Below are 229306 nucleotides of genomic sequence, written 5' to 3' on the forward strand. Positions count from 1 at the left end.
GGCAGCCATCATAATTGGTGGTGAAGATGTTGATCTTGCGGTTAGCATCCTTTCGTCTGTCTAGAAATCCTAATAACGTACGCAAAAACACTTCGTAGTGGTGAAGATTTTCCAGCCCCTCAGGCGTGTTGATCGCTGACGGAGTGAATGTCTGTACGGGATGGATGCACGTATTGTAATAATGCATAAACAGCGCCGCATTCTTCTCGGGGCGCAATGCATACTTGGTCGACAGTGTTTCAATCGTCTCCCAGTTGCCCTGCGCATCCCGAATCTGCAGGCCCAGAGTGGGAAACAAATCTGCCGACGCACCCGAGCCGATCAGGATATTGACGTTTTTGTTGTAGATATCCAGCGCTTCTATGGGCTCAAACATTCAACCTCCTGTCTCTCGGCCTATCTACTTGTCCTGTTCTGCGTCCTCCACGAAAGGTTTTCGAGGCGCCTGCGTAGCAAGCTACTGTTTTGCCACCATGGTGTCTACTCATGACCTGCCGGCTATCTCATTGCACGACTAGGTATCAACTACTTGCCTGCCTGGAAATAGCAGTGAGGCATGGGGCCGAATACGGCACCATGCTCCATGCTGCCCAATCAGTAACCGCCTTAAGCATCTGTTAATTGGGTGTCAATTTCCGCCAGCAAGCTCTGAATCAACCCTGCTGCAAAACGCTGTCGACCCACAAGCTCATCCTCTTCCTCGTCGCCGTAGAAACGCGCGTAGGCGACTGCTCCTACCTTCTCGAAGCCCTCACTATGCTGGTCATCCCCAAATCGCCTGGCAAGAGCCGCTAATCCATCCCGCACCGCCTCTGGGTGCTGTTCCGAACGAATACGCTCGACAAATAGGGCTGCGACTTCCTTGATCGAGCCTGAGTACCTCACAACATGAATGAGGTCGGCGGCATCCTTCCTCTCCTGACGCTGATCCAGAGCCAGTGCCTTCAAGATTACGAACGCAGGCACATCTGCAAATCGCACAACATCTACTGACACTCCATCACCATCCAGAAGTTCGGCAGAAATCTCCATCTCCTGATACCAGTCGTGGACAATTCGGGCGTGCTTGATTGTCAGTGCCGATACCCTTTCTCCGTCGACGTTGATGGACCTACCTGGCGCCTCATCACCTGCGTCTCGAAGAAGCTCAACGACGACCTCGATATGCTCGCTAACCCGACGACGCCAGCGCCACGATGCTGCCCGTCCCTCTTCGACCCAGCGGGTGAAACCGCGAGCATTTAGCTGTTCCGCGAGGCTGGCGTATTCGTTGCCAGCAGCCAACACCTCAAGATTTAACACAATGTCTACGTCTGAAGTGCCCGCATGCATCGGAACGTCTGGTGGGGTCGCAGGAGTGAGGTAGCGAGGAACAAGGCCTCCGACAAGTCTCAGCGTCTCCTTCAGATTCCCAAAAGCGCTCAGCAGCGTGAGTAACGTCCTCTCACATGCCGAAGTAACATCCTGATCGTATCCATCCGCTGTACGAGGCTTTAGTCCCGTTGCCATAATGACTCCAATTTCTCTCTTAGATGGTCTGCCAGTTCTTTGTTTCTGCCACGGCCATCCAACAAGTCCAAGTACAAGATGTAGGCACTGGCAAAAAATGCAGGGTGATCTGGGTGTCTGTAACGGTAGAGCAAACTCGCAGGTTCTCGCTCGATGAGCGTGACGTTTGCCCCCTTGGTGACTGGCTTCAGTCCTACCATGTCAGCCATCCTTTCTGCATAGCCTTTTGGCACGATGATTTCCACACCATCAGTGCTAGTCAGCAGCGGAGCAACGACATTAGCAGCAGAGGCCCCAGTAAACGCCCACGGAAAGTCGACTCGGGCGCGATCTATGCGATCAGCCAAGTGAGCCAGCATGTGCTTGGGGTTTTCAACGAAGGTGTACCACTTCGTCTGCTTCTCTTTGCGCTCTTGCCATTGCTCAGCCCAAGCATCTAGAAGCTTTTCAGGACGAACGAGCATTCTGCGCTTACTCGGCCCTCCACCAGTAGACTCCACCCATTCACGCAACGTCAGCTCTTGCAAAACCACAGAGCAGGTATACGGAGAGGTCTCAGCCTGCTCTGCTAGCTCCGCGCCTGTCAGCCATGCGTTTGCATGCATCAGAAGGGCATGTACCACACTCCCACGTGCGTCGGTGAAAAGATCTACGCCGTGTGAGTAACTTTTTAGACGCTTGGAGGGCTTATTGATACTGATAAGCCAAGTCTCGTGCCTCAGATGAAGGCTGCCCCCCAGATCGAAGAAAGCTATGTTCTCGGCCTTCAGTTCATCCTTTGCTCCAGGGCTTAACGAACCAGCAGCAAGCATCCCAATAGCGTCGTGTGCCTGGTCTTGGTAGCGCATGTATTTATTCAGCGACCATACGGCGTCCCTAATGTCTCGGGGGTAAACGTCCCTTTTGACCTCGACATAGACCACCAGCGTTTTGTAGGGGGTTTGGATCTCGATTAATCCATCTGGCTCGGAGTCAGCTGACGAAGCAAACGGCATCCCCTCTACACGTCGTACGATGGCATCGGGTCCCAAGGCCTCGTTGAGAGTCCTCGTTAGCTCCTCTAGGACAAGGTTCTCGAATTCGAATCCGCCCGATTGACGATGATAGTGATCCATTTACCTTAGCCTCATGTGCCTTTTTAGCTGCACAGCAAAGATTGTCGCATCAGCTAATCTTAGGTCTAAGGTTATCATTAGCTGACCAGCTAACAAACCATTCTAGGCTAAGGATAAGGCTCAGGCTTCCCCGCTTTCCCCTTTCCAGGGGTTCTCCGGCGATGTTGGCGACGTAACATTGAGAAGTCGCTCCGCAACCTCTGGCTGAAGTCCTTCACGCTGCCCGATGGTATTTCGGCCTTTATGACGCGGCAGCCGCGCGTCCAGCGCATCTTTGCATGACGCCCATTCATTCCAAAGCCGCTCTCCCTCAGTTGCACCCAAGTGATAGCGAGCCATGTGGTATCTCACCAGCCAATCAAGATAGTCGCGAATGACCCGAATACGGTTAGCTGCGGTATGACCCGCCACCTCAGCGGGGACAGGTTGTCGTTGAAGAAGTCGCACACTTTCTGCGGAGGTTTTACGAATGGATTGCGGAGAAGGACAAAGTGAACTGTGCTTCAGCTGATCCGCGACAGGCCGCCTGCAGTGCCGGACAAGTTCGTCGAGCTCGCTTAGACGAAAAACCCCGCCCTGTCGGATCCGATGTTCAATATCGATCCCGCTCGAGTCGAGGAATAGCTGCAGTACCATGATCGACCGCAAGACCTGGTCAATCGTATTGCTTGCTCTGTTGGTAGCTCGAATCTCGCTGAGCACGTAAACAGATGGCTCGAATAGGGGAGCACACGTGGCCAGTGCAATGAGCACCGGCAAGCGCTCCTCGGACGTCAACAAGAGCGTCTTTACCGCGTAGGAATTGAGGGCCATTTGTTTACACCTTCGAAAGGTAAACGCTTAACAAATGTAGCCCTTACGCCACAAAAATCTGTTAACAATAAAAAAGCGAAGCCAAATCAATGGCTTCGCTTTTATTGTTTACAGCTCTGAAAAAGCTGGGTTTCAGAACGGAATATCGTCATCGAAGCTGTCGAAGTCCGGAGCCGGCTGCGGTGCGGCCTGCTGAGGCGCCGGGCGCTGTTGCGGCGCGGACTGCTGTGGACGCGGAGCCTGTTGGCGTGGCGCCTGGTTGTAATTGTTGCCGCCTTGCGGGGCGCCGTCCTGGTTCTGCGGGCGGCCGCCGAGCAGCTGCATGGTGCCCTGCATGTCGACAACGATTTCGGTGGTGTAACGCTTGATGCCGTCCTTTTCCCACTCGCGGGTCTGCAGCTTGCCTTCGATGTAGACTTGCGAGCCTTTGCGCAGGTATTCACCGGCGATTTCGGCAACTTTGCCGAACATCGATACGCGGTGCCATTCGGTGCGCTCGACCTTCTGGCCGGTCTGCTTGTCGGTCCACTGCTCGCTGGTAGCCAGGCTCAGGTTGGTCACGGCGTTACCGTTGGGCAGGTAGCGGACTTCGGGATCCTGGCCGCAGGTACCGACCAGAATGACTTTGTTAACCCCACGGGCCATAACGTTCTCCTAGGCTTCGCACGCGGAGGAAGCCGGGTTTACCAGGCGTTCCAGGGTCGTGCGATCCAAAATTTGTGTATCAAGTTTGATATAGATGGCGGCTTCATCGGCCACCACCACTGCGTCGGTCACACCCGGGACGGCCATCAGCCGCTCGGTCAGCCCCGCTTCCCGTACCGCCTCGGCCGATAACGGCATGCGCAGGCTGGTCACGTACGGCGGTTCACGCATGCTCAGCGCCACGACCCACCACAGGGCACACAACGCTGCGCAGCCAAGGAACACCGTGCTCAGGCCACCGTGCTGGAACAACCAGCCACCGAGAATTCCTCCCAACGCGGCACCAAGGAACTGGCTGGTGGAATATACCCCCATGGCCGTGCCCTTGCCGCCGGCGGGCGACACCTTGCTTACCAGTGAAGGCAAGGATGCCTCCAGCAGGTTGAAGGCGGTGAAGAATATCACGGTGCCGATCACCAGTTCGTGCAAGTTGTCTGCTGACAGCCAGAAGAATAGCTCGGTGAGCATCAACACACTGACCGCGCCCAGCAGGACACGTTTCATCTTGCGCTTTTTTTCGCCGTAGATGATGAACGGGATCATTGCAAAGAATGAAATCAGCAAGGCGGTCAGGTACACCCACCAGTGCTCTTCTTTCGGCAGGCCGCCGCGCTCGACGAAAGCCAGCGGCAAAGCGATGAAACTGGCCATCAGAATGGCATGCAAGACGAAGATGCCCACGTCCAGGCGCAGCAGGTCCGGGTGGCGCAGGGTCGGCATCAGCGCCTGCTTGGCGACCCCGGACTCACGATGCTGCAACGCGCCGTGGGACGGCGGCACGACAAAGGCAATGATCGCAATACCGACTACGGCCATGGCCGCGGTGGCCAGGAACAACCCCGAGAGGCCAAAGGCACGGGTGACCAGCGGGCCGACGACCATGGCCACGGCAAACGACAGGCCGATGCTCATGCCGATCATGGCCATGGCCTTGGTGCGGTGCTGTTCGCGGGTCAGGTCCGAGAGCAAGGCCATGACCGCGGCAGAAATCGCCCCGGCGCCTTGCAGGATGCGTCCGGCAATCACCCCCCAGATCGAGTCGGCCTGGGCCGCCAGCACGCTGCCCAGGGCAAAGATCACCAGGCCCAGGTAAATCACCGGGCGACGGCCGATGCGATCGGAAATCACCCCGAACGGGATCTGCAGGAAAGCCTGGGTCAGGCCGTAGGCACCAATGGCCAGGCCGATCAGTGCCGGGGTGGCACCGGCCAGGTCCATGCCATAGGTCGCCAGTACCGGCAGGACCATGAACATGCCCAGCATACGGAAGGCGAACACCAGGGCCAGGCCGCCTGCGGCGCGGGTCTCGCTGCCACTCATGCGTTCGCTGTGGGGATCGTGCATGGATAAACCTCGTGTGAACCGGCGGCGATTCTACCAGTCCCATCGCATAACGGCATATACGCGACGCTTTGCCGCGTAATGGCATGGAGCCGTATACTCAACCGTTTATGCCCGCCGAGCGAGGCCGCAGTGGACAAGATCCTGATTCGTGGGGCACGTACCCACAACCTGAAGAACATCGACCTGACCCTGCCCCGGGACAAGTTGATCGTCATCACCGGCCTGTCCGGTTCCGGCAAGTCGTCCCTGGCCTTCGATACCCTGTACGCCGAAGGCCAGCGCCGTTATGTCGAATCCCTGTCGGCGTACGCCCGGCAGTTCCTGTCGATGATGGAAAAGCCCGACGTCGATACCATCGAAGGCCTGTCGCCAGCGATCTCCATCGAGCAAAAGTCGACCTCGCACAACCCGCGTTCGACCGTCGGCACCATCACCGAAATCTACGACTACCTGCGCCTGCTCTACGCCCGCGTCGGTACCCCGCGCTGCCCGGACCACGACATCCCGCTGGAAGCGCAGACCGTCAGCCAGATGGTCGACCTGGTCCTGGCCCAGCCCGAAGGCAGCAAGCTGATGCTGCTGGCGCCGGTGATTCGCGAGCGCAAGGGTGAACACCTGGCGGTATTCGAAGAGCTGCGCGCCCAGGGCTTCGTCCGCGCGCGGGTCAACGGCAAGCTGTTCGAGCTCGATGAACTGCCCAAGCTCGACAAGCAGAAAAAGCACACCATCGAAGTAGTCGTCGACCGCTTCAAGGTGCGTGATGACCTGCAGCAGCGCCTGGCCGAGTCGTTCGAAACCGCGCTGAAACTGGCCGACGGCATCGCCCTGGTCGCTTCGATGGACGACCAACCGTTCGAAGAAATGATCTTCTCCGCCCGCTTCGCCTGCCCGATCTGCGGCCATGCGATCAGCGAGCTGGAGCCCAAGCTGTTCTCCTTCAACAACCCGGCCGGCGCCTGCCCGACCTGCGACGGCCTGGGGGTCAAGCAGTTCTTCGACATCAAGCGCCTGGTCAATAGCGAGCTGACCCTGGCTGAAGGTGCGATTCGCGGCTGGGACCGGCGCAACGTCTATTACTTCCAGATGCTAGGCTCGCTGGCCGCGCATTATGACTTCAGCCTCGAGATCCCCTTCGGCGAACTACCGGCCGAGCAGCAGAAAGTCATCCTCCACGGCAGCGGCAAGCAGAACGTTGATTTCAAATACCTCAACGACCGCGGCGACATCGTCAAGCGCTCGCACCCGTTCGAAGGCATCGTGCCGAACCTGGAACGCCGCTACCGCGAGACCGAGTCGGCGACCGTGCGCGAAGAGCTGGCCAAGTTCCTCAGCACCCAGCCCTGCCCGGATTGCCGTGGCACGCGCCTGCGCCGTGAAGCGCGGCACGTGTGGGTCGGCGAGAAGACCCTGCCGGCAGTCACCTGCCTGCCGATCGGCGATGCCAGCGGTTACTTCGGTGGCCTCAAGCTGACCGGTCGCCGGGGCGAAATTGCCGACAAGATCCTCAAGGAAATCTGCGAGCGCCTGCAGTTTCTGGTCAACGTCGGTCTCGACTACCTGACCCTCGATCGCAGCGCCGATACCCTCTCCGGCGGTGAAGCCCAGCGTATCCGCCTGGCCAGCCAGATCGGCGCCGGCCTAGTCGGGGTCATGTACATCCTCGACGAGCCGTCCATCGGCCTGCACCAGCGCGACAACGACCGCTTGCTCGGCACCCTCAATCACCTGCGCGACATCGGCAACACGGTGATCGTGGTCGAGCATGACGAGGACGCCATTCGCCTGGCCGACTACGTCGTCGACATTGGCCCGGGCGCCGGCGTGCATGGCGGCCAGATCGTCGCCGAAGGCACCCCGGCCGAGGTCATGGCCCATCCCGACTCGCTGACCGGCAAGTACTTGTCTGGCCGAGTGAAGATTGCCGTACCGGCCAAGCGTACGCCACGTAACAAGAAGCTCTCGATCAAGCTCAAGGGCGCGCGCGGCAACAACCTGCAGAACGTCGACCTGGAAATTCCGATCGGCCTGCTGACGTGCGTGACTGGCGTGTCCGGCTCCGGCAAATCGACCCTGATCAACAACACCTTGTTCCCGCTCAGCGCCACCGCCCTCAACGGTGCCAGCACCCTGGAAGCGGCGCCGCACGACAGCTGCGATGGCCTGCAGCACCTGGACAAGGTGGTCGACATCGACCAGAGCCCGATCGGCCGTACCCCGCGCTCGAACCCGGCGACCTACACCGGACTGTTCACGCCAATTCGCGAGCTGTTCTCCGGCGTGCCGGAGTCGCGCTCGCGCGGCTACGGCCCGGGTCGTTTCTCGTTCAACGTCAAGGGTGGGCGCTGCGAAGCGTGCCAGGGCGACGGCCTGATCAAGGTCGAGATGCACTTTTTGCCGGACATCTACGTGCCGTGCGATGTGTGCAAGAGCAAGCGCTACAACCGCGAAACCCTGGAGATCAAGTACAAGGGCAAGAACATCCACGAGGTCCTGGAAATGACCATCGAGGAAGCCCGCGAGTTCTTCGACGCGGTACCGGCGCTGGCGCGCAAGCTGCAGACACTGATGGATGTCGGCCTGTCCTACATCAAGCTCGGCCAGTCGGCGACAACCCTCTCCGGTGGCGAAGCGCAGCGGGTCAAGCTGTCACGCGAGCTGTCCAAGCGTGACACCGGCAAGACCCTGTACATCCTCGACGAACCGACTACCGGCCTGCACTTTGCCGATATCCAGCAGTTGCTCGATGTGCTGCACCGCCTGCGCGATCACGGCAACACCGTAGTGGTGATCGAGCACAACCTGGACGTGATCAAGACTGCCGACTGGATCGTCGACCTCGGCCCCGAGGGCGGTTCCAAAGGCGGACAGATCATCGGCTTCGGTACACCGGAACAAGTGGCCGAGATGAAGCAGTCGTATACCGGCTACTACCTCAAGCCGCTGCTGGAACGTGACCGCGCCTGATTCGGCCCGCTCGCAAATGAAAAAGCCCCGCACTGGCGGGGCTTTTTTTGTTCCGGAAAATTACATCTGCGATTGCAGGTAGTTTTCCAGACCGATCGACTTGATCAGGCCCTGCTGTTTTTCCAGCCAGTAGGTGTGATCTTCTTCGGTATCGGCCAGCTGCAGGCGCAGGATGTCGCGGCTGATGTAGTCCTTGTGCAGTTCGCACAGCTCGATGCCTTTGCACAGTGCGGCGCGCACCTTGTACTCCAGGCGCAGGTCGGCGGCGATCATGTCCGGCACGGTGGTGCCGACGTCCAGGTCATCAGGACGCATGCGCGGGGTGCCTTCGAGCATGAGGATACGACGCATCAGGGCATCGGCGTGTTGCGCCTCTTCTTCCATTTCGTGGTTGATACGCTCGTAGAGCTTGCTCAAGCCCCAGTCCTCGTACATCCGCGAGTGAATGAAATATTGGTCACGTGCCGCCAGTTCGCCCGTCAGCAACGTGTTGAGATAATCGATTACGTCCGGGTGACCTTGCATCGCCCTGCCTCTCCCTGTGTGAAAGTCATAGTTTGAACCAGGATGACCGGAAGGTCACTGAGAATTGGGCAAAAAAGTGCAAAAAAGCGGGTAAACGGTAGTGATATTCATTGAAAAACCGCCCAAATGAGGGCGGTTCTTCTTATCACTTCGACTTAGGCGAGATTTATGCCCAAAGCCTTGGCAATCCCTTCGCCATAGGCCGGATCGGCCTTGAAGAAGTGTTGCAACTGACGCTGGACCACCTCTTCAGAAACTCCGCCCATGGCGCCGGCGATGTTGCTGATCAGCAGCGCCTTCTGCTCCGGGTTCATCAGGCGGAACAGCGCACCGGCATGGCTGTAGTAGTCGGTGTCTTCGCGGTGATCGTAACGATCGGCGACACCGTTGAGTGCCAGTGGCGGCTCAGCGTACTGCGGCGCTTGCTTGGGCGCATTGGCGTAGCTGTTCGGCTCATAGTTAGGCGCCGCACCACCGTTGCTGCCAAACGCCATAGAACCATCACGCTGGTAGCTGTTTACCGGGCTGCGTGGGGCGTTTACCGGCAGTTGCTGGTGGTTGGTACCGACGCGGTAGCGATGGGCGTCTGCGTAAGCGAATACGCGCCCCTGCAGCATGCGGTCTGGCGACAGGCCGACACCCGGCACCATGTTGCTCGGGCCAAACGCGGCTTGTTCGACTTCGGCAAAGTAGTTCAGCGGGTTGCGGTTGAGTTCCAGTTCGCCGATCTCGATGAGCGGGTAGTCCTTCTGCGACCAGGTCTTGGTCACATCAAACGGGTTCTCGTCGCGGCTGGCCGCTTCTTCTTCGCTCATCACCTGGATGCACACGGCCCATTTCGGGAAGTCACCGCGCTCGATCGCTTCGAACAGGTCGCGCTGGGCGTAATCCGGATCGGTGCCGGCCAGGCGCGCGGCCTCGGCAGGAGCCAGGTTCTTGATGCCCTGCTTGGTCTTGAAGTGCCATTTGACCCAGGTGCGCTGGCCCTGAGCGTTGATCAGGCTGTAGGTATGGCTGCCAAAACCATGCATGTGCCGGTAGCCGTCCGGAATGCCGCGGTCGGAGAACAGGATAGTGACCTGGTGCAGCGCTTCAGGCGAGTGCGACCAGAAGTCCCACATCATCTGCGCGCTCTTCAGGTTACTTTGCGGCAGGCGTTTCTGGGTGTGGATAAAGTCGGGGAATTTCAGCGGATCACGGATGAAGAACACCGGGGTGTTGTTGCCAACGATGTCCCAGTTGCCTTCCTCGGTGTAGAACTTCAGGGCGAAACCACGCGGGTCGCGCTCCGTGTCGGCCGACCCTCGCTCGCCACCGACGGTGGAGAAACGCAGGAAGGTTTCGGTCTGCTTGCCGACGTTGCTGAACAGCTTGGCGCAGCTGTACTGGGTGATATCACGGGTAACGGTGAAGGTGCCATAGGCACCCGAGCCTTTGGCGTGTACGCGGCGTTCAGGGATGTTCTCGCGGTTGAAATGCGCGAGCTTCTCGATGAGATGGAAGTCATCCAGCAACAGCGGGCCGCGTGGGCCTGCCGAACGCGAATTCTGGTTGTCGGCTACCGGGGCGCCGCTGGCGGTGGTCAGTATTTTGTTCTGGCTCATGCTCTCTCTCCCTATCGGTCTTGAACGGCCGGCTAATCGGCTTGGGAGGAGTATCGACCACAACTATGACAACAACAAATTCATTGCCTGACTCAGATCAATAGATTATTACAATACACATAGACACAAAAAACCGGGCACTAGGCCCGGTTTCTTGTTACAGACTGTTCGCCTTACTCAGCAGCTTCAACCGAGCCACCAACAGGACGATCAACCAGCTCGACGTACGCCATAGGTGCGTTATCGCCAGCGCGGAAGCCGCACTTGAGGATACGCAGGTAGCCGCCCTGACGGGTGGCATAGCGCTTGCCCAGATCGTTGAACAGCTTGCCGACGATTTCTTTCGAACGGGTACGGTCGAAAGCCAGACGACGGTTAGCAACGCTGTCTTCCTTGGCCAGGGTGATCAGCGGCTCGGCAACGCGGCGCAGTTCCTTGGCTTTTGGCAGAGTAGTTTTGATCAGCTCGTGCTCGAACAGCGACACCGCCATGTTCTGGAACATGGCCTTACGGTGAGAGCTAGTACGGCTCAGGTGACGTCCACTTTTACGATGACGCATGGGTTCATTCCTTACCAAACACTACGTTCGGTGATTACGACGATCAGGCAGTCGCCTTGTCGTCCTTCTTAAGACTTGCAGGCGGCCAGTTGTCGAGGCGCATGCCGAGGGACAGACCACGGGAGGCCAGAACGTCCTTGATTTCGGTCAAGGATTTCTTGCCCAGGTTCGGAGTCTTCAACAGTTCTACTTCGGTGCGCTGAATCAGGTCGCCGATGTAGTAAATGTTCTCCGCCTTAAGGCAGTTGGCCGAACGCACGGTCAATTCCAGATCGTCAACCGGACGAAGCAGGATCGGATCGATCTCGTCTTCCTGTTCGACTACCACTGGTTCACTGTCACCTTTGAGGTCGACGAACGCAGCCAGCTGCTGTTGCAGGATGGTTGCGGCACGACGGATGGCCTCTTCAGGATCCAGGGTACCGTTGGTTTCCAGATCAATTACCAGCTTGTCCAGGTTGGTACGCTGCTCGACACGGGCGTTTTCCACCACGTATGCGATACGGCGAACCGGGCTGAACGAAGAGTCGAGCTGCAAGCGACCAATGCTGCGGCTTTCGTCTTCATCGCTCTGACGCGAATCGGCCGGCTCATAACCACGACCACGAGCTACAGTGAGCTTCATGTTCAAGGCGCCATTCGACGCCAGGTTAGCGATTACGTGATCGGGGTTAACGATCTCGACATCATGATCCAGCTGAATATCGGCAGCGGTAACCACCCCCGAACCCTTCTTCGACAAGGTCAGCGTAACTTCGTCACGACCGTGCAGTTTGATAGCCAGGCCTTTCAGGTTCAACAGGATTTCAATGACATCTTCCTGTACACCTTCGATTGCCGAGTACTCGTGGAGTACACCGTCAATCTCGGCCTCGACTACTGCACAGCCAGGCATGGAGGACAACAGGATGCGGCGCAGCGCGTTGCCCAGGGTATGGCCAAAGCCACGCTCGAGAGGCTCGAGCGTGATTTTAGCGCGGGTTGGACTGACGACCTGCACATCGATGTGGCGGGGCGTCAGGAACTCATTTACCGAAATCTGCATGGATGCACCTATTTTCTAGCCCTTACTTGGAGTAGAGCTCGACAATCAGGCTTTCGTTGATGTCGGCGGACAGGTCGCTGCGAGCAGGAACGTTCTTGAAAACGCCCGACTTCTTGGCAGCATCCACATCTACCCACTCAACGCGGCCACGCTGGGCGCACAGTTCAAGGGCTTGAACAATGCGCAGCTGGTTCAGCGACTTCTCGCGAACCGCGACCACGTCACCCGGACGAACTTGGTAGGACGGAACGTTTACAGTCTTGCCGTTTACGCTGATCGCTTTGTGCGAAACCAGCTGACGGGATTCGGCACGAGTAGCGCCAAAGCCCATACGATAAACGACGTTATCCAGACGGCACTCGAGCAGTTGCAGCAGGTTCTCACCAGTAGCGCCCTTCTTGGAGGCCGCTTGCTTGTAGTAACCGCTGAATTGACGCTCAAGTACGCCGTAGATACGACGGACTTTTTGTTTCTCACGCAGCTGGGTGCCGTAGTCGGACTGACGACCGCGGCGCTGACCGTGGATACCTGGGGCTGCTTCGATGTTGCACTTCGATTCCAGAGCGCGAACGCCGCTCTTCAGGAACAGATCGGTGCCTTCACGACGAGACAGTTTGCATTTTGGACCAATGTAACGTGCCATTTATCTGTCTCCTGATTACACGCGGCGCTTCTTCGGCGGACGGCACCCGTTATGCGGGATTGGCGTCACGTCGGTGATGCTGGCGATCTTATAGCCACAGCCGTTCAGAGCACGAACAGCGGACTCACGACCTGGACCTGGACCCTTGACGTTGACGTCGAGGTTCTTCAGACCATATTCCAGCGCAGCTTGACCAGCACGTTCAGCAGCTACCTGAGCAGCGAACGGGGTGGACTTGCGGGAACCGCGGAAACCCGAACCGCCGGAGGTAGCCCAGGACAGAGCGTTACCTTGACGATCGGTGATGGTCACGATGGTGTTGTTAAAAGAGGCATGGATGTGGGCGATGCCATCAACCACTGTCTTTTTGACTTTTTTACGAGGACGAGCAGCAGGTTTTGCCATTTCTAAATTCCTGTCGATTCGCTGGTGCGATTACTTGCGGATCGGCTTACGCGGGCCCTTACGGGTACGCGCGTTGGTCTTGGTACGCTGACCGCGTACTGGCAGACCCCGACGATGACGCAGGCCGCGGTAGCAACCCAGGTCCATCAACCGCTTGATTTTCATGTTGATGTCACGGCGCAGATCACCTTCGGTGATGTACTTCGCGACTTCAGTACGCAGCGATTCAACCTGCTCGTCGCTCAGATCCTTGATCTTTGCGGCTGGGTTGACCCCAGTCTCTGCACAGATTTTCTGTGCAGTAGTGCGACCAACACCATAGATGTAGGTCAGCGAGATAACAGTGTGCTTGTTATCTGGAATGTTGACGCCTGCAATACGGGCCATTCAGTGGGACTCCAATTGACAGCTACCTACGCCCCGGAAGCCAAGAAATAGGGCGCGAGATAATATCGCTGTAGAAACAAATAATCAACCCAGCAGCGCACTAGCTGCTGGGTTTGTAGCGCAGATCACAATCAGCCTTGGCGCTGCTTGTGACGTGGTTCCGCACTGCAAATTACTCGAACGACACCTTCGCGGCGAATAATTTTGCAGTTACGGCACAGCTTTTTCACCGATGCACGAACTTTCATCACCAACTCCTCGAACCTTAAGGGTCAATCAGCGCAGCAGACCGCTGCCACCGTAGCCTTTCAGGTTGGCTTTCTTCATCAGGGATTCGTACTGGTGCGAAACGAGGTGCGATTGTACTTGGGACATGAAGTCCATCACAACCACTACCACAATCAGCAACGAGGTCCCGCCAAGGTAGAACGGAACGTTTGCCGCGACCACCAGGAACTGGGGAAGCAGACACACGGCCGTCATATAAAGAGCACCGAACATGGTCAAGCGGGTCAGAACGCCATCAATGTAGCGCGCCGACTGCTCACCTGGACGGATGCCCGGAATAAAGGCACCGGACTTCTTCAGGTTTTCCGCTACGTCTTTCGGATTGAACATCAACGCCGTATAGAAGAAGCAGAAGAAAATAATCCCTGCACTAAACAGCAGAATATTCAACGGCTGACCAGGAGCGATCGACTGCGAGATGTCCTGCAACCAGCCCATACCTTCGGACTGACCGAACCAGGCACCCAGCGAAGCCGGGAACAGCAAGATGCTGCTCGCGAAAATGGCAGGGATTACACCCGCCATGTTCACTTTCAACGGCAAGTGGCTGGTCTGCGCAGCGAAGACCTTGCGGCCCTGCTGACGCTTGGCGTAGTGAACGGCGATACGACGCTGACCACGCTCAATGAACACCACGAAACCGATAATCGCTACTGCCAGCAAACCGATAGCGACCAGGGCGAAAATGTTGATATCGCCTGTGCGTGCAGACTCGAAAGACTGCCCGATTGCTCTCGGAAGACCGGCGACGATACCTGCGAAAATCAACATCGAGATACCGTTGCCTACACCGCGCTCGGTGATCTGCTCGCCCAGCCACATCATGAACATCGCGCCGGCCACGAACGTGGACACCGCAACGAAATGGAAGCCAAAGTCAGCAGAAAACGCCACGCCCTGACCGGCCAGGCCAATGGACATGCCAATGGCCTGGACCAGCGCCAGGATAACGGTGCCGTAGCGGGTGTACTGGCTGATCTTGCGACGGCCAGCTTCACCTTCCTTCTTCAACTGCTCCAGCTGCGGGCTGACGGCGGTCATCAATTGCATGATGATCGATGCCGAAATGTACGGCATGATCCCCAGCGCAAAGATGCTCATCCGTTCCAGCGCGCCGCCGGAAAACATGTTGAACAAGCTAAGAATGGTCCCCTCATTCTGTCGAAACAGTTCCGCCAGCCGGTCCGGGTTGATACCTGGAACTGGGATGTGTGCGCCTATCCGGTAGACGATGATCGCCAGGAACAGAAAACGCAGACGAGCCCAGAGTTCAGACATCCCGCCTTTGCCGAGCGAAGAGAGAGCACCTTGCTTAGCCATTTATTCCTCGAACTTGCCGCCAGCTGCTTCGATAGCCGCACGCGCACCTTTGGTGGCTGCGATACCCTTGATGGTGACCGCGCGAGTAACTTCGCCGGACAGCATGATTTTCACACGCTGTACGTTTTGGTTAATCACGTTGGCATCCTTCAGGGATTGCACGGTGACAACGTCGCCTTCCACTTTGGCCAGCTCGGACAGACGCACTTCTGCGCGGTCCATGGCTTTCAGGGAAACGAAGCCGAATTTCGGCAGACGACGGTGCAGCGGCTGTTGACCGCCTTCAAAGCCTGGAGCAATGGTGCCACCGGAACGGGAGGTCTGACCTTTGTGGCCGCGGCCACCAGTCTTACCCAAACCGCTACCGATACCACGGCCCGGACGATGCTTCTCGCGACGGGAACCCGGCGCTGGACTCAGATCATTGAGTTTCATCGATTAACCCTCGACGCGCAGCATGTAGTAAGCCTTGTTGATCATCCCGCGATTCTCGGGAGTATCCAGGACTTCTACAGTGTGACCGATGCGGCGCAGACCCAGACCCTTAACACACAGTTTGTGGTTAGGGAGACGGCCGGCGGTGCTTTTGATCAGCGTTACTTTAACGGTAGCCATGATCAGCGGATCTCCTCAACGCTCTTGCCGCGCTTGGCAGCAATGGACTCAGGAGATTGCATAGCCTTCAGACCCTTGAAAGTGGCATGAACCACGTTCACTGGGTTGGTCGAGCCGTAGCACTTGGCCAGGACGTTCTGAACGCCAGCAACTTCCAGGACGGCACGCATTGCGCCACCGGCGATGATACCGGTACCTTCCGAGGCAGGCTGCATGTACACCTTCGACGCGCCATGGGCGGACTTGGTGGCGTACTGCAGAGTAGTGCCGTTCAGGTCTACCTGAATCATGTTGCGACGGGCAGCTTCCATGGCTTTCTGGATCGCAGCAGGTACTTCGCGCGATTTGCCACGGCCGAAGCCAACACGACCTTTACCATCACCCACCACGGTCAACGCGGTGAAAGTGAAGATACGGCCGCCTTTGACGGTTTTAGCAACGCGGTTAACTTGAACCAGCTTCTCGATGTAGCCTTCGTCGCGCTTTTGATCGTTATTTGCCATAACTTAGAACTCCAGCCCGCCTTCACGAGCAGCATCAGCCAGCGCTTTGACGCGGCCATGGTACTTGAAGCCGGAACGGTCAAAGGCAACTTGAGATACACCGGCGGCTTTCGCGCGCTCAGCTACCAGCTTGCCAACCTTAGTGGCCGCGTCGATGTTGCCGGTGGCACCATCACGCAGTTCTTTGTCCAAGGTCGAGGCACTGGCCAGAACCTTGCTGCCGTCGGCCGAAATGACCTGGGCGTAGATGTGCTGCGAGGAGCGGAACACGCAGAGACGCACGACTTCGAGTTCGTGCATTTTCAGGCGTGCTTTGCGAGCGCGACGCAGTCGAGTAACTTTTTTGTCGGTCATTTGCTAGGCCCTACTTCTTCTTGGCTTCTTTACGACGGACGACTTCGTCCGCGTAACGCACACCCTTGCCTTTGTACGGCTCTGGTGGACGGAAGTCGCGGATTTCAGCGGCCACCTGACCTACCAGCTGCTTGTCGATACCCTTGATCAGGATATCGGTCTGGCTTGGGGTCTCTGCGGTGATACCGGCCGGCAGTTCGTAATCCACTGGATGCGAGAAGCCGAGTGCCAGGTTCAGCACGGTGCCTTTGGCTTGTGCTTTGTAACCAACACCGACCAGCTGGAGCTTACGCTCGAAGCCTTGGCTTACGCCCTGGACCATGTTGTTCACCAGGGCGCGGGTAGTACCGGCCATAGCGCGAGTTTGTTGATCGCCATTGCGAGCAGCGAAACGCAGCTCACCAGCTTCTTCAACGATTTCAACCGACGAGTGAACGTTCAGTTCGAGAGTGCCCTTGGCACCCTTCACCGAAAGCTGTTGGCCGACGAATTTGACTTCGACACCGGCTGGCAGCTTAACGGGGTTCTTAGCGACGCGAGACATGCTTATCCCCCCTTAGAACACTGTGCAGAGAACTTCGCCGCCGACACCGGCAGCGCGCGCAGCACGATCAGTCATCACACCTTTGTTGGTGGAGACGATAGACACGCCCAGACCGCCACGTACTTTCGGCAGTTCTTCGACGGACTTGTACTGACGCAGGCCTGGACGACTTACGCGCTTGACTTCCTCGATGACCGGACGGCCTTCGAAGTATTTCAGCTCGATGGAAAGCGATGGTTTTACTTCGCTGCTGACTTGGTAGCCAGCGATGTAACCTTCATCTTTCAGAACTTTGGCTACCGCAACCTTCAGAGTCGACGAAGGCATGCTTACGACGGACTTTTCAGCCATCTGGGCATTACGGATGCGAGTTAGCATGTCCGCTAACGGGTCCTGCATACTCATGGGCTAGACGCTCCTGATACAAGAAAAATTAGCCTCTCGGCTACTACAGTCCCCTGAAATCGCCGGGCGTAAAAACCCGGGCTCAGGAGAGCCGGTCATTCTAGACAGTTCCCAGAAACGAAACAAGCCCCAGAAGGGGCTTGTTTCGTTGCAAGGTCACCGGTGGTCGGAAGATTGCTCCCCCGCCACCTGGACGCTGCCGGTACGTCTTACCAGCTGGCTTTAACCAGACCTGGAACGTCACCGCGCATTGCTGCTTCACGCAGCTTGTTACGGCCGAGGCCGAACTTGCGGTAAACGCCGTGTGGACGACCGGTGATGCGGCAACGGTTACGCAGGCGCGAGGCGCTGGCGTCACGTGGTTGCTTCTGCAGAGCTACGACAGCGGCAAAACGCTCTTCTGGAGTTGCTTCCAGGTTGACGATGGTCGCTTTCAGCTCGGCACGCTTCTTGGCGTACTTGGCAACAGTGAGCTGACGCTTCAGCTCACGGTTTTTCATGCTCTTCTTGGCCATTTTCCTACTCCAATCAGTTGCGGAACGGGAATTTGAAAGCACGCATCAGAGCGCGGCCTTCGTCATCGTTCTTGGCAGTGGTGGTCAGGGTAATGTCCAGACCGCGCAGAGCATCGATCTTGTCGTAGTCGATTTCCGGGAAGATGATCTGCTCTTTCACGCCCATGCTGTAGTTGCCACGACCGTCGAAGGACTTGGCATTCAGGCCGCGGAAGTCGCGAACCCGAGGCAGGGAGATCGCCAGCAGGCGGTCCAGGAATTCGTACATACGATCACGGCGCAGGGTAACTTTAACGCCGATCGGCCAGCCCTCACGGACTTTGAAGCCCGCGATGGATTTCCGAGCGAAAGTCACAACGGCTTTCTGACCGGTGATCTTCTCCAGGTCAGCAACAGCGTGTTCGATGACTTTTTTGTCGCCGACAGCTTCGCCCAGACCCATGTTCAGGGTGATCTTGGTAACGCGCGGAACTTCCATCACGTTCGCCAGCTTAAGTTCTTCCTTAAGCTTGGGAGCAATCTCGTTCCGGTAAATCTCTTTCAGTCGTGCCATGGTCTTCTACCTAGCAGTGTTCAAGCATCAACCGCTTTTTGGGTCGACTTGAAGACACGAATTTTTTTGCCGTCTTCTACTTTGAAACCAACGCGGTCAGCCTTGTTGGTTTCGCCGTTGAAAATGGCGACGTTGGAAGCGTGCAGTGGCGCTTCTTTCTCGACGATACCGCCCTGTACGCCCGACATCGGGTTAGGCTTGGTATGACGCTTCACCAGGTTGATCCCACCAACGACCAGACGGTCGTCAGCGAGAACCTTGAGCACCTTACCGCGCTTACCTTTGTCTTTGCCGGCGATCACGATGATCTCGTCGTCACGACGAATCTTTTGCATGTCGGATCTCCTTACAGCACTTCTGGGGCGAGCGAGACGATCTTCATGAACTTCTCAGTACGAAGTTCACGGGTCACTGGCCCAAAGATACGGGTGCCGATCGGCTCTTGCTTGTTGTTCAACAGAACAGCAGCATTGCCATCAAAGCGGATGATGGAGCCGTCAGCACGACGGACACCGTGGCGAGTGCGGACTACAACAGCAGTCATCACTTGGCCTTTCTTCACTTTACCGCGAGGAATTGCTTCCTTGACGGTTACCTTGATGATGTCACCGATGCCGGCGTAACGGCGGTGCGAACCGCCGAGAACCTTGATGCACATGACGCGACGAGCGCCGCTGTTATCGGCCACATCGAGCATGGATTGAGTCTGAATCATAAAATTTCTCCGACCCTTAGCCCTTAGACTTCAACAGCGCGTTCGAGAACTTCAACCAGTGCCCAGGACTTGGTCTTGGCCAGCGGACGGGTCTCACGGATGGAGACCTTGTCGCCGATATGGCACTGGTTGGTTTCGTCGTGCGCGTGCAGCTTAGTCGAACGCTTAACGTATTTACCGTAGATCGGGTGCTTTACGCGACGCTCGATCAGTACGGTGATGGTTTTGTCCATCTTGTCGCTGACGACACGGCCAGTCAGCGTACGGACGGTTTTTTCAGCTTCAGCCATGATCACTTACCTGCCTGCTGGTTGAGCACAGTTTTCACGCGAGCGATGTCACGCTTAACTTGCGAGAGCAGGTGCGACTGCCCCAACTGGCCAGTTGCTTTCTGCATACGCAGATTGAACTGGTCGCGCAGCAAGCCGAGCAGTTGCTCGTTCAGCTGCTGTGCTGATTTTTCACGAAGTTCATTCGCTTTCATCACATCACCGTCCGCTTAACAAAGGAGGTGGCGAGAGGCAGCTTTGCAGCCGCCAGGGCGAAAGCCTCACGCGCCAGCTCTTCAGAAACACCCTCGATCTCGTACAGGACTTTGCCTGGCTGGATCTGGGCAACCCAGTACTCCACGGAACCTTTACCTTTACCCATCCGCACTTCGAGAGGCTTCTTGGAGATCGGCTTGTCCGGGAACACACGGATCCAGATTTTACCGCCACGTTTTACGTGACGGGTCAGAGCACGACGTGCCGACTCAATCTGGCGGGCGGTGAGACGACCGCGAGCAACAGCTTTCAGAGCAAACTCGCCGAAGCTGACTTTGCTACCGCGCAGTGCCAGACCACGGTTGTGGCCAGTCATCTGCTTGCGGAATTTTGTACGCTTTGGTTGCAACATTTGGCGTACCCCTTACTTAGCAGCTTTTTTACGAGGCGCTGGTGCTTGTGGTTTCAGTTCTTCTTGGCGACCACCAATTACTTCGCCTTTGAAAATCCAAACCTTCACACCGATCACACCGTAAGTGGTGTGAGCTTCGTAGGTGGCATAGTCGATATCGGCACGCAGGGTGTGCAGCGGCACACGACCTTCGCGATACCATTCAGTACGTGCGATTTCAGCACCGCCGAGACGACCGCTCACTTGGATCTTGATGCCTTTGGCACCAATGCGCATGGCGTTCTGTACGGCGCGCTTCATGGCGCGACGGAACATCACACGACGCTCCAGCTGCTGAGCTACGCTCTGAGCTACCAGCATACCGTCGAGTTCCGGCTTGCGGATCTCTTCGATGTTGATGTGCACAGGCACACCCATTTGCTTGGTCAGGTCCTGACGCAGTTTCTCAACATCTTCACCTTTCTTCCCGATAACGATACCTGGACGAGCGGTGTGGATGGTGATGCGTGCAGTTTGGGCCGGACGATGGATATCGATACGGCTAACGGACGCGCTTTTTAGTTTGTCTTGGAGGTACTCACGCACATTCAGATCTGCGAGCAAATAGTCCGCATAAGTCCGACCGTCTGCGTACCAGACGGAGGTGTGCTCCTTGACGATTCCCAGGCGAATGCCAGTGGGATGTACTTTCTGACCCATCTGATCGACTCCGTTACTTGTCCGCAACCTTGACAGTGATATGGCAAGACCGCTTGACGATGCGATCAGCGCGGCCTTTGGCACGCGGCATGATGCGCTTCAGCGAACGCCCTTCGTTGACGAAAACGGTGGAGACCTTCAGGTCATCAACGTCTGCGCCTTCGTTATGCTCGGCGTTGGCTACGGCCGACTCGAGGACTTTCTTCATGATTTCAGCGGCTTTTTTGCTGCTGAAAGCCAACAGGTTGAGCGCTTCGCCCACCTTCTTCCCGCGGATCTGGTCGGCGACCAAGCGGGCTTTCTGGGCGGAGATTCGAGCGCCCGACAACTTAGCGGCTACTTCCATTTCCTTACCCCTTAACGCTTGGCTTTCTTGTCAGCCACGTGCCCACGATAAGTGCGGGTACCGGCAAACTCGCCCAGTTTATGGCCGACCATGTCTTCGTTCACGAGAACTGGGACGTGTTGGCGACCGTTGTGTACCGCGATGGTCAGACCGACCATTTGTGGCAGGATCATGGAACGGCGCGACCAGGTCTTAACTGGTTTGCGATCGTTCTTTTCCGCCGCCACTTCGATCTTCTTCAGTAGGTGAAGATCGATAAAAGGACCTTTTTTCAGAGAACGTGGCACTGTCGTATCCCTCTATTTACTTGCGACGACGGACGATCATGTTGTCGGTACGCTTATTACCACGAGTCTTCGCGCCCTTAGTCGGGAAGCCCCATGGCGATACCGGATGACGACCACCGGAGGTACGACCTTCACCACCACCATGTGGGTGGTCAACCGGGTTCATGGCAACACCACGAACGGTTGGGCGAACGCCACGCCAGCGTTTGGCACCAGCTTTACCCAGCGAACGCAGGCTGTGCTCGGAGTTCGAGACTTCACCCAGGGTCGCACGGCATTCAGCCAGGACTTTACGCATTTCACCAGAGCGCAGACGCAGGGTCACATAGACACCTTCGCGAGCGATCAGCTGAGCCGAAGCACCAGCGGAACGAGCGATCTGTGCACCTTTGCCCGGCTTCAGTTCGATGCCGTGAATGGTGCTACCCACTGGGATGTTGCGCAGTTGCAGGGAGTTGCCTGGCTTGATTGGAGCCAGAGCGCCTGCGATCAGCTGGTCGCCAGCAGCAACGCCTTTAGGGGCGATGATGTAGCGGCGCTCGCCGTCTGCGTAGCACAGCAGTGCGATGTGAGCAGTACGGTTTGGATCGTATTCGATACGCTCGACAGTGGCGACGATGCCATCTTTGTCGTTGCGACGGAAATCGACCATACGGTAATGCTGCTTATGACCACCACCTACGTGACGAGTAGTGATACGGCCATTGTTGTTACGACCACCAGACTTCGATTTCTTCTCGAGCAGCGGTGCGTGAGGAGCGCCTTTATGCAGCTCCTTGTTGACCACCTTGACCACGAAACGGCGGCCAGGGGAAGTCGGTTTGCATTTAACGATTGCCATGATGCACCCCTTCCTTACTCAGCACTGCTGCTGAAATCGAGATCTTGGCCTGGCTGAAGCGAAACGATCGCTTTCTTCCAGTCATTGCGCTTGCCCAGACCACGTGCGGTACGCTTGGTTTTACCCAGAACGTTTACAGTCGACACGTTTTCGACTTTTACGCCGAACAGGCCTTCGACAGCTTTCTTGATTTCCAGCTTGGTTGCGTCAGTAGCAACCTTGAATACGAACTGGCCTTTTTTCTCAGCCAGAACGGTAGCCTTCTCGGAAACATGCGGGCCAAGGAGGACTTTAAATACGCGTTCCTGGTTCATCCCAGCAGCTCCTCGAATTTCTTCACGGCCGACACAGTGATCAACACTTTGTCGTATGCGATCAGACTGACCGGATCGGAACCCTGTACGTCACGTACGTCGACGTGCGGCAGGTTACGAGCAGCCAGGTACAGGTTCTGATCAACAGCGTCCGAAACGATCAGAACGTCGCTCAGACCCATGCCGTTCAGCTTGTTCAGCAGGTCTTTGGTTTTCGGTGCTTCAACAGCGAAGTCCTGAACCACGACCAGACGGTCGGTACGCACCAGCTCAGCGAGGATGGAACGCATTGCTGCGCGGTACATCTTCTTGTTGAGCTTCTGCGAGTGATCCTGAGGACGAGCTGCGAAAGTGGTACCGCCGCCACGCCAGATTGGGCTACGGATAGTACCGGCACGAGCACGGCCAGTGCCTTTCTGACGCCATGGGCGCTTACCGCCACCAGCAACGTCGGAACGGGTTTTCTGCTGCTTGGTGCCCTGACGGCCGCCGGCCATGTAGGCCACGACTGCTTGGTGTACCAGCGTCTCGTTGAATTCGCCGCCGAAAGTCAGTTCGGAAACTTCGATCGCTTGAGCGTCATTTACATTTAGTTGCATGTCAGCTTCCCCTTAACCGCGAGCCTTGGCAGCCGGACGCACAACCAGATCGCTGCCAGTTGCGCCTGGAACGGCACCCTTGACCAGCAACAGATTGCGTTCAGCGTCGACGCGCACTACTTCGAGGGACTGAACGGTCACGCGCTCGGCGCCCATGTGACCGGACATTTTTTTGCCCTTGAATACACGACCAGGAGTCTGGCACTGGCCGATAGAGCCCGGGACGCGGTGGGAGACGGAGTTACCGTGGGTGTTATCTTGACCGCGGAAATTCCAGCGCTTGATGGTACCGGCAAAGCCTTTACCCTTGGACTGGCCGGTAACGTCTACCAGCTGACCTGCAGCGAAGATTTCAGCGTTGATCGAATCACCGGCCTGGAACTCACCTTCTTCAAGGCGGAATTCCCAGACACCGCGACCCGCGGCAACGTTCGCCTTGGCGAAGTGACCTGCTTGAGCAGCAGTCACGCGCGAAGCGCGACGCTCACCGACAGTGACTTGCACTGCACGATAGCCATCGGTTTCTTCAGTTTTGAACTGGGTGACGCGATTCGGCTCGATCTCAATGACCGTGACCGGAATGGAGACACCTTCTTCGGTGAAAATACGGGTCATACCGCATTTACGACCGACTACACCAATAGTCATGTTGTAAACCTCATGAGTGTACGGGGCTTTCACCCGCTATGGCCGCCCATTTCAGAGCGTTACACGACTAAGACCGTGTCTTAGCCGAGGCTGATCTGCACTTCCACACCGGCCGCAAGATCAAGCTTCATAAGAGCATCAACGGTTTTATCCGTTGGCTGGACGATGTCCAGTACGCGCTTATGAGTACGGATCTCGTACTGGTCACGCGCGTCTTTGTTGACGTGCGGGGAGACCAGAACGGTGAACCGCTCTTTACGGGTAGGCAGTGGAATTGGACCACGCACTTGAGCACCAGTACGTTTCGCGGTTTCCACGATTTCCTGGGTGGATTGGTCGATCAGGCGATGGTCAAAAGCCTTCAACCTGATACGGATTTGCTGATTTTGCATTGGATTTCAGACTCCAGGCTGCTATTCCCACCGGGCGCACTACGCCCGTTAAAAGGAGGCGTGATTCTATAGAGGGCCCCACTGAGTGTCAACCCAATAAAAAAGCCCCCGCTGAGCGGGGGCCTTTTTAAGCGATCAACGATTACTCGATGATTTTGGCTACGACGCCGGCGCCGACGGTACGACCGCCTTCACGGATAGCGAAACGCAGACCATCTTCCATCGCGATGGTTTTGATCAGGGTAACAGTCATCTGAATGTTGTCACCTGGCATTACCATTTCAACGCCTTCTGGCAGCTCGCAGTTACCAGTCACGTCAGTAGTACGGAAGTAGAACTGTGGACGGTAGCCTTTGAAGAACGGAGTGTGACGGCCGCCTTCTTCTTTGCTCAGAACGTAAACTTCTGCGGTGAACTTGGTGTGCGGCTTGACCGAACCTGGCTTGACCAGAACCTGGCCACGCTCAACGTCGTCACGCTTGGTGCCGCGCAGCAGCACGCCGCAGTTCTCGCCAGCACGACCTTCGTCCAGCAGCTTGCGGAACATCTCAACACCGGTGCAGGTGGTGGTGGTGGTGTCACGCAGACCAACGATTTCCAGGGCGTCTTGAACGCGGACGATACCACGCTCGATACGACCGGTAACAACGGTACCACGACCCGAGATCGAGAATACGTCTTCGATTGGCATCAGGAACGGCTTGTCGATAGCGCGCTCAGGCTCTGGGATGTAGCTGTCCAGAGTCTCAACCAGCTTCTTGACAGCGGTGGTGCCCATTTCGTTGTCGTCTTTGCCTTCCAGCGCCATACGAGCCGAACCGATGATGATCGGGGTGTCGTCGCCTGGGAAGTCATAGGTGGACAGCAGGTCGCGAACTTCCATCTCGACCAGTTCCAGCAGCTCAGCGTCGTCTACCAGGTCAGCCTTGTTCAGGAAGACCACGATGTACGGAACGCCAACCTGACGGGACAGCAGGATGTGCTCACGGGTTTGTGGCATCGGACCATCGGCGGCCGAGCAAACCAGGATCGCGCCGTCCATCTGGGCAGCACCGGTGATCATGTTCTTCACGTAGTCAGCGTGACCTGGGCAGTCGACGTGAGCATAGTGACGAATGTTCGAGTTGTACTCGACGTGTGCGGTGTTGATGGTGATACCGCGAGCTTTCTCTTCTGGAGCGCTGTCGATCTTGTCGAATTCGACGACGGCCGAACCGAAAACTTCGGAGCAGACGCGAGTCAGAGCTGCGGTCAGAGTGGTTTTACCGTGGTCAACGTGACCGATGGTGCCAACGTTGACGTGCGGAAGGGAACGATCAAATTTTTCTTTAGCCACGACAGTGAACCTCTTGCCTAAAGGGCTGGATTAGCCTTGTTTTTTAACGAGTGCTTCGACGATATTCGACGGAGCTTCGGCGTATTTGGAGAATTCCATGGAGTAGCTCGCGCGACCCTGAGACATGGAACGAACGTCGGTCGCATAACCGAACATTTCTCCGAGCGGAACTTCAGCACGGACAACCTTGCCGGACACCGAATCTTCCATACCCTGGATCAGACCACGACGACGGTTCAGGTCACCCATCACGTCACCCATGTAGTCCTCAGGGGTCACAACTTCTACCTTCATGATCGGCTCAAGCACTTTACCGCCGCCTTTGGCTGCGAGTTGCTTGGTCGCCATGGAGGCCGCCACCTTGAACGCCATCTCGTTGGAGTCGACGTCGTGGTAGGAACCATCAAACACGGTAGCCTTCAGGCCGATCAGCGGATAGCCGGCAACGATGCCGTTCTTCATCTGCTCTTCGATACCCTTCTGGATCGCCGGGATGTATTCCTTAGGAACCACACCACCTACAACCTCGTTGGTGAATTCCAGGCCTTCGGTGATGTTGCCTTGTGCGTCCACTGTTGGCTGCGAGAAGCGAATCCAGCAGTGACCGAACTGACCGCGACCACCGGACTGACGAACGAACTTACCTTCGATCTCGACGTTGTCCTTGGTGATCTGCTCGCGGTACGAAACCTGTGGCTTACCAATGTTGGCTTCGACGTTGAACTCGCGCTTCATGCGGTCAACGAGGATGTCCAGGTGAAGCTCACCCATACCGGAGATGATGGTCTGGCCGGTTTCTTCGTCGGTTTTGACGCGGAACGACGGGTCTTCCTGAGCCAGCTTGCCCAGTGCGATACCCATCTTTTCCTGGTCTTGCTTGGTCTTCGGCTCAACAGCTACCGAGATCACAGGCTCCGGGAAGTCCATACGCTCGAGGATGATCGGCTTGTCGGCGTTGCACAGGGTGTCACCGGTGGTGACGTCCTTCATGCCGATCAGAGCAGCGATGTCGCCTGCCAGTACTTCTTTGATTTCTTCACGCTGGTTGGCGTGCATCTGCACCATACGACCAACGCGCTCTTTCTTGCCCTTGACCGAGTTGATCACGGAGTCGCCGGACTGCAGCATACCCGAGTAAACGCGGACGAAGGTCAGAGTACCCACGAACGGGTCGGTGGCAATCTTGAACGCCAGAGCCGAGAACGGCTCGTTGTCGTCGGCATGACGCTCGTCGTAGTCGGCGTCAACCAGCTCTTCTTTCGGCTTCTCGATCAGATCAGGGTGGATACCCTTGATCGCCGGGATTTCGGTCGGAGCAGGCAGGAAGTCGATAACGGCGTCGAGAACCAGGGGAACGCCCTTGTTCTTGAACGACGAACCGCAGACAGCCGGAACGATCTCGCTGGCCAGGGTGCGCGCGCGCAGACCGGCTTTGATTTCTTCGACGGTCAGCTCACCTTCTTCAAGGTACTTGTTCATCAGCTCTTCGTTGGCTTCGGCAGCAGCTTCGACCATATTGGCGCGCCACTCTTCAGCCAGCTCCAGCATATCGGCAGGAATTTCTTCCTCGCGATAAGTGGTGCCTTTGTCGTCGTCGTTCCAGTAGATAGCCTTCATCTTGATCAGGTCGACCTGACCCTGGAAGTTATCTTCAGAACCGATGGCCAGCTGAACAGGAACCGGGGTGTGACCCAGACGGTTCTTGATCTGACCTACGACGCGCAGGAAGTTGGCACCGGCACGGTCCATCTTGTTCACGTAAACAACACGTGGAACGCCGTACTTGTTGGCTTGACGCCATACGGTTTCGGACTGTGGCTCAACGCCGGAAGTGCCGCAGAACACAACGACCGCGCCGTCGAGTACGCGCAGCGAACGTTCTACTTCAATGGTGAAGTCAACGTGGCCGGGGGTATCGATGACGTTTACGCGGTAGTTGTCATACTGGCCACGGGAACCCTGCCAGAAGGTGGTAACAGCAGCGGAGGTAATGGTAATACCCCGCTCCTGCTCCTGCACCATCCAGTCGGTGGTCGCGGCGCCGTCATGCACCTCGCCCATCTTGTGGCTCAGGCCTGTGTAGAACAGGATCCGCTCGGTAGTGGTAGTTTTGCCCGCGTCAACGTGCGCGCAAATACCGATGTTACGGTAGCGGTTGATTGGTGTAGTACGAGCCATAGAGCCCTCGCAAAAATAGTGATGCCAGAATTAGAAGCGGTAGTGCGAGAACGCTTTGTTGGCTTCGGCCATACGGTGTACGTCTTCACGCTTCTTGACTGCAGCACCTTTGCCTTCAGCAGCATCCAGCAGCTCGCCAGCCAGGCGCAGAGCCATGGACTTCTCGCCACGCTTGCGGGCGTAGTCTACCAACCAGCGCATTGCCAGGGCGTTACGACGGGATGGACGAACTTCAACAGGAACCTGGTAAGTGGCACCGCCAACACGGCGCGACTTAACTTCGACCAGCGGAGCGATGGCGTCGAGAGCTTTCTCGAAGATTTCCAGGGGATCGCTGTTCTTGCGTTCTTTAACCTTGTCCAGTGCACCGTAAACGATACGCTCGGCAACGGCTTTTTTGCCGCTTTCCATTACGTGGTTCATGAACTTGGCGAGGATCTGGCTTCCGTATTTTGGATCGTCCAGAATCTCACGCTTGGCTGCTACACGACGTCTTGGCATTGATAAGCCCTCAAACGGTCTTCAGGTTAGCCCGGGACAGTGCCCCTTAAGGGTGCGTGCCCGACCTTACTCTTATCGACTCAATAAAATTGATAACTGCAAACTGCGACAAACGGCCGATTACTTCGGACGCTTGGTACCGTACTTCGAACGACCTTGGTTACGACCTTTGACGCCGGAGGTATCCAGGGAGCCGCGAACGGTGTGGTAACGAACACCTGGCAAGTCTTTTACACGACCGCCACGGATCAGTACGACGCTGTGCTCTTGCAGGTTGTGGCCTTCACCGCCGATGTACGAGGAAACCTCGAAACCGTTGGTCAGACGCACACGGCAAACTTTACGCAGTGCCGAGTTAGGTTTTTTCGGCGTGGTGGTGTACACACGGGTGCACACGCCACGACGTTGCGGGCAGTTCTGCAGCGCAGGAACGTCGGATTTCTCGACGATACGCTTACGCGGCTGACGTACCAGCTGGTTGATAGTTGCCATCTACTAGCTCCACTGTTGTCTTGCGACGCTATTGTCTTGCAAGAAAAGCAAAAATTGGCAGGACGGAGTCCCACCAAATTTAGGGGTACAAGAGTCTAAAGAGGATCTTGCCCCCAGTCAAGACAAGGCCCCGGCCCTCCCCTTCCAGTCATCGGCAACAAATTATGTCGCCGATGGCCAAAACAGGTTTGCCGGGGCCCTATCCTACTTTCAGTTACCGCTGGAATTCAGCGCTTCGGTCAGTGCGGCTTCCACCTCACTGGCACTTACGCGCAGCGGTTTGTCGGCATCACGGCGACGCTTGCGCTCGCTGTGGTAGGCCAGACCGGTACCGGCCGGGATCAGACGACCCACGACCACGTTTTCTTTCAGGCCGCGCAGGTAATCGCGCTTGCCGGTTACCGCCGCTTCGGTCAGTACGCGGGTGGTTTCCTGGAAGGAAGCCGCCGAGATGAACGATTCGGTGGACAGCGAGGCCTTGGTGATACCCAGCAGTACGCGCGAGAACTTGGAGATGAACTTGTCATCTGCGCCGAGACGCTCGTTCTCTACCAGTACCTGGGTCAGTTCCATCTGGTCGCCCTTGATGAAGCTGGAATCGCCGGACTCGGTGATCTCAACTTTACGCAGCATCTGACGCAGGATGGTCTCGATGTGCTTGTCGTTGATCTTCACGCCTTGCAGACGGTAAACGTCCTGAATCTCGTTGACGATGTACTTGGCCAGCGCGCTTACACCCAGCAGACGCAGGATGTCGTGCGGATCGCTTGGACCGTCGGAGATAACTTCGCCGCGGTTAACCTGTTCGCCCTCGAAGACGTTCAGGTGACGCCACTTCGGAATCAGCTCTTCGTACGGATCGCTGCCATCGTTCGGGGTGATGACCAGACGGCGCTTGCCCTTGGTCTCTTTACCGAAGGCGATGGTGCCGCTGACTTCAGCCAGAATCGAGGCTTCTTTCGGACGACGGGCTTCGAACAAGTCGGCAACCCGTGGCAGACCACCGGTGATGTCACGGGTCTTCGACGTTTCTTGCGGGATACGCGCGATAACGTCACCGACGCCGATCTGGGCACCGTCAGCCACACCAACCAGGGCGTTCGCCGGCAGGAAGTACTGAGCCGGTACGTCGGTACCTGGCAGCAGCAGATCCTTGCCATTGGCGTCGACCATCTTGATTGCAGGGCGGATTTCCTTACCTGCAGCCGGACGGTCTTTGACGTCCAGAACTTCAATGTTGGTCAAACCAGTCAATTCGTCAGTCTGACGCTTGATGGTGATGCCTTCTTCCATGCCCACGAAGGTCACGGTACCTTTCATTTCGGTAACGATCGGGTGGGTGTGCGGGTCCCACTTGGCGACGATTGCGCCAGCGTCGACCTTGTCGCCTTCCTTCACGGAAATGACCGCACCGTAAGGCAGCTTGTAACGCTCACGCTCACGACCGAATTCGTCGGCAATCGCCAACTCACCGGAACGCGATACGGCAACCAGGTTACCGTCGGCACGCTCAACCTGTTTCAGGTTGTGCAGGCGAACCATACCACCGTTCTTCACCTGGACGCTGTCGGCAGCCGAGGTCCGGCTTGCAGCACCACCGATGTGGAACGTACGCATGGTCAGCTGGGTACCCGGCTCACCGATCGACTGGGCAGCGATAACGCCGACCGCTTCACCGATGTTCACCTGGTGACCGCGAGCCAGGTCGCGACCGTAGCACTTGGCGCAGATGCCGTAGCGAGTTTCGCAGCTGATCGGCGAACGCACGATCACTTCGTCGATGCTGTTCAGCTCGATGAATTCGACCCACTTCTCGTCGACCAGGGTACCGGCCGGAACGATAACGTCGTCGGTGCCTGGCTTGAACACGTCACGGGCGATAACACGACCCAGTACACGCTCACCCAGCGGCTCTACAACGTCGCCGCCTTCAATGTGCGGCGTCATCAGCAGGCCTTGCTCGGTGCCGCAGTCGATCTCGGTAACCACCAGATCCTGGGCAACGTCTACCAGACGACGAGTCAGGTAACCGGAGTTCGCGGTTTTCAGCGCGGTATCCGCCAGACCCTTACGAGCACCGTGAGTCGAGATGAAGTACTGGAGTACGCTCAGACCTTCACGGAAGTTCGCGGTGATCGGCGTCTCGATGATCGAGCCGTCCGGCTTGGCCATCAGACCACGCATACCGGCCAGCTGACGAATCTGAGCTGCCGAACCCCGGGCACCGGAGTCAGCCATCATGTACATCGAGTTGAAGGACTCTTGCTCGACTTCGTCGCCGTTGCGGTCGATGACTTTCTCTTTCGAGAGGTTGGCCATCATCGCTTTGGAAACTTCGTCGTTCGCCTTGGACCACAAGTCGATGACTTTGTTGTACTTCTCGCCCTGGGTTACCAGGCCGGAGGCGTACTGGCTCTCGATCTCTTTCACTTCGTCGGTAGCGGTACCGATGATGCGGGCTTTTTCATCCGGGATAACGAAGTCGTTAACACCGATGGAAACGCCGGAGATGGTCGAGTAGGCAAAACCGGTGTACATCAGCTGGTCAGCGAAGATCACGGTCTCTTTCAGACCAACCACGCGGTAGCACTGGTTGATCAGCTTGGAGATCGCCTTTTTCTTCATTGGCTGGTTGACCACGTCGTACGACAGACCTGGCGGTACAACCTGGAACAGCAGCGCACGGCCGACAGTAGTGTCGACGATACGGGTGTTCTTGACGCTGCCGCCATCACGATCGTTGACGGTTTCGTTGATACGAACCTTGATCTTGGCGTGCAGGGCAGCTTCGCCGGCGCGGAATACGCGGTCGACTTCCTGCAGGTCGGCGAACACGCGACCTTCGCCCTTGGCGTTGATGGCTTCACGGGTCATGTAGTACAGACCCAGTACAACGTCCTGCGACGGAACGATGATTGGCTCACCGTTGGCTGGCGACAGAATGTTGTTGGTCGACATCATCAGCGCGCGCGCTTCGAGCTGGGCTTCCAGCGTCAGCGGCACGTGAACGGCCATTTGGTCACCGTCGAAGTCGGCGTTGTACGCAGCACAGACCAGCGGGTGCAGCTGGATAGCCTTACCTTCGATCAGTACCGGTTCAAAGGCCTGGATACCCAGACGGTGAAGGGTCGGCGCACGGTTGAGCAGTACGGGGTGTTCGCGAATCACTTCGGCGAGAACGTCCCAGACCTCTGGCAGCTCGCGCTCGACCATCTTCTTGGCGGCCTTGATGGTGGTCGCCAGACCACGCATTTCCAGCTTGCCGAAAATGAACGGCTTGAACAGCTCGAGAGCCATTTTCTTCGGCAGACCGCACTGGTGCAGACGCAGGGTCGGACCTACGGTAATTACCGAACGGCCGGAGTAGTCAACGCGCTTACCGAGCAAGTTCTGACGGAAACGACCTTGCTTACCCTTGATCATGTCGGCCAGGGATTTCAGAGGACGCTTGTTCGAGCCGGTGATGGCACGACCGCGACGGCCGTTATCCAGCAAGGCGTCGACCGCTTCCTGCAGCATGCGCTTTTCGTTGCGCACGATGATGTCCGGCGCGGACAGGTCGAGCAGGCGCTTCAGACGGTTGTTACGGTTGATCACCCGACGATACAGGTCGTTCAGGTCGGAAGTCGCAAAGCGACCGCCATCCAGCGGAACCAGTGGACGCAGGTCTGGCGGCAGAACCGGCAGAACGGTCAGGACCATCCACTCAGGCAGGTTGCCCGAGCCCTGGAAGGCTTCCATCAGCTTCAGACGCTTGGACAGCTTCTTGATCTTGGTTTCCGAGTTGGTCTGCGGAATCTCTTCGCGCAGGCGACCGATCTCGTGCTCCAGGTCGATAGCGTGCAGCAGCTCGCGGACAGCCTCGGCACCCATGCGGGCGTCGAAGTCGTCACCGAACTCTTCCAGCGCTTCGAAGTACTGCTCGTCGTTGAGCAGCTGGCCTTTTTCCAGGGTGGTCATGCCCGGGTCGATAACGACATAGCTCTCGAAGTAGAGAACGCGCTCGATATCACGCAGGGTCATGTCCATCAGCAGGCCGATACGGGACGGCAGCGACTTCAGGAACCAGATGTGGGCAACCGGCGAAGCCAGTTCGATGTGCGCCATGCGCTCACGACGAACCTTGGCCAGGGCGACTTCAACGCCGCACTTCTCGCAGATCACGCCGCGGTGTTTCAGGCGCTTGTACTTACCGCACAGGCACTCGTAGTCCTTGACTGGGCCAAAGATCTTGGCGCAGAACAGGCCGTCACGCTCAGGTTTGAACGTACGGTAGTTGATGGTTTCCGGCTTTTTAACTTCACCGAACGACCACGAACGGATCATCTCAGGCGAGGCCAATCCGATACGGATGGCGTCGAACTCTTCGACTTGACCCTGGTTTTTCAGCAAATTCAGTAGGTCTTTCAAGGCCTTTCCTCCTGGCGGAGCAGGGAGCGGGCTTTTCAGCCACGCTCCCGATTCGCGTCACGTGTTATTCGGTTTCCAGATCGATATCGATACCGAGCGAACGAATCTCTTTGATCAACACGTTGAAGGACTCGGGCATGCCCGGCTCCATACGGTGATCGCCGTCCACGATGTTTTTGTACATCTTGGTCCGACCGTTCACGTCGTCCGACTTCACTGTGAGCATTTCTTGCAGGGTGTATGCCGCGCCGTATGCTTCCAGCGCCCACACTTCCATCTCCCCGAAACGCTGACCACCGAACTGCGCCTTACCACCCAGCGGCTGCTGGGTAACCAGGCTGTAAGAACCAGTGGAACGCGCGTGCATCTTGTCGTCCACCAAGTGGTTCAGCTTGAGCATGTACATGTAACCAACGGTCACATGACGCTCGAACTTGTTGCCGGTACGACCGTCGAACAGCTGCATCTGACCGCTTTCTGGCATGTCTGCCAGTTTCAGCATGGCCTTGATCTCGCTTTCCTTGGCACCGTCGAAGACTGGAGTGGCCATTGGCACACCGCCTTTGAGGTTCTTCGCCAGGTCCAGGATTTCCTGGTCGGAGAAGGTCTCCAGTTGTTCCTGACGACCACCGATCTCGTTGTAGATCTCGGTGAGGAACTTGCGCAGCTCGATGACCTTGCGCTGCTCTTCGAGCATGCGGTTGATCTTCTCGCCCAGACCTTTGGCCGCCAGGCCCAGGTGGGTTTCGAGGATCTGACCGACGTTCATACGCGATGGTACGCCCAACGGGTTGAGGACCACGTCGACCGGAGTACCGTTGGCGTCGTGCGGCATGTCTTCGACCGGCATGATCACCGAGACCACACCTTTGTTACCGTGACGGCCGGCCATCTTGTCGCCCGGCTGGATGCGGCGACGGATTGCCAGGTAGACCTTGACGATCTTCAGTACGCCCGGTGCCAGGTCATCGCCCTGCTGCAGCTTGCGCTTCTTGTCTTCGAACTTGTCGTCCAGCAGACGGCGACGATCAACGATGTAGGCCTGGGCCTTCTCGAGCTGCTCGTTCAGCGCGTCTTCGGCCATGCGCAGTTTGAACCACTGGCCGTGCTCCAGACCGTCCAGGACTTCGTTGGTGATCACAGTGCCTTTCTTCAGGCCTGCACCACCGTCGACAACCTGGCCGTTCAGGGCCGAACGCAGACGTTCGAAGGTTGCGCCTTCGACGATGCGGAACTCTTCGTTGAGGTCCTTGCGGATCTCGTCCAGCTGCATCTTCTCGATGGACAGCGCACGACTGTCGCGCTCGACGCCATCACGGGTGAAGACCTGCACGTCGATGACAGTACCTTTGGTGCCGGTAGGCACGCGCAGGGAGGTGTCTTTAACGTCGCTGGCTTTCTCACCGAAGATTGCGCGTAGCAGTTTTTCTTCCGGAGTCAGCTGGGTTTCGCCTTTTGGCGTGACCTTGCCGACCAGGATGTCGCCAGCGCCAACTTCAGCACCAACATAAACGATACCGGCTTCGTCCAGCTTGTTCAGCGCAGCTTCACCGACGTTCGGGATGTCCGCGGTGATTTCCTCTGGGCCAAGCTTGGTGTCACGGGCCACACAGGTCAGTTCCTGGATGTGGATCGTGGTGAAGCGGTCTTCCTGAACAACACGCTCGGACAGGCAGATGGAGTCTTCGAAGTTGAAGCCGTTCCACGCCATGAACGCGATGCGCATGTTCTGACCCAGCGCCAGTTCACCCATGTCGGTGGACGGGCCGTCGGCCATGATGTCGCCACGCTGAACCGCGTCACCCTTGTTAACCAGCGGACGCTGGTTGATGCAGGTGTTCTGGTTCGAACGGGTGTATTTGGTCAGGTTGTAGATGTCGACACCGGCTTCACCGGTTTCAACTTCGTCATCGGCAACGCGAACAACGATACGGCTGGCATCGACAGAGTCGATCACGCCGCCACGACGGGCCACGACGCAAACGCCGGAGTCACGGGCAACGTTGCGCTCCATGCCGGTACCGACCAGCGGCTTGTCGGCGCGCAGGGTTGGTACAGCCTGACGCTGCATGTTCGAACCCATCAACGCACGGTTGGCGTCGTCGTGCTCGAGGAACGGAATCAGCGACGCTGCAACCGAAACTACCTGCTTCGGCGAAACGTCCATCAGGGTGACGTCTTCCGGCGCCTTGACGGTGAATTCGTTCAGGTGACGAACAGCTACCAGCTCATCGATCAGGTGCTTCTTCTCGTTCATCGTGGCCGAAGCCTGGGCGATGACGTGATCAGCTTCTTCGATCGCCGACAGGAACACGATGTCGTCGGTAACCACGCCCTCTTTCACCACGCGGTACGGGCTTTCCAGGAAGCCGTACTGGTTGGTGCGAGCGTATGCCGCCAGGGAGTTGATCAGACCGATGTTCGGACCTTCAGGGGTCTCGATCGGGCACACGCGGCCGTAGTGGGTCGGGTGTACGTCACGGACTTCGAAGCCTGCGCGCTCACGGGTCAGACCACCAGGGCCGAGTGCAGAGACACGACGCTTGTGGGTGATCTCGGACAGCGGGTTGTTCTGGTCCATGAACTGCGAGAGCTGGCTGGAGCCGAAGAACTCTTTCACCGCCGCCGCAACCGGCTTGGCGTTGATCAGGTCCTGAGGCATCAGGCCTTCGCTTTCTGCCATCGACAGACGCTCTTTGACCGCGCGCTCTACACGCACCAGGCCAACGCGGAACTGGTTCTCGGCCATCTCGCCGACACAGCGGACGCGACGGTTACCGAGGTGGTCGATGTCGTCGACGATGCCTTTGCCGTTACGGATGTCGACCAGGGTCTTGAGGACCTCGACGATATCTTCCTTGCTCAGCACGCCCGAACCTTCGATCTCGGTGCGACCGATACGACGGTTGAACTTCATGCGGCCTACGGCCGACAGGTCGTAACGCTCGGCGCTGAAGAACAGGTTGTTGAACAGGGTCTCGGCGGCATCCTTGGTTGGCGGCTCGCCAGGACGCATCATGCGATAGATCTCGACCAGCGCTTCCAGTTGGTTGCTGGTGGAGTCGATCTTCAGGGTATCCGAGATGAACGGACCGCAGTCGATGTCGTTGGTGTACAGGGTCTCGATGCGAACAACCTGGGCCTTGGCGATTTTCACCAGGACGTCGGTGCTCAGCTCGGTGTTGCACTCAGCCAGGATCTCGCCGGTAGCCGGGTGCACGATCGCCTTGGCGGTAGTGCGGCCCAGGACGTATTCCAGCGGCACGTCCAGCTGCTTGACGCCAGCTTTTTCCAGCTGGTTGATGTGGCGAGCAGTGATACGACGACCTTGCTCGACAATGACCTTGCCGGTTTCGTCATGGATGTCCATGACCGCAACTTCACCACGCAGGCGCTGAGGCACCAGCTCCAGGCTGAGCTTCTCGCCCGACACGTGGAAAACGTTGGTGGTGTAGAAAGCGTCCAGCACTTCTTCAGTGCTGTAGCCCAGCGCGCGCAGCAGAACCGACGCAGGCAGTTTGCGACGACGGTCGATACGGACGAATACACAGTCTTTCGGATCGAATTCGAAGTCCAGCCACGAGCCGCGGTAAGGAATGATCCGCGCCGAGTACAGCAGTTTGCCAGAGCTGTGCGTCTTGCCGCGGTCGTGATCGAAGAACACGCCCGGCGAACGGTGCAGCTGGGAAACGATAACACGCTCGGTACCGTTGATTACGAAGGTACCGTTTTCAGTCATCAGGGGGATTTCACCCATGTAGACTTCTTGCTCTTTGATGTCCTTGATCGCTTTGTTCGACGATTCTTTGTCGAAAATGATCAGGCGGACTTTTACCCGCAGCGGCACCGCGTAGGTCACGCCACGCAGTACGCATTCTTTGACATCAAAAGCCGGTTCGCCCAGACGATAGCCAACGTACTCCAGGGCAGCATTGCCGGAGTAGCTGATGATCGGGAAAACCGATTTGAAGGCCGCATGCAGGCCCACGTCGCGGAACTGATCTTTGGTCGCTCCCGCTTGCAAGAATTCACGATACGAATCCAGCTGGATGGCCAGGAGGTAAGGCACATCCATGACGTCCGGCAACTTGCTAAAGTCCTTGCGGATACGTTTTTTCTCAGTGTATGAGTAAGCCATCAGCGTTCCCCAGCTTGGTCACCTGCTTGTTTGGCTTCTCCCGACGGGAGCAGCCAGAAAATCGTGCAAACCCCTTGGTTTGCGCCACCATCATTGGTGGTTGCAGCTCGTTATCAGCGCCGACCTGGTCAGCTGCCAATAACGGAAAAAGGCCGGTGGCAAGAGCCACCAGCCATCAGCCTTTCGCTTGTCGCTCGGGCTGGAGACGCACAGTCGAAATTATTTCAGTTCGACGGTAGCGCCTGCTGCTTCCAGGTCAGCTTTAGCTTTGTCAGCGGCTTCTTTCGAAACGCCTTCAGCAACAACCTGAGGAGCGGTATCAACCTTTTCCTTGGCTTCTTTCAGGCCCAGGCCGGTCAGTTCGCGAACAGCCTTGATCACGTTTACTTTCTTGTCGCCAGCGGCAACCAGAACAACGTTGAACTCGGTTTGTTCTTCAACAACGGCAGCGGCAGCAGCTGGGCCAGCAGCGGCAACAGCAGCGGTAACGCCGAAGGTTTCTTCCATTGCTTTGATCAGCTCAACAACTTCCAGAACGGTTTTCTGGCCGATTGCTTCGATGATTTGCTCGTTAGTCAGAGACATGACTTAAATCCTGTATTGGGGTGACAGCCTACGCAGCCATCAAATTAAACGTATGATTTCGAAAGTGCTTTCTGCGCCTTAGGCTGCAGCAGCTTCTTTCTGGTCGCGAACGGCTGCCAGAGTACGAGCCAGCTTGCTGGTAGCGCCTTGGATCACGCTCATCAGCTTTGCAATAGCTTCGTCGCGGGTCGGCAGCGAAGCCAACACGTCGATCTGGTTTGCGGCAAGGAACTTGCCGTCGAACGCAGCTGCCTTGATCTCGAACTTGCTCTGACCCTTGGCGAATTCTGCGAACAGACGGGCAGCAGCGCCCGGGTGTTCGTTGGAGAACGCGATCAGGGTAGGGCCGGTGAAGGCGTCGTTGAGGACACTGAATTCAGTGTCAGCAACAGCGCGCTTGAGCAGGGTGTTACGTACAACACGTACGTAAACGCCAGCTTCACGAGCCTCTTTACGAAGTCCGGTCATTGCGCCTACAGTCACGCCACGGGCATCAGCCACGACAGCAGACAGAGCGACTTTGGCAGCCTCGTTGACTTCAGCGACGATGGCCTTCTTGTCTTCGAGTTTAATTGCCACGGGTAAAACTCCTGCTTGTTACCGTTTCATCCAGCCGGGGCCGGATGTCGTTTTGGTGTCTGATTCGGTAAGGAACCAGGGGCACCATCTGCGTAGGCTTGTGGTTTAAGACTTGCGTCGCCTACGGTCTTGGATAGCCCCCGCCAGGCAGGGACCCCAATTTTTCAACCTGGTGCGATCACTCGCACCGGGTTTTGTCTTACGCGTTCAGCGAGCTCTGATCGATGACCAGACCTGGGCCCATGGTGGTGCTCAGGGTAACGCGCTTGACGTAGATACCTTTCGAGGAAGCTGGCTTGATACGCTTCAGATCAGCGATCAGGGCTTCAACGTTTTCCTTCAGCTTGCCAGCTTCAAAGCCGATTTTGCCAACGGAGGTGTGGATGATGCCGTTTTTGTCGGTGCGATAACGAACCTGACCAGCCTTGGCGTTTTTAACCGCGGTGGCTACGTCTGGAGTTACGGTACCGACTTTCGGGTTAGGCATCAGGCCGCGAGGACCCAGAACCTGACCCAGCTGACCTACAACACGCATTGCGTCCGGGGAAGCAATAACGACGTCATAGTTCAGGTCGCCGCCTTTCATTTCGGCAGCCAGATCGTCCATACCAACGCGGTCAGCGCCGGCAGCCAGAGCGGCCTCGGCAGCAGGACCCTGGGTGAAGACAGCTACACGTACGGTCTTGCCAGTGCCGTGTGGCAGCACGGTAGCGCTACGTACGACCTGGTCGGATTTACGTGGGTCAACACCGAGGTTGACAGCAACGTCGAAGGATTCGCTGAACTTCACGGTGGACAGTTCGGCCAGCAGCACTGCTGCTTCTTCGAAGTTGTAGACTTTGCCTGCTTCGATTTTCGAAGCAATGGCCTTTTGGCGCTTGGTCAGCTTAGCCATTACACACCCTCCACGTTGAGGCCCATGCTGCGAGCGGAACCGGCGATGGTACGCACGGCCGCATCCATGTCAGCAGCGGTCAGATCAGCATTTTTGGTTTTTGCGATCTCTTCCAGCTGAGCACGGGTCACAGTACCGACTTTAACGGTGTTCGGACGTGCAGAACCGCTGGTCAGGCCAGCTGCTTTCTTCAGCAGAACCGAAGCAGGGGTGCTTTTGGTTTCGAAGGTGAAGCTGCGGTCACTGTAAACAGTGATGATCACAGGAGTCGGCAGGCCGGCTTCTTGACCCTGGGTACGGGCGTTGAAGGCCTTGCAGAATTCCATGATGTTCACACCGTGTTGACCCAGTGCTGGACCAACGGGTGGGCTTGGGTTGGCCTGGCCGGCCTTTACTTGCAGCTTGATGTAAGCCTGAATCTTCTTAGCCATGAGCTACTCCAATATCGGGTACGAACGCCAGATGGCTCCCCGGATGACTTGCGTTTTATCCCAGTGACGACAAAACCCCGCAGCACATAGGGCTGCGGGGTATGGGATGCTTTGTTCGGCTAGACCTTCTCGACCTGGCTGAACTCGAGCTCTACCGGGGTAGAGCGACCGAAAATAAGCACGGCCACTTGGATCCGGCTCTTCTCGTAGTTAACTTCTTCAACGGTACCGTTGAAATCAGCAAACGGACCATCGATAACACGGACCACTTCGCCCGGCTCGAACAGAGTCTTCGGCTTCGGCTTGTCGCTGCCATCGGCAACGCGACGCAGAATGGCCTCGGCTTCCTTGTCAGTGATCGGTGCAGGCTTGTCTGCAGTACCACCGATGAAGCCCATGACGCGAGGGGTGTCCTTGACCAAGTGCCAAGTCCCTTCGTTCATGTCCATTTGGACCAGCACATAACCTGGGAAGAACTTACGCTCGCTTTTGCGCTTCTGGCCATTGCGCATCTCAACCACTTCTTCAGTGGGGACCAGAATTTCGCCGAAGCCATCTTCCATGCCAGCCAGCTTTACGCGCTCGATCAGCGAGCGCATGACATGCTTCTCGTAACCCGAGTAAGCATGCACAACGTACCAACGCTTAGCCACGGGACACCCTTAGCCAACAATCAAGGAAATCAACCAACCCAGCAGGGAGTCGAGACCCCACAGCAGCAACGCCATCACCAGGACAACCGCCACTACGATGAGCGTGGTCTGCGTGGTTTCTTGGCGGGTTGGCCATACGACTTTACGAATCTCGGTGCGAGCTTCCTTTGCCAGCGCAAAGAACGACTTGCCTTTGGCGGTCTGCAGGGCAACAAAGCCAGCTACAGCAGCAAGGGCAAGCAGTGCAAGTACGCGATACAGAATCGGCGAAGCAGAGTAATACTGGTTACCCACAACACCAACGACTACCAAAGCGACAACAGCCAGCCACTTGAGCAGATCAAAACGAGAGTCTTGGGCTTCAGCCTTGGGAGTCATCTAGGAAGATCCTGTGAAAAGAAAGCCAGACACACGAGGTGAATCTGGCAGGTCAGGAGGGAATCGAACCCCCAACCTACGGTTTTGGAGACCGTCGCTCTGCCAATTGAGCTACTGACCTAAAAGCTTATCAGGCCGACCATTATGCCGGCCTGATCGAGAGAAATCAACTACTTATTCGATAATCTTCGCTACTACGCCAGCGCCGACGGTACGACCGCCTTCACGGATAGCGAAACGCAGACCGTCTTCCATCGCGATGGTTTTGATCAGGGTAACAGTCATCTGAATGTTGTCACCTGGCATTACCATTTCAACGCCTTCTGGCAGCTCGCAGTTACCAGTCACGTCAGTAGTACGGAAGTAGAACTGTGGACGGTAGCCTTTGAAGAACGGAGTATGACGACCGCCTTCTTCTTTGCTCAGAACGTAAACTTCTGCGGTGAACTTGGTGTGCGGCTTGACCGAACCTGGCTTGACCAGAACCTGACCACGCTCAACGTCGTCACGCTTGGTGCCGCGCAGCAGCACGCCGCAGTTCTCGCCAGCACGACCTTCGTCCAGCAGCTTGCGGAACATCTCAACACCGGTGCAGGTGGTGGTGGTGGTGTCACGCAGACCAACGATTTCCAGGGCGTCTTGAACGCGGACGATACCACGCTCGATACGACCGGTAACAACAGTACCACGACCCGAGATCGAGAATACGTCTTCGATTGGCATCAGGAACGGCTTGTCGATAGCGCGCTCAGGCTCTGGGATGTAGCTGTCCAGAGTCTCAACCAGCTTCTTGACAGCGGTGGTGCCCATTTCGTTGTCGTCTTTGCCTTCCAGCGCCATACGAGCCGAACCGATGATGATCGGGGTGTCGTCGCCTGGGAAGTCATAGGTGGACAGCAGGTCGCGAACTTCCATCTCGACCAGTTCCAGCAGCTCAGCGTCGTCTACCAGGTCAGCCTTGTTCAGGAAGACCACGATGTACGGAACGCCAACCTGACGGGACAGCAGGATGTGCTCACGGGTTTGTGGCATCGGACCATCGGCGGCCGAGCAAACCAGGATCGCGCCGTCCATCTGGGCAGCACCGGTGATCATGTTCTTCACGTAGTCAGCGTGACCTGGGCAGTCGACGTGAGCGTAGTGACGAATGTTCGAGTTGTACTCGACGTGTGCGGTGTTAATGGTGATACCGCGAGCTTTCTCTTCTGGAGCACTGTCGATCTTGTCGAATTCAACGACGGCCGAACCGAAAACTTCGGAGCAGACGCGGGTCAGTGCCGCAGTCAGCGTGGTCTTGCCATGGTCAACGTGACCAATGGTGCCGACGTTTACGTGCGGCAGACTACGATCGAACTTTTCCTTAGCCATCGAGACAATCCTCAGCAATAAGAAACAAGCAAGTCAATATGACCATTAAAACAAAGGCAGATATTTTCATATCTGCCTTGTTATATGGAGCTCTTGAGCGGATTTGAACCGCTGACCTCACCCTTACCAAGGGTGTGCTCTACCAACTGAGCTACAAGAGCGTAACACTGTGCAACAACAGCAAACCTGGAGCGGGTAGCGGGAATCGAACCCGCATCATCAGCTTGGAAGGCTGAGGTTCTACCACTAAACTATACCCGCGGAGCTTGCGGCTCTCGCTAAAACTGGTGGAGGGAGAAGGATTCGAACCTTCGAAGCTCTCGCAACGGATTTACAGTCCGTCCCCTTTGACCGCTCGGGAATCCCTCCAGAATTGGCCGGCATTCTATTCAGATACCGATCAAGTGTCAAGCGTTTTTTCAAATTTTTTCAATCAAATCTGAAACTTAGCTGCTTTGACACCGCTTCCAGCTCTACCACCTCAGTGGTGTTCCCTGTGAAGCGGGCGCCATTCTATCAAGCTATTCGCCAGTTGCAATACCCTCGCACAACATTATTTTATGTTTTAAGTCTTTGAAATCATGGGAAAGTGTCCCGAGCACGGTTTGGTCCAGCAAACGCTGGCTCTGGGGCGCAATCTGCAACCACAAACCCGTGCTGTCCCCCAGGCGGCCGGTCACTGGAGCAGCAGCGATATCCAGGGTCAGCAAGCGCTGACGCAGCGCTTTTAGCTGATCCTGGCCCACCAAGCCACCTACATAGAGGCACTCCTGGCCACGCTCGGGCGCAGTTTTACCCTTGCTCGACTCGCTCAGCAGACGAATATCCTGCTGATTTCCCTTGTACAGCGACAACGGCGCCACTTCCTTGGCCTTCAACGGCGCTTCCTGCTGGTGCCAGACGTAATAAAAGACGTTGAGCACCACCAACAACAGAAACAACCAACGCATAGGCACCTCAATCCAGGGGACAAGCCATGGCCAGGCCAACAAATACCAGGTCCGGAACCACCCGGGCCTGTGGAGCGGCCTTTTGCACCAGGAGCGCATCGCCCCCGGTCAGCAACACAGTGAAATCATCACCCCACAACTCATGGGCATGCTCAAGCTGCGAGCGGACAAAGCCCTGAAGCATGTGCACGCAGCCACGCTCTACCGCCTCGACGGTAGAACGCCCAGGGGCAAGGCTCGACAGTGCGCGCTCAGCGGAGGCATCGTCATAGCGGATGCGTCGGGTGTGGGTACGCAGCTGGCTACGCATCAACGGCATGCCCGGGCAGATGAAGCCACCCAGGTGCTCGCCGTCGGCCGAAACGAAGTCAGCCTTGGCCGCCGTACCGAAATCCATCACCAGACACGCGCCACGGGCCAAGTGAAAGCCGCCCAGCACCGCAAGCCAGCGATCCAGGCCGAGGCGCTGGTAATCTTCGTAGCCATTGCGTACGCCAGCGACCTCCCTGGCAGGCTGAGCCACCACGACGCTCAAGCCAAAATGCTGGGCGAGCAGCGCCGAAAGGCCAGCGGTCTCCTCCTCACTTCTGACACTGACCAGGCGGCAGCGCCGGGGCGCTGCAGGGAGCGCCGTGACGGCAGCCACCAGGGCCTGATCGGAGTCCACAATGCCGCCGGCAACAACGGCGCCCTCAGTAGCGCTGATGACTCGCCACTTGATAAAGCTGTTGCCACAATCGAGCTCAAGAATCATCACGCAACCTCAAACTGAGCTCACCACCGCTAAAGCTCTTTTCAACACCATCGACCTCGAGGCGCAGCGCCCCTTGCCGGTCAATGCCTAGAACAATTCCGTCAATCCGGTTGACTCCGGCAATCAAGGACACCGCAGCCCCCTGCCACAGATGGGATTGTTCCCACTCGGCCTGGAACGCGGCGAATCCGGATTGCCGATGGCGCTGCAGATCCTGCTGCAGGTTCTGACTGAGCGCAGCCACCAGTTTATTACGATCGACTGCCACCCCTGTCTCACGACGCACTGACGTCCACAACTGATCGATCTGCTCGTTGACCTGCATGTTGACGTTGATACCAATCCCCAGCACGACGTGACAGACGTCCGCAGGATCTCCGACCAGTTCCAGGAGAATACCGGCGATCTTCTGATTGTTTACCAGAACATCATTCGGCCATTTCAGTCCCGCGCCGGCAACACCAAAGGCCTGCAGCGTACGCATTACCGCCAGGCCAACCACTAGGCTCAGACCTTCCAGCTGGCGCATGCCGCCTTCAATACGCAGCACCAGGCTGTAATAGAGGTTTTCCGCGAATGGGCTGACCCACTGACGACCGCGTCGGCCGCGCCCCGCCGCCTGACGCTCAGCCAGCACCAGGAACGGCGCAGCCTGGCCTTCGCTGATTGAGCGCAGGGCCTGGGCATTGGTCGAGTCGATGGATTCGAATATCAATACTGGCCATTGTTCGCCCTGGGAAAGCTCGGCTATGGCCGATTCTTCCAGCAACGACAACGGCGTGGCCAACTGGTAGCCGCGGCCACGGACTTTATGAATGGGCAGGTTCAGCTCAGCCTCAAGAAGCTGTAATTGCTTCCAGACGGCGGCGCGACTGACGCCCAAGGCTGCGCCCAGGTCTTGCCCGGAATGGAACCGGCCATCCTTGAGGAGCTTCAACAACTTCAGCATGCCAATCTCGACTCACAATGAGGAGGGCATGATAGCCATGCAGGTGGGGATTGCATAGAAAACTGAGCTGTAGGAATGGCCCTCTGTGGTCACCGCCCGCAGAGGAAACAGCCAGAAAGACAAAACCCCTACCTGCATGCGCAGATAGGGGTTTCGGAATTTAATCTTGACGATGACCTACTCTCACATGGGGAAACCCCACACTACCATCGGCGATGCATCGTTTCACTGCTGAGTTCGGGATGGGATCAGGTGGTTCCAATGCTCTATGGTCGTCAAGAAATTCTGTTGCCAGAAGGTCTTGTTCAGACACTCCAGCGAATCGGGTATGTGATGTTTGTGAGTTACAAATCTTCGGCTGTGCAGTCTTCACAACACCGCAATCTGGCTTTCGCTCAAATTGCTTGGGTGTTATATGGTCAAGCCTCACGGGCAATTAGTATTGGTTAGCTCAACGCCTCACAGCGCTTACACACCCAACCTATCAACGTCGTAGTCTTCGACGGCCCTTCAGGGAGCTCAAGGCTCCAGTGAGATCTCATCTTGAGGCAAGTTTCCCGCTTAGATGCTTTCAGCGGTTATCTCTTCCGAACATAGCTACCCGGCAATGCCACTGGCGTGACAACCGGAACACCAGAGGTTCGTCCACTCCGGTCCTCTCGTACTAGGAGCAGCCCCTCTCAAATCTCAAACGTCCACGGCAGATAGGGACCGAACTGTCTCACGACGTTCTAAACCCAGCTCGCGTACCACTTTAAATGGCGAACAGCCATACCCTTGGGACCGGCTTCAGCCCCAGGATGTGATGAGCCGACATCGAGGTGCCAAACACCGCCGTCGATATGAACTCTTGGGCGGTATCAGCCTGTTATCCCCGGAGTACCTTTTATCCGTTGAGCGATGGCCCTTCCATACAGAACCACCGGATCACTAAGACCTACTTTCGTACCTGCTCGACGTGTCTGTCTCGCAGTCAAGCGCGCTTTTGCCTTTATACTCTACGACCGATTTCCGACCGGTCTGAGCGCACCTTCGTACTCCTCCGTTACTCTTTAGGAGGAGACCGCCCCAGTCAAACTACCCACCATACACTGTCCTCGATCCGGATAACGGACCTGAGTTAGAACCTCAAAGTTGCCAGGGTGGTATTTCAAGGATGGCTCCACGCGAACTGGCGTCCACGCTTCAAAGCCTCCCACCTATCCTACACAAGCAAATTCAAAGTCCAGTGCAAAGCTATAGTAAAGGTTCACGGGGTCTTTCCGTCTAGCCGCGGATACACTGCATCTTCACAGCGATTTCAATTTCACTGAGTCTCGGGTGGAGACAGCGCCGCCATCGTTACGCCATTCGTGCAGGTCGGAACTTACCCGACAAGGAATTTCGCTACCTTAGGACCGTTATAGTTACGGCCGCCGTTTACCGGGGCTTCGATCAAGAGCTTCGCGTTAGCTAACCCCATCAATTAACCTTCCGGCACCGGGCAGGCGTCACACCCTATACGTCCACTTTCGTGTTTGCAGAGTGCTGTGTTTTTAATAAACAGTCGCAGCGGCCTGGTATCTTCGACCGGCATGGGCTTACGGAGCAAGTCCTTCACCCTCACCGGCGCACCTTCTCCCGAAGTTACGGTGCCATTTTGCCTAGTTCCTTCACCCGAGTTCTCTCAAGCGCCTTGGTATTCTCTACCCAACCACCTGTGTCGGTTTGGGGTACGGTTCCTGGTTATCTGAAGCTTAGAAGCTTTTCTTGGAAGCATGGCATCAACCACTTCGTCGCCTAATGGCAACTCGTCATCAGCTCTCGGCCTTAAGATCCCGGATTTACCTAAGATCTCAGCCTACCACCTTAAACTTGGACAACCAACGCCAAGCTGGCCTAGCCTTCTCCGTCCCTCCATCGCAATAACCAGAAGTACAGGAATATTAACCTGTTTTCCATCGACTACGCTTTTCAGCCTCGCCTTAGGGACCGACTAACCCTGCGTCGATTAACGTTGCGCAGGAAACCTTGGTCTTTCGGCGTGGGAGTTTTTCACTCCCATTGTCGTTACTCATGTCAGCATTCGCACTTCTGATACCTCCAGCAAGCTTCTCAACTCACCTTCACAGGCTTACAGAACGCTCCTCTACCGCATCACCTAAGTGATACCCGTAGCTTCGGTGTATGGTTTGAGCCCCGTTACATCTTCCGCGCAGGCCGACTCGACTAGTGAGCTATTACGCTTTCTTTAAAGGGTGGCTGCTTCTAAGCCAACCTCCTAGCTGTCTAAGCCTTCCCACATCGTTTCCCACTTAACCATAACTTTGGGACCTTAGCTGACGGTCTGGGTTGTTTCCCTTTTCACGACGGACGTTAGCACCCGCCGTGTGTCTCCCATGCTCGGCACTTGTAGGTATTCGGAGTTTGCATCGGTTTGGTAAGTCGGGATGACCCCCTAGCCGAAACAGTGCTCTACCCCCTACAGTGATACATGAGGCGCTACCTAAATAGCTTTCGAGGAGAACCAGCTATCTCCGAGCTTGATTAGCCTTTCACTCCGATCCACAGGTCATCCGCTAACTTTTCAACGGTAGTCGGTTCGGTCCTCCAGTCAGTGTTACCTAACCTTCAACCTGCCCATGGATAGATCGCCCGGTTTCGGGTCTATACCCAGCGACTAAACGCCCTATTAAGACTCGCTTTCGCTACGCCTCCCCTATTCGGTTAAGCTCGCCACTGAATATAAGTCGCTGACCCATTATACAAAAGGTACGCAGTCACCTAACAAGTAGGCTCCCACTGCTTGTACGCATACGGTTTCAGGATCTATTTCACTCCCCTCTCCGGGGTTCTTTTCGCCTTTCCCTCACGGTACTGGTTCACTATCGGTCAGTCAGTAGTATTTAGCCTTGGAGGATGGTCCCCCCATATTCAGACAAAGTTTCTCGTGCTCCGTCCTACTCGATTTCATGACTAAGAGATTTTCGCGTACAGGGCTATCACCCACTATGGCCGCACTTTCCAGAGCGTTCCGCTAATCTCAAAGCCACTTAAGGGCTAGTCCCCGTTCGCTCGCCACTACTAAGGGAATCTCGGTTGATTTCTTTTCCTCAGGGTACTTAGATGTTTCAGTTCCCCTGGTTCGCCTCTTGCACCTATGTATTCAGTACAAGATACTCAGCTTATGCTGAGTGGGTTCCCCCATTCAGAGATCTCCGGATCAAAGTCTGTTTGCCGACTCCCCGAAGCTTATCGCAGGCTACCACGTCTTTCATCGCCTCTGACTGCCAAGGCATCCACCGTATGCGCTTCTTCACTTGACCATATAACCCCAAGCAATCTGGTTATACTGTGAAGACAACATTCGCCGAAAACTTGTAATTACTCACAAATTTTACCTTAGCCTGAACACACACCAGTGAAAGTGCTGTCCAGTCTATCTTTCTATCACATACCCAAATTTTTAAAGAACGATTCTGAAAAAGTTCAGAAATCAATATTCGATACGAATATTCATTTCTAAGCTTTGACACGGTAGCAAGGGGTGGTGGAGCCAAGCGGGATCGAACCGCTGACCTCCTGCGTGCAAGGCAGGCGCTCTCCCAGCTGAGCTATGGCCCCAACAAGAAACTGGTGGGTCTGGGCAGATTCGAACTGCCGACCTCACCCTTATCAGGGGTGCGCTCTAACCAACTGAGCTACAGACCCAGTTAAGAGCTGTTACCGATATCGTCTTCTTCAATGAATCAAGCAATTCGTGTGGGAGCTCATAAGACAGCTGATGTCTGTCGATTAAGGAGGTGATCCAGCCGCAGGTTCCCCTACGGCTACCTTGTTACGACTTCACCCCAGTCATGAATCACACCGTGGTAACCGTCCTCCCGAAGGTTAGACTAGCTACTTCTGGTGCAACCCACTCCCATGGTGTGACGGGCGGTGTGTACAAGGCCCGGGAACGTATTCACCGCGACATTCTGATTCGCGATTACTAGCGATTCCGACTTCACGCAGTCGAGTTGCAGACTGCGATCCGGACTACGATCGGTTTTGTGAGATTAGCTCCACCTCGCGGCTTGGCAACCCTCTGTACCGACCATTGTAGCACGTGTGTAGCCCAGGCCGTAAGGGCCATGATGACTTGACGTCATCCCCACCTTCCTCCGGTTTGTCACCGGCAGTCTCCTTAGAGTGCCCACCATAACGTGCTGGTAACTAAGGACAAGGGTTGCGCTCGTTACGGGACTTAACCCAACATCTCACGACACGAGCTGACGACAGCCATGCAGCACCTGTGTCAGAGTTCCCGAAGGCACCAATCCATCTCTGGAAAGTTCTCTGCATGTCAAGGCCTGGTAAGGTTCTTCGCGTTGCTTCGAATTAAACCACATGCTCCACCGCTTGTGCGGGCCCCCGTCAATTCATTTGAGTTTTAACCTTGCGGCCGTACTCCCCAGGCGGTCAACTTAATGCGTTAGCTGCGCCACTAAAATCTCAAGGATTCCAACGGCTAGTTGACATCGTTTACGGCGTGGACTACCAGGGTATCTAATCCTGTTTGCTCCCCACGCTTTCGCACCTCAGTGTCAGTATGAGCCCAGGTGGTCGCCTTCGCCACTGGTGTTCCTTCCTATATCTACGCATTTCACCGCTACACAGGAAATTCCACCACCCTCTGCCCTACTCTAGCTTGCCAGTTTTGGATGCAGTTCCCAGGTTGAGCCCGGGGATTTCACATCCAACTTAACAAACCACCTACGCGCGCTTTACGCCCAGTAATTCCGATTAACGCTTGCACCCTCTGTATTACCGCGGCTGCTGGCACAGAGTTAGCCGGTGCTTATTCTGTCGGTAACGTCAAAATACTCACGTATTAGGTAAGTACCCTTCCTCCCAACTTAAAGTGCTTTACAATCCGAAGACCTTCTTCACACACGCGGCATGGCTGGATCAGGCTTTCGCCCATTGTCCAATATTCCCCACTGCTGCCTCCCGTAGGAGTCTGGACCGTGTCTCAGTTCCAGTGTGACTGATCATCCTCTCAGACCAGTTACGGATCGTCGCCTTGGTGAGCCATTACCTCACCAACTAGCTAATCCGACCTAGGCTCATCTGATAGCGCAAGGCCCGAAGGTCCCCTGCTTTCTCCCGTAGGACGTATGCGGTATTAGCGTTCCTTTCGAAACGTTGTCCCCCACTACCAGGCAGATTCCTAGGTATTACTCACCCGTCCGCCGCTGAATCGAAGAGCAAGCTCCTCTCATCCGCTCGACTTGCATGTGTTAGGCCTGCCGCCAGCGTTCAATCTGAGCCATGATCAAACTCTTCAGTTCAATACTGCTTGGGTTTTGAGAAAACCCTAAACTTGGCTCAGCAATCTCAAATGACTTACTTTCAAATCTTTCGATTTTCGTGTAGCCACTTGTGATGCTGATAATCTTTTTGACTATCAGTCTGAGCTCACAAGCACCCACACGAATTGCTTGATTCAGTTGTTAAAGAGCGGTTGGTTAAGAGCCTTTCGTCTCAACCGAGGCGCGCATTCTACGCTTTCCTCAGAGCCTGTCAAGCGTTTATTTTGAAGTTTTTCGTTTCACTTCAAACACTTGACTCGCTGCGATCTCTCGTAGCGGGAGGCGAATTCTACAGCGTTTCAAACCGCTGTCAACCGCCTTTTTCACCGCTGCCGATCTTTCGATCGAAGCACCTCCGGATGACCCTGAAACCGCTAACTCTTTGAAACTCAAGGAGTTTTCAGTTCCGACTGCGCCGGAAGTGGGGCGAATTATAGAGAGATCTGCGGGGGCGTCAAGGACTTATTTCAACTTTGTTTCAGCGGGGGCGTTTTGGCTATAAGTAGCAAGCTTCAAGCTGCAAGTAAAAGCAGAGGCACCGCGCTCAACTTGTAGCTTGCAGCTTATAGCTTGCCGCTACCGCCTACTCAGCCTTGAGGGTAACCCGGGCAAATGCCTTCTTGCCCGCCTGGCATACATGGGTCGCGCCAAGTGCAAACATGAAATCACGATCAACCACCGCACCGTCGACCTTCACCGCGCCGCCATTGAGCAGATCCCGCGCCATCGCCGAGTTCTTCACCAGACCCGCGCGGTTCAACACGGCAGCGATCGGCAAGCCTTCAGCCGCAGAGACCTCAACCTCAGGCAGATCCTCCGGCAACTCGCCCTCTTTCATACGGTTACCTGCCGCGCGGTGAGCATTGGCGGCAGCCTCCTCGCCATGGAAGCGGGCAACGATCTCTTCCGCCAGCTTGATCTTAATGTCACGCGGGTTTGCGCCATTGGCGACATCGGCACGCAACTGCTCGATCTCTTCCATGGAACGGAAGCTCAGCAGTTCGAAGTAACGCCACATCAGGGTGTCAGGAATCGACACGAGCTTGCTGTACATCACCCCAGGGGCTTCCTGGATGCCGACATAATTGCCCAGGGACTTGGACATCTTCTTCACGCCGTCGAGCCCTTCGAGCAGCGGCATGGTCACGATGTTCTGTGCTTCCTGGCCGTAAGCACGTTGCAGCTCGCGCCCCATAAGCAGGTTGAACTTCTGGTCGGTACCGCCGAGCTCGACGTCGCACTTGAGTGCCACCGAGTCATAACCCTGCACCAGCGGATAGAGGAACTCATGGATCGCGATCGGCTGGTTGGTGGTGTAGCGCTTGTCGAAGTCGTCGCGCTCGAGCATGCGCGCCACGGTGTACTGCGACGCCAGGCGAATGAAGTCGGCCGGGGTGAGCTTGTCCATCCAGGTGGAGTTGAACGCGACTTCGGTCTTGGCCGGGTCGAGAATCTTGAACACCTGCTGTTTATAGGTCTCGGCGTTATCCAGTACCTGCTCGCGGGTCAGCGGCGGACGGGTAGCGCTCTTGCCGCTCGGGTCACCGATCATGCCGGTGAAGTCGCCAATCAGGAAGATCACCTGGTGACCCAGGTCCTGGAACTGGCGCAGCTTGTTGATCAGGACGGTATGCCCCAGGTGCAGGTCAGGCGCAGTCGGGTCAAAACCCGCCTTGATCCGCAGCGGCTGCCCGCGCTTGAGCTTCTCGACCAACTCGGACTCGACCAGTACCTCTTCCGCTCCACGCTTGATCAGCGCTAGCTGCTCTTCAACCGACTTCATAACAGACCCGTAAGGCTCAGATTCAAAGGGACCCAACCATACAAGATCAGCCATCAAATACAAGTTTTTGCCCCGAGTGTGACCTCGAAGCCGACTGATGACGTCTGCGCGCTTGCGCTGAAGGGGATTTGGTTATATTTTATACAGTTATTTCATCTTCATCATGTCATTCATCTTTTCCACTTCATCTATTTCAAAGTCAATTCATCTATGACCAACGAACCGCCTAAAGCGCCCCCGCTTTATCCGAAGAGCCACCTGTTGGCCGCCAGCGGCATCGCCGCCTTACTCAGCCTGGCCTTGCTGGTGTTCCCATCCAGCGAGGTCGAAGCCAAGAAAACCACCCTGAACCTGGAGCTGGAAAGCCCGGCAGAGCAACTCAAGCAGGAACAGGACGCCCCACTTACCCAGAACACCGACGCCGCCCCCTCGCCGTTTGCGCAGATCGACAACAGCGCCGCAGCAACCGAGGAAACCGCTAAGACCGAGCCTGCGCCCGCCGCTGCCGAAGCCGCGCCAGCCAAGGACCCAAGCCACCGCGAAGTCACCGTAAGCCGCGGCGATACCCTGTCGACCCTGTTCGCCAAGGTCGGCCTGCCGGCTACCGCTGTGCATGAAGTGCTGGCCAGTAACAAGCAGGCCAAGCAGTTCAGCCAGCTCAAGCATGGCCAGGTACTGCAGATCGAACTGGACAAGGACGGTCAGCTGGCCAGCCTGCACAGCAAGCTCAGCGACCTGGAAACCATTCGCCTGACCAAGAGCGCAAACGGTTACGCGTTCAACCGTGAAATCAGCAAGCCCGTGGTGCGCTCGGCCTATGTACATGGCGTGATCAAGAGTTCGCTGTCGGCCTCGGCCCAGCGTGCCGGCCTGAATCACAACCTGACCATGGATATGGCGCGCATCTTCGGGTATGACATCGACTTCGCCCAGGATATCCGCCAGGGCGACGAGTTCGACGTGATCTATGAACAGAAGGTCATGAACGGCAAGGTCGTCGGTACCGGCAATATCCTCTCTGCCCGCTTCACCAACCGCGGCAAGAGTTTCACCGCAGTGCGCTACACCAACAAGCAGGGCAACACCAACTACTACACCGCCGACGGCAACAGCATGCGCAAGGCGTTCATCCGCACTCCGGTTGATTTCGCCCGCATCAGCTCGCGCTTCTCGGCTGGCCGCAAGCACCCGATCCTGAACAAGATCCGCGCGCACAAAGGTGTCGACTACGCAGCACCACGCGGCACACCGATCAAGGCGGCCGGTGACGGTAAAGTGCTGCTGGCAGGCCGCCGCGGCGGCTACGGCAACACCGTGATCATCCAGCACGGTAACCGCTACCAGACCCTGTACGGGCACATGCAGGGCTTCGCCAAGGGCGTGAAGACCGGCGGCACCGTCAAGCAAGGGCAAATCATCGGCTACATTGGCACCACCGGCCTGTCTACCGGCCCGCACCTGCACTACGAGTTCCAGGTCAACGGCGTCCACGTCGACCCGCTCGGGCAGAAGTTGCCAATGGCTGACCCGATCGCCAAGGCCGAGCGCCAGCGTTTCCTGCAGCAAAGCCAGCCACTGGTCGCGCGCATGGACCAGGAAAAGGCCACCCTGCTTGCTTCGAGCAAGCGTTAAGCAATGCCGCTCTATCTGGGTGTGATGTCCGGGACCAGCCTCGATGGCCTGGACATCGCCTTGATCGAACAGGAGCAGCAACTCACGCTGCTCGCCACCCATTACATCCCCATGCCCGCCGACCTGCGCCAGGACCTGCTGGCCCTGTGCGCCAGCGGGCCGGACGAGATTGCCCGCGCCGCCCTGGCCGAAAACCGCTGGGTGCAGCTTGCCGCCGAAGGTATCCAGCACCTGCTGGCCGCGCGCAACCTCACGCCCGAGGCCATTCGCGCCATCGGCAGCCACGGCCAGACCATCCGCCACGAACCGGCGCGCGGCTTTACCGTACAGATCGGCAACCCGGCGCTGCTGGCTGAGCTTACCGGCATCAGCGTGGTCAGCGACTTCCGTCGCCGTGACGTTGCCGCCGGCGGCCAGGGCGCTCCCCTGGTACCGGCCTTTCACGAAGCCCTGTTCGCCCATCAGGGCCAACGCCTGGCGGTGCTCAATGTCGGTGGCTTCAGCAATCTGAGCCTGATCGAACAGGACAAACCAGTCAGCGGCTTCGACTGCGGGCCGGGTAACGTGCTGCTCGATGCCTGGATTCAGCAGAAACAAGGGCACAGCTATGACACCAATGGTGCCTGGGCGGGCACCGGCCAGGTTATCCCAGGCCTGCTCGCCTCGCTGCTGAGCGATCCGTTCTTCGCAGGCAGCGGCCCGAAAAGTACCGGCCGCGAAGTGTTCAACCTGCCTTGGCTCAATCAGCACCTGGCCCCTCAGCCAAGCCTTCGGGATGAAGACGTGCAGGCCACCCTGCTGGAACTGACCGCCCGTAGCATCGTCAGCTCGCTGCAAGCGGCACAGGATGATACCCAGGCACTGCTGGTCTGCGGCGGCGGCGCCCACAACAGCGTGCTGATGCAGCGCCTGGCAGACCTGTTGCCCAATGCCCGGGTCAGCAGCACTGCCGCTTGCGGGATCGACCCTGACTGGGTTGAGGCCATGGCCTTTGCCTGGCTGGCCCACTGCTGCCTGCAGCGCATCCCCGCCAACCGCCCCAGCGTCACCGCTGCCCGTGGCCTGCGGGTACTGGGCGCGATCTACCCGGCATAACTCGCAGACAGCAAAACGCCGCGCATCAGCGCGGCGTTTGCGGTACTGCCCTGGCGATCAGATCGAGAACGAAGAGCCGCAACCACAGGTCGTGGTGGCGTTCGGGTTCTTGATAACGAAACGCGAGCCTTCCAGGCCTTCCTGGTAATCCACCTCGGCTCCTGCCAGATACTGGAAACTCATCGGATCGACAACCAGAGCCACGCCTTCGCGCTCGACGATGGTGTCGTCTTCGGCAACGTCTTCATCGAAAGTGAAACCGTACTGAAAACCCGAGCAACCGCCGCCGGTCACGAAAACTCGCAACTTCAGGCGATCATTGCCTTCTTCATCGACCAGGGTCTTCACCTTGTGCGCTGCACCCTCAGTGAACTGCAATGCCACAGGGGTGAAGGATTCGACGCTCATGCTGACTATCTCCCGGCGCTATGCCGCCATAATGCGTGATGACGCGCATTATCCGCTTCTCCGAGAAAAGCGGTCAACAATACAAAAGCTGCAAGAGGTGCGCCGCAAGCTATAAGCGGATCGCATGCACCTTTTACTTGCAGCTTGAAAGCTGGCGTTTACGGAAGCAGACCGGCGTGGGAAAGCCCCATGCGCTCGTCCAGGCCAAAGAGGATGTTGAGGTTCTGTACCGCCTGCCCCGACGCGCCCTTGACCAGGTTGTCGATCACCGACAACACCACCACCAGGTCGCCGCCTTGTGGACGGTGCACGGCAATTCGGCAGACGTTGGCACCGCGCACGCTGCGGGTTTCCGGATGGCTGCCGGCCGGCATTACGTCGACGAACGGTTCATCGGCGTAGCGTTTTTCAAACAGCGCCTGCAGATCGACCGAGGTATCGGCGACGGTTGCATACAGGGTCGAATGGATACCGCGGATCATCGGGGTCAGGTGCGGCACGAAGGTCAGTCCGACATCACCACCCGCCGCCCGGCGCAGGCCCTGGGTGATTTCCGGCAGGTGACGGTGCCCCTTGACCGCATATGCCTTCATGCTTTCGCCCGCCTCACAGAACAGCGAGCCCACCGCCGCGCCACGGCCGGCGCCGCTGACCCCGGATTTGCAGTCGGCGATCAGCCGCGAGGCGTCGGCGATACCGGCTTCGAGCAGCGGCAGGAAGCCAAGCTGGGTAGCGGTTGGGTAGCAACCCGGTACGGCGATCAGGCGTGCCTGGCGAATTTGCTCGCGATTGACTTCAGGCAGGCCGTAGACCGCGTCCTTGAGCAGCTCGGGCGCGCCGTGCGGCTGACCGTACCACTTGGCCCACTCATCGGCGTCCTGCAGGCGGAAGTCGGCGGACAGGTCGATAACCTTGGTGCCCGCGGCCAGCAGCTCGCCGGCCAGGGCGTGGGCGACACCGTGCGGGGTGGCGAAGAACACCACGTCGCAGGCGGCCAGGGTCTTCACGTCCGGTACGCTGAAGGCCAGGCCGTCGTAGTGGCCACGCAGGTTCGGGTACATATCGGCAACCGCCAGACCAGCTTCGGAACGCGAGGTGATCACTGCCACCTCGGCCTGTGGATGCTGTGCCAACAGACGCAGCAGCTCGACCCCGGTGTAACCCGTGCCGCCAACGATACCGACCTTGACCATAACGCGTGCCCCTTATCAACGAACCATCAGGAAAGCCCACGATAATAGGGGCGCTGAAACACGCCCACAACTGTTGCGATGGCTCGCCGGGCCCCTTGCCTCTACTATCTGACCACCGTGAACCCTGAAGGAACTCAACCCCATGCTTTTTCTCTGGATCAAAGCGCTGCATATCGTCAGCGTGGTCTGCTGGTTTGCCGGCCTGTTCTACCTGCCGCGCCTGTTCGTCTATCACGCACAAAGCCAGGACAGCATCAGCCAGGAACGCTTCGTGATCATGGAGCGCAAGCTCTACCGCGGCATCATGCTGCCGGCGATGATCGCCAGCCTGGTCTTCGGCATCTGGCTGCTGAGCCTGACCCCGGGCTTCATGAGCCAGGGCTGGATGCACGCCAAGCTCACCCTGGTGGTGCTGCTGATCGGTTACCACCATATGTGCGGCGCACAGCTCAAGCGCTTCGCCCGCGGCGAAAACACCCGCAGCCACGTGTTCTACCGCTGGTTCAATGAAGTGCCGGTGCTGGTCCTGCTGGCCGTGGTAATTCTGGTGGTGGTCAAACCGTTCTAACCTAAACCCATACTCAGCCTCGGGAAACCTGCCATGTCATTGCCTGCCCTGCTCGAACAACGCTTGCGCCTGCCGGTGGTAGCGGCGCCGATGTTTCTGATCTCCAATCCGCAACTGGTACTGGCCTGTTGTGCCAACGGGGTGGTCGGCAGTTTCCCGGCCCTGAACCAGCGCGACAGCGCAGGCTTCAAGGCTTGGCTGGAAGAGATCGAAACGGGCCTGGCGGCCCTCGACAAACCTGCACCCTATGCCGTCAACCTGATCGTGCACCAGAGCAACCCGCGCCTGCAGGCAGACCTGGCGTTGTGCGTCGAGCACAAGGTGCCGATCGTCATCACCAGCCTCGGGGCGGTGAAGGAACTGGTCGATGCCGTGCACAGCTATGGCGGCCTGGTGTTCCATGACGTGACCACCCGCCGGCATGCCGAGAAAGCCGCCGAGGCCGGTGTCGACGGTCTGATTGCCGTAGCCGCGGGCGCCGGCGGCCACGCTGGCACCTGGAGCCCGTTCGCCCTGATCGCCGAGATTCGCCAGTTCTTCGACAAGACCTTGCTGCTGGCCGGTTGCATAAACCGTGGCCAGGAAATCCTCGCCGCGCAGTTGCTGGGCGCTGACCTCGCCTACCTGGGTACGCGCTTTATCGCCACCCACGAGAGCCAGGCGCCGGGGCCTTACAAAGAAATGATGCTTGAAGCCAAGGCAGCCGATATCATCCACACCGCTGCGGTTTCCGGGGTGCCTGCCAGCTTCATGCGCCAGAGCCTGGAAAACGCCGGTTTCGACATGGCCGCCCTGCGCAGCCACACCGAGACCAAGCTCAAACCCATCGACGACGAGGCCAAGGCCTGGAAGACCGTCTGGTCTGCCGGACAAGGTGTCGGTGCCATCGACCAGCTCTGCTCGGTCGAGCAACTGATTACCCGCCTGGATACCGAATACCGCCAGGCGCACGCCTCGGCCACAGCCCTTGGCCATCGCTGGCCGGGCTGACTCACGCTTTATCACGGCAAAGGAAGCCCGCATGTATGACACCCTGACTCTCGCCAACTCGAGCAAACCCAAGGTCATGAGCCTGGAAGGGCGAATTGGCCGCGTGCGCCTGCTGGCCTGGAGCCTGGTCTTGTTCGCTGCGACCATCGGCGGCATTTTCCTGGTGGCCTTGCTGTCCAGTTCAATGTCGCTGGACCTCGGCGGCCTGATGATGATCGGCCTGTTGTCGGCACGGATCCTGAGCATGCTGTTCATCGTCCAGCGCCTGCACGACCTGAACTGGAGCGGCTGGTTCTGCTGGCTGTCGATCCTTCCATGGGTCGGCAACTTCTTCATCCTGGTGCTGGTACTGATGCCCGGCACGCGTGGCAGCAACCGCTTCGGTGCGCCGCCAGTGCCCAACAACAACGCAGTGGTGATCCTGGCCTGGCTGTGGCTGGTCCTGGTTGCCGGGCTTGCATACGTCACCGTCACCCGCCCCGGCATCTAGACACGCCACGGGTAGCAGCACTCCGGGCCCGGCACCTGTAAACTGCGCACTTTGGCCACCCTTCCCGACTGGAGAACTGCATGACCCGTTACGCCATGATCACCGGTGCCTCCAGCGGCTTGGGCCTGGCACTGGCCGAGGCGCTGGCACGTCGGGGACGCAATTTGATCCTGGTGGCCCGACAGCGCGACCCGCTGGAAAGCATCGCCATCGAGCTGACCCAGCGGTTTGGCGTCGAAGTGCTGTTTCGTGCCTGCGACCTGGGCGAGCCGTTGCGGTTGTCGGGGTTCCTGCTGGAGCTGGAAGAAAGCGAGCGGCACATCGACTTGCTGGTCAACTGCGCGGGCATTCGCTCCTACGGGCACTTTCTGGCCCAGGAATGGAGCGATGAGCAGGACCTGATCGAGGTGAACATCCTCGCCCTGACCCGCCTCTGCCATGCCCTTGGCAATGCCATGGCGGTTCAGGGCGGCGGGCAGATACTCAACGTCGCTTCGCTTGCCGCCTTCGCGCCCGGCCCGTGGATGAGCAGCTACGCGGCAAGCAAAGCCTATGTGCTGCACTTTTCCGAAGGCCTGCGCGAAGAGCTCAAACGCACCGGCATCAAGGTTTCGGTGCTGTGCCCAGGCCCGGTGCGTTCGCCGTTGCGGCGTATCCCGCGGCTGGAAAACAGCCAACGCAGCCTGAGCCCGGAAGAAGTCGCGCTGTATACCGTACGCGCCCTGGACAAGAACCGCGCATTGATCATCCCCGGCCGGCGCAACCGCTGGCTGGCCTTCAGCCCGCGCTGGCTATCGCGCTGGCTGGCACGCAAGCTGGCCGGCGCCATCAACCAGGCCTATTGCCCGCGCTAGTTGTACAGGGCTGGGCGCAAGCGTCTGGCCTGCGTACACTCAAGTCCGATTACCCTCATGGAGCAGCCGTAGTGGATACTCTGTTTACCAAGATCATCAACCGGGAAATCCCGGCCAAGATCATCTACGAGGACGACCAGGTTCTGGCCTTCCACGATATCGCCCCGCAGGCACCGGTACATTTTCTGGTCATCCCGAAAAAACCGATCCGCACCCTCAACGACCTGACCGAAGAAGACAAGGGCCTGGCCGGGCACATCCTGTTCACCGCCCAGCGGCTGGCCAAGGAACTGGGCTGCGAAGACGGCTTTCGCGTGGTCATGAACTGCAATGAGCTGGGTGGGCAAACCGTCTACCACATTCATATGCACGTGCTTGGCCAGCGTCAGATGCACTGGCCACCGGGCTGATCCAGGGCAAGCCCCGGCATCGCGATTGGGGTAAACTGTCGGGCACATTCTTGCGGAGGTGCCCGATGGCTACCGAACGTCACTATTCCCCGCTCGACCGCTTGTTGCTGCAGGCCGACACCGCCATGCGCACCTTGCTGCCCTTCAGCGGCCAGCCTTCCCGGCCGTCGCCGGCGATCATCCAGCCGGATGTCACCCTCGACGAAACCCAGACCCGCCATGTGGCCGGGCTCATGCGTATCAACCATACCGGTGAAGTCTGTGCCCAGGCGCTGTACCAGGGCCAGGCCCTGACCGCCAAGCTGCCCCAGGTTCGCAAGGCCATGGAGCACGCCGCCGAAGAAGAAATCGACCACCTGGCCTGGTGCGAACAGCGCATTCGCCAGCTCGGCAGCCACCCCAGCGTGCTCAACCCGCTGTTCTACGGTATGTCCTTCGGCATCGGTGCCCTCGCGGGCCTGGTCAGCGACAAGGTCAGCCTGGGTTTTGTCGCCGCCACCGAGCATCAGGTGTGCAAGCACCTGGACGAACACCTGGAGCAAATCCCGGCCGAGGATGAGAAATCCCGGGCGATTCTTGAGCAGATGCGCATCGACGAAGAGCAACATGCCGAATCGGCCCTGGATGCTGGCGGCTTCCGCTTCCCGGCACCGGTCAAGTTCGGCATGAGCCTGATGGCCAAGGTCATGACCAAAAGCACTTATCGTATCTAGGACCACCGATGACGGAACGCTTCGACGCCAAGGACCTGGCCCGCGCAGTCAGCGCCGGCGTTCTGAACCCGGGCCAGGATCAGGCCCTGCTTGAATTTCTCAAGCTCCAGCCGCAAACCCAGGCCAGTTTCCAGCTGGCCCACGTGGCGTTTTACTTCGGCGCCCTGCTGATCATGGCCGCCATGGGCTGGCTGCTCAGTGAAGCCTGGATGCGCGTCGGTGACAGCGCCCTGCTGCTGGTCTCACTGATTTATATCGGCGTACTGACCCTGGGCGCCTTGCTAATGCAACGCCGCGGCCAGGTCATCCCTGCTGGCGTACTTGCTGCGGTGGCGGTGAGCATCGTACCGCTGGCAGTGTTTGCGGCGGAGCGACTCAGCGGTTTCTGGCTACTGGACAACGCCCAGGGCAACTACCACAACTACTACACCTACGTGCAGGACGGTTGGCTGCTGATGGAGGCGGCGACGATACTGGCCGGCTTGTTGATGCTGCGCCTGATCCCGTTTCCGTTCATCGTCATGCCGATTGCCGTGGCCTTGTGGTTCATGTCCATGGACCTGAGCGAATGGTTCTATGGCGAGGCCTTCGACTGGAATCAGCGGCGTACGGTGTCACTGTGGTTTGGCCTGGCGACATTGCTGGTGTTCCTGGTGATCGACGGTCGCACCCGCCAGGACTATGCCTTCTGGGGCTATCTGGCCGGATTGCTGGCCTTCTGGCTCGGCTTGCCGCTGCTGGATACCGACAGTGAATGGGACAAAGCGCTTTATGGTCTGATCAACCTTGGCCTGATGGGCATAGCACTGTTGCTGCGCCGTCCGCTGTTCATGGTCTTTGGTGGCATGGGCGTGGCGATGTACCTGGGTTACCTGTCTTACGAGGTGTTTGCCGAGTCGCTGCTGTTCCCGGTGGTGCTGACCCTGATCGGGTTGGGCGTGATTGGCTTGGGGCTTTTCTATCAGAAGCACCGCGAGGCTTTGAGCAGCCGTTTGCAGGCGCGATTGCCGCAAGGCTTGCTGAAGCTGCTGCCGGGGTTGCGCCACTGATGATTCGGTTATTTTGCCTTCGCTTGCTGCAAAGCCTGGGGCTGGTGCTGGTGGCTTATCTGTTCGTGTGCCTGCTGACTGCCGGCATGAGCGGGGAACCCTTTAGCCTGAAACTGCCTGACATCTCCCAACCTGATGGCAACAGTGCCGTCGACCTGTGGGTGTTCTCACTGCCCGGGCAACTGCTGTTGCTGCTGGCCGGCTGCTTCATTCACAGGCAGCGCCTGCTTGCCTTGGCCTTTGTGCTATCGGCCGCGCTGACGGCCTGGCTGCAGTGCCTGATATTTGCCGACGCCTTTGGCAATACCTGGAGTAGCGCAGAAATCGTCGGTCTGCTCGTCTTCAACCTGCACTGGTTGGTGGTGGCGCTGGTTCCGGGGCTGGCCTGGCTGATCGGGCTGGAGCGCCTGCGCCGTTAGCCCGCCCCCACAGGAGCGGGCTTGCTGGTAATCAACCGAGCTCGACAATCTCGTAGCTGTGGGTGATCTCGACACCGGCCCGGCCGAGCATGATCGAGGCCGAGCAATACTTCTCTGCCGACAGCTCGACCGCACGCTTGACCTGGGCTTCTTTCAGGCCACGGCCCTTGACCACGAAATTCAGGTGGATTTTGGTGAATACCTTCGGGTCTTCGCTGGCGCGCTCGGCTTCAAGGAAAGCTTCGCAGCTCTCTACTGCCTGGCGGGATTTCTTCAGGATGCTGACCACATCGAAGTTGCTGCAGCCACCCAGGCCCAACAGCAGCATTTCCATGGGCCGTACACCCAGGTTGCGGCCACCGGCCTCGGGCGGGCCATCCATCACGACCACATGGCCACTGCCCGATTCGCCCAGAAACATGGCTTCACCTGCCCACTGGATACGCGCCTTCATTACCTGGACTCCCTTGATTGAAAAAAGGCTGCCAGCTTAGACCCTGCGAGCCCGGCGGAAAAGCTCAAGCGCATGAGTAAATCTGCCGATAGAAGGACAAGTGTCTGATAAGCTGACGCCAAATCACTGGCGCTTATCGCCAGACTATCTATAAAAGAAATTGAAGCGTCGCCTCCTGACCGGGATCCAGCCATGGTTGCATCAGCCCTTCCAGCCAAGATCAAGAACATCGACAAGCTGCTGGTCCATTGCCAGCGCCGCCGCTATGCGGCCAAGAGCAACATCATCTGCGCCGGTGACAAGGCCGAAACCCTGTCCTTTATCGTCAAGGGCTCGGTGACCATCCTTATCGAGGATGACAACGGCCACGAAATGATCATCGCCTACCTCAACAGTGGCGACTTTTTCGGCGAGCTGGGGCTGTTTGAACCAGCCGGCCAGGAACACCAGCGCAGCGCCTGGGTGCGGGCCAAAAGCGAATGTGAAGTTGCAGAAATCAGCTACGAAAAATTCCGTGAACTGGCGCGTCACGACCCGGACATTCTCTATGCCCTGGGCAGCCAGATGGCCCAGCGCCTGCGCAACACCACGCGCAAGGTCGGCGACCTGGCCTTCTTCGACGTCACCGGCCGGGTAGCCCGCTGCCTGCTGGAATTGTGCAAGCAGCCAGACGCCATGACCCACCCCGACGGCATGCAGATCAAGATCACCCGCCAGGAAATCGGCCGCATCGTCGGTTGTTCGCGGGAGATGGTTGGCCGCGTCCTCAAGGATCTCGAAGAGCGCAGCCTGGTACACGTCAAGGGCAAGACCATGGTGGTCTTCGGTACCCGTTAATCGCGGGCGATGCCTTTGATCACTTCGGCATAGGCCTGGCCAAGGCGCTCGAGCAGTGGCGCCTCGGGTACCACCTCGTGCAAAGCGATGTGGCTGTCGGCCAGGCAGCGCTGCTCCAGCTCGCAGCATTCGTTGAAGCGGTTGACCGCCGCCACCATCGACTCGCGCTCGTTATCCAGCAGCAACGCACCATGAACCAACACCACCGGGCGCTTGCCACCCAGGCCCTGGCGCCAGCGCTGGGCAGTGCCGACCAGTTTGCGACCGTTAAGGTTGACGTTGTAGCGGCCATCACAGAACGCCCCTTCGATTTCCCCCACCGACGCCATCCCGCCCCATTCGCGCAGCACATCACACAGCGGCAGGCACAGACGCTCGTAGGCGTTTTCGATACGGCCGTGATCACCTTCGCTTTTCGGCGCGACGTAAACCAGGGCGATGTTGAGCACCGCCGGCGACTGCGGCACTGGCTCACCACCGGTTTCGCGCAGCAGCACCGGCCAACCGGCAATCGCAAGCTCGGCGCAGGCCGCCTCGAAGCCTTCGAGGCGGCTCATGCGCCGGGGCATGACCAGGGCATGATCGGTCGGTCGCCAGAACAACAGGCCATGATCCTTTTCGCCCTTGCATACCGCCGCCAGCAGCTCCTGTTCGGCGTGCAGCCCGGCCTCGACAGTGACATCAAGCACTTGATCAGTCATCGCATTAACCTTGTAGAGACAAAAAAGCCGGCATCGCCGGCTTCAGAGTTGAATCAGTCCAGGCCTTGCACCGGGTTCTGCACCACACGCTCCGGGAAGAACAGGCGCTGCAGCTCCAGCCCCGGGTGCTCGGCGCGCATGAACGCTTCGCCGACCAGGAAGGAGTAGACCTCGTTGATTTCCATCAGCTCGACGTCGGCGCGGTTGAGGATGCCGCTCTCGGTGATGGCCAGGCGATCACGGGGGATGCGCGGCAGCAGGTCGAGGGTGGTTTCCAGGCTGACTTCAAAGGTGTGCAGGTTGCGGTTGTTGACGCCCACCAGCGGCGTGTCGAGAGTCTTCAGCGCCCGCTCCAGCTCGTCGCCGTCGTGCACTTCGACCAGCACATCAAGGCCCACGCCTTTTGCCGTCGCGGCCAATTCGGCCATCTTCACGTCATCCAGCGCGGCAACGATCAGCAGCACACAGTCGGCGCCCAGGGCCCGGGCTTCGACGATCTGATAAGGATCGATCATGAAGTCCTTGCGAATCACCGGCAGCTTGCACGCGGCGCGCGCCTGTTGCAGGTAGATGTCGCCGCCCTGGAAGTAATCGACGTCGGTCAGCACCGACAGGCAGGTCGCGCCGCCCTTCTCGTAGCTGACGGCAATGTCGGCCGGAATGAAGTTTTCGCGGATCACGCCCTTGCTTGGCGAGGCTTTCTTGATTTCGGCAATGACTGCAGGCTGCTTGCGCTTGGCCTGTTCGATAAGGGCCTTGGCAAAACCGCGTGGCGCATCGGCAGCGGCCGCCAGGCGTTCAAGCTCGGCAAGGCTGACACGGGCGCTGCGCTCGGCGACTTCTTCGACCTTGCGCGCCAGAATGTTTTCCAGAACCGTCGGCACACTCATCCTTCATTCTCCTGCTTGAATACCGCGGTAAAGGCACCGAGCTCTTCGAGTTTTTCCCGGGCAAGGCCAGTGTGCAATGCGTCGTGAGCCAGCTCCACGCCCTGCTTGAGGCTCATGGCATGGTCGGCGGCGTACAGTGCGGCGCCGGCGTTGAGCACAATCATTTCCGCAGCCTTCTGGCCGTTCTCGGTCTTGCACCGGCCCAGGGCATCGCGGATCAGCTCCAGCGACTTGGCCGGGCTCTCCACGGCCAGGCCATGCAGGCTCTGGCTTTTCATGCCGAGGTCTTCGGGCTCGACCCAGTACTCGCTGATCTGGTCGTTCTTGAGTTCAGCAACGAAGGTTGGCGCCGCCAGGCTGAATTCGTCCAGGCCATCTTTCGAATGCACCACCAGCACATGCTTGCTGCCCAGGCGTTGCAGCACTTCAGCCAGTGGGCGGCACAGTGCCTGGGTGAACACGCCGACGACCTGGTGCTTGACCCCGGCCGGATTCGTAAGCGGGCCGAGCATGTTGAACAGGGTACGCAAGCCCAGGTCACGACGCGGGCCGGCGGCGTATTTCATCGCCTTGTGGTGGGTCTGGGCAAACATGAAGCCAATGCCGACGCTGTCGATGCAGCGTGCGACCTGCACCGGCGTCAGGTTCAGGTAGATGCCAGCGGCTTCCAGCAGGTCGGCGCTGCCACTCTTGCCCGAGACCGCACGGTTACCGTGCTTGGCCACGGTGCAACCGGCGGCGGCGACGACGAAGGCCGAAGCGGTGGATACGTTGAAGATGTTGGCGCCATCACCGCCAGTGCCGACCACGTCGACCACCTGGTCGAGGGTGTTGAGCTCGACTTTGTCGGCCAGCTCGCGCATCACCGACACGGCACCGACAATTTCATCGATGCTCTCGCTCTTCATGCGCATGCCCATCATGAAGGCGCCGATCTGCGCCTCGGTGCATTGGCCGGTCATGATTTCGCGCATGACATCGCGCATTTCTTCGGTGCTCAGGTCCAGGTGGCCGACGATGCGACTCAGCGCGCTCTTGATATCCATGTTCGATCCTTAACGGCGGCCGCCGGTCTGCTTGAGGAAATTGGCGAACAGCTCGTGGCCCTGCTCGGTGAGGATCGATTCGGGGTGGAACTGCACCCCTTCGATGTTCAGCTCTTTATGGCGCAGGCCCATGATCTCGTCCACCGAGCCGTCTTCAAGGGCGGTCCAGGCGGTCAGTTCCAGGCAATCGGGCAGGGTTTCGCGCTTGACCACCAGCGAGTGGTAGCGGGTCACGGTCAGCGGGTTGTTGAGGCCGGCAAACACGCCCTGGTCCTTGTGCAGCACCGGGCTGGTCTTGCCATGCATCACCTGGCGGGCGCGAACGACTTCACCGCCGAAGGCCTGGCCGATGGACTGGTGGCCCAGGCATACGCCGAGGATCGGCAACTTGCCGGCAAAATGCTTGATGGCCTCCAGCGACACACCGGCTTCGGTCGGGGTGCAGGGGCCAGGGGAAACGACAATGCGCTCGGGGTTAAGGGCTTCGATCTGGGCGATGGTCAGTTCGTCATTGCGAATGACCTTGACCTCTGCACCCAGCTCGCCGAGGTATTGCACGACGTTGTAGGTAAAGGAGTCGTAGTTGTCGATCATCAGTAACATCTGGGTTCAACCTCTTGCATCTACTGACTTTGAATACATGCCTTTCGATGTGCCTGTGCTCGGTGCTACAGGTGCGAGCTTCCCGGTGCACACCAGCAAGCGCCGGTTACAGCAGGTAAAGCATTCAGAAAGGCAAAGCGGTACAGGGCCGGCTAACCGGCAAGAGATAAAGTCAGGCGCGCCAACGCCAACGGGCGTGGGCCTTGATAACGCGCATCAAGAGTTTGCTGACGATCAACACGGGGTAGGTCTCGTTCATACGTTCCCGCACAGTAGCCTACCGGCGCGGTCCACGCAATATGACGGTGGCATGCCGAAACGCTTTAGCGATGGAAGACGCGCGGAATGTTTTGCTAACGTCGTAAGGCGTCATCCGATAACAACAACGAAAAAGGATCTTTGCGATGTTGAACGCGCGCTCCCTGTTGCCTTGTGCATTCTCGCTGCTGGCCCTGGCCTGCTCCAGCGTCCATGCCGCCCCCTCCCCTTACTCAACTCTGATCGTCTTCGGCGACAGCCTTGCCGATGCCGGGCAGTTCCCCGACAGCAATGGCCCGGCGGGCTCCACCCAGCGCTTTACCAACCGGGTCGGGCCAACATATGCCAACGGCGAAGCCTTCGGCGCGGTTTCGCCCATGCTGCTCGGTGCCCAGCTGGGTGTTGCTGCGGCCGACCTGGGCGCTTCGACCTCGCCAGTCAATGCCGCGCTGGGTCGCCCGGACGGCAACAACTGGGCAGTGGGTGGTTACCGTACCGACCAGATTCTCGACTCGATCACCGGTACTTCCGACGTGATCATTCCACCGGGCAACCCCGGCGCCGGCACCGTGCTGCGCGAACGCCCGGGCTATCTGGCCGGTGGTCTGCGCGCCGACCCCAACGCGCTTTACTACCTGACCGGTGGCGGCAACGACTTCCTCCAGGGCCAGATCACCAGCCCGGCAACCGCCGCAGCTGCCGCCAATCGCCTGGCCGCCAGCGCCCAGGCCCTGCAACAGGGTGGCGCGCAGTACATCATGGTCTGGCTGCTGCCCGACCTGGGCCTGACTCCGGCCATCAATGGCACGCCGATGCAGGGCCCGGCTTCGCAGTTGAGCAGTATCTTCAACCAGCAACTGGTCGGCCAGCTGAGCCAGATTGATGCTCAAGTTATTCCGCTCAATGTGCCGTTGCTGCTCCAGGAAGCCCTGGCTGCTCCGACGCAGTTCGGCCTGGCCAGCGGGCAGAACCTGGTCGGTACCTGTTTCAGCGGCAACGGTTGTGTGCAGAACCCGACCTACGGCATCAACGGTGCCACGCCCGACCCGAGCAAGCTGCTGTTCAACGATTCGGTCCACCCCACCAGTGCTGGGCAGGAGCTGATCGCCGGCTACGCGTTTTCGATTCTTTCCGCCCCTTGGGAGCTGACGCTGTTACCAGAAATGGCCCACGCTAGCCTGCGCGCGCATCAAGATGAACTGCGCAACCAGTGGCAAGGCCGCTGGCAGCCGGTTGGCCAATGGCAGGCCATCGTAGCCGCCGGGGGGCAGAACCTGGATATCGACAGCCAGCGCAGCTCGGCCAGCGCCGACGGCCATGGCTATAACCTGACCCTGGGCGGCAGCTATCGTCTGGACGAGGCCTGGCGTATTGGCGTGGCCACAGGCGTGTACCAGCAGAAGCTCGAAGCCGGCGAGCAAGACTCCGACTACAAGCTCGACAGCTACCTGGCAACCGCTTTCGTGCAGTTCCAGCAGAACCAGTGGTGGGCCGATGCCGCGCTGACCGGCGGGCACCTGGACTACAGCGACTTGAAGCGCACCTTCGCCCTGGGGGTAAATGATCGCAGCGAGAAAGGTGATACCGATGGCGAACTGTGGGCCTTCGCCGCACGCCTGGGTTATGACCTGGCAGCGCCCGGCAGCCAGTGGAGCCTTTCGCCGTTTGTCAGCGCCGATTATGCGCGGGTGAAGGTCGATGGCTATTCGGAGAAAGGCAGCCGCGCCACTGCCCTGAGCTTTGACGATCAGGACCGCGAATCGCGGCGCCTGGGCCTGGGCTTGCAGGGCAAGTACCAGGCCGGGCCCAGCACCTTGCTGTTCGCCGAAGTCGCTCACGAGCACGAGTTCGAAGACGACCAGCAGGACCTGACCCTCCACCTCAACAGCCTGCCGGGCAACGACTTCACCCTGACCGGCTACACCCCGCAGAGCAATCTGAACCGGGCAACCCTGGGTCTGAGCCAGAGCCTGGCACCGGGCCTGGCCCTGCGCGGCAGCTACAACTGGCGCAAGAGCGACGAGCTGACCCAACAGGGGGTCAGCCTGGCATTGAGTCTGGAGTTCTAGGGAAGGGAACAGCGCCTGCTACCAACAGGCGCCGTGGATCAGGCTCAGTTGCGTGGCGTCTGCTCGGCCAGCGCCACCGCACGGAACATCGCCCGGCGCTTGTTGATGGTTTCTTCCCACTCAAGCGCTGGCACCGAGTCGGCAACAATGCCGCCACCGGCCTGCACGTGCAGCTCGCCGTCCTTGATCACCGCGGTACGGATGGCAATTGCGGTGTCCATGTTGCCGTTCCAGGCAAAATACCCCACCGCACCACCGTAGACGCCGCGTTTGACCGGCTCCAGCTCGTCGATGATTTCCATGGCGCGGATTTTCGGCGCGCCGGACAAGGTGCCCGCCGGCAGGATGGCACGCAGGGCATCCATGGCGCTCAAGCCCTGCTTCAGCTCGCCGGTGACGTTGGACACAATGTGCATGACGTTGGAATAACGCTCGATCACCATCTTCTCGGTGACTTTGACCGAGCCGGTTTCCGACACCCGGCCAGCGTCGTTGCGGCCCAGATCGATGAGCATCAGGTGCTCGGCGATTTCCTTGTCGTCAGACAGCAAGTCTTCTTCCAGCGCGCGATCAGCCTCTTCGGTGGCGCCGCGTGGGCGGGTACCGGCGATCGGGCGCACGGTGACCAGGTTGTCTTCGACCCGTACCAGCACTTCCGGAGAGCTGCCCACTACGTGGAAGTCGCCGAAGTTGAAGAAGTACATGTATGGCGTCGGGTTGAAGCAGCGCAGCGCCCGGTACAGGTCGATCGGCGCGGCCTTGAAGTCGATGGACATACGCTGCGACGGCACCACCTGCATGCAGTCGCCAGCGAGGATGTATTCCTTGATGGTATCGACCGCACGTTCGTAGTCGCTCTGGGTAAAGCTTGAGCGGAACTCAGGTTCTGCCGGCAGCGGCCCACCCAGATCGAGGCCGCGACGCGGGGCGATAGGCTGGCGCAGTTGCTCAAGCAGGCCTTCGAGCCGGGCCAGGCCGTTTTCGTAAGCGTCTTGTTCAGCCGGATCGGCGAGGACAATGGCGTGCATCTTGCCGGCCAGGTTGTCGAACACCACCACGGCATCGGAGACCATCAGCAAGATGTCCGGCACGCCCAGCGGATCAGGGTTCGGGCACTTGCCCAGGCGCCGCTCGACATAACGCACGCAGTCATAACCGAAGTAGCCGACCAGGCCGCCGTTGAAGCGCGGCAGGCCGGCGATGGTCGGCACCTGGTAGCGCTCCTTGAAAGCTTCGACGAAGGCCAGCGGATCTTCCACTTCATGCTGCTCGATCAATTCACCATCATGGGTGATCCGCACCTGGTGATCGTGCACACGCAACACGGTGCGGCACGGCAGGCCGATGATCGAGTAACGCCCCCACTTCTCGCCGCCCTGCACCGATTCGAGCAGGTAGGAGTTGGCGTGGTCAGCCAGTTTCAGGTAGATCGACAGCGGCGTGTCGAAGTCGGCCAGGGTCTCGCAGGCCAGGGGAATGCGGTTGTAGCCGGCAGCGGCCAGGCGCAGGAATTCTTCGCGGGTCATGATAGCCTCGTGGCAAGCAGCAGATGGGTCAGGCAGGCAAGCAGGCCGGCGTGGGCCGGCGGATAGCAGTCAGGCGCGCCAACGCCAGCGGGCCAGGGCCTTGATGACTTTCATCCAGAGTTTGCCGATAACCGCCACGATGGAATCTCGATCTGAGGGGGATTGAACGTCCGCCAACGTTATCCCAGTGGCCGGATCTAAGCAACCAGGCAACAGCGCGCGCAGGTCGTCGATGACCAGGCACGGCGCCTCTTCGCTGATCGGCCGGCCATGGTTGTAGCCATAGGTCAGGCCAACGCATTTGACCCCGGCAGCCTTGGCCGCCAGCACGTCGCTGCGCGAGTCGCCAACGAACAGCGCCTGCTCGGGCTCGACGCTGGCCATTTTCATCACGAACAGCAAGGCAGCCGGATCGGGCTTTTTCTGCGGCAGGGTGTCGCCGCCGATGATCCAGCGGAAATAACGGCCGATTTTCATCTGGTCAAGCAAGGGTGCAACGAAGCGCTCGGGCTTGTTGGTGATCAGAGCCATTTCCACGCCCTGCTTGTGCAACCACTTGAGGGTGTCGCGCACGCCGGGGTAGACCACCGTCAGCTCATGGCTTTCGGCGTAGGCCTGCATGAACAGCTCCAGGCCCCGTTCGGCTTCGTCGTCATCCACTGCGCCATGCTCGATGCCACCGGCCAGCGCGCGGCGCACCAGCACCGGCGCACCATTGCCGACCCAGTGGCGTACCGCCTCAAGGCCAGCGGGCGGGCGGCCCATTGCGAGCAGCATGTTATCCACCGCCGCTGCCAGGTCCGGTACCGAATCGATCAGGGTACCGTCCAGATCAAACATCACCAGTTTGGGCAGGGCGCCGGGGAACAACTGCTCGAAGCCACTCATGGGCGGGCCAGGGCCAGTTCGGCGTGCATCTTGGCAATCACCTCACGGTAGTCCGGGGTGTTGAAGATCGCCGAACCGGCGACGAAGGTGTCGGCGCCAGCAGCAGCGATTTCACGGATGTTGCCGACGTTGACGCCACCGTCGATTTCCAGGCGGATATCACGGCCGCTGGCGTCGATCAGCGCGCGGGCTTCGCGCAGCTTGTCGAGGGTGCCGGGGATGAATTTCTGGCCACCAAAGCCTGGGTTGACGCTCATCAACAGGATCATGTCGACCTTGTCCATCACGTACTTGAGGGTGTCGAGCGGAGTCGCCGGGTTGAATACCAGGCCGGCCTTGCAACCGCCGTCGCGAATCAACTGTAGCGAACGATCGATGTGCAGGGTGGCTTCCGGATGGAAGGTAATGTAGCTGGCGCCGGCTTCGATGAAGTCACCGATAATGCGGTCGACCGGGCTGACCATCAAATGCACGTCGATCGGTGCAGTGATGCCGTACTTGCGCAGGGCGGTGCAGACCATCGGGCCGATGGTCAGGTTGGGCACGTAATGGTTGTCCATTACATCGAAGTGAACGATGTCGGCACCCGCGGCCAGGACATTGTCGACTTCCTCGCCGAGGCGGGCGAAGTCGGCAGAAAGAATCGAGGGGGCAATAGCGTAGGGCTGCATGGCGCACCTGTAGGCAGAATCACAGTGGCGCGCATTGTACCTCAGGCAAACGCTCAGGGGCTGACCGGTATCAAGGCGGTCGACGGGTGCTCATCGCGGGGCCAGTCGACTCGACTCGCCCCGCGAACGATCTCAACCCGGCTGCTGGGTACGCAGCTTCTCGCTGCGCCCACGCAACCACTCCAGGGTCAGCAACAGCACCACCGAGAAGGCAATCAGCAAGGTTGCAGCGGCGGCGATGGTCGGGCTGAGGTTCTCGCGGATGCCGCTGAACATCTGCCGTGGCAGGGTCGCCTGCTCGGGGCCGGCGAGGAACAGGGTGACCACCACCTCGTCAAAAGACGTGGCAAAAGCGAACAGCGCCCCGGAGATCACCCCCGGCGCAATCAGCGGCAGGGTAACCCGCCGGAAGGTGGTCAGCGGCGAGGCGCCCAGGCTGGCGGCGGCGCGCACCAGGTTATGGTTGAAGCCCTGCAGGGTCGCCGAAACGGTGATGATGACGAACGGCACGCCCAACACCGCATGCACCAGGATCAGCGAGATAAAGCTGTTGCCCATGCCCAGCGGGGCAAAGAACAGGTAGCTGGCCACACCGATGATCACCACCGGCACCACCATCGGCGAAATCACCAGGGCCATGATCAGCGACTTGCCGGGGAAATCACCGCGGGTCAGGCCGATCGAAGCCAGGGTGCCGAAGATCATCGCCAGCACCGTGGCCGCCGGGGCGACGATGATGCTGTTCTTCAGCGCGCGCATCCACTCGGCCGAGGCGAAGAAGTCGTGGTACCACTGCAGTGAAAAGCCCTGCAGCGGGTAGACCAGGAAGCTGCCGGAGTTGAACGACAGCGGAATGATCACCAGCACCGGCAACACCAGGAACAACAGGATCAGCCCGCAAAGGATGCGCAAGCTGTAGAACCAGACCCGCTCGACGGGCGACATGTAGGGGCTCAGCATGACAACGCTCCTCAGCTCAGGCGCAGGCGGCTGGCGCCGACCAGCCAGCTATAGATCAGGTAAAGCAGCACGGTGGCCAGCAACAGCAGGCCGCCCAGCGCGGTCGCCATGCCCCAGTTGATGCTGGTGTTGGTGTAGAAGGCCACGAAGTAGCTGACCATCTGGTCGTTGGGGCTGCCGAGCAGCGCCGGGGTGATGTAGTAGCCGATGGCGAGGATGAACACCAACAGGCAGCCCGCGCCTACGCCGGCGTAGGTTTGCGGGAAGTACACCCGCCAGAAGCTGGCGAACGGATGACAGCCCAGGGATATCGCCGCACGCATGTAGGTGGGCGAAATGCCCTTCATCACGCTGTAGATCGGCAGGATCATGAACGGCAGCAGGATGTGCACCATGGAGATGTACACCCCGGTGCGGTTGAACACCAGTTCCAGCGGTTTGTCGATGATGCCCATGGCCATCAGCGCGCTGTTGATCAGCCCGCCCGATTGCAGCAGCACGATCCAGGCCGCAACCCGCACCAGGATCGAGGTCCAGAACGGCAGCAGCACCAGAATCATCAGCAGGTTGCTCTGCCGGGTCGGCAGGTTGGCCAGCAGGTAGGCCAGCGGATAGGCCAGCACCAGGCAGATGGCGGTGATGACGAAGCCCATCCACAGGGTACGGGTGAAGATGTCCAGGTAAATGGCCTGGTCCGGGGTGGCCTTGGCCAGCTCGCCGAGGTCATCGATACGATGGTCCAGGGCCGCCAGCAGGTAGAACGGGGTGACGCTACTGGTGTTACGGCGGATCGCCTGCCAGTAGGCCGGATCGCCCCAGCGCTCGTCCAGTTCCTGCAGGGCTTCTTTATAGGAAGCCGGCTCGGTCTTGAACGGCAACGCCCGCGCGGTCTTGGCCAGCAGGCTGCGATAGCCGGCCAGCTCCATGTTCAGACGCTTGGAGGTATCGCCCAGGGTCTGGTTCTTGCGTGCTTGCGCGAGGTCTTCGCTTAGCGCCTTATATACCGCCTCCCCTGGCAGGCCCTTGCCGTCCCACTCGGCCACAGCCGTCACAGTCAGCGGCAAGCCGCCGACCACTTCCGGGTTGCCCACGCTCTTGTACAACAGCGCGGCAATCGGCACGAGGAACACCAGCAGCAGAAACAGCGCCAGCGGTGCGATCAGCGCTTGCGCCTTCCAGCGGTTGACCCGCTCGGCACGCTTGAGACGCTGCTTGAGGTTGGAACCTGCGCCTTCATTCAGGGGCACTGCGATGGCCATAGCGAACTCCGAAATCTTGAGAACAAGGAGCGCCGGCGGCAAGCCGACGCCCCATCAGCAGCCCTTACTTGGCAGCCCAGGCGTTGAAGCGTTGCTCCAGCTGCTCGCTGTTGTCGGCCCAGAACGCCACGTCGATCTGCACCTGGTTGGCGATGTTTTCCGGGGTGGTCGGCATGTCTTTCTTGATCTCGTCGGACAGCAGCGCGACGGCCTTGGAGTTGGCCGGGCCGTAGGCGATGTTCTCGGAGTAGGTCTTCTGCTGTTCAGGCTGGACCGAATAGGCGATGAATTTCTTTGCCTCTTCAACATCCTTGGCGCCTTTGGGGATGGCCCAGGCGTCGAAGTCGTAGATACCGCCGTTCCATACGACTTTCAGGTTGCTCTCTTTTTGCACCGCGGCAATCCGGCCGTTGTAGGCCGAGCTCATGACCACGTCACCCGAGGCCAGGTACTGCGGCGGCTGGGCACCGGCTTCCCACCACTGGATGCTCGGCTTGAGCTCGTCGAGTTTCTTGAAGGCGCGGTCCTGGCCTTCTTTGGTGCCAAGCACCTTGTAGACGTCCTTGGGCGCAACGCCGTCGGCCATCAGGGCAAACTCCAGGGTGTACTTGGCGCCTTTGCGCAGGCCGCGCTTGCCCGGGAACTGCTTGGTGTCCCAGAAGTCGGCCCAGCTGGTCGGCGCGGTCTTCAGTTTGTCGGCGTTGTAGGCCATGACTGTGGACCAGACGAAGAAGCCGACACCGCACGGCTGGATAGCGCCCTTCACATAGTCGCTTTCGTTGCCGAGCAGTGCAGGATCGAGCTCTTCGAACATGCCTTCATCACACCCACGGGCCAGCTCCGGCGACTCGACTTCCACCAGGTTCCACGACACGCTCTTGGTGTCGACCATGGCTTTGACCTTGGCCATTTCACCGTTGTACTCGCCAGCGACGATCTTGCCCTTGCCCGCCTTCTCCCATGGCTCGTAGAACGCCTTGACCTGGGCCGCCTTGTTGGCGCCGCCGAAGGAAATCACGGTCAGGTCGGCCGCCATGGCCTGGCTTGCCGCAAACAGGCCCAGGGTCAGGGCGGTCAACTTCAAGTGCTTGAGCATTATTATTCTCTCCACAGAACAGGGTTGGTGAAGCAAACCTTCAATTGGCTTCCAGCAGAGGATCGAGCGCGCGGGCGTGCTCCACCTGCCAGCCAAGCGGTACCACATCGCCCACGGCCAGGGCCGGGTCGAGTTCGGCAATCGGCTGCTTCACGAAGAAATCGGCCTTGCCGCAGACTTCCAGGCGTACCCGCACGTGGTCGCCCAGGTAGATGAATTCGGCCACGCGCCCGGAGAAACGGTTGACGCAGCTTTCGCTGTGGCCGTTGAGGCGCACGCGCTCGGGGCGGATCGACAGGGTTACCGGCTCGCCGGCCTGGCCGACATTGACCGCCAGCGCCTCGACCTTCTCGCCGCGCGGCAGCAATACCTGGCAACGTTCGCCGTCGTGGCTGAGCAGGCGGCCATTGATGCGGTTGTTTTCACCGATGAAGTTGGCGACAAAGGTGTTCTTTGGCTCTTCATACAGGGTGCGCGGGTCGGCGATCTGCTGGATCTCGCCCTGGTGGAATACCGCGACGCGGTCGGACATGGTCAGCGCTTCGCCCTGGTCGTGGGTCACGTAGACCACAGTGACGCCCAGGCGCTGGTGCAGGTGCTTGATCTCCATCTGCATGTGTTCGCGCAGTTGCTTGTCCAGAGCGCCCAGCGGTTCATCCATCAGTACCAGCTGCGGCTCGAACACCAGCGCCCGGGCCAAAGCCACCCGTTGCTGCTGGCCACCGGAAAGCTGGCCGGGGTAACGCTGGGCGAAAGCGTCGAGCTGGACCATGTTGAGCACGCGCTTGACCCGTTCGCTGATGTCGGTCTTGCTCAGGTTGCGCACGCTCAAAGGGAAGGCCAGGTTCTCGGCAACGGTCATGTGCGGAAACAGCGCGTAGTTCTGGAACACCATGCCGATGTCGCGCTTGTGCGGCGGCACGTTGTTAATGGAACGGCCAGCCAGCTGGATCTCGCCTGCAGTCGGCGTTTCGAAGCCGGCGAGCATCATCAGGCTGGTGGTTTTGCCGGAACCGGACGGGCCGAGCAAGGTGAGAAACTCACCCTTGCGGATATCCAGGTTGAGGTCTTTGACGATCAGCGATTCGCCGTCGTAGCTCTTCTGCACACCACGGAAGCTGACCAGCACTTCGCCGGTTGCAGCGCTCGAATTCACCTCACTCATACCCGCACCTTTTTGTTGGATGACTGCTGTATCCAAAGCCTAGTGAAGGCGGCAAGCGGCGCAAATCGGCGGTGGAGAGAGATTGATATCAGCAGGATGGAAGGCTTGGGGTAGGGATTGCCCTACAAGAGTGACGTTTTTGGATATGTGCATGGCAGGTTCAATGCTATCGCGGGTCAAGCCCGCTCCCACGGTACCGCCCCCTGTGGGAGCGGGCTTGACCCGCGATGAGCTCAGCGCAATGTCGCTTCTGGAACACTCACAACAACTTGTGCTCCATCGCGTACTTCACCAGCTCCGCCAGCGAGGTGACGTTGAGCTTCTGCATCAGCCGCGCCTTGTGGGTGCTGATGGTCTTGTTGCTCAGCGCCAGTTGCTGGGCAATATCGTTGACGTTAGCGCCCTGGGCCAGGCGCTCGAACACCGAGAATTCGCGCTCAGACAGCAATGAATGCAGCGGCCGGGCATCGGTGAGGCCGACCTCGAAGACCATGCGGTCAGCCAGGTCCGGGTCGATGTAACGCCCGCCACCGGCGACCCGACGAATCGCGGTGAGCAGCAATGCAGGATCACTGTCCTTGGTGGCGTAGCCGGCAGCGCCGACTTTCAGCGCCCGCGCTGCCATCTGCGCTTCGTCGTGCATCGACAGCACCAGGATCGCCGGTGGGTTGTTCAAGGCGCGAATCCGCGGGATCGCCTCCAGGCCATTGACCCCGGGCATGGAAATATCCAGCAGCACCACCTCACACTCGGTATGGCGCAAGGTTTCCAGCAGCTGTTCGCCATTGCCGGCCTCCCCCGCTACCTGCATGTCCTTGGCCAGGCCGATCAACTGCTTGATGCCTTCACGGACAATGGTGTGGTCTTCGGCAACCAGTACTCGAATCACGCAATGCTCCTAATCCAGGGGGATGGCCACGCTCAGGCTGGTGCCCTCGCCCGGCTCGCTTTCCAGGGTCATGCTGCCACCGAGCATCAGCACCCGCTCACGCATACCGACCAGGCCAAAGGACGTTGGCCGACTTTGCTCGAGGACAAACCCTACGCCATCATCGATCACCGTCAGGCGCAGGGTCTGGCCATCGAGACTCAGGCTGATCTGCACAGTATGCGCCTGGGCATGGCGCATGACATTGGTCAGCGCCTCTTGCAGGATGCGGAACAGGCCAATGGCCTTGGCATCACTCAAGGGTGGCAGATTCTCCGGTACCTGCACCAGGCAGGGGATCTGCGTGCGCGCCTCGAAACGCCGGGCCTGCCACTCGATGGCCGAAGCAATGCCGGCATCGAGGATCGGCGGGCGCAAGGCGGTGGCCACATCGCGCACCAGCTGGAACAGCTGGGCGATCAGGCGCTTCATGCTGCCCAGGCGCTCGTTGAGGCCGGGGTCCAGTTCGGCGTAGGCCAGTTCGCACATGGATGTTTCAAGCTTGAGCACCGTGAGCATCTGTCCCAGCTCATCGTGCACTTCCCGGGCAATACGGGCTTTTTCTTCCTCGCGAACGCTTTCCAGGTGCGCCGACAGTTCGCGCAGTTGCTCCTGTGAACGGGCAAGCTCGAGTTCGACCCGCTTGCTCTGGCTGATGTCCCAGACCACTCCGTCCCAGACCACCCGGCCATCCGCCAGGGTGCGGGTACTGGCCTTGATGTCGGCCCAGCGCTGCTCGCCCTGGCGGGTCAGGATCCGCCCTTGCCAGGACCAGTCGCTGTCAGTGGCCAGGGCCAGGTCCTGGACCCGGTGGTAATCGGCGCGGTCGTCAGGGTGCACCAGATTGCGCAGGCCCATGTCCGGATGCTGCAACGCCGCAGGCGCATAGCCCACCAGGGCTTCACTGCCTTCACTGATGTAGGGGAACTCCAGCTCGCCTTCGGCCGGGTTGCGTTCAAGGCGAAACACCAGGCCGGGTACGTTGCCGGCAATACCCTTGAGCCGTGCCTCGCTCTCGCGCAGCGCCGCCAGGGCGCGCCTGCGTTCGGTGACATCGGCAAGAAACACCACCAGGTATTCGGCATCACGAAAGCGCAGAAAGCTCAGCGACACATCCACCGGCAGCAGGCTGCGATCGGCACGCAGGCACCGGGTTTCAAAATGCTGCGGGGCTTCATCGCTGGCACGGGCACGCTTCCACAGATCGAGCCAGCGGTCCATGTGCAGGTTCGGCTCGAAATCAATCAGCGGCCGATCGATCAGCGCCCCCGAGGGGTATCCGAGCATGCTTTCGGCGGCCCGGTTGGCATAGCGCACATGGCTGTCCCAGTTGACCCAGAGAATGCCCACGGTGCTCTGGTCGATGGAAAACTGGCTCAGGCGCAAGGCTTCTTCGCGGGCCTGGCGCTGGGCCAGGGTGTCGCGGGTGGCCAATAAACTGTGCTCGAGCTGCTGTAGTTGCCGACGCTGCCAAATGACGAAGGCCACGCAACTGAACAGCAGCGCCGCCAGCAACAGACCCAGGTTCTGCCAAAAGCCCGGGGATTCGCTCAGGCGCGGGTATTTAGGCTCCAGCCAGCGCTGGTGGAGTTGCTCCAGGTCCTTGGCCGGAACGGCCTGCAGGCCGCGCTCAAGAATCTCGGCCAGCTCCGGCCAGTCCCGGCGCGAGCCGACCCGCAGCAACTGCGGCAGGCCGATATCACCGACCACCACCAGCTCGCTGAATTCACTTTCCCGAGACAGACGGCTCAACTGCGCTTCATCTACCACGGCAAACCGCGCCTGTTCGCTGAGCACCAGCTGCAACGCCTGGCGCTCCTGAGGCACGCCTTGCAGGTTGAGGTTGGTGTAGGTGGCACGCAGGTAGTCGGCGACAGTGCTGGGCATGCGCACGGCGACCCGATCGGTACTGGCGAGCTTCTCCAGATCAACCGCCACCGCGCCAGTACGCGGGCCGACAATCAATTGCGGCACGCGCATGTAGGGATCGCTGAACAACCACAGGAGCAGGCTGGCCGGGGTCTGGGTCAAGCCTGGGGCAAGATCGACTTCGCCGGCCAGCAGTGCGTGCTCAAGGGCGGCCTGATCGGCAAAGTTGCGCCAGGTAAGGTCCAGCCCCAGCGAACGGCCAAGCCAGTTCATCAGCTCGACGTTGACCCCATAGAGCTGCTGCAGGCGCCGGTCGAACTGGGCAAAAGGTGCCTGCAGCACCAGCCCGACGCGCAGGCTGCGGTGTTGCTCAAGCCATTGCTGCTGGGCCGGCTCCAGCACAACCTGCGCAGGCGCGGCAGGCGAAGCTGCCCCTGTGATCAAGGGCAGGCAAAAACAGCCGATAAGCAACAGGCAGCGCAAAAGCTTCATCTGCACTCTCATCAAGGGTAGGTCGGCCACCGAGCATGGCCGTCCCGAGCAAATACTATTAGGCTGCCGGTATTAATCTGGCCTGGATCGATCCATGTTCGCACTTTATCGCACGACGCTGCCGGCGTTATGCCTGTCACTGATACTACCTTGTACCGCACAAGCAGCCGCTGGCGAAACGCCAGAAGCGGCTGCCGACAGCAAACCTGCCGCAGTCGAACGCCAACCGCTGGCCGAACGCAGCCAGGAAGACGCCCAGGCCCTGGAACGCCAGGTTCCTGCAGCCGAACAGCAAACCCTGCAGGCTGGCAGCGACAGCTTCCTGGCCCTGTGGAAACCGGCCAACACTGCCGAACCCGAAGGCGCCCTGATCATTCTTGCCGGTGCTGGCGAAAATGCCGACTGGCCGAAAACCGTCGGCCCGCTGCGGCGCAAGTTTCCCGATGCCGGTTGGCACAGCCTGAGCCTGGCCCAGCCGGATTTGCTTGCCAGCGCCCCGCAGGCGCGCGTCGAAGTACCCCCGGCAGTGGAAAAAAAGGCCGAGCCAGGCGAAAGCGCACCGGCCAAGGACACCCCGGCCAATGCCAACGCCAGTATCGAGCAAGCCACGGCAGCCGAAAGCGAGAACAGCGAAAGTATCGAACAAGCGAAGGCGCCGGTCGACGATGACAAGGCCGATGCCGAACGCATCTTCGCCCGCCTCGATGCGGCCGTTGCTTATGCCCAGCAACAGAATGCCCGCAGCATTGTCCTGCTCGGTAACGGCAGCGGCGCCTACTGGGCAGCGCGTTACTTGAGCGAACGGCAACCGGCCCAGGTGCAGAAGCTGGTAATGGTCGCCGCGCAGACGCCAGCCCAGGCCGAACAGAGCCTGGACAGCCTGGCGCCGAACCTCAAGGTAGCCACCGCAGACTTCTTCTACGCCACCCTGCCCCAGGCCAGGCGCGCCGCCGAGCAGCGCCTGCAAGCCAGTAAACGCTTGAAGGACTCCAACTACCGCCAGGTCAGCCTGACCGCCATGCCAGGCAACAGCGCGGCGGAACAGGAGCAATTGTTCCGCCGCATCCGCGGCTGGCTCAGCCCGGAAAAACTCGACTAGAAGCCACGGCGTTTACGGATGACGGCGTAGGCCTGATGCAGTTCGCGGGTTCGTTCGGTGGCCTCGCGAACCTGCGCGGGGCTTGCGCCATTGCCCACCAGCTTGTCCGGATGATGACGGCTGAGCAGGCGCCGGTAAGCTTGTTTGATCTGCCCGGCTTCGCTGTCGGCGCTGACCCCAAGCATGCGCAAGGCTTGTGGATAACCCAGCGTGCCATCGGCCAGCACAGCCTTTTGCGGCTCATAGTCCAGCGCCAGGGCCTGGACCTTGGCTGCCGACCAGCCAAGGGCCTGGCCCCACGCCAGCAGCAGCTCGCGTTCATGCCGGCCAGCCTGGCCATCAGCCCAGACCATGCGCCAGCATGCGCGCAACATGCCTTCGGCGGCATGCGGCTGTTGCTTGAGGCGGCGCAGATGAACACCCAGGCGCTCCTTGCCAGCCTTGCCACGATTGAACGCGGCGATGGCGCGGCGCCTGGCCGGTTCGCTCATTTCCAGGCGCTGCATCTCCACCCGTGCCTGCTGGATATGGCCATCGACCACCCGTCCGTCGCTCTTGGCCAGGCGCCCAAGCAGGACGAACAGTACCTCGTCGTCACGCAGCACCGGCCGCCCACCCAGGCGTTCACGCAGATGCGCCCAACTGTGCAACTGCAAACGGCGGTCCATCGCCTGGCCCAGCAACGCCCCCAGCAACGCCCCGGGAATACTGGCGATGGCAAAGCCTGCTCCGGCACCTATCACTGTGCTCGGCCACAACATGTCAGCGGCGCTCAGCGAGCAGTTGCTCGACTTCGGCCAGCCGCTCCAGGGTGCCGACATCCACCCAGTGTCCGCTGAAATGCTCACCACTGACCTGCCCGGCCGTCATCGCCTGGCGCAGCAGCGGCGCCAGCTTGAAGGCGCCGGCCTGGCAGTCGGCGAACAGCTGTGGGGCGAGTACGGCGATACCGCTGTAGGTCAGGGTGTCGGCATCGACGTCGGCATCGCTGACCTGGCCTTTATCCAGACAGAAGTCGCCCTTGCCATGATGACCAGGGTTATCCACCAGCACCAGGTGGGCCAGGCCGTCGAGGTGCTTCGGCAAGCCGGCGAAGTCGTACTCGGTCCAGATATCGCCATTGACCAGCACAAAAGGCTCATCGCCCAGCAACGGCAGGGCTTTGAAGATACCGCCGCCGGTTTCCAGCGGCTCACCTTCGGGTGAGTAACTGATGTTCAGGCCCCAGCGCGAACCATCGCCCAGGTGATCTTCAATCTGCTGCCCGAGCCAGGCGTGATTGATTACCACATCCTTGAGGCCGGCCGCTGCCAACGCACGCAGGTGGTACTCGATCAGCGGCATACCGGCCACCGGCACCAGCGGCTTGGGGGTGTGCAGGGTCAGCGGGCGCATGCGCTCGCCTTTGCCTGCAGCAAGAATCATCGCTTTCATGGACGCGCTCCGGCTGCGGCCTGCAGGCTATCGATCAGCTCATCGAGTTCGGCCAGCTCCGGCCTGCGCGCGATCACTTCATCTATATAGGCAAAGAAGCGCGGTACATCGGCCAGGTAACGCGGCTTGCCGTCGCGGTGGCAGATGCGCGCAAAGATGCCGATGACCTTGAGGTGACGCTGCACGCCCATCAGGTCGCTGGCGCGGTGGAAGTCCTCGAACTCGGCCTGCACCGGGATGCCCTTGGCCTGGGCGCGCTGCCAGTAATCCTCGAGCCAGCCCTGCACGCGTGCCTGCGGCCAGCTCAGGAAGGCATCCTTGAACAGGCAGGTGATGTCATAGGTGACCGGCCCGTACACCGCGTCCTGGAAGTCCAGCACGCCGGGGTTTGGCTTGCTGTCCATCAGGTTGCGTGGCATATAGTCGCGGTGCACCAGCACCTTTGGCTGGGCCAGGGCGCTGTCGATCAACAGGCTGCTGATACGCTGCCAGGCGGCCAGTTGCGCATCGGTAAAGCCCAGGCCCAGTTCACGGCCGACGTACCACTCGGGGAACAGCTCAAGCTCGCGGCGCAACAGGGCCACGTCGTAGCTTGGCAGCGGCGCGTTCATCGGCAACTGCTGGAAAGCCAGCAGCGCATCAATGGCGTCGTTGAACAGACCATCGGCGTTCTCGGCGTTGATCACATCGAGGTAGGTCTGGGTGCCCAGGTCGCTGAGCAACAGGAAACCACGTTCAAGGTCCTGGGCATGAATGACCGGAACATTGACCTCGGCCGTGGCCAGCAAGTGGGCAATATCAACGAATGGCCGGCAGTTTTCCTGCGGCGGTGGCGCATCCATGACAATAAAGCTGTGGCCTTCGGCCTGCCAGCGGAAGTAGCGGCGAAAGCTCGCATCGCTGCTGGCGGCGGTCAGGCTACCCGCGGGAACCGTGCCCCAGCCCTGTTTATGGAACAGATTTGCCAGCTGCTCGGCGAGCCAGACATTCAGGTGTTGCAAGCGTACATCGTGATCGGGCATTACAAGGGTCTCCGACGGCCCTAGCCGTCAAGCGGGTCATGCTTTATTATCCAGCATCTTTTTCAGACCATCGAGAGGCGTGCGGCCCCACACGCGGGCAGATGGCACGCAGGAAGCCCGGACTAATAAGATGGCATTGAAATCCCCCGCGTTTCGTAAAAAATTCCCGTTGCTGGTCACCGGCGGTTTGCTGGCGATGCAACCTCTGGCCACCCCATACGTGGTTGCCGCAGAGCAGTTCGACTGCCAAGTGTCTGCTGCCGGAGGCTGGGACTGCAAGCCCAAAACCCCTGCCGCCGCACTGCCGCCGCGCCCGGTGCACGCCGGGGCGGCCGCCAGCTCGTCCGGTGAAACGCCAGCCGGCTCCGGCGAGGTCGCCCAGGAGCAGGCTCAAGGTCCGGTGCTGGTCACCGAAGCCAAAGGCCGCGTGCTGAAATCCCGTAGCCCCGATGCCAGCCACCTGGATTGGGTCCCTCGTGACCAGCTCACCCCAGCCCAGCTCGCCGAAACCGGGCCTTACTGCGCCGGTGCCTACATCGAGCCGACCCGTCCGGGCATGACCGACACCACGCCCAAAGACGAGTCGCCGACCTTCATCGGTGCCAAGGTTTCGCGCTACCAGCAGGAGCAGCAGATCGCCACCCTCGCCGGTGACGTGGTCATGCGCCAGGGCAGCATGCAGGTCGAGGCCGACGAGGCCAACCTGTACCAGGCCGAGAACCGTGGTGAGCTGAGCGGCAATGTGAAGATTCGCGACAACGGTTCGCTGGTGGTCGGCGATCACGCCGACATCCAGCTCGACACCGGTGAGGCCAAGGTCGATAACGCCGAATACGTGATGCACAAGTCGCGCATCCGCGGCAGCGCCCTGTACGCCAAGCGCGCTGAAAACGCCATCATCCGCCTCAAGGATGGTACCTACACCACCTGTGAGCCAAACAGCAACGCCTGGCAGCTCAAAGGCAACAACATTACCCTGAACCCGGCCACCGGCTTCGGTACCGCGACCAACGTCACCCTGCGGGTCAAGGATTTCCCGGTGTTCTACACACCGTACATCTACTTCCCGATCGATGACCGCCGCCAGTCCGGTTTCCTGCCGCCGTCGTTCAGCACCAGCAGCGATACCGGCTTCATGCTGGTCACGCCGTACTATTTCAACCTGGCGCCAAACTACGACGCCACCTTGTATCCACGCTACATGGCCAAGCGCGGCATGTTGATGGAAGGCGAGTTCCGCTACCTGACCAAGTCCAGCGAAGGACAGTTCGGTGGTGCTTACCTGAATGACAAGGATGATGACCGCAAGCTGCAGACGGACTACAAAGATCAGCGCTGGATGGTCAACTGGCAGCACAAGGGCGGCCTCGACGAGCGCCTGATGACTGAAGTCGACTACACCGACTTCAGCGACCCGTTCTACTTCCAGGACCTGGAATCGGATCAGATCGGTGTCGAAAGCCGGGACTTCGTCAATCAGCAAGGTGCGTTGACCTATCGCGGCGATACCTACACCGCGCGGCTGAACGTGCAGGCTTTCGAGCTGGCGACCATTTCGCAGATCACCCCGTATGACCGCCTGCCGCAGGTCACTTTCAACGGCATGCTGCCTTACCACCCGGGCGGGATGAACTTCACCTACGAATCCGAGGCTGTACGCTTCGAGCGTGATCTGAAGAACGGCACTGTCTTCGACAAGGACGGCAAGCTCGATACCAGCGTTCGCGCTGACGGTGGCCGCATCGACCAGAACATCACAGGTCTGGCCCGGGCCAACGGCACTCGCCTGCACCTGGCGCCGACCATCAGCCTGCCGATGGAAGCAAGCTATGGTTATGTGCGGCCATCGCTGAAGTACGCCTACACCCACTATGACCTCGACCTCGACAGTCAGGGCAAGGCCCAGGCACCAGGCCAGCCGCGCGAATTCGGCCGGTTCAACTCTTCGCAGGATCGCGATGTTCCGATCGTCAGCGTCGACAGCGGGCTGTACTTCGACCGCAGCACCCAGTGGTTCGGCAAGAACTACACCCAGACCCTGGAACCACGTCTGTACTACCTGTACGTCCCGTACAAGAACCAGATGGACATCCCGGTCTTCGATACCAGCGAGTACACCTTCAACTACGCCTCGCTGTTTCGCGACAACCGTTTCAGTGGCAACGACCGTATCGGCGACGAGAACAAGCTGTCGCTGGGCGTGACCAACCGCTGGATCGAAGAGAACGGCTTTGAACGTCAGCGCCTGAGCGTTGGCCAGGCCCTGTACTTCAAGGACCGCAAGGTTCAGTTGCCTGGCATTGCCTACAAGGACCGTCAGGACGCACAGTCGGATGTTTCCCCGTACGCACTGGAATACGAATACCGCTTCAACCGCGACTGGCGCTTCAATTCCGATTTCAACTGGGATCCGGACAGCCGCAGCACCCGTTCGGGCAGCGCGATGTTCCATTACCAGCCTGAACACAACGTCAACAAGGTGGTCAACCTCGGTTACCGCTACCGCAACGACATGGTCATCTACAACAGCGCCACTGGTCGCTGGCAGGTAGGTGGTGGCGACTATGGCCAGCCGGGTGACGCGAACTACATCAAGGACTACTACAAGATCCAGCAGCATGACTTCTCGGTCATGTGGCCGATCGTTCCGCAGTGGACCGCGATCGCGCGCTGGCAGCATGACTACAACCGCAACCGCACGCTGGAAGCCTTCGGTGGTTTCGAATATGACAACTGCTGCTGGAAGCTGCGTCTGATCAACCGTTACTGGATCGATTACGACGATTACAGCCAGGCAATTCCGCAAAACGAAAAAGGCGACCACGGCGTCTTCCTGCAGATTGTGCTGAAAGGCCTCGGCGGCGTAGTGGGCAACAAGGTCGAGTCTTTCCTCGACCAGGGCATTCAAGGTTATCGTACTCGTGAAGACCAAGCTTACTGATTGTCTGCGCCCGCTGTTGCTGGGCGCGGTATTGCTGACCGGCACGGCGCACGCCGCCGTGCAACCCCTGGACAGCGTTGTGGCCATCGTCGACAACGACGTGGTGATGAAAAGCCAGCTGGACAGCCGCGTACGCGAAGTCCAGCAGACCATCGCCAAGCGTGGCGGCCAGGTGCCGCCCGCCGGCGTCCTGGACCAACAGGTGCTCGAGCGCCTGATCGTCGAGAACCTGCAACTGCAGATCGGCGATCGCTCGGGCATCCGCATCACCGACGAAGAACTGAACCAGGCCATCGGCACCATTGCCCAGCGCAATGGCATGAACCTGGAGCAGTTCCGCGCCGCTTTGGCCCACGACGGCCTGTCGTACGAAGATGCCCGCGAGCAGGTTCGACGCGAGATGATCATCAGCCGCGTGCGTCAGCGCCGGGTTGCCGAGCGCATCCAGGTCTCGGAGCAGGAAGTGAAAAACTTCCTCGCCTCGGAGCAAGGCCAGATGCAACTGTCGGAAGAATGGCGCCTGGCCAATATCCTGATCCCGACCCCGGAAAGCGCCAACTCGGCGCAGATCCAGGCGGCCGCGCAAAAGGCTGGTGAGGTCTACTCGCGCCTGAAAAGCGGTGCCGACTTCGGCCAGATGGCAATCGCCAGCTCCGCCAGCGAAAACGCCCTGGAAGGCGGCGAAATGGGCTGGCGTAAAGCCGGTCAGTTGCCGCCGGAGCTCGCCAAGCTGCTCAGCAGCCTGAGCGTTGGTGACGTGACTCAACCACTGCGTATTCCTACCGGTTTCCTCATCATCAAGATGCAGGAAAAACGCGGCGGCGGTGGTGCCACCATGCGCGACGAAGTGCATGTCCGCCACATCCTGATCAAGCCAAGCGAGATTCGCAGCGAAGCGGCGACCAAGGAACTGGCGCAACGGCTCTATGACCGCATCCAAAACGGTGAGGATTTCGCCACGCTGGCCAAGAGCTTCTCCGAAGACCCTGGCTCGGCACTCAATGGCGGCGACCTCAACTGGATCGATCCAAGCGCCCTGGTACCGGAGTTCCGCGAAGAAATGGCCAACGCCCAACAGGGCCAGGTGACCAAGCCATTCAAGACCCAGTATGGCTGGCACGTGCTCGAAGTGCTGGGCCGCCGCGCCACCGACAGCACCGAACAGGCCCGCGAGCAACAAGCGATGAACGTACTGCGTAACCGCAAGTACGATGAAGAACTGCAGACCTGGCTGCGTCAGATCCGTGACGAAGCCTACGTCGAAATCAAGCTTCCTGGCGCCGATCAGGCCGCGCAGTGAAACCGCAGCGCTTCGCCCTCACACCCGGCGAGCCGGCCGGCATAGGTCCTGACCTGTGCCTGCTGCTCGCCACGCAAGCCCAGCCGCACCCCCTGATTGCCATTACCAGCCGTGACCTGCTCGCCGAGCGGGCCACGCAGTTGGGCGTAGCCGTCACGCTGCTGCCGGTGAGCCTCGACGCCCTCCCCGACCAGCCCGCTCCGGCAGGCAGCCTGTATGTCTGGGACACGCCGCTGCAAAACCCGGTTGTCGCCGGCCAGCTGGACAAAGCCAACGCCGGATTCGTCCTGCAAACCCTGACCCGCGCCGGGCAAGGCTGCCTGGACGGGTATTTCGCCGGGATGATCACCGCACCGGTGCACAAGGGTGTGATCAACGAAAGCGGTATCGCCTTTTCCGGGCACACCGAGTTTCTCGCCGACCTGACCAACACCGCGCAAGTGGTGATGATGCTGGCGACCCGCGGCCTGCGCGTGGCCCTGGTGACCACGCACCTGCCGCTGCGCGAGGTTGCCGACGCCATCACCAGCGAGCGCCTGGAGCGCGTCGCGCGGATCCTGCATGCTGACCTGCAACACAAGTTCGGCATAGCCAACCCGCGCATCCTGGTCTGCGGCCTCAACCCGCATGCCGGCGAGGGTGGCCACCTGGGCCACGAAGAAATAGACACCATCGAACCGACATTGGCGCGCCTGCGCAGCGAAGGCATGGACCTTCGCGGCCCGTTGCCCGCCGACACCCTGTTTACCCCCAAATATCTGGAGCACTGCGATGCAGTGCTGGCGATGTACCACGACCAGGGCCTGCCCGTGCTCAAGTACAAAGGCTTCGGCGCTGCGGTCAACGTGACCCTGGGCCTGCCGATCATCCGCACCTCGGTCGACCACGGCACCGCCCTGGACCTGGCCGGCAGCGGCAAGATCGACACCGGCAGCCTGCAGGTCGCCCTGGAAACCGCCTACCAGATGGCCGAGACCCGAAAATGACCGAGCAATACCAACACAAGGCGCGCAAGCGCTTTGGCCAGAACTTCCTGCACGACGCCGGGGTCATCGACCGCATCCTGCGCTCGATCCACGCCAAGGCCGGCGAGCGCATGCTGGAAATCGGCCCGGGCCAGGGCGCCCTGACCTCCGGCCTGCTGGCCAGCGGCGCGCAGCTGGACGTGGTCGAGCTGGACAAAGACCTGGTACCGATCCTCAACCAGCAGTTCGCTAACCGCGACAACTTTCGCCTGCACCAGGGCGATGCACTGAAGTTCGACTTCACCACCCTCGGCGCTGCCCCCCACAGCCTGCGCGTGGTCGGCAACCTGCCGTATAACATCTCGACGCCACTGATCTTCCACCTGCTGGCCAACGCCGAGCTGATCCGCGACATGCATTTCATGCTGCAGAAGGAAGTGGTCGAGCGCCTGGCCGCAGGCCCTGGCGGTGGTGACTGGGGCCGTCTGTCGATCATGGTGCAGTACCACTGCCGGGTCGAACACCTGTTCAACGTCGGTCCCGGCGCGTTCAACCCGCCGCCCAAGGTCGATTCAGCGATCGTGCGCCTGGTGCCACACGAAACCCTGCCGTTCCCGGCCAAGGACCATCGCCTGCTCGAACGCATCGTTCGCGAAGCCTTCAACCAGCGCCGCAAAACCTTGCGCAACACCCTCAAGGCCCTGCTCAGCAGCGACGCCATTGAGGCTGCCGGCGTCGATGGCAGCCTGCGCCCCGAGCAACTCGACCTCGCCGCCTTCGTGCGCCTGGCCGACAAGCTGGCCGAGCAACAGGGCGCCGCGTAACCTGCGCCATAGGCCAGTCATGCCCGCATGACTGGCCGGCTACCCCGCCGATAGCCTAGACTGACGCCATCGCCGTATCCGCGTCTGTTGCCAAGGCCCCTTGCATGTCTGATCCCCGTTACCAGATCGACGTCAGCGTCGTGACCCGCTTTCTCAAAGAACAATCCGACCCCGAAAACGACCGTTTCGCCTTCGCCTATACCATTACGGTGAAGAACAATGGCTCTGTGACCGCCAAGCTGATGTCACGACACTGGCTGATCACCAACGGTGATGGCCATGTCGAAGAGGTCAAGGGCGCCGGTGTGATCGGCCAGCAACCGGCCATTGAACCCGGGCAAAGCCACACCTACAGCAGCGGCGCGGTCATCAGCACCAAAGTCGGCACCATGCAGGGCAGCTATCAGATGTTTGCCGAGGACGGTAAGCGTTTCGACGCAGTCATTGCCCCCTTCCGCCTCGCCGTCCCCGGAGCCCTGCACTGATGGCGGTATACGCAGTCGGAGACCTGCAAGGCTGCCTGCAGCCGCTCAAGTGCCTGCTCGAACGGGTGAGCTTCGATCCAAAGGTCGACCGCCTGTGGCTGGTCGGTGACCTGGTCAACCGCGGCCCGGAATCGCTGGAAACCTTGCGCTTCCTTTATTCCATCCGCGAATCGCTGGTGTGCGTACTGGGCAACCATGACCTGCACCTGCTGGCCGCCTGGCACAACATCGAGCGCCTGAAAAAAAGCGACACCCTGCGCGAAATTCTCGATGCGCCAGATGCTGGCGAACTGCTCGACTGGCTGCGCCGGCAAAAGCTGCTGCATTACGACGAGCAGCGCGGCGTAGTGCTGGTGCACGCCGGCATCCCGCCGCAGTGGACCCTGGGCAAGGCCCTGGAGCTGGCAGGCGAAGTTGAGGAAGCGCTGCGCGACGACAATCGCTTCAAGCCCTACCTCGATGGCATGTACGGCAACGAGCCGAACAAGTGGAGCAAGGACCTGAGCGGCGTCACCCGTTTGCGGGTGATCACCAACTACTTCACCCGCATGCGCTTTTGCACCAGCGAAGGCAAGCTCGACCTCAAGGGCAAGGAAGGCGCCGACACCGCCCCGCCCGGCTACAAGCCCTGGTTCGCCCACAAGGGCCGCCGCTCACGGCATGTGAAGATCATCTTCGGCCATTGGGCCGCCCTTGAAGGGCGTTGCAAGGAGCCCGGGGTGATCGCCCTGGACACCGGCTGCGTCTGGGGTGGCGCGATGACCCTGTACAACGTCGATACCGGCGCATTGCAGCGCTGTGAATGCACCGAGCAAGGCACCCCGCGCACGCAGCCTGCGTCCGCACAACCGGCTAGAATGAACGACCAGTCCTGAAGGAAACCGTACCCATGAGCGAATTCAAACGCATCCCTCCCGAGCAGGCCCAGGCGCTGCGCGAGCAAGGTGCGGTCGTGGTCGATATTCGCGACCCGCAAGCCTTTGCCGCCGGCCACATTACCGGCGCAAGCCACCTGGACAATCACTCGGTAGCGGACTTCATCCGCACTGCCGATCTCGATGCCCCCACCGTAGTGGTCTGCTATCACGGTAACTCCAGCCAGAGCGCTGCCGCCTACCTGATCAGCCAGGGCTTTTCCGACGTCTACAGCCTCGACGGCGGCTTCGAGCTGTGGCGTGGCACCTACCCTGCAGAAACCGCCCAAGGCACTGCCGAATAATTTTTTTCATCTCTCGCAGCCCGCGTCCTGTGCGGGCTCGCGCCTGGCCAGACGAACGGTCATGGCGAACTTCATGTACAACCGCCCTTGACCTCCCCGATAACGAACTATCCTTAAGCGCAGGCCATCCAAAAAGGGGAGAGCCGGTACACCGGCGTGCGGGTCATCGGTAGCGAGTTCTAGGTGTTCTGGGGGGTATACAGCAATCGGCGGTGTCGATTGCATGCCAGCATCAGCTGACTGATCCGGCGTCGGCTCCACGTATCGAGCGAGGTGACGTCATGAGTATTTTTAGCCACTTCCAACAACGTTTCGAGTCCACCCGTCAGGAAGAACTTTCGCTGCAAGAGTACCTTGAGCTCTGCAAAAGCGATCGCAGCGCTTATGCCTCGGCGGCCGAACGCCTGTTGATGGCTATCGGCGAGCCGGAACTGGTCGACACCTCGAACAACTCAAGGCTGTCGCGCATTTTCTCCAACAAGGTGATCCGCCGTTATCCGGCCTTTGAAGACTTCCATGGCATGGAAGAATGCATCGACCAGATCGTGTCGTATTTCCGCCATGCCGCCCAAGGCCTGGAAGAGAAGAAACAGATCCTTTACCTGCTGGGCCCGGTGGGCGGTGGTAAATCGTCCCTGGCCGAAAAGCTCAAACAATTGATGGAGAAGGTGCCCTTCTATGCCATCAAGGGCTCGCCGGTATTCGAATCGCCCCTGGGGCTGTTCAACGCCGCTGAAGACGGCGCCATTCTCGAAGAAGACTTCGGCATTCCACGACGCTACCTGAACACCATCATGTCGCCCTGGGCGACCAAGCGACTGGCCGAGTTCGGGGGCGACATCAGCCAGTTCAAAGTGGTCAAACTCTACCCGTCGATCCTCAACCAGATTGCCGTGGCCAAAACCGAACCGGGTGATGAAAACAACCAGGACATTTCCGCCCTGGTCGGCAAGGTCGACATCCGCAAACTCGAGGAATACCCGCAGAACGACGCCGACGCCTACAGCTACTCGGGCGCGCTGTGCCGGGCCAACCAGGGCCTGATGGAATTCGTCGAGATGTTCAAGGCGCCAATCAAGGTTCTGCACCCGCTGCTCACGGCAACCCAGGAAGGTAACTACAACAGTACCGAAGGCCTTGGGGCGATCCCCTACTCCGGGATCCTGCTGGCTCACTCCAACGAATCGGAATGGCACAGTTTCCGCAACAACAAGAACAACGAAGCCTTCATCGACCGTATCTACATCGTCAAGGTGCCGTACTGCCTGCGGGTCAGCGACGAGATCAAGATCTACGACAAGCTGCTGTTCAACAGCTCGCTGGCCAAGGCCCATTGCGCGCCAGACACCCTGAAGATGCTCGCCCAGTTCACCGTGCTGTCACGGCTCAAAGAGCCGGAAAACTCGAACATCTACTCGAAAATGCGGGTGTACGACGGCGAAAACCTCAAGGACACCGATCCCAAGGCCAAGTCGATCCAGGAGTACCGCGACGCCGCTGGAGTGGACGAAGGCATGAACGGCCTGTCGACCCGCTTCGCCTTCAAGATCCTCTCCAAGGTGTTCAACTTCGACCCTCACGAAATTGCCGCCAACCCGGTGCACCTGCTGTATGTGCTGGAGCAGCAAATCGAACAGGAACAGTTCCCGGCCGAAGTGCGCGAACGCTACCTGCGCTACCTCAAAGAGTACCTGGCACCGCGCTACATCGAGTTCATCGGCAAGGAAATCCAGACCGCTTACCTGGAGTCCTACAGCGAGTACGGGCAAAACATCTTCGACCGTTACGTGCTGTATGCCGACTTCTGGATCCAGGACCAGGAGTATCGCGACCCGGAAACCGGCGAAATCCTCAACCGCATCGCCCTCAACGAAGAGCTGGAGAAGATCGAGAAGCCGGCCGGCATCAGCAATCCGAAGGATTTCCGCAACGAAATCGTCAACTTCGTGTTGCGCGCCCGGGCCAACAACAACGGCAAGAACCCGACCTGGCTCAGCTACGAAAAACTGCGGGTGGTGATCGAGAAGAAAATGTTCTCCAACACCGAGGACCTGCTGCCGGTCATCAGCTTCAACGCCAAGGCCAGCAAAGAGGATCAACAAAAGCACAACGACTTCGTCACCCGAATGGTGGAACGCGGTTACACAGACAAGCAAGTTCGGCTGCTCTCGGAATGGTACCTGCGAGTCAGAAAATCGCAATAAGCGCCAAGCTGCAAGCTGTCAGCTGCAAGTCGCGCACGTAGGTCAAATACGTGTCGGCTTGCGGGGGCAGCGGTGATCCAACTTGAAGCTTGAAGCTTACAGCTTGCAGCTACCGCCTACTCCCGGAGGGGCCTATGAGCTATGTGATCGACCGACGCCTGAACGGCAAGAACAAGAGCACGGTCAACCGCCAGCGCTTTTTGCGGCGTTACCGTGACCATATCAAGAAGGCCGTCGAGGAGGCCGTGAGCCGCCGCTCCATCACCGATATGGAGCATGGCGAGCAGATCAGCATTCCCGGTCGCGACATCGACGAGCCGGTGCTGCACCATGGCCGCGGCGGCAAGCAGACCGTGGTGCACCCTGGCAACAAGGAATTCACCGCGGGCGAGCATATCGCCCGTCCGCAAGGAGGCGGCGGGGGCGGCGGCCGCGGCAAGGCCGGCAACTCTGGCGAAGGCATGGACGAGTTCGTCTTCCAGATTACCCAGGAAGAATTCCTCGAGTTCATGTTCGAAGACCTCGAACTGCCCAACCTGGTCAAACGTCACCTGACCGGCACCGACACCTTCAAGACCGTGCGCGCCGGTATCAGCAACGAAGGCAACCCGTCACGCATCAACATCATCCGCACCCTGCGTTCAGCCCATGCCCGGCGTATCGCCCTGTCCGGCAGCAGCCGGGCAAAACTGCGTGAGGCGCAAGAAGAACTGGCGCGCCTGAAGCGCGAAGAACCGGACAACTTCGGCGATATTCAGGAAATTGAAGCGGAAATCGAGCGATTGAGCGCGCGCATCCACCGCGTGCCGTTCCTCGACACCTTCGACCTCAAGTACAACCTGCTGGTCAAGCAACCCAACCCCAGTTCCAAGGCGGTGATGTTCTGCCTGATGGACGTTTCCGGCTCCATGACCCAGGCCACCAAGGACATCGCCAAGCGCTTCTTCATCCTTTTGTACCTGTTCCTCAAGCGCAACTACGACAAGATCGAAGTCGTGTTCATCCGCCATCACACCAGCGCCCGCGAAGTAGACGAAGAGGAGTTTTTCTACTCTCGGGAAACCGGCGGCACCATCGTCTCCAGCGCCCTGAAGCTGATGCAGGAAATCATGGCCGAGCGCTATCCGGCCAATGAATGGAACATCTACGCCGCCCAGGCTTCAGACGGCGACAACTGGAACGACGACTCGCCGATCTGCCGCGAGATTCTTACCAAGCAGATCATGCCGTTCGTCCAGTACTACACTTACGTTGAGATCACCCCTCGCGAACATCAGGCATTGTGGTACGAGTATGAGCGTATCGGCGAAGCCTTTGCCGATACGTTCGCCCAGCAGCAGCTGGTGTCGGCCGGCGATATCTATCCGGTCTTCCGTGAACTCTTCCAGCGCAGGTTAGTGACATGACCGCTAGAGAGCAGAAGCGCCACCCTATTTCTACCGGGTCCGAATGGACATTCGAACTGATCCAGGCCTATGACCGGGAAATCAGCCGCCTGGCCGAGCGCTACGCCCTGGACACCTACCCCAACCAGATCGAGGTGATCACTGCCGAGCAAATGATGGACGCCTACGCCTCCGTCGGCATGCCGCTGGGCTATCACCACTGGTCCTACGGCAAACACTTTCTTAGCACTGAAAAGTCCTATAGCCGCGGTCAGATGGGCCTGGCCTACGAGATCGTGATCAACTCCGACCCCTGCATCGCCTACCTGATGGAAGAAAACACCATCTGCATGCAGGCCCTGGTGGTTGCCCACGCCTGCTACGGGCACAACAGCTTCTTCAAGGGCAACTACCTGTTCCGCACCTGGACCGACGCCAGCTCGATCATCGACTACCTGGTGTTTGCCAAGCAGTACATCACCCAGTGCGAAGAACGCCATGGCATCGATGCCGTCGAAGACCTGCTCGACTCCTGCCACGCGCTGATGAACTACGGTGTCGACCGCTACAAGCGGCCCTACCCGATCTCCGCCGAAGAAGAGCGGCGCCGCCAGAAGGAACGCGAAGAGCACCTGCAAAAACAGATCAACGACCTGTGGCGCACCATTCCCAAGGGCGCCGACAAGAACAGCGACCGCGACAACGCACGCTTCCCGGCCGAACCCCAGGAGAACATCCTCTACTTCATCGAGAAACACGCGCCGCTGCTCGAACCCTGGCAGCGTGAAATCGTGCGTATCGTGCGCAAGATCGCCCAGTACTTCTACCCACAGCGCCAGACCCAGGTGATGAACGAAGGCTGGGCAACCTTCTGGCACTACACCCTGATGAACGACCTGTATGACGAAGGCCTGGTGACCGAAGGCTTCATGATGGAGTTCCTGCAGTCGCACACCAGCGTGGTGTTCCAGCCAGGCTTCGACAGCCCCTATTACAGCGGCATCAACCCTTATGCCCTGGGCTTTGCGATGTACCGCGACATCCGCCGCATGTGCGAACACCCTACCGAAGAGGACCGCCGCTGGTTCCCCGACATCGCCGGCAGTGACTGGCTGTCGACCATCAAGTTCGCCATGAGCAGCTTCAAGGACGAAAGCTTCATTCTCCAGTACCTGTCGCCGACGGTAATCCGCGACCTAAAGCTGTTCAGCATCCTCGATGACGATCAGCGCGAAGACCTGCTGGTACCGGCCATCCACGACGAAAGTGGCTACCGGATCATCCGCGAGACCCTGGCCGCCCAGTACAACCTCGGCAACCGTGAACCCAACGTGCAGATCTGGAGCATCGACCGTCGCGGCGACCGCTCGCTGACCCTGCGCCACCAGCAACACGACCGCAAACCCCTGGGCGACTCAACCGAGGAGGTTCTCAAGCACCTGCACCGCCTCTGGGGCTTTGACATCCACCTGGAGACCCTGCAGGGCGAGCAGGTGATGAAAACCCACCATGTGCCGCCCAAAGGCGAGCACGGCGAAGCTGACTATGGTCGCCTGGACCTGGCGGTAGTGCACCTCTAGCACGCCCTCCGTTGCTGCCAGACAGGTTATCCTGTGGCATCAACGGAGGTTCTACATGCAGATCTACAAAGTCGGCGGCGCCGTACGCGACCGCCTGCTCGGCAGGCCGGTCAGTGATATCGACTGGGTCGTGGTCGGCGCCACGGCGGAACAAATGCAAGCCCTGGGCTATCGCCCGGTCGGGGCGGATTTCCCGGTGTTCCTGCACCCCAAAAGCGGTGAGGAATACGCCTTGGCGCGCACCGAGCGCAAGAGCGGACGCGGCTATGGCGGCTTCACCTTCCACGCCAGCCCCGAGGTTACCCTCGAGCAGGACCTGATCCGCCGCGACCTGACCATCAATGCCATGGCCGAGGACGACGAGGGTAATATCTGCGACCCGTATAACGGCCAGAAAGACCTAGAAGCCCGAATTTTGCGCCATGTTTCCCCGGCATTCGCCGAAGATCCCTTGCGCGTGCTGCGCGTCGCCCGCTTTGCCGCGCGCTATGCCGGCATGGGCTTTAGCGTGGCCCCGGAAACCATCGAGCTGATGCGCGAACTGGGAGATTCAGGCGAACTGCAAGCCCTGACTGCCGAGCGCAGCTGGAAGGAAATCGCCCGGGCGCTGATGGAGGACCAACCCCAGGTATTCATCCAGGTGCTGCGCGATTGTGGCGCCCTCAAGCAACTGATGCCCGAGCTCGATGCGCTGTTCGGGGTGCCGCAGCCTGAGGCCCATCACCCGGAGATCGACAGCGGCATCCATACCCTCTCGGTGCTCGAGCAAGCCGCCCTGCACCAGCAGCCCCTGAGCGTGCGCTGGGCCTGTTTGCTGCACGACCTGGGCAAGGGCCTTACCCCAGAGGAAGAATGGCCACGGCACATCGCTCACGAGCAACGCGGGCTGAAGTTGATCAAGGCGGTGAACCAGCGCTTCAAGGCGCCCCGTGAATGCCAGGAACTGGCCTTGCTGGTCGGGGAATATCACACCCACTGCCACCGGGCCCTGGAACTGCGCGCCTCGACCTTGCTGGAGCTGCTGCAAAGCTTCGATGTGTACCGCCGGCCGCAGCGTTTCGAGGAGTTTATCGTCGCCTGCGAGATGGACGCCCGCGGCCGCAAGGGCCTGGAGCAACGTGATTATCCACAGGCTGATTACCTGCGCGGCGCAGCGGCGGCGGCGCGTGCAGTTCAGGTGCAACCGCTGGTGCAACGAGGGCTGACCGGGCAGGCGCTGGGCGAGGCGCTCAAGGGCGAGCGGCTGAAGGCGTTGAAGGCGTACAAGGAAGGTCTCGGGCGCTGAACCTATCGCGGGGCAAGCCCGCTCCTACAATCCTGTGGGAGCGGGCTTGCCCCGCGATCGAAGCTAAAGACCGGTCAACTGCTGCCCACGCCACTCGAACGGCACCGGCGCCAGCACTTGCTCGATTTGCGCCTCGGCCCACAGCTGGCCCATGGTTATGCCCGCACCCGGGTGCTTAAGCGCTGGCGCAATCAACGCCAGCGGCCACAACACGAATGCGTTCTTGAGAATCTCTGCCCGCGGCAATACCAGCCCGTCGAAACTGCCATGCAGGTCGTTGTACATCAGCACGTCGATATCCAGCGGCAGACCTTTGCGCTCGGGGGCGTAGCGGCCATTGTCGGCCTCGATGAACTTGAGCCGGCGATCCAGTTCCATCAGCGGCAGCTCGGTCAAACCGCTGACCACCAGGTTGAAGAACGGTCCGCTCTTGATGCCCACCGCCTGGCTTTCGAACACCGCCGAACAGTGCATGTCGGTGAGCATTTCGGCCAGGGCATCGAGCCCGGCGGTCAAGTGCCGCTCGCGCTCGATATTACTGCCCAGCCCGAGGTAAACCCTGTTCAGAGACATCCGCGCTCGATCTCCACGCCGACCCCAGTGGCGGCCGGTACCGCGCCAGGCTTGGTCAGTTTCAGGCGCAACCAGGGAATCTGGAACTCGCTCATCAGCACCGCCGCCAGGCGCTCGGCGAAGGTTTCCACCAACTGGAACTCGGACTGCTCGGCAAACGCCTGGATGCGCGCCGACACGCTGGCGTAGTCCAGGGCCTTGGTCAGGTCGTCTCCGGCTGCGGCCGGGCGGTTATCCCAGGCAAAGCTCAGGTCCAGGCGCAGGCACTGGCGGATTCCGCGCTCCCAGTCATAGGCGCCGATCACGGTATCGACTTCCAGCCCCTCGATGAACACTCTGTCCAAGCACTTCTCTCCACAGCACGACAAGGGCGCGTTGCGCCGTTAGAATCAGGGCGTCCTCGCCCGGAATGGTTAGCATGTTTTGGTTACTGGCGCTGTGCGCCTACCTGCTTGGCTCTCTGTCCTTTGCCATCGTCCTCAGCCGCCTCAATGGCAGCCCGGACCCGCGCATGAGCGGTTCAGGCAATGCCGGTGCAACCAACATGCTGCGCCTGGCCGGCCGCAAACTGGCGGTCCTGACCCTGCTTGGCGACCTGTGCAAGGGCCTGCTGCCCGTGCTGGTCGCCAATCTTGCTGGCCTCGACCTGCAGCAACAGGCCTGGATCGGCGTGTGCGCGGTGATTGGCCATCTGTTTCCGGTGTACTTCCGCTTTCGCGGCGGCAAAGGTGTCGCCACCGCCGCCGGCATGCTGCTGGGGCTTTACCCGCCAGCCGCCTTGCTGGCCATCAGCGCCTGGCTGCTGACCTTCTACCTGACCCGTACCAGCTCGCTGGCGGCGCTGGTGGCAACGCCACTGACCCTGCCACTACTGGCCTGGCGTGAGCCGGAAGCGTTGCTGCCAATCAGCGTGCTGACCGTGCTGATCGTCTGGCGTCACCGCGGCAATCTACGCGACCTTTTCGCCGGACGCGAACGGCATTTCTGAATCCAGCGCATGAGCAACGCTCAGCTTCACAGCGGCGCCAGTTGCTCCATTGGCCAGCGCGCCTGCACGCTGATCGCCAGGCTTTCCTGCTGCCCGGCGGCCAGACGCTGGCAGCCGGCGTAGGCAATCATGGCGCCGTTATCGGTGCAAAACTGCGGCCGGGCGTAGTACACATTACCCTTGATGCCAGCCAGCATGTCTTCCAGCGAAGCGCGCAAGGCCTTGTTGGCACTGACGCCGCCAGCGATCACCAGGCGCTTGAGGCCGGTCTGCTTGAGGGCTCGCTTGCACTTGATGGTCAAAGTCTCCACCACCGCCTGCTGGAAGGCCAGCGACACGTCGCAACGGGTTTGCTCACCGTCGTCCCCAGCACTCTGGCACTGCTGCCAGGTATTGAGGGCAAAGGTTTTCAGGCCGCTGAAGCTGAAATCCAGCCCCGGGCGGTCGGTCATCGGCCGCGGGAAGACAAAGCGCCCGGGCACGCCCTGGGTTGCCAGGCGAGCGATCTCCGGGCCACCCGGGTACGGCAGGCCGATCAGCTTGGCGGTCTTGTCGAAGGCTTCGCCGGCGGCGTCATCGAGGGTCTCGCCGAGCAACTCGTACTGACCGATACCGTCGACGCGCACCAACTGGGTATGCCCGCCCGACACCAGCAAGGCGACGAACGGGAACTCGGGTGGCTGCTCTTCGAGCATCGGCGCCAGCAGGTGACCTTCCATGTGATGCACGCCAAGCGCCGGAATCCCCCAGGCAAAGGCCAGGGCCTGGGCGCAGGAAGCGCCCACCAGGAGTGCGCCGACCAGGCCGGGGCCTGCGGTATAGGCGATGGCGTCGATCTCGGTGGCGACGCAGTCGGCTTCGGCCAGCACCTGGCGGATCAACGGCAGCATGCGCTTGACGTGATCACGCGAGGCCAGCTCCGGCACTACCCCGCCATAGACGCGGTGCAGGTCGATCTGACTGAACAATGCATCGGCCAAAAGGCCGCGTTCACTGTCGTATAATGCGACGCCGGTTTCGTCGCAGGATGTTTCCAATCCCAGTACTAGCATGGGTCCGTGCCTTGTTGAGGCTGAATTCGAAGGCGCGCATGATAGTCCCCGCTCCCGACGCCGACCAGCGGTTTTCGATCAGAGGCTTTGCATTCCGGTCGGCTAAGGGTTAACATCCGCAACCCTTAAAAACCGACGTTCTCCAGCGCACATTTTTGCCACGAGTTCGTTGACCCCGGTAATGAATGAAGGTAGCTCTGGATGCCAGCCGTCAAAGTTAAAGAGAATGAACCCTTCGACGTAGCTCTGCGTCGTTTCAAGCGCTCCTGCGAAAAAGCCGGTGTTCTGGCTGAAGTTCGTAGCCGCGAATTTTACGAGAAGCCGACTTCTGAGCGTAAGCGCAAAGCAGCAGCCGCTGTTAAACGTCACGCCAAGAAAGTTCAGCGCGAACAGCGCCGCGCCGTTCGTCTGTACTAATACAGACGTCCGTCGCAAGCTTCTGCCTCGCCCGGCCCACAGCCGGGCTGCCGGCAGTTGTTGCTTGATCCTTTGGCCTTCGGGCCCAAGGCGTCCTGTTGCCCTGCAGCATGGACAACCTGCCTGAATCGTCAGAACTGGCCGCAACGCCAGCTGTGCACGTCCTTCCTGACGAGCCTTCACCGGCTGCAGACGAGCACGTCTTTCCGTATTTTGTGTTACGCCATTCGACATCGCTCGAACGCGCAGCCGTTCCCGCCGCATTAGCGATTACACTTGCTTATCGCCTGATGATGAGAGTGCCATGGCCGGGCTGATTCCCCAGAGTTTTATCGACGACCTGCTCAACCGTACCGACATCGTCGATGTGGTGAGTTCGCGCGTGCAGCTGAAAAAAGCTGGCAAGAACCTCACGGCCTGCTGCCCGTTCCACAAGGAAAAGACCCCGTCCTTCAGCGTCAGCCCCGACAAACAGTTCTATTACTGCTTTGGCTGCGGCGCGGGCGGCAACGCCCTTGGCTTCATCATGGACCACGACAACCTGGATTTCCCCCAGGCCGTCGAGGAACTGGCCAAGGCCGCCGGCATGGAGATCCCCCGCGAAGAAAGCGGGCGTGGTCACAAACCCCGGCAACCAGTCGATTCACCGCTGTACCCGCTGCTTGAAGCCGCCGCCGAATTTTATCGCCAGGCGCTGCGCAGCCATCCGACGCGCAAATCCGCGGTCGACTACCTCAAGGGCCGCGGCCTGTCCGGCGAGATCGCCCGCGACTTCGGCCTGGGCTTTGCCCCGCCCGGCTGGGACAACCTGTTCAAACACTTGAGCAGCGATACCTTGCAGCAAAAGGCCATGATTGATGCCGGCCTGCTGATCGAGAACGCCGAGTCCGGCAAGCGCTACGACCGCTTCCGTGACCGGGTGATGTTTCCGATCCGCGACAGCCGTGGCCGGGTCATCGCCTTCGGCGGCCGGGTTCTGGGCGACGACAAGCCCAAGTACCTCAACTCCCCGGAAACCCCGGTGTTCCACAAGGGCCAGGAGCTGTACGGGCTGTACGAGGCGCGCAAGTTCAACCGCAACCTCGACGAGATCATCGTGGTCGAAGGCTACATGGACGTCATCGCCCTCGCGCAGCAAGGCTTGCGCAACGCGGTGGCAACCCTGGGCACGGCCACCAGCGAAGAGCACCTCAAGCGTCTGTTTCGCGTGGTGCCGAGCGTGCTGTTCTGTTTTGACGGCGACCAGGCCGGCCGCAATGCTGCCTGGCGCGCCCTGGAAGCAACGCTTTCGAGCCTGCAGGACGGGCGCAAGGCGCGCTTTCTGTTTTTGCCCGAAGGCGAAGACCCCGACACCCTGGTACGCGCCGAAGGCACCGATGCCTTCCGCGCGCGCATCAATCAGCATGCGCAGCCGCTGGCCGATTATTTTTTCCAGCAGTTGACCGAGGAAGCTGACCCGCGCTCGCTCGAGGGCAAGGCACACATGGCCACCCTCGCTGCACCGTTGATCGAAAAAGTGCCCGGGGCGAATCTTCGCGCCTTGATGCGCAACCGCCTCAAGGAAATCACCGGCCTGGACAACCAGCAGGTCGAACAACTGGCGCACACTGCACCGGCGGAAGCTCCACCCAGTTACGACCCGGGCATCGATTACGACGCGATTCCCGACTACACACCGGATTACGCTGATTTTCACCAGCCCGAGTACGCCGCGCCACAACAGCAGTGGACACCGAACAAGGGCGGCAAGAAAAAGTGGGACGGCAAACCCTGGGACAAGAAGGGCAAGCCCTGGGAGCGCAATGGCCAGCGCCAGGATGCGCCACCACGGGTGCCGACCTCGGTAGAACCGCCGACCTTGAGCGCCCTGCGCACCTTGCTGCATCACCCGCAACTGGCGAAAAAGGTCGAAGATGCCAGCCAGCTGGCGGCCGAAGAACACGTCTATGCCCAGCTGCTGGTAGCCCTGCTCGAGGCGTTGCAAAAGAATCCTGAGCTACGCTCACTACAGCTGATCGCCCGCTGGCATGGCACTGAACAGGGCCGCCTGCTAAGGGCATTGGCAGAAAAGGAATGGCTGATCGATGCCGATAACCTTGAACAACAGTTTTTCGACACCATAACTAGCTTGTCCGCTCGCCAACGCGAGCGCAGCCTGGAACATCTGCTCAGGAAAGCACGTCAAAGTGACTTGAGCGCAGAGGAAAAAAATCAGCTGCGTGACCTGTTAAGCCGTAATGTTCCCGCACAAACCCCGACCTCAACTGGCGCGTGAGGTCCTAGCTCGGGTATAATCCTCGGCTTGTTTTTTGCCCGCCAAGACCTTCAGTGGATAGGGTGTTATGTCCGGAAAAGCGCAACAGCAGTCTCGCATCAAAGAGTTGATCACCCGCGGTCGTGAGCAGGGCTACCTGACTTACGCGGAGGTCAACGACCACCTGCCAGAGGATATTTCAGATCCGGAGCAGGTGGAAGACATCATCCGCATGATCAACGACATGGGGATCAACGTATTCGAGAGTGCTCCGGATGCGGATGCCCTTTTGTTGGCCGAAGCCGACACCGACGAAGCCGCAGCTGAAGAAGCCGCCGCAGCGTTGGCGGCTGTGGAAACCGATATTGGTCGCACGACTGACCCGGTGCGCATGTACATGCGTGAAATGGGTACCGTCGAGCTTCTGACCCGCGAAGGCGAAATCGAAATCGCCAAGCGGATCGAAGAAGGTATTCGTGAAGTCATGGGGGCTATCGCCCACTTCCCGGGTACGGTCGAGCACATCCTCTCCGAGTACGATCGCGTCACCACCGAAGGTGGCCGCCTGTCCGACGTTCTCAGCGGTTACATCGACCCGGACGACGGCATCGCGCCGCCGGCCGAGGTGCCGCCGCCGATCGACCCGAAAGCCCCGGCCAAGGCCGATGCTGACGACGACGAGGAAGAGAAAGAGGAAAGCAGCGACGAAGAGGAAGAAGTCGAAAGCGGTCCGGATCCGGTCGTCGCGCAACAGCGCTTCGGTGCCGTCCAGGATCAGCTCAACGCTACCCTCAAGGTGCTGAAGAAGAACGGCCGCAGCCACAAGGACAGCCTCAAGGCGATGCTTGATCTGGCCGAGCTGTTCATGCCGATCAAGCTGGTACCAAAGCAGTTCGAAGCCCTGGTTGAGCGCGTTCGTAGCGCCCTGGACCGCCTGCGTCAGCAAGAACGCGCCATCATGCAACTGTGCGTCCGTGACGCGCGCATGCCACGTGCCGACTTCCTGCGCCTGTTCCCGAGCAACGAAATCGACCAGACCTGGGCCAGCGACCTGGCCAAGCGCAGCACCAAATGGGCGGCTGCCCTGGGTGAGAAAAGCGACGCCATCGTGGCCTGCCAGCAGAAGCTGATCGACCTCGAAAGCGAAACCGGCCTGACCATCGCCGAGATCAAGGACATCAACCGTCGCATGTCGATCGGTGAAGCCAAGGCTCGTCGCGCCAAGAAAGAAATGGTCGAGGCCAACCTGCGTCTGGTTATCTCGATCGCCAAGAAGTACACCAACCGCGGCCTGCAGTTCCTCGACCTGATCCAGGAAGGCAACATCGGCCTGATGAAGGCGGTGGACAAGTTCGAATACCGTCGTGGCTACAAGTTCTCGACCTATGCCACCTGGTGGATTCGCCAGGCGATCACCCGTTCGATCGCCGACCAGGCCCGCACCATCCGTATTCCGGTGCACATGATCGAGACGATCAACAAGCTCAACCGTATTTCCCGGCAGATGTTGCAGGAAATGGGTCGCGAACCGACCCCGGAAGAGCTGGGTGAGCGCATGGAAATGCCTGAGGACAAGATCCGCAAGGTATTGAAGATCGCCAAAGAGCCGATCTCCATGGAAACCCCGATCGGTGACGACGAAGATTCGCACCTGGGTGACTTCATCGAAGACTCGACCATGCAGTCGCCAATCGATGTGGCCACGGTCGAAAGCCTCAAGGAAGCGACCCGTGACGTGCTCTCCGGTCTGACCGCACGCGAAGCCAAGGTGCTGCGCATGCGTTTCGGTATCGACATGAACACCGATCACACCCTCGAAGAGGTCGGCAAACAATTCGACGTGACCCGCGAGCGGATCCGTCAGATTGAAGCCAAGGCGCTGCGCAAGCTGCGCCATCCGACGCGAAGCGAGCATCTGCGCTCCTTCCTCGACGAGTGATGACAAACCCCGGCCCAGGCCGGGGTTTTTCTTTTCCGGCGAACGGCGCTTTTCAGCCTTTGCCCACTACCCCGCCGCTGAAATGCCCGTCTACACTCGAATCAATCCACCTGTGTGACGAGGCCGTTATGCCCCGAATGCCGGCCCTTCTGTTGGCTCTCCTGCTCGTCTGGAGTGCAACTGCCGGCGCCTTGACCCTGACTGAGGAAGAACAAGCCTGGCTCAGCGCACACCCGCAGCTGCGCCTGGGCGTCGATGCATCCTGGCCACCTTTTGAATACCGGGACCAGGACGGTCGCTACCAGGGATTGGCCGCCGACTACATTGCCCTTATCCAGGACCGCCTGGACGTGCAGTTCAAGCCGATCGAGCCGATCAGCTGGACTGCCGTGCTCGAGCAGGCCCGGCAGAACAAGCTCGATCTGCTGCCCGGTATCATGTCGACCCCAGAGCGCCAGAGCTTTCTGGCCTTCACCCGCCCGTACCTGGATTTTCCGATCGTCATCCTCGCCCATGATGGCGGGCCGCAACCACGGACCATCAAGGACCTCTACGGCCTGAAGATCGCCGTGGTGGAAAACTACGCGCCCCACGAGCTGTTGCGCACCCACCACCCGGACCTCAACCTGGTGGCCCTGCCCAATGTCAGCTCGGCGCTGCAGGCCCTGGCCACCGATGAAGTGGACGCCGTGGTGGGCGACCTTGCCTCGAGCATATGGAGCCTGCGTCAGCTCAAGCTCGAAGGCCTGTACGTCAGCGGCGAAACGCCCTACCGCTATCAGCTGGCCATGGCAGTGCCACGGGAACAGAAGATCCTCGTCGGCATTCTCGACAAGGTCATGGCCGACATGAGCCCCGGCGAAATCAGCAATATCCAGGAGCGCTGGGTCGGCAAAGTGCTTGACCACCGCACGCTGTGGTACGACCTGCTGATCTACGGCCTGCCCGCCCTGCTGCTGATGATCGCCATCCTTGCTGCGGTGATCCGCGTCAACCGCCGCCTGAGCTCGGAGATTTCCCGGCGCATCGCCCTTGAGCAGGAACTGCGCAGCAGCGAATACCACTACCGCGGCCTGGTCGAAAGCCTTTCGGCCATTGCCTGGGAAGCCGACGCCAACGACTTCACCTACAGCTACGTCTCGCCCCATGCCGAAGACCTGCTCGGCTACCCGTTGAACCAGTGGCTGCGCCCGGGCTTCTGGCGCAGCATCATCCACCCTGACGACGCCCTCTGGGCCCAGGCCTATTGCGACAGCGAAACCGCCGCCGGCCGCGATCACAGCCTTGATTACCGCGTAATCCGCGCCGACGGCCGCAGCCTGTGGGTGCGCGATATCGTCAGCCTCATCGAACACGGGCACAAACCAGTGATGCGCGGGCTGATGATCGACATCAGCGAAACCAAGAACGCCGAAGAAGCCCTGCGCCTGTCGGAGCAGAAGTTCGCCTCGGTGTTTCAGCAGTGCCCGGATATCCTGGTCATCGCCCGGATGAGCGACGGCTGCCTGCTGGAAGTCAATGAGGCCTTTGAAGAACAGATCGGCCTGAGTCCGGCGCAAGTGCTGGGCCGCACCGCCACCGAGCTGAACATCTGGGGCATCGACGGCGTTGGCCCGGACCTGCTCAAGCGCTTGCAGGCAGGCAGCATCCGCAACCTGGAAATGCTCTTCCGGCGCAACAACGGCCAGCTGTTCACCGGCCTGACTTCCGCCGAGACCTTCCAGCTCGACAGCACGCCGGCGCTGGTAGTGGCAGTACGCGACATCAGCCAGCTGAAAGAAACCCAGGAGCAGCTGCAGACCTCCGAAGAGAAGTTCGCCAAGGCCTTCCACGCCTCCCCCGACGGCCTGTTGCTGTCGCGCCAGAGTGACGGTTTGCTGATCGAAGTAAACGAAGGCTTCTGCCGCCTGACCGGCTACGACACCCACATGTCGCTGGACCACACCTCCCTGGACCTGGGTATCTGGGTCGACCTCAACGAGCGCCGGCGGCTGCTGGACATGCTCCAGCGCGACGGCTTCGTGCGTGATTTCAGCTGCCATATCCGCCGCAGCGACGGCCAGATCCGCCTCTGCGAACTGTCAGCCAGGCCGCTGCCGATTGCCGGGGTCGATTGCATGCTGACCATCGCCCGCGACATCACCGAGCGCCACCTGATGCAGGAAAAACTGCAACTGGCCGCCACCGTATTCGAGAACACCGCCGAAGGCGTGTTGATCACCGACATCGACCAGCGCATCAGTGCGGTCAACCGCGCCTTCAGCGAAATCACCGGCTACAGCGAGTTTGAAGCGCTGGGTCAGACCCCACGGCTGCTCGCCTCCGGCCAGCACGATAGCGCCTTCTATGTGGCCATGTGGCACCAACTGACGGCCGAGGGCCATTGGCAGGGCGAAATCCACAACCGGCGCAAGAACGGCGAGGTTTACCCCAGTTGGCTGACCATCAGCGCGGTGCGCAACAGCGAGCGCGCCATCACCCACTTTGTCGCGGTGTTCGCCGATATCTCCAGCCTCAAGCACGCCCAGGCCAAGCTCGATTACCAGGCCCATCACGACCCGCTGACCGGCCTGCCCAATCGCACCCTGTTCGAAAGCCGCCTGCAGGCCGCGCTCAACTGTTCCCAGGCCTCCAAGCGCCAGGGCGCGGTGCTGTTTCTCGATCTCGATCGCTTCAAGCACATCAACGACAGCCTCGGCCATCCGGTCGGCGACCTGTTGCTTAAAGGCATCGCCCAGCGGCTCAAGGAACAGGTGCGCGACATCGATACCGTCGCACGCCTGGGCGGCGACGAGTTCATCATCCTGCTGCCCGGCCTGCACCAGCCCAGTGATGCCGAGCACATCGCGCACAAACTGCTGGCCTGCTTCGGCGCACCGTTCCAGGCTGGCGAACATGAGTTCTTCACCAGCGCCAGCATCGGCACCAGCCTTTATCCACAGGACGGCACCGACGTCGCCTCGCTGATCCGCAACGCCGACGCCGCCATGTACCGCTCGAAGGCCAAGGGGCGCAACCGGGTCGAGTCCTACACCCGCGACCTCACCGCCCAGGCCAGCGAGCGCATCGCTCTGGAGCACGAACTGCGCCGGGCCATCGAGCGCAATGAACTGAGCCTGTGCTACCAGCCCAAATTCAGCCTCAAGACCCAGAGCCTGGTCGGCGCCGAAGCGCTGATCCGCTGGACCAACCCGACGTTCGGCGACGTCCCGCCGGAGCACTTCATTGCACTGGCCGAAGAGAACGGCATGATCCTGCAACTGGGCGACTGGGTACTGGAACAAGCCTGCCGGCAAATGCAGGTCTGGAAGCATAACTACCTGGCGTTCGGCCCGCTGTCGGTCAACCTCGCCGGCGCTCAGTTGCGCCAGCCAAGCCTGGTCAAACGCATCGAACAACTGCTCAAGACCCACCAGCTCAAGGCCGGTGACCTGCAGTTGGAAATCACCGAGAACTTCATCATGAGCCAGGCCGAAGAAGCCCTGGCCATCCTCCATCAGCTCAAGCACCTGGGCGTGCAACTGGCGATCGACGACTTCGGCACCGGCTACTCGTCGCTGAGCTACCTCAAACGCCTGCCGCTGGATATCCTCAAGATCGACCAGTCGTTCATCCGCGGCCTGCCCGACGATCCTCATGATGCGGCAATTGCCCGCGCCATCATCGCCCTGGGCCGCAGCATGCAACTGACCATCATCGCCGAAGGGGTGGAAAGCCAGGCTCAGCAGCAGTTCCTCGCTGCCGAAGGCTGCGAGCAGATCCAGGGCTACATCGTCAGCCTGCCGCTGCCGCCCGAAGAATTTGCCGCGAGTTTCCTTCGCATAGCACTTTCAGATCTTTCGGATAGCACAGCCCGGAAACCCTCGTTATAATCCGCGTCCACTGGGGCCTATAGCTCAGTTGGTTAGAGCAGGGGACTCATAATCCCTTGGTCGCAGGTTCGAGTCCTGCTGGGCCCACCAAATAAAAAACCGCGCATGGCGCGGTTTTTTTGTGCCCGCTGTCAGCTGCGCAATTCTGCCGCCCACAAGCCCGGGGTCTTGCCGTAGTGGCGCTGGAACAAGGCGATGAACGCCGACACCGAGTCGTAGCCCAGCTCATTGGCCAGCGCCGTGACGCTCATGCCTTGCGCCAGCAACGGCAAGGCCGCCAACAGACGCAAGCGTTGGCGCCACTCCCTGAACGACAACTGCGTCTGGGCCTGGAACAACCGCACCAGGGTGCGCCGCGAAGCCCCCACCTGCTGCGCCCAGTCTTCAATGCTGCGGTTGTCGGCCGGGTTGGCCTGCAAGGCTTCGCTGATTCGGCGCAGGCGCGGATCACTGGGCAGCGGCAGGCCGAACGGCGCTTCGGGCAGTTCGCGCAACTCATCGACGAGCACCTGCAACAGCCGCGCCTGGGCGCCTTGGGCAGGGTATTGCGGTGCAAAGCTGTTGGCCTTGGCGATCAGCTCGCGTACCAGCGGCGTGACTTGCACCACACCGCAAGGACGCTGGTAGCCATTGAGCAGCGAGTCATCCAGGTACAGCCCGCGAAACTCGATGGTCTGGTCGCTGTAGGCGGTGTGCTCGACCCCCGCCGGTATCCACAACGCACATTGCGGCGGCAGCAGGTAGCTGTGCTGCTCGGTGACCACTTGCATGATGCCGGCGCTGGCGTAGGTGAACTGCACCCAGGGGTGTCTGTGCAATTGCACGCGATGGCCGGCCGGAATGGCAAACATGCGCCGGTAAACCGGCCCCGGCAGTTGCTGGAAGTCCGGCAACGGCGGTACTTCACTGCTTTGTCTCATTGGCGGCAATGCCTGTCTCCTTTGCTCAAGTGAGCCGACGAAGGCCGATGGTAGCCTGCGCCCGGCTTCGTTGAACAACCCAAGGAGAGACCGATGAGTAGCCATGTGCGTGAAAACCGTTTGAGCGTGCCCGCCATCCAGCAACGCAAGGGCGCTGGCAACCTGGTGGTGCTGACCGCCTACAGCATGCCGATGGCGCGTTGGGTAGATGCCGAAGCCGACGTGATTATCGTCGGCGACTCGGTGGGCATGGTGCTGTATGGCCTGCCCAGCACTTTGGGAGTCAGCCTGGAGATGATGATTGCCCATGGCCAGGCAGTGATGCGCGGCTCCCAGCGCGCTTGCGTGGTCATCGACCTGCCCTTTGGCAGCTATCAGGCCTCACCCGAACAGGCCTTCCTCAGCGCCGCCCGGCTGCTGCGCGAGACAGGTGCCCAGGGCGTCAAGCTTGAGGGCGGTGAAGAGCTGGCCGAGACCGTAGAATTCCTCACCCGCCGTGGGATTCCGGTCATGGCCCATGTCGGCCTGATGCCGCAACAGGTCAACTGCCTGGGAGGTTTCAAGGCCCAGGGCCGCGACGACCAGGGCGCCGCCAAAGTGCGCCAGGACGCCCTGGCCATGCAGGCCGCCGGTGCCTTTTCGGTGGTGCTCGAAGGCATCGCCGAACCCCTGGCACGCCGCGTGAGCGAAGAGCTGACAATCCCCACCATCGGCATCGGCGCTTCGCCTGCCTGCGATGGCCAGGTGCTGGTCACCGAGGACCTGCTGGGTTTGTTCGGTGAATACCAACCGCGCTTCGTCAAACGCTTTGCCGACCTTCAGCCGCAGATTGCCCAGGCATTGGCCGCCTATGCCCGGGAAGTACGCGACGGCAGCTTCCCCCAGGCCGAGCACTGCTTCAAGGCGCGCTGAGCACAGACGCCTTGCCCCAGGGTGAGGGCAATGGATAGGCTATCGCGCTTATTCCATGAGCCGCGCAAAGCGGCTCTTGCCAGAGAGTGCCCATGTCCGACAGCCGCCCCGTCGCCCTCGACGAAATCGATCGCCAGCTGATCTCGCTGCTGCAGATCAACGCCCGTGAAAGCGTCGCCACGCTCGCCCGGCAACTGGGTATCGCGCGCACCACGGTAACTTCGCGCCTGGCCCGTCTGGAAAAGACCAAGGTCATCAGCGGCTACGGCGTGCGCCTGGGTCAGCGCCTGATCGATGGTGGCCTGCAGGCCTATGTCGGGATCAAGGTACAACCGCGTTCGGGCAAGGACGTGGTGCGGCGCCTGAGCGCCATGGGCCAGGTGCAGCAGTTGTGCGCGGTCAGCGGCGAATTCGACTACGTCGCCTGGCTGCGCAGCGACTCGCCCGAGCAACTGGACCAGTTGCTCGACCAGATCGGCAGCGTTGAAGGCGTGGAAAAAACCACCACCTCGATCATCCTCAGCAGCAAGGTGGATCGCGGGCAGCCGCTTTGAAGCCGGCGCCCACAGAAGTCAATATGAATGACAGATACGTCATATCGACCAACAAGCCGACCAAACGACGACACTCTGCATCTTAATTACGTAACCCCCGCCCCCTAAAATGACCGCCAGTGTTTTTTCTATACTCAAGCTCCGCACCCCGCGCAGCGCCTGGCAAGGTCACTTATGAACAAGAACAATCGTCACCCCGCCGACGGCAAGAAACCCATCACCATTTTCGGCCCGGATTTTCCTTTTGCCTTTGACGACTGGATCGAGCACCCGGCCGGCTTGGGTAGCATCCCGGCGGCGCGCCATGGAGAGGAAGTGGCGATTGTCGGTGCCGGTATCGCCGGGCTGGTGGCGGCCTACGAGTTGATGAAGCTGGGCCTCAAGCCTGTGGTCTACGAAGCTTCGAAAATGGGTGGGCGCCTGCGCTCGCAAGCCTTCGAAGGCAGTGACGGGATCATCGCCGAGCTGGGTGGCATGCGCTTTCCGGTGTCGTCGACGGCGTTCTACCACTATGTCGACAAGCTCGGCCTTGAAACCAAGCCCTTCCCCAACCCGCTGACCCCGGCCTCGGGCAGCACAGTGATCGACCTCGAAGGCCAGACCCACTACGCGGAAAAACTCTCCGATTTGCCCAAGTTGTTCCAGGAGGTTGCCGACGCCTGGGCCGATGCCCTGGAAGACGGCGCCCGCTTCGGCGACATCCAGCAAGCCATCCGCGACCGCGATGTGCCGCGCCTCAAGGAGCTGTGGAACACCCTGGTACCGCTGTGGGACGACCGCACCTTCTACGACTTCGTCGCCACCTCAAAAGCCTTCGCCAAGCTCAGCTTCCTGCACCGCGAGGTGTTCGGCCAGGTCGGTTTCGGCACCGGTGGCTGGGACTCGGACTTCCCCAATTCGATGCTGGAAATCTTCCGCGTGGTGATGACCAACTGCGACGATCACCAGCACCTGGTAGTTGGCGGCGTCGAGCAAGTGCCGCTGGGCATCTGGCGCCATGTGCCGGAGCGTTGCGCGCACTGGCCGGCCGGCACCAGCCTCAGCTCGCTACACCGCGGCGCGCCACGTGCCGGGGTGAAAAGCATTGCCCGCGACAGCGACGGGCGCCTGGCGGTAACCGACACCTGGGGCGACACCCGCCACTACGCCGCGGTGCTGACCACCTGCCAGAGCTGGCTGCTGACCACCCAGATCGAGTGCGAAGAATCGCTGTTCTCGCAGAAGATGTGGATGGCCCTGGACCGCACCCGCTACATGCAGTCGTCGAAGACCTTCGTCATGGTCGACCGGCCGTTCTGGAAGGACAAGGATCCAGATACCGGCCGCGACCTGATGAGCATGACCCTGACCGACCGCCTGACCCGCGGTACCTACCTGTTCGACAACGGCGACGACAAGCCGGGGTGATCTGCCTGTCGTACTCGTGGATGAGCGATGCGCTGAAAATGCTCCCGCACCCAGTGGAAAAGCGCGTCAAGCTGGCCCTCGATGCGCTGAAGAAGATCTACCCGAAAGTCGATATCGCCGGGCACATCATCGGCGACCCGATCACCGTGTCGTGGGAAGCCGACCCGCACTTCCTCGGCGCCTTCAAGGGCGCCCTGCCCGGCCATTACCGCTACAACCAGCGCATGTACGCGCACTTCATGCAGCAGGACATGCCGGCCGAGCAGCGCGGCATATTCATTGCCGGTGACGATGTGTCGTGGACCCCGGCCTGGGTCGAAGGCGCGGTGCAAACGTCGCTCAATGCGGTGTGGGGTATCATCAATCACTTCGGTGGCCAGACCCACCCGGACAACCCAGGCCCGGGCGACGTGTTCAATGAAATCGGCCCGATCGCCCTGGCCGACTGACGGGAGAATCGCCATGCGCATCGCCCTGTTCCAAGGCGAACCGCAACCGCTGGACCTGTCCGGCAACCTCGAGCGCCTGCACCAGCAGGCGCAACTGGCAGCTGCCCGCGGCGCCGAACTGCTGGTATGCCCGGAGATGTTCCTGAGCGGCTACAACATCGGCAGCGAAGCCGTCGCGCGCCTGGCCGAAGCCGAAGACGGCCCCTCGGCCATGGCCGTGGTGGAGATCGCCCAGAGCAACCGCATCGCCATTGCCTACGGCTACCCGGAGCTGGCCGAGGACGGGCAGATCTTCAACAGCGTGCAGTTGATCGACGCCCACGGCAGCAGCCTGTGCAACTACCGCAAGACCCACCTGTTCGGTGGCCTCGACCGGGCGATGTTCAGCCCGGGGCCCGATCACTTTCCGGTGGTCGAGCTCAACGGCTGGCGCCTGGGCTTTTTGATCTGCTACGACATCGAGTTCCCGGAAAACGCCCGGCGCCTGGCCCTGGCCGGTGCCGAACTGATCCTGGTGCCGACGGCGAACATGGTGCCCTTCGACTTCATTGCCCAGGTCACCGTGCGCGCCCGCGCCTACGAGAACCAGTGCTACCTGGCGTACGCCAACTACTGCGGCAGCGAAGGCGAAATCCACTACTGCGGGCAGAGCAGCATCGTCGGCCCGGATGGCAGCATCCTGGCCATGGCCGGTCGTGACAGCGCGCTGCTGAGCGCCGACCTCGACCTGCAGCGAGTGCAGCAAGGGCGGGCCAACAACCCTTACCTGCACGACCTGCGCCCCGAGCTCTACAGCACGCCGCGGCAATAATCCGCTAGCATGACGGTTCGCCTGTACCCGGAGTCGTCATGCCCAGCGCCCTGCACAACCTGACCCTCGCCAATGGCCTGCAGGTCACCCTGCGCCATGCACCACAGCTAAAACGCTGTGCGGCGGCTGTGCGGGTAGCGGCCGGCAGCCATGACGCGCCACCGGCGTGGCCGGGGCTGGCACACTTTCTCGAGCATCTGTTCTTCCTCGGCAATCAACGCTTCGCCCTGGACGAAGGCCTGATGCGCTATGTGCAGCACCACGGCGGGCAGGTCAACGCCAGCACCCGTGAACGCAGCACCGAGTTCTTTTTCGAAGTACCGCCCGCGGCTTTTGCCGGGGGGCTTGAGCGACTGTGCCAGATGCTCGCACAGCCGCAGTTCGACCTTGAGCGGCAAGTGCGCGAACGGGAAGTGATCCATGCCGAGTTCATTGCCTGGTCGCGCAATCCACAAGCGCAGCACCAGTTTGCCTTGCTTCAGGCTGCGGGCAGCGAACATCCGCTGAGCGCGTTCCAGGCTGGCAACCGCTACAGCCTGCAGGTTCAAAATCCGGCGTTCCAGGCGGCGTTGCGCGGCTTTCACCAGCGCTTCTACCAGGCCGGGCAAATCACCTTGAGCCTGAGCGGGCCACAAAGCCTCGACGAACTGCAGGCGTTGGCGAATCGCTTCGGCCAGGTGTTCAGTCGCGGGGCAAAAGTGCAGCAATCGCTACCACCGAGCTTCTATAGCCGGGCTGCGCTGTTGATGCACAACGAACGGCAACTGGATGTGCTGTACCCGTGCGAGCAACTCCCCACAGGTTTTGAGCAGGCAGTCGATTTTCTCGCTACCTGGCTGAGCGACATCCGGCCCGGCGGCTTGCCGGCGACCTTGCGCGCGCGGGGCTGGCTGGCGCACTTCGCGTTTTCCTCGCTGTACAGCTTTGCCGGCCAGACGCTGCTGCATGCGGGCTTCAAGCTCAACGACACGGCTGATGCCACGCAGGTCCAGGCGCTGTTGACTGACTGGTTGGCGTTTTTCCGCACGGCGGACCTGAGCAGCATCAATCAGGAATACGCCCGCTTGCAGCGTTGTCGCGAACTTGCCGCCAGCGCGCTGGAGCTGGCACGCCAGGACAGCACCGGGCAACGCTTCGACGCGCTGGACGCGCAAGGCTTGGCTGCGCTTGAACAGTTGCTCGAAACAATGCTCGCCGGCCAGGTAAAACCGCCTACCCACGCCTGGCAGTTGCCCGCTGCAAATCCGTTGCTGAGCGTGAAGGCGCAGACCCTCTCGGTCAGCGCCGTTCCCGAAGGCCTGACTGTCTCTCCCCTGCTACCGCCGTCGCGCGAGCATGGTGTGGTCTACCTGCGCTGGCAGCTCACCTCAGCCTTGCGTGGGCGCCTGTGGCAGGTACTTGATCGGGCGCTGCAAGCCCTGAGTGAACAGGCTGCGCAGGCTGGGGTGCAAGTGCAATTGAGCGCCTGCGACAAATACTGGCAGTTGCGCTGCGCCGGCAATGGCACCGTGGTGGGCGCAGTGATTGAACAGGCATTGGCCATCCTGCGGCAGCCGCCCAGCCAGAGCTGGACAACTGGCGCTGCCGAGCGGCCTGATACCATGCCGATCCGCGCGCTGCTCAGGCAGTTGCCGGAGCAACTACTAGGCCGCCGCGTCGACGAGCCCTTGCCGGCCTGCATAATCAGCCAGAGCGATCTGGATGCGTTGTGGGAGCATTCAACCTGGACTGGACTTTCGACCGGCTTCAGTGCCAGCCAGCAATCGGTGCTGAACCAGGCCCTAAGCGCAATGCCAGGGTGCGCTGGCAGGCATCTGCCGACCACAATCGAACCTGTGCGGCGCTGGCAAACGCGACCGCCAGCGGCCAGTGAACAGGCCTTGCTGCTGTTCTGCCCGATCGAGGACCAAGCCGCAGGCCGGCTGTTTGCCCAGCAGCTACAAGGGCCTTTCTATCAGCGCCTGCGGGTCGAACTGAACCTGGGCTACGCGGTATTCAGCGCCTTCCGACAGATCGAGGGCTGCAACGGCCTGTTGCTTGGCGTGCAGTCGCCATCGGCCAGCCATACCGAGATCATCGGGCACATCCAGGCATTGCTCGATAACCTGCCCGCCACACTGAGCTGCAACCCTGCAGATAAACAGGCCCTCGCCGCCCAGTTCGACGAAGCGGCGATGACCAACAACGAGGTGGCCGAATGGGCCTGGCAGGCGCATCTGGCCGGCCATCGCCAGCCGCAGTTGAGCGATCTGCAAGCGGCGATCCTGGCGGTCGAAACGCCGCAACTGCAGCACCTGACCCGCCAGGTAAGCCAGGCCGAACAGGGCTGGCTGTGCCTGGTCAACGGCCCGGTGCCCAGCGAAAACTGGCACTGATGCAGGCGATTCTTACCGTCCCGGTAATGGCGTTTATCTCAGATTTAACCATTCGGTTCGTATTTTTTTAGTAAGATAGCGCAATCTTGGCTATGGAACCCCTCACCTGGAGGGTGGACTAAATAAGTAGCTGACAACCCCCAGACCTATCCGGAAGGAGTAATCCCATGTGGACCAAACCTGCTTACACTGACCTGCGTATCGGCTTTGAAGTGACCATGTATTTCGCAAGCCGCTGAACCTGCTTGCGGTACAACGCCTCGGCCCGCCGGGGCGTTTTTATTTCAGGACGCGGCAGGAGTGGCCATGTACATCCAGATTCTAGGTTCCGCCGCCGGTGGCGGTTTTCCCCAGTGGAACTGCAACTGCGCCAACTGCAAAGGCTTTCGCGACGGCAGCCTGCGCGCCACGGCGCGCACCCAGTCATCGATTGCCCTGTCTGACGACGGCATCCACTGGGTGCTGTGCAACGCCTCGCCGGACATCCGCGCACAGCTGCAAAGTTTTGCCCCGATGCAGCCGGCCCGCGCCCTGCGCGACACCGGCATCAATGCCATCGTCCTGCTCGACAGCCAGATCGACCACACCACCGGCCTGCTCAGCCTGCGCGAAGGCTGCCCGCACCAGGTCTGGTGCACCGACATGGTCCATCAGGACCTGAGCACTGGTTTCCCGCTGTTCACCATGCTCAGCCACTGGAACGGTGGCCTGCAGTGGCAGCGCATCGAGCTCGAAGGCAGCTTCGTCATCGATGCCTGTCCGAACCTGCGCTTCACCCCCTTCCCGCTGCGTAGCGCCGCACCGCCCTACTCTCCGCACCGCTTCGACCCACACCCGGGTGACAACCTCGGGCTGATGGTCGAAGACCTGCGCACCGGCGGCAAGCTGTTCTACGCCCCGGGCCTGGGCCAGGTCGACGGCAAATTGTTGCAGATGATGAGCGACGCCGACTGCCTGCTGGTCGACGGCACCCTCTGGGAGGATGATGAAATGCAGCGCCGCGGTGTCGGCACCCGCACCGGCCGCGAGATGGGCCACCTGGCGCAGAACGGCCCGGGCGGCATGCTCGAGGTACTGGAAGGCTTCCCGCGTCAGCGCAAGGTGCTTATCCACATCAACAACACCAACCCGATTCTCGATGAGGATTCGGCCGAACGCGCCGAATGCGTACGCCGCGGCGTCGAAGTGGCCTTCGACGGCATGAGCATCACCCTCTAGGAGCCGACATGAGCGACGCCAAACCGCTGTCCCCCGCCGAATTCGAACAGGCCCTGCGCGCCAAGGGCGCCTATTACCACATTCATCACCCCTACCATGTGGCGATGTATGAAGGCCGCGCGAGCCGCGAGCAGATCCAGGGCTGGGTGGCCAACCGTTTCTATTACCAGGTCAACATCCCGATGAAAGACGCCGCGATCCTGGCCAACTGCCCGGACCGCGAAATCCGCCGCGAGTGGATTCAGCGCCTGCTCGACCATGACGGCGCCCCTGGCGAAGACGGCGGCATCGAAGCCTGGCTGCGCCTGGGCCAGGCGGTCGGCCTCGATCCGCAGCAGCTGCGTTCCCAGGAACTGGTGCTGCCCGGCGTGCGTTTTGCCGTGGATGCCTACGTCAACTTCGCCCGCCGCGCCAGCTGGCAAGAGGCCGCCAGCAGCTCGCTGACCGAGCTGTTCGCCCCGCAGATCCATCAGTCGCGGCTCGACAGCTGGCCGCAGCACTACCCGTGGATCGACCCGGCCGGCTACGAGTACTTCCGCACCCGCCTGGGCCAGGCCCGGCGTGACGTCGAGCATGGGCTGGCGATTACCCTGCAGCACTACACTACAGTTGAAGGCCAGCAGCGCATGCTGGAGATCCTGCAGTTCAAGCTGGACATCCTCTGGAGCATGCTCGATGCCATGAGCATGGCTTACGAACTGAACCGCCCGCCCTATCACAGTGTCACCAGCGAAAGGGTCTGGCACAAAGGAATCGCCCTATGAGTTTTAATCGCGCGCAAGTTCCGGCCTGGCGCCCGGGCTATCGCTTCCAGTACGAGCCCGCGCAAAAGGGCCATGTGCTGTTGTACCCGGAAGGGATGATCAAGCTCAACGACAGCGCTGCGCTGATCGGCGGGCTGATCGACGGCCAGCGCGATGTCGCTGCGATCATCGCCGAGCTGGACAAGCAGTTCCCTGGCGTACCTGAGCTCGGTGACGACATCGAGCAGTTCATGGAGGTGGCCCGTGCCGAACACTGGATCAGCCTTGCCTGAATTGCCGGCAAAACCTGACGTCGGCCTGCCGCTGTGGCTGCTCGCCGAGCTGACCTACCGTTGCCCGCTGCAGTGCCCGTACTGCTCCAACCCCCTGGACTTCGCCGCCCAGGGCCAGGAGCTAAGCACCGCGCAGTGGTTCAAGGTGATGGCCGAAGCGCGGGAGATGGGCGCCGCGCAACTGGGCTTTTCCGGCGGTGAGCCGTTGGTGCGCCAGGACCTGGCCGAACTGATCGGCGAGGGCCGGCGCCTGGGTTACTACACCAACCTGATCACCTCCGGCATCGGCCTCACCGAGCAGAAGATCGCCGCCTTCAAAGAGGCCGGGCTGGACCATATCCAGATCAGCTTCCAGGCCAGCGACGAGCAGGTGAACAACCTGCTGGCCGGCTCGAAGAAGGCCTTCGCGCAAAAGCTGGAAATGGCCCGCGCGGTAAAAGCCCATGGCTACCCGATGGTGCTGAACTTCGTCACCCATCGGCACAATATCGACAAGATCGACCGCATCATCGAGCTGTGCGTGGCCCTGGAAGCCGACTTCGTTGAACTGGCCACTTGTCAGTTCTATGGCTGGGCGCACCTGAACCGCGTCGGCCTGCTGCCGACCCGCGCCCAGCTCGAACGCGCCGAGCGCATCACCAACGAGTACCGGGCCAAACTGCAAGCCGCCGGCAACCCGTGCAAGCTGATCTTCGTCACCCCGGACTATTACGAAGAGCGCCCCAAGGCCTGCATGAACGGCTGGGGCAGCGTGTTCCTCACCGTCACCCCGGACGGCACCGCCCTGCCCTGCCATGGCGCCCGGCAGTTACCGGTGCAGTTTCCCAATGTGCGCGACCACAGCATGCAGCACATCTGGTACGACTCGTTCGGGTTCAATCGCTTTCGCGGTTATGACTGGATGCCCGAGCCGTGCCGCTCCTGCGACGAAAAGGAGAAAGACTTCGGCGGCTGCCGCTGCCAGGCCTTCATGCTCACCGGCGACGCCAGCAATGCCGACCCGGTTTGCGCCAAGTCGGCCGAGCACGGCATCATCCTCAAGGCGCGTGAAGACGCCGAGCATGCCCATCAGACCATCGACGAGCTGACCTTCCGTAATGAGCGAAACTCCCGTGTCATTGTCCGCGGCTGAGCGCTTCAGCGCCGAACAGGCGGTCGCCGCCGGTACCGACTTTGCCGAGCTGCGGGTTGCCGCCCAGGGCCTGTTCTGGAACGAGTTTCGCCCCAGCGACGGCGCCTGCCGGATCTGGCTCTGGCGCGATGGCCAGGCCCGCTGCCTGACGCCCAATGGCTTCAGCGTGCGCAGCCGGGTGTATGAGTACGGTGGCGGCAGCTTCTGCCTGAGCGACGATGGCCTGGTGTTCGTCAACGAGGCCGACCAGCAGCTCTATTGCCAGGACCTTGACGGCGGGTTGCCGCAACCACTGACCGAGGGTCTGAAGCGTTACGGCGACCTGCGCTGGGCCAATGGCCAGGTGCTGGCAGTGGAAGAAAGCCATGGCCCGGGGGCGGTCGAGCATCGCCTGGTGGCCATCGCCAAGGGCAGCCGTGAAGTACTGGCCGAAGGCGCCGACTTCTACGCCGCGCCCACCCTCAGCGCCGATGGCTCGCGCCTGGCCTGGATAGAATGGAGCCGCCCCGAGCAACCATGGACCGCAACCCGGTTGCTGTGTTGCCAGCGCGAGGCCAATGGCCGCTGGAGCACACCGCGCTGTATCGCCGGTGAACAAGGCCCGCAACAGTCCCTGCAGCAACCACATTTTGATGCCGGCGGCCGCTTGTATTGCCTGTCCGACCGCAACGGTTATTGGCAACCCTGGGGCGAAACCGCCGCAGGCTGGAGCGCATTGCCGGCCGCCGCTGCCGACCACGCCGGCGCGCCCTGGCAACTGGGCGCCAGCACCTGGCTGGCGCTGGATCAGCAACACTACCTGGCCAGCTGGTTCGAAAACGGCTTCAGTCGTTTAGGCATCTGTCATGCCGACGGTTCGGTAGAAGACTACAGCGCGAACTACAACCGCTTCCGCTGCCTAGACCTCGACGAGCAGCACATCTATGCCATTGCCGCGTCGGCCATCAGCCCACCTGCGGTTATCGCCATCAACCGCCAGAGTCATCAGGTGCAGGTGTTGGCAGGCGGTGCCTTGCCGCTGCCGGCCGAACGCATCAGCCGCCCGCAGGCCCTGCGCTACCCCAGTGGCGATGGTTTCGCTCATGGTTTCTTCTACCCGGCCATGAACGGTGAGGCGCAGCCGCCACTGCTGGTGTTCATCCATGGCGGACCGACCTCGGCCTGCTACCCGGTGCTCGACCCGCGCATCCAGTACTGGGCCCAGCGCGGTTTTGCCGTGGCCGACCTCAATTACCGAGGCAGCAGCAGCTATGGCCGCGACTATCGCCAGGCCCTGCACCTGCACTGGGGCGAGATTGACGTCGAAGATGCCTGCGCGGTGGTCAGGCACCTGGCCGAACGCAAGCTGATCGACCCGCAGCGCGCGTTCATCCGTGGCGGCAGCGCTGGCGGCTACACCACCCTCTGTGCCCTGGCGTTCCATGATGTATTCCGCGCCGGTGCCAGCCTCTACGGCGTCAGCGACCCGCAGGCGCTGGCCCGCGCCACGCACAAATTCGAAGGCGATTACCTGGACTGGCTGATCGGCGACCCGGTAGCCGACGCCGAACGTTACCAGCAGCGCACGCCGTTGCTGCACGCCGCCAACATCAAGGTGCCGGTGATCTTCTTCCAGGGTGAGCTGGATGCCGTGGTGGTGCCGGAACAGACCCGTTCGATGCTGGATGCATTGAAAGCCAACGGCATTCGCGCCGAAGGGCATTTCTACCCATCGGAGCGTCACGGTTTTCGTACCGCGAGCAACCTGGCGCATGCGCTGGAAGAGGAATGGAAGTTCTATCGGCGGGTGCTGGAGGGCAGTTAGATCGCTATCGCGACCCGACTTGACCCGCGATTGGCCTCACCGCTTGGCGATGATATACACCGCATGCACGATGCCCGGAATGTACCCCAGCAACGTCAGCAGGATGTTCAGCCAGAAGGCGCCGCCGAAGCCGACCTGCAGGAACACACCCAGCGGCGGTAGGAGAATGGCGATGATGATGCGAATAAAATCCATTGGGCAGCTCCCTTCAAAGATGTACTAGAACTGACTCTAGCGCGGCACCAGGGTTCCACTCGTTGGCAGCAGACAAAAAAACGCCCCAAGCCAAAAACAACAGGCCTGGGGCGATGCGCAGGAACGCGAGACGGTTCGGAAAATTCGTTAACGCGATGTATTGATCAGGCCGTGGCCTCGCGTCGCTGGTTCTGCTGCGCGGCATGCACGCGGGCAAAGGCCCGGGCCAGGCGCAACAGCATTTCGTCGATGTTGCCCTTGCTCACCGTCAGTGCCGGCGAAAAGCGCAACACGTCGGCTTGCGGGGCATTGAGCAGCAGGCCTTCGTGCAAGGCAGCCTGGACCAGCTCGCCCGCATTGTCTTCACTCAGTTGCAGCGCCCAGAGCAGCCCCTGGCCACGCACCTCGACCTGGCCATAGCGGCCGGCCAACCGGCTCAGGCCATCGCGCAGGTGCCGCCCGGAATCCTGCACATGCTCGAAGAAGCCCGCCTCCAGCACGGTCTGCAGTACCGCCAGGCCTGCCGCAGTCATCAGTGCATTGCCATGGTGGCTGCCCTCCAGCTCGCCGGGGGCGGCGCAGCAGGCACTGCCACGGGCCAGCAGGGCCGCCAAGGGCACGCCGCCACCCAGGCCCTTGCCGAGGGTGAGGATATCGGCACGTACGCCGTACAGCTGTTCGGCGAGCATCGCCCCGCAGCGGCCGACGCCGGTCTGCACTTCATCGAGAATCAGCAGGATGCCCAGCTCGCGGCACAGCCGCTCGACGCCCTGCAGGTACGCCTGGGTCGCCGGAATCACCCCGGCTTCGCCCTGGATCGGTTCGAGCATGATCGCCACGGTGCGCGAGTCGACCGCCGCGTGCAGCGCTTCAAGGTCGTTGAAAGGCACCTTGCTGAAGCCCGGCAACCCCGGCTCGCAGCGATTGCACGGCGACGGGTCGGAAGCCGACAGCGCGCCCAGGCTGCGGCCATGGCAGCTCTGGCTGGCGGTGATGATGTGGAAGGCGCCGTTGCGATGCAGCTGGCCCCATTTGCGCGCCAGCTTGATCGCCCCTTCACAGGCTTCGGCGCCGCTGTTGAGCAGATAGGCCTGATCGCTGCCAGTGCTTTCGCACAGTTGGTTGACCAGATTCAACAGGCCGCGGTTATGAAAACCGGCACCCGGATTGATCAGCGCCTGGGCCTGGCTGCCCAAGGCTTTGACCAGCACACTGGGGCTGTGGCCGAGGCTGTTGACTGCACAGCCCTGGGTGAAGTCCAGGTAAGCGTGGCCTTCACTGTCCCATAACCACGAACCCTGGCCGCGAACGAACACCTGGGGCGCTCGCGCTACCGCCGGCATCAGGCATTCCCGCGACAGATCTTCTACCGGTTGCGCAGCGAGCTTGCGCTCGGCCACGGCCGGAGCCGGGCGGCGCAGGTTGAACAGGTTCATGCGCGCAGCCCCTCGAGCGGCAGGCCAAGCAAACGCGCGCTCCAGTCTTCGACCTGACCGGTGCGCATGCGTTTGATGGCGATATCGCGCCAGCGAGACGAGAGGGCCGGACAATCCACCAGCTTTTTCAAACCTGCATGCTCCAGAGGTTCACGGTAAAAAGTGCGTAGCGCCCAGGCCACGGTCAGGCCCGGATAACTGCGTTGAATCAGTTCAAAAGGCTCGTCGGCGCTGACGAAACCAGGCCTGAGCACCCGGTAGAACCAGCCACAGCGGCCACTGTCCTGGGCCTGTTGCGGCAGGTTCGGCAAACCCCAGCGATGGCTCAGGCGATAGCACGGCGAACGCGGCTGGCTGATCTGCAACAGCGCCCCGCCCCAGCGGAACATGTCGCCCAGGCAGACCTGATGTTCATCCAGGCCGTGGGTCGAGAGGTTTTCGCCAAAACCCGGGGCGCGCCAGTCGATCTGTGGATAACGTTGCCGCCACCAGGCGTAATGCTCGGCCGGGTAGTGGTGCAAGGCCCGTTCGGGGCCGGTATGAAAGCGTGGGTCGCCGTGTTCGTCGCTACCCAACCCTTGCGGCCATAACCACAAGCGTCTTGCAACCTCCTGCTTATCGATATCAGTCAACAAGCCATGCCCGAGGTTTTTTGCCTTGCCTATGTAAACGCCATCCACATACACGGTATTCATCGCGCCTTCTGGCCCTGTAAACCTTGTGAATACGGGATAGACTAGGCTTCTTGGCGGCTAACGGCCATTTGGTTTTTCGAGCATTTTTGATAAGTATCAGTTATGGATTTTCGCCAACTGCGTTATTTCGTCGCGGTGTATGAAGAGGGCCACGTCGGCCGGGCCGCCGAGCGCCTGTCGCTGTCGCAACCGGCGCTGTCACAGCAGATCCGCCAGCTTGAACAGAACCTCGATGTCAGCCTGTTCGAGCGCGGCAACAAGCGCCTGCTGCCGACCCTGGCCGCGCACACCCTGTACAACCACGCCCTGCCCTTGCTCGATGGCCTGCAGCGGGCCCGTGAGGCCCTGCGCAATTTCAAGGGCCAGTCGTTGCGCACCTTGGCCATCGGCGTGCTGCAAACCGTGCGGCCAAGCCTGGTGCCGCAACTGCTAGACCGGGTGCGCAAGGCGCAGCCGCACCTGGTAGTGCAGATCTATGAGCTGTCGGGGCTGGAGATCGAGCGGCGCCTGCTCAATGGCAGCCTGGACATCGGCATCAGCTACCTGCCGCCGCGCCAGCCCGGCCTGCATGGGCTGTTACTGTACGAAGACGAGCTGCAACTGGTCATCCCCAACACCCACCCCTTGCGCGAATTCAAGAAGGTATCGCTCAAGCAGGCCGCCGAATTGCCGATGCTGCTGCTCGGCGAAGAATTTCAGGTGCGGCAGATCTGGCAGTCGCAACTGGCCAACCTCGGCCGGCGCCCGCAAGTGCAGGCGGAAATGAACAACATGGGCGGGATTCTCGACAGCCTCGCGCACACCTCGCTGGCAACGGTACTGCCCGGGCGCGCCAAGGAAGTGGTCGAAGATGACCAGGACTTGTTGTGGAAGCCATTGAGCGAACCACGGGTGCCGCTGAAGATCGGCCTGGTGTTTCGCGATGCGCAGCGCCAGCAAGCCTCGGTGGAGTTGCTGCGCAACCTGCTGGAAGAAGAAGCCGACCCGCGCCAGATCGGCGTGTCGCCGCTGGATGTACTGGGCTGAGGTCAAATCGCAGGCAAAAGAAAACCCCGCCGAAGCGGGGCTTTGCAGACTGTTTCCCTGACATCCTTTTCGCCCCGCCATCCTGGCAGGAATCCTTCGTGTCCGTGTTCTGTACTTTGCGCTTCCTGCGCTACGTCCATGTGAGAAGATTAACTGTGGATCCAATCTTCCGATAGAGGCGAAAAGTCACCACGTCATGTAAGAGAATGCTTACAAACAACTATTACGCTTAAAACTGCGCCGCATCCAGCAGGTACAGCGACTCGCTACCGGCTTTGACCGAAGCGCTCAGCGAGTGAATCCGCGGCAGCAGACGGGCGAAATAGAAGCGTGCGGTGCCCAGCTTGCTGGCGTAGAAATCGTCCTCGCCTTGCTTGGCCAGGGCGGTCCGGGCCATCAACGCCCACATGTAGGCATAAGCGGTATAGCCAAATGCCTGCAGGTATTCAACAGACGCCGCGCCGATTTCATTCGGGTTGCTCTTGGCCCGGTCGAGCACCCAGGCGGTCAGGTCGTCGAGGTTGTCGAGGGCGGCATTCAGCGGTTTGACGAACTCGCCCAGCTCGTTGCCAGCGCTGGCGGTGAAGTGGCGGATCTCGTCGGCGAACAACTTGTACAGCGCGCCGCCGCTACCAACCACCTTGCGCCCCATCAGGTCGAGGGCCTGGATGCCGTTGGTGCCTTCGTAGATCTGGGTGATGCGCACATCGCGCACCAATTGCTCCTGGCCCCACTCACGAATGTAACCGTGGCCACCGAACACTTGCTGGCCATGCACCGCCGACTCCAGGCCGAGGTCGGTGAGAAATGCCTTGGCCACCGGCGTCAGCAAGGCCACCAGATCTTCACCGCGCTTGCGGGTCTGGGCGTCTTCGCTGAACTTGGCGGTATCGAGCTGCATCGCCACATAGGTGGAGAACGCACGCCCCCCTTCGTTGAGGGCCTTCATGGTCAGCAGCATGCGCCGCACATCAGGGTGGACGATGATCGGGTCGGCGACCTTGTCCTTGGCTTGCGGGCCGGTTGGCGAGCGGCTCTGCAGGCGGTCGCGGGCATATTCGATGGCGTTCTGGTAGGAGCGCTCGGCCGAGGCCAGGCCCTGGATACCAACGCCCAGGCGCTCGTAGTTCATCATGGTGAACATCGCCGCCAGGCCCTTGTTCGGCTCGCCGACCAGGTAACCGACCGCTTCATCGAAGTTCATCACACAGGTGGCCGAGGCCTGGATGCCCATCTTGTGCTCGATCGAGCCGCAAGTGGCCGGGTTGCGCGCGCCCAGGCTGCCATCGGCATTGACCAGGACCTTCGGTACCAGGAACAGGGAAATGCCCTTCGGCCCGGCAGGGGCGTCCGGCAACTTGGCCAGCACCAGGTGGATGATGTTCTCGGTGAGGTCGTGCTCGCCACCGGTGATGAAGATCTTCGTGCCGCTGACCTTGTAGCTGCCGTCCGCCTGAGGCTCGGCCTTGGTGCGGATGATGCCCAGGTCGGTGCCGGCGTGCGGCTCGGTCAGGCACATGGAGCCGGCCCAGATACCGGCGTACATGTTCGGCAGGTACTTTTCCTTGAGCTCTTCACTGGCGTGGGCGTTGATCGACAGGCAGGCACCGGCAGTCAGCATCGGGTACAGGCCGAACGCCAGGCTGGACGAGTTGACCATCTCCTCGACCTGGGCCGAGATCACCTTGGGCATGCCCATGCCGCCGTAGGCCGGGTCGCCACCGACGCCCACCCAGCCGCCTTCGGCGTAGGTCTGGTAGGCCTCGATGAAACCGGCCGGGGTGCTCACCGCACCGTTGTCCCAGTGGCAGCCTTCTTCATCGGCGCTGCGGCTCAGCGGCGCGATGCTCTTGCTGGTGACCTTGCCGGCTTCTTCGAGCACTGCCAGCGCGGTTTCTTCGTCGACCACTTCGGCCAGGCCCGGCAACTGCGCCCAAAGCTTGGACACCTCGAAGACTTCATTGAGGACGAAGCGCATATCGCGCAGGGGCGCTTTATAGTCAGCCATGGCTACCTCTCACACTAGAGTCGGGGACGGCCCGCAGGCCGCATCACTGTTATGCAAGCAGTGTAACCGAACAACTTTTGTGACACATAGGGTCATCTGGCGACTGTATAGTCTATTTCGGTCACGCCATGCGTACGGCACCACGCTTGGCCTGTACACCGTAGGCGACGACACAGTTACGCCCGGCACCTTTGGCGCTGTACAAGGCCTGGTCGGCGGACTTGAGCACTTCGTCGGGTGAGCGATGATCGGCCAGACGCTCGCTGACGCCGATACTGATGGTCACCGAAACGCTTGAGGCCGCCGACGCACCACGGCGCTGGCGCCCTTGCTGGTCGTCCTGGGGGCGGCTGTCCTGATTGCGCAACTGGATGTTGTAGTTAGCGATCACCTCGCGCACGGCCTCAAGGTGCGGCATGCACTCCTCGATGCTCTTGCCGGCGAACACCACGGCAAATTCCTCACCGCCATAGCGATAGGCCCGACCACCGCCGGTAACTTTGGACAGCTTGCTGGCCACCAGGCGCAACACCTGGTCACCGACGTCGTGGCCATGGGTGTCGTTGAATTTCTTGAAGTGGTCGACGTCGGTCATCGCCAGCACATAGTTGCGCCCCAGGCGCTGCATGCGTTCGTTGAGCGCGCGGCGGCCGGGCAAGCCGGTCAGCTCATCGCGGAAGGCCATCTGATAAGCCTCGTGGGACACCGCTGCGGCAATCATCAGCATCACCTGGCTGCACATGATGTTCAGGGTGAACGGCAGGATGAAAGTCTTGGGCAGCATCCAGAAGATACCGATCAGGCCGATCAACTGCGCGGCATGCAACGGCCGTGGCTGGCGCAGGTACTGCACCACCAGCAGGATGAAGGCGCAGAAGAACACCGGGTAGGCCAGCTGGATCAGGCTCATCCACTGGCCGTGCAGCGATGGCCATCGGATCTCCGCCAACCAGCTCAGCAGTGCCTGCGGGAAACTCTGCTCCAGGCCCAGAGCGACGCTGCCCACGGCCAGCAGTACGGCGAAGCGCGCGACCATGTCCTGGAACAGGTGGGTACGCTCCTGCCAGGCGCCATACAGGGCAAACATCAGCGGCAACAGCAGGCAAACCAGGTGGAACACCACCGCTGCGTCTTCGCGCACGCGACCGTTGTCGCGGTAGAAGTCGGTCTGGGTGTCGAGGAGAAAGTAGGCGATGTACACCGTGAGCATCAGAAACAGTTCGCGCTGACGACGGTACACGGCGCAATAGGCGCCGCCGAGCAACAGGACCAGAGTAGGCAGGACATTGAACAGTGAGGTGAAAAAGACGCTGAGGTCTCTCACATAAGCGGCCGCGAGCCCCGACACCAGCAAACAGACTGATGGCAGGAAGTGGCTCAGGCGTACAGCGGATAAACGAAACAAGGGTAATCTCCGACCCGGCAGATCAATAATGGCATTGTGCCTTAATGTATCGGCAGCGCACATGAATAGATGAATGCGCTTGGTCGGTGGGAGCGGGCTTGCCCCGCGATAGCATTCTGTCAGCTACCTCACATCGCGGGGCAAGCCCGCTCCCACAGAAAACAAAAGGCAAAAAAAACGCCTGCCGGTGAGGGCAGGCGTTTTTCCTTACAGCCTTTGAATCAGTACGACAGACCGAAGTGCTCTTCGTTCATGTCCATCAGGTTGTTGGCGCCCGACAGCATGGTTGCGACATGCGTGCGGGTACGCGGCAGGATGCGCTGGAAGTAGAAACGCGCGGTCTGCAGCTTGGCGGTGTAGAAGGCTTCTTCAGTGGTGCCGGCAGCCAGCTTCTCGGCAGCCAGGCGCGCCATGTCGGCCCAGAAGTAGGCAAGGCAGGCGTAACCGGAGTACATCAGGTAGTCCACCGAAGCGGCGCCGACTTCTTCGCGGTCTTTCATTGCAGCCATACCGACCTTCATGGTCAGCTCGCCCCACTCTTTGTTCAGCTGGGCCAGCGGTGCGACGAACTCGCTGATCGCCTCGTTGCCTTCGTTGCCCTGGCAGAACTTGTGCACGATCTTGGTGAAGCCCTTGAGCGCTTCGCCCTGGGTCATCAGTACTTTACGGCCGAGCAGGTCCAGCGCCTGGATGCCGGTGGTGCCTTCGTACAGCATCGAGATGCGGCTGTCGCGAACGTTCTGCTCCATGCCCCACTCGGCGATGAAGCCGTGGCCGCCGTAGATCTGTACGCCGTGGTTGGCTGCTTCGAAGCCGACTTCAGTCATGAACGCCTTGGCGATCGGCGTCATGAAGGCCAGCAGTGCGTCGGCTTTCTTCTTCTCTTCTTCGTCCTGGCTGTACTTGACGATGTCCACCTGCTTGGCGGTGAAGTAGACCATGGCGCGGTTGCCTTCGGCGAACGCCTTCATGGTCAGCAGCATGCGACGTACGTCCGGGTGGACGATGATCGGGTCAGCGGCTTTGTCCGGCGCTTTCGGGCCAGTCAGCGAGCGCATTTGCAGGCGGTCGCGAGCGTATTTCAGGCCGCCCTGGAACGCCACTTCAGCGTGGGCCAGGCCTTGCAGCGCGGTACCCAGGCGAGCAGTGTTCATGAAGGTGAACATGCAGTTCAGGCCTTTGTTGGCCGGGCCGATCAGGTAGCCGGTAGCGGCGTCGAAGTTCATCACGCAGGTGGCGTTGCCGTGGATGCCCATCTTGTGTTCGATCGAGCCACAGGAAACGGCGTTGCGCTCACCGACAGTGCCTTCGGCGGTCGGCAGGAACTTCGGCACGATGAACAGCGAAATGCCTTTGGTGCCAGCAGGAGCATCGGGCAGGCGGGCCAGGACGATGTGGACGATGTTGTCGGCCATGTCGTGCTCACCGGCCGAGATGAAGATCTTGGTGCCGGTAACTTTGTAGGAACCATCAGCCTGAGGTTCGGCCTTGGTGCGCAGCATGCCCAGGTCGGTACCGCAGTGTGGCTCGGTCAGGCACATGGTGCCGGTCCATTCGCCGGATACCAGCTTGGTCAGGTAGGTCTCCTGCTGCTCGGCGGTGCCGTGCTCGGAGATGGTGTTCATCGCGCCGTGGGACAGGCCAGGGTACATGCCCCACGACCAGTTCGACTCGCCAACCATTTCGCTGACCGCCAGGCCCAGCGACTCAGGCAGGCCCTGACCGCCGTGCTCGACGTCATGGGCCAGGCTCGGCCAGCCACCTTCGACGAACTGCTTGTAGGCTTCCTTGAAGCCGGATGGGGTTTTTACGCCCGACTCGCTCCAGGTGCAGCCTTCAAGGTCACCGACACGGTTCAGCGGGGCCAGTACCTGTTCACAAAACTTGGCGCCTTCCTCGAGGATGGCGTCAACCATGTCCGGGGTGGCGTCCTGGCAAGCCGGCAGGCTCTGATAATGCGCTTCGTAGCCGAGCAGCTCGTCACGAACGAAGCGAATATCACGCAAGGGGGCTTTGTAATCAGGCATAGCGATGAACCTCTGCTGATGAATCCTGGATAGGGAGACCGCGATATACCGACCAGCTCTAGGCGGCTTTCGGTCAAACAGTTGTTTGAAACATACGTTTACGCCGAAAACTTGTCAAGCATCAAGCAGAGGGCAGTTCGGCCATGCCAGACTGCGCGATTGCCCTGGCAAAATACCCCGCAAACGCGCAGCCGAGCGCCGGCCTGCAAGGCCAAGGCGCTGATACATAAAGACTAGTTGAAGGCGCGCAGAGGGCGAGCCGCAGGGGGTCAGGCGTAGGTATCGATCAGGGTGCCGAGCATTTCGTCCGATGCTTTGGCCACTTTGACACCAAGTTCGACCTGATGCTTGCCCAGCGCCATCTCGACGCTGCTGGTGGCCAGGTCCATCTGCTGGCTGCGATCGACCGCACGCAGGCGCTCGGCCTGATAGTCGCTGGACTGGCTGGTGGCGGCACGCTCGACGGTGGTGTTGGCGATCTGGCTGGCGGCCTGATCGACGCGGTTCTGCCCGGCCTGAATGGCGCCGAGCCCTGCGTAGTAGACTGAGTTGCCCGAGATTTCCATGTCGAAACTCCATGACGCTGAAGGCGAACAGCCTCTATTGAAGCAGACTTGCCAACAAAAGGCCCGTTGAAAACACTAATGGCACTGTGCCTTACGATAGACGAGCGTCAGTCCAGCAGGTCCAGTTGCAAGTGCGCGGCCACCGCTTCAGCGCTGACCTGCTTGAGCTTCGGCACCCGCCCGAGGCACGGCGCCGGTAAACGTTCGGCGAGGCTGGCGAGGTTTTCCTCCAGGCGCGAGGTGCGCGGGTCGACAATGTTGGCCACCCAGCCAGCCAGTTGCAGGCCATCGCGGGCAATGGCTTCAGCCGTCAGCAAGGCGTGGTTGATGCAGCCCAGACGTACGCCGACCACAAGGATCACCGGCAGCTTCAGGGCCACGGCCAGGTCCGACAGATTGGCCTGGTCGGACAACGGCACGCGCCAGCCGCCAGCACCTTCGATCAGGGTGAAATCAGCGCCTTGGGCCAGCACCTCGCGCATCGGCGTCAACAAGGCCTGCACGCTCAGGGCGATACCGGCCTCACGCGCCGCCAGGTGCGGGGCAATGGCCGGCGCGAAGGCGAACGGGTTGACCTGGTCGTAGGGCAGCTTGAGCGAACTTTCGGCGATCAGCGCCATGGCATCGGCGTTGCGCAGGCCCTGGCTGCTGGCCTCGCAACCGGACGCCACCGGCTTGGCACCGAGGGTGCTCAGGCCGGCCAGGTGCGCGGCGTGCAGCAGGCCGGCGGCGATGGTGGTCTTGCCGACGTCGGTGTCGGTCCCTGCAATGAAATAGGCCGGGTTCATCTCAATCCCCTTCTACCGGCGGCTTTTGCAGTACACCGTAGACCACCTGGTAGGTCGCCGGTAGTCCTTGCGGCTGGCGGAAGCGCTCATAGGCCTGCAATAGCCCCTGCATGCGCGCGCGTCCGGTCAGGCCTGCCGGACGGCCGGGGTTGAGGTTGTGGGCGCCGAGGGCCTTGAGTTCGTGGGTCAGGCTGCGTACATCCGGGTAGTGCAACACATGGGGCCGGGCCTGCAGGCTCAGCACCTGCAGCTCACTTTCGCCGCACAGGCGCTGATAGTCCTCAAGGCGCCGGAAGCGATTGACGTGCACCAGGCCATCGACCGCCTGCCAGCTTTCGCGCAGTTCATGCAGGGTGCCGACGCAGAGGCTGGCGAACGCCAGTACTCCACCCGGTTGCAGCACGCGCCGGGCCTCGCTGAGCACGGCACGAAAATCGCCGCACCATTGCACCGCCAGGCTGGTGAAAATCAACTCGACACTGGCGTCGCGCAGCGGCAAGCGCTCGGCATCGCCAGCTACATAATGATGCGCCCCGCCCTGCTCGCGGGCGTGCTCGAGCATGCCTTCGGCGATGTCCACGGCGATACCGGCGGCTTGGGGAAAACGGCTGTTCAGGGCGCGACTGAAGTAGCCGGTGCCACTGCCCAGGTCCAGCCAGCGTTGCGGTTCAAGTGCACCCGGCAACTGCTCAAGCAGCGCAGTACCTACCGCGCGCTGCAGTTCGGCGACGCTGTCGTAGCTGGCGGCGGCGCGGGAGAACGACGCAGCAACCTGGCGTTTATCGGGCAAGGCGCCGGGCAGGCCCGGCAGGGAAAGATCAGTCATCGCCACTCTCATGTACAAAGGCCTTGATTGCTGCCGCCAACTCATGAGGTGTTTCCATCACAAAACCATGAGCACTGTCTTCCAGCAGCCCGACTTCCACGTCGGGCAGAATCTCCAGCAACTCGCCGGCGACCTCCGCCGGCACCAGCTCGTCACGCCCGGCAAACAGGTGCAACTGCGGGCCGCCATAAGCTTGCACAGCCTTCCGGGTATCGAGCTGGCCGAGCACCTGCAACCCCGCCACCAGTTCCTCGGGGGCCGGCGCGGGCATGCAGGCGCTGAGCAACCGGGCCAGGCTGCGCGGCTCTTGCGCGCCCTGGCTGCACAGCGAAACAAAGCGCTTGAGGGTGACCTGGGTGTGATAACGGCAGCCTTCGAGGAAGGTCTGGAAGGTATCCACCGCCATACCGTGCGGCCAGCCTGGGCGCGAGACAAAACTGAGGTTGCTGCCCAGGGTGATCAAGCCATGGCAGTCATCGCCTCGGCGAGCAGCGAGCTCTGCGGCGAGCATGCCGCCCAGCGACCAGCCACCCAGCCAGGCATGGCGTGGCAGTTGCCGGTCGAGCTTGTCGAGCCAGTCTTCGGGGTTGCTCGACACTTGGCTGGGCAAGGCCTGGATCTCGACCCGCAAACCGGGGTCGATGGCCCGTAGGGTCGCCACCAGCGGTTGCAAGGCGGAGCTGCCCAGGCCCCAGCCCGGCAACAGGATCAGATGATTACGCATCAGCAAGCTCCAGCAGCGGATAACAGTCAGCCAATGCATTCAACAATAGCTGCACCTGCGCCGCGCTGTGCGCCGCACTCAGGGTCACGCGCAGCCGCGCACTGCCGGTAGGCACCGTGGGTGGGCGGATCGCGGTCACCAGCAAGCCGCGCTCGCGCAGCAGCTGCGACAGGCGCAAAGCGCGCGCGCTGTCGCCGATCAGGATCGGCTGGATTGGCGTGAAGCTGTCCATCAACTGCAGGCCAATCTGCTCGGCGCCGCGGCGAAACTGCTGGATCAACGCCGCCAGGTGCTCACGTCGCCAGTGTTCGCTGCGCAGCAGTTCCAGGCTGCGCAGGGTGGCGCAGGCCAGCGCCGGTGGCTGGCTGGTGGTATAGATGTAGGGCCGGGCGAACTGGATCAGGCATTCGATCAGCTCTTCGCTACCCGCCACGAAAGCACCCGAGGTACCGCAAGCCTTGCCGAGCGTGCCGATCAGCACCGGCACCTGCGCCAGTGTCAGGCCGAAATGCTCGACGATGCCGCCGCCGTTACGTCCCAAGGTACCCAGGCCATGGGCGTCGTCGACCATCAGCCAGGCGTCGCGGGCATTGGCCGCTGCAGCCAGGGCGGGTAGATCGGCCAGGTCGCCGTCCATGCTGAACACCCCGTCAGTCACCACCAGGGTGTTGCCGACGGCCTTGTCCAGGCGGCTGGCCAGGCTCTGGGCATCGTTGTGCAGGTAGCGGTTGAAGCGCGCGCCGCTGAGCAGCCCGGCATCGAGCAGCGAGGCGTGATTGAGGCGGTCTTGCAGCACCGTATCGCCCTGCCCGACCAACGCGGTCAGAGCACCGAGGTTGGCCATGTAGCCGGTAGTAAACAGCAGTGCCCGCGGCCGCCCGGTAAGTTCGGCCAGGGCTTCTTCGACCGCGTGATGCGGACTGCTGTGGCCGATCACCAGGTGCGAAGCGCCGCCGCCGACACCCCAGCGCTCGGCACCGGCGCGCCAGGCGGCGATCACTTCCGGGTGATTGGCCAGGCCCAGGTAGTCATTGCTGCAGAACGCCAGCAACGGCTGGCCGTCGACCACCACTTCAGGGCCCTGCGGGCTTTGCAGCAGCGGGCGCTGACGGTACAGGTCAGCCGCGCGGCGTTGCTCGAGCCGCGCGCGAAGATCAAAAGCCATGCGCGCCTCAGGCCGAGGCAGCGTTGTAGAACAGCTCGCTGCTCTTGTGCTCGACCAAGGCCTGCTCGATGGCCGCCTGGTGAACTTCGTCGGCGTGTTCTTCACCGGCTTCGGGTTGGATGCCCAGGCGCGCGAACAGTTGCATGTCCTTGTCGGCTTGCGGGTTGGCGGTGGTCAGCAGTTTCTCGCCGTAGAAGATCGAGTTGGCACCGGCAAAGAAGGCCAGGGCCTGCATCTGCTCGTTCATCGCTTCGCGGCCGGCGGACAGCCGCACGTGGGATTTGGGCATGAGGATGCGGGCCACGGCGAGCATGCGGATGAAATCGAACGGGTCAACGTCTTCGGCGTTTTCCAGCGGAGTACCGGCGACCTTTACCAACATGTTGATCGGGACCGACTCCGGGTGCTCCGGCAGGTTGGCCAGCTGGATCAGCAACCCGGCGCGGTCGTCCAGCGACTCGCCCATGCCGAGGATGCCACCCGAACAGATTTTCATCCCGGCGTCGCGCACATAGGCCAGGGTCTGCAGGCGATCGCTGTAGGTGCGGGTGGTGATGATGCTGGCGTAAAACTCCGGCGAGGTGTCGAGGTTGTGGTTGTAGTAGTCCAGCCCGGCCTCGGCCAGCGCCTGGGTTTGCTCAAGGTCGAGCTTGCCGAGGGTCATGCAGGTTTCCAGGCCCATGGCCTTGACCCCTTTGACCATCTGCAGCACGTAAGGCATGTCCTTGGCCGACGGATGCTTCCAGGCCGCGCCCATGCAGAAGCGGGTCGAACCAATGGCTTTGGCGCGGGCGGCCTCTTCGAGGACCTTCTGCACTTCCATCAGCTTCTGTTTTTCCAGCCCGGTGTTGTAGTGGCCGGACTGCGGACAATATTTGCAATCTTCCGGGCAGGCGCCGGTCTTGATCGACAACAGGGTCGAGACCTGCACGCGGTTGGCGTCGAAATGCGCGCGGTGCACGGTTTGCGCCTGGAACAGCAAGTCATTGAACGGCTGCTGGAACAGGGCTTTGACCTCGGCCAGGGACCAGTCGTGACGTGTTGTTGCAGTTGTGCTGGCGCTCATCGGCGGTTCCTTGTTTAGGCTTGTACAAGCGCCGGCACAGGAAACCCCGCCAGCGCATCACGGATAGCTCGCATAGTTAAGGAAGGCTGATGCACTGTCAACCACAAGTCAAAAACAAGGTTTACAACTGGCTATTTAATAACCACACCTGTCTGCTCTGCAATGAAGCGGCCGAGCAGCCCTACCCTTTGTGTGTCGCCTGCGAAAGCGAACTGCCCTGGCTCGATGAGCATTGCCAGGTCTGTGCCCTGCCGCTGCCCATGCACGGTCTGGTTTGCGGCCAGTGCAGCCGGCGCCCGCCGGCTTTCTATCGGGTCGAGGCGCCCTGGCACTACGGCTTTCCGGTCGATGCGCTGGTCACCCGCTTCAAGCACAACAGCCAGTGGCCGCTGGGCCGCCTGCTGGCGCAACTGCTCGGGCGCTGGTTGATCCATCGCTTTGAAGAAGGGCTGCCGCGCCCGGCCTTGTTGCTGCCGGTGCCGTTGGCAAAGCGGCGTTTGCGCCAACGTGGCTACAACCAGGCGGGCATGCTCGGTCACTGGCTGGCGCAGCAACTGAGCATAAGCTGCAGCGAACAGGTGCTTATCCGCACCCTCGATACCCCGGCCCAGCAAGGTCTCAAGGCGCAGGCGCGCAAACGCAACCTGCGCCAGGCCTTCGCCATCCACGACAGCAAGCTGATTGCCGGGCGTCATGTGGCACTGGTGGATGACGTGCTGACCACTGGCGCTACTGCCCAGGCCTTGGCCAGCCTGCTGCTCAAGGCGGGCGCCCGGCGGGTCGATGTCTACTGCCTGGCACGCACCGCCAAGCCCGGCAGCGCTTGACTTGCACGCGGGGTGCGGGCACTTTCGGGCTGTTTCCTTTCAGGTGCCCGTTACCGCTTATGTCTCTGCCTGCCCTGCTCACCCAGCACATCGTCCGCCGTCCGCAGCGTATTGCCTTGCTGCAACACATTGCCGAACAAGGCTCGATCACCCGTGCGGCGAAAAGCGCCGGCATGAGTTACAAGGCCGCCTGGGATGCCATCGACGAGCTCAACAACCTGGCGGCCAGCCCGCTGGTCGAGCGCAGTGTCGGCGGCCGTGGCGGCGGTGGGGCCAAACTGTCCACCGAAGGCCAACGGGTGCTGCGCCTGTACCAGCGTTTGCAGGCGCTGCAGGCGCAGATCCTCGAAGCCGCCGAAGACGCCAGCGATCTCGACCTGCTCGGCCGCCTGATGCTGCGCACCAGCGCGCGCAACCAACTGCACGGGCGTATCAGTTCGATCGAGACCCAGGGCCGCTATGACCGCATCAGCCTGACCCTGGCGGGTGATCTGCGCATCGACGCCGAGATCACCCACGACAGCACCGCTCGCCTGGAACTGAGCCCCGGTACCGCCGTCGTCGCCCTGATCAAGGCCGGCTGGCTGGAGTTGCTCGGCCTCGATGAACAACCTGCGCAGGGCTACAACTGCTTGCCGGTCAAGGTCGATGCCTTGCTTGACGACGCCGAGGGCCCCACCGAAGTGCGCCTGGCCCTGGCCAGCGGGCAAACCCTGTGTGCCTTTGCCGAAGCTCACTGGCTGAAGGATCACCGGGTCGTTGTAGGTAGCGACCTGCAGGTGCAGTTCCAGCCTTCCTACGTGCTTCTCGGAACGCCGCTGTAAAACTGCCACAAAACCGTCATGCGCCCTGACTAAGGTGACTGCCAAACCCGCAGGAAGCCTGTCATGCACCTATTAGAAGAACACCAGCCAACCGACCTCGAACAGCTCACCCGTCTCAGCCGCCGGCGCTTTATCGGTGCCGGGGCCCTGTGCGGCGCAGCGTTGTTTCTCGGTGGCAATCTGCTCAGCCGCAGCGTTCTGGCCGCCAGCGTCAGCGCCGGCAACAGCAGCCTGCTGGGCTTTGCCAGCATTCCCGCCGCCAGCGCCGACAGCATCAGCCTGCCGCCAGGCTACAAGGCCCGGGTGCTGATCAGCTGGGGCCAGCCGCTGCACGCCAACGCGCCAGCCTTTGACCCTTCCGGCAATGGCAGTGCCCAGGCCCAGGAACTGCAGTTCGGTGACCACAACGACGGCATGAGCCTGTTCCCCTTCCCCGGCGACGACAACCGCGCGCTGATGGCGATCAACAACGAGTACACCAACTACCGCTACCTGTTCAGCCACGGTGGCAAACCGGCCTCTGCCGAAGAGGTGCACAAGGCCCAGGCCGCTGAAGGGGTGTCGGTAATCGAAGTGCGACGCGCCGACGGCCAGTGGCAATTCATCCAGGATTCGCCCTACAACCGACGCATCCATGGCAACACGCCCATCAGCCTCAGCGGCCCCGCCGCCGGCGATGCCCTGCTCAGAACCGCGGCCGACAACAGCGGGCGCAAGGTGCTGGGTACCTTCCAGAACTGCGCCAACGGCAAAACCCCGTGGGGCACCTACCTGACCTGCGAAGAGAACTTCACCGACTGTTTCGGCAGCAGCGATCCGGCCCAGGCCTTCGATACCGCGCAGAAGCGTTATGGCGCTTCGGTCAGCGGCAAGGACGTCGACTGGCACCCGCACGACCCGCGCTTTGACCTGGCGAAAAACCCCAACGAACTCAACCGCCATGGCTGGGTGGTCGAGATCGACCCGTTCGATCCGCAATCAACACCGGTCAAGCGCACCGCCCTGGGCCGCTTCAAGCACGAAAATGCCGCCCTCGCCGAGACCGCCGACGGCCGCGCCGTGGTGTACATGGGCGACGACGAGCGAGGCGAGTTCATCTACAAGTTCATCAGCCGCGAGCGCATCGACCACAAGAACGCCAGCGCCAACCGCAACCTGCTGGACCACGGCACCTTGTATGTGGCGCGCTTCGACGATGGCGACCGTACCCCTGACCATCCGCGCGGCAAAGGCCAATGGCTGGAGCTGACCCACGGCAAGCACGGCCTCAACGCCGCCAACGGTTTTGCCAGCCAGGCCCAGGTGTTGATCCATGCACGCCTGGCCGCCAGTCACCTGCAGGCCACGCGCATGGACCGCCCGGAGTGGATCGTGGTCAGCCCCAAGGACGGCCAGGTCTATTGCACCCTGACCAATAACGTCAAACGCGGTGAAGACGGCCAGCCGGTCGGCGGCCCCAACCCGCGCGAGAAGAATGTCTACGGGCAGATCCTGCGCTGGCGCGAAAGCGCCGATGACCATGGCGCCATGAGCTTCGACTGGGACCTGTTCGTGGTGGCCGGCAATCCATCCGTGCATGCCGGTGATGCCAAGGCAGGTTCCGCCAACATCACCCCGCAAAACATGTTCAATAGCCCCGATGGCCTGGGCTTCGATGCCGATGGCCGCTTGTGGATACTGACTGACGGCGACTACAGCAACAGCGGTGACTTCGCCGGCATGGGCAACAACCAGATGCTCTGTGCAGATCCTGCCAGTGGCGAGATCCGCCGCTTCATGGTCGGCCCGGTGGCCTGCGAAGTGACCGGCATCGCCTTTGCCCCGGACCAGCGCACGCTGTTCGTCGGTATCCAGCATCCGGGCGAAACCGGCGGTTCGACCTTCCCCGAGCACCTGCCCAATGGCAAGCCGCGCTCGTCGGTGATGGCAATCAGCAGGGAGGATGGTGGGATCGTTGGCGCCCATCTGTAGGAGCGGCGGTGCGACAACTCAACTTGACCCGCGATGACGCCAGTGCAGACGGCACATCAGTTGGTGTCTGCATCGCGGGGCAAGCCCGCTCCCACACGAGCCGGCGATGTGCGATACCATGCAGGAACCTTGCGGCCACCTGCCGCATAGCAGGAGCGAGCATGTCCCACCCCTTTGAAACACTCACCCCCGACCTGGTCCTGGACGCCGTGGAAAGCATTGGCTTTCTCAGCGACGCCCGGGTGCTGGCACTCAACAGCTACGAGAACCGGGTCTACCAGGTGGGCATCGAAGGGGCCGAACCGCTGATCGCCAAGTTCTACCGCCCAGACCGCTGGAGCGACGCGGCGATCCTCGAAGAACACAGCTTTACCGCGGAACTCGCCGAATGCGAAGTGCCGGTGGTGGCGCCACTGGTGCACAACGGCGAGACCCTGTTCGAGCACAGCGGCTTTCGCTTCACCCTGTTCCCGCGCCGCGGCGGCCGCGCGCCGGAGCCAGGCAACCTCGACCAGCTGTATCGCCTCGGGCAATTGCTCGGCCGCCTGCACGGGGTCGGCGCCACCCGCCCGTTCGAGCACCGCGAAGCGCTGGCGGTGGATAACTTCGGCCACGCCTCGCTGAACACCCTGCTCGAAGGCAACTTCATCCCTAAAAGCCTGCTGCCGGCTTTCGAATCGGTAGCCCGCGACCTGCTCAAGCGCGTCGAAGCGATCTACGCCAGCACCCCGCACCAGGTCATCCGCCTGCACGGCGACTGCCACCCGGGCAACATGATGTGCCGCGACGAAGTGTTCCACATCGTCGATCTCGACGACTGCCGCACCGGCCCGGCCGTGCAGGACCTGTGGATGATGCTTGCCGGCGAACGCCACGAGCGTCTTGGCCAACTCGCCGAGCTGATGGATGGCTACAACGAGTTCCACGATTTCGACCCGCGCGAGCTGGCGCTGATCGAGCCTCTGCGCGCCCTGCGCCTGTTGCATTACAGTGCCTGGCTGGCCCGGCGCTGGGACGATCCGGCGTTCCCGCGCAGCTTCCCCTGGTTCGGCCAGGAGCGCTACTGGGGCGACCAGATCCTCGCCCTGCGCGAACAAATGGCGGCGCTGGATGAAGAACCGCTGAAATTGTTCTGAAGCGCATGCGAGTCTGTCTACAATAGCCCCCTGCTTTTAGATAGCTGCCTAAGCAAGGAATCTGCATGCACGCCGCCAACCCGCGCCGCGGGTACATCCTGGGCCTGAGCGCCTACATCATCTGGGGTTTGTTCCCGCTTTACTTCAAAGCGCTGCAAAGCGTCCCCGCAGTAGAAATCATCGTCCACCGGGTGCTCTGGTCGGCGCTGTTCGGCTCGTTGCTGCTGCTGGTCTGGAAACATCCGGGCTGGTTGCGCGAACTGCGCGAAAACCCCAAGCGCCTGGCGATCCTGGCCCTGAGCGGCTCGCTGATCGCCGGCAACTGGCTGACTTACGTGTGGTCGGTAAACAATGGCCGCATGCTTGAAGCCAGCCTGGGCTACTACATCAACCCGCTGGTCAACGTGCTGCTGGGCATGCTTTTACTCGGTGAACGCCTGCGCCGTTTGCAGTGGGTCGCAGTAGGGCTGGCCGCGCTTGGGGTAGCGCAACAAGTTTGGCAGGTCGGTAGCCTGCCCTGGGTATCCCTGGTACTGGCGCTGAGCTTTGGTTTCTATGGCTTGATCCGCAAACAGGCGCCGGTCGCCGCCTTGCCCGGGCTGGTGGTGGAAACCTGGATGCTGGTGCCGCTGGCCATCGGCTGGATGCTGCTCAACCCCATGGCTCACAGCGCCCAGGCCAGTTTCTATACCAGTAGCGAAGCCTTGTGGCTGATAGCCGCAGGTCCGGTCACCCTGGTGCCGCTGGTGTGCTTCAACGCCGCCGCCCGGCACCTGCCCTACACCACCCTGGGCTTCTTGCAGTACCTGGCGCCAACCCTGGTCCTGCTGCAGGCGGTGTGGCTGTTCGGCGAGCACCTGTCGAGCAGCACCTTGGTGGCCTTCATGTTCATCTGGGCGGGCCTGGCGCTGTACAGCGTCGACGCCTGGCTGAGCCTGCGCCGGCGCAGCTGATCAAAAAACACACAACCACCTGCAGGCCACGCCAATCGTGGCCTGCAGCGACATCTCCCAAGCTTATCCACAGGCGCATCCCCGATAAACCGGGATAACTAATCCTCGGGGCGCAGGTTCAATTCGACCATCAGGTCGTCGGCCAATGCCTCCAGCTTGCCCTGCAACACCTCCAGCGACAGCGTCAGCGGCACCGCCAGCAAGGCATCGGCATGGAACAGCGGTTCGCTGCTCATCGGCGCCGGTCGCACCTCGGTGGTCAGGCGCTCGACGTTGACGCCCTGCTCGGCCAGCAGCCGGGTAATGTCGCGAACGATACCCGGGCGGTCATTGCCCACCAGCTCCATGGCGATCGGCTTCCAGGTGCAGGACGGCTCAATGCCGCTCTCGGCGATCAGCACACGAATGTCGTGCTTGATCAGGGCCTTCAGCGCCTCGACCAGTTCATCGTAGGACTCGGCCGGCACCGCTACCTTGAGAATGCCGGCAAATTGCCCGGCCATGCGCGACATGCGGCTCTCCAACCAGTTACCGTTATGCTCGGCAATGCATTGAGCGATCCGCTCGACCTGCCCGGCCTTGTCGGGGGCGATCACTGTCAATACGAGATGATCCACGCGCTAACCCTCTGCTTTTGACGTTCAGCCCCCGAAATCAAAGGGCGCGCAGAAAGTATAGGCAAGGCGCGGCAACCTGCCGCAGGAGCAGCGATTGACTAATCGTGTACTGTTTCAAGATTTATCTGGAACAATCTGCCGCTTTTTTGAGAACATACGCACTCCCAGCGTGACCCTATGCGACCAATTGGTCGCAGAACGACGTATTTAGTCTGATTTTCACAACCGCAGCGCATCATGTAGTATGCCGCAGCGTGGACTACAAAACGTTGGATCGATGTCTGCCAAGGCGCCTGTGAAAATACGCCAACGCCTGCCAGCCTGTCTGGCAGGCCGCACCCAGCCGCCCACAAGGGCATGTTCTGGTGCCGTGTTTAGAGAAGCGCGCAAGGCTTAAATAGAAGAGCTGAATAGCTGAGCAGAGTGAGGCAAGCAATGACTGAACACGTTCAAGTCGGTGGCCTTCAGGTCGCCAAAGTCCTGTTCGACTTCGTGAACAACGAAGCCATTCCCGGAACCGGCGTCAACGCCGAACAATTCTGGGTGGGTGCGGAAAAGATCATCAACGACCTCGCTCCAAAGAACAAAGCACTGCTGGCCAAACGTGACGCACTGCAGGCGCAGATTGACGCCTGGCACCAGGCGCGCAAAGGCCAGGCTCACGATGCCGTGGCTTACAAGGCCTTCCTTCAGGACATCGGTTACCTGCTGCCAGAAGCTGCAGACTTCCAGGCCTCGACCCAGAACGTCGACGACGAAATCGCCCGCATGGCCGGCCCTCAGCTGGTCGTGCCGGTCATGAATGCCCGCTTTGCCCTGAACGCCTCCAACGCCCGTTGGGGTTCGCTGTACGACGCGCTGTATGGCACTGATGCCATCAGCGAAGCCGGCGGCGCAGAAAAAGGCAAAGGCTACAACAAGGTTCGCGGCGACAAGGTGATTGCCTTCGCCCGCGCCTTCCTCGACGAATCGGCGCCACTGGCTGCCGGCTCCCATGTCGACTCCACTGCCTACCGCATTGAAGGCGGCAAGCTGGTGGTCGCCCTCAAGGGTGGCAGCAACAGCGGCCTGCGCGACGATGCCCAGCTGATCGGCTATCAGGGCGACGCTTCGGCGCCGACTGCGATCCTGCTCAAGCACAACGGCCTGCACTTCGAAATCCAGATCGACGCCAGCACCCCGGTCGGCCAGACCGACGCCGCCGGGGTCAAGGACGTGCTGATGGAAGCCGCCCTGACCACCATCATGGACTGCGAAGACTCGGTTGCCGCCGTCGATGCCGACGATAAAGTGGTGATCTACCGCAACTGGCTGGGCCTGATGAAAGGCGACCTGGCCGAAAGCGTCAGCAAAGCTGGCCAGACCTTCACCCGGACCATGAACCCGGACCGCGAATACACCGCGCCTAACGGTGGTTCGGTCAGCCTGCACGGCCGTTCGCTACTGTTCGTGCGTAACGTCGGGCACCTGATGACCATCGACGCCATCCTCGACAAGGACGGCAACGAAGTGCCGGAAGGCATCCTCGATGGCCTGGTTACCAGCCTCGCCTCGATGCATAACCTCAATGGCAACACCAGCCGCAAGAACAGCCGCACCGGCTCCATGTACATCGTCAAACCGAAGATGCATGGCCCGGAAGAAGCTGCGTTCACCAACGAGCTGTTCGGCCGCATCGAAGATGCCCTGGGCCTCAAGCGCAACACCCTGAAAGTCGGGATCATGGACGAGGAGCGCCGCACCACGGTCAACCTCAAGGCCTGTATCCAGGCGGCCAGCGAGCGCGTGGTGTTCATCAACACCGGCTTCCTCGACCGTACCGGTGACGAAATCCACACCTCCATGGAAGCCGGCGCCGTGGTGCGCAAAGGCGCCATGAAGACCCAGAAGTGGATCGGCGCCTACGAAAACTCCAACGTCGATATCGGCCTGGCCACCGGCCTGCAAGGCCGCGCCCAGATCGGTAAAGGCATGTGGGCCATGCCGGACCTGATGGCCGACATGCTCGAGCAGAAGATCGCCCACCCGCTGGCCGGTGCCAACACCGCCTGGGTACCGTCGCCGACTGCTGCGGCCCTGCACGCCCTGCACTACCACAAGGTTGATGTGTTCGCCCGTCAGGCGGAACTGGCCAAGCGTACACCGGCTTCGGTCGATGACATCCTGACAATCCCGCTGGCGACCGATACCAACTGGTCGGACGAAGAAAAGCGCAACGAACTGGACAACAACGCTCAGGGCATCCTCGGTTACGTGGTGCGCTGGATCGACCAGGGTGTCGGTTGTTCGAAGGTGCCGGACATCAACGATGTCGGCCTGATGGAAGACCGCGCCACCCTGCGGATTTCCGCACAGTTGCTGGCCAACTGGCTGCGCCATGGCGTGGTCAGCGAAGCGCAGGTTCTGGAGAGCCTCAAGCGCATGGCGCCGGTGGTCGACAAGCAGAACGCCAACGACCCGCTGTACCGCCCGCTGGCTCCGGACTTCGACAACAACATCGCCTTCCAGGCGGCGGTTGAGCTGGTCGTCGAAGGCAGCAAGCAACCGAACGGTTACACCGAGCCGGTGCTGCATCGTCGTCGTCGCGAGTTCAAGGCCCGGAACGGCCTGTAATCGCGTTGTCTTCATCGCGGGTCAAGTCGGAGCGGCGGTGCGCCGATCCGACTTGACCCGTGATGGCTTCAGCCCATCCCCAGTTCCCTGCGCACCAACCCCACCAGCTTGTCCAGATCGATCGGCTTGAGCAGAAAGTCGACGACGCTCAAGTGCATCGCCTCGATGGCGTCTTTCACATCCGCAGCCCCTGAGACGATGATGATCGGCATCGCCGCGCGCTCCGATTCGCGAATCTGACGTATCAGCTCAAGCCCACCGAACGAGCCCATGCGCAGGTCGGTAATCACCAGACCGATACCGCGCTCCTTGGCCAGGCACTCCAGCGCCTGCTTGCCGCTGTTGGCGGTCAGGCATTTGATGCGTTTTGAACTCAGGTACCTGGCCAGGGCATCGCGGGCCACACGGTTGTCGTCGACGATCAAAACCTTGGGCGGCGCAGCCTCAGGCGCAATCACCGATGCCAGGGCTTTGCGCTCGGCTTCGCTCAGTATGTCTTCGTGGTCGGACATGGCTGTCTCATCATCAATGACCTGCAAAATGTCCTGTGAATCAAGTTCAGACCGCATTGAGATTACTTGCAAACTGCCTTTCGTCGGCAAATTGACACATGACGCAACGCTTCAACAGCCTGACGCAGTTTATAGACTTACGTCCAATGGGCACTGAGCAGCCCGCGGCCGACCATGAACAACGAAAACAACAAGGTCGATGGTCACAGCTCGACACAAAGACGCGGTAATGCTCATGAGCAAAAAGGACGCCTTCGCCCAGGCAGGAAAGACTGCAGTCATGCAGAACATCCAGGGGACCATGCAGTTTCTGCAACGCTTTCCACCCTTCAATCAGATGGAGAACGCCCACCTGGCGTTTCTCGTCGAACAGTGCCAACTGCGCTTCTATGCGGCCAATGACAGCATCATCAAGCCCAGCGACGGCCCGGTCGAGCACTTCTACATCGTCAAGCAGGGCCGGGTGGTCGGTGAGCGTCAGCACGTAAGCCGCCCGGGCACCGAAACCACCTTCGAGATCACCAGCGGCGAGTGCTTCCCGCTCGCCGCCCTGCTCGGCGAACGGGCGACCCGTACCGAACACCTGGCCGGCGAAGATACCTTTTGCCTGCAATTGAACAAGGCCGCGTTCATCCGCCTGTTCACCCTGTCCGAAGCCTTCCGCGACTTCGCCCTGCGCGGGGTCAGCAGCCTGCTCGACCAGGTCAACCAGCAGGTCCAGCGCCGCGCGGTGGAAACCCTCGGCAACCAGTATTCACTGAACACCCGCCTGGGCGAGCTGGCCATGCGTCACCCGGTAGTCTGCGACCCGGCCACGCCGTTGCGTGAAGCGGTGCGGCTGATGCACGAGCAACAGGTCGGCAGCATTGTCATCGTCGACGAGCAGCGCTTTCCCATCGGCATCTTCACCCTGCGCGACCTGCGCCAGGTGGTGGCCGATGCCAGCGCCGACTTCGCTCAGCCAATCAGCCGGCACATGACCGCCGCGCCGTTCTACCTGAGCCCGCAAGCCAGCGCCTTCGACGCCGCCATCGCCATGACCGAGCGGCATATCGCCCACGTCTGCCTGGTCGAAGAGCGGCGCTTGTGCGGCGTGGTGTCCGAGCGGGACCTGTTCTCCCTGCAACGGGTCGACCTGGTGCACCTGGCGCGCACCATCCGCCACGCCAGCCGGGTCGAAAACCTGGTATCGCTACGCGGCGAAATCAGCCAGCTGGTTGAACGCATGCTCGCCCATGGCGCGTCTTCGACGCAGATCACCCAGATCATCACCCTGCTCAACGACCACACCGTGTGCCGGGTGATCGAGCTGGCCATCGAAGACAAGGGCGACCCGGGCGTGCCCTTCAGCTGGCTGTGCTTCGGCAGCGAAGGCCGCCGCGAACAGACCCTGCACACCGATCAGGACAACGGCATCCTCTTCGAAGCCCGCGATGCCGCCCATGCCGCCGAACTACGCGGGCGCCTGTTGCCGCTGGCCCAGCACATCAATCAGGGCCTGGCGCAATGCGGCTTCAGCCTGTGCAAGGGCAACATCATGGCCGGCAACCCCGAGCTGTGCCTGTCCCGCGCCGAATGGGCACGGCGCTTTGCCGCTTTCATTCGCGAAGCCACGCCCCAAAACCTGCTGGCGTCGAGCATTTACTTCGACTTGCGGGTGGTCTGGGGCGACGAACAGGCCTGTGAGCAACTGCGCCAGAGCATCCTCGAGCAGGTAGCCGACAACCGCCTGTTCCAGCGCATGATGGCCGATAATGCCCTGCGCCAGCGCCCGCCGGTGGGACGTTTCCGGGAGTTCGTGCTGACCCGCCAGGGTAACGACAAGGCCGCCACTCTCGACCTCAAGGTCCAGGGCCTGACGCCGTTCGTCGATGGCGCACGGTTACTGGCCCTGGCCAACGGCATCGGCGCCAACAACACCCTGGAGCGCCTGCGCCAACTGGTGGCCAGGCAAGTGATCGACCCGCTCGACGGCGCCGCCTATGAAGAGGCCTACCACTTCATTCAGCAAACCCGCATGCAGCAACATCAATTGCAAAGCCGGCAGAACCTGCCCTACTCCAACCGGGTCGACCCCGACAGCCTCAACCACCTGGACCGGCGCATCCTGCGCGAGTCGCTGCGCCAGGCCCAGCGCCTGCAAAGCAGCCTGGCCCTGCGGTACCAGCTATGAGCCTGTTTGCCTGGCTGCGCCCCAGCCAACCGCGGCTCGACGAGCACCTGCGCCAGCGCGTGGAGCAACTGACAGCCCCCGCGCCGCTGGCCGAACACAGCCTGCGCCAGCAGCGCTGGGTGGTGCTCGACCTGGAAACCAGCGGCCTGAACCTCAACCGCGACCAGGTGCTGTCGATTGGCGCGGTGGTGATCGAAGACGGTGCCATCGACTTCAGCCAGCAGTTCGAACGCACCCTGCACCAGCGGGACCACAAGCTCACCTCCAGTGTGCTGATCCACGGCCTGGGCCCCAGCGCCATCGCCGCTGGCAGTGATCCAGCCCAGGCGCTGCTGGAGCTGATGGACTTTATCGGCGACAGCCCGCTGCTGGCGTTTCATGCACCGTTCGATCAACGCATGCTTAGCCGAGCGCTGAAGGACCACCTGGGCTATCGCCTGCAGCATCCGTTCTTCGATGTCGCCGAGCTGGCACCGCTGCTCAACCCGCAGATCACCCTGCGTGAAGCCGGGCTGGATGACTGGACCGCCTACTTTGGCCTTGAGGCCGCCGAACGGCACAACGCCAGCGCCGATGCCATGGTCACCGCCGAGCTGGCGCTGATTCTGTTCAGCCAGGCCCGCCGCCAGCAGCTGGACAGCCCGGCCTTGCTCGACCAGCAGTTGCACCGCCTGCGCAGGCGGCGGCAACAAAGTCATGGCTTTTAAGCATCATCCGATGAGCGTGAATTGCGTCTAATGGGGAGCTTCTGCGACAATCGCGAATAATTCTCGTTAGTTAACGCATCTTTTCGGGGAACGCCTTGTCGTCTGTGCAAAGCCCACACACTGAGCTGGTCGGTACGCTTTACCGCGACCATCGCAGTTGGCTGCTCGCCTGGCTGCGGCGCAACATCGCCTGCGCCGAGCGCGCCGAAGACCTGAGCCAGGACACCTTCGTGCGCCTGCTCGGGCGCGAGCAATTGCCGGCGCCACGCGAACCCCGGGCGTTCCTCCTGGCCATTGCCAAGGGCCTGCTGTTCGACCACTTTCGCCGCGCGGCACTGGAACAGGCGTACCTGGCCGAATTGATGCTCATCCCCGAAGCCGAACAGCCCTCTCCGGAAGAACAACAGCTTATCCTCGAAGACCTCAAGGCCATCGACCGCCTGCTCGGCAAGCTGTCGAGCAAAGCCCGGGCGGCGTTCCTGTACAACCGCCTGGACGGCCTGGGCCATGGCGAGATCGCCGAGCGTCTGGGGGTTTCCGTGTCGCGGGTGCGCCAGTACCTGGCCCAGGGCATGCGCCAGTGCTACGTGGCGCTGTACGGTGAGCCGACATGAACAGCAAACCGGTTTCGGCGCGGGTACTGGATGCCGCGATCGCCTGGCAGCTGTGCCTGGACTCGGGCAGCGGCAGCGCCGATGAGCGCGCCGAGTTCGCCCGCTGGCACGCCGCCAGCGAAGAGCACGCCCGTGCCTGGCTGCAACTGGGCATGCTCGACCAGCGCTTCAGCGCCGCTGCCGGCCCTGCGCGCCAGGCCCTGCTGCAATCACGCGCCGGCCTGCGCCAGCGGGTGCGCAAGCTGGGCAGCGGCCTGGCCAGCCTGGTGCTGGTGGTCGGCCTGCTGAGCTGGGTCAGTGCCCATCAATCGCTGGGCTATTGGTTGGCCGACCAGCGCACCGGCACCGGCGAGCAGCGTACCTTGCGCCTCACCGACGGCACCCTGATCAGCCTCAACACCCATTCGGCGGTGGATATCCGCTTCGACGAGAAACAGCGCCTGATCGTCCTGCACGAAGGCGAAATCTCCATCGAGACCGGCCACAAGGACGATCGTCCGTTTGTAGTCACCACCGAAGACGGTCGCCTGCGTGCCCTGGGAACGCGCTTCCTGGTCAAGCTCGAAGATCAGGGCACACGCCTGAGCGTGCTGCAGTCGGCAGTAGCGGCGCGCCCGCAAGACAGCGGCGACGAGCAGATTTTCAAGGAAGGCCAGCAGGTGCTGATGAACCACGACCGCCTGGGCCGCGCCGACGGCCTGGCCGCCGGAGCCGATGCCTGGACCCGCGGCATGCTGGTGGTCGACAACGTGCGCCTGGCCGATCTGGTCGAGGAGCTGGGGCGTTACCGCAGCGGGCACCTGGGGGTTGCTACGGATGTGGCCGACCTGCGCATTACCGGCAGCTTCCCGCTCAATGATATCGACCTGGCACTGACCTCGTTGCTACCGACCTTGCCGGTGCAGATCGAGCAGCGCACGCCGTGGTGGGTGACGGTGGTGGCTAAAAGCGATACGCCGGCGAGCAGCGTGAAATAAAAATCAAAATTATTTTTACTAACCCCTGACACTTTTTCCAACTCACTCGGCAAGGAAGCTAGTTAGCACTTACTTCCGTCGAGGAGCCGCTGTATGTCCCGCGCTTTTGAGAACTTCCTGCGTCCCGGTCTGCTGGCCGTGGCCATTGCCCTGACAGCACCTCTGGCGAGCAGCCCGCTGATCGCTGCCGAGCAATCGGCCACCCTGCGCAGCTACAACCTGCCTGCCGCGCCGCTGTCGACCACGCTCAACCAGATCGCCAGCCAGGCTGGCATCGCTCTGGCCCTGGACCCGATCCTGGCCAGCGGCCGCACCTCGGCGCCGGTCAACGGCCAGTACGATGGCGTCGGCGCCCTGCAAGCGGCCCTGCGCGGCACCGGCCTGCAACTGCAGCAGAGCAGCGCCGGCACCTACAGCCTGATCGCCACCCCCGAGGGTACCCTGGCGCTGCCGGAAACCAGCGTCAACGCGCGCAGCGACTACGAAAGTGCCTGGGGCCCGGCCACCGGTTTTACCGCCACGCGCACCGCCGCTGGTACCAAAACCGACACCCCGATCGTTGAAGCACCCCGCTCGATGAGCGTGATCACCCGTGAACAACTGGACGACCGCCAGGTTCTCAACCTCAACGACGCCCTGCGCTACACCGCTGGCGTACAAAGCAGCGGCTATGGCTCCGACACCCGCGCCGACTGGCTGCGAGTACGCGGTTTCGACCCGACCCAGTTCCTCGACGGCCTGCCTTTGCCCAAAGGCTCGTTCGCCAACCCGAAGGTCGAGCCGTGGAACCTTGAGCGCATTGCCGTGCTGCGCGGCCCGGCCTCGTCGGTGTATGGCCAGACCCCGCCCGGCGGCATGCTCGACATGGTCAGCCGTCGCCCCCAGGCTGAAAGCGCCCACCAGGTCGAAGCCCAGGTTGGCAGCAACAACCACCGCCAGATCAACTTCGACAGCACCGGCAAGATCGATGACGACGGCCAGTTCCTGTATCGCGTCAGCGGCGTGGTACGCGACAGCGGCGCACCGACCGACCACGTTCCAGACAAGCGCTACAACCTCGCGCCAAGCCTGACCTGGAACATGGATGAAGACACCAGCCTGACCTTCATCACCCAGTTCACCCGTGACGATACCGGTATCAGCGGCCAGTTCCTGCCGCTGCAGGGCACCAAGCTGGGCTCGCCGGCTGGCGACATCTCCCACCACAAGAACCTCGGTGACCCGGACTGGGAGTTCTACGATCGCACCTACTACGCCCTGGGCTATGCCTTCGAGCACCGTCTGAACGATGTCTGGCAGTTCCGTCAGAACCTGCGCTATACCAAGAGCGACCTGTCGTTCCAGGGCATCAACGTCGCGACCATGAACAACGATACCTCCACCCCAGGCGGCAGCGTCGAAGCAGACGGCAGCGTCCCGCGTGAAACCGGCATCGTCAACGAAGACATCAGTCAGTTCGCCGTCGACAACAATTTCCAGGCCGACTTCCAGACCGGCGCCCTGAGCCACACCCTGCTGATCGGCCTCGATCACCAGCGCTCGAACACCAATTACCGCTGGGACTACGGCCTGGCCTTCAGCGTGCCGCCAGGCAACGTGATCAACCCGCCGTACGGCCAGGACTTCTCCAAGGTGTCGTACTTCACCATGTACGACTACGGCCAGAAAACCCGCCAGACCGGCCTCTACATTCAGGACCAGATCGCCCTCGACAACTGGCGCCTGACCCTGGGCGGGCGTGAAGACTGGGTGCACACCGGCACCACCTTCCACAACCAGAACGATGCCACCAGCACCGAGCGCGACAAGGCCTTCACCGGCAACATCGGCCTGAGCTACGTGTTCGACAACGGCGTAACCCCGTACATCTCCTACACCGAGTCGTTCCAGCCGACCACCGGCGCCGCCGTCGCCTCCACTGACTCGTTCAAACCCACCGAAGGCCGCCAGTACGAAGTCGGCATCAAGTACCAGCCGGTGGGCAGCAAGAACCTCTACACCGCTGCCGTGTATGACTTGCGCCAGGACAACGTGAAAGTCACCGAAGGCAACATTACCCAGCAGGTTGGCCAGTTGCAGGTCCGCGGCCTGGAACTGGAAGCCACCACCCAGGTGACAGAGAACCTCAAGGTGATCGGTTCCTACAGCTACACCGATACCGAGATCCTCAAGGGTGCGGCCAACGAGCAAGGCAACCGCATGGCCCTGATCCCGCGCAACCAGGCGACCCTGTGGGCCGACTACACCTGGCACAACGGCCTGCTCGACGGCTTCGGCGTCGGCGGTGGCGTGCGCTATGTGGGTGACAACTACGGCAACACCACCAACACCGATCTGGGCTATGTCGGCTCCTACACCGTCTACGACGCCTCGGTGCACTACGACCTGGGCCGCAAGGTCAGCACGCTCAAAGGCATGACCGTCGCCGTCGAGGCCAAGAACCTGTTCAACAAGGACTACCTGGCCAACTGCGACGGTTACTGGTGCTACTACGGTGACGAGCGCAACGTGGTTGCCAGCGTCAACTACAAGTTCTAAGGCCGCGGATGAACAGCCGAACCATCCGCCGCTGGTCCTTCGTGCATACCTGGACCAGCCTGATCTGCACCCTGTTCCTGCTGATGCTGGCAGTTACTGGCTTGCCGCTGATCTTTCATCACGAGATCGACCACCTGCTGGGCGATGCCCCCGAGCTCAAGGAGATGCCGGCCGACACGCCCAGGCTCGACTTGCAGGAACTGGTGCTCAAGGCCCAGGCCCATCGCCCCGGTGAAGTGATGCAATACTTCGGCTGGGATGAAGACGACCGCAACGGCGTGGTCGCGATCATGGCCGCTACCGCAGGTACCGAACCGAACTCGTCGCACACCTTCATGCTCGATGCGCGCAGCGGTGAAGCGGTGGAAATGCCTTCGGCCAACGGCGGTTTCATGATGACCATGCTGCGCCTGCACGTGGACATGTTTGCCGGCCTGCCCGGCAAACTGCTGCTGGCGTTCATGGGGCTGTTGTTCGTGGTGGCGATCATCTCTGGCGTGGTGCTCTATGCGCCGTTCATGCGCCGGCTGAAGTTCGCTACGGTGCGCAACGACAAATCCACGCGTCTGCGCTGGCTCGACCTGCACAACCTGATCGGCATCGTCACCCTGACCTGGGCGCTGGTGGTGGGCGTCACCGGGGTGATCAGCGCGCTGTCGGACCTGGTCATCGCCGCCTGGCGCAACGACAGCCTGACGGCGATGGTTGCGCCCTACCGCGATGCACCACCGCTCACCGAACTGGCACCGGTCAGCCGTGTGCTGGATATCGCCGCCGACGCCGCACCGGGCATGCAGCCGGACTTCATCGCCTTCCCCGGTACGCGTTTCTCCAGCGAGCACCACTATGCGGTGTTCATGAAAGGCAGCACCCACCTGACCGCGCACCTGCTGACGCCGGTGCTGATCGACGCGAGCAACCTGCAAGTCACCGCCATCGGCGACCGCCCTTGGTACATGGACGCCATGGGCCTGTCGCAGCCGCTGCACTTTGGTGACTACGGCGGCCGGCCAATGCAGATCCTCTGGGCAGTGCTGGATGTGCTGACCATCATCGTCCTGGGTAGCGGCGTGTACCTTTGGGTGGTGCGCCGGCGGGCCAGCAAGCCGCTGGTTGCGGCGCAGATGGAGACGCTGCAATGAAGCGCAAGACGTCAGGTTTCTGGAGCGTATTCGCCATACCGACAGTCATTGCCCTGCTGGGCGCGCTAGGGCTGTTTGCTGCCCTGCTCGGCGATGGCTGGTGGGATGCACTGGCCTGGATAGGGCTGGGGCTGCCGGCTCTTTACAGTTTGCGAGGCTTGGCGAGATAGCTATCGCGGGTCAAGTCCGCTCCCACAGCATGGGTCCTGTAGGAGCGGCGGTGCGACGACTCGACTTGACCCGCGAAGCGCTTGATTAGCTCACCAGCTTCGGCAGGCACTCATCCAGCCGCTTATACAGCGCACTGCCAGCGGGCCAGTTACGCAACAGCCGCGCGCGGTCGCGGGCGAAGGCCTGGGCGAAGCTCATCTGGGTGGCGTGCTGGCACATGGCATCGAGGTCGATCAGCGACCATTGGCCGTCCTGCCAGAACAGGTTGTGGCCTTTCATGTCGCCATGGCTGATGCGCTCGTGGATCAGTTGCCCAAGCAGCTGTTGCAGGGCCTGCAACAGCTCCTCTGGCACCTCGCCAGACTCGACATAAGGCGCAAAACAGGCCAGCAAGTCCGGGCCATCGGCATACTCGGTAACCAGGTAGGCGCGGCTGCGCAAGCCCATGAAGCGCAGCTCCTGCACCGCCAGCGGCTTGGGCGTGGCAATGCCGAGAAACTCCAGGCGATGCCCTTCGATCCACGAATGCCAGGCCCGGCTCGGGCGCCAGAAGCGCTTGAACCAGTGGGCGGTGTTCTTGATGTTGTAGCGCTTGAGCACCAGCGGCCGGCCATCGACCTCGACTTTCGCGACACTGGCAGCGCCGCCGGTCTTGTACAGGTGGCCCTGGTCGATCAGCGCATCGGCCTGCTCCAGCACTGGCAGCATGGCGGCCACTTCAGTGCGGCGGATCGAACGCAGGCCCGACGGGCCGCGCTCGACGCTGAACAGCGTGCACTCGCGCCCGGCCTTGTCGAGGTAGTCCTTCAGGCGCCAGCTGCGCACCTTGTCGATCTGCTTTTGCAGTGCTTCGAGCGGCAAGGCGTGCTCGGCGTTGGCCAGCAGGTAATGCACCAGCAGCTCTTCGATAAAAGGCTCCAGGCGCTTGGGCAACTGGGCGAACAGCACCCCGAGGTTGTGTAGCACTTGTTGGCGCGACAGGGGCTGGCCGAGGGTTTCGGCCTTGATCCCGGCGCCATCGATCAGATACAGCTGGCCGTCATGACGCAGCAGGTTGTCCAGGTGCAGGTCGTCCTGCCACAGGCCCTTGGCGTGCATCTGCGCCACGGCGGTCAGCGCTTCGCCAAGTACCAGGTGCTGTTCATCGGCCAGCGGCGGCAGGGCTTCGACCTGCGCCCAGGCATCGGCCAGGCTTTGCGCGTTTTCGAGAAACTCGAACAGCAGCCAGCCACCCTCGCCTTCGCGCAAGCCATCGGCCAGCAGCAACGGCGTGGTCAGGCCCTGCGCGGCCAGCAGCCGTGCGCCGTCCAGCTCGCGTTGAAAATGCCGGGCGGCGCTGCTGCCAACCAGCAACTTGGCCAAAACCGGCTTGCCGCGCCAGATCCCGGCGCCGACGTATCGCTGGCCGGGCAACACCCGCAACAGGCTGAGCAATTGCAGCTCGGCGCTGCCAGCGGCGTCGGCCAGGCTGATGTTCAGTGGCAGGTCCGGGCTGCGCCCGGCATCCTTGAGTTCAGACAAACGCATCAGCGAGCCTCTTTCTCACGGCGGCGGCGCGTCAGGCGCTGCAGCCAGGTATCGACCAGCGGGCTGTCGCTGGGCTGGTCCAGGTAGGACGAGAGCATCACCCGCACTTCGGCCTCACTCCAGATCGGCGCCCGGCGTAACAGCGGCTCAAGGTCTTTGAGGCGGTCGCGCATGCCCAGCAGCAACGGCCGGGTTTTCTCCAGGTCGATCAGTTGCGCCAACCAGCCGTCGCTGCGGGTGCGCAGGAAGATATGCTTGGGATAAAAGCAGCCATGCACCTGGTTGGCCGCGTGCAGGGTGCGCGCCAGCTGCCCGCAGGCGCGCAGGATGCCCTGGCGCTGGCCGATGTCCAGTTGTGGCCACTGCGCCAGCAGGCTGTCGAGGTCGCTCCAATCATCCAGGGCGCGGGTCATGAGGATCGCCCGGCGCTCGCCTTCAACCTTGCGCTCGCCGTAATAGACCGCCTGCAATGCGGGAATGCCGAGCTTCTGGTAGCGGCTGATATTGCGAAACTCGCGGGCGAAGGTCGGCTCGCCAAACGGCTTGTGCAACGTGCGGGTCAGGTAGTCGCTCTGGCGCTTGAGGTAGTAGCCCTTGCCTTCAAGTTCCAGGCGATAGACGCTGCTCCAGCCGCCACGGCCGGTGTTGGGCTCATCCACCGCATCGAGCTGCAGGGCCCAGAGCTGGTCGAAGCCGTTGAGGCCATGGCGCTCAAGCAGTGCCTTATCGGCACCGGCAAGAAAATCAGTCATTCGCGTCCCTCGAAAAACGTCACCACATGACGAATGCGGCGCTTGTCCGATTCATTCAGACGCTCGCGCCCGCGGTACTGCAGGTAAAAGCGCAGGCGCTGGGTGTTGGACAAGTGATACTTGGCCACTTTGTCCAGGCACGCCAGGTCTTTGGTGATGCGGTAACGCAGCATGAAGCCCCACCAGAAATCGCCGGTCGGGCAGTCGATGAAGAATAGCGTGGCCTGGTCGTCCACCAGCAGGTTGCGCCACTTCAGGTCGTTATGGGTGAAGTGATGGTCATGCATGATCCGCGTATGGCGGGCCAGCTGACGGCTGATGTGATCGACCCAGGCGCGATCGGCCAGGCGCGCATCGTTGCGCTCGGCCAGGGCCGAAAGGTCTTCGGTGCGCGGCAGCTCGCGGGTGATCATCGCCCCGCGGCCGAACGCCAGGCCCTTGCGCTCATGACCGAAGGCGACCACTTCGGCGGTGGGGATGTCCCACTTGGCGAACTGCTTGAGGTTCTGCCATTCGGCCTTGATCCGCGGCCGCCCGAGGTAGCGGCGCAAGCCTTTGCCGGCGCCGGTATAGCGTTTGACGTAATAGTTGACCCCGTCGCGCTCGACCCGGATCACTTCGCTCAGCGGGTCGTGGGTCAGGCGCTCGCCCTTGAGGGCGAATACCGCGTCGATACTGCCAAAATCCGTCGCCAGGGCCTGATACGCAGGCTCCAGTTTCCAACCCGCCATCAGAGCGCGTCTCCGTACCGTTGTTTACGCTCGTAGAGCTTGCGCGCCTTGCCTTCCAGCCAGGCCAGCAGCCCCGCTTCTTCGGCCAGGATCTGGCGTAGCGGCTGCTGGAAGTAGCCCCGCAAGAAGCGCAACTTGTCGCGCCGGGTCAGGCCGATGTCCAGCGCCGAGAAATACAGCGCGGCCAGGTCCTTGTCACGCCAGCGGCGAGAGATTTTCGCCCGGGTCTGGGCGCGGTGCAGGTCGATGACCGACAACTTGAAGTCATCGGCCGTCACCGGCCGGTCGGTGTGCAGCAGGAAGTGGCAGATGTAGCAGTCGCGGTGGTTGACCCCGGCGCGGTGCATCATGCCGGTCATGCGCGCCACTTCAGCGATCAGCGCACGCTTGAGGCGTGGCTGCGGCGGTTGCTTGAGCCAGTCGATGCTGAAGTCTTCAAGGCTGACGGTCGGCGCCAGCTCTTCAGTGACGATAAACGAATGCTGGGTCGCCGGGTTGTCGCCACGTTCGCCATAGGCAACCGCGGTCATGGTCGGCACGCCCACCTGGTGCAGGCGCTGGATAGCCTGCCATTCCTGGCCGGCACCGAGCACCGGCAGCTTGGCGGTGAACAGGTTCTTGAAGATCTCGCCCCAGCCGATGCCGCGGTGAATCTTGACGAAATAGCCACGGCCTTCGACCTCGGTGCGCAGGGTACGGCGGCCTTCCAGCTCGCGGTACACCTCGCCCTGCAAGGCCTCGACGGCCTCGAAGGCATCACGCCCGGCCCACAGGCGCTTGAACGGCTCAGCCAATATCAGTTTCATGCGCGCTCCTGCGCAAGGATCACGTCGGCGGCATGCTCGGGCATGCTGTAGAGGTCGGCGGTATCGGCAAATGCCAGGCCATTGCGCGCCCAGTCGACGCGGGCCGAGCCGTCTTCGAGCATGCGTTGCAGGTAGCGATTGAGCTGCTCCTGCTCGAACGGCTCGTCGAGCACCAGGCCGCTGTCGGCCTCGGCGATGTAATGGGCATAGCCGCACACGGCCGAGACCAGCACCGGCAGCCCGGCGACCAGTGCTTCAAGCAGCACGGTGCCGGTGTTTTCGTTGTAGGCCGGGTGAATCAGCAGGTCGGCGCCGAGCAGGAATCGCGGAATATCGCTGCGGCCCTTGAGGAACTGCACCTGCTCGGTCAGGCCGAGGGTCGCGCTTTGCAACTGGAACACCTTGGGGTCGTCCTGGCCGATGACCATCAGCCGCGTGCGCTTGCGCAAGGCCGACGGCAAGGCGGCCAGGGCCTTGAGGCTGCGGTCGACGCCCTTGGTCTTGAAGCCCGAACCGATCTGCACCAGCAGCAGCTGATCGTCTTTCAGGTCGAATTCGCGGCGGAACTCGGCGCGGATCTCGGCGGCATTGGCCGGCGCCCGGCGATCCTGGCTGATGCCGGGTGGCAGCAGGTGGAAGCGCTCGATCGGCGTGTCGTAGTGTTTGATGAACAGCGGCTGCTGGACTTCGGAGATCATCAGGATCTCGGTCTTGGCGTCCTTGGCGAACACCGCCCGCTCGTATTCAGCGAAATGCCGGTAACGGCCCCAACGCCGATACAGCGAATTACGCAGGGTCTGCGCCTTGTCTTCGAAGCAGCCGTCAGCAGCAAAGTAGACATCCAGCCCGGGCATCTTGTTGAAGCCGATCAGGCGATCGACCGGGCGCTTGGCCAGATCCGCTTGCATCCAGGCACTGAGCTTCTCGTTACGCCGGTGGTTGAACAGCGCCTTGACCGGCGCCACCAGCACCTCGAAGCCCTCGGGCACGTCACCTTCCCAGATCAGCGTATAGACGCGGATCTGATGACCGCGACGCTGGCACTCCAGGGCAATGCGCATGAAGTCGCGCTGCAGGCCACCGAAGGGGAAATACTTGTACAGAACAAAAGCCAGTTGCATCAACGAACATCCTCAGCCAGCAGCAACGCGCGCAATTGGCTCGCCACACGCTCGGGATTCAGGCGAGTGAAGCACAGCGGCCACTCGCGTTTGAGATCAAACCGGCGCTGGTCATCAGCGCTCGGCTTGTAGGTACATTTTTTCTGCAGGCACGGCGCGCAGGCAAAATCGCTGGCGATGTGCACCTGGGACTTGCCATAGGCCCCGGTCAGCCCCGGGTTGGTCGGCCCGAACAGCGACAGGGTCGGCACATCCAGCGCCGCCGCCAGGTGACCGAGGCCGGTGTCCACGGCAATGCAGGCCTTGGCCGCCGCCAGCACCCGGGCAACACCCACCAGGTTGAGCTTGGGCAATACCTGGCAGTTGGCCAGGCCCTTGGCGATGCGCTCGGCACGCGCCTGTTCGGCCGGGTTGCCCCACGGCAAGCGTACCTGCAGGCCTTGCTGGCCCAGGCGTTCAGCCAACTGGCGCCAGTAGGCTTCCGGCCAGTGCTTGGTTGCCCAGGTGGTGCCGTGCAGGAACACCACGAACGGCGCCGCCGGCGGCAACTGCAGGCGGTTCAGGTCCAGGCCGTAATCACCCAGGCCTGCTGGCAGGTTGTAGCCCAGCGCCAGGGCAAACAACTGGCGTACCCGCTCCACCGCATGCTGGCCGCGCTCGACCGACAAACGCCGGTCGTAGAAGCGGCTGGACAGCCCTTCACGGGCCGAGTAACGGTCCATGCCGGCCACCGGCGCCTTGACGTAACGGGTCAGCCAGGCCGACTTGACCAGGCCTTGGGCGTCGATCACCAAATCGTACTTGCGCTCGCGCAGACGCTGCTTGAACTGGCGCCATTCGCCGCTCTTGAAGGTCTGCCAGAGGTTCTTGCGCCAGCGACGGATGGCCACCGGGATGATCGTGTCGACTGCCGGGTGCCAGCTGGGGATCTCGGCGAAGCCTTCTTCCACCACCCAGTCGAAGCGGATGCCGGGGATCGCCCGGGCAGCGTCGGTCAGCGCCGGCAGCGCGTGGATCACATCGCCCAGGGACGAGGTCTTGATCAGCAGTACCCGCACTTAGTCGACCTCGGCCATGACGTCGATCAGGCTTGGGCCGTTCAGGCGCTGCAGCGCAGCTTCCACGGCTTCCGGCTCCAGCTGACGCAAGCAGTTGTAATGGCCGAAGCGACAGGTACGGTCGAAGCATGGGCTGCACTCCAGGCCCAGGCGCACCACCTCGACCTGATCGGCCAAAGGTGGGGTAAAGCCCGGCGAAGTAGAGCCGTAGACCGCCACCAGCGGGCGGTTCAGCGCCGCCGCCACGTGCATCAGCCCGGAATCGTTGGACACCACCGCATCGCTGCACGACAGCAGGTCGATGGCCTCGGCCAGCGAGGTTTCACCGCTGAGGTTGGTTGCTTCTTCACGCAGGCCCGGGATCAGCCGCGCACGAATGGCCTCGCCGACCGCGTGGTCGTTCTTCGAGCCGAACAACCAGACCTGCCAGCCTTCGCGGATCTTGGTCTCGGCGACCTTGGCGTAATGCTCCGACGGCCAGCGCTTGGCTTCGCCGAACTCGGCACCGGGGCACAGTGCCAACACCGGGCGATCCAGGCTCAGGCCGAACTTGGCCAGGGCGGCGTCGCGGCTCGGCGCTTCGATCTGCAGGCTCGGGCGCGGGTACGGCTGCGGCAACTCGGCGCCGGCCGGGTAGGCCAGGGCCATGAAGCGCTCGATCATCAGCGGGTACTTGGCCTTGTCGAGCTTGCGCACGTCGTTGAGCAGGCCGAAACGCAGCTCGCCGCGCCAGCCGGTACGCTTGGGGATGCCGGCAAAGAACGGCACCAGCGCCGATTTCAGCGAGTTGGGCAGCAGGATCGCCTGGTCGTACTGGCCGGCCAGGGACTTGCCGATACGCCGGCGCGTGGCAAGCTCCAGCGCGCCGTGGCCGAGCGGGAAGCTCAAGGCCTGGCGCACTTCAGGCATGCGCTCGAGGATCGGCCGGCTCCACTCGGGCGCCAGCACATCGATCACACATTCCGGGTGACGCTGCTTCAGGCACTGGAACAGGGTCTGCGCCATTACCATGTCGCCCACCCAGCTGGGGCCAATGATCAAAATTCTCATGCTTTATCCAGAAACGATCAGGGAGGCTGCAAACTGTTCGCAAACAGCCTGGCCTCCCCTCTTTATATTCAGGCTATATGTCGACCAGTGTACGCCACTCGGGCTGTACTGTGGTCGTGGCAGGCGTCCTGGTGCCTGAACCGCCTGGCCGATGGCTCAACTCAAACCCAGCTGCGACCAGATCCGCCGCACCTCCTGGCGCTCCTGGACGAACTGCCCGGCATCGATTACCCCGGCCTGCTTTTGCAGGGCCTGGCGGTGCGCGGCGGAACGGAATGCCTTGTACACCTCGCGCAGCAGCACGGCATCGCTGGCGGGCATCAGCCCGGCCTGCTCAAGCTCTTCGAGGATGCGGATGTTGTCGGTCCAGCGCAGCAGTGCCGGATGGTCGTGAGACCAGGCCAAAGCGGCGTATTGCACCATAAATTCGATATCGACGATACCACCGGCATCCTGCTTGATATCGAAGGGCACGCCGGCCTCGAAAGCATTGGCCGCAGTCCCGGCGGCGCTGAGCTTGGTGCCGAGGTTGTCGCGCATCTTGGCGCGCATCTCGCTGACCTCGGCCTGCAGCTTGGGCAGGTCGCGGGCCTGGCCAAGGATGCGCGCGCGCACCGCCTCGAACGCCGTACCCACCTGCGGACAACCGACCAGCACCCGGGCGCGGACCAGGGCTTGGTGCTCCCAGGTCCAGGCTTCGTTCTGCTGGTAACGCTCGAAGGCGCCCAGGGAGCTGACCAGCAACCCCGACGCACCCGAAGGTCGCAGGCGCATGTCCACGTCGTAGAGTTGCCCGGAGTTGGTCTGGGTGGTCAGCAGGTGAATGATGCGCTGGCCCAGGCGGGTAAAGAACTGCGCGCTGTCGATCGGCTTGGCGCCATCGGTTTCGGCCTGCGGGTCGCCGTCGTGGATGAACACCAGGTCCAGGTCCGAGCCGTGGCCCAGCTCGATGCCGCCAACCTTGCCGTAGCCGACAATAATGAAGCCCGGGTCGCACAGGCTGCCGTCGCTGCGCTTGGGCTGGCCGTGACGGCTGACCGTCTGGCGCCAGGCCAGGGCCAGCACCTGGTTGAGAATCGCCTCGGCCAGCCAGGTCAGGTAGTCGCTGACTTTCATCAACGGCAGGTTGCCGGCGATTTCTGAAGCGGCCACGCGCAGGCTGTGGGCCAGCTTGAAGTGGCGCAGGGCCTCCATTTGCTGCTCGAGATCGTCCTCGGGGATGCGCGTCAGCCGCTCGCGCAGTTCGGCGGCCAGCTCCGGGGCCTGCGGCGGGCTGAACAGGCGGCCTTCATTAAGCAGTTCATCGAGCAGCAGCGGGAAGCGGGTGATCTGCTCGGCGATCCATGGGCTGGCGGCGCACAGGGTCAGCAGACGGCGCAGGGCGCCGGGGTTTTCGGTGAGCAGCACCAGGTAGGCCGAACGCCGGGCTACCGCTTCGACCAGCGGCAACACCCGTTCCAGCACCAGGTCCGGGTCGGCGTGCTCCACCGCCTGGGCCAGCAGGCGCGGAATAAAGGCATCCAGACGTTCACGGCCCAGGCGCTGCATGGCCCGCAACTGCGGGCTGACACGCAAGCCGGCGAGTTGCTTGAGGGCTTTTTGCGGGTCGGCAAAACCGGCGCCCTGCAGCTGACGGCAGGCGGCCTCTTCATTCTGGGCTTCTTCCCACAGCGGCAGCCATTCGCCGCCGACAATCACTTCGCCTTCTTCATTCTCGTCTTCGTCCGGGTCGGCAATCACTTGACGGAAGTGCCAGTCGATGCGCCCACGCCAGTGCATCAGTTGCGCATGGAAGCTCGGCCAGTCGGCAAAGCCAAGCATGAAGGCGATGCGCGCGCGGTCCAGCTCATCGTCCGGGAGCATCTGGGTCTGGCGGTCGGCAATCGCCTGGATCGCGTGTTCGGTATAGCGCAGGAATTCATAGCCTTCGCGCAGCTCGGCAATCACCGCCGGCGGCAGGTAACCCTGGCCTTCGAGGGTCGACAGCACTTTGAGCAACGGCCGCTGCTGCAGGCTCAGGTCGCGCCCGCCGTGAATCAACTGGAAGGCCTGGGCAATAAATTCGACTTCGCGGATGCCGCCGGCACCCAGCTTGATATTCTCGGCCATGCCCTTGCGCCGCACTTCCTGCTGGATGAGCTGCTTCATGGTGCGCAGCGCTTCGATCGCCGAGAAATCCAGGTAACGCCGGTAAACGAAGGGCCGCAGCAGGTCCAGCAACTGCGCGCCGGCCACCTGGTCGCCGGCCACCACCCGCGCCTTGATCATCGCGTAGCGCTCCCAGTCGCGGCCCTGGTCCTGGTAGTACTGCTCCAGGGCATTGAAGCTGAGCACCAGGGCGCCGGCCGAGCCATACGGGCGCAGGCGCATGTCGACCCGAAATACAAAGCCGTCGACAGTGATCGGGTCGAGGGCCTTGATCAGCCTTTGGCCCAGGCGGGTGAAGAACTCCTGGTTGTCCAGCGAGCGCTTGACCCCTTCGGTCTCGCCACCTTCGGGGAAGGCGAAGATCAGGTCGATGTCCGACGACAGGTTCAGCTCCACCGCGCCGAGCTTGCCCATGCCCAGCACCACCATGTGCTGCGGCTCACCGCTGCGATGGCCGATCGGCGTGCCGAACTGCTGGCAATGGCGCGGGTACAGCCAGTTGTAGGCTTGGTCTATACAGGCGTCGGCAAGGTCGGACAGGTCGCGGCAGGTCTGCACCAGGTCGGCCTGGCGAGTCAGGTCGCGCCAGATGATCCGCACCTGCTGGCGGCTGCGCTGGCGGCGCAGGTTGCGCGCCAGTTCGTCCTCGCTCTCGGCGGCCTGGCTGGCGGCAGCGATCTGCGCGCACAACTGGCCCGCGGCAAAGGCCCGGTCGAGTTCGCCACTGGCGGCCAGATCGACCAGCATCGCCGGGTCGCGCAGCACCTGTTCAAGGGCAAAATCACTGGCCGCGCTCACCCGGGCGAACTGCGCCCAGCGCTCGGCGCTCCAGTCAGCAACAGACAGTTCTGGCTGCAGGGCGACAGCCGCACGAAACGATTGCTCGTTACGGCTGACCAAGGCAGTGAGGGTGGCCGGCAGTTCGGCCAGCAAAGGCAGGCTCATGGTCTATCCTTGATCGGCGAGATTGGGTTGGCAGCGAGCGGACCGGGGAACCCTGACCACGGTTGGACTGTCGTACAAAAGTTAGAAATAGCTGTAAAAACTGATTTTCTGGCAGAAACCATCGCAGCAAACCTTTTCTTAACTTGTTTTTAACCACCGGTATCGATTTTTCCCACAACCCGAACTGCGGCCACGAGCCATTTTTGTGTAGTTTTACTACTGCCCGATCACTTCAAAAGCATGAAATGGTGATTCATTTGTAGTAAAACTACACAACGCCGGTACACTCTCCGGTAATCCAAGAATTTTATGTCGTCTGCCCAAAAGGCCAGTCGCAAACTCAGGCAACCGATTCTGGAAGCCTTTCCGCCCTGGAGCAAGCCATGCAAGACCTCGATCCCGTCGAAACCCAGGAATGGCTGGACGCCCTGGAGTCGGTTCTCGACAAAGAAGGCGAAGACCGCGCTCACTACCTGATGACCCGTATGGGCGAGCTGGCCACCCGTAGTGGCTCTCAGCTGCCATATGCCATCACCACGCCATACCGCAACACCATCCCCGTTACCCACGAAGCACGCATGCCTGGCGACCTGTTCATGGAACGCCGCATTCGCTCGTTGGTCCGTTGGAACGCGCTGGCCATGGTGATGCGCACCAACCTGAAAGACTCGGACCTGGGCGGCCACATTTCGAGCTTCGCCTCCAGTGCCACCCTGTACGACATCGGCTTCAACTACTTCTTCCAGGCTCCGACCGAAGAACACGGCGGCGACCTGATCTTCTTCCAGGGCCACGCCTCGCCTGGCGTCTACGCCCGCGCCTTCATGGAAGGCCGCATCAGCGAAGACCAGATGAACAACTTCCGCCAGGAAGTCGATGGCAAGGGCCTGTCTTCGTACCCGCACCCATGGCTGATGCCTGACTTCTGGCAGTTCCCGACCGTTTCCATGGGTCTGGGCCCGATCCAGGCGATCTACCAGGCACGCTTCATGAAGTACCTGGAAAGCCGCGGCTACATCCCTGCAGGCAAGCAGAAAGTCTGGTGCTTCATGGGCGACGGCGAGTGCGACGAGCCGGAATCCCTGGGCGCAATCTCGCTGGCTGGCCGCGAGAAGCTCGACAACCTGATCTTCGTCATCAACTGCAACCTGCAGCGCCTCGACGGCCCGGTTCGCGGCAACGGCAAGATCATCCAGGAACTCGAAGGCGTGTTCCGTGGCGGTGGCTGGAACGTCAACAAAGTGGTCTGGGGCCGTTTCTGGGACCCACTGCTGGCCAAGGACGTCGACGGTATCCTGCAGCGTCGCATGGACGAAGTCATCGACGGCGAGTACCAGAACTACAAGGCCAAGGACGGCGCGTTCGTCCGTGAGCACTTCTTCAACACCCCAGAACTCAAGGCCATGGTCGCCGACCTGTCCGACGACGAGATCTGGAAGCTCAACCGTGGCGGCCACGACCCGTACAAGGTCTATGCGGCCTACCACCAGGCGGTCAACCACAAAGAGCAACCGACCGTCATCCTGGCCAAGACCATCAAGGGTTACGGCACCGGTGCTGGCGAAGCCAAGAACACCGCGCACAACACCAAGAAGGTCGACGTCGACAGCCTGCGTCACTTCCGCGATCGTTTCGACATCCCGGTCAAGGACGAAGAGCTGGAAAACCTGCCGTTCTTCAAGCCTGAAGAAGGCAGCGCCGAAGCCCGTTACCTGGCCGAGCGCCGCAGCGCCCTGGGTGGCTTCGTGCCGCAGCGCCGCGCCAAGAGCTTCAGCATCCCGACCCCGCCACTGGAAACCCTGAAGGCGATCCTCGACGGCTCGGGCGACCGTGAAATCTCCACCACCATGGCCTTCGTGCGGATCCTCGCGCAACTGGTCAAGGACAAGGAAATCGGCCAGCGCATCGTCCCGATCATCCCGGACGAAGCCCGTACCTTCGGTATGGAAGGCATGTTCCGCCAGCTGGGCATCTACTCGTCCGTCGGCCAGCTCTACGAGCCAGTCGATAAAGACCAGGTGATGTTCTACCGCGAAGACAAAAAGGGCCAGATCCTCGAAGAAGGCATCAACGAAGCAGGCGCCATGTCCTCCTTCATCGCTGCCGGTACTTCGTACTCGAACCACAACCAGCCGATGCTGCCGTTCTACATCTTCTACTCGATGTTCGGCTTCCAGCGTATCGGCGACCTGGCCTGGGCCGCTGGCGACAGCCGCACCCGTGGCTTCCTGATCGGCGGTACCGCCGGCCGTACCACCCTCAACGGTGAAGGCCTGCAGCACGAAGACGGTCACAGCCACATGCTGGCCGCGACCATCCCGAACTGCCGCACCTATGATCCGACCTACGGCTACGAGCTGGCGGTGATCATCCAGGACGGCATGAAGAAGATGACCGAAGAACAACAGGACGTCTTCTACTACATCACCGTGATGAACGAGTCCTACCAGCAGCCTGCCATCCCGGCCGGTGTCGAGGAAGGCATCATCAAGGGCATGTACCTGCTCGAGGAAGACACCCGCGAAGCGGCGCACCACGTTCAGTTGCTGGGCTCCGGCACCATCCTGCGTGAAGTTCGCGAAGCGGCGAAGATCCTGCGTGAAGAGTTCAACGTTGGCGCCGACGTCTGGAGCGTTACCAGCTTCAACGAACTGCGTCGCGACGGCCTGGCCGTAGAGCGCAGCAACCGCCTCAAGCCTGGTCAGAAACCTCAGGTTACCTACGTCGAAGAGTGCCTGGCTGGCCGTAAGGGCCCGGTCATTGCCTCCACCGACTACATGAAGCTGTTCGCCGAGCAGATTCGCCAGTGGGTTCCGAGCAAAGAGTTCAAAGTCCTGGGTACCGATGGCTTCGGTCGCAGCGACAGCCGCAAGAAGCTGCGTCACTTCTTCGAAGTCGACCGCCACTTCGTGGTGCTGGCTGCCCTGGAAGCCTTGGCTGACCGTGGCGATATCGAACCGAAGGTCGTGGCTGAAGCCATCACCAAGTTCGGCATCGACCCGGACAAACGCAACCCACTGGACTGCTGAGGAGTATTTTTAAGTGAGCGAACTCATTCGCGTACCTGACATCGGCAGCGGTGAAGGTGAAGTCATCGAGCTGTTCGTCAAAGTTGGCGACCGTATCGAAGCCGACCAGAGCATCCTGACCCTGGAATCGGACAAGGCGAGCATGGAAATCCCTGCTCCCAAGGCCGGCGTGGTCAAGAGCCTGAAGGTCAAGCTGGGCGACCGTCTGAAAGAAGGCGACGAACTGCTGGAGCTGGAAGTCGAGGGCGCCGCTGCTGCGGCCCCAGCGGCTGCCGCCCCTGCCGCAGCGCCTGCTGGCGAAGAAAAACCTGCTGCTGCCCCGGCCCCGGCGGCCCCGGCCGCAGCACCGGCTGCCGCAACCGTCCAGGACATTCATGTTCCGGACATCGGCTCCTCGGGCAAGGCCAAGATCATCGAGCTGCTGGTCAAGGTCGGCGACAGCGTCGAAGCCGACCAGTCGCTGATCACCCTGGAATCGGACAAAGCCTCGATGGAAATCCCGTCGCCGGCTGCCGGCGTGGTGGAAAGCATCGGCGTCAAGCTTGAAGACGAAGTCGGCACTGGCGACTTCATCCTCAAGCTCAAGGTCCAGGGCGCTGCTGCCCCGGCGCCAGCGCCTGCCGCTGCTGCCCCGGCCGCCAAGGCTGAAGCCGCACCTGCTGCTGCACCTGCTCCGGCTGCCAAAGCCGAGGCCGCAGCGGCGCCTGCCGCTGCCCCTGCACCAAGCGGTGCCAAGGTTCACGCCGGCCCTGCCGTGCGTCAGCTGGCCCGTGAGTTCGGCGTCGAACTGAGCGCGGTTGCCGCCAGCGGCCCGCACGGTCGTGTGCTCAAAGAAGACGTGCAGGTTTACGTCAAGGCCATGATGCAGAAGGCCAAGGAAGCTCCAGCCGCCGGTGCCACCGGTGGTGCAGGCATCCCGCCGATCCCGGAAGTCGATTTCAGCCGCTTCGGCGAAATCGAAGAAGTGCCGATGACCCGCCTGATGCAAGTTGGCGCCACCAACCTGCACCGCAGCTGGCTGAACGTGCCACACGTGACCCAGTTCGACAGCGCCGACATCACCGAGCTGGAAGCTTTCCGCGTAGCCCAGAAGGCCGTGGCCGAGAAGGCTGGCGTCAAGCTGACCGTGCTGCCACTGCTGCTCAAGGCGTGCGCGCACCTGCTCAAGGAACTGCCGGACTTCAACAGCTCGCTGGCCCCGAGCGGCAAGGCGATCATCCGCAAGAAGTACGTCAACGTCGGCTTCGCGGTGGATACCCCGGACGGCCTGCTGGTCCCTGTGATCAAGAACGTCGACCAGAAGAGCCTGCTGCAACTGGCTGGCGAAGCGGCGGCCCTGGCAGAAAAAGCCCGGACCAAGAAGCTTTCGGCCGACGACATGCAAGGCGCCTGCTTCACCATTTCCAGCCTCGGCCACATTGGCGGCACCGGCTTTACGCCGATCGTCAACGCGCCGGAAGTGGCGATCCTCGGTGTCTCCAAGGCAACCATCCAGCCAGTCTGGGACGGTAAAGCCTTCCAGCCGAAGCTGATGCTGCCGCTGTCGCTGTCCTACGATCACCGCGTGATCAACGGTGCTGCTGCTGCGCGCTTCACCAAGCGCCTGGGCGACCTGCTGACCGACATCCGCACCATGCTGTTGTAATTGCTGTTTCCTGTCTCCCCTGCCGGGGAGACAGGCTCCCTTTTCGAGCTGCCACGCTCGTACCTCAACCCCGTCATTTTGGCGGGGCTTTTTTTATCTGCTGGAAAGGTCCTGTGGAAGTGGGCTGAGCCCGCGATGCGCTGTGTCCGACTTAAGATTCCTACGCCAATGCCGACACAGTTAGTACGGAGGTCTCTGTATCGCTTGTCAGCCTCAAGCGCATGATGCAACCTTGCCGACACGCGTAGTAGCAGATTGCTCTATTTGCGCGAACAGCCTTCTTGAAGCGAGCTCTCGATGAAAAGCCAACCTGATGCCGCCAGCCGTATGGTGGCCGAGGTCGTGACGCAGTTGCCCGTGCCCTCGCGGCTCGGGATGCTGCGTTTCGAGCGGCTGAACGAGGCGAGCTGGGCGCTGCTCTATCTGGACCCTGGTTGCGAACGGCAATTTGGCCTGGCCGCCGTCGAACTCTGCGCCCTGGTCGGCTCGCCCTACGCCAGCCTGATGGAGCCCGAAGCGCGCTACAAACTGCACGACGCCATCCAGCTGCAACTGGCCCAGCGCCCGCATTACCTGGTGCGCTACACCCTGCACACCGGCCAGGGCCCGCTGCACCTGCTGGAGCTGGGCGAAGCCTACAAGCAGCACAACCGCCAGCTGCTGCGCGGTTACCTGATGGTCCTCGACAGCCAGCCGGGAGATACCCCGGACCTGTCGGCCGCCGACCTCGAAACCCGCAACAGTCGCCTGCAGATCGCCCTGCAACTCAACCAGCGCGCCCAGCAGGAACAGCTCGAGCACCTGGAGCGGGTGCGCGCCCAGCAGGACCTGATCCTGCACCTGGCGCGCCATCGCTACAGCGCCAGCAACTCGCTGCTCGAAGCCGCCGAGCTGATCACCCGCAGTGCCTGCGAGATCTACAAGATCGACTGCGCAAGCATCTGGTACCTGGAAGAGCAGCAACTGCAGCCGATTTCGGCGTTCTACCGTTCGACCCAGGAATACCGCCTGCCCGAGCCCATCGACGCCAGCCGTTTTCCCGACTACCTTGAAGCGCTGCACACCAGCCGCGCCATCGACGCCCACAACGCCACCCACGACCCGCGCACCCGCGACATGGCCGAGAGCCTGCGCCCACGCGATATCAACGCCATGCTCGATGCCAGTATCCGCATCGATGGCCAGGTGGTCGGGGTGCTGTGCCTGGAGCAGACCGGCTCGGCGCGGGCCTGGCAAACCGATGAGATCGCCTTTGCTGGCGAGCTGGCCGACCAGTTCGCCCAGGTCATCAACAACCACAACCGGCGCACCGCGACCAATGCCCTGCACCTGTTCCAGCGCGCCGTCGAGCAAAGCGCCAACGCCTTCTTGCTGGTCAACCGCGACGGTGTGGTCGAGTACGTCAACCCAAGCTTTACCGCCATCACCCAGTACAGCACCGATGAAGTCCACGGCCACCGCCTGTCGGAGCTGCCGGCGCTGGAAAACCTCAGCGAGCTGCTGTTCGACGCGCCGTCGAGCCTGGCCATGGGCAACAGCTGGCAAGGCGAGTTCAAGAGCCGGCGCAAGAACCTCGAGCCCTACTGGGGCCAGCTGTCGATTTCCAAGGTGTTCGGCGACAATCGCGAACTGACCCACTATATCGGCATCTACGAAGACATCACCCAGAGCAAGCTGGCCCAGCAGCGCATCGAGCGCCTGGCCTACACCGACAACCTGACCAGCCTGGGCAACCGCCCGGCGTTCATCCGCAACCTCGACGAGCGCTTCGCCCGTGACAGCGACAGCCCGATCAGCCTGCTGCTGGTGGACATCGACAACTTCAAGCGGATCAACGACAGCCTCGGCCACCAGACCGGCGACAAGCTGCTGATCAGCCTGGCCCGGCGCCTGCGCAACAGCCTGAGCCCCGGCGGCAGTCTGGCGCGCTTTGCCAGTAACGAATTCGCCGTGCTGCTCGAAGACACCGACCTTGAAAGCGGCCAGCAGGTGGCCCAGCAACTGCTGCGCACCCTCGACAAACCGATGTTCGTCGACAACCAGCTGATCAACGTCACCGGCTCCGTGGGCCTGGCCTGCGCGCCGCTGCACGGGCGCGACCCGCAGACGCTGATGAAGAACGCAGGCCTTGCCCTGCACAAGGCCAAAGCCAACGGCAAGCACCAGGTCCAGGTGTTCACCGAAGCGCTCAATGCCGAGGCCAGCTACAAGCTGTTCGTCGAGAACAACCTGCGCCGCGCCCTGACCCAGAACGAGCTGGACGTGTTCTACCAGCCCAAGCTGTGCCTGCGCAGCGGCCGCCTGCTGGGCCTGGAAGCGCTGCTGCGCTGGAACCACCCGGAAAAGGGCATGATTCGCCCCGACCAGTTCATCAGTGTCGCCGAAGAGACCGGGCTGATCATCCCCATCGGCAAGTGGATCGCCCGCCAGGCCTGCCGCATGAGCCAGACGCTGCGCCTGGAGGGCCTGGGCAACCTGCAGGTGGCGATCAACCTCTCGCCCAAGCAGTTTTCCGATCCGGACCTGGTCGCCTCGATCGCCAATATCCTCAAGGAAGAAGCCCTGCCCCCGCACCTGCTGGAGCTGGAGCTGACCGAGGGCCTGCTGCTGGAAGCTACCGAAGACACTCACCGCCAGCTCGACCAGCTCAAGCAACTGGGCCTGACCCTGGCCATGGACGACTTCGGCACCGGCTATTCGTCGTTGAGCTACCTGAAGAAATTCCCGATCGACATCATCAAGATCGATCGCAGCTTCATCCACGAAATCCCCGACAACCAGGACGACATGGAGATTACCTCGGCGGTGGTGGCCATGGCCCACAATCTCAAGCTCAAGGTGGTGGCCGAAGGCATCGAGACCGCCGAGCAGCTGGCCTTCCTGCGTCGCCACCGCTGCGATGTCGGCCAGGGCTACCTGTTCGACCGGCCGATTCCGGGCAGCGAGCTGATCACCAAACTCAAACGCTATCCGCGTGGCCCTATCGCCTGACAGCGGCGTTTGTCTCGGGCAATATAGGTTCATTCGGGTCCCATCGCGGGTCAAGCCCGCTCCCACAGTGGGAGCGGGCTTGACCCGCGATGGGACCAGCCTTGCCTACCCCAATCAGCAGAGGAACGATCATGGTCCTGCGCTCGGAGATTCTGGTGAACAAAAACGTCCTGCCCACTGCCGAACAGGCCTTGCCTGGCCGCGAAACCCCGATGACCCTGCCCGAGAAGCATTTTGTCTTCAAGGACACCCCGCTGCTCGGCCCGTTCTTCGAAGGCGCCATCGACTTCGCAATCTTTGGCCTGGGCTGCTTCTGGGGGGCCGAGCGGCGCTTCTGGCAGCGTGAAGGCGTGGTCAGCACCGTGGTCGGCTATGCCGGCGGTTTCACCCCCAACCCGACCTACGAAGAAGTCTGCTCGGGCCTGACCGGCCACACCGAAGTGGTGCTGGTGGTGTTCGACAAGGACAAGGTCAGCTACCAAGAGCTGCTGGCGATGTTCTGGGAACTGCACAACCCGACCCAGGGCATGCGCCAGGGCAACGACATCGGCACCCAGTACCGCTCGGTAATTTACTGCACCAGCCCCCAGCAACTGGACGAGGCACTGGCCAGCAAGCAGGCCTACCAGGCCGAACTGAGCAAAGCCGGTTTCGGCGAGATCACCACCGAGATCGAGCAGGCGCCGACCGTGTACTTTGCCGAGGCCTACCACCAGCAGTACCTAGCCAAGAACCCCGACGGCTACTGCGGCATCGGCGGTACCGGTGTCTGCCTGCCACCGAGCCTGCAAGGCAACTGAGGGATCGACATGTCCGCACCAAGCATGACCCTGTTTCATTCGCCGGCCTCGCCGTTCGTGCGCAAGGTCCTGGTGGTGCTGCACGAAACCGGGCAAACCGACCGGGTGGCGCTGCAGACCGTCAACCTCACCCCGGTCGATCCGGTGGCCGAGCTCAACCAGGGCAACCCGGCCGGCAAGATCCCGGCCCTGCGCCTGGCTGACGGCAGCGTGCTGCACGACAGCCGGGTGATCTGCGAATACCTCGACCTGCAGCATGTCGGCAACCCGCTGATCCCCCGTGACGGCTGGCCGCGCTGGCATCGCCTGACCCTGGCGTCGCTGGCCGATGCGATCATGGATGCCGCGGTGCTGACCCGTTACGAAACCTTCCTGCGGCCCAAGGACAAGCAATGGGACAGCTGGATCGAGGCGCAGCAGGACAAGATCCGTCGTGGCCTGAGCAACCTTGAGCAGCACCACTTCGCCGACCTTGCCTCGGGCTTCGACATCGCCGCCATCGGTGTGGCCTGCGCCCTGGGTTACCTCGACCTGCGCTTCCCCGACTTCGGCTGGCGTGAGCAACAGCCGCAGCTGGCGGGGTGGTATGCGCAGGTTTGCCTGCGTGAATCGATGCGCGCGACTGACCCTTCGATTGTCTGAGCCGGCCTTATCGCGGGGCAAGCCCGCTCCTACGTGCGTGGTAGGAGCGGGCTTGCCCCGCGATGCTGACTTCTGCCTCCCAGCGCACGAACAGCCTGGCGATTTTCATCGCCAGCACTGCCCCCAGATACCTCTCCTCGCGCAAGCCGCTCACGACAGCTTCACCTGGCCAACCCCATACCAGTCCAGGCGACGGGTCAGGACCATGAACACACCCAGCAGCGCGAACAGCAGCAGCGAACCCATCAGCAAAGCGTAATCCTCGGCCGTCAGCAGACCGTAGAGCATGCCGTAGAGCATCGCCAGGCCCAGGGCAAAGCCCATGCCGCGCAACACGCTGTGCAGCACGTGGCACAGGTAGAAGCCGATCAGCAACACACAGCCGCTCGCCGACAAGGCATAGGCCATGGCAAAGCCCAGGTGTTCGGACAACGACAGCAACAGCAGATAGAAGAATGCCAGGGCCACGCCCACCAGGCCGTACTGGATCGGGTGCACGCTCAGGCCCTTGAGCACTTCGAAGAGGAAGAAGCCGGCAAAGGTCAGGGCGATGAACAGCAGCGCATATTTGATCGCCCGCTCGCTCTTGAGGTACTGGTCCACCGGGTCGATGAAGCTGACCCCGAAAGCGCGACCGTTGAAGGCATTGCACTTGTCGTTGACCACGCACTGGGTCAGGGCGTCTTCGAGGTTGGTGGAGAAGAACGAGGTCTGCCAGCGCGCCGAGAAACCACCGGCATCGATCTTGCGGCTGACCGGCAGGTAGTTGCCGTCAAAGCTCGGATGCGGCCAGTTGGCGGCCATGGCCACGCTGGTGCTACGCCCTACCGGCACCACCTGCAGCTGCTCGGTGCCTTGCAGGCTGAGGTCGAAGGCATAGTTGAGCACGCTGGCGACCTTGCCATCGACACCGGGCAACAGTGCGTGCACACCACCACTCATCCAGCCCAGCTTGGTGCCGGCGGCAAAGTCCAGGCGCTGGTCGTTGAGCTGCAGTTGCAGGCCTTTTTCGATGCCGCGGATGTCGCTGATACCGACGACCAGGAACGCAGGTTCGAAGCGGTAATCCTCGAAGTCCTCGGTAATGCCCCAGTTGGCCGGGATCTCGAAATGGCCGTTGATGTGGCTATTGGCGTGAAACAGGCGCGCTTCGTAGATACCGCGCGAACGCAGCTCGGTGTCGATGCTGGCATTGAGGTCGAAGGTTTCCGGGAGGAAATACAAATGACCGTTGACCTGGCTGATTTCCTGGAAGCTCTTGCCCTCTTCGGTCTTCCAGCGCCGTTCGATCTTGCGGTACGGCACCACCAGCATCGGCCCGGTAATCTGCTGGGCGAAGCTTGAGCTTTCGGCAATGTCGCGCACCACGCGATCGCGTTGGTACTGACGGTCCTGGATCAAGCCGCCGATCATGAACAACGGGATCAGCAGCAATACGATCAGAAAGCCGATCACGGCCAGTTTGTAACTCAGTTTGCGGTGCATGGACAGGACTCCGGTTTCGATGGGCAGAGTCTGCGCAAACGAAATGGAGCCCTTGGGGACTTATGTGGAGTCTGTGTGCAGACTCTGTGAAGTTTTCAGCCCAGGCGCTTGGCCGGCAGCCACAACCGTACGCGCACGCCGTCCTCGACGTTGGCCACTTCCAGCGCGCCACCATGCAACTGCATCACCTCTTCGACGAAATTCAGCCCCAGGCCGGTGCTCTTGCGCCCACTGAACGGTCGTGGCAGCGAATAGAAGCGCTCGCTGAGCCGGCCCAGGGCGTAGTCCGGAATCGACTCGCCCTGGTTGAACAGGCTCAAGGCCACGCGGCCATCGCCGTGCTCCAGCTCGAACACCAGCAAACCGCCTGGAGGGGTGAAGTCCAGGGCGTTGTCGAGCAGATTGGCGATGGCCTGGCGCATCAGGAACGGGTCACACAGCAGGCGCGCGGCCGCGGGCAGACGCTGACGCACCTGCAGCTCGGCGCTTTCGATCCGCGCGCCCTGGGCCAGCAGCAACTCGTCGACCAATGCTGCCAGCGGCACCTGTTGCTGTTCTTCCAGCGCTTGCATCTGCTCGACCTGAGCCAGGTTGAGCAGGCGTTCGATCAATTGCTGCATACGTGCGCTTTCGCTTTCGATATTGCCGGCAAAACGCTGGCGCTGTTCGTCGCTCATCGGCCCCTGGAGCAGCTCGCTGGCGCCGCGAATCGCCGCCAACGGGCTTTTCAGCTCATGGGTCAGGGTGTGCACATAGCGCTCGACGTAATCCTTGCCTTCAAGCTGGGTGCGCATGCGCTCCACCGCCGCCGCCAGTTGCCACAACTCACCCCCGCGATAATGCGGCAGCGCCGTGCGCTCGCCTTCACTGACCGCCTGGGCGTAGCGCGTCAGGCGGCGCAGCGAGCGCGCCAGCCACCACGACAATGCCGCGCCCACCAGCAGGCCAAGGCCGATCAGGCCCAGGCCGAGGTACAGCAGGCGCCGCTCGGAGCGGTCGATATAGGGTTGCAGCGATTTGTTCGGCTTGGCCACGGTGATCACGCCGATGATCTTGCCGTCATCGAGGATCGGCGCCGCCACGTGCATCACCGACGAATCCGGATCGTCCGGGTTGCTGCGAGTCGAGCGTGCACCGTATTGGCCGCGCAGGGTCAGGTAGACGTCGTTCCAGCGCGAATAGTCCTCGCCTACCGCCACGCCGGCCGAGTCGAGCAGCACTTTGCCCTGGGCATCGGTGACATAGATGCGGTGGTTGACCTGGTTCTTCGACAAGCCCCAGATATCGGCCTTGGGCTGGCGCTGGCCGTAGGCGCGCAGCAGCACCGGCAAACGGCTCTGGCCAAGGGTGCCGGCCTTGACGTCGTCGTGGAGGATTTCCGCCAGCAGGTTGGCGGTGTCGACCAGGGTTTCTTCGGTGGACTGACGCACACCGGGGCGGATCTGCTCGCGCACAGTGCTGAGGATGAAGTAGCCGGTCAGCCCGACGAACAGGAAGTACACCAGGAAAATCCGGATCCCCAGGCGCATCAGCTATGGCTCGGGCTGTAGCTGTAGCCCAGGCCGCGGTGGGTCTGGATCGGCTCGGCGTCGGCAGCCACCGCACGCAGCTTGGCGCGCAGGCTCTTGATATGGCTGTCGATGCTGCGCTCGTAGCCGGCATCGGCGGCGACCCCGACGGCATCGAGCAGTTGCTCGCGGCTGAACACCCGCTCCGGTTGCTCCAGCAGGCTTTGCAGCAGGCGAAACTCGTGGCGGGTCAGGCTCAGGGCCTGGCCACGGTAGTGGATCTGCATGCGCAGGGTATCGACCTGGAACAGCTCGGCGGCGCTCACCACAGGTTCCGCGCGCGGCGCCATGCGCTTGAGGATCGCCCGCACCCGGGCCGCCACTTCGCGAGGGCTGAAGGGTTTGACCACGTAATCGTCGGCGCCGATTTCCAGGCCCACCACCCGATCGATTTCGCCATCGCGAGCGCTGAGGAACATCACCGGCACCTCGCTGAAACGGCGCAGTTGCCGGCAGGTTTCAAAACCGCTGATGTCCGGCAGGCCAATGTCGAGGATGATCAGGTCGGCCGGGCGCTGGCGTTGCTGCTCCAGCGCGGCGCTGCCCAGGGTCACCCACTCGGTGCTGTGACCGTCGCCTTGCAGGGCGAAAATCAGCGTATCGGCGATGGCCGCTTCGTCTTCGACAATTAAAATGTGGGGCATCTGGAGCGGCAAGCCTCAAGCGACAAGCTTCAAGAAGAAGCGGATCGCGTGAAGTTACACTGAACCGCTTTTTCTTGCAGCTTGTCGCTTAAAGCTTGCAGCTAGTGAGCTGCTCAGCAGCTCGGCTTGTCTGCGGTAAAGCGCCGCGCCGGGTTTACCGCCGCCTTGAACTCGCGCAGCGCCTTGGCACCGATCAGCAACGGGTAATTGAAACTGCTGCGGTCGGTCAGGTTGACCTCGACGGTGCGTTTCACGTCGCCCAGGCACAGTTCCAGGTCGACCACCGGGCGCTTGCTGATCTCGGCGCCCTCGCCGTCTTCGTCTTCATCGGCGCGGTTCTTGATCTTGCTGATGCGCGCCAGCTTGTGTTCATAGACCTTGCCGTCGGCGTCCTTGGTGGCGACCCGAAAGCGCACCCACTCTTCGCCGTCACGGGTGAAGGTTTCGATGTCCTTGGCCGACAGCGAAGCGGTCAGCGCGCCGGTGTCCATCTTGGCCTTGAAGGTCTGGCCACCGACTTCCGGCAGTTTGATGTATTCGTAGCGGCCATACAGGGTCGGCTCGGCGGCCAGGACCGGCAGGGCTAACAGGGACAGCAGTGCAAGTACCGATTTCACAGGATCCGCTTCCTTGAGATAAGACAGTGTTTAGACTGCGAAGGCAGGATAGGTTCGCGCCAATAGCTTATTCAACACAATGTGAAACATTTGTCCGGCGGGAGCAGATCGGAGCATTTGGCGTACGCCGACCGGGTGCTTATCATTGCCGACCGCTTACTTGAATATAAGAGCTTTCTTATGCGCCGCTTGCTGACGGGCATTCTTGTGACCTTGCTGTTGCTGCTCAACACCCTGGTCCTGATCGGCCCGCTGATGGTCTTTGCCCTGCTCAAACTGGTCCTGCCCGGCCGTTACCGCGACTATGCCTCGTGGGCGGTGATGTGGATCGCCGAAACCTGGGCCGAAATCGACAAACTGATCTTCCGCCTGTGCATCCCGACCATCTGGGACGTGCGCGGCGCCGCCGACCTGCGCCTCGACACCTCGTACCTGGCGGTCAGCAACCACCAGAGCTGGGTGGATATCCCGGCGCTGATCCAGGTGCTCAACCGGCGCATACCGTTCTTCAAGTTCTTCCTGAAAAAGGAGCTGATCTGGGTACCTTTGCTGGGCCTGGCCTGGTGGGCCCTGGACTACCCGTTCATGAAGCGCTACAGCAAGGCCTTCCTCGACAAGCACCCCGAGCTCAAGGGCCAGGACCTGGAAATCACCAAGGCCGCCTGCGAGCTGTTCAAGCGCCAGCCGGTGACCGTGGTCAACTACCTCGAAGGCACGCGGTTCACCGAGGCCAAGCGCGCCGCCCAACAGTCACCCTTCAAGCATCTGCTCAAGCCCAAGGCCGGCGGCGTGGCCTTCGTGCTGGCGGCGCTGGGCGAACAGCTCGACGCCCTGCTGGATGTCACCATCGTCTACCCCGGCGACAAGGCCCCAGGGTTCTGGGACCTGCTCAGCGGCAATTTGCCCAAGGTGATCATCGACATCCAGGTACATGAGCTGGACCCGGCACTGTGGAGCGGCGACTACGAGAACGACCCGGTGTTTCGCCAGACCGTGCAGGACTGGGTCAACCAGCTCTGGCACGCCAAGGACGCCCGCATCGAGGCCTTGCGCGCCGAGCTGCGCTGATCAGTCGATGATCGCGTGGGGCAGAAAGCGGCTGCTGTCCTTGGTGATCAGCGAGTTGTCTTCGCGAATGCCGATGCCCGCCGGCAGGTCGCCGACCACCCAGCTGCCGATCACCGTGTAGCTGTCGCCAAAGCGCGGCAGCGCCTGGAACTGCTGGATGATGCTCGGCCCGCCGCCATACGGGCCATCTTCGACCACCCGCTTGCCACTGCCGGTGTGGATCTCGATGTTGGCGCCTTCGCGCGAGAAGAACGGCTTGCGCACCCAGCCCTTGTCGAGGGGCGCGCCCGGGGTTTGCTCGATGAACGCCGGCAGCAGGTTCGGGTGGCCCTGGTGGCGTTCCCACAGCAGCGCCAGCATGCCCTTGTTGGAAAGGATCGCCTTCCACGGCGGCTCGACGAACAAGGTACCGCTGGTGGCGATCGCCGGGCCGTAGGGGTCATGGAAGATGTCTTCCCAGGGGTAGAGTTTGAACAGGCTCGGGATCGGTGCGCCAACATCATCGACAAATCGCCCGCCGCGGCTCAGGCCGATGTCTTCCATGTCTACCAGGCGCGCATCGAGCCCGGCGCCGAGGGCGATATCGCGCAGGTATTCGACGGTGCCGCGGTCTTCGATCGAGTCTTTCACCGAAGAAAAGTAGAACGGCGTGGCAAAGGTATTGGCACCCATCACCTGGGTGAGTTTGTCTTCCAGGCTGTTGAACTGGTCGGCGTCGGCCGGCAGCATGCCGCGCTGCATCTGCTGCTCCAGCCACAGGTACTGGAAGAAACTGGCTTCGTAGAGTGACGTCGGCGTGTCGTAGTTGGCCTCCAGCAGCTTGGCCGGGCCCTTGCCGTCGTAACACAGGTCCATGCGCCCGTAGAAATGCGGGTGGCCGTCGCGCCACGAGCGGCGGATCAAATCGAAGTACGGTGCCGGGATCGCCAGGCGCTCGAGCAGCTCTTCACTGTCGACCACCTCGGCCACCAGCGCCATGCACAGCTCATGCAGTTCGCGGGTGGGCTCTTCAAGATCGTCTTCGATCTGCCGCAGGCTGAACTGGTAATAGGCCGACTCGTCCCAGTAGGGCTCGTCGCCGAAGGTGTGGAAATTGAAACCGAACTGCTCGGCGGTGGCACGCCAGTCCGGGCGCGGGGCGATGGAAATTCGCTTCATCTGCAATCCTCAGGTGCTGTAGCCGCGTAGCGACGAGCGGCTGTTGAACCCGTTGCTATCCAGGGTCAACCAACGCGTCGAGCCATAGCTGTTACCGCCGAAAACACGCAATTGGGCAGGCGCCACGTCAGCTCTGCCCTGTTCACTCAATGCACTGCTGACAAACGCCTCGCGGCCCTTGCGCGCCCGGTACACAGGCTCCGCCAGGTAACGCGGTGCGGCATCGACATAGCGCAGGCTGGTCCAGTGCGCCTGGTCGATCGGCACCCCGTCGTCATAGACCTGGCGCTCGGTGGTCAGGTTGAAACCGTCCATGGCCGGCAGAAAAAAGCCGTTGCCCTCGACCTGCTGGCAGCGCTCAAAGCGCAGCTGGCAGGCGTTGAGGTCGTCAAAGCGCGGCGCGTGGGCATAGTGCAGCTGCTGCGCGACATCCCGTGCCTCATTGCACGCTTCAGCGCGGGTGCCACTGCCAATGCACTGCTGCACCCCTTGATGGTGACGCACCTCGCTATACGGCTTGATTGCCGCCACCTGGTTGTCGCAGGCACTGAGTACCAGCGGCAGGCTACCCAAGGCCAGCAGGCGCAGGGATTTGCTGCGTTTCATCGGCTGACCTCGTTCAGGAAGCGAAGCCGCCACGCCCCGAAGCACGCGAGACAAAACCGTTGTGGGTACCCACCGCGAACGGCCGGGCCGAGCTGATCAGCTTGTTAGTCTGGGCCATGGGGATAATCGCCGGATGGGCGCTGCCCACGTGCGCCGGGTCGCTGCCGGCAACGGCGCTACCGCCGCCACTCGCCGCCGCATGCTGCGCGGCTTCGCTGAACGGCTGCGAGGCCGGGTGCGAGGTGTCCAGGCCGGCGTAGTAATTGTGATTTGCCACTTGCTCGGTCAGGGTGCTGACCTTGAACGCATTGCGCCCGTCGCGCTCGTGATAGATCGCCTCGGTCGAATAGCGCGCATCGGTGTCGGTGTACTCGTAATAGCGACGACCGCCGCCGGAGCCGCCGCTCGACGATGAGCTGTTGGTCGACGAACTGCTGCTGTTGTCCTCATCGTCGGCGTACACCTGGCGTTCGGTGGTCAGGGCAAAGCCTTCCATCGGCGGCACGTAGTTGTTGGCGTAACGGCGAAAATCGCACTTGAAATAGACTGCCTCACAGGCCTCGGCGGTCAAAAAGCGCGGGACGTTGGCGGCATGGTGGTTCTGCGCGGCGACCCAGGCTTGCTGGCACACCTGGCGCGGCTTGCCGTCCATGACGCAATAGTCGACGTCCTGGTAGCGCTTGGTTTCGCTGATGATTTTGGTCGGCCGGTCGCCACAGGCGGACAGCACCAGCGGCAGGCTGCCGAGGGCGACCAGGCGAATGGTTTTGCTGCGTTTCATTGTCGATCGTCCCTGATCAGGCGGCGGGGGTCATGCAGGCGGCGTTGAGCAGGCCAATACCAATGGACACGGCGGCCAGCAAAATGGCCGAGGCGGTTTCCTGGCGGGCAACCCGTTCAGCCATGCCTTTGACGCAGCGGTTGACCACCACGAACGCCAGCAACTGCACCACTGCGGCAATCAGCGCCCAGAGCAGGAAGTCGAGCAGCGAAATCGAATGGGAAATGGCACTGGCCACCGGAATCGCAAAACCGATCAAGGCACCGGCCAGGGCAATGGCGGCGGCATTGTTGCCTTCGCGGATCAAGCGCAATTCGTTGTAGGGGGTCAGGCGGGTGTAGATGAATGCGTAGAGGCCGAACAGCACGGCGGCGCCGAGCATGTAGACCACAAAGCCGAGCACGGCGTCGGCAGGCAAAGACATCTTCAGGGCGTCCATGAACATGGCGAATCACACTTCCTTGTAAAACGGGGCGGGACATATAGCACACCGCCCCGCCCGCGCAAATAGCTGGCTTACACGGAAGGCACGCCCGCCCCTGTGCCCCACAGGCTGCCCAGGCTCTGCAACAGCGAGCCGCCGACGCCTTGCTGGCCCAAGTACTGCAGGATCAACGGCGCGAACTGGCCGATCATGCCGGTGTCCATGCCCAGCGCGCTGAAGGCGTTGTTGAGGTCATTGGTGTCTTTGACATTACCCAGGGCATTGCTCAGGGCCGAGGACTTGTCGCTCTTGCCCAGCAGCGTGCCCAGACCGTTCAAACCGCCCAGGGCCTTCTCGCCGGAAAGCAGGTCAAGGCCGGGCACGGCTTTGCTCAGTTGCTCGTAATCGCCGCTGTTGAGCTGATTCTTGGCCAGGCCCAGCAATGCGCCGGTGCCGCCGATGGCTTGTTCGGGGGTGACTTTCAGTTCGCTGCCGAGGGTATTGAGCAGGTTCGCCGAAGCAGCGGGGGCCTGTACCGCGGCATCGCCGCTGTTGCCCTTGGCGGCGTTGTAGACATTGGCCGCGTCATTGAGGCTGAAGCCTGCGAATACCGGAGTGGCAGCCAGGGCCACCAGGGTGACCAGTGCGAAACGTTTCATCGAAATACCTCGTCAGCCGTTAAGGCAGGGAAAACGAGGTTTCGACCTTGTGGGCGGGGGATTGTTCCCTTGTAACCGGTGGAAGCGGGCTTGCCCCGCGATGCGATGTGACTGACAGACCTCTATCGCGGGGCAAGCCCGCTCCCACAGGCACAGTGGGAGCGGGCTTGCCCCGCGATGTGTTTAGGCAGCGCTGAACAGCTTGTGCGGGTCGATGACGAATTTCTTCGGCACGCCGGCATCGAACTCGCCATAGCCTTCAGGCGCCTGGTCGAGGCTGATCACCTGCACACCCACCACTTCGGCAATGTTGATGCGGTCCCACATGATCGCCTGCATCAGTTGGCGGTTGTATTTCATCACCGGGGTCTGCCCGGTGTGGAAGCTGTGCGACTTGGCCCAGCCAAGACCAAAACGGATGCTCAGGCTGCCGATCTTCGCCGCGGCATCCACCGCGCCCGGGTCTTCGGTGACGTACAGGCCAGGGATACCGATCTTGCCGGCAACCCGCACCACGCCCATCAGCGAGTTGAGCACGGTGGCCGGCGCTTCGTGCTTGGCACCGGCATGGCCGTGGCCCCGGGCTTCGAAGCCCACGGCATCGACCGCGCAGTCGACTTCCGGCTCGCCCAGCAGGTTGGCGATCTGCTCGTGCAGCGGGGTGTCCTGGGACAGGTCGGCAATTTCGAAACCCTGGGCCTTGGCGTGGGCCAGGCGCACCGGGTTGACGTCGCCGACGATCACCACCGCAGCGCCCAGCAGGCGCGCCGACGCCGCTGCAGCCAGGCCCACCGGGCCGGCACCGGCGATGTACACCGAGCTGCCCGGGCCAACCCCGGCCGTCACCGCGCCGTGATAGCCGGTAGGGAGGATGTCCGACAGGCAGGTCAGATCGCGGATCTTCTCCATGGCCTTGTCGCGGTTCGGCAGTTTCAGCAGGTTGAAGTCGGCGTAAGGCACCAGCACATATTCGGCCTGGCCGCCGGTCCAGTCGCCCATGTCGACATAGCCGTAGGCACCACCGGCACGGGCCGGGTTGACGGTGAGGCAGACGCCGGTGTGCTGCTCTTTGCACGAGCGGCAGCGGCCGCAGGCGACGTTGAAGGGTACCGAAACCAGGTCACCGATCTGCAGGTTTTCGACGTCCCTGCCCTTCTCGATGACTTCGCCGGTGATTTCATGGCCCAGCACCAGGCCGACCTGGGCCGTGGTACGGCCACGGACCATGTGCTGATCGGAGCCACAGATATTGGTGGAGACCACCCGCAGGATCACCCCGTGCTCGATCTTGCGACCGCGCGGGTCCTGCATTTTCGGGTAGTCAATCTTCTGCACCTCGACCTTGCCAGCGCCGAGATACACCACACCACGATTACCAGACATGCTTTCACCTCGCTAAAGTTTGTTGTTATGTAGCGGTGCAAAGTGCGCTGCCCGTAGGCGGCGCTGTGTTACTGGAATCTGTTTTTGCCTTGAAGGCCTCATCGCGGGGCAAGCCCGCTCCTACCGGTGTGGGAGCGGGCTTGCCCCGCGATGGCGGCCGTCAGAGCACTACCGTCCGGTTGGCGTTGAGGAACACCCGCCGCTCGATGTGATAGCCCACCGCCCGCGCCAGGGTCAGGCACTCGATATCACGGCCCTTGGCGATCAGGTCTTCGGGGTAATGGCTGTGGTCCACCGCCTCGACGCCTTGGGCGATGATCGGCCCTTCGTCGAGGTCGTTGTTGATGTAGTGCGCGGTGGCACCGACCAGTTTCACGCCCTTGTTGTAGGCCTGGTGGTAGGGCTTGGCGCCCTTGAAGCCGGGCAGCAGCGAGTGATGGATGTTGATCGCCCAGCCGTCGAGCTTGCGGCACAACTCGGGCGACAGCACCTGCATGTAGCGGGCAAGGATTACCAGCTCGGCGCCGGACTCTTCGATCACCTGCAGCACCTTGCGCTCCTGCGCCGGTTTGTCATGGGGGTCGAGGGCGAAGTGGTAATAGGGAATGCGGTGCCAGTGGGCCAGGGGCTCTAGGTCCGGATGGTTGGAAACCACTGCCACCACGTCCATGCTCAACTGGCCGATGCGCTGGCGATAGAGCAGATCGTTGAGACAGTGATCGGCCTTGGAGACCATGATCACCACTTTCGGTCGGTGCTTGGGCGCGGTCAGCTCGAACAGCATGCCAAACGCCGCGCCGCGCTCGGCCAGGCCTGCGCGAAAGCTGGCCTCGTCGAAATCATCCGGCTGGCGGAATTCCACGCGAATGAAAAAGCGCCCGGACAGCCGGTCATCGAACGAGTGGTGCTCGGTAACGTAGCAGTGCTGCTCGAACAGGTAACGCGTCACCGCGTCGACCGTGCCGAGCAGGCTCGGGCAGTCGGCGGTGAGAATCCAGGTGTCCGGTGCACGACTCATGGCATTGCTCCTTAAGCCTGAATGCTCAGGCCGTATTCGGCGGAAGCGTCCTGCAGCCACAGCCACCAGTAGTCGGAGAAACTGCGGCGGATCAGCAGCTCCCAGGTTTCTTCACCGGTGCGGCGGATCACCAGTTGCGACTTGGCGAACACCGTGCCGACGGCCTTGCCCACCGGAAAGTTGTTTGGATGTACATCGTAGCTGGTGGATTTCATCAGCACGTCGCGCACGTTGGGGCCGCTCAGTTCCAGAACGGTTTGCCCGCCACTGACGTTGACGATCTGAATGTGCAGGCCATCGAGGGCGTCGCGCAGCTTTTGCTCGACGGCAAATTCCTCACCGCCGGGGACGATCAGCAGCCATTCATCCGGGCCCAGCCACTGCAGCGACATCTCGCCGTTGGCGACCACGGTCAGGGCCACCGGCAGCTCCAGGCCCAGGGCCTTGAACACACCGCCGGCAAAGGCCGGGTCCTTGCCATCGCCTCGCAGGGTCAGGTGGCCGAGGAGTTTTTTCTCGCGCAGGGTTACCCCGGCGTTTTTGCGACCCTTGCCGATCAGGCTCGGCAGGTCGGCGTGGTGCAGCGGCGTTTCAGCCTTGGCGTCGTTGCCGGGGCGTTGCTGGTAGACGTTGATCGTGCTCATTACACACCTGCCTTGAATTCTGTGGACCTGGTAACGCGATCCCTGTGGGAGCTACATCACGCCGGCGTTAGATGTTCTGCCGTTCACCCTTCGGATCGAAGAACACCGAAGAACAGATCTCGGCCTCGATCACGCTGCCATCGGCCTGGGGCGAGTAGACCCGTTCGCCGATGCGTTTGAGCCCGCCCTTGACCACACCCATGGCAAACGAATAGCCCAGGGAGTTGCTGGCGTAGCTGGAGGTGACGTGACCGACCATGTCCATCGGGATCGCTTGTTTCGGGTCGAACACCAGTTGCGCGCCTTCCGGCAGCCACTTGTTGGGGTCGACCGGCTTGAGCCCGACCAGCTGCTTGCGGTTCTCGCGCACGCAGTCTTCGCGGTTCATCCCGCGCCAGCCGATCCACGAAAACGGCTTGGTGCGGCCAACACACCAGCCCATGTTGAGGTCGTCCGGGGTCATCGAGCCGTCGGTGTCCTGGCCGACAATGATGAAGCCCTTCTCGGCGCGCAGTACGTGCATGGTTTCGGTGCCGTACGGGGTCAGGTTGTATTGCTTGCCGGCAGCGACGATCTTCTCCAGCACGCCCATGGCGTAGTTGGCCTGGACGTTGACTTCATACGACAGCTCGCCGGTGAACGAGATACGGAACACCCGCGCCGGCACACCGCCGACCAGGCCCTCCTTCCAGGTCATGAACGGGAAGGCGTCCTTGTCCAGGTCGATATCGCTGACTTCGCTGAGCAGCTTGCGGCTGTTGGGGCCCGACAGGGTCAGGGTCGCCCAGTGGTCGGTGACCGAGGTGAAGTACACTTTCAGGTCCGGCCATTCGGTCTGCTGGTAGATCTCCAGCCACTGCAGCACCCGCGCCGCGCCACCTGTGGTGGTGGTCATGATGAAGTGGTTGTCGCCGACACAGGCGGTGACGCCGTCGTCGAAGACCATGCCATCTTCTTTGCACATGAGGCCGTAGCGGGCCTTGCCAACATCGAGCTTGGTCCAGGCGTTGGTGTAGATGCGGTTGAGGAATTCGCGCGCGTCCGGGCCCTGGATGTCGATCTTGCCCAGGGTCGAGGCGTCGAGCAGGCCGACGCTGTCACGCACCGCCTTGCACTCGCGAGCCACGGCGGCATGAATGTCCTCGCCGTTGCGCGGGAAGTACCAGGGGCGCTTCCACTGGCCGACGTCTTCGAATTCGGCGCCGTTCTTCACATGCCAGGCATGCAGGGCAGTAAAGCGTACCGGCTCGAACAGGTGCCCGCAGTGGCGGCCCGCCACCGCGCCGAAGGTGATCGGCGTGTAGTTGGGGCGAAACATGGTGGTGCCCATTTCCGGGATGGTGATGCCCATCGAACGGGCGGCAATCGCCAGGCCGTTGATGTTGCCCAGCTTGCCCTGATCGGTACCAAAGCCCAGCGCGGTGTAGCGCTTGACGTGCTCGACCGACTCGAAGCCTTCGCGGGTAGCCAGTTCGATGGCGGCGGCGGTGACGTCGTTCTGCTGGTCGACGAACTGCTTCGGCGCCCGTGCAGTGTTCTTGTCGTGGGGCACCTGGAACAGCGCCACGGTTGGTTCCTCCTGGCGTGCCAGGACTTTCGGAATCACCCCCAGCACCGCCTTGAAACCGGCTTCGGTGGCGGCGCGCACGCCGCCTTCAAAACCATCGGCGAGGGTGTCGGCAAGGGCGAACACACCGTTGATGCCACCCACGCACACGCGTTTTTGCGGTGCTTCACCGGGTACGAAACCGAGAATGTCTTCACGCCAGACCGGTTTGCCGCCCAGGTGCGAAGCCAGGTGCACCACCGGGCTGTAGCCGCCGGAGGTGGCTACCAGGTCGCAATCCAGCCACTCGCCGGGGCTGCTGACCTTATGCGCCTTGACGTCGATGGCGGCAACCCGGGCTGCAGTCACGTGCTTGCTGCCGCGCGTCTCGATCACCGCACTGGAGGTGAGGATGCGAATGCCCTTGGCCCGCGCCTCTTCCACCAACGAACCGCGCGGGTTGTGGCGGGCATCGGCGACGGCGACCACGTTCAGGCCGGCGTCGTGCCAGTCCAGGGCTACGCGATAGGCGTGGTCATTGTTGGTCGACAGCACCAACTTGCGCCCCGGCGCCACGCCATAGCGGCGCACGTAGGTCGAGACCGCACCGGCGAGCATGTTGCCCGGCACATCGTTGTTGCCGTACACCAAAGGCCGCTCGTGGGCGCCAGTCGCCAGCACCACACGCTTGGCGCGTACCCGGTGCATGCGCTGGCGCACCTGGCCGATCGGCGCGCGATCGCCCAGATGGTCGGTCAGGCGCTCGTGAATGGTGAGGAAGTTGTGATCGTGGTAGCCGTTGACCGTGGCCCGTGGCAACAGGGTGACTTCCGGCAGTGCCTTGAGCTCGGCCACCACTGCCGCAACCCAGTCGGCGGCCGGCTTGCCGTCGAGAGTCTCACGGCTGTCGAGCAGGCTGCCGCCGAACTCTTCCTGTTCATCGGCGAGGATCACCCGCGCGCCGCTGCGGCCAGCCGCCAGGGCTGCGGCCAGGCCGGCGGGGCCGGCGCCGACCACCAGCACGTCGCAGTGGTGGTTCATGTAGTCGTAGCTGTCCGGGTCGTTCTGCAGCGGCGCACGGCCAAGGCCGGCGGCTTTGCGGATGTACTTCTCGTAGGTCATCCAGAACGACTGCGGGTACATGAACGTCTTGTAGTAGAAACCCGGCGGCATCAGCTTGCCGCCGACCTTGCCGAGGATGCCCATGACGTCGTTGTTCACATTCGGCCAGCCGTTGGTGCTGGTGGCCACAAGGCCGGCGTACAGCGCCTGCTGGGTGGCGCGCACGTTGGGCACCTGGGTGGCTTCGGTGGCGCCGATCTGCAGGATGGCGTTGGGCTCCTCGCTACCTGCGGCGATGATCCCGCGGGGGCGCGAGTACTTGAAGCTGCGCCCGACGATGTCGACGCCGTTGGCCAGCAGCGCGGCGGCCAGGGTGTCACCGGCAAAGCCCTGGTAGGTCTGGCCGTTGAAGGTGAAGTTCAAGACTTTGCTGCGATCGATACGACCGCCGTTGGACAGGCGATAGACCTGGCTCATACCTTTTCTCCCTGACCACTGACTGCCAACTGCGGGCTGGTGTTCTTGCCGGTGACCTGCGGCTTGGCGCCGATCGGATAGGTTTCGAGAATTTCGTAGGTCAGCGTGTCACGCGTGGCGTTGAAATACTGGCGGCAACCAGCGGCGTGAATCCACAGCTCGTGGTGCAGGCCACGGGGGTTATCGCGAAAGAACATGTAGTCGCCCCACTCCTCGTCGGAGCAGGCGTTGGGGTCCAGCGGCCGGGGAATGTGCGCCTGGCCTGCGGCGTGGAACTCCTCTTCGGAGCGCAGCTCGCCGCAGTGGGGACAGAAGATATGCAACATGGGGATTTCTCCTGTTAGTGGGCGACAGCGGCGGCGCCGTGTTCGTCGATCAGTGCACCGTTGTGGAAACGGTCGATGGAAAAGGGTTTGGCCAGCGGGTGCATTTCGCCCTTGGCCAGGCTTGCGGCAAAGACGTTGCCCGAGCCCGGGGTGGCCTTGAAGCCGCCGGTGCCCCAGCCGCAGTTGAAGAACATGTTCTTCACCGGGGTCTTGGAGATGATCGGGCAGGCGTCCGGGGTGGTATCGACGATGCCGCCCCACTGGCGGTTCATGCGCACCCGCGAGAGGATCGGGAACATTTCGACGATGGCCTGCAGGGTGTGCTCGATCACCGGGTACGAACCGCGCTGGCCGTAACCGACCCAGCCGTCGATGCCGGCGCCGATGACCAGGTCGCCCTTGTCCGACTGGCTGATGTAGCCGTGCACGGCGTTGGACATGATCACGCTGTCGATGATCGGCTTGAGCGGCTCGGACACCAGTGCTTGCAGCGGATGCGATTCGATCGGCAGGCGGAAACCTGCGAGCTTGGCCATGTGCCCGGAGTTACCGGCGGTGACCACGCCGACGCGCTTGGCGCCGATAAAGCCTTTGTTGGTCTCGACGCCGATGACCACGCCGTTTTCCTTGCGAAAACCGATCACTTCGGTTTGCTGGATCAGGTCGACGCCCAGGGCGTCGGCGGCGCGGGCAAAGCCCCAGGCCACGGCGTCGTGGCGGGCAACACCACCGCGGCGCTGCACGGTGGCGCCGATGATCGGGTAGCGGGTGTTCTTCGAGCAGTCCAGGTAAGGGATTTCTTCAGCTACTTGTTGAGCATTGAGCAGCTCGCCGTCGACGCCATTGAGGCGGTTGGCACTGACCCGACGCTCGGAATCACGCATGTCCTGCAAGGTATGACAGAGGTTGTAGACGCCGCGCTGGGAGAACATCACGTTGTAGTTGATGTCTTGTGACAGCCCTTCCCAGAGCTTCATCGCGTGTTCATACAGGTGCGCCGACTCGTCCCACAGGTAGTTGGAGCGGACGATGGTGGTGTTGCGCGCGGTGTTGCCGCCTCCCAGCCAGCCCTTCTCGACCACTGCCACGTTGGTGATGCCGTGTTCCTTGGCCAGGTAGTAGGCGGTGGCCAGGCCATGCCCGCCACCACCGACGATGACCACGTCGTAGACTTTTTTCGGGGTGGGCGTGCGCCACATGCGCTGCCAGTTTTCGTGGTGGCTGAGCGAGTGCTTGAAGAGGCCGAAGCCTGAGTAACGTTGCATAGTCTTTACTCCTGGACCACTCAGCGATAAACCGGAAAATCTGCACAGAGTGCCGACACGTTCTTCGCAACATCGGCCTCGACGTCGGCATCGCCGAGGTTATCGAGGATGTCGCAGATCCAGCCGGCCAGCTCCACGCACTGGCTGACCTTGAAGCCGCGGCTGGTGACCGCCGGGGTGCCGATGCGCAGGCCGGAGGTGACGAACGGCGACTGCGGGTCGTTGGGCACGGCGTTCTTGTTGACGGTGATGTGCGCACGGCCGAGGGCGGCGTCGGCCTCTTTGCCGGTCAGGCCCTGGCGGATCAGGCTGACCAGGAACAGGTGGTTGTCGGTGCCGCCGGAAACCACGTCATAACCGCGTTTGATGAACACTTCGGCCATGGCCTGGGCGTTGTCGATCACCTGCTGTTGATAGGTCTTGAAGCCAGGCTCCAGCGCCTCCTTGAAGCACACCGCCTTGGCGGCGATCACGTGCATCAGCGGGCCGCCCTGGGCACCGGGGAATACCGCGGCGTTGAGCTTCTTCTCGATCTCTTCGTTGCTGCGCGCCAAAATCAGACCGCCACGCGGGCCGCGCAGGGTCTTGTGGGTGGTGGTGGTGACCACATCAGCGTAAGGCAGCGGGTTCGGGTACAGGCCAGCGGCGACCAGGCCGGCAACGTGGGCCATGTCGACGAACAGATAAGCACCGACCTTGTCGGCGATCTGACGAAAGCGTGGGAAATCGAGGGTTTTTGAGTAGGCCGAGAACCCGGCGACGATCATTTTCGGCTTGTTCTCCAGCGCCAGGCGCTCGACTTCGTCGTAGTCGATCAGCCCGGTGTTGGTGTCGATGCCGTACTGCACGGCGTTGTACAGCTTGCCCGAGGACGACACCTTGGCGCCGTGGGTCAGGTGACCGCCGTGGGCCAGGCTCATGCCCAGGATGGTATCGCCGGCCTGCAGCAGGGCCAGGTATACGGCGCTGTTGGCCGAGGAGCCGGAGTGCGGCTGAACGTTGGCGTAATCGGCGCCGAACAGCTGCTTGGCGCGGTCGATGGCCAGTTGCTCGACTTTATCCACATGCTCGCAACCGCCGTAATAGCGCTTGCCCGGGTAGCCTTCGGCGTATTTGTTGGTCAGGCCGCTGCCCTGGGCCTGCATGACACGCTTGCTGGTGTAGTTTTCCGAGGCGATCAGCTCGATGTGATCTTCCTGGCGTTGCTCTTCGGCATTGATCGCCGCCAGCAGTGCATCGTCATAACCCTGGATCTGGTCTTGCTTGCTGAACATCGCAGTCTCTCCCGGCAGCGGCATCGGTTCTTGTCGGGCAATTGCCCTTTTGCAGCGATGGTATGACCGACGCAGACAGCCCAGATGCCTACGGACGCCACGCAAAGGTGCGTTTACGACATGTAGCCTCATCGCGGGGCAAGCCCGCTTCCACGGGGGCAATGCTTTGTATAGGCGACGCCGCAATTCTTGGTTTAGAGTGCTCGTCTGCGTCGTTCACAGGACAGTGTCATGCCAGATAAAAGCCAGCAATTCGCCAGCGACAACTACTCAGGTATCTGCCCCGAAGCCTGGGCCGCCATGGAAAAGGCCAACCAGGGCCACGAGCGCGCCTACGGCGACGACCAATGGACGGCACGTGCCTCGGAATACTTCCGCAAATTGTTCGAAACCGACTGCGAAGTGTTCTTCGCCTTCAACGGCACCGCCGCCAACTCGCTGGCGCTGTCGTCGCTGTGCCAGAGCTATCACAGCGTGATCTGCTCGGAGACCGCCCACGTCGAGACCGACGAATGCGGCGCCCCGGAGTTCTTCTCCAACGGCTCCAAGCTGCTCACCGCGCGCAGCGAAGCCGGCAAGCTGACCCCCGAGTCGATCCGCGAAGTGGCGCTCAAGCGCCAGGACATCCACTACCCCAAGCCACGGGTGGTGACCATCACCCAGGCCACCGAGGTCGGCAGCGTCTACCGCCCGGACGAGCTCAAGGCCATCAGCGCCACCTGCAAGGAGCTGGGCCTGAACCTGCACATGGACGGCGCCCGCTTCAGCAACGCCTGCGCGTTCCTTGGCTGCAGCCCGGCGGAGCTAACCTGGAAGGCCGGTGTCGATGTGCTGTGCTTTGGCGGCACCAAGAACGGCATGGCGGTGGGTGAAGCGATCCTGTTCTTCAACCGCGAGCTGGCCGAAGACTTCGACTACCGCTGCAAGCAGGCCGGGCAACTGGCGTCGAAGATGCGCTTTTTGTCGGCACCCTGGGTCGGTTTGCTGGAAGACGGCGCCTGGCAGCGCCACGCTGTGCATGCCAACCACTGCGCGCAGTTGCTCAGCGAACTGGTTCGCGATGTGCCGGGGGTTGAGCTGATGTTCCCGGTGGAGGCCAACGGGGTGTTCCTGCAGATGTCGGAACCGGCGCTGGAAGCCTTGCGCAACAAGGGCTGGCGCTTTTACACCTTCATCGGCAGCGGCGGCGCACGCTTCATGTGCTCGTGGGATACCGAAGAGGCGCGGGTGCGTGAGCTGGCGGCGGATATCCGGGCGGTGATGGGGGCTTGAGGGCCTTATCGCGGGGCAAGCCCGCTCCCACCGAAGATCAATGAAATCCGGTGGGAGCGGGCTTGCCCCGCGATAATTTCAAAGGCGAAACCCACCCATCTGCCGCGCCAGGTCATCGGCCAGCCCGCGCAGCGCCTGGCACTCCTCCCGGCACCCCTGCACATCCACCGCCGTTTCCCGCGCCAGGTCGGAAATCCCCTGCACCGTGCGGTTGATCTCCTCGGTCACCGCCGACTGCTCTTCAGTCGCTGTCGCCACCTGATGGTTCATGTCACTGATGTGCTCGACCTGCTCGGTGATGGTCCCCAGCGAAGCACCGGTCTGCTGGCTCGACTCCACGCCCGTACCGGTTGCCGCCTGCCCGGCCTGCATCGACGCCACCGCACTGCCGGCACCCTGCTTGAGGCGCAGGATCATTTGCTGCACTTCATCGGTGGACACCTGGGTGCGCCGCGCCAGGGTTCGTACTTCATCGGCGACCACGGCAAAGCCGCGGCCCATTTCGCCGGCCCGCGCCGCTTCGATGGCAGCGTTGAGCGCCAGCAGGTTGGTCTGCTCGGAGATGCTGCGGATCACCGCCAGCACTTCGTCGATCGACGCCACCTCCGTAGCCAGCTCCCCCACTGCACTGGCCGCCTGGCCAATCTCCTCGGACATGCCCTCGATATGGGCAATCGAGCGGCGCACTACGTCGCGGGCCTGTAGCGCTTCGCTGCGCGCGGTTTGCGAGGCGTGCGCGGCATTGCCGGCATTCTGGGCAATGTCCTGCACGGTCAGGCCCATCTCATGCACGGCGGTGGCGACCATCTCGGTCATTTCCTGTTGGCGGCCGGAACGCTCGGCGGTGTTGTCCACCACTTGCGTGACTTGCGCCACCGAGGCCCGCAGGCGCTCACTGGTGCTCAGCACTTCGCCGATCAGGTCACGCTGGCTGTCGAGAAAGCGGTTGAAGCCACGGGCCAGGTCGCCGAGTTCGTCTGCACGGTTCTCGTCCAGGCGCTGGGTCAGGTCGCCGCCGCCATTGCCGATGGCCATCAGGGCAGCGGTCACGCGGCGGATCGGCCGGACGATACCGCGTGCCAGCAGTACCACCAGCAACAGCGACACCAACGCCACTGCGCCGCCAATCAGGCTGGTCAGCCAGACGGTCTCGCGTACCTGGGCGTAGATCTGCGCTTCTGGCACTTCGGCAACCAGCGTCCAGTTGAGGTCACGCAGCGGCAGGCTGAGGGCCAGGTAGCCCTCGCCATCGCGCTCGAAGCGGCTGCTGTGCAGGCCCTGCTCACGGCTCAAGACAACTTTGGCAGCCTCGCCACCAATCTGTTCGGCCAACTGCCGCTTGCCGCTGAACTGCGCCTGCGGATGCACCTGGATCAAACCGTCGCCGCGCACCAGCATGACTCGCCCGTGCTCGCCAAAACTGAAGTTGTGAATCAGCTCGGACAGTTCGGTCATGCGCAGGCCAAGCCCGGCGATGCCCACCAGTTGCCCGGCTTTTTCCACCCGATAATCGATGAACAGCGCCAGTTCGCCGGTGCTGCCATCGGTGTCGATGTTCAGCAGCCGCGGGTTGCCGCTGTCGATGAAGCCGAAGAACCATTTGTCCGCCGGGTTGCTGCGGCTCAGGGTGCGGTCCAGGCCTTTCTCGTTGTAGTAGTGGTTGCTCGCGGTCGCGGCAAACAGCGCGGTAAAGGCCTGGTTGTGCTTGCGCAGGGCTTCGAGGTACTCGATGAATTGCGGCGCCTGGGCACTGTCTTCGCCCGCCGCCAGCCAGTCGCGCAGCAGGGTGTTGTTGGCGATGTCCGCCGCCGCCGTCAGCGGCCGGCCAAGCATGCGCTCGATGTCGTTACGAATCGCCTCAATGCTCGCCGGCAAGGCAGTGTCGACCAGGTAACGCTCGGTCAGCCGATTGACCGCCACGCTGTAGATGCCGACCACCACCAGAATGCTCAGCAACAGCGCTGCGCCCATGCTTGCGATCAATTGCCACTGGATACTGCGCCGCCAGAACTGCATGTATTTCCCCTGGGTAAATAAGCCCTGTAGTGCAAGAGACAGGCCAATTGTATACAACAGGAAATACAATAATGACAGTGATCCACAGCAATGCCGGCCCACCCTCCCGAAGGCGGTGAGCTGGCAAAAAGGTTTAGCTTGGGGCTTTGGAGGCGATCAGCTGTTGCTGATGGTCCGCGCAATCACATCGACCGTGGCGTTGACTTGCTCTTGGTAACGGTCGAGGGCCTGCTGGTGCTGCTGTTGCAGTTCGATCTGCTGCGAGCACAGGTTGAGGGCTGCCAGTACCAGCAGCTTGTCACCGATCAGAGTCGGGTATTTACGCTTGGTATCGGCCAATGAGGCATTGAGCATCTGCACCGCTTGCGCCAGCGCCTGCTCCTGGCCTTCGGGGGCCTTGATCGAATAATCGCTGCCGAGGATCGACACGACATTGATCGGCTGCGCTGAGGTTTTCATGCGTTCACGGCACCAACGCTGGCACGCTCAACCAGGGCCTGGATGCGTGCGGCGGTAGCGCCCTGCTTTTCTTCCTGCTCCAGCAGGCTCAGTTGCAGGCTGTCGTTTTCATCTTTGGCCTGGGCCAGTTCGGCACTGATTTGCGCGTTGCGCTCGGTCAGTTCCTGATTCTTCTGCACCAGGTCGCTGACCAGTTGCTCCAGTTGACTAAGGGAAGTTTCCAACATGATTGCCTTCTCGGGGTGTTTCAGGGGGCGCACACGATAAAGAAAAGTCCGCGTGCTAGCCAGGGATATCGGGTTTAGACGCTTCGGCCTGGTGCAGATTGACCCGCCGATGCGGGTCCGGTTCCCCGTTTTGCCTACCACCGGTCAGGAAAAAAGATAGCTGCCTCACAATTTCATCTTCGCCCGCTCAAGTCTTTACCCCGCCGACCGATAGGCATGGCAGTCCTGACTCCTGCGCACGGTTCGCGTGCCCTTTTCCCTCCTGGATACCACCATGTCCCTACGCAACATGAATATCGCCCCGCGCGCGCTTCTGGGCTTTGCTCTGATCGGTGCGCTGATGCTGGCCCTGGGTCTGTTCGCCCTGAACCAGATGAGCAAGATTCGCCAGGCCGGCGAAACCATCGAGACCTCGACGGTGCCAAGCCTGACCAACCTCGACCAACTGACCCAGCTGACCCTGCGCCTGCGCACCCTGTCGTACCGCCTGCTGCTCAACCGCGAAGCCGACACCCTGCAGGCCACCCTCAAGCTGATCGACCAGCGCAACCAGCAGATCGACGACGCGCGCCGCAACTACGAACCGTTGATCTTCGGCAACCAGGAACGCTCGGCCTACAACCAGTACGTACAGTTGCTGGGCCAGTACCGCCAACTGGAAAACCGCATGCGCCTGGCCTCGCAGAACAATGACCTGGACACCCTGCGCAACCTGATCAACCGCGACATGCTCGACAGCTCCGAGCAGATCAACAGCGTCATGGATCAACTGGTCAGCATCAACACCGAACAAACCAGCGAGATCAACCGCACCGCCGCCGAACAATATTCCAATGCCGTGACTCTGGTGATCGGCCTGCTGCTGGCCGCCACCGCCCTGACCCTGATCTGCGCCCTGCTGCTGACCCGCAGCATCGTCAAGCCGATCGACGAAGCCCTGCAGGCCGCCGAGCGGATTGCCGAAGGCGACCTGACCCGCAGCATCCACGCCGAAGGCCAGGACGAAGCAGCGCGTCTGCTCAAGGCCATGGCCAAGATGCAGAACAAGCTGCGCGACACCCTGCAGCAGATTTCCGGCTCGGCCACCCAGCTGGCATCGGCGGCCGAAGAGCTCAACAGCGTCACCGACGAAAGCGCCCGTGGCCTGCAGCAACAGAACAACGAAATCGAACAGGCCGCCACGGCCGTCACCGAGATGACCAGCGCCGTCGAAGAAGTCGCGCGCAATGCCGTGAGCACCTCGGAAGCCTCCAAGGAAGCCACCCGTTCGGCCGGTGACGGCCGTGACCTGGTCATGGAAACCGTCAGCGCCATCGAGCGCATGAGCACCGACGTGCAAGGCACTGCCGAACTGATCGGCAACCTGGCGGAAGAGTCGCGTGATATTGGCAAGGTGCTCGATGTGATTCGCGGCCTGGCCGACCAGACCAACCTGCTGGCACTCAACGCCGCCATCGAAGCGGCGCGTGCCGGGGAAGCCGGCCGCGGCTTTGCCGTAGTGGCTGATGAAGTGCGCGCCCTGGCCCACCGCACCCAGCAGTCGACCAGCGAAATCGAACGGATGATCGGCAGTATCCAGGGCGGCACCGAGCAGGCGGTCAACTCCATGCGCAACAGCACCGAACGCGCCGAGTCGACCCTGAACATCGCCCGTGGCGCCGGCCTGGCGCTGGAAACCATCACCGGCGCGGTGGCCGAGATCAACGAACGCAACCTGGTGATCGCCAGCGCCGCCGAAGAGCAGGCCCAGGTTGCCCGCGAAGTCGACCGCAACCTGGTCAACATCAACGATCTTTCGGTGCAGTCGGCCACCGGCGCCCACCAGACCAGCGCCGCCAGTGCCGAGCTGTCGCGCCTGGCGGTGGACCTGAGCGGGCTGGTGTCGCGCTTTAGCGTTTGACCTGCAGATCGGCCAGCGCAGCCGGCTTGAGGGGGTCCCACTGCGCAATGGGACCGCCCTCGGGGCTGAAGCCGTTGTTGTAGCGCGTGGCCAGTTTGTCCACGGCATTAAGTGCCGTGGTCACCGCCCCTTCAGCCCAACCGCCGGTCCAGGACACATCGTCGCCGGCCAGGATGAAGCCATCCACTGCGCTACCGTCACTGCCCTCCTTGAACTGGCTGAACAACAGCCGCTGGTACTCGTACTGGCCCGGCAGGTTCATCTTGAAAGCCCCAAGATAGAAAGGCTCGTTCTCCCAGTTGATCTCGACAAAGGGGTCTGCCGCAGGGAAATGCGAAGCCAGGTCCAGGCCGGGATAAACCTGATCGAGCAAGGCGGTGCACAACTCGCCATGCTGCGGCAGGTCGCCCTGACGGTCACCGAGAAACTTCAGGCTGTCGTCGTTCCAGGTATATGACAAGAAAACCCCACTACCTTTGTAGGCTCCCGGGTTTCGGCTGTAGTCCACCAGGTAGGTGCCACGGGTCAGGCGGTCAGACAGGGTAATACTCATCAGTTGCTTGCCGTCCGGCCCGCGCTGGGTCCAGAACGGCTCGCGGGTAGCGGCAAATACCTTGGCCGACTGCATGTAGTGGGTATACATCACTGCTTCCCATTGCTGCTGCGTCAGCAGCGAACGGCTGGCCTCAAGGCCTTCGGCGCCGTTCATGTAGCGGAACTTGTCGAGTATCCGCACATGCGGGGTGTAGACCACACTGGCGTAGCGCAGGCGTTGGTCGCGTCCGCTCTGCAGGTCATGGCAGAGCACTTCGAAACCGCCACCTTCGCCCGCTGTCAGGCGCTTGATCTGCCGAACTTCCTGGCGCAGCGGGTCGCCCGGAAACGCGCTCGCCAGTTCTTCCAGGGTCATGTTCTGCGGCCAGAACACGCTGTCATCACCAAAGGCCGCTGCAGGTTGTTGCCAAAGCCGTAGGGGCAACTGGTCGGCACCGTCGCGCATCAACAGGTGGTTGATATCCAGCCCGGTATACAGCACCCGCAGTACTTCCAGAAAGCAATTGGGAAAGTCGGTGTTCCAGCCACCCGTACCAAAGCCGATCTGGCCGAACAGGTTAATCTCGTCGGCAGGCCAACGCGCCTGCTCGACCATCGCGGCATGAAAGCTGAGGTTGTCCCAGCCTTCGCGCAAAATTGCATTCCACAACAGTTTGATTTTCGCCGGGTCTATTGTCCCGGCAGACATGGCGTGTTCCATTTCCTTGAAATGGATAGGCGCCTGCTCGAGAAACTCATCGAAGAACTTGATTTCAATGTTCTCGAACGCCGGCGGCCGGGGAAAGTTGTCATTGCCGACTTCGTAGTAATATTTTTCGTCGGCATAATCAACGACAGTACTAACGGCGGCGGCACTTCCGGGATTGGGAAAGTCTTCAGTGTTATCCCGCATGCGCACTTTGCTGAAGTAATGCATCAGCGCCTGGCCCGACAACGGAAAGCGCATGGCACCGCGCTCAAACGGCACGCTATCGTTGACCGCGGTCGAATACAGGCGCCCGCCTATGCGTCCGCTGGCCTCCACCAAAACCGGATGCAGGCCCATGCGCATTGCTTCATAGGCGGCAACCAGCCCGGCCACGCCGGCCCCCACCACCAGCACTTGCTGGCCATGATGCTGTGGCTGGATTCGGCCAAGCGGTGCCGGCCCCTTGTCCGCCAGGTACTGCCCATAGTCAAAAGGAAAGTCTGGAATCAGCGCCCGAACCTGATTATCCAGCACACGCTTGGCGGAAAGAATTCGTGAAGGGATCGAGGACATATCAGGCTCCGCCTGAAGGCAGTGATGAACTCACAGCATAGAGCCGGGGGTCTTCAATAGTTATATTGATTGGCAATCAAAAACACGGAACTTGAACTAGCAAAAATGCCAGTTGACGCTAACTATTTTATATCGCCTGATCATTATTTTCAGGAGAGCACACATGAACACATCATCACTGCCGCTGCGCATTGCTTGCGCCCAAGTTGCACCGAAAGTTGCCGATGTAATCCATAACCGCGAAGTTTCCAATGCAGCGATCATCGAGGCCGCCCGGGAAGGCGCGGAACTGGTCGTGCTGCCGGAGCTTATGCAGAGCGGCTACGTGTTTGAAGACCGCGACGAAGCCTTGAGCGTTGCCGAGGGTTTATACGACGCCACGGTCAAGGGTTGGTTCGCCCTCGCCCGGCAACACGAGATCATGGTGGTGGCCGGCCTGTGCGAACGCCTGTCGGCAACCGAAGTCGCCAACAGCGTAGTGCTGATCGAGCCTCAGGGCTGGATCACCTGCTATCGCAAGGTGCACCTGTGGGACCGGGAAAAACTCATCTTCACACCGGGCGAACAACCGCCACCCGTTGTGCGAACGGCCAAAGGGCGAATAGCACTGATGATCTGTTATGACCTGGAGCTCCCGGAGTGGGTACGCCTGGCTGCGCTGAGTGGTGCACAGTTGTTGTGTGCGCCCGCCAACTGGCCAGAATTCCCCCGCCCTCCCGAGGAGCGCCCGGCAGAAATCGTCCGGGTTCAGGCGGGGGCAGCAGTGAATCGCATGTTCATCGCGGTTTGTGATCGCCATGGCAGCGAACGCGGGGTCGACTGGGTGGGCGGTTCAACCATTGTCGATGCCGACGGCTTTCCCCTGGCTGGCGCCAGCAGCCTGCCCGAAGCGCAACTGCTGCTGGCCGACCTGGACCTGAGCGACGCCGACTACAAGTGGATCAGCGACCACAACCATGTCCATGAAGATCGCCAGCCGCAGCTTTACGGCGGTGTCTGCAACACTAGTACTCAATCCGTACGTCACCCTTCGGCACACTGCAGCAGGACAAAATATAACCCTCCGCCACATCGTCATCAGTGATGCCACCGTTGTGTTCCATCTCCACTTCGCCGCCCAGCTTGAGCACCTTGCAGGTGCCGCAGATGCCCATGCCGCAGGCCTTGGGGATCATCAGCCCGAGCTTGGCCGCCGCCGCGTGCACGGTCTCGCCCGGGGCGACGCGGATGCTCTTGCCGGTGGCGGTGAATTCGACTTGGTGCAGGTCGCCGGCGTCCACCTCGGCAGCTTCGGCGGCTTGTTCGGCGTGTTCCACGGCATCGGCCTTGACCTCGGCCGGGGTCGCGCCGAACGACTCTTCATGGTAGCGGCTCATGTCGTAGCCGCTACTTTCCAGCAGGCGCTTGACCGCGTTCATGTAGGGCGTCGGGCCGCAGCAGAAAATCTCCCGTTCCAGGTAGTCCGGGGCGATCAACTCCATCAGCTTCTGGTTCAGGTAGCCGCGATAGCCCGCCCAGGGCTCGCCCAAGCCGTGCTTCTCGCAAATGATATGAAGGCTGAAGTTGTCGATTCGCGACGCCATATGTTCCAGCTCGCGGTGATAGATGATGTCTTTCGGTGAGCGCGCGCTATGAACGAAAACCATGTCGACATTGCCGTTGGTGTCATAGAACCAGCGGGCCATGGACATCACCGGGGTGATACCGACGCCGCCGCTGAGGTACAGCACCTTGGGGCTGGGGAAATCCATGGCGTTGAACAGCCCGACCGGGCCGTGCACCGCCAGCTCCTGGCCTTCGTGCAATGTGTCGTGTAGCCAGTTGGAGACCTTGCCGCCGGGCACGCGCTTGATGGTCACCGAGAAACTGTAGGGCACCGACGGCGAGCTTGAGATGGTGTACGAGCGCATGATCGGCTCGCCATCGATCTCAAGCTCCAGGGTGACGAACTGCCCGGGCTTGAAGAAGAACATGATCGGCTGGTCGGCCATGAAACAGAAGGTGCGCACGTCCCAGGTTTCCTGGATCACCTTGACGCAACGGACGATGTGGCGGCCGTTGGCCCAGGTCTGGGTGCTGACCGGATTGAGGAAGCTGTTGGACATGCTCGTCTCCACGGCCGACTGCGGCCTGATGGCTGCGATTCTGCTTAAGCCGCGCAGGCGACACTTACCTATCCGCGACATTGGCGTGCTTATCGCGACCAGCCCCCAGCCACGGGGGCTTACGCGTCGGAAACGGATCTGATCATGTCGTCCATGGATATGGTTCCTGCGCCCTTCGAACGCACACTCCATCGCACATGATCCTGCTGTACTTGAGCCTTGCGTCGCCATAACAACGATTAGCCACTTTCACCGGCCACAAGCACTGGCCATGAGGACCTACACGATGGACGTCACCGCAACTTTGAGTCTGGGCGATCCACTGGAACCTGCACGCAAGGCCACCGCCGAGATGCTGCAGAGCCGCGAGCGGACCTTCTCGCTGCCACAGCCGTTCTACTGCGACGAGCGCCTGTTCCAGATCGACATGGAAGAAATCTTCCAGAAGGAATGGCTGATCGCCGGGATGACCTGTGAAATCCCGACCAAGGGCAACTTCATCACCCTGCAGATCGGCAAGAACCCGATCCTGGTGGTGCGCGGTGCCGAAGGCCAGGTGCACGCCTTCCACAACGTCTGCCGCCATCGCGGTTCACGCCTGTGCACCAGCGACAAGGGCAAGGTCGCCAAGCTGGTCTGCCATTACCACCAGTGGACCTACGAGCTGGACGGCCGCCTGCTGTTTGCCGGCACCGAAATGGGCGCCGATTTCGACATGAAGCAGTACGGCCTCAAGCCTGTGAACGTCAAGACCGCCGGTGGCTACATCTTCATCAGCCTGGCCGAGAACCCGCCGGCGATTGACGACTTCCTCGCCACCCTGACCCACTACATGGAACCCTACGACATGGAGAACACCAAGGTGGCGGTGCAAACCATCTTGATGGAGAAGGCCAACTGGAAGCTGGTGCTGGAAAACAACCGCGAGTGCTACCACTGCAGCGGCTCGCACCCTGAACTGCTGAAAACCCTGCTGGAATGGGACGACGTCACCGACCCACGCGCCGACCAGGCGTTCAAGGACCACGTCGCCACCTCGGCTGCCGCCTGGGATGCCGAGAAGATCCCCTACGCCCACGCAAGCTTCGGCCTGCGTAACCGTATCGTGCGCATGCCGCTGCTCAAGGGCACGGTGTCGATGACCCTGGATGGCAAGCAGGGCTGCCAGAAGCTCATGGGCCGGATCAAGAACCCGGATCTCGGCTCGATGCGCATCCTGCACCTGCCGCACTCGTGGAACCACTGCATGGGCGATCACATCATCGTCTTCACTGTGTGGCCGATCAGCGCCCAGGAGACCATGGTCACCACCAAGTGGCTGGTGCACAAGGATGCGGTTGAAGGTGTGGACTACGACCCGGCGCGCATGCGCCAGGTGTGGGACGCCACCAACGACCAGGACCGGCGCCTGGCTGAAGAGAACCAGCGTGGGATCAACTCCACGGCGTATCAGCCCGGGCCTTATTCGAAGACCTATGAGTTTGGCGTGGTTAATTTCGTCGATTGGTACAGCGAGCGGATGCTGAGCAACCTGGGGGCGGCGCCGGCGCCTTATCTGAAGGGTGTGGCTGCGCAGTAACCTTATCGCGGGGCAAGTCGAGGCGTCGCACCGCCGCTCCCACAGGATTTGTAGGTACCTGTAAATCCTGTGGGAGCTGATCAAATTTTGACCATACCCCGCAACACCCCGGCCTTACTGGGGCCCTCGATAGAACAAACACTTTATCCACAGGACAGCCCACAGCTAATGTGGGCAAGTCGTTGTTTTTCCCACTAAATTTTATTGATCAATATTTGATCAAATCTCTGCACGCCTTTAAATACAAGGCTCACAGCGGAAGGCGAACACCTTATCCACAGAGACGCCAACAGACTTTGTGTGCAAAAGTCGCAGCGGTGAAAAAGCGTTGTGGATAACGCCCTGAACAACCGAAAAAACGGGCGTGGGCAGGCATAAACACGGCAATTGGCTAGTTTTTGATCAACCGTGCGCAGCCCTTGCCACACGGGCCTCTCAGCCATGGGCGAACATATTATCCACAGACCCGCCAACAGCGATTGTGGGCAAACTCAGCCGAGCCAGAGGGAGAAAACCTCGAAAAATACACAACTTAGCTTGATCATTTTTTGACCATAACGCCGAAGGGCACGCAATGCGTGCCCTGCAGCCATACACGAACACTTTATCCACAGATCGGCCAACAGACTTTGTGAGCAACTGTCAGCGTAATACGCCCTCTTCCACCAGCAGCTTGAGGATGGCTTGCGCGCCGTCTGCGGGGCAGAGGTCCTTGAGTACTTGCCCACCACCGCCACTGGCCTTGGCGGTAGCAGCTTTCATGCGGTCGGCGCCGCTCTTGGCCTTGATCACTTTCAGGCGCTTGGGCCGTGGCTTGGCCGGCTGCAGCTCGGCGCTTGTGAATAACTCGTCTTCGACAACATCCACCTGGCGCGCTGCCAACACCCCGCGCCGGGCCGGGCCAAAGGCGCTCTGGCGCGGCTTGGGCGCGGCGTTATCCACAGTCGCCAGCAGCGGCAGGCGTACCTTCAGACGCCGCCGCTGGCCCCGTGGCAGGGCCTGCAGCACCTGGGCGACACCATTGTGGATAGATTCAACTTCGGCCAGGCCCACCACCAGCGGCCAGCCCAGACGCTCGGCCAGCAGGAACGGCAGCATCCCCGAACCTTCGCCGGTTTCCGCCTGGCTGCCGGTCAGCACCAATTGAGCGCCAGCGTCGCGCAGGTAATCGCCGAGTACGCCCAGGGCATCGGCGCCATGTGGCTGTTCAAGCACGTCGATGTGCTCCAGGCCCATACCCAGGTAAGCGCGCAAGGCCGGCTCCTGCGGGTCGCCGGCGTGCAGCACCTGCAAGTTATCCCCAGCCAGCTGCAGGCCCAGCTCTACCGCCCGGGCATCCTGCTCGGCACGTCGAGAGCGGCCAGAGCTTGGGTGGGCACCGATTGAAACCAGACTGATGACCTTGGTGTGCATAGTTATCCCCTGCCCTCAGGCCGCATCGCGCTTGACGTCGTTGCGGTAGTTTTCCACAGCCTCGATCAGCGCCTGGAGAATCGCCGCGCTGTCGCCGATCACCGACAGGTCGGCACGCTTGATCATGTCGCAGCCCGGGTCCATGTTGATCGCCACCACCTTGTCGCAGGCGCCGATGCCCTGCAGGTGCTGGATCGCCCCGGAGATACCCACAGCCAGGTATACCCGCGCGGTCACCCAGGTACCGGTGGCACCGACCTGGCGATTGCGTGGCATAAAGCCGTCGTCCACTGCTACCCGCGAGGCGCCTTCGGTCGCGCCGAGGGCCACGGTGGCGCGGTGGAACAGTTCCCAATCCTTGACGCCATTACCGCCCGAGACAATGAATTCGGCCTCGGCCATGGCGATGGCCGCCGGATCGACGGCCACCGGGCCGAGGTCTTCAATGCGTGACAAGCTGCGCACAGCACTTGTGGATAACTGCACCGGCAAGGCTTCATGACGGGTTTCACTGACCGGTTCCGCACATTCGGCGGCTGCCAGGATCAAGCGCGGCAAGCCGCGGACCAGGTCTTGCTGGCCAGCGCCGGCGCGGCCGCTGCACTGCCCGTCCTTGACCTGCCAGACCCGAGTCGCCGGGCGTTCGCCAATGGCCGCAGCAAAGCGCCGGCCCAGCTCGCCGCCACCCGTGCGGCTGTCTGGCAGCAGCCAATGGCGTGGGCTGTACTGGTTATCCACAGCGCGCAGGCCCTGCACCAACTGCTCCGGTGCGTAACCTGCGAACTCGTCACCTTCGATGACCAGCAGGCGATCGACACCGGCTGTGGAAAAGTTGCTTTCCTTGTGTTCGCCAAACACCACTGCCAGCACCGCGCCGTCGCTACCGGCCAGGCTGTGGGCCAGGCCCAGCAGGTCGCGGTCGTGACTGCCCAGGCGACCGCCGACCATGTCTGGAACCACGGCGATGTAGAACGCCGGCTGTGCCACCTGGTGCAGCAGCAATTGCACCACGGCCGCAGCCGTGCGCTTGCTGCTGCCACCCTGCTGGGCGCCGCTGCGGTCGATGCGCTTGAGGCCATTGGGGCCGATGAAGCCAACCCCGTGCGGGTTCTTGCGAATGATGCCGTTGGGCCCCATCCAGCTGTGTTGCTGGCCCTGCTGCATGGCCGCATGCAGCGGGTGCAAGCGGTTGCGGGCGATCCACTCGGCGCGCGGATCACGGCGAATAATGTCGCTCATCAGTGCACCTCCGCAGGTTCACGCTGTGCCGGAGCGGGTTTGCTCGGCGCCGCCGGTTCTTCGAGAATGGCGTCGGCAACCAGTTCCGCCAGGTCCTTGATCAGCGGACGGGGCTCGACTACGCCCTCAAGCATCGCCGTGCACTGTGGACAACCCACGGCCACCAGCTCGGCGGCGGTTTCGCGGATGTCATCCATACGCATGTCGGGGATCCGTTGTTTGCCCGGAATATCGGTAATCGGCGCTCCGCCGCCACCGCCGCAGCAGCGCGAACGCAAGCCCGACCGCTGCATCTCCCTGACCTCGATGCCGAGAGCGCGCAATACCTCGCGCGGCGCCTCGTACTCACCGTTGTAGCGGCCCAGGTAGCACGGGTCGTGGTAGGTCACGCTGCCGCCCTTGTGCTGGCCCAGGTTGAGCGCGCCTGCGCCAATCAGCTCGGCGATGTAAGTGCTGTGGTGCTGCACCAGGTAGTTGCCGCCGAAGGCCCCGTATTCGTTCTTGAGCACGTGGAAGCTGTGCGGATCGCAGGTGACGATGCGCTTGAAGTTGTACTTGGCCAGGGTCTGGATATTGCGCCGGGCCAGTTGCTGGAAGGTCGCTTCATCGCCCAGGCGCCGGGCCACGTCACCGCTGTCGCGCTCTTCCAGGCCGAGCACGGCGAAGTCCACTTGCGCGGCTTTGAGCACTTTGACGAAAGCGCGCAGGGTGCGCTGGTTGCGCATGTCGAAGGCACCATCGCCGACCCAGAACAGCACCTCGGCGGTCTTGATGTCGCCGAGCAGGTTGAGGTTGAGGTCCGCCGCCCAGTTCATCCGCCCGCCCGGGGCGAAGCCGCCGGGGTTGTCGGTGGCGATCAGGTTGTCCAGCACCTCGGCGCCCTTGTTCGGTGTCGCGCCTTTTTCCAGGGTCAGGTGGCGGCGCATGTCGACGATGGCATCGACGTGCTCGATCATCATCGGGCATTCCTCGACGCAGGCGCGGCAGGTGGTGCACGACCACAGGGTCTGGGCATCGACCAGGCCGTTGACGATCGGCTGGTGCGGGTTGCCGCCATGCTCGCCAATGGCTTTGCCAGGATAGGGGCTGCCGGCAAACTTGGCATCGGTACCACCGGCCAGGCCAACGACCATGTCCTGGATGAGTTTTTTCGGGTTCAGCGGCTGGCCGGCGGCAAACGCCGGGCACACGGCCTCGCACTTGCCGCACTGCACGCAGGCGTCAAAACCGAGCAATTGGTTCCAGGTGAAATCCTTGGGCTTTTCTACCCCCAGCAACGCTTGCGGGTCTTCCAGGTCGATGGGCTTGAGCCCGGTCGAACGGCCACCGCCAAAGCGCTCGGCACGCCGGTGCCAGGCCAGGTGCAGGGCACCGGCGAAGGCATGCTTCATCGGCCCGCCCCAGGTCATGCCGAAGAACAGCTCGGACACGCCCCACAACACGCCAAGCCCCAGCAGCGCCACCAGCAGCCAGCCGCCGAAGCCTTCGGGGAGGATCCCGGCGACCGGCAAGGTGGCGATGAAGAAGCTTGCGGCGAACACCAGCAGGCTTTTCGGCAAGCGCATCCATGGGCCTTTGGACAGCCGCGACGGCGGATTGAGCCGGCGTTTGTAAACGAACAGCGCACCGGCAAACATCAGCACAGTAGCGAACAGCAAGGCGTAGCCGAGAATCTTGTTATGCAGACCGAAGCCATGCACCAGGATCGCCAGCACCGCCGCCAGGACAAAGCCGCCAGCGGTGGCCACGTGGGTGTTGGCCATGTACTTGTCGCGGGCGACCACGTGGTGCAGGTCAACCATATAGCGCCGGGGCATGGCCAGCAGGCCGCCGAGCAGATCGACCTTCGAAGGCCGACCCTGGCGCCACATCCGCACGCGCCGCAGCGCGCCCAGGACAGCAAGGCCCAGGGCGGCGAACAGGAGGATGGGGATAAGGGTGTTCAACATTTAGAGGCACCTTTCAGGTGCAAGCCTCAAGCCTCAAGCCGCAAGCCAGGGCAACACCGCGCTGCTCTTGCTTACCGCTTGAAGCTTGCCGCTTGCAGCTGCCTTAGAAATCCTTACAAAGCCGGAGTGCATCGTAGATAGCGGCATGGGTATTGCGCTGCGCCACGCAGTCGCCGATGCGATACAGCAAGTAGCCTTCGCCCGGCTGGCTGAGAATCGGCTGCGGCTTGATCGCGAACAGCGCTTCGATGTCGATCTGGCCCTTGTTGCGCGAGCCTTCCTTGAGGCCGTAGTACAGCGCCTCGTCCGGCCGTACACCGTTCTCGATCACCACCTGGTCGACCACCCGCTCCTCTTTGGCGCCGGTGTATTCGTTCTCCAGCACCGCCACCAGTTTGTCACCCTCGCGGTAGACCTTTTCCAGCATCAGGTCGCCGGTCATGATCACTTCTTTGGGGTACATGCTGCGGTAGTAGGTCGGGAACGACGTGCCGCCAATGGCCACGCCCGGCTTGATGTCGTCGGTGACAATCTCGACCTGGCTGCCTTTGTCGGCAATGTAGTCGGCCACCGACATGCCGGTGAATTCGCAGATGGTGTCGTACACCAGCACGTTCTTGCCCGGCGCCACCTTGCCGTCGAGCACGTCCCAGCTGCTGACCACCAGCCCTTCGGCGGCGCCCCAGTGTTCGTTCTGCTCGATGAATGGATGGCCGCCCACCGCCAGCACGATGATGTCCGGGCGCAGGTCTTGAATGGTGTCGATATCGGCGGCAGTCCCCAGGCGCAAGTCGACCTTCAGGCGCGCCAGCTCCAGCTGGTACCAGCGGGTGATACCGGCGATCTGGTCGCGCTGCGGCGCCTTGGCGGCAATGCTGATCTGCCCGCCGATGGCGTCCTTCTTCTCGAACAGGGTGACGTCATGGCCGCGCTCTGCTGCCACGCGCGCGGCTTCCATGCCCGCAGGCCCGGCGCCAACCACCACCACCTTGCGCTTGGGTCCGGTGCTTTTCTCGATGATGTGCGGCACGCCCATGTATTCACGGGAGGTCGCGGCGTTCTGGATGCACAGCACGTCCAGGCCCTGGTACTGGCGGTCGATGCAGTAGTTGGCACCCACGCACTGCTTGATCTGGTCGATCTGGCCCATCTTGATCTTGGCGATCAGGTGCGGGTCGGCGATGTGCGCACGGGTCATGCCGACCATGTCGACATAACCGCCTTCGAGAATGCGCGTAGCCTGGTTCGGGTCCTTGATGTTCTGCGCGTGCAGCACCGGCACCTTGACCACTTCCTTGATGCCGGCTGCCAGGTGCAGGAACGGCTCGGGCGGGAAACTCATGTTGGGAATGACGTTGGCCAGGGTGTTGTGGGTGTCGCAGCCCGAACCGATCACGCCGAAAAAATCCAGCATGCCGGTGGCGTCGTAGTACTTGGCGATTTCCTTCATGTCCTCGTGGCTGAGGCCATCGGGGTGGAACTCGTCACCGCAGATGCGCATGCCCACGCAAAAGTCCGGGCCCACTTCGGCACGCACGGCCTTGAGCACTTCCAGGCCGAACTTCATCCGCCCTTCAAAGGTGCCGCCCCATTCGTCGGTGCGCTTGTTGACCCGCGGGCTCCAGAACTGGTCGATCATGTGCTGGTGCACCGCCGACAGCTCGACGCCGTCCAGGCCACCTTCCTTGGCCCGGCGAGCGGCCTGCGCGTAGTTGCCGATCACCCGCCAGATTTCTTCTGGCTCGATGGTCTTGCAGGTGGCCCGGTGCACCGGCTCGCGCACCCCCGATGGCGACATCAGGGTCGGCCAGTTGAAGCCGTCCCAGCGCGAGCGACGGCCCATGTGGGTAATCTGGATCATGATCTTGGCGCCATGCTTGTGCATGGCGTCGGCCAGGTTCTGGAAGTGCGGGATGATGCGGTCGGTCGAGAGGTTCACCGACGCCCACCATTCCTGCGGGCTGTCGATGGCCACCACCGAGGAGCCGCCGCAAATCGCCAGGCCGATGCCGCCCTTGGCTTTCTCTTCGTAGTACTTCACGTAGCGCTCGGTGGTCATGCCGCCATCGGTAGCGTAGACCTCGGCGTGCGCAGTGCTCAGTACCCGGTTGCGGATGGTCAGTTTGCCGATCTGGATCGGCTGGAACATTGCTTCGAAAGCCATGGCGGGATCCTCGACTTACAACGGCTTGACGATGAACAGGCCGTCGTCGTGGCCTTCTTGCGAACCGCCGTAGACCTGCTCGGCGACCGTGCGAATGTTGCTGCCGCGGGCGGCCAGGATCTGGTCCATGGCCCCGGCGAACCAGCCGGTGAACATGTAGTCGACCTTGCGCCCGACCTTGCCGTACACATACACGAACGCCGAATGCTCGAGCTTGACGCTGGCGGTGCCCTTGTCGAGGTCGATGTCCTGGATCTTGAACAGGCCCCAGCCGCGCTGGGACAGGCGCTTCATGTAGTGCTCGAACACCGCCACGCCTTGCAGGCCGTGGCATTCGGCCTCTTTCTCGCACCAGTGCCAGGCAGACTTGTAGCCGGCCTTGTAGAGGATCTCGGCATAGGCCTCGGCGCCCAGTACTTCCTCGATGCCCATGTGGTTGTTGACGAAGAAATGCCGCGGCACGTACAGCATCGGCAGGGCGTCGCTGGTCCAGACACCGGTTTCGCTGTCGACTTCGATAGGCAATTGCGGGGCGATCTTGGCCATGGAAACTGAACTCCAGAAATGTGGTATTCACGATGCAAAGCCGCTTTGGCTTTGCTCTTCAATAAACAGCCGCTGTGAATGCCTTTGGAGCCGTAGCGAGCACGTCGAGAGCAAGGAAGGACCGGAGCGAAAGGCGAGACAGTACCGAGGTACGGCGAGCTTTTCGCGAGGACCTGACGCAGCTATCGGCGAGCGGAGTAGGCTCCAGAGGTATTCACTCGCCCCAGACGTCCTTTAGAACGTTGACCCAGTTCTCGCCCATGATCTTGCGCACCACGCGCTCGGAGTGGCCGCGTTTGAGCAGGGTCTCGGTGAGGTTGGGGAACTCGCCCACGGTGCGGATGCCCAGCGGGTTAATGATCTTGCCGAAGTTGGTCAGGCGCCGGGCGTAGCCCTTGTCGTGGGTCAGGTACTCGAAAAAATCCTGGCCGTGGCCTTGGGTGAAGTCGGTACCGATGCCGATGGAGTCTTCACCAACAATGTTCATGGTGTATTCGATGGCTTCGGCGTAGTCGTCGATGGTCGAATCGATACCCTTGGCCAAGAACGGCGCGAACATGGTAACGCCGACGAAACCGCCGTGATCGGCAATGAACTTGAGCTCTTCATCGGACTTGTTGCGCGGGTGTTCCTTGAGCCCGGAAGGCAGGCAGTGGGAGTAGCACACCGGCTTTTTCGATTCGAGGATGACTTCTTCGGAGGTCTTGGAACCGACATGGGAGAGGTCGCACATGACCCCGACGCGGTTCATCTCGGCGACAATCTCGCGGCCAAAGCCCGATAGCCCGCCGTCACGCTCATAGCAACCGGTACCGACCAGGTTCTGGGTGTTGTAGCACATCTGCACGATACCCACGCCCAACTGCTTGAACACCTCCACGTAGCCGATCTGGTCTTCGAAGGCATGGGCGTTCTGGAAGCCGAAGAGGATGCCGGTCTTGCCCAGTTCCTTGGCCTTGCGGATGTCGGCGGTGGTGCGCACCGGCATCACCAGGTCGCTGTTGTCGCGAATCAGCTTCTGGCTGGCGGCGATGTTGTTGACCGTGGCCTGGAAGCCTTCCCAGACCGACACTGTGCAGTTGGCTGCGGTCAGGCCGCCCTTGCGCATGTCCTCGAACAGCTCGCGGTTCCATTTGGCAATGATCAGCCCGTCGATAACGATGCTGTCGGCGTGTAATTCGGCTGGGCTCATCAGGCTGTCCCCTTTATTGGTAATAACCTGCGCCGAATCGTCTGCCGGCGCTTTGGAGCCAGCATATGCCTAGGGCCAATGTCGCCCAGATGCAAAAACGACAGGGGAATTGCCGAAAGCGTCAAACAACGACAAAGGGGCGTTGCCCCACGCTGCGGCACAGTCTTTAACAGTTTCCCGACAATCCACGCAAAGATTGCCGCAGGCCCCTGCCCTAGCATGCAATGACCGTCATTGCCGCTCAGGTGCCCCATGCTTCGCTCGCTTCGCCTTGCTTCGTTGTTCGGCCTGCTGCTCGTCAACACCGGCTGCGGTGAACGGCCGCCAACCAGCCTGCCGCCGATCGCCGAGGGTGACTACCGGGCGGTGATCGAACACCTGCGCCAGAGCATCCCCGAACAAATGCGCAAGAACCATGTGCCCGGGCTGTCGCTGGCATTGATCGACGGCCAGGAGCTGGTCTGGGCCGAAGGCTTCGGCCTGGCAGACCAGACGCTGCATATGCGGGTGACGCCGGCCACGGCGTTTCGAGCCGGTTCGCTGTCCAAGCTGTTTACCGCCAGCGCCACCCTGCAACTGGTGGAACAGCAGCGCCTGAGCCTGGACGCACCACTGTCGCGCAGCTTGCCGGAGTTTCGCGTGCGCTCGCGCTTTCATGCCGATGCCCGCAGCGCCAACGACGCCATCACCCTGCGCCGCCTGCTCAGCCACCAGGCGGGCCTGCCGAGCGAGTTCCTGCCGCGCTTGCGCACGGATGACCCACTGAAGAACCTGCCGCAGCGGGCCTCGGGGGTGTGGCTGAACACTGCGCCGGGCACGCAGATGGCCTATTCCAACCTGGGTTTTGCCCTGCTCGGCGCCGCCATCGAGCGCAGCAGCGGGCAACCCTTTGAAACCCGCCTGCAACAGCACTTGTTGCAACCCTTGGGCATGGAGCACTCGAGCTTCGTCGGCAACAGCGAACTGCAACCCTATCGCGCCCGCGGCTACCTGCAGGGCCAGCGCAGCAGCGACGAAGAGATCCGCGACCTGCCTGCCGGCGGCCTGTGGACCACACCTCGGGAGGTCGGCCAGTTCGTGCAGATGCTCTTCGCCCAGGGCCGTTTCGACGGTCGCCAGGTGCTCAGCCAGCAATCGATTGCCGAGATGTTCCGCCAGCAGAACCGAGCCAATGCCCTGGACTTCGATTGCCCGATCGGCCTGGCCTGGTACTTGGGCCCCTGCGGTGACCCGCGCATCGGCGCGCAGTTGCAACAATGGCAGCACAGTGGCTCGACCGGCGACTTTGCCGCGCAACTGAGCGTGCTCCCCGAGCCGCAGCTGGCGGTGGTGGTGATGGCCAATGCCGACACTGCCGAGGCGCTGGTCAGCGAGCTGGCCACCCAGGCGTTGCGCTTGATGCTGCAGGCCCGTGGCACTGCGCTCGCCTGCCCGCGCGACTGTACCCCGAGCCTGCCGCCGCTGACCTCAGCCGTGGTACCCAGCCCGCGAGACCGCCAGCGCCTGGCCGGCTTGTACGCCAGCCCCTTGGGCGTGATCCGCCTCAGCGACCAGCGCCAGCAGCTGTTTGCCGAACTGGCCGGCAAGCGCGTCGAGCTGCTGCGCGACAGTCAAGGCTGGTTGCGGGCACAAAAAAGGCTGCTGGGCGTGTGGTCGCTGGACCCAGGCCCGCTTCAGGACCTGCAGCTGGATGTGATCAGCGTCGCCAACAAACAGGTGCTGGCGATCAGGCGCCACGGCCAGACCCTGCCTCTGGGCGAGCGTATCGAGCCCGCGCCGATACCCGCCGACTGGCAAACCAGCGTCGGCCGTTACCGCCTGGTCAGCCCGAATGAGCGCGATCCGCTGCTCGACGGCCTGACCTTGCGCATCGATCAGGGCCTGCTGCTGGCCCAGGGCCGGCGCAACGGCGAAACCCTGGGCGAATTCCTGGTCCAGCCGCTGGATGACGTCCACGCCCTGCTGGCCGGCAGCGCGCTCGGCGCCGGCAACACCCTGACCCGGCGCAGCGACGGCTTGCGGGTACTCGGCTATCGCTTTGTGCGCGGCCCCGAGCAGGACGCCGGGCTGCAGTTCTAGGTATCAAACATCGCTGTGCGGCCAGCTCAACACGAAGCTGGCGCCACCTTCGCGGCTATCGCGTACCAGGGCATAGCCACCGTGCCACTGCGACACCCTGCGCACCAGCGCCAGGCCCAGGCCAAAGCCACCGGTACGCCGGTCACGACTGACATCCAGGCGCGAAAACGGCTCGAAAATCTTTTCCCGGGCGGCAAACGGCACGCCTGGGCCGTCGTCTTCCACCACGATGCAATACTGCTCGCCTTCTCGCTGCAGGCTGACCCGCACCTCGGCGTCGGCATAGCGAATGGCATTGCGCAGCAGGTTGATCACCGCCCGCGCCATGAACCGCGGCTCGATACGGATGCTTTGCACCGTACACGCCTGCAGCGTCAGCTGCACACCGGCAGCCTCGGCCTCCAGGGCAACACTGCCCAGGACACTGTCGAGCCAGTGATTGGCCTGGATGGTTTCGTGCTTGATCTCGGCGGCCCCGCGTTCGAGGCTGGCATAGGTGAGCAACTCCGAGACCATCTCTTCCAGGTCGCCGAGGTCGGCGTGCATGTCGTTGATCAGCTCGGCGCAACCTTCCTGGCGGGCCAGCCGGCGCAGTTGCTCAAGCTCGAACGACAGGCGGGCAATGGGCGTGCGCAGTTCGTGGGATACCGCATTGGTCAGTTCGCGTTGATTGGCGATCAGGCCTTCGATGCGCGCGGCCATCTGGTTGAAATGCTCGGCCAGTTGATGAATGTTCGAGCGCCGCGACAAGTGAATGCGCGAACGCAGATCGTTGTCACCAAAGCGCTGGGCCGCCAGGCGCAATCGCTCAAGGTCGCGCCAGTGCGGCCATACCCAGCAGAACACGGCAATGCCAAGCATGCTGGCAAACATGGCATAAGCGCTGACGGTAAAGGCGGTGGTCATGCGCAAGTCGGGCGGCAGGCTGACGCTCAGCAGCTGGCTGCCAGCATCGATGGGAATGATGAAATGGCTGACATCGTCGAGTATCAGCATCTGTTTGTCGGCCAACAGGGCCCGATCCTGCTCGCTTAATTGCAGCTGGTCGCGCTCGACCAGCTTGAGAGTCATCCCGTAGTGCGGCTGCAACGCATCAAGACGCTGCTGCCGCTCGGCCACGGGCAACGGCCGCAGTTGCTCCACCAGGCTGTAGGCCGGGCCGCGCATCGATTCGCGATAGTAAACATCGTCGCTGGTTTTCAGGTACCAATCGAAAAACGTGTTGATCGACGGTACAGCCAGGGCGAAGGCAATGACCAGAGTACTGAACAAGCCCAGAAACAAGCGCAGCATCTACAGCTCCCAGGCAAACGGATTGAACAGGTAGCCCTTGCCCCACACCGTCTTGATGCACACAGGCTCGCGGGGGTTGTCGCGCAATTTGCCGCGCAGCTTGCTGACATAGACATCGACGCTACGGTTGAAGCCGTCGAAGGCAATGCCGCGCAGGCGATTGAGGATGTCATCGCGCGACAGGGTCTGGCCGGCAGCGCTTGCCAGCAACCAGAGCAGCTCGAACTCCATGGTGCTCAGCTCGATCGGCTCCTCACCCAGGTGCGCCTCGCGACTGGCCCGGTCGATGCTCAGGTTGCCGAAACGCAGGCTGTCGCGACTAAGCGGCTCACTGCCCTTGCGCCGCTGCAGAGCACGCAGACGGGCCAGCAACACCGGTGGTTTGATCGGCTTGATCACATAGTCGTCGGCACCGGATTCAAGGCCAAGGATATGGTCCAGATCGTCCTCGCGGGCCGTCAGGATAACGATCGGGGTTGCCGCCTGGCTGCGAATCGCCCGACACACCTGCAAACCGCTCAAGCCCGGCAGCATCAGGTCAAGCACCACCAGCGCCGGCTTGAACTGGACAAAGGCCTCCAGCGCCTGGTCGCCACGATGCACGCAATGCACCTGAAAGCCGTGTTCGGCCAGAAAGTGCGCAACCAGGCCGGCCAGTTTCAGGTCATCCTCGACCAGCAGTACCTTGATCAGTGCGGTGCTTTCCATAGCGGATCCACGGGCTATTCAGAGTGGGTAAAGGCAAAGCGCCGAGTTTATGTGCAGCTTTATGAAACGTCTGTGAATAAGTGTTCACACTGCCGGTACGCTTTTTCACAGGAGCAGCGGCTACCCTGTTCTTTGCTGCGGCGCTGAGCGAGAATCGGCGCCCATGTTCGCGCAAGCTTTCGGAGGATGTCGCAGATGAGAACGATGGTAGGCCTGGCCCTGGTATTGCTGGCATTCGGCGCCCATGCCGAGGACGACGAAAGCACCCCGTGCGACAACGTCGACACCGACCAGCAAAGCTATGCGTGCGCCCAATACAGCCGCACTACCGCCGAACGCGAACTCAATGCCGCTTTCGATGACCTGCTGCAGCGCATTGGCGAGCAGTACGGCGGCCAGCAAGCCAAGGTCGACGAGCTGAGCAAGCGCCTGCGTGAGGCCCAAGCCATCTGGAAGCAACTGCGCGACGCCGATTGCAAGGTCGAGACCTATGACCAGCAACCCGGCAAGGCTTTCGACGCGGCCTTGAACACCTGCATTGCCCAACGTAGCGATGATCGCTCCGAATACTTGCAGTCCCTGGGGCTGCAGAACTCCGATTGAGACCAGCATGAAAATCTGCGGAATTGAAATCAAAGGCAGCGAAGCGCTGCTTGCCGTTGCCACCCTGGACGGCGCCAGCCCTGTGCACCTTGCCGTGGCGACGAAAAAAATCGCCCTGGCAGACGACGAACTGGCAGATAGCGTCAAAGCCTTTGCCCGCCAGGCCCAGGCCTTTATCGCCGAGCAGGGCATCAGCCACCTGGCGATCAAAAAGCGCAGCAAGAAAGGCGATTTCGCCGGCGGCCCGACCACCTTCAAGATCGAGGGCGTGCTGCAGTTGCTGGACAATTGCGAGGTCGAGCTGGTGTCACCGCAGACCGTCAGCGCCCAAGCGAAGAAACACGACCTTGAACTGCCGGCGTCGCTGAACAAGTACCAGCACGAAGCCTACAAAAGCGCCTGCGCGCTGTTGCTCAAGCGCCGCTGAGGCTGGCCGCCGCGGCCTTGCGGTCTTCGCGCGGGCAACGCTGGAAGCGCCCGCGGTAACAACGGGTGAAATACGACGCCGACTCGAACCCGCAAGCGATGCCCACCTCCAGCACGCTGAGGTCGGTCTGGCGCAGCAACTGCCGGGCCTTGTCCAGGCGCAGGCGCAGGTAGAAGCCGCTGGGGGTGTCGTGCAGGTAAAGCTTGAACAGGCGCTCCAGCTGGCGTCGGGTGACCTGCACCGACTCGGCGAGCACCAAGGTGTTGAGCGGTTGCTCGGTGTTGCGCTCCATTTCACCGATCACCTGCACCAGCTTCTTGTTGCTGATGCCGTAGCGTGAGGCGATCTGCATGCGCTGGTGATCCTGGCGCGGGCGAATCCGGCCGAGCACGAACTGCTCCGACACCTGGATCGCCAGCTCCGGGCCATGAGCCTGGGCGATCAGGTCGAGCATCAGGTCGATCGAAGCGGTGCCTCCCGCAGAGGTAATGCGCCGGCGATCGACTTCGAACAGCTCCTGGGTCGCCTGCAACTGCGGGTAACTTTCCTTGAAGGCCTCCAGCGCTTCCCAGTGCAGGGTCACCCGGTAACCCTCAAGCAAACCGGCCTCGGCCAGCACCACGCTGCCGGTATCGATGCCGCCCAATACCACGCCTTCGTGATCAAGCTTGCGCAACCAGTGCTGCAGGGCCGGGCCGAAGCTGCGCAGCGGCTCGAAACCGGCCACCACCAGCAGGGTTGCGCCCTTGCCCAGCGGCTGCAGCGCGGCGTCGGCATTCACCGACATGCCGTTGCTGGCCTGCACTGCACCGCCATCTATGCTCAGCACCTGCCAGCGGTACAGCTCGCCGCGAAAGCGGTTGGCCACCCGCAGCGGCTCTACCGCAGATATAAAACCGATCGCGGAGAAACCCGGCAACAGCAAGAAATGGAAATCCTGGGGCATAGCGACGACTCGACGGCCACGGATGCAGGGTTAATAGCGCGCTGGTCGCCACTGTGCAAGTGCCGGTCGCCACAGTGCGATTTTTACCCACAGCAGCCGCGTAGTTTGATCACACGGCACGCAGAGGCCGCCCCCTATAACAATTAGAACTGCCGTTGGAGGAGCCACCATGAACAGAATGATCAGCCGTAGCCTGCTGATGCTCGTCGGTACCGCAATCCTCAGCACCAACGTGATGGCCGCAGAACCGGCCGCCTGCAAGAACGTGCGCCTTGGCGTGGTGAACTGGACCGACGTGATGGCCACCAGCGCCATGACCCAGGTGCTGCTCGATGGCCTGGGCTACAAGACCAAGCAGACCAGCGCCTCGCAACAGATCATTTTCGCCGGCATTCGCGACCAGCGCCTGGACATGTTCCTTGGCTACTGGAACCCGATCATGACCCAGACCATCACCCCGTTCATCGACGCCAAGCAGGTCAAGGTCCTCGACCAGCCGAGCCTGGATGACGCCCGCGCCACCCTCGCGGTGCCCAGCTACCTGGCCGACAAGGGCCTGAAAACCTTCGCCGACATTGCCAGGTTCGAGAAGGAGCTGGGCGGCAAGATCTACGGCATCGAGCCAGGCTCCGGCGCCAACACCCAGATCAAGGCGATGATCAGCAAGAACCAGTTCGGCCTCGGCAAGTTCCAGCTGGTCGAGTCCAGCGAGGCCGGCATGCTCGCCGCCGTCGACCGCGCGGTACGGCGCAAAGAGGCGGTGGTGTTCTTCGGCTGGGCGCCGCACCCGATGAACGTCAACATCGACATGGCCTACCTCAGCGGCAGCGAAGACGCCCTGGGCCCGGACGAAGGCCGCGCCACGGTGTGGACCGTTACCGCCCCCGACTTCGCCCAGCGCTGCCCGAATGCCCATCGCCTGCTGAGCAACCTGAAATTCACCGCCGAAGACGAGAGCCGCATGATGCAGCCGCTACTCGAGCACAAGGATGCGCTGGACTCCGCCCGCCAGTGGCTCAAGGATCACCCGCAAGACCAGAAGCGCTGGCTTGAAGGGGTGACCACGTTTGACGGCAAACCGGCCGCCGAAAACCTGCAACTGACCGCTAACTGACAGACCCTGTGGGAGCGGGCTTGACCCGCGATGGCCCCAACTCGCCCGAAGGAAACCGCACATGAACCACGACGTCATCATCACCTGCGCCCTGACCGGCGCCGGCGACACCGCCAGCAAAAGCCACCTGGTCCCGGTCACCCCGAAACAGATCGCCGCAGCCGCGGTAGAAGCCGCCAAAGCCGGTGCCACGGTGGTCCACTGCCACGTTCGCGACCCGCAAACCGGCCGCTTCAGCCGCGACGTCAACTTGTACCGCGAGGTGATGGAGCGCATCCGCGAATCCGACGTCGACATCATCGTCAACCTCACCGCCGGCATGGGTGGCGACCTGGAGATCGGCCCGGGCGAAACTCCGCTGGAGTTCGGCGCCGGCACCGACCTGATCGGCCCGCTGGAGCGCCTGGCCCACGTCGAGGCGCTGCTGCCGGAAATCTGCACCCTGGACTGCGGCACCCTCAACTTTGGCGACGGCAACAGCATCTACGTCTCGACCCCGGCGCAACTGCGCGCTGGGGCCAGGCGCATCACTGAACTGGGCGTCAAAGCGGAGCTGGAAATCTTCGACACCGGCCACCTGTGGTTCGCCAAGCAGATGATCAAGGAAGGCCTGCTCGACGACCCGTTGTTCCAGCTGTGCCTGGGCATCCCCTGGGGCGCGCCGGCCGACACCGCCACCATGAAAGCCATGGTCGACAACCTGCCGCCAGGCGTGACCTGGGCCGGCTTCGGCATCGGCCGCATGCAGATGCCGATGGCGGCGCAGGCGGTGCTGCTGGGCGGCAACGTGCGGGTCGGCCTGGAAGACAACCTGTACCTGGACAAAGGCGTGCTGGCCAGCAACGGCCAACTGGTGGAACGCGCCAGCGAGATTCTCAGCCGCCTTGGCGCACGGGTACTCAGCCCTGCCGAGGGCCGCGCCAAAATGAACCTGACCCGTCGCTGACTGCTGGAGAAACCGATGAGCTTTATCACCGAGATCAAGACTTTTGCAGCCATGGGCAGCGGCGTAATCGGCAGCGGCTGGGTGGCCCGCGCCCTGGCCCACGGCCTGGATGTAGTCGCCTGGGACCCGGCGCCGGGAGCAGAGGCGGCCTTGCGCAAGCGTATCGCCAATGCCTGGCCGGCCCTGGAGCAACAGGGCCTGGCACCCGGCGCCTCGCAGCAGCGCCTGCGCTTTGTGGCGACTATCGAGGAATGCGTGCGCGATGCCGATTTCATCCAGGAAAGCGCCCCCGAGCGCCTCGACCTAAAGCTCGACCTGCACAGCAAGATCAGCGCCGCAGCCAAGCCCAATGCGCTGATCGGCTCTAGCACTTCGGGCCTGCTGCCCAGCGAGTTCTACGAATCTTCGACCCACCCCGAACGCTGCGTGGTCGGCCATCCGTTCAACCCGGTGTACCTGCTGCCGCTGGTAGAAATCGTCGGCAGCAACAAGACCGCGCCCGAGGCCATCGAAGCGGCAAAAACCGTCTACACCCGCCTCGGCATGCGCCCGCTGCATGTGCGCAAGGAAGTGCCCGGTTTTATCGCCGACCGCCTGCTCGAAGCGCTGTGGCGCGAGGCTCTGCACTTGGTCAACGATGGCGTGGCGACCACCGGTGAGATCGACGACGCAATCCGCTTTGGCGCCGGTTTGCGCTGGTCGTTCATGGGCACCTTCCTCACCTATACCCTGGCCGGAGGCGACGCCGGCATGCGCCACTTCATGGCCCAGTTCGGCCCGGCGTTGCAACTGCCCTGGACCTACCTGCCCGCGCCCGAACTGACCGACGGCCTGATCGACGCCGTGGTCGACGGCACCGGCGAACAACTGGGCGAGCGCAGCATCAGCGCGCTGGAGCGCTATCGTGATGATTGCCTGCTGGCCGTGCTGGATGCGGTAAAAACCACCAAGGCCAAGCACGGCATGGCCTTCAGCGACTGACCGGAGTGCAGCGATGCCCGCCTTGATCACCTACCAGACCCAGGTCCAGGCAGACTGGGTCGACTACAACGGGCATCTGCGCGATGCCTTCTACCTGCTGATCTTCAGCTATGCCACCGATGCCTTTATGGACCGCATCGGCCTGGACAGCGACAACCGCAGCGCCAGCGGCCACTCGCTGTTCACCCTGGAGTGCCACCTGAACTACTTGCATGAGGTAAAGCTCGGCACCCAGGTGTGGGTGCAGAGCCAGGTTATCGGTTTTGACCACAAGCGCCTGCACCTGTACCACAGCCTGCATCGCGAGGGGTTTGATGAAGCGCTGGCGGCCAGTGAACAGATGCTGTTGCATGTCGACCTTGCCGGACCGAGGTCAGCACCGTTTGCACCAGCGGTGCTTGAGCGCTTGCAGGGGGCCGTGAATGAGCAGGTTGATCTGCCGGCGGCCGAGTTTGTTGGCCGGGTGATCGGGTTGCCAATGATTCAAAAGCAAAAAAATAACCCCGACAAGCCGTGAAGCAACCGGGGCCAAGAGCGAGCATGAACATGCTTCAAGCGGATGGTGACCAAACCTTCCTTTTCTGTGCATGGCCCCAGTGTGCAGCCTCTCTCCCCCGCCGATTTACCCGAAAACGACCTGTGCTTAGGTAAAGCGGCCATTGCGACAATCTGCCCTTGCCGCAGTGCGCCCGGGCCCACAGAATCGACTGACGATCACACCTGCAAACAAGGACAACAACCATGATGCATGCGGATTTGATTGATCAGGACGACCTGCTGGGCCAGCTGCGCGCGCTGGGTTTCGAGACGCCGGCCGGGGCCAGTGCCGAACAGGCCTGCGAGTGTGCGGTACGCGGTTTGAGTGAGCCGCGGGCCAAAGCCTTGAAGGTCATGGTCGAGCAGATGTACACCAGTAGTGCGACTATTCTGCCGGACGTTCGTAAAGCCATCGACAAACAGCTGTTGCCGGCATTGGCACAATTCCAGAATCGCTAAAAGCATCGCGGGTCAAGCCCGCTCCCACAGAGATCACCTAACTCCTGTGGGAGCGGGCTTGACCCGCGATGAATTCAGCTCGGAATCAGAGCCTCACACTGGCAAAAGTCGACTCATTGCGCGCCTGGCTCAACGCCGACATCGGCCCGGCCAGCGGCGACAGCACCAGCGCCTGCGGGATCGGCATCATCGCCACCTGCTGGGCAGTATTAGAGCCCACGCGCTCGTCACGCGGCGGAATGCCGAAGTACTCGCGGTAGCACTTGGAGAAATGCGGGGTCGAGACAAAGCCGCACACCGAAGCCACTTCGATGATCGACATCGGCGTCTGCTTGAGCAGTTGCCGGGCGCGGATCAGCCGCAGCTTCAGGTAGTAGCGTGACGGCGAGCAGTGCAGGTACTTCTGGAACAGGCGCTCAAGCTGGCGCCGCGACACCGACACATAAACGGCCAGTTCATCCAGGTCGATCGGCTCTTCGAGGTTGGCTTCCATCAACGCGACGATTTCCTGCAGTTTCGGCTGGTTGGTGCCGAGCATGTGCTTGAGCGGCACGCGCTGGTGGTCCTGTTCGTTGCGGATGCGCTCGTAGACAAACATCTCCGAGATCGCCGCCGACAGCTCGCGACCATGATCACGGCTGATCAGGTGCAGCATCATGTCCAGCGGCGCAGTGCCGCCGGAGCTGGTGAAGCGGTTGCGGTCGAGGGTGAATAAACGGGTGCTCATGCTCACCCGCGGGAAGGCTTCCTGCATCGCCGCCAGGCATTCCCAGTGCACGCTGCAGTCAAAACCATCGAGCAGGCCGGCACAGGCCAGGGCCCAGCTGCCGGTGCACACCGCACCCAGCCGTCGCGACTGGCGCGCCTGGCTCTGCAGCCAGGTGACGTGCTCGCGGGTAACGGTGCGCTGGATACCAATACCGCCACAGACAATCACGGTGTCCATAGCCGGTGCCTTGTGCATTGCCGCATCGGGAGTGATCTGCAAGCCGTCGCTGGCCCACACCTGGCCGCCATCCACGCTCAGGGTGCTCCAGCGGTACAGCTCGCGGCCGGACAGCTGGTTGGCCATGCGCAGCGGCTCAACAGCGGAAGCCAGGGAAATCAGCGTGAAATTGTCCAGCAGCAGGAAGCCGATGGATTGGGGCGTGCGGTTCTGGGTTGGGGTCCCGGAGTTGTACGACGTCATCGCGGTATCTCCTCACACAATGCAGGTTGTGCCTCAGGCAGGCACGGGCTTTTTTGTCACGGCCCCGATTCGGATGCAGGGGCTTTGCCAATCACAACGCAAATGCCATGCCTGAAATTGAATGGCCATTCAACAAAACCCAAAAACGACGTCGCGCAGCGTCTATATGGCCCTTGTTGCCGGGCGCGGTTATAAACGCAAACCAGCGGCCTAGCGCCGGTCTGTAGGACGCATGAGCAATTCGGTAGCACTTGTGTGAAGGATGCCCAGAAACGACATCGGCAACTGTCACCCAAGGCGCCAGGCACGGGGGTGACAGCGGATTGTTCGAGGCGGGAAAGGCCTGCGCGCCAAAAGGCGGCGCGCAGGCCGAAGGTGGGCGAAAACGGCGCAGGGCGCGTCAGCGATTCAACATTCGATGGCGCTGACCGCCAGGCCACCGCGCGAGGTTTCCTTGTACTTGTCGTGCATGTCGGCGCCGGTGTCACGCATGGTGCGGATCACCCGGTCAAGGGAGATGAAGTGCTCGCCGTCGCCGCGCAAGGCCATCTGCGCGGCATTGATGGCCTTGACCGCGGCAATCGCGTTGCGCTCGATGCAGGGCACCTGGACCAGCCCGCCAACCGGGTCGCAGGTCAGCCCAAGGTTGTGCTCAAGACCGATCTCGGCGGCGTTTTCCAGTTGCCCCGGGGTAGCCCCGAGCACCTCGGCAAGACCGGCGGCGGCCATGGCGCAGGCCGAACCGACTTCACCCTGGCAACCGACTTCAGCACCGGAGATCGAAGCATTCTTCTTGCACAAAATGCCCACTGCGGCGGCGCCGAGGAAGAAGTCGACGACGTTGGCTTCGCTGACTTCGTCGCTAAAGCGCATGTAGTAGTGCAGCACCGCAGGGATGATCCCTGCCGCGCCATTGGTCGGTGCGGTGACCATGCGCCCGCCAGCGGCATTCTCTTCGTTGACCGCCAGGGCATAGAGGTTGACCCATTCCATGGCGCTCAGGGTCGAGCCGATGACATTGGGCTTGTTCAGTTCCTGCAGGCTGCGGTGCAGCTTGGCTGCGCGACGTTTGACATTGAGCCCGCCAGGCAGGATGCCTTCGTATTTGAGGCCGTTTTCGACACAGGCCTGCATGGCGTGCCACAACTTCAGCAGCCCGGCACGAATTTCTGCTTCACTGCGCCAGACCTTTTCGTTTTCCATCATCAATTGCGACACGCGCAGGTCGTTTTGCTTGCACAGTTCGAGCAACTCCACGGCACTGTCGAAATCGTAGGGCAGCACCGTGTTGTCGGCGTCCAGCACACCGCTGGCAGCCTGTGCCGCATCAACGACAAAGCCGCCGCCCACCGAGTAATAGGTGTCGCGGTGCAGCTCGCCTGCGGCGCCTTCAGCGATGAGGGTCATGGCGTTGGGGTGGTACGGCAGGTTCTCGTCGAGCAGCAGCATGTCGCGGGCCCAGACGAAGCCGACGTGCAGCCGGCCATCGAGCAGCAAGGTGTCTGTTTCGCGCAGTGCAGCGATGCGCGGACCGATTTGCGCGGGGTCGATGGCGTCCGGCCATTCGCCCATCAGGCCCATGATCACTGCGTTGTCGCTGCCGTGGCCGATACCGGTGGCCGACAGCGAGCCGTACAGGCGCACTTCGACGCGCCGCACCTGTGCAAGCTCGCCGCGCTCGCGCAGGCCCTGGACGAACAATGCTGCGGCGCGCATGGGCCCGACGGTATGGGAGCTGGATGGGCCAACGCCGATCTTGAACAGGTCGAACACACTGATGGCCATGCCACCTACCTCCTGAATGTACAGCCTGAATGTGCAGCCCCGCAGCCCAAGCCAAGGGCGTCGCAACTGCTACGCTGAATAGGCGGCAATCCGCCGATTCCGCGCATCATCAGGCTTTTGCCAGGACCTCTGACGTCTGCAACCGACGCGTTCTTGCCCAGCAACGCCGCCAGCTGTCAGCCGCGCTTGTGCGCCGTTTTTTTGCGGTGCACAAGTGCCGAAACTGCGTTTACAGGGCCGGATAAATCTGTAAACGACCTCATCGACACTGGATGCGACCCTGTCTGTACTGGATACGACGCACCCTGTAGGCGTTTGATTTTCGCTGTTAGATGATCGGTATCGACTCGATTGCACGGCAGCCGTCCCGCTATCGCCCGATAGTCAGGCCCGACCGAATGCAAACCATAAAGCACGGCGGTCCCGTGGGACATCCGAGAAAAAAACCCAGGAGTCCATCGAATGAAAGGTTCACCCTCGCTATTGCTGGCCGCAGTGCTGAGTCTGCCGGTGCTGGCCCAGGCCGCAGAGCCCGAGCAATGTCACACCGTCAACTTCTCCGATGTCGGCTGGACCGACATCACCGTGACCACCGCGGTCACCAGCGTCGTGCTCCAGTCGCTGGGCTACAAGACCAAGACCACGATGATTTCGGTACCGGTGACCTACAAGTCGCTGGCCGATGGCAAGAACATGGACGTGTTCCTCGGCAACTGGATGCCGACCATGGAAAACGACATCAAGCAGTACCGCGATGCCGGCACCGTGGAAACCGTTCGGGCCAACCTTGAGAACGCCAAGTACACCCTGGCGGTGCCCCAGGCGCTGTACGACAAGGGCCTGAAAAACTTCGCCGACATTGCCAAGTTCAAGAAGGAGCTGGACGGCAAGATCTACGGCATCGAGCCGGGCAACGACGGCAACCGCACCATCCAGAGCATGATCGACAAGAACGCCTTCGGCCTCAAGGACGCCGGTTTCAAGGTGGTCGAGTCCAGCGAGGCCGGCATGCTCTCGCAAGTCGAACGTGCCCAGCGCCGTGACACCGCCGTGGTGTTCCTGGGCTGGGAACCGCACCCGATGAACACCCGCTTCAAGATGAAATACCTGGACGGCGGCGATGACTTCTTCGGCCCCGACTACGGCAAGGCCACCGTCCTCACCAACACCCGCAAGGGCTATGTTCAGGAATGTAGCAACGTCGGCCAGTTGCTGAAGAACCTGTCCTTTACCCTCGACATGGAAAGCAAGCTGATGGGCAACGTCCTGGACGACAAGATGAAACCCGACGCCGCAGCCAAGGCCTGGCTGAAAAACAACCCGCAGGTGCTCGACACCTGGCTGGCCGGGGTCACCACCGTTGACGGCAAGCCTGGCCTGGAGGCAGCCAAAGCCAAACTCACGCAGTAAGCACTGCCTGCGGCGGGCTGGCCCCGCTGCAGGCTGTCTTCAAACTTTTGCAGGTGGACGCTCGCTATCATGCTGATCGATGAAAAACTCCCTTTGGGCCAGTACATCGCAGGCTTCGTTGAATGGTTGACGCAACACGGCGCCAACTACTTCGATGCCTTCGCGGCAGCACTGGAATACATGATTCATGGCGTGACCGGGGCACTGACCTGGTTCAATCCTTTCGTCCTGATCGGCCTGATTGCAGTAATCGCGCACCTGATCCAGCGCAAATGGGCGCTGACCGCATTCTGCGTACTGTCATTTTTGCTGATCCTCAACCTCGGTTACTGGCAGGAGACCATGGAGACCCTGGCCCAGGTGCTGTTCGCCACCCTGGTCTGCGTGGCCATCGGCGTGCCGCTGGGCATCCTCGCCGCACACAAGCCGATGTTCTACACCGCCATGCGCCCGGTCCTCGACCTGATGCAGACGGTACCTACCTTCGTTTACCTGATCCCGACCCTGACCCTGTTCGGCCTGGGGGTGGTCCCCGGGTTGATCTCGACGGTGGTGTTCGCCATCGCCGCACCGATCCGCCTGACCTACCTGGGTATCTGTGACGTGCCCCAGGAACTGCTCGACGCCGGCAAGGCCTTCGGCTGCTCACGCCGCCAGCTGCTGTCGCGCATCGAGCTGCCCCACGCCATGCCGAGCATCGCCGCCGGCGTTACCCAATGCATCATGCTGTCGCTGTCGATGGTGGTGATTGCCGCGCTGGTGGGTGCCGACGGCCTGGGCAAACCTGTGGTCAACGCATTGAACACCGCCGATATCGCCCTGGGTTTTGAAGCGGGCCTGGCGATCGTGTTGCTGGCGATCATGCTCGACCGTATCTGCAAACAACCCGACGCGCCGGTAAGGAGTGAAGCATGAGCATTATTCGCTTCGAAGACGTAGACGTTATCTTCTCCAGCCGACCGCGCGAGGCCCTGAGCCTGCTCGACCAGGGCATGACCCGCGAACAGATCCTGAAGAAGACCGGCCTGGTGGTCGGTGTCGAGAAAGCCAACCTGGACATCAACAAGGGCGAGATCTGCGTGTTGATGGGCTTGTCCGGCTCGGGCAAGTCGAGCCTGCTGCGCTGTATCAACGGCCTCAACACCGTCAGCCGCGGCAAGTTGTTCGTCGAGCACGAAGGCTCGCATATAGACATCGCCCACTGCACCCCGGCGGAACTGAAGATGATGCGCACCAAGCGCATCGCCATGGTGTTCCAGAAGTTCGCCCTGATGCCCTGGCTGACGGTGCGCGAGAACATCAGCTTCGGCCTGGAAATGCAGGGCCGCCCGGAGAAGGAACGGCGCAAGCTGGTTGATGAAAAACTCGAACTGGTGGGCCTGACCCAATGGCGCAACAAGAAGCCCGATGAACTCTCGGGCGGCATGCAGCAGCGCGTCGGCCTGGCCCGGGCACTGGCAATGGACGCCGACATCCTGCTGATGGACGAACCCTTCTCGGCCCTCGACCCGCTGATCCGCCAGGGCCTGCAGGACGAGCTGCTGGAGCTGCAACGCAAGCTGAACAAGACCATCGTCTTCGTCAGCCACGACCTGGACGAAGCCCTGAAGCTGGGCAGCCGTATTGCGATCATGAAAGACGGGCGGATCATCCAGTACAGCAAGCCGGAAGAAATCGTCCTCAACCCCGCCGACGACTACGTGCGCACCTTCGTCGCCCACACCAACCCGCTCAACGTGCTGTGCGGCCGCAGCCTGATGCGCACCCTGGACAAGTGCAAACGCATCAACGGCTCGGTGTGCCTCGACCCGGGTGGCGACTCCTGGCTGGACCTGGCCGAAGGCAACACCATCAAGGGTGCGCGCCAGGGCGCCAACGGCATGGACCTGCAAAACTGGGCACCGGGCGAAGCGGTGGAAGGCCTGGGGCGCAAACCGACCCTGGTGAATGCCAACATCGGCATGCGCGAAGCCCTGCAGATCCGCTACCAGACCGGCAACAAGCTGGTGCTTCAAGAGGGCAACAAAGTGGTGGGGATTCTTGGCGACAGCGAGCTGTATCACGCGCTACTGGGCAAGAACCTGGGCTGAAAGCTATCGCGGGGCAAGTCGGGTCGCCGCACCGCCGCTCCCACCAGGATCACCTAAATCCCGGTGGGAGCGGCGGTGCGACGCCTCGACTTACCCCGCGATAGAGGACCGTCAGCGAACGACGATACCCTGCTTGGCCATGAACGCCTTGGCCTCGGGTACGGTGTACTCACCGAAATGGAAGATGCTCGCCGCCAGCACTGCGCTGGCATGACCTTCGATAATCCCGTCGGCCAGGTGCTGCAGGTTGCCGACACCACCGGAGGCAATCACCGGAATGCCCAGGGCGTCGCTGATGGCGCGGGTCACGCCCAGGTCAAAACCGTTCTTCATGCCGTCCTGGTCCATGCTGGTCAGGAGGATCTCGCCGGCCCCCAGGCCTTCCATCTTCTTCGCCCACTCCACCGCGTCCAGGCCGGTCGGCTTGCGCCCGCCGTGGGTGAAGATCTCCCAGCGCGGGGTTTCGCCCGGGCCCGAGACCTTCTTGGCATCGATGGCCACCACAATGCACTGCGAGCCGAAGTGCGCGGCAGCTTCGCCGACGAACTCCGGGTTGAACACCGCGGCGGTGTTGATCGACACCTTGTCGGCACCGGCGTTGAGCAGGTTGCGGATGTCCTGCACGGTGCGCACGCCGCCGCCCACGGTCAGCGGGATGAACACCTGGCTGGCCATACGCTCGACGGTATGCAGGGTGGTGTCACGGCCATCGACGCTGGCGGTGATGTCGAGGAAGGTGATCTCGTCAGCGCCCTGTTCATCGTAGCGCCGGGCGATTTCCACCGGGTCGCCGGCATCGCGGATGTTCTCGAACTTGACGCCCTTGACCACCCGGCCGTTGTCGACGTCGAGGCAGGGAATTATGCGTTTGGCTAAAGCCATAGGTAGACCTCGAGTTGCAAGCTTCAAGCTTCAAGCTGCAAGAAAGAGCGACTCGGTCGCGCTTTTGACTTGCAGCTTGCAGCTTACGACTTGGAGCTAGCCGAATAGGCGTCACAGAAGGCTTGCGCCTCGGCGACATCCAGGGTGCCTTCGTAGATGGCGCGGCCGGTGATCGCACCGATGATGCCTGGCGCCTTGGCGTCGAGCAGGGCCTTGATGTCACCGAGGTTGTGGATACCGCCGGAGGCGATCACCGGGATCTTGGTGGCAGCGGCCAGGGCGGCGGTGAAGGGCACGTTGCAGCCCTGCATCATGCCGTCTTTGGCGATGTCGGTGTAGACGATAGCCGAGACGCCGTCGGCTTCGAAACGCTTGGCCAGGTCAATGACCTGCACCGAGCTGACTTCTGCCCAGCCGTCGGTGGCGACGAAACCGTCCTTGGCATCCAGGCCGACGATCACTTTGCCCGGGAAGGCGCGGCAGGCTTCGGCGACGAACTCCGGCTCTTTCACCGCCTTGGTGCCGATGATCACGTAGCTGACGCCGGCCTTGACGTAGTGCTCGATGGTTTCCAGCGAACGGATACCGCCACCGATCTGGATCGGCAGGTTCGGGTAGCGCTTGGCAATCGCGGTGACTACTTCACCGTTGACCGGCTGGCCTTCGAAGGCGCCATTGAGGTCAACCAGATGCAGGCGGCGGCAGCCCCCTTCAACCCATTTGGCGGCCATACTCACCGGGTCGTCGGAGAATACCGTGGAGTCTTCCATGCGGCCCTGGCGCAGGCGTACGCAAGCACCGTCCTTGAGATCGATAGCGGGGATAATCAGCATGCTTTTTTCCTTCGTAAAAAAGAGCTGCAAGTTGCTAGCTACAAGCTGCAAGCATGCGCGTCTGTTCTCTTGCAGCTTGTCGCTTTCAGCTGCCTTTCTCTAGCGACCAGAGGTCGCTCTCGATACTCTCGAACCGTTCCTTGAGGTGGTTCTGCACATCGAAAATCGCCCTGTTGTAGTAGTGCGGGGCAATCTCTTTGGTGAACAGTTCCAGGACCTCGGCCACCTCGAACGACCCCAGCTGCAGCTCGAAACGGTCTTCGAGAAAGCGCTTGAGGGTATCGAGCGCTTCACGCTCCTGTTCCGGCGCCAGCGTGAGGATCGGCGGCTTGGCCCTGGACTTGCCCATTACCAGCGCCCGTCCCAGGCGGCGAAGTTCTGCAGCAGCTGCAGGCCATGGGTATGGCTCTTCTCCGGGTGGAACTGCACGGCAAAGCGCGAGCCTTCGGCCAGCGCTGCGGCGAAGTCGACGCCGTAATGGCCGCTACCGACCACCTGGCCCGGCTTGCCGGCGGTGATGTAGTAGCTGTGCACGAAGTAGAAGCGCGCACGCTCGGGGATGTTGTGCCACAGCGGGTGGTCGATGCTCTGGGCAACTTCGTTCCAGCCCATGTGCGGCACCTTGAGGTGCTCGCCGTCTTCGTGCAGGTCTTTGCCGAAAAAGCGCACATTGCCCGGGAACAGGCCGATGCAGTCGACGCCGTCGTTCTCTTCGCTGTGATCGAGCAAGGCTTGCATGCCCACACAGATGCCGAGGAACGGCCTGTCCTGGCTGACTTCGCGCACCAGGCTGTCGAAGCCCAGGCGGCGGATTTCGGCCATGCAGTCGCGGATCGCGCCAACACCGGGGAACACCACGCGGTCGGCTTCGCGAATCACCTCGGCGTCGCTGGTGATCAGAACCTTGCCGGCGCCCACGTGCTCGAGGGCCTTGGCCACCGAGTGCAGGTTACCCATGCCATAGTCGATAACGGCAACCGTCTGCATTACAGGCAACCCTTGGTCGATGGCATCTGCCCGGCCATGCGCTCGTCCAGCT

General features: G+C 61.5%; 209 protein-coding genes, 7 tRNA genes, 3 rRNA genes and 4 pseudogenes (2 of these 223 running past the window's edge). 78 read left to right on the top strand and 145 right to left on the bottom strand.

All coding sequences use genetic code 11. The features are described from left to right. The 6 genes and pseudogenes from LOY22_RS23860 to LOY22_RS23885 form a co-directional block, all read right to left on the bottom strand. Window positions 1-376: the beginning of a hypothetical protein gene (locus LOY22_RS23860; protein WP_258595090.1), read on the bottom strand. 755 nt of this gene lie to the left of the window's left edge; the window shows 376 of its 1131 coding nt (coding positions 1-376); it begins with the start codon at window positions 374-376; the stop codon falls past the left edge of the window. Between the two features lie 230 nt (window positions 377-606). Then, window positions 607-1332, bottom strand: coding sequence for a hypothetical protein (locus LOY22_RS23865; protein ID WP_258595091.1), 726 nt, complete (start codon window positions 1330-1332; stop codon window positions 607-609). A 161-nt stretch (window positions 1333-1493) separates the two neighbouring features. After that, on the bottom strand, window positions 1494-2624 hold the full coding sequence (locus tag LOY22_RS23870; RefSeq protein WP_258595093.1) for a type IV toxin-antitoxin system AbiEi family antitoxin: 1131 nt from the start codon (window positions 2622-2624) through the stop codon (window positions 1494-1496). A 135-nt stretch (window positions 2625-2759) separates the two neighbouring features. Next, window positions 2760-3437, bottom strand: a pseudogene (locus tag LOY22_RS23875) (site-specific integrase); the annotation flags it as partial. Window positions 3438-3569: 132 nt separating this feature from the next. Next, window positions 3570-4082: a single-stranded DNA-binding protein gene (locus LOY22_RS23880; RefSeq protein ID WP_045200019.1), complete on the bottom strand. Its 513-nt coding sequence runs from the start codon at window positions 4080-4082 to the stop codon at window positions 3570-3572. A gap of 9 nt (window positions 4083-4091) precedes the next feature. Beyond that, on the bottom strand, window positions 4092-5486 hold the full coding sequence (locus LOY22_RS23885; protein ID WP_045200021.1) for an MFS transporter: 1395 nt from the start codon (window positions 5484-5486) through the stop codon (window positions 4092-4094). 129 nt (window positions 5487-5615) lie between these two features. Between LOY22_RS23885 and uvrA the strand changes: the two genes are divergently transcribed. Then, window positions 5616-8450, top strand: a complete 2835-nt coding sequence (uvrA, locus tag LOY22_RS23890; RefSeq protein ID WP_045200024.1) for an excinuclease ABC subunit UvrA — start codon at window positions 5616-5618, stop codon at window positions 8448-8450. A gap of 60 nt (window positions 8451-8510) precedes the next feature. Here uvrA and bfr read toward each other — a convergent pair whose 3' ends face one another. The 56 genes from bfr to tyrS all read right to left on the bottom strand — a co-directional run bounded on the left by bfr (window position 8511) and on the right by tyrS (window position 52167). Continuing rightward, a complete protein-coding gene (bfr, locus tag LOY22_RS23895) occupies window positions 8511-8975 on the bottom strand; it encodes a bacterioferritin (RefSeq protein WP_045200027.1) in 465 nt (154 codons plus the stop codon). Between the two features lie 155 nt (window positions 8976-9130). Beyond that, window positions 9131-10579, bottom strand: coding sequence for a catalase (locus tag LOY22_RS23900; RefSeq protein WP_045200029.1), 1449 nt, complete (start codon window positions 10577-10579; stop codon window positions 9131-9133). A gap of 173 nt (window positions 10580-10752) precedes the next feature. Then, window positions 10753-11139: a 50S ribosomal protein L17 gene (gene rplQ, locus LOY22_RS23905; RefSeq protein ID WP_002555463.1), complete on the bottom strand. Its 387-nt coding sequence runs from the start codon at window positions 11137-11139 to the stop codon at window positions 10753-10755. 43 nt (window positions 11140-11182) lie between these two features. Continuing rightward, window positions 11183-12184 carry a DNA-directed RNA polymerase subunit alpha gene (locus LOY22_RS23910; protein WP_003186012.1) on the bottom strand — a complete coding sequence of 334 codons (1002 nt, stop codon included), beginning with the start codon at window positions 12182-12184 and terminating at the stop codon, window positions 11183-11185. A 22-nt stretch (window positions 12185-12206) separates the two neighbouring features. Beyond that, the gene (gene rpsD / locus LOY22_RS23915; RefSeq protein WP_010220321.1) at window positions 12207-12827 is read right to left on the bottom strand and encodes a 30S ribosomal protein S4; all 621 of its coding nucleotides are present in this window, start codon (window positions 12825-12827) and stop codon (window positions 12207-12209) included. A gap of 15 nt (window positions 12828-12842) precedes the next feature. After that, the gene (rpsK, locus tag LOY22_RS23920; protein ID WP_002555466.1) at window positions 12843-13232 is read right to left on the bottom strand and encodes a 30S ribosomal protein S11; all 390 of its coding nucleotides are present in this window, start codon (window positions 13230-13232) and stop codon (window positions 12843-12845) included. A 30-nt stretch (window positions 13233-13262) separates the two neighbouring features. Continuing rightward, on the bottom strand, window positions 13263-13619 hold the full coding sequence (rpsM, locus tag LOY22_RS23925; protein WP_010220320.1) for a 30S ribosomal protein S13: 357 nt from the start codon (window positions 13617-13619) through the stop codon (window positions 13263-13265). A 131-nt stretch (window positions 13620-13750) separates the two neighbouring features. Continuing rightward, complete coding sequence (gene rpmJ, locus LOY22_RS23930; RefSeq protein ID WP_002555468.1) at window positions 13751-13867, bottom strand: 50S ribosomal protein L36; 117 nt, start codon at window positions 13865-13867, stop codon at window positions 13751-13753. Between the two features lie 28 nt (window positions 13868-13895). Continuing rightward, window positions 13896-15227 (bottom strand): preprotein translocase subunit SecY, encoded by a 1332-nt coding sequence (secY, locus tag LOY22_RS23935; RefSeq protein WP_010220319.1) that lies wholly within the window; start codon window positions 15225-15227, stop codon window positions 13896-13898. Beyond that, a complete protein-coding gene (rplO, locus tag LOY22_RS23940) occupies window positions 15228-15662 on the bottom strand; it encodes a 50S ribosomal protein L15 (RefSeq protein WP_010220318.1) in 435 nt (144 codons plus the stop codon). It lies immediately after the preceding gene. 3 nt (window positions 15663-15665) lie between these two features. Then, window positions 15666-15842 (bottom strand): 50S ribosomal protein L30, encoded by a 177-nt coding sequence (gene rpmD, locus LOY22_RS23945; RefSeq protein ID WP_010220317.1) that lies wholly within the window; start codon window positions 15840-15842, stop codon window positions 15666-15668. 2 nt (window positions 15843-15844) lie between these two features. Then, on the bottom strand, window positions 15845-16345 hold the full coding sequence (rpsE, locus tag LOY22_RS23950; protein WP_010220316.1) for a 30S ribosomal protein S5: 501 nt from the start codon (window positions 16343-16345) through the stop codon (window positions 15845-15847). Between the two features lie 3 nt (window positions 16346-16348). Beyond that, entirely contained in the window at window positions 16349-16699 is a 351-nt protein-coding gene (gene rplR / locus LOY22_RS23955; RefSeq protein WP_009397496.1) for a 50S ribosomal protein L18, read from the bottom strand. A 10-nt stretch (window positions 16700-16709) separates the two neighbouring features. Continuing rightward, the gene (gene rplF / locus LOY22_RS23960) at window positions 16710-17243 is read right to left on the bottom strand and encodes a 50S ribosomal protein L6 (RefSeq protein WP_010220314.1); all 534 of its coding nucleotides are present in this window, start codon (window positions 17241-17243) and stop codon (window positions 16710-16712) included. Between the two features lie 12 nt (window positions 17244-17255). Further along, a complete protein-coding gene (rpsH, locus tag LOY22_RS23965; RefSeq protein ID WP_010220313.1) occupies window positions 17256-17648 on the bottom strand; it encodes a 30S ribosomal protein S8 in 393 nt (130 codons plus the stop codon). A 209-nt stretch (window positions 17649-17857) separates the two neighbouring features. After that, window positions 17858-18163: a 30S ribosomal protein S14 gene (gene rpsN / locus LOY22_RS23970; RefSeq protein WP_010220312.1), complete on the bottom strand. Its 306-nt coding sequence runs from the start codon at window positions 18161-18163 to the stop codon at window positions 17858-17860. A 13-nt stretch (window positions 18164-18176) separates the two neighbouring features. Next, a complete protein-coding gene (gene rplE, locus LOY22_RS23975) occupies window positions 18177-18716 on the bottom strand; it encodes a 50S ribosomal protein L5 (protein WP_010220311.1) in 540 nt (179 codons plus the stop codon). A 20-nt stretch (window positions 18717-18736) separates the two neighbouring features. Beyond that, a complete protein-coding gene (gene rplX / locus LOY22_RS23980; RefSeq protein WP_009397501.1) occupies window positions 18737-19051 on the bottom strand; it encodes a 50S ribosomal protein L24 in 315 nt (104 codons plus the stop codon). Window positions 19052-19062: 11 nt separating this feature from the next. Next, on the bottom strand, window positions 19063-19431 hold the full coding sequence (gene rplN, locus LOY22_RS23985) for a 50S ribosomal protein L14 (RefSeq protein WP_002555479.1): 369 nt from the start codon (window positions 19429-19431) through the stop codon (window positions 19063-19065). 23 nt (window positions 19432-19454) lie between these two features. After that, a complete protein-coding gene (rpsQ, locus tag LOY22_RS23990) occupies window positions 19455-19721 on the bottom strand; it encodes a 30S ribosomal protein S17 (protein WP_008374160.1) in 267 nt (88 codons plus the stop codon). A 2-nt stretch (window positions 19722-19723) separates the two neighbouring features. Continuing rightward, window positions 19724-19915 carry a 50S ribosomal protein L29 gene (gene rpmC / locus LOY22_RS23995; RefSeq protein ID WP_002555481.1) on the bottom strand — a complete coding sequence of 64 codons (192 nt, stop codon included), beginning with the start codon at window positions 19913-19915 and terminating at the stop codon, window positions 19724-19726. Continuing rightward, window positions 19915-20328, bottom strand: coding sequence for a 50S ribosomal protein L16 (gene rplP / locus LOY22_RS24000; RefSeq protein WP_003255479.1), 414 nt, complete (start codon window positions 20326-20328; stop codon window positions 19915-19917). The genes rpmC and rplP overlap by 1 nt, the downstream gene beginning before the upstream one ends. A gap of 12 nt (window positions 20329-20340) precedes the next feature. Beyond that, window positions 20341-21027 carry a 30S ribosomal protein S3 gene (rpsC, locus tag LOY22_RS24005; protein ID WP_010220308.1) on the bottom strand — a complete coding sequence of 229 codons (687 nt, stop codon included), beginning with the start codon at window positions 21025-21027 and terminating at the stop codon, window positions 20341-20343. A gap of 13 nt (window positions 21028-21040) precedes the next feature. Further along, a complete protein-coding gene (gene rplV / locus LOY22_RS24010; RefSeq protein ID WP_003103908.1) occupies window positions 21041-21373 on the bottom strand; it encodes a 50S ribosomal protein L22 in 333 nt (110 codons plus the stop codon). Window positions 21374-21384: 11 nt separating this feature from the next. Next, window positions 21385-21660, bottom strand: coding sequence for a 30S ribosomal protein S19 (rpsS, locus tag LOY22_RS24015; RefSeq protein ID WP_002555486.1), 276 nt, complete (start codon window positions 21658-21660; stop codon window positions 21385-21387). Between the two features lie 16 nt (window positions 21661-21676). Then, a complete protein-coding gene (rplB, locus tag LOY22_RS24020) occupies window positions 21677-22501 on the bottom strand; it encodes a 50S ribosomal protein L2 (RefSeq protein WP_038606161.1) in 825 nt (274 codons plus the stop codon). Window positions 22502-22515: 14 nt separating this feature from the next. Beyond that, complete coding sequence (gene rplW, locus LOY22_RS24025) at window positions 22516-22815, bottom strand: 50S ribosomal protein L23 (protein WP_010220306.1); 300 nt, start codon at window positions 22813-22815, stop codon at window positions 22516-22518. Then, window positions 22812-23414 (bottom strand): 50S ribosomal protein L4, encoded by a 603-nt coding sequence (gene rplD / locus LOY22_RS24030; protein ID WP_010220305.1) that lies wholly within the window; start codon window positions 23412-23414, stop codon window positions 22812-22814. Before rplD ends, rplW begins: the two co-directional genes overlap by 4 nt. A gap of 12 nt (window positions 23415-23426) precedes the next feature. Next, complete coding sequence (gene rplC, locus LOY22_RS24035; protein ID WP_010220304.1) at window positions 23427-24062, bottom strand: 50S ribosomal protein L3; 636 nt, start codon at window positions 24060-24062, stop codon at window positions 23427-23429. 80 nt (window positions 24063-24142) lie between these two features. After that, window positions 24143-24454: a 30S ribosomal protein S10 gene (gene rpsJ, locus LOY22_RS24040; protein WP_003186070.1), complete on the bottom strand. Its 312-nt coding sequence runs from the start codon at window positions 24452-24454 to the stop codon at window positions 24143-24145. A 142-nt stretch (window positions 24455-24596) separates the two neighbouring features. Next, complete coding sequence (tuf, locus tag LOY22_RS24045; RefSeq protein ID WP_010220303.1) at window positions 24597-25790, bottom strand: elongation factor Tu; 1194 nt, start codon at window positions 25788-25790, stop codon at window positions 24597-24599. A gap of 30 nt (window positions 25791-25820) precedes the next feature. Continuing rightward, window positions 25821-27968, bottom strand: a complete 2148-nt coding sequence (gene fusA, locus LOY22_RS24050) for an elongation factor G (protein ID WP_045202252.1) — start codon at window positions 27966-27968, stop codon at window positions 25821-25823. Window positions 27969-27998: 30 nt separating this feature from the next. Beyond that, complete coding sequence (gene rpsG, locus LOY22_RS24055) at window positions 27999-28469, bottom strand: 30S ribosomal protein S7 (protein WP_008089143.1); 471 nt, start codon at window positions 28467-28469, stop codon at window positions 27999-28001. A 120-nt stretch (window positions 28470-28589) separates the two neighbouring features. Further along, window positions 28590-28961, bottom strand: a complete 372-nt coding sequence (gene rpsL, locus LOY22_RS24060; RefSeq protein ID WP_003186084.1) for a 30S ribosomal protein S12 — start codon at window positions 28959-28961, stop codon at window positions 28590-28592. A 210-nt stretch (window positions 28962-29171) separates the two neighbouring features. Beyond that, entirely contained in the window at window positions 29172-33371 is a 4200-nt protein-coding gene (rpoC, locus tag LOY22_RS24065) for a DNA-directed RNA polymerase subunit beta' (RefSeq protein WP_045202248.1), read from the bottom strand. A 64-nt stretch (window positions 33372-33435) separates the two neighbouring features. Beyond that, window positions 33436-37509: a DNA-directed RNA polymerase subunit beta gene (gene rpoB, locus LOY22_RS24070; RefSeq protein ID WP_045202245.1), complete on the bottom strand. Its 4074-nt coding sequence runs from the start codon at window positions 37507-37509 to the stop codon at window positions 33436-33438. Window positions 37510-37728: 219 nt separating this feature from the next. Further along, on the bottom strand, window positions 37729-38094 hold the full coding sequence (gene rplL, locus LOY22_RS24075; protein ID WP_043861936.1) for a 50S ribosomal protein L7/L12: 366 nt from the start codon (window positions 38092-38094) through the stop codon (window positions 37729-37731). Between the two features lie 78 nt (window positions 38095-38172). Further along, complete coding sequence (gene rplJ / locus LOY22_RS24080; RefSeq protein WP_045190247.1) at window positions 38173-38673, bottom strand: 50S ribosomal protein L10; 501 nt, start codon at window positions 38671-38673, stop codon at window positions 38173-38175. 199 nt (window positions 38674-38872) lie between these two features. Continuing rightward, window positions 38873-39568 carry a 50S ribosomal protein L1 gene (gene rplA, locus LOY22_RS24085; RefSeq protein WP_045202241.1) on the bottom strand — a complete coding sequence of 232 codons (696 nt, stop codon included), beginning with the start codon at window positions 39566-39568 and terminating at the stop codon, window positions 38873-38875. After that, complete coding sequence (gene rplK / locus LOY22_RS24090) at window positions 39568-39999, bottom strand: 50S ribosomal protein L11 (RefSeq protein ID WP_010220295.1); 432 nt, start codon at window positions 39997-39999, stop codon at window positions 39568-39570. The genes rplA and rplK overlap by 1 nt, the downstream gene beginning before the upstream one ends. A 119-nt stretch (window positions 40000-40118) precedes the next feature. Beyond that, a complete protein-coding gene (gene nusG, locus LOY22_RS24095) occupies window positions 40119-40652 on the bottom strand; it encodes a transcription termination/antitermination protein NusG (RefSeq protein WP_010220294.1) in 534 nt (177 codons plus the stop codon). Between the two features lie 9 nt (window positions 40653-40661). Continuing rightward, the gene (secE, locus tag LOY22_RS24100; protein WP_045202238.1) at window positions 40662-41030 is read right to left on the bottom strand and encodes a preprotein translocase subunit SecE; all 369 of its coding nucleotides are present in this window, start codon (window positions 41028-41030) and stop codon (window positions 40662-40664) included. A gap of 45 nt (window positions 41031-41075) precedes the next feature. Continuing rightward, window positions 41076-41151 (bottom strand) — tRNA-Trp (locus tag LOY22_RS24105). 53 nt (window positions 41152-41204) lie between these two features. Then, window positions 41205-42398 (bottom strand): elongation factor Tu, encoded by a 1194-nt coding sequence (gene tuf / locus LOY22_RS24110; protein ID WP_010220303.1) that lies wholly within the window; start codon window positions 42396-42398, stop codon window positions 41205-41207. Window positions 42399-42483: 85 nt separating this feature from the next. Next, window positions 42484-42559 (bottom strand) — tRNA-Thr (locus LOY22_RS24115). A gap of 26 nt (window positions 42560-42585) precedes the next feature. Then, window positions 42586-42659, bottom strand: a tRNA-Gly gene (locus LOY22_RS24120). A 24-nt stretch (window positions 42660-42683) separates the two neighbouring features. Then, window positions 42684-42767, bottom strand: a tRNA-Tyr gene (locus LOY22_RS24125). Window positions 42768-42919: 152 nt separating this feature from the next. Then, a complete protein-coding gene (locus LOY22_RS24130) occupies window positions 42920-43348 on the bottom strand; it encodes a hypothetical protein (RefSeq protein WP_045202405.1) in 429 nt (142 codons plus the stop codon). Between the two features lie 7 nt (window positions 43349-43355). Continuing rightward, window positions 43356-44102: a pantothenate kinase gene (locus LOY22_RS24135; RefSeq protein WP_045202403.1), complete on the bottom strand. Its 747-nt coding sequence runs from the start codon at window positions 44100-44102 to the stop codon at window positions 43356-43358. Further along, entirely contained in the window at window positions 44092-45051 is a 960-nt protein-coding gene (birA, locus tag LOY22_RS24140) for a bifunctional biotin--[acetyl-CoA-carboxylase] ligase/biotin operon repressor BirA (protein WP_258595105.1), read from the bottom strand. Before birA ends, LOY22_RS24135 begins: the two co-directional genes overlap by 11 nt. A gap of 164 nt (window positions 45052-45215) precedes the next feature. Then, a 5S ribosomal RNA gene (gene rrf / locus LOY22_RS24145) occupies window positions 45216-45331 on the bottom strand. Window positions 45332-45466: 135 nt separating this feature from the next. Next, window positions 45467-48356: ribosomal RNA gene (locus LOY22_RS24150) — 23S ribosomal RNA — on the bottom strand. Between the two features lie 222 nt (window positions 48357-48578). Further along, window positions 48579-48654: transfer RNA gene (locus LOY22_RS24155), tRNA-Ala, on the bottom strand. 10 nt (window positions 48655-48664) lie between these two features. Next, a tRNA-Ile gene (locus LOY22_RS24160) sits at window positions 48665-48741 on the bottom strand. 85 nt (window positions 48742-48826) lie between these two features. Then, a 16S ribosomal RNA gene (locus tag LOY22_RS24165) occupies window positions 48827-50363 on the bottom strand. Together the 16S, 23S and 5S rRNA genes with 2 tRNA genes alongside form the textbook arrangement of a ribosomal RNA operon. 604 nt (window positions 50364-50967) lie before the next feature. Continuing rightward, complete coding sequence (gene tyrS, locus LOY22_RS24170; RefSeq protein ID WP_045199348.1) at window positions 50968-52167, bottom strand: tyrosine--tRNA ligase; 1200 nt, start codon at window positions 52165-52167, stop codon at window positions 50968-50970. Window positions 52168-52377: 210 nt separating this feature from the next. Here tyrS and LOY22_RS24175 point away from each other — a divergent pair, with 210 nt between their 5' ends. Further along, window positions 52378-53799 (top strand): peptidoglycan DD-metalloendopeptidase family protein, encoded by a 1422-nt coding sequence (locus LOY22_RS24175; protein ID WP_045199347.1) that lies wholly within the window; start codon window positions 52378-52380, stop codon window positions 53797-53799. A 3-nt stretch (window positions 53800-53802) separates the two neighbouring features. Beyond that, window positions 53803-54894 carry an anhydro-N-acetylmuramic acid kinase gene (locus LOY22_RS24180; protein WP_045199345.1) on the top strand — a complete coding sequence of 364 codons (1092 nt, stop codon included), beginning with the start codon at window positions 53803-53805 and terminating at the stop codon, window positions 54892-54894. Window positions 54895-54951: 57 nt separating this feature from the next. Here LOY22_RS24180 and erpA read toward each other — a convergent pair whose 3' ends face one another. Both erpA and argC read right to left on the bottom strand, forming a co-directional pair. Continuing rightward, window positions 54952-55302 (bottom strand): iron-sulfur cluster insertion protein ErpA, encoded by a 351-nt coding sequence (erpA, locus tag LOY22_RS24185; protein ID WP_010221479.1) that lies wholly within the window; start codon window positions 55300-55302, stop codon window positions 54952-54954. 158 nt (window positions 55303-55460) lie between these two features. Beyond that, the gene (gene argC, locus LOY22_RS24190; RefSeq protein WP_213603112.1) at window positions 55461-56495 is read right to left on the bottom strand and encodes an N-acetyl-gamma-glutamyl-phosphate reductase; all 1035 of its coding nucleotides are present in this window, start codon (window positions 56493-56495) and stop codon (window positions 55461-55463) included. A gap of 142 nt (window positions 56496-56637) precedes the next feature. Here argC and hemJ point away from each other — a divergent pair, with 142 nt between their 5' ends. From hemJ to LOY22_RS24230, 8 genes are all read left to right on the top strand, one after another. Beyond that, window positions 56638-57063 carry a protoporphyrinogen oxidase HemJ gene (gene hemJ, locus LOY22_RS24195; RefSeq protein ID WP_045199341.1) on the top strand — a complete coding sequence of 142 codons (426 nt, stop codon included), beginning with the start codon at window positions 56638-56640 and terminating at the stop codon, window positions 57061-57063. Window positions 57064-57096: 33 nt separating this feature from the next. Then, complete coding sequence (locus tag LOY22_RS24200; RefSeq protein ID WP_093378996.1) at window positions 57097-58053, top strand: nitronate monooxygenase family protein; 957 nt, start codon at window positions 57097-57099, stop codon at window positions 58051-58053. A gap of 31 nt (window positions 58054-58084) precedes the next feature. Next, window positions 58085-58543, top strand: coding sequence for a DUF805 domain-containing protein (locus LOY22_RS24205; RefSeq protein ID WP_052676537.1), 459 nt, complete (start codon window positions 58085-58087; stop codon window positions 58541-58543). An 80-nt stretch (window positions 58544-58623) separates the two neighbouring features. Continuing rightward, window positions 58624-59397: an SDR family oxidoreductase gene (locus LOY22_RS24210; protein ID WP_258595106.1), complete on the top strand. Its 774-nt coding sequence runs from the start codon at window positions 58624-58626 to the stop codon at window positions 59395-59397. A gap of 71 nt (window positions 59398-59468) precedes the next feature. Next, window positions 59469-59807 (top strand): histidine triad nucleotide-binding protein, encoded by a 339-nt coding sequence (locus LOY22_RS24215; RefSeq protein ID WP_045199336.1) that lies wholly within the window; start codon window positions 59469-59471, stop codon window positions 59805-59807. Between the two features lie 65 nt (window positions 59808-59872). Then, window positions 59873-60520 (top strand): 2-polyprenyl-3-methyl-6-methoxy-1,4-benzoquinone monooxygenase, encoded by a 648-nt coding sequence (gene coq7 / locus LOY22_RS24220; protein ID WP_045199333.1) that lies wholly within the window; start codon window positions 59873-59875, stop codon window positions 60518-60520. Between the two features lie 8 nt (window positions 60521-60528). Beyond that, the gene (locus tag LOY22_RS24225) at window positions 60529-61569 is read left to right on the top strand and encodes a DUF2157 domain-containing protein (RefSeq protein WP_258595107.1); all 1041 of its coding nucleotides are present in this window, start codon (window positions 60529-60531) and stop codon (window positions 61567-61569) included. Then, window positions 61569-61988: a hypothetical protein gene (locus LOY22_RS24230; RefSeq protein ID WP_052676536.1), complete on the top strand. Its 420-nt coding sequence runs from the start codon at window positions 61569-61571 to the stop codon at window positions 61986-61988. The genes LOY22_RS24225 and LOY22_RS24230 overlap by 1 nt, the downstream gene beginning before the upstream one ends. Window positions 61989-62019: 31 nt before the next feature. Here the strand turns inward: LOY22_RS24230 and LOY22_RS24235 are convergent, their stop codons facing one another. Further along, window positions 62020-62442, bottom strand: a complete 423-nt coding sequence (locus tag LOY22_RS24235) for an OsmC family protein (RefSeq protein WP_010221469.1) — start codon at window positions 62440-62442, stop codon at window positions 62020-62022. Between the two features lie 192 nt (window positions 62443-62634). On the opposite strand from LOY22_RS24235, the gene crp reads away from it, so the two are divergent. Then, window positions 62635-63279, top strand: coding sequence for a cAMP-activated global transcriptional regulator CRP (crp, locus tag LOY22_RS24240; RefSeq protein ID WP_045199329.1), 645 nt, complete (start codon window positions 62635-62637; stop codon window positions 63277-63279). Here the strand turns inward: crp and LOY22_RS24245 are convergent. The 4 genes from LOY22_RS24245 to LOY22_RS24260 are packed head-to-tail and all read right to left on the bottom strand — an operon-like array spanning window position 63276 to window position 66519. Continuing rightward, window positions 63276-63980, bottom strand: a complete 705-nt coding sequence (locus LOY22_RS24245) for a lipoyl protein ligase domain-containing protein (protein WP_093378989.1) — start codon at window positions 63978-63980, stop codon at window positions 63276-63278. The genes crp and LOY22_RS24245 overlap by 4 nt on opposite strands. A 53-nt stretch (window positions 63981-64033) precedes the next feature. Next, complete coding sequence (gene trpC / locus LOY22_RS24250) at window positions 64034-64870, bottom strand: indole-3-glycerol phosphate synthase TrpC (protein ID WP_093378986.1); 837 nt, start codon at window positions 64868-64870, stop codon at window positions 64034-64036. Further along, window positions 64867-65916: an anthranilate phosphoribosyltransferase gene (trpD, locus tag LOY22_RS24255; protein WP_258595108.1), complete on the bottom strand. Its 1050-nt coding sequence runs from the start codon at window positions 65914-65916 to the stop codon at window positions 64867-64869. Before trpD ends, trpC begins: the two co-directional genes overlap by 4 nt. A 9-nt stretch (window positions 65917-65925) precedes the next feature. After that, window positions 65926-66519, bottom strand: a complete 594-nt coding sequence (locus tag LOY22_RS24260; protein WP_045199321.1) for an aminodeoxychorismate/anthranilate synthase component II — start codon at window positions 66517-66519, stop codon at window positions 65926-65928. A 404-nt stretch (window positions 66520-66923) separates the two neighbouring features. Here LOY22_RS24260 and estP point away from each other — a divergent pair, with 404 nt between their 5' ends. Continuing rightward, complete coding sequence (gene estP / locus LOY22_RS24265; protein ID WP_258595109.1) at window positions 66924-68846, top strand: esterase EstP; 1923 nt, start codon at window positions 66924-66926, stop codon at window positions 68844-68846. Between the two features lie 44 nt (window positions 68847-68890). Here the strand turns inward: estP and trpE are convergent, their stop codons facing one another. From trpE to LOY22_RS24310, 9 genes are all read right to left on the bottom strand, one after another. Beyond that, window positions 68891-70372, bottom strand: coding sequence for an anthranilate synthase component I (gene trpE / locus LOY22_RS24270; protein WP_093378977.1), 1482 nt, complete (start codon window positions 70370-70372; stop codon window positions 68891-68893). Window positions 70373-70441: 69 nt separating this feature from the next. Continuing rightward, complete coding sequence (locus LOY22_RS24275; protein WP_045199315.1) at window positions 70442-71260, bottom strand: phosphoglycolate phosphatase; 819 nt, start codon at window positions 71258-71260, stop codon at window positions 70442-70444. Beyond that, window positions 71257-71931, bottom strand: a complete 675-nt coding sequence (rpe, locus tag LOY22_RS24280; protein WP_045199313.1) for a ribulose-phosphate 3-epimerase — start codon at window positions 71929-71931, stop codon at window positions 71257-71259. The genes LOY22_RS24275 and rpe overlap by 4 nt, the downstream gene beginning before the upstream one ends. Before the next feature lie 132 nt (window positions 71932-72063). Continuing rightward, on the bottom strand, window positions 72064-72891 hold the full coding sequence (locus LOY22_RS24285) for an ABC transporter permease (RefSeq protein ID WP_045199311.1): 828 nt from the start codon (window positions 72889-72891) through the stop codon (window positions 72064-72066). An 11-nt stretch (window positions 72892-72902) separates the two neighbouring features. Next, the gene (locus LOY22_RS24290) at window positions 72903-74150 is read right to left on the bottom strand and encodes an ABC transporter permease (protein ID WP_045199309.1); all 1248 of its coding nucleotides are present in this window, start codon (window positions 74148-74150) and stop codon (window positions 72903-72905) included. Between the two features lie 64 nt (window positions 74151-74214). Further along, window positions 74215-75246, bottom strand: coding sequence for an ABC transporter substrate-binding protein (locus LOY22_RS24295; RefSeq protein ID WP_258595112.1), 1032 nt, complete (start codon window positions 75244-75246; stop codon window positions 74215-74217). 40 nt (window positions 75247-75286) lie between these two features. Beyond that, the gene (locus LOY22_RS24300; protein ID WP_038998451.1) at window positions 75287-76411 is read right to left on the bottom strand and encodes an ABC transporter ATP-binding protein; all 1125 of its coding nucleotides are present in this window, start codon (window positions 76409-76411) and stop codon (window positions 75287-75289) included. A gap of 259 nt (window positions 76412-76670) precedes the next feature. Next, on the bottom strand, window positions 76671-77300 hold the full coding sequence (locus LOY22_RS24305) for a response regulator transcription factor (RefSeq protein ID WP_093378971.1): 630 nt from the start codon (window positions 77298-77300) through the stop codon (window positions 76671-76673). Between the two features lie 9 nt (window positions 77301-77309). Continuing rightward, window positions 77310-79700 (bottom strand): PAS domain S-box protein, encoded by a 2391-nt coding sequence (locus LOY22_RS24310; protein WP_258595115.1) that lies wholly within the window; start codon window positions 79698-79700, stop codon window positions 77310-77312. 94 nt (window positions 79701-79794) lie between these two features. Here LOY22_RS24310 and LOY22_RS24315 point away from each other — a divergent pair, with 94 nt between their 5' ends. Beyond that, on the top strand, window positions 79795-80799 hold the full coding sequence (locus LOY22_RS24315) for an alpha/beta hydrolase family protein (protein ID WP_258595117.1): 1005 nt from the start codon (window positions 79795-79797) through the stop codon (window positions 80797-80799). Here LOY22_RS24315 and LOY22_RS24320 read toward each other — a convergent pair. The 3 genes from LOY22_RS24320 to LOY22_RS24330 are packed head-to-tail and all read right to left on the bottom strand — an operon-like array spanning window position 80796 to window position 83255. Beyond that, window positions 80796-81560 (bottom strand): DnaJ domain-containing protein, encoded by a 765-nt coding sequence (locus LOY22_RS24320; RefSeq protein WP_045199299.1) that lies wholly within the window; start codon window positions 81558-81560, stop codon window positions 80796-80798. The two genes, LOY22_RS24315 and LOY22_RS24320, sit on opposite strands and share 4 nt — an antisense overlap. 1 nt (window position 81561) lies before the next feature. Then, a complete protein-coding gene (murU, locus tag LOY22_RS24325; protein WP_258595119.1) occupies window positions 81562-82233 on the bottom strand; it encodes an N-acetylmuramate alpha-1-phosphate uridylyltransferase MurU in 672 nt (223 codons plus the stop codon). Next, window positions 82230-83255, bottom strand: coding sequence for an aminoglycoside phosphotransferase family protein (locus LOY22_RS24330; protein ID WP_258595121.1), 1026 nt, complete (start codon window positions 83253-83255; stop codon window positions 82230-82232). Before LOY22_RS24330 ends, murU begins: the two co-directional genes overlap by 4 nt. A 130-nt stretch (window positions 83256-83385) precedes the next feature. Between LOY22_RS24330 and LOY22_RS24335 the strand changes: the two genes are divergently transcribed. The 11 genes from LOY22_RS24335 to LOY22_RS24385 all read left to right on the top strand — a co-directional run bounded on the left by LOY22_RS24335 (window position 83386) and on the right by LOY22_RS24385 (window position 97443). Then, window positions 83386-86196 carry an LPS-assembly protein LptD gene (locus LOY22_RS24335; RefSeq protein WP_258595123.1) on the top strand — a complete coding sequence of 937 codons (2811 nt, stop codon included), beginning with the start codon at window positions 83386-83388 and terminating at the stop codon, window positions 86194-86196. Then, window positions 86177-87496, top strand: a complete 1320-nt coding sequence (locus LOY22_RS24340; protein ID WP_045199291.1) for a peptidylprolyl isomerase — start codon at window positions 86177-86179, stop codon at window positions 87494-87496. Before LOY22_RS24335 ends, LOY22_RS24340 begins: the two co-directional genes overlap by 20 nt. Continuing rightward, window positions 87493-88482: a 4-hydroxythreonine-4-phosphate dehydrogenase PdxA gene (pdxA, locus tag LOY22_RS24345; RefSeq protein ID WP_258595125.1), complete on the top strand. Its 990-nt coding sequence runs from the start codon at window positions 87493-87495 to the stop codon at window positions 88480-88482. Before LOY22_RS24340 ends, pdxA begins: the two co-directional genes overlap by 4 nt. Beyond that, the gene (gene rsmA / locus LOY22_RS24350) at window positions 88479-89285 is read left to right on the top strand and encodes a 16S rRNA (adenine(1518)-N(6)/adenine(1519)-N(6))-dimethyltransferase RsmA (RefSeq protein WP_045199287.1); all 807 of its coding nucleotides are present in this window, start codon (window positions 88479-88481) and stop codon (window positions 89283-89285) included. The genes pdxA and rsmA overlap by 4 nt, the downstream gene beginning before the upstream one ends. 104 nt (window positions 89286-89389) lie before the next feature. Beyond that, complete coding sequence (gene apaG, locus LOY22_RS24355; protein ID WP_045199285.1) at window positions 89390-89770, top strand: Co2+/Mg2+ efflux protein ApaG; 381 nt, start codon at window positions 89390-89392, stop codon at window positions 89768-89770. Continuing rightward, window positions 89770-90645 carry a symmetrical bis(5'-nucleosyl)-tetraphosphatase gene (locus LOY22_RS24360; RefSeq protein WP_123565368.1) on the top strand — a complete coding sequence of 292 codons (876 nt, stop codon included), beginning with the start codon at window positions 89770-89772 and terminating at the stop codon, window positions 90643-90645. Before apaG ends, LOY22_RS24360 begins: the two co-directional genes overlap by 1 nt. 14 nt (window positions 90646-90659) lie before the next feature. Further along, window positions 90660-90989, top strand: coding sequence for a thiosulfate sulfurtransferase GlpE (gene glpE / locus LOY22_RS24365; protein WP_045199281.1), 330 nt, complete (start codon window positions 90660-90662; stop codon window positions 90987-90989). Window positions 90990-91270: 281 nt separating this feature from the next. Continuing rightward, entirely contained in the window at window positions 91271-93193 is a 1923-nt protein-coding gene (locus LOY22_RS24370) for a PrkA family serine protein kinase (protein WP_010221441.1), read from the top strand. 134 nt (window positions 93194-93327) lie between these two features. Then, window positions 93328-94599 (top strand): YeaH/YhbH family protein, encoded by a 1272-nt coding sequence (locus LOY22_RS24375; RefSeq protein WP_045199279.1) that lies wholly within the window; start codon window positions 93328-93330, stop codon window positions 94597-94599. Beyond that, window positions 94596-96158, top strand: a complete 1563-nt coding sequence (locus tag LOY22_RS24380) for a SpoVR family protein (RefSeq protein ID WP_045199277.1) — start codon at window positions 94596-94598, stop codon at window positions 96156-96158. The genes LOY22_RS24375 and LOY22_RS24380 overlap by 4 nt, the downstream gene beginning before the upstream one ends. A 55-nt stretch (window positions 96159-96213) precedes the next feature. Then, the gene (locus LOY22_RS24385; RefSeq protein WP_093378946.1) at window positions 96214-97443 is read left to right on the top strand and encodes a multifunctional CCA addition/repair protein; all 1230 of its coding nucleotides are present in this window, start codon (window positions 96214-96216) and stop codon (window positions 97441-97443) included. A gap of 63 nt (window positions 97444-97506) precedes the next feature. Here the strand turns inward: LOY22_RS24385 and folK are convergent, their stop codons facing one another. Together folK and folB are read right to left on the bottom strand one after the other, a co-directional pair. Further along, on the bottom strand, window positions 97507-98016 hold the full coding sequence (gene folK, locus LOY22_RS24390; protein ID WP_258595131.1) for a 2-amino-4-hydroxy-6-hydroxymethyldihydropteridine diphosphokinase: 510 nt from the start codon (window positions 98014-98016) through the stop codon (window positions 97507-97509). Next, window positions 98007-98360, bottom strand: coding sequence for a dihydroneopterin aldolase (gene folB / locus LOY22_RS24395; RefSeq protein WP_045199271.1), 354 nt, complete (start codon window positions 98358-98360; stop codon window positions 98007-98009). The genes folK and folB overlap by 10 nt, the downstream gene beginning before the upstream one ends. A 74-nt stretch (window positions 98361-98434) precedes the next feature. Between folB and plsY the strand changes: the two genes are divergently transcribed. After that, window positions 98435-99004, top strand: coding sequence for a glycerol-3-phosphate 1-O-acyltransferase PlsY (plsY, locus tag LOY22_RS24400; protein ID WP_045199269.1), 570 nt, complete (start codon window positions 98435-98437; stop codon window positions 99002-99004). Between the two features lie 26 nt (window positions 99005-99030). Here plsY and tsaD read toward each other — a convergent pair whose 3' ends face one another. After that, window positions 99031-100056, bottom strand: a complete 1026-nt coding sequence (gene tsaD, locus LOY22_RS24405; RefSeq protein ID WP_038998431.1) for a tRNA (adenosine(37)-N6)-threonylcarbamoyltransferase complex transferase subunit TsaD — start codon at window positions 100054-100056, stop codon at window positions 99031-99033. 201 nt (window positions 100057-100257) lie between these two features. Between tsaD and rpsU the strand changes: the two genes are divergently transcribed. The 5 genes from rpsU to LOY22_RS24430 all read left to right on the top strand — a co-directional run bounded on the left by rpsU (window position 100258) and on the right by LOY22_RS24430 (window position 108628). Then, window positions 100258-100473 carry a 30S ribosomal protein S21 gene (gene rpsU, locus LOY22_RS24410; protein ID WP_002551877.1) on the top strand — a complete coding sequence of 72 codons (216 nt, stop codon included), beginning with the start codon at window positions 100258-100260 and terminating at the stop codon, window positions 100471-100473. 304 nt (window positions 100474-100777) lie between these two features. Further along, window positions 100778-102748, top strand: coding sequence for a DNA primase (gene dnaG, locus LOY22_RS24415; protein WP_093378936.1), 1971 nt, complete (start codon window positions 100778-100780; stop codon window positions 102746-102748). Between the two features lie 67 nt (window positions 102749-102815). Further along, window positions 102816-104666, top strand: a complete 1851-nt coding sequence (rpoD, locus tag LOY22_RS24420) for an RNA polymerase sigma factor RpoD (protein ID WP_045199259.1) — start codon at window positions 102816-102818, stop codon at window positions 104664-104666. A 128-nt stretch (window positions 104667-104794) separates the two neighbouring features. Then, a complete protein-coding gene (locus LOY22_RS24425; RefSeq protein WP_258595135.1) occupies window positions 104795-108538 on the top strand; it encodes an EAL domain-containing protein in 3744 nt (1247 codons plus the stop codon). A 13-nt stretch (window positions 108539-108551) separates the two neighbouring features. Continuing rightward, window positions 108552-108628: transfer RNA gene (locus LOY22_RS24430), tRNA-Ile, on the top strand. 41 nt (window positions 108629-108669) lie between these two features. Here LOY22_RS24430 and LOY22_RS24435 read toward each other — a convergent pair. Next, the gene (locus LOY22_RS24435; protein ID WP_176794208.1) at window positions 108670-109458 is read right to left on the bottom strand and encodes a helix-turn-helix domain-containing protein; all 789 of its coding nucleotides are present in this window, start codon (window positions 109456-109458) and stop codon (window positions 108670-108672) included. A gap of 93 nt (window positions 109459-109551) precedes the next feature. Between LOY22_RS24435 and panB the strand changes: the two genes are divergently transcribed. The 11 genes and pseudogenes from panB (at window position 109552) to LOY22_RS24490 (ending at window position 121156) form a co-directional block, all read left to right on the top strand. Then, window positions 109552-110370 (top strand): 3-methyl-2-oxobutanoate hydroxymethyltransferase, encoded by an 819-nt coding sequence (gene panB / locus LOY22_RS24440; protein WP_045199252.1) that lies wholly within the window; start codon window positions 109552-109554, stop codon window positions 110368-110370. A 92-nt stretch (window positions 110371-110462) separates the two neighbouring features. Further along, window positions 110463-110924, top strand: coding sequence for an Lrp/AsnC family transcriptional regulator (locus tag LOY22_RS24445; RefSeq protein ID WP_258595138.1), 462 nt, complete (start codon window positions 110463-110465; stop codon window positions 110922-110924). Window positions 110925-111098: 174 nt separating this feature from the next. Beyond that, window positions 111099-112780, top strand: a pseudogene (locus LOY22_RS24450) (flavin monoamine oxidase family protein). 13 nt (window positions 112781-112793) lie between these two features. Beyond that, window positions 112794-113591, top strand: a complete 798-nt coding sequence (locus LOY22_RS24455) for a carbon-nitrogen hydrolase family protein (RefSeq protein ID WP_093378922.1) — start codon at window positions 112794-112796, stop codon at window positions 113589-113591. A 38-nt stretch (window positions 113592-113629) separates the two neighbouring features. After that, on the top strand, window positions 113630-115966 hold the full coding sequence (pqqF, locus tag LOY22_RS24460; RefSeq protein ID WP_258595140.1) for a pyrroloquinoline quinone biosynthesis protein PqqF: 2337 nt from the start codon (window positions 113630-113632) through the stop codon (window positions 115964-115966). A gap of 167 nt (window positions 115967-116133) precedes the next feature. Beyond that, window positions 116134-116205 (top strand): pyrroloquinoline quinone precursor peptide PqqA, encoded by a 72-nt coding sequence (gene pqqA / locus LOY22_RS24465; RefSeq protein WP_008365141.1) that lies wholly within the window; start codon window positions 116134-116136, stop codon window positions 116203-116205. Between the two features lie 67 nt (window positions 116206-116272). Next, window positions 116273-117184, top strand: coding sequence for a pyrroloquinoline quinone biosynthesis protein PqqB (pqqB, locus tag LOY22_RS24470; RefSeq protein ID WP_045199237.1), 912 nt, complete (start codon window positions 116273-116275; stop codon window positions 117182-117184). Between the two features lie 8 nt (window positions 117185-117192). Continuing rightward, entirely contained in the window at window positions 117193-117948 is a 756-nt protein-coding gene (gene pqqC, locus LOY22_RS24475) for a pyrroloquinoline-quinone synthase PqqC (protein ID WP_045199236.1), read from the top strand. After that, window positions 117945-118220 carry a pyrroloquinoline quinone biosynthesis peptide chaperone PqqD gene (pqqD, locus tag LOY22_RS24480; protein WP_045199234.1) on the top strand — a complete coding sequence of 92 codons (276 nt, stop codon included), beginning with the start codon at window positions 117945-117947 and terminating at the stop codon, window positions 118218-118220. Before pqqC ends, pqqD begins: the two co-directional genes overlap by 4 nt. Then, on the top strand, window positions 118192-119352 hold the full coding sequence (gene pqqE, locus LOY22_RS24485) for a pyrroloquinoline quinone biosynthesis protein PqqE (RefSeq protein ID WP_258595143.1): 1161 nt from the start codon (window positions 118192-118194) through the stop codon (window positions 119350-119352). Before pqqD ends, pqqE begins: the two co-directional genes overlap by 29 nt. Beyond that, window positions 119318-121156 (top strand): S9 family peptidase, encoded by a 1839-nt coding sequence (locus tag LOY22_RS24490; RefSeq protein ID WP_258595145.1) that lies wholly within the window; start codon window positions 119318-119320, stop codon window positions 121154-121156. The genes pqqE and LOY22_RS24490 overlap by 35 nt, the downstream gene beginning before the upstream one ends. 36 nt (window positions 121157-121192) lie before the next feature. Here LOY22_RS24490 and LOY22_RS24495 read toward each other — a convergent pair whose 3' ends face one another. The 3 genes from LOY22_RS24495 to LOY22_RS24505 form a co-directional block, all read right to left on the bottom strand. Further along, window positions 121193-121351 (bottom strand): YqaE/Pmp3 family membrane protein, encoded by a 159-nt coding sequence (locus tag LOY22_RS24495; protein WP_003177654.1) that lies wholly within the window; start codon window positions 121349-121351, stop codon window positions 121193-121195. 164 nt (window positions 121352-121515) lie between these two features. Continuing rightward, the gene (locus tag LOY22_RS24500; RefSeq protein WP_093378897.1) at window positions 121516-122787 is read right to left on the bottom strand and encodes an aspartate aminotransferase family protein; all 1272 of its coding nucleotides are present in this window, start codon (window positions 122785-122787) and stop codon (window positions 121516-121518) included. After that, window positions 122784-123482: an MOSC domain-containing protein gene (locus tag LOY22_RS24505; protein WP_213603073.1), complete on the bottom strand. Its 699-nt coding sequence runs from the start codon at window positions 123480-123482 to the stop codon at window positions 122784-122786. The genes LOY22_RS24500 and LOY22_RS24505 overlap by 4 nt, the downstream gene beginning before the upstream one ends. 102 nt (window positions 123483-123584) lie before the next feature. Between LOY22_RS24505 and LOY22_RS24510 the strand changes: the two genes are divergently transcribed. Further along, entirely contained in the window at window positions 123585-124508 is a 924-nt protein-coding gene (locus tag LOY22_RS24510; protein ID WP_045199221.1) for a LysR family transcriptional regulator, read from the top strand. A gap of 229 nt (window positions 124509-124737) precedes the next feature. Here the strand turns inward: LOY22_RS24510 and LOY22_RS24515 are convergent, their stop codons facing one another. From LOY22_RS24515 to bioB, 9 genes are all read right to left on the bottom strand, one after another. Then, the gene (locus tag LOY22_RS24515) at window positions 124738-126516 is read right to left on the bottom strand and encodes an acyl-CoA dehydrogenase C-terminal domain-containing protein (RefSeq protein WP_258595150.1); all 1779 of its coding nucleotides are present in this window, start codon (window positions 126514-126516) and stop codon (window positions 124738-124740) included. Between the two features lie 121 nt (window positions 126517-126637). After that, the gene (locus tag LOY22_RS24520) at window positions 126638-127921 is read right to left on the bottom strand and encodes a diguanylate cyclase (protein WP_045199217.1); all 1284 of its coding nucleotides are present in this window, start codon (window positions 127919-127921) and stop codon (window positions 126638-126640) included. Between the two features lie 221 nt (window positions 127922-128142). Then, entirely contained in the window at window positions 128143-129948 is a 1806-nt protein-coding gene (locus LOY22_RS24525) for a phenylacyl-CoA dehydrogenase (protein ID WP_010221411.1), read from the bottom strand. 269 nt (window positions 129949-130217) lie between these two features. Further along, complete coding sequence (locus LOY22_RS24530; protein WP_045199215.1) at window positions 130218-130514, bottom strand: hypothetical protein; 297 nt, start codon at window positions 130512-130514, stop codon at window positions 130218-130220. 107 nt (window positions 130515-130621) lie between these two features. Next, window positions 130622-131302 (bottom strand): dethiobiotin synthase, encoded by a 681-nt coding sequence (bioD, locus tag LOY22_RS24535; RefSeq protein ID WP_258595152.1) that lies wholly within the window; start codon window positions 131300-131302, stop codon window positions 130622-130624. A gap of 1 nt (window position 131303) precedes the next feature. Continuing rightward, complete coding sequence (gene bioC / locus LOY22_RS24540) at window positions 131304-132128, bottom strand: malonyl-ACP O-methyltransferase BioC (RefSeq protein ID WP_258595154.1); 825 nt, start codon at window positions 132126-132128, stop codon at window positions 131304-131306. Continuing rightward, on the bottom strand, window positions 132121-132852 hold the full coding sequence (locus tag LOY22_RS24545; protein WP_093378876.1) for an alpha/beta fold hydrolase: 732 nt from the start codon (window positions 132850-132852) through the stop codon (window positions 132121-132123). Before LOY22_RS24545 ends, bioC begins: the two co-directional genes overlap by 8 nt. Next, window positions 132845-134017: an 8-amino-7-oxononanoate synthase gene (gene bioF, locus LOY22_RS24550; protein WP_258595157.1), complete on the bottom strand. Its 1173-nt coding sequence runs from the start codon at window positions 134015-134017 to the stop codon at window positions 132845-132847. The genes LOY22_RS24545 and bioF overlap by 8 nt, the downstream gene beginning before the upstream one ends. Window positions 134018-134024: 7 nt before the next feature. Continuing rightward, window positions 134025-135083, bottom strand: coding sequence for a biotin synthase BioB (gene bioB, locus LOY22_RS24555; RefSeq protein ID WP_045199206.1), 1059 nt, complete (start codon window positions 135081-135083; stop codon window positions 134025-134027). An 89-nt stretch (window positions 135084-135172) separates the two neighbouring features. Between bioB and LOY22_RS24560 the strand changes: the two genes are divergently transcribed. The 5 genes from LOY22_RS24560 (at window position 135173) to rarD (ending at window position 140794) form a co-directional block, all read left to right on the top strand. After that, entirely contained in the window at window positions 135173-135910 is a 738-nt protein-coding gene (locus tag LOY22_RS24560) for a ComF family protein (protein ID WP_258595159.1), read from the top strand. Window positions 135911-135969: 59 nt separating this feature from the next. Further along, window positions 135970-136734 (top strand): TOBE domain-containing protein, encoded by a 765-nt coding sequence (locus LOY22_RS24565; RefSeq protein WP_195885170.1) that lies wholly within the window; start codon window positions 135970-135972, stop codon window positions 136732-136734. 63 nt (window positions 136735-136797) lie between these two features. Then, window positions 136798-138705 (top strand): PhoX family phosphatase, encoded by a 1908-nt coding sequence (locus LOY22_RS24570; protein WP_258595161.1) that lies wholly within the window; start codon window positions 136798-136800, stop codon window positions 138703-138705. 161 nt (window positions 138706-138866) lie between these two features. Next, complete coding sequence (locus tag LOY22_RS24575; RefSeq protein ID WP_093378854.1) at window positions 138867-139841, top strand: serine/threonine protein kinase; 975 nt, start codon at window positions 138867-138869, stop codon at window positions 139839-139841. A 65-nt stretch (window positions 139842-139906) separates the two neighbouring features. After that, window positions 139907-140794, top strand: a complete 888-nt coding sequence (gene rarD / locus LOY22_RS24580; protein ID WP_045199195.1) for an EamA family transporter RarD — start codon at window positions 139907-139909, stop codon at window positions 140792-140794. A 98-nt stretch (window positions 140795-140892) separates the two neighbouring features. On the opposite strand, the gene LOY22_RS24585 is transcribed toward rarD, so the two are convergent. After that, on the bottom strand, window positions 140893-141411 hold the full coding sequence (locus LOY22_RS24585; protein WP_045199194.1) for a glycine cleavage system protein R: 519 nt from the start codon (window positions 141409-141411) through the stop codon (window positions 140893-140895). Between the two features lie 435 nt (window positions 141412-141846). Here LOY22_RS24585 and LOY22_RS24590 point away from each other — a divergent pair, with 435 nt between their 5' ends. Next, window positions 141847-144024 carry a malate synthase G gene (locus tag LOY22_RS24590; protein ID WP_093378849.1) on the top strand — a complete coding sequence of 726 codons (2178 nt, stop codon included), beginning with the start codon at window positions 141847-141849 and terminating at the stop codon, window positions 144022-144024. 68 nt (window positions 144025-144092) lie between these two features. Here the strand turns inward: LOY22_RS24590 and LOY22_RS24595 are convergent, their stop codons facing one another. Next, window positions 144093-144536 (bottom strand): response regulator, encoded by a 444-nt coding sequence (locus LOY22_RS24595; protein WP_195885173.1) that lies wholly within the window; start codon window positions 144534-144536, stop codon window positions 144093-144095. A 235-nt stretch (window positions 144537-144771) separates the two neighbouring features. On the opposite strand from LOY22_RS24595, the gene LOY22_RS24600 reads away from it, so the two are divergent. The 7 genes from LOY22_RS24600 (at window position 144772) to LOY22_RS24630 (ending at window position 152857) form a co-directional block, all read left to right on the top strand. Then, the gene (locus tag LOY22_RS24600) at window positions 144772-146709 is read left to right on the top strand and encodes a DUF294 nucleotidyltransferase-like domain-containing protein (RefSeq protein WP_195885932.1); all 1938 of its coding nucleotides are present in this window, start codon (window positions 144772-144774) and stop codon (window positions 146707-146709) included. Further along, window positions 146706-147416 carry a PolC-type DNA polymerase III gene (locus LOY22_RS24605; RefSeq protein ID WP_093378840.1) on the top strand — a complete coding sequence of 237 codons (711 nt, stop codon included), beginning with the start codon at window positions 146706-146708 and terminating at the stop codon, window positions 147414-147416. Before LOY22_RS24600 ends, LOY22_RS24605 begins: the two co-directional genes overlap by 4 nt. Window positions 147417-147511: 95 nt before the next feature. Then, on the top strand, window positions 147512-148030 hold the full coding sequence (locus LOY22_RS24610; RefSeq protein WP_258595164.1) for an RNA polymerase sigma factor: 519 nt from the start codon (window positions 147512-147514) through the stop codon (window positions 148028-148030). Beyond that, entirely contained in the window at window positions 148027-149007 is a 981-nt protein-coding gene (locus tag LOY22_RS24615) for a FecR family protein (RefSeq protein ID WP_045199184.1), read from the top strand. The genes LOY22_RS24610 and LOY22_RS24615 overlap by 4 nt, the downstream gene beginning before the upstream one ends. 93 nt (window positions 149008-149100) lie before the next feature. Next, window positions 149101-151545 carry a TonB-dependent siderophore receptor gene (locus LOY22_RS24620; RefSeq protein WP_258595166.1) on the top strand — a complete coding sequence of 815 codons (2445 nt, stop codon included), beginning with the start codon at window positions 149101-149103 and terminating at the stop codon, window positions 151543-151545. Window positions 151546-151553: 8 nt separating this feature from the next. Further along, complete coding sequence (locus LOY22_RS24625; protein ID WP_045199179.1) at window positions 151554-152687, top strand: PepSY domain-containing protein; 1134 nt, start codon at window positions 151554-151556, stop codon at window positions 152685-152687. Next, window positions 152684-152857 (top strand): hypothetical protein, encoded by a 174-nt coding sequence (locus LOY22_RS24630; RefSeq protein WP_258595168.1) that lies wholly within the window; start codon window positions 152684-152686, stop codon window positions 152855-152857. The genes LOY22_RS24625 and LOY22_RS24630 overlap by 4 nt, the downstream gene beginning before the upstream one ends. Window positions 152858-152942: 85 nt before the next feature. On the opposite strand, the gene LOY22_RS24635 is transcribed toward LOY22_RS24630, so the two are convergent. From LOY22_RS24635 to glnE, 8 genes are all read right to left on the bottom strand, one after another. Continuing rightward, entirely contained in the window at window positions 152943-154385 is a 1443-nt protein-coding gene (locus LOY22_RS24635; protein WP_258595170.1) for a lipopolysaccharide kinase InaA family protein, read from the bottom strand. After that, window positions 154385-155137 carry a lipopolysaccharide kinase InaA family protein gene (locus LOY22_RS24640; RefSeq protein ID WP_258595171.1) on the bottom strand — a complete coding sequence of 251 codons (753 nt, stop codon included), beginning with the start codon at window positions 155135-155137 and terminating at the stop codon, window positions 154385-154387. Before LOY22_RS24640 ends, LOY22_RS24635 begins: the two co-directional genes overlap by 1 nt. Then, window positions 155134-155868, bottom strand: a complete 735-nt coding sequence (locus LOY22_RS24645) for a lipopolysaccharide kinase InaA family protein (protein WP_258595173.1) — start codon at window positions 155866-155868, stop codon at window positions 155134-155136. The genes LOY22_RS24640 and LOY22_RS24645 overlap by 4 nt, the downstream gene beginning before the upstream one ends. Continuing rightward, entirely contained in the window at window positions 155868-156674 is an 807-nt protein-coding gene (gene rfaP / locus LOY22_RS24650) for a lipopolysaccharide core heptose(I) kinase RfaP (protein ID WP_045199171.1), read from the bottom strand. The genes LOY22_RS24645 and rfaP overlap by 1 nt, the downstream gene beginning before the upstream one ends. Next, window positions 156671-157795: a glycosyltransferase family 4 protein gene (locus LOY22_RS24655; RefSeq protein ID WP_258595176.1), complete on the bottom strand. Its 1125-nt coding sequence runs from the start codon at window positions 157793-157795 to the stop codon at window positions 156671-156673. Before LOY22_RS24655 ends, rfaP begins: the two co-directional genes overlap by 4 nt. Beyond that, window positions 157795-158853, bottom strand: a complete 1059-nt coding sequence (gene waaC / locus LOY22_RS24660) for a lipopolysaccharide heptosyltransferase I (protein ID WP_045199168.1) — start codon at window positions 158851-158853, stop codon at window positions 157795-157797. Before waaC ends, LOY22_RS24655 begins: the two co-directional genes overlap by 1 nt. Continuing rightward, window positions 158854-159903, bottom strand: coding sequence for a lipopolysaccharide heptosyltransferase II (gene waaF, locus LOY22_RS24665; RefSeq protein WP_045199166.1), 1050 nt, complete (start codon window positions 159901-159903; stop codon window positions 158854-158856). It abuts the gene before it with no gap. Between the two features lie 156 nt (window positions 159904-160059). Next, window positions 160060-162996, bottom strand: a complete 2937-nt coding sequence (gene glnE, locus LOY22_RS24670) for a bifunctional [glutamate--ammonia ligase]-adenylyl-L-tyrosine phosphorylase/[glutamate--ammonia-ligase] adenylyltransferase (protein WP_258595178.1) — start codon at window positions 162994-162996, stop codon at window positions 160060-160062. Between the two features lie 383 nt (window positions 162997-163379). On the opposite strand from glnE, the gene aceE reads away from it, so the two are divergent. The 5 genes from aceE (at window position 163380) to LOY22_RS24695 (ending at window position 172103) form a co-directional block, all read left to right on the top strand. Then, window positions 163380-166025, top strand: a complete 2646-nt coding sequence (aceE, locus tag LOY22_RS24675; RefSeq protein ID WP_045199161.1) for a pyruvate dehydrogenase (acetyl-transferring), homodimeric type — start codon at window positions 163380-163382, stop codon at window positions 166023-166025. A gap of 13 nt (window positions 166026-166038) precedes the next feature. After that, window positions 166039-167670 carry a dihydrolipoyllysine-residue acetyltransferase gene (gene aceF / locus LOY22_RS24680; protein WP_093378794.1) on the top strand — a complete coding sequence of 544 codons (1632 nt, stop codon included), beginning with the start codon at window positions 166039-166041 and terminating at the stop codon, window positions 167668-167670. Between the two features lie 297 nt (window positions 167671-167967). Beyond that, entirely contained in the window at window positions 167968-170661 is a 2694-nt protein-coding gene (locus LOY22_RS24685) for a bifunctional diguanylate cyclase/phosphodiesterase (protein WP_045199157.1), read from the top strand. Window positions 170662-170792: 131 nt separating this feature from the next. After that, the gene (gene msrA / locus LOY22_RS24690; protein ID WP_093378790.1) at window positions 170793-171461 is read left to right on the top strand and encodes a peptide-methionine (S)-S-oxide reductase MsrA; all 669 of its coding nucleotides are present in this window, start codon (window positions 170793-170795) and stop codon (window positions 171459-171461) included. 9 nt (window positions 171462-171470) lie between these two features. Then, the gene (locus LOY22_RS24695; RefSeq protein ID WP_258595183.1) at window positions 171471-172103 is read left to right on the top strand and encodes a glutathione S-transferase; all 633 of its coding nucleotides are present in this window, start codon (window positions 171471-171473) and stop codon (window positions 172101-172103) included. A gap of 150 nt (window positions 172104-172253) precedes the next feature. On the opposite strand, the gene creD is transcribed toward LOY22_RS24695, so the two are convergent. The 4 genes from creD to LOY22_RS24715 all read right to left on the bottom strand — a co-directional run bounded on the left by creD (window position 172254) and on the right by LOY22_RS24715 (window position 176417). Further along, window positions 172254-173588: a cell envelope integrity protein CreD gene (creD, locus tag LOY22_RS24700; protein WP_045199151.1), complete on the bottom strand. Its 1335-nt coding sequence runs from the start codon at window positions 173586-173588 to the stop codon at window positions 172254-172256. Between the two features lie 95 nt (window positions 173589-173683). Next, complete coding sequence (gene creC, locus LOY22_RS24705) at window positions 173684-175117, bottom strand: two-component system sensor histidine kinase CreC (protein ID WP_093378787.1); 1434 nt, start codon at window positions 175115-175117, stop codon at window positions 173684-173686. After that, on the bottom strand, window positions 175117-175800 hold the full coding sequence (gene creB / locus LOY22_RS24710; RefSeq protein ID WP_045199148.1) for a two-component system response regulator CreB: 684 nt from the start codon (window positions 175798-175800) through the stop codon (window positions 175117-175119). The genes creC and creB overlap by 1 nt, the downstream gene beginning before the upstream one ends. A 113-nt stretch (window positions 175801-175913) precedes the next feature. Continuing rightward, a complete protein-coding gene (locus LOY22_RS24715; protein WP_195885188.1) occupies window positions 175914-176417 on the bottom strand; it encodes an ATP-dependent zinc protease in 504 nt (167 codons plus the stop codon). A 180-nt stretch (window positions 176418-176597) separates the two neighbouring features. On the opposite strand from LOY22_RS24715, the gene LOY22_RS24720 reads away from it, so the two are divergent. Continuing rightward, window positions 176598-177485, top strand: coding sequence for an acyltransferase (locus LOY22_RS24720; RefSeq protein WP_045199146.1), 888 nt, complete (start codon window positions 176598-176600; stop codon window positions 177483-177485). Here the strand turns inward: LOY22_RS24720 and LOY22_RS24725 are convergent, their stop codons facing one another. From LOY22_RS24725 to glyA, 12 genes are all read right to left on the bottom strand, one after another. Next, the gene (locus LOY22_RS24725) at window positions 177486-178643 is read right to left on the bottom strand and encodes a glutathionylspermidine synthase family protein (protein WP_258595187.1); all 1158 of its coding nucleotides are present in this window, start codon (window positions 178641-178643) and stop codon (window positions 177486-177488) included. A 9-nt stretch (window positions 178644-178652) separates the two neighbouring features. Further along, a complete protein-coding gene (locus LOY22_RS24730) occupies window positions 178653-179249 on the bottom strand; it encodes a DUF1190 domain-containing protein (RefSeq protein WP_093378773.1) in 597 nt (198 codons plus the stop codon). A 13-nt stretch (window positions 179250-179262) separates the two neighbouring features. Further along, window positions 179263-180030, bottom strand: coding sequence for a DUF1190 domain-containing protein (locus LOY22_RS24735; RefSeq protein WP_045199141.1), 768 nt, complete (start codon window positions 180028-180030; stop codon window positions 179263-179265). A 16-nt stretch (window positions 180031-180046) separates the two neighbouring features. Then, complete coding sequence (locus LOY22_RS24740; protein WP_093378770.1) at window positions 180047-180475, bottom strand: DUF350 domain-containing protein; 429 nt, start codon at window positions 180473-180475, stop codon at window positions 180047-180049. A gap of 71 nt (window positions 180476-180546) precedes the next feature. Continuing rightward, entirely contained in the window at window positions 180547-181113 is a 567-nt protein-coding gene (locus LOY22_RS24745; protein ID WP_045199137.1) for a DUF2780 domain-containing protein, read from the bottom strand. Between the two features lie 183 nt (window positions 181114-181296). Beyond that, complete coding sequence (fdhA, locus tag LOY22_RS24750; RefSeq protein ID WP_045199135.1) at window positions 181297-182496, bottom strand: formaldehyde dehydrogenase, glutathione-independent; 1200 nt, start codon at window positions 182494-182496, stop codon at window positions 181297-181299. Between the two features lie 160 nt (window positions 182497-182656). Continuing rightward, complete coding sequence (gene purU / locus LOY22_RS24755; protein ID WP_093378767.1) at window positions 182657-183514, bottom strand: formyltetrahydrofolate deformylase; 858 nt, start codon at window positions 183512-183514, stop codon at window positions 182657-182659. A gap of 11 nt (window positions 183515-183525) precedes the next feature. After that, window positions 183526-184158 carry a sarcosine oxidase subunit gamma gene (locus tag LOY22_RS24760; RefSeq protein ID WP_213603045.1) on the bottom strand — a complete coding sequence of 211 codons (633 nt, stop codon included), beginning with the start codon at window positions 184156-184158 and terminating at the stop codon, window positions 183526-183528. 67 nt (window positions 184159-184225) lie between these two features. Further along, window positions 184226-187243, bottom strand: a complete 3018-nt coding sequence (locus LOY22_RS24765; protein ID WP_213603043.1) for a sarcosine oxidase subunit alpha — start codon at window positions 187241-187243, stop codon at window positions 184226-184228. Next, entirely contained in the window at window positions 187240-187569 is a 330-nt protein-coding gene (locus LOY22_RS24770) for a sarcosine oxidase subunit delta (RefSeq protein WP_045199126.1), read from the bottom strand. The genes LOY22_RS24765 and LOY22_RS24770 overlap by 4 nt, the downstream gene beginning before the upstream one ends. A gap of 14 nt (window positions 187570-187583) precedes the next feature. Continuing rightward, entirely contained in the window at window positions 187584-188834 is a 1251-nt protein-coding gene (locus LOY22_RS24775) for a sarcosine oxidase subunit beta family protein (RefSeq protein WP_038998326.1), read from the bottom strand. Between the two features lie 20 nt (window positions 188835-188854). Then, window positions 188855-190108, bottom strand: a complete 1254-nt coding sequence (glyA, locus tag LOY22_RS24780) for a serine hydroxymethyltransferase (protein ID WP_195885194.1) — start codon at window positions 190106-190108, stop codon at window positions 188855-188857. A gap of 231 nt (window positions 190109-190339) precedes the next feature. Here glyA and LOY22_RS24785 point away from each other — a divergent pair, with 231 nt between their 5' ends. Further along, window positions 190340-191380 carry a low specificity L-threonine aldolase gene (locus LOY22_RS24785; protein ID WP_093378747.1) on the top strand — a complete coding sequence of 347 codons (1041 nt, stop codon included), beginning with the start codon at window positions 190340-190342 and terminating at the stop codon, window positions 191378-191380. Window positions 191381-191458: 78 nt separating this feature from the next. Here the strand turns inward: LOY22_RS24785 and LOY22_RS27170 are convergent, their stop codons facing one another. The 4 genes and pseudogenes from LOY22_RS27170 to LOY22_RS24800 all read right to left on the bottom strand — a co-directional run bounded on the left by LOY22_RS27170 (window position 191459) and on the right by LOY22_RS24800 (window position 194082). After that, window positions 191459-192196, bottom strand: a complete 738-nt coding sequence (locus tag LOY22_RS27170; protein WP_408980610.1) for a methyl-accepting chemotaxis protein — start codon at window positions 192194-192196, stop codon at window positions 191459-191461. Between the two features lie 123 nt (window positions 192197-192319). After that, window positions 192320-193396: pseudogene (locus tag LOY22_RS27175) on the bottom strand (cache domain-containing protein); the annotation flags it as partial. Window positions 193397-193552: 156 nt separating this feature from the next. Then, window positions 193553-193855 carry a cell division protein ZapA gene (locus LOY22_RS24795; RefSeq protein WP_038998322.1) on the bottom strand — a complete coding sequence of 101 codons (303 nt, stop codon included), beginning with the start codon at window positions 193853-193855 and terminating at the stop codon, window positions 193553-193555. Then, the gene (locus tag LOY22_RS24800; RefSeq protein ID WP_045202365.1) at window positions 193852-194082 is read right to left on the bottom strand and encodes a hypothetical protein; all 231 of its coding nucleotides are present in this window, start codon (window positions 194080-194082) and stop codon (window positions 193852-193854) included. Before LOY22_RS24800 ends, LOY22_RS24795 begins: the two co-directional genes overlap by 4 nt. Window positions 194083-194371: 289 nt before the next feature. Here LOY22_RS24800 and LOY22_RS27180 point away from each other — a divergent pair. Continuing rightward, window positions 194372-195127: pseudogene (locus LOY22_RS27180) on the top strand (MCP four helix bundle domain-containing protein); the annotation flags it as partial. Continuing rightward, window positions 195119-195982, top strand: coding sequence for a methyl-accepting chemotaxis protein (locus LOY22_RS27185; RefSeq protein ID WP_408980920.1), 864 nt, complete (start codon window positions 195119-195121; stop codon window positions 195980-195982). The pseudogene LOY22_RS27180 and the gene LOY22_RS27185, both read left to right, overlap by 9 nt. Here the strand turns inward: LOY22_RS27185 and LOY22_RS24810 are convergent. Then, on the bottom strand, window positions 195972-197798 hold the full coding sequence (locus tag LOY22_RS24810; protein ID WP_258595191.1) for a flavin monoamine oxidase family protein: 1827 nt from the start codon (window positions 197796-197798) through the stop codon (window positions 195972-195974). The two genes, LOY22_RS27185 and LOY22_RS24810, sit on opposite strands and share 11 nt — an antisense overlap. A gap of 163 nt (window positions 197799-197961) precedes the next feature. On the opposite strand from LOY22_RS24810, the gene LOY22_RS24815 reads away from it, so the two are divergent. Next, window positions 197962-198882 carry a nitrilase-related carbon-nitrogen hydrolase gene (locus tag LOY22_RS24815; RefSeq protein ID WP_093378727.1) on the top strand — a complete coding sequence of 307 codons (921 nt, stop codon included), beginning with the start codon at window positions 197962-197964 and terminating at the stop codon, window positions 198880-198882. On the opposite strand, the gene gbcB is transcribed toward LOY22_RS24815, so the two are convergent. Then, the gene (gene gbcB / locus LOY22_RS24820; RefSeq protein WP_093378723.1) at window positions 198803-199903 is read right to left on the bottom strand and encodes a glycine-betaine demethylase subunit GbcB; all 1101 of its coding nucleotides are present in this window, start codon (window positions 199901-199903) and stop codon (window positions 198803-198805) included. The genes LOY22_RS24815 and gbcB overlap by 80 nt on opposite strands. 286 nt (window positions 199904-200189) lie before the next feature. Here gbcB and gbcA point away from each other — a divergent pair, with 286 nt between their 5' ends. Then, window positions 200190-201482: a glycine-betaine demethylase subunit GbcA gene (gene gbcA, locus LOY22_RS24825; RefSeq protein WP_258595193.1), complete on the top strand. Its 1293-nt coding sequence runs from the start codon at window positions 200190-200192 to the stop codon at window positions 201480-201482. A gap of 642 nt (window positions 201483-202124) precedes the next feature. On the opposite strand, the gene LOY22_RS24830 is transcribed toward gbcA, so the two are convergent. From LOY22_RS24830 to LOY22_RS24855, 6 genes are all read right to left on the bottom strand, one after another. Further along, window positions 202125-202895, bottom strand: a complete 771-nt coding sequence (locus LOY22_RS24830; protein ID WP_258595194.1) for an electron transfer flavoprotein subunit beta — start codon at window positions 202893-202895, stop codon at window positions 202125-202127. Between the two features lie 15 nt (window positions 202896-202910). Continuing rightward, window positions 202911-204134 (bottom strand): electron transfer flavoprotein subunit alpha/FixB family protein, encoded by a 1224-nt coding sequence (locus LOY22_RS24835; RefSeq protein ID WP_213603037.1) that lies wholly within the window; start codon window positions 204132-204134, stop codon window positions 202911-202913. After that, window positions 204134-206083, bottom strand: a complete 1950-nt coding sequence (dgcB, locus tag LOY22_RS24840) for a dimethylglycine demethylation protein DgcB (protein ID WP_258595196.1) — start codon at window positions 206081-206083, stop codon at window positions 204134-204136. The genes LOY22_RS24835 and dgcB overlap by 1 nt, the downstream gene beginning before the upstream one ends. 103 nt (window positions 206084-206186) lie before the next feature. Beyond that, window positions 206187-208247, bottom strand: a complete 2061-nt coding sequence (gene dgcA, locus LOY22_RS24845; RefSeq protein WP_093378706.1) for a dimethylglycine demethylation protein DgcA — start codon at window positions 208245-208247, stop codon at window positions 206187-206189. A gap of 15 nt (window positions 208248-208262) precedes the next feature. Beyond that, window positions 208263-208793, bottom strand: a complete 531-nt coding sequence (locus LOY22_RS24850) for a 4-vinyl reductase (protein WP_045202287.1) — start codon at window positions 208791-208793, stop codon at window positions 208263-208265. 214 nt (window positions 208794-209007) lie between these two features. Then, complete coding sequence (locus tag LOY22_RS24855; protein WP_123565301.1) at window positions 209008-209985, bottom strand: dipeptidase; 978 nt, start codon at window positions 209983-209985, stop codon at window positions 209008-209010. Between the two features lie 252 nt (window positions 209986-210237). On the opposite strand from LOY22_RS24855, the gene LOY22_RS24860 reads away from it, so the two are divergent. Next, window positions 210238-212064, top strand: coding sequence for a serine hydrolase (locus tag LOY22_RS24860; protein ID WP_258595199.1), 1827 nt, complete (start codon window positions 210238-210240; stop codon window positions 212062-212064). Between the two features lie 3 nt (window positions 212065-212067). Here the strand turns inward: LOY22_RS24860 and LOY22_RS24865 are convergent, their stop codons facing one another. Together LOY22_RS24865 and LOY22_RS24870 are read right to left on the bottom strand one after the other, a co-directional pair. Next, on the bottom strand, window positions 212068-213357 hold the full coding sequence (locus LOY22_RS24865; protein WP_258595201.1) for an ATP-binding protein: 1290 nt from the start codon (window positions 213355-213357) through the stop codon (window positions 212068-212070). Then, window positions 213358-214065 carry a winged helix-turn-helix domain-containing protein gene (locus LOY22_RS24870; RefSeq protein ID WP_258595203.1) on the bottom strand — a complete coding sequence of 236 codons (708 nt, stop codon included), beginning with the start codon at window positions 214063-214065 and terminating at the stop codon, window positions 213358-213360. Window positions 214066-214260: 195 nt separating this feature from the next. Between LOY22_RS24870 and LOY22_RS24875 the strand changes: the two genes are divergently transcribed. Together LOY22_RS24875 and LOY22_RS24880 are read left to right on the top strand one after the other, a co-directional pair. Next, window positions 214261-214668, top strand: coding sequence for a lysozyme inhibitor LprI family protein (locus tag LOY22_RS24875; protein ID WP_093378685.1), 408 nt, complete (start codon window positions 214261-214263; stop codon window positions 214666-214668). A gap of 7 nt (window positions 214669-214675) precedes the next feature. Next, complete coding sequence (locus tag LOY22_RS24880) at window positions 214676-215095, top strand: DUF3010 family protein (RefSeq protein ID WP_093378682.1); 420 nt, start codon at window positions 214676-214678, stop codon at window positions 215093-215095. Here LOY22_RS24880 and LOY22_RS24885 read toward each other — a convergent pair. Then, complete coding sequence (locus LOY22_RS24885) at window positions 215082-216041, bottom strand: GlxA family transcriptional regulator (protein ID WP_258595206.1); 960 nt, start codon at window positions 216039-216041, stop codon at window positions 215082-215084. The two genes, LOY22_RS24880 and LOY22_RS24885, sit on opposite strands and share 14 nt — an antisense overlap. Window positions 216042-216210: 169 nt before the next feature. Between LOY22_RS24885 and LOY22_RS24890 the strand changes: the two genes are divergently transcribed. From LOY22_RS24890 to LOY22_RS24910, 5 genes are all read left to right on the top strand, one after another. Continuing rightward, complete coding sequence (locus tag LOY22_RS24890) at window positions 216211-217155, top strand: choline ABC transporter substrate-binding protein (protein WP_258595208.1); 945 nt, start codon at window positions 216211-216213, stop codon at window positions 217153-217155. A gap of 61 nt (window positions 217156-217216) precedes the next feature. Beyond that, the gene (locus LOY22_RS24895) at window positions 217217-218101 is read left to right on the top strand and encodes a 3-keto-5-aminohexanoate cleavage protein (RefSeq protein WP_195885208.1); all 885 of its coding nucleotides are present in this window, start codon (window positions 217217-217219) and stop codon (window positions 218099-218101) included. A 15-nt stretch (window positions 218102-218116) separates the two neighbouring features. Next, complete coding sequence (locus LOY22_RS24900; protein WP_258595211.1) at window positions 218117-219082, top strand: L-carnitine dehydrogenase; 966 nt, start codon at window positions 218117-218119, stop codon at window positions 219080-219082. A 13-nt stretch (window positions 219083-219095) separates the two neighbouring features. Further along, entirely contained in the window at window positions 219096-219599 is a 504-nt protein-coding gene (locus LOY22_RS24905) for a thioesterase family protein (RefSeq protein WP_258595213.1), read from the top strand. Window positions 219600-219823: 224 nt separating this feature from the next. Then, entirely contained in the window at window positions 219824-220078 is a 255-nt protein-coding gene (locus tag LOY22_RS24910; RefSeq protein WP_093378659.1) for a hypothetical protein, read from the top strand. Window positions 220079-220163: 85 nt separating this feature from the next. Here the strand turns inward: LOY22_RS24910 and LOY22_RS24915 are convergent, their stop codons facing one another. Then, window positions 220164-221267, bottom strand: coding sequence for a GlxA family transcriptional regulator (locus LOY22_RS24915; RefSeq protein ID WP_093378649.1), 1104 nt, complete (start codon window positions 221265-221267; stop codon window positions 220164-220166). A 408-nt stretch (window positions 221268-221675) separates the two neighbouring features. Beyond that, the gene (locus LOY22_RS24920) at window positions 221676-223052 is read right to left on the bottom strand and encodes an L-serine ammonia-lyase (protein ID WP_258595215.1); all 1377 of its coding nucleotides are present in this window, start codon (window positions 223050-223052) and stop codon (window positions 221676-221678) included. Between the two features lie 462 nt (window positions 223053-223514). Here LOY22_RS24920 and LOY22_RS24925 point away from each other — a divergent pair, with 462 nt between their 5' ends. From LOY22_RS24925 to choV, 3 genes are all read left to right on the top strand, one after another. After that, window positions 223515-224462: a choline ABC transporter substrate-binding protein gene (locus LOY22_RS24925; RefSeq protein ID WP_093378641.1), complete on the top strand. Its 948-nt coding sequence runs from the start codon at window positions 223515-223517 to the stop codon at window positions 224460-224462. Between the two features lie 66 nt (window positions 224463-224528). Continuing rightward, complete coding sequence (gene choW, locus LOY22_RS24930; RefSeq protein WP_176794313.1) at window positions 224529-225377, top strand: choline ABC transporter permease subunit; 849 nt, start codon at window positions 224529-224531, stop codon at window positions 225375-225377. Then, complete coding sequence (gene choV / locus LOY22_RS24935) at window positions 225374-226552, top strand: choline ABC transporter ATP-binding protein (protein ID WP_093378632.1); 1179 nt, start codon at window positions 225374-225376, stop codon at window positions 226550-226552. Before choW ends, choV begins: the two co-directional genes overlap by 4 nt. A gap of 111 nt (window positions 226553-226663) precedes the next feature. Here choV and hisF read toward each other — a convergent pair whose 3' ends face one another. The 5 genes from hisF to hisB form a co-directional block, all read right to left on the bottom strand. Next, complete coding sequence (gene hisF, locus LOY22_RS24940; protein ID WP_010221324.1) at window positions 226664-227434, bottom strand: imidazole glycerol phosphate synthase subunit HisF; 771 nt, start codon at window positions 227432-227434, stop codon at window positions 226664-226666. 83 nt (window positions 227435-227517) lie between these two features. Continuing rightward, a complete protein-coding gene (gene hisA / locus LOY22_RS24945) occupies window positions 227518-228267 on the bottom strand; it encodes a 1-(5-phosphoribosyl)-5-[(5-phosphoribosylamino)methylideneamino]imidazole-4-carboxamide isomerase (protein ID WP_093378627.1) in 750 nt (249 codons plus the stop codon). Window positions 228268-228352: 85 nt separating this feature from the next. Next, window positions 228353-228616 carry a DUF2164 domain-containing protein gene (locus tag LOY22_RS24950; protein ID WP_036995008.1) on the bottom strand — a complete coding sequence of 88 codons (264 nt, stop codon included), beginning with the start codon at window positions 228614-228616 and terminating at the stop codon, window positions 228353-228355. Continuing rightward, entirely contained in the window at window positions 228616-229254 is a 639-nt protein-coding gene (hisH, locus tag LOY22_RS24955) for an imidazole glycerol phosphate synthase subunit HisH (RefSeq protein WP_045202336.1), read from the bottom strand. The genes LOY22_RS24950 and hisH overlap by 1 nt, the downstream gene beginning before the upstream one ends. Beyond that, on the bottom strand, window positions 229254-229306 hold the 3' portion of the coding sequence (gene hisB, locus LOY22_RS24960) for an imidazoleglycerol-phosphate dehydratase HisB (RefSeq protein WP_028942262.1). The gene runs 541 nt beyond the window's last position; 53 of the gene's 594 nt are visible here — the last part of the coding sequence; its start codon lies off the right edge, out of view — the gene reads right to left on this strand; it ends in the stop codon at window positions 229254-229256. The genes hisH and hisB overlap by 1 nt, the downstream gene beginning before the upstream one ends.

Source organism: Pseudomonas sp. B21-035 (assembly GCF_024748945.1).
Taxonomy (GTDB): Bacteria; Pseudomonadota; Gammaproteobacteria; order Pseudomonadales; family Pseudomonadaceae; genus Aquipseudomonas.

Coding starts and splice junctions, on each gene's coding strand:
- rpsD (WP_010220321.1), bottom strand. CDS start 12,827: ATGGCACGTTACATTGGTCCAAAATGCAAACTGTCTCGTCGTGAAGGC.
- LOY22_RS24180 (WP_045199345.1), top strand. CDS start 53,803: ATGCCGCTCTATCTGGGTGTGATGTCCGGGACCAGCCTCGATGGCCTG.
- LOY22_RS24495 (WP_003177654.1), bottom strand. CDS start 121,351: ATGGATTTTATTCGCATCATCATCGCCATTCTCCTACCGCCGCTGGGT.
- LOY22_RS24545 (WP_093378876.1), bottom strand. CDS start 132,852: ATGCGTAATCATCTGATCCTGTTGCCGGGCTGGGGCCTGGGCAGCTCC.
- rsmA (WP_045199287.1), top strand. CDS start 88,479: ATGACCGAGCAATACCAACACAAGGCGCGCAAGCGCTTTGGCCAGAAC.
- LOY22_RS24300 (WP_038998451.1), bottom strand. CDS start 76,411: ATGAGTGAGGTGAATTCGAGCGCTGCAACCGGCGAAGTGCTGGTCAGC.
- LOY22_RS24490 (WP_258595145.1), top strand. CDS start 119,318: ATGAGCGAAACTCCCGTGTCATTGTCCGCGGCTGAGCGCTTCAGCGCC.
- rpe (WP_045199313.1), bottom strand. CDS start 71,931: ATGCAGCCCTACGCTATTGCCCCCTCGATTCTTTCTGCCGACTTCGCC.
- rplF (WP_010220314.1), bottom strand. CDS start 17,243: ATGTCTCGCGTCGCTAAGAACCCCGTTAAGCTGCCAGCCGGTGTCGAA.
- LOY22_RS24760 (WP_213603045.1), bottom strand. CDS start 184,158: ATGAGCACGATCAACGTCTACCAGCAACGCCCCGGCAACGACGCCAAG.
- rplL (WP_043861936.1), bottom strand. CDS start 38,094: ATGTCTCTGACTAACGAGCAAATCATCGAAGCAATCGGCCAGAAAACC.
- LOY22_RS24875 (WP_093378685.1), top strand. CDS start 214,261: ATGAGAACGATGGTAGGCCTGGCCCTGGTATTGCTGGCATTCGGCGCC.
- LOY22_RS24775 (WP_038998326.1), bottom strand. CDS start 188,834: ATGCAACGTTACTCAGGCTTCGGCCTCTTCAAGCACTCGCTCAGCCAC.
- LOY22_RS24685 (WP_045199157.1), top strand. CDS start 167,968: ATGAAAAGCCAACCTGATGCCGCCAGCCGTATGGTGGCCGAGGTCGTG.
- LOY22_RS23910 (WP_003186012.1), bottom strand. CDS start 12,184: ATGCAGATTTCGGTAAATGAGTTCCTGACGCCCCGCCACATCGATGTG.
- pqqF (WP_258595140.1), top strand. CDS start 113,630: ATGCCCAGCGCCCTGCACAACCTGACCCTCGCCAATGGCCTGCAGGTC.
- rpsQ (WP_008374160.1), bottom strand. CDS start 19,721: ATGGCTGAAGCTGAAAAAACCGTCCGTACGCTGACTGGCCGTGTCGTC.
- LOY22_RS24835 (WP_213603037.1), bottom strand. CDS start 204,134: ATGAGCGACATTATTCGCCGTGATCCGCGCGCCGAGTGGATCGCCCGC.
- rpmJ (WP_002555468.1), bottom strand. CDS start 13,867: ATGAAAGTTCGTGCATCGGTGAAAAAGCTGTGCCGTAACTGCAAAATT.
- LOY22_RS24260 (WP_045199321.1), bottom strand. CDS start 66,519: ATGTTACTGATGATCGACAACTACGACTCCTTTACCTACAACGTCGTG.
- LOY22_RS24855 (WP_123565301.1), bottom strand. CDS start 209,985: ATGAGCCCAGCCGAATTACACGCCGACAGCATCGTTATCGACGGGCTG.
- LOY22_RS24435 (WP_176794208.1), bottom strand. CDS start 109,458: ATGAGACAAAGCAGTGAAGTACCGCCGTTGCCGGACTTCCAGCAACTG.
- LOY22_RS23870 (WP_258595093.1), bottom strand. CDS start 2,624: ATGGATCACTATCATCGTCAATCGGGCGGATTCGAATTCGAGAACCTT.
- LOY22_RS24135 (WP_045202403.1), bottom strand. CDS start 44,102: ATGATTCTTGAGCTCGATTGTGGCAACAGCTTTATCAAGTGGCGAGTC.
- LOY22_RS24285 (WP_045199311.1), bottom strand. CDS start 72,891: ATGCTGAGCCCCTACATGTCGCCCGTCGAGCGGGTCTGGTTCTACAGC.
- LOY22_RS24130 (WP_045202405.1), bottom strand. CDS start 43,348: ATGCGTTGGTTGTTTCTGTTGTTGGTGGTGCTCAACGTCTTTTATTAC.
- murU (WP_258595119.1), bottom strand. CDS start 82,233: ATGAAAGCGATGATTCTTGCTGCAGGCAAAGGCGAGCGCATGCGCCCG.
- fdhA (WP_045199135.1), bottom strand. CDS start 182,496: ATGTCTGGTAATCGTGGTGTGGTGTATCTCGGCGCTGGCAAGGTCGAG.
- dnaG (WP_093378936.1), top strand. CDS start 100,778: ATGGCCGGGCTGATTCCCCAGAGTTTTATCGACGACCTGCTCAACCGT.
- LOY22_RS24245 (WP_093378989.1), bottom strand. CDS start 63,980: ATGACTGATCAAGTGCTTGATGTCACTGTCGAGGCCGGGCTGCACGCC.
- LOY22_RS24920 (WP_258595215.1), bottom strand. CDS start 223,052: ATGGCCATCAGTGTGTTCGACCTGTTCAAGATCGGCGTTGGCCCATCC.
- argC (WP_213603112.1), bottom strand. CDS start 56,495: ATGGTCAAGGTCGGTATCGTTGGCGGCACGGGTTACACCGGGGTCGAG.
- glpE (WP_045199281.1), top strand. CDS start 90,660: ATGAGCGAATTCAAACGCATCCCTCCCGAGCAGGCCCAGGCGCTGCGC.
- LOY22_RS24785 (WP_093378747.1), top strand. CDS start 190,340: ATGCCAGATAAAAGCCAGCAATTCGCCAGCGACAACTACTCAGGTATC.
- LOY22_RS24725 (WP_258595187.1), bottom strand. CDS start 178,643: ATGAAGCGAATTTCCATCGCCCCGCGCCCGGACTGGCGTGCCACCGCC.
- LOY22_RS24360 (WP_123565368.1), top strand. CDS start 89,770: ATGGCGGTATACGCAGTCGGAGACCTGCAAGGCTGCCTGCAGCCGCTC.
- LOY22_RS24645 (WP_258595173.1), bottom strand. CDS start 155,868: ATGGCGGGTTGGAAACTGGAGCCTGCGTATCAGGCCCTGGCGACGGAT.
- LOY22_RS24275 (WP_045199315.1), bottom strand. CDS start 71,260: ATGAGTGGCTTCGAGCAGTTGTTCCCCGGCGCCCTGCCCAAACTGGTG.
- waaF (WP_045199166.1), bottom strand. CDS start 159,903: ATGAGAATTTTGATCATTGGCCCCAGCTGGGTGGGCGACATGGTAATG.
- rplD (WP_010220305.1), bottom strand. CDS start 23,414: ATGCAACTAAATGTAAATGACGCTCAAGCGATCGAAGTTTCCGAACTG.
- LOY22_RS24380 (WP_045199277.1), top strand. CDS start 94,596: ATGACCGCTAGAGAGCAGAAGCGCCACCCTATTTCTACCGGGTCCGAA.
- LOY22_RS24890 (WP_258595208.1), top strand. CDS start 216,211: ATGAACAGAATGATCAGCCGTAGCCTGCTGATGCTCGTCGGTACCGCA.
- LOY22_RS23900 (WP_045200029.1), bottom strand. CDS start 10,579: ATGAGCCAGAACAAAATACTGACCACCGCCAGCGGCGCCCCGGTAGCC.
- LOY22_RS24385 (WP_093378946.1), top strand. CDS start 96,214: ATGCAGATCTACAAAGTCGGCGGCGCCGTACGCGACCGCCTGCTCGGC.
- trpE (WP_093378977.1), bottom strand. CDS start 70,372: ATGACCCGCGAAGAATTCCTGCGCCTGGCCGCTGCCGGCTACAACCGC.
- bioF (WP_258595157.1), bottom strand. CDS start 134,017: ATGGCTTTTGATCTTCGCGCGCGGCTCGAGCAACGCCGCGCGGCTGAC.
- coq7 (WP_045199333.1), top strand. CDS start 59,873: ATGGCTACCGAACGTCACTATTCCCCGCTCGACCGCTTGTTGCTGCAG.
- rpsK (WP_002555466.1), bottom strand. CDS start 13,232: ATGGCAAAACCTGCTGCTCGTCCTCGTAAAAAAGTCAAAAAGACAGTG.
- LOY22_RS24950 (WP_036995008.1), bottom strand. CDS start 228,616: ATGGGCAAGTCCAGGGCCAAGCCGCCGATCCTCACGCTGGCGCCGGAA.
- LOY22_RS24200 (WP_093378996.1), top strand. CDS start 57,097: ATGTCATTGCCTGCCCTGCTCGAACAACGCTTGCGCCTGCCGGTGGTA.
- LOY22_RS24800 (WP_045202365.1), bottom strand. CDS start 194,082: ATGTTGGAAACTTCCCTTAGTCAACTGGAGCAACTGGTCAGCGACCTG.
- LOY22_RS24745 (WP_045199137.1), bottom strand. CDS start 181,113: ATGAAACGTTTCGCACTGGTCACCCTGGTGGCCCTGGCTGCCACTCCG.
- estP (WP_258595109.1), top strand. CDS start 66,924: ATGTTGAACGCGCGCTCCCTGTTGCCTTGTGCATTCTCGCTGCTGGCC.
- LOY22_RS23880 (WP_045200019.1), bottom strand. CDS start 4,082: ATGGCCCGTGGGGTTAACAAAGTCATTCTGGTCGGTACCTGCGGCCAG.
- rpoD (WP_045199259.1), top strand. CDS start 102,816: ATGTCCGGAAAAGCGCAACAGCAGTCTCGCATCAAAGAGTTGATCACC.
- LOY22_RS24175 (WP_045199347.1), top strand. CDS start 52,378: ATGACCAACGAACCGCCTAAAGCGCCCCCGCTTTATCCGAAGAGCCAC.
- LOY22_RS24720 (WP_045199146.1), top strand. CDS start 176,598: ATGCGCCGCTTGCTGACGGGCATTCTTGTGACCTTGCTGTTGCTGCTC.
- fusA (WP_045202252.1), bottom strand. CDS start 27,968: ATGGCTCGTACTACACCAATCAACCGCTACCGTAACATCGGTATTTGC.
- LOY22_RS24910 (WP_093378659.1), top strand. CDS start 219,824: ATGATGCATGCGGATTTGATTGATCAGGACGACCTGCTGGGCCAGCTG.
- bioB (WP_045199206.1), bottom strand. CDS start 135,083: ATGAGCGCCAGCACAACTGCAACAACACGTCACGACTGGTCCCTGGCC.
- LOY22_RS24310 (WP_258595115.1), bottom strand. CDS start 79,700: ATGAAGCTTTTGCGCTGCCTGTTGCTTATCGGCTGTTTTTGCCTGCCC.
- LOY22_RS24625 (WP_045199179.1), top strand. CDS start 151,554: ATGAACAGCCGAACCATCCGCCGCTGGTCCTTCGTGCATACCTGGACC.
- LOY22_RS24315 (WP_258595117.1), top strand. CDS start 79,795: ATGTTCGCACTTTATCGCACGACGCTGCCGGCGTTATGCCTGTCACTG.
- rplA (WP_045202241.1), bottom strand. CDS start 39,568: ATGGCTAAGCTGACCAAGCGCCAAAAGGCCATTGCTTCGAAAATCGAA.
- panB (WP_045199252.1), top strand. CDS start 109,552: ATGAGTAGCCATGTGCGTGAAAACCGTTTGAGCGTGCCCGCCATCCAG.
- secY (WP_010220319.1), bottom strand. CDS start 15,227: ATGGCTAAGCAAGGTGCTCTCTCTTCGCTCGGCAAAGGCGGGATGTCT.
- rplQ (WP_002555463.1), bottom strand. CDS start 11,139: ATGCGTCATCGTAAAAGTGGACGTCACCTGAGCCGTACTAGCTCTCAC.
- LOY22_RS24655 (WP_258595176.1), bottom strand. CDS start 157,795: ATGCAACTGGCTTTTGTTCTGTACAAGTATTTCCCCTTCGGTGGCCTG.
- hisA (WP_093378627.1), bottom strand. CDS start 228,267: ATGCTGATTATCCCCGCTATCGATCTCAAGGACGGTGCTTGCGTACGC.
- LOY22_RS24530 (WP_045199215.1), bottom strand. CDS start 130,514: ATGGAAATCTCGGGCAACTCAGTCTACTACGCAGGGCTCGGCGCCATT.
- rpsC (WP_010220308.1), bottom strand. CDS start 21,027: ATGGGTCAGAAAGTACATCCCACTGGCATTCGCCTGGGAATCGTCAAG.
- rplP (WP_003255479.1), bottom strand. CDS start 20,328: ATGTTGCAACCAAAGCGTACAAAATTCCGCAAGCAGATGACTGGCCAC.
- rpsH (WP_010220313.1), bottom strand. CDS start 17,648: ATGAGTATGCAGGACCCGTTAGCGGACATGCTAACTCGCATCCGTAAT.
- LOY22_RS24630 (WP_258595168.1), top strand. CDS start 152,684: ATGAAGCGCAAGACGTCAGGTTTCTGGAGCGTATTCGCCATACCGACA.
- LOY22_RS24915 (WP_093378649.1), bottom strand. CDS start 221,267: ATGACGTCGTACAACTCCGGGACCCCAACCCAGAACCGCACGCCCCAA.
- rplO (WP_010220318.1), bottom strand. CDS start 15,662: ATGAAACTCAATGATCTGAGTCCAGCGCCGGGTTCCCGTCGCGAGAAG.
- LOY22_RS24880 (WP_093378682.1), top strand. CDS start 214,676: ATGAAAATCTGCGGAATTGAAATCAAAGGCAGCGAAGCGCTGCTTGCC.
- rpsE (WP_010220316.1), bottom strand. CDS start 16,345: ATGGCAAATAACGATCAAAAGCGCGACGAAGGCTACATCGAGAAGCTG.
- erpA (WP_010221479.1), bottom strand. CDS start 55,302: ATGAGCGTCGAATCCTTCACCCCTGTGGCATTGCAGTTCACTGAGGGT.
- LOY22_RS24510 (WP_045199221.1), top strand. CDS start 123,585: ATGGATTTTCGCCAACTGCGTTATTTCGTCGCGGTGTATGAAGAGGGC.
- pqqC (WP_045199236.1), top strand. CDS start 117,193: ATGAGCGACGCCAAACCGCTGTCCCCCGCCGAATTCGAACAGGCCCTG.
- LOY22_RS24320 (WP_045199299.1), bottom strand. CDS start 81,560: ATGTTGTGGCCGAGCACAGTGATAGGTGCCGGAGCAGGCTTTGCCATC.
- gbcA (WP_258595193.1), top strand. CDS start 200,190: ATGGACGTCACCGCAACTTTGAGTCTGGGCGATCCACTGGAACCTGCA.
- LOY22_RS24635 (WP_258595170.1), bottom strand. CDS start 154,385: ATGCGTTTGTCTGAACTCAAGGATGCCGGGCGCAGCCCGGACCTGCCA.
- LOY22_RS24290 (WP_045199309.1), bottom strand. CDS start 74,150: ATGGCCATCGCAGTGCCCCTGAATGAAGGCGCAGGTTCCAACCTCAAG.
- LOY22_RS24235 (WP_010221469.1), bottom strand. CDS start 62,442: ATGAAGGCGCGTATCCAGTGGGCAGGTGAAGCCATGTTTCTGGGCGAA.
- rpsG (WP_008089143.1), bottom strand. CDS start 28,469: ATGCCAAGACGTCGTGTAGCAGCCAAGCGTGAGATTCTGGACGATCCA.
- LOY22_RS24895 (WP_195885208.1), top strand. CDS start 217,217: ATGAACCACGACGTCATCATCACCTGCGCCCTGACCGGCGCCGGCGAC.
- rpmC (WP_002555481.1), bottom strand. CDS start 19,915: ATGAAAGCGAATGAACTTCGTGAAAAATCAGCACAGCAGCTGAACGAG.
- LOY22_RS24515 (WP_258595150.1), bottom strand. CDS start 126,516: ATGGCTGACTATAAAGCGCCCCTGCGCGATATGCGCTTCGTCCTCAAT.
- LOY22_RS24230 (WP_052676536.1), top strand. CDS start 61,569: ATGATTCGGTTATTTTGCCTTCGCTTGCTGCAAAGCCTGGGGCTGGTG.
- trpC (WP_093378986.1), bottom strand. CDS start 64,870: ATGAGTGTGCCGACGGTTCTGGAAAACATTCTGGCGCGCAAGGTCGAA.
- hemJ (WP_045199341.1), top strand. CDS start 56,638: ATGCTTTTTCTCTGGATCAAAGCGCTGCATATCGTCAGCGTGGTCTGC.
- LOY22_RS24595 (WP_195885173.1), bottom strand. CDS start 144,536: ATGTCCGACCACGAAGACATACTGAGCGAAGCCGAGCGCAAAGCCCTG.
- hisH (WP_045202336.1), bottom strand. CDS start 229,254: ATGCAGACGGTTGCCGTTATCGACTATGGCATGGGTAACCTGCACTCG.
- LOY22_RS24370 (WP_010221441.1), top strand. CDS start 91,271: ATGAGTATTTTTAGCCACTTCCAACAACGTTTCGAGTCCACCCGTCAG.
- LOY22_RS23885 (WP_045200021.1), bottom strand. CDS start 5,486: ATGCACGATCCCCACAGCGAACGCATGAGTGGCAGCGAGACCCGCGCC.
- LOY22_RS24865 (WP_258595201.1), bottom strand. CDS start 213,357: ATGCTGCGCTTGTTTCTGGGCTTGTTCAGTACTCTGGTCATTGCCTTC.
- secE (WP_045202238.1), bottom strand. CDS start 41,030: ATGACTCCCAAGGCTGAAGCCCAAGACTCTCGTTTTGATCTGCTCAAG.
- LOY22_RS24925 (WP_093378641.1), top strand. CDS start 223,515: ATGAAAGGTTCACCCTCGCTATTGCTGGCCGCAGTGCTGAGTCTGCCG.
- msrA (WP_093378790.1), top strand. CDS start 170,793: ATGGTCCTGCGCTCGGAGATTCTGGTGAACAAAAACGTCCTGCCCACT.
- purU (WP_093378767.1), bottom strand. CDS start 183,514: ATGAGTCGTGCACCGGACACCTGGATTCTCACCGCCGACTGCCCGAGC.
- tsaD (WP_038998431.1), bottom strand. CDS start 100,056: ATGCTAGTACTGGGATTGGAAACATCCTGCGACGAAACCGGCGTCGCA.
- rplR (WP_009397496.1), bottom strand. CDS start 16,699: ATGACCGACAAAAAAGTTACTCGACTGCGTCGCGCTCGCAAAGCACGC.
- LOY22_RS24620 (WP_258595166.1), top strand. CDS start 149,101: ATGTCCCGCGCTTTTGAGAACTTCCTGCGTCCCGGTCTGCTGGCCGTG.
- LOY22_RS24885 (WP_258595206.1), bottom strand. CDS start 216,041: ATGCCCCAGGATTTCCATTTCTTGCTGTTGCCGGGTTTCTCCGCGATC.
- LOY22_RS24605 (WP_093378840.1), top strand. CDS start 146,706: ATGAGCCTGTTTGCCTGGCTGCGCCCCAGCCAACCGCGGCTCGACGAG.
- trpD (WP_258595108.1), bottom strand. CDS start 65,916: ATGGATATCAAGAGCGCGCTGAGTCGCATCGTCGGCCACCTGGACCTG.
- tyrS (WP_045199348.1), bottom strand. CDS start 52,167: ATGAAGTCGGTTGAAGAGCAGCTAGCGCTGATCAAGCGTGGAGCGGAA.
- glnE (WP_258595178.1), bottom strand. CDS start 162,996: ATGAGCCTGCCTTTGCTGGCCGAACTGCCGGCCACCCTCACTGCCTTG.
- dgcB (WP_258595196.1), bottom strand. CDS start 206,083: ATGTTGAACACCCTTATCCCCATCCTCCTGTTCGCCGCCCTGGGCCTT.
- bioC (WP_258595154.1), bottom strand. CDS start 132,128: ATGACTGATCTTTCCCTGCCGGGCCTGCCCGGCGCCTTGCCCGATAAA.
- LOY22_RS24830 (WP_258595194.1), bottom strand. CDS start 202,895: ATGCACACCAAGGTCATCAGTCTGGTTTCAATCGGTGCCCACCCAAGC.
- rfaP (WP_045199171.1), bottom strand. CDS start 156,674: ATGAAACTGATATTGGCTGAGCCGTTCAAGCGCCTGTGGGCCGGGCGT.
- LOY22_RS24505 (WP_213603073.1), bottom strand. CDS start 123,482: ATGAATACCGTGTATGTGGATGGCGTTTACATAGGCAAGGCAAAAAAC.
- LOY22_RS24590 (WP_093378849.1), top strand. CDS start 141,847: ATGACTGAACACGTTCAAGTCGGTGGCCTTCAGGTCGCCAAAGTCCTG.
- LOY22_RS24810 (WP_258595191.1), bottom strand. CDS start 197,798: ATGTCCTCGATCCCTTCACGAATTCTTTCCGCCAAGCGTGTGCTGGAT.
- LOY22_RS24615 (WP_045199184.1), top strand. CDS start 148,027: ATGAACAGCAAACCGGTTTCGGCGCGGGTACTGGATGCCGCGATCGCC.
- LOY22_RS27185 (WP_408980920.1), top strand. CDS start 195,119: ATGCAGAACAAGCTGCGCGACACCCTGCAGCAGATTTCCGGCTCGGCC.
- creB (WP_045199148.1), bottom strand. CDS start 175,800: ATGCCCCACATTTTAATTGTCGAAGACGAAGCGGCCATCGCCGATACG.
- LOY22_RS24850 (WP_045202287.1), bottom strand. CDS start 208,793: ATGGCCAAGATCGCCCCGCAATTGCCTATCGAAGTCGACAGCGAAACC.
- choV (WP_093378632.1), top strand. CDS start 225,374: ATGAGCATTATTCGCTTCGAAGACGTAGACGTTATCTTCTCCAGCCGA.
- rplX (WP_009397501.1), bottom strand. CDS start 19,051: ATGCAAAAGATTCGTCGTGACGACGAGATCATCGTGATCGCCGGCAAA.
- LOY22_RS23865 (WP_258595091.1), bottom strand. CDS start 1,332: ATGCATGCGGGCACTTCAGACGTAGACATTGTGTTAAATCTTGAGGTG.
- bfr (WP_045200027.1), bottom strand. CDS start 8,975: ATGCAAGGTCACCCGGACGTAATCGATTATCTCAACACGTTGCTGACG.
- LOY22_RS24730 (WP_093378773.1), bottom strand. CDS start 179,249: ATGAAACGCAGCAAATCCCTGCGCCTGCTGGCCTTGGGTAGCCTGCCG.
- plsY (WP_045199269.1), top strand. CDS start 98,435: ATGTTTTGGTTACTGGCGCTGTGCGCCTACCTGCTTGGCTCTCTGTCC.
- apaG (WP_045199285.1), top strand. CDS start 89,390: ATGTCTGATCCCCGTTACCAGATCGACGTCAGCGTCGTGACCCGCTTT.
- LOY22_RS24525 (WP_010221411.1), bottom strand. CDS start 129,948: ATGCCTGATTACAAAGCCCCCTTGCGTGATATTCGCTTCGTTCGTGAC.
- LOY22_RS27170 (WP_408980610.1), bottom strand. CDS start 192,196: ATGACCGAGATGGTCGCCACCGCCGTGCATGAGATGGGCCTGACCGTG.
- LOY22_RS24560 (WP_258595159.1), top strand. CDS start 135,173: ATGCACTGTCAACCACAAGTCAAAAACAAGGTTTACAACTGGCTATTT.
- LOY22_RS24500 (WP_093378897.1), bottom strand. CDS start 122,787: ATGAACCTGTTCAACCTGCGCCGCCCGGCTCCGGCCGTGGCCGAGCGC.
- gbcB (WP_093378723.1), bottom strand. CDS start 199,903: ATGTCCAACAGCTTCCTCAATCCGGTCAGCACCCAGACCTGGGCCAAC.
- birA (WP_258595105.1), bottom strand. CDS start 45,051: ATGCTGAAGTTGTTGAAGCTCCTCAAGGATGGCCGGTTCCATTCCGGG.
- folK (WP_258595131.1), bottom strand. CDS start 98,016: ATGTCTCTGAACAGGGTTTACCTCGGGCTGGGCAGTAATATCGAGCGC.
- LOY22_RS24765 (WP_213603043.1), bottom strand. CDS start 187,243: ATGAGCCAGGTCTATCGCCTGTCCAACGGCGGTCGTATCGATCGCAGC.
- creD (WP_045199151.1), bottom strand. CDS start 173,588: ATGCACCGCAAACTGAGTTACAAACTGGCCGTGATCGGCTTTCTGATC.
- rplW (WP_010220306.1), bottom strand. CDS start 22,815: ATGAACCAGGAACGCGTATTTAAAGTCCTCCTTGGCCCGCATGTTTCC.
- LOY22_RS24445 (WP_258595138.1), top strand. CDS start 110,463: ATGTCCGACAGCCGCCCCGTCGCCCTCGACGAAATCGATCGCCAGCTG.
- LOY22_RS24870 (WP_258595203.1), bottom strand. CDS start 214,065: ATGGAAAGCACCGCACTGATCAAGGTACTGCTGGTCGAGGATGACCTG.
- rpsM (WP_010220320.1), bottom strand. CDS start 13,619: ATGGCCCGTATTGCAGGCGTCAACATTCCAGATAACAAGCACACTGTT.
- pqqB (WP_045199237.1), top strand. CDS start 116,273: ATGTACATCCAGATTCTAGGTTCCGCCGCCGGTGGCGGTTTTCCCCAG.
- rpmD (WP_010220317.1), bottom strand. CDS start 15,842: ATGGCTACCGTTAAAGTAACGCTGATCAAAAGCACCGCCGGCCGTCTC.
- rplB (WP_038606161.1), bottom strand. CDS start 22,501: ATGGCAATCGTTAAATGCAAACCGACTTCCCCTGGCCGCCGTTTCGTG.
- LOY22_RS24740 (WP_093378770.1), bottom strand. CDS start 180,475: ATGTTCATGGACGCCCTGAAGATGTCTTTGCCTGCCGACGCCGTGCTC.
- rplK (WP_010220295.1), bottom strand. CDS start 39,999: ATGGCTAAGAAGATTCAGGCTTACATCAAGCTGCAAGTAAAGGCCGGC.
- LOY22_RS24455 (WP_093378922.1), top strand. CDS start 112,794: ATGCGCATCGCCCTGTTCCAAGGCGAACCGCAACCGCTGGACCTGTCC.
- LOY22_RS24225 (WP_258595107.1), top strand. CDS start 60,529: ATGACGGAACGCTTCGACGCCAAGGACCTGGCCCGCGCAGTCAGCGCC.
- LOY22_RS24565 (WP_195885170.1), top strand. CDS start 135,970: ATGTCTCTGCCTGCCCTGCTCACCCAGCACATCGTCCGCCGTCCGCAG.
- tuf (WP_010220303.1), bottom strand. CDS start 42,398: ATGGCTAAGGAAAAGTTCGATCGTAGTCTGCCGCACGTAAACGTCGGC.
- rpsJ (WP_003186070.1), bottom strand. CDS start 24,454: ATGCAAAATCAGCAAATCCGTATCAGGTTGAAGGCTTTTGACCATCGC.
- LOY22_RS24295 (WP_258595112.1), bottom strand. CDS start 75,246: ATGCTCAAGCACTTGAAGTTGACCGCCCTGACCCTGGGCCTGTTTGCG.
- rpsL (WP_003186084.1), bottom strand. CDS start 28,961: ATGGCAACTATCAACCAGCTGGTACGTCAGCCGCGTAAGCGTATCGTC.
- glyA (WP_195885194.1), bottom strand. CDS start 190,108: ATGTTCAGCAAGCAAGACCAGATCCAGGGTTATGACGATGCACTGCTG.
- rplE (WP_010220311.1), bottom strand. CDS start 18,716: ATGGCACGACTGAAAGAGATTTACCGGAACGAGATTGCTCCCAAGCTT.
- LOY22_RS24335 (WP_258595123.1), top strand. CDS start 83,386: ATGGCATTGAAATCCCCCGCGTTTCGTAAAAAATTCCCGTTGCTGGTC.
- rpoB (WP_045202245.1), bottom strand. CDS start 37,509: ATGGCTTACTCATACACTGAGAAAAAACGTATCCGCAAGGACTTTAGC.
- LOY22_RS24375 (WP_045199279.1), top strand. CDS start 93,328: ATGAGCTATGTGATCGACCGACGCCTGAACGGCAAGAACAAGAGCACG.
- LOY22_RS24695 (WP_258595183.1), top strand. CDS start 171,471: ATGTCCGCACCAAGCATGACCCTGTTTCATTCGCCGGCCTCGCCGTTC.
- creC (WP_093378787.1), bottom strand. CDS start 175,117: ATGCGCCTGGGGATCCGGATTTTCCTGGTGTACTTCCTGTTCGTCGGG.
- rplV (WP_003103908.1), bottom strand. CDS start 21,373: ATGGAAGTAGCCGCTAAGTTGTCGGGCGCTCGAATCTCCGCCCAGAAA.
- LOY22_RS24330 (WP_258595121.1), bottom strand. CDS start 83,255: ATGCCCGATCACGATGTACGCTTGCAACACCTGAATGTCTGGCTCGCC.
- hisF (WP_010221324.1), bottom strand. CDS start 227,434: ATGGCTTTAGCCAAACGCATAATTCCCTGCCTCGACGTCGACAACGGC.
- rplN (WP_002555479.1), bottom strand. CDS start 19,431: ATGATTCAGACTCAATCCATGCTCGATGTGGCCGATAACAGCGGCGCT.
- LOY22_RS24735 (WP_045199141.1), bottom strand. CDS start 180,030: ATGAAACGCAGCAAAACCATTCGCCTGGTCGCCCTCGGCAGCCTGCCG.
- rarD (WP_045199195.1), top strand. CDS start 139,907: ATGCACGCCGCCAACCCGCGCCGCGGGTACATCCTGGGCCTGAGCGCC.
- crp (WP_045199329.1), top strand. CDS start 62,635: ATGGTTGCATCAGCCCTTCCAGCCAAGATCAAGAACATCGACAAGCTG.
- rplC (WP_010220304.1), bottom strand. CDS start 24,062: ATGACTATTGGTGTAGTCGGTCGTAAATGCGGTATGACCCGTATTTTC.
- aceE (WP_045199161.1), top strand. CDS start 163,380: ATGCAAGACCTCGATCCCGTCGAAACCCAGGAATGGCTGGACGCCCTG.
- LOY22_RS24815 (WP_093378727.1), top strand. CDS start 197,962: ATGAACACATCATCACTGCCGCTGCGCATTGCTTGCGCCCAAGTTGCA.
- bioD (WP_258595152.1), bottom strand. CDS start 131,302: ATGAACCCGGCCTATTTCATTGCAGGGACCGACACCGACGTCGGCAAG.
- LOY22_RS24425 (WP_258595135.1), top strand. CDS start 104,795: ATGCCCCGAATGCCGGCCCTTCTGTTGGCTCTCCTGCTCGTCTGGAGT.
- LOY22_RS24860 (WP_258595199.1), top strand. CDS start 210,238: ATGCTTCGCTCGCTTCGCCTTGCTTCGTTGTTCGGCCTGCTGCTCGTC.
- LOY22_RS24575 (WP_093378854.1), top strand. CDS start 138,867: ATGTCCCACCCCTTTGAAACACTCACCCCCGACCTGGTCCTGGACGCC.
- LOY22_RS24770 (WP_045199126.1), bottom strand. CDS start 187,569: ATGTTGCATATCTTCTGTCCCCACTGCGGCGAGCTGCGCTCCGAAGAG.
- LOY22_RS24795 (WP_038998322.1), bottom strand. CDS start 193,855: ATGAAAACCTCAGCGCAGCCGATCAATGTCGTGTCGATCCTCGGCAGC.
- LOY22_RS24570 (WP_258595161.1), top strand. CDS start 136,798: ATGCACCTATTAGAAGAACACCAGCCAACCGACCTCGAACAGCTCACC.
- dgcA (WP_093378706.1), bottom strand. CDS start 208,247: ATGGCTTTCGAAGCAATGTTCCAGCCGATCCAGATCGGCAAACTGACC.
- rpsN (WP_010220312.1), bottom strand. CDS start 18,163: ATGGCCAAGAAGAGCATGAAAAACCGTGAGCTGAAGCGTCAGCTCACT.
- rpsU (WP_002551877.1), top strand. CDS start 100,258: ATGCCAGCCGTCAAAGTTAAAGAGAATGAACCCTTCGACGTAGCTCTG.
- LOY22_RS24210 (WP_258595106.1), top strand. CDS start 58,624: ATGACCCGTTACGCCATGATCACCGGTGCCTCCAGCGGCTTGGGCCTG.
- pqqD (WP_045199234.1), top strand. CDS start 117,945: ATGAGTTTTAATCGCGCGCAAGTTCCGGCCTGGCGCCCGGGCTATCGC.
- LOY22_RS24205 (WP_052676537.1), top strand. CDS start 58,085: ATGTATGACACCCTGACTCTCGCCAACTCGAGCAAACCCAAGGTCATG.
- LOY22_RS24905 (WP_258595213.1), top strand. CDS start 219,096: ATGCCCGCCTTGATCACCTACCAGACCCAGGTCCAGGCAGACTGGGTC.
- LOY22_RS24600 (WP_195885932.1), top strand. CDS start 144,772: ATGAGCAAAAAGGACGCCTTCGCCCAGGCAGGAAAGACTGCAGTCATG.
- LOY22_RS24900 (WP_258595211.1), top strand. CDS start 218,117: ATGAGCTTTATCACCGAGATCAAGACTTTTGCAGCCATGGGCAGCGGC.
- LOY22_RS24640 (WP_258595171.1), bottom strand. CDS start 155,137: ATGACTGATTTTCTTGCCGGTGCCGATAAGGCACTGCTTGAGCGCCAT.